Origin of the sequence: Onishia taeanensis, assembly GCF_003268885.1 — a bacterium.
Taxonomy (GTDB): Bacteria; Pseudomonadota; Gammaproteobacteria; order Pseudomonadales; family Halomonadaceae; genus Onishia; species Onishia taeanensis_A.
In genome coordinates, this window is the sequence record NZ_QLSX01000001.1 from 1 (window position 1) to 225,990 (window position 225,990).

General features: G+C 61.6%; 215 protein-coding genes, 3 tRNA genes and 2 pseudogenes (1 of these 220 only partly in view). 80 read left to right on the forward strand and 140 right to left on the reverse strand.

What is annotated here, in order from left to right:
• A partial coding sequence (locus BCL93_RS00005) for a transposase (RefSeq protein ID WP_146742443.1) occupies window positions 1-279 on the reverse strand: 279 nt, incomplete at its 3' end.
• Window positions 280-398: 119 nt separating this feature from the next.
• On the opposite strand from BCL93_RS00005, the gene BCL93_RS17045 reads away from it, so the two are divergent.
• Window positions 399-878 carry a hypothetical protein gene (locus BCL93_RS17045; RefSeq protein WP_146742444.1) on the forward strand — a complete coding sequence of 160 codons (480 nt, stop codon included), beginning with the start codon at window positions 399-401 and terminating at the stop codon, window positions 876-878.
• 81 nt (window positions 879-959) lie between these two features.
• Window positions 960-1,346 carry a tautomerase family protein gene (locus tag BCL93_RS00010; protein WP_112053079.1) on the forward strand — a complete coding sequence of 129 codons (387 nt, stop codon included), beginning with the start codon at window positions 960-962 and terminating at the stop codon, window positions 1,344-1,346.
• Window positions 1,347-1,383: 37 nt separating this feature from the next.
• On the opposite strand, the gene BCL93_RS00015 is transcribed toward BCL93_RS00010, so the two are convergent.
• Together BCL93_RS00015 and BCL93_RS00020 are read right to left on the reverse strand one after the other, a co-directional pair.
• The gene (locus BCL93_RS00015) at window positions 1,384-1,569 is read right to left on the reverse strand and encodes an MTAP family purine nucleoside phosphorylase (RefSeq protein ID WP_146742445.1); all 186 of its coding nucleotides are present in this window, start codon (window positions 1,567-1,569) and stop codon (window positions 1,384-1,386) included.
• Between the two features lie 37 nt (window positions 1,570-1,606).
• A complete protein-coding gene (locus BCL93_RS00020; RefSeq protein ID WP_112053081.1) occupies window positions 1,607-2,491 on the reverse strand; it encodes an NAD(P)H-binding protein in 885 nt (294 codons plus the stop codon).
• A 122-nt stretch (window positions 2,492-2,613) separates the two neighbouring features.
• On the opposite strand from BCL93_RS00020, the gene BCL93_RS00025 reads away from it, so the two are divergent.
• Window positions 2,614-3,549, forward strand: a complete 936-nt coding sequence (locus BCL93_RS00025) for an AraC family transcriptional regulator (RefSeq protein ID WP_112053082.1) — start codon at window positions 2,614-2,616, stop codon at window positions 3,547-3,549.
• On the opposite strand, the gene BCL93_RS00030 is transcribed toward BCL93_RS00025, so the two are convergent.
• Window positions 3,546-4,472: a LysR substrate-binding domain-containing protein gene (locus BCL93_RS00030; protein WP_112053083.1), complete on the reverse strand. Its 927-nt coding sequence runs from the start codon at window positions 4,470-4,472 to the stop codon at window positions 3,546-3,548. The genes BCL93_RS00025 and BCL93_RS00030 overlap by 4 nt on opposite strands.
• Before the next feature lie 100 nt (window positions 4,473-4,572).
• On the opposite strand from BCL93_RS00030, the gene BCL93_RS00035 reads away from it, so the two are divergent.
• A complete protein-coding gene (locus BCL93_RS00035) occupies window positions 4,573-5,430 on the forward strand; it encodes a PhzF family phenazine biosynthesis protein (protein WP_112053084.1) in 858 nt (285 codons plus the stop codon).
• 66 nt (window positions 5,431-5,496) lie between these two features.
• Here BCL93_RS00035 and BCL93_RS00040 read toward each other — a convergent pair whose 3' ends face one another.
• From BCL93_RS00040 to BCL93_RS00060, 5 genes are all read right to left on the reverse strand, one after another.
• Entirely contained in the window at window positions 5,497-6,231 is a 735-nt protein-coding gene (locus tag BCL93_RS00040; protein ID WP_112053085.1) for an S-methyl-5'-thioinosine phosphorylase, read from the reverse strand.
• A gap of 64 nt (window positions 6,232-6,295) precedes the next feature.
• On the reverse strand, window positions 6,296-6,874 hold the full coding sequence (locus BCL93_RS00045) for a hypoxanthine-guanine phosphoribosyltransferase (RefSeq protein ID WP_092527484.1): 579 nt from the start codon (window positions 6,872-6,874) through the stop codon (window positions 6,296-6,298).
• Between the two features lie 4 nt (window positions 6,875-6,878).
• Complete coding sequence (gene nagZ / locus BCL93_RS00050) at window positions 6,879-7,922, reverse strand: beta-N-acetylhexosaminidase (RefSeq protein WP_112053086.1); 1,044 nt, start codon at window positions 7,920-7,922, stop codon at window positions 6,879-6,881.
• A gap of 67 nt (window positions 7,923-7,989) precedes the next feature.
• Window positions 7,990-8,508, reverse strand: coding sequence for a L,D-transpeptidase (locus tag BCL93_RS00055; protein WP_112053087.1), 519 nt, complete (start codon window positions 8,506-8,508; stop codon window positions 7,990-7,992).
• A gap of 3 nt (window positions 8,509-8,511) precedes the next feature.
• On the reverse strand, window positions 8,512-9,180 hold the full coding sequence (locus tag BCL93_RS00060; RefSeq protein WP_112053566.1) for a TetR/AcrR family transcriptional regulator: 669 nt from the start codon (window positions 9,178-9,180) through the stop codon (window positions 8,512-8,514).
• Window positions 9,181-9,459: 279 nt separating this feature from the next.
• Here BCL93_RS00060 and lexA point away from each other — a divergent pair, with 279 nt between their 5' ends.
• Window positions 9,460-10,131: a transcriptional repressor LexA gene (gene lexA, locus BCL93_RS00065; RefSeq protein ID WP_112053088.1), complete on the forward strand. Its 672-nt coding sequence runs from the start codon at window positions 9,460-9,462 to the stop codon at window positions 10,129-10,131.
• Between the two features lie 36 nt (window positions 10,132-10,167).
• Window positions 10,168-11,340 (forward strand): DNA polymerase IV, encoded by a 1,173-nt coding sequence (gene dinB, locus BCL93_RS00070; RefSeq protein WP_112053089.1) that lies wholly within the window; start codon window positions 10,168-10,170, stop codon window positions 11,338-11,340.
• Between the two features lie 82 nt (window positions 11,341-11,422).
• Here the strand turns inward: dinB and BCL93_RS00075 are convergent, their stop codons facing one another.
• Window positions 11,423-12,007, reverse strand: coding sequence for a TMEM165/GDT1 family protein (locus tag BCL93_RS00075; RefSeq protein ID WP_112053090.1), 585 nt, complete (start codon window positions 12,005-12,007; stop codon window positions 11,423-11,425).
• Window positions 12,008-12,354: 347 nt separating this feature from the next.
• Window positions 12,355-13,209: a formyltetrahydrofolate deformylase gene (gene purU / locus BCL93_RS00080; RefSeq protein WP_112053091.1), complete on the reverse strand. Its 855-nt coding sequence runs from the start codon at window positions 13,207-13,209 to the stop codon at window positions 12,355-12,357.
• Window positions 13,210-13,475: 266 nt separating this feature from the next.
• Here purU and BCL93_RS00085 point away from each other — a divergent pair, with 266 nt between their 5' ends.
• The gene (locus tag BCL93_RS00085; protein WP_112053092.1) at window positions 13,476-15,083 is read left to right on the forward strand and encodes a ribonuclease J; all 1,608 of its coding nucleotides are present in this window, start codon (window positions 13,476-13,478) and stop codon (window positions 15,081-15,083) included.
• 188 nt (window positions 15,084-15,271) lie between these two features.
• Here BCL93_RS00085 and BCL93_RS00090 read toward each other — a convergent pair whose 3' ends face one another.
• The 7 genes from BCL93_RS00090 to mobA all read right to left on the reverse strand — a co-directional run bounded on the left by BCL93_RS00090 (window position 15,272) and on the right by mobA (window position 20,685).
• Window positions 15,272-15,562: an H-NS family nucleoid-associated regulatory protein gene (locus BCL93_RS00090; RefSeq protein WP_112053093.1), complete on the reverse strand. Its 291-nt coding sequence runs from the start codon at window positions 15,560-15,562 to the stop codon at window positions 15,272-15,274.
• Between the two features lie 167 nt (window positions 15,563-15,729).
• Window positions 15,730-16,719: a GTP 3',8-cyclase MoaA gene (gene moaA, locus BCL93_RS00095; RefSeq protein WP_112053094.1), complete on the reverse strand. Its 990-nt coding sequence runs from the start codon at window positions 16,717-16,719 to the stop codon at window positions 15,730-15,732.
• Complete coding sequence (moaE, locus tag BCL93_RS00100) at window positions 16,707-17,168, reverse strand: molybdopterin synthase catalytic subunit MoaE (RefSeq protein WP_112053095.1); 462 nt, start codon at window positions 17,166-17,168, stop codon at window positions 16,707-16,709. The genes moaA and moaE overlap by 13 nt, the downstream gene beginning before the upstream one ends.
• Before the next feature lie 2 nt (window positions 17,169-17,170).
• A complete protein-coding gene (gene moaC, locus BCL93_RS00105) occupies window positions 17,171-17,968 on the reverse strand; it encodes a cyclic pyranopterin monophosphate synthase MoaC (RefSeq protein WP_112053096.1) in 798 nt (265 codons plus the stop codon).
• Between the two features lie 51 nt (window positions 17,969-18,019).
• Window positions 18,020-19,339 carry a gephyrin-like molybdotransferase Glp gene (glp, locus tag BCL93_RS00110; RefSeq protein WP_112053097.1) on the reverse strand — a complete coding sequence of 440 codons (1,320 nt, stop codon included), beginning with the start codon at window positions 19,337-19,339 and terminating at the stop codon, window positions 18,020-18,022.
• Window positions 19,336-19,944, reverse strand: coding sequence for a molybdopterin-guanine dinucleotide biosynthesis protein B (mobB, locus tag BCL93_RS00115; RefSeq protein WP_112053098.1), 609 nt, complete (start codon window positions 19,942-19,944; stop codon window positions 19,336-19,338). The genes glp and mobB overlap by 4 nt, the downstream gene beginning before the upstream one ends.
• 144 nt (window positions 19,945-20,088) lie before the next feature.
• Window positions 20,089-20,685: a molybdenum cofactor guanylyltransferase MobA gene (gene mobA, locus BCL93_RS00120; protein WP_112053099.1), complete on the reverse strand. Its 597-nt coding sequence runs from the start codon at window positions 20,683-20,685 to the stop codon at window positions 20,089-20,091.
• Window positions 20,686-20,873: 188 nt separating this feature from the next.
• On the opposite strand from mobA, the gene BCL93_RS00125 reads away from it, so the two are divergent.
• On the forward strand, window positions 20,874-21,455 hold the full coding sequence (locus BCL93_RS00125; RefSeq protein ID WP_112053100.1) for a cupin domain-containing protein: 582 nt from the start codon (window positions 20,874-20,876) through the stop codon (window positions 21,453-21,455).
• Window positions 21,456-21,482: 27 nt separating this feature from the next.
• On the opposite strand, the gene BCL93_RS00130 is transcribed toward BCL93_RS00125, so the two are convergent.
• From BCL93_RS00130 to BCL93_RS00160, 7 genes are all read right to left on the reverse strand, one after another.
• Window positions 21,483-22,724 (reverse strand): uracil-xanthine permease family protein, encoded by a 1,242-nt coding sequence (locus BCL93_RS00130; RefSeq protein ID WP_112053101.1) that lies wholly within the window; start codon window positions 22,722-22,724, stop codon window positions 21,483-21,485.
• A gap of 125 nt (window positions 22,725-22,849) precedes the next feature.
• Complete coding sequence (upp, locus tag BCL93_RS00135) at window positions 22,850-23,479, reverse strand: uracil phosphoribosyltransferase (protein WP_112053102.1); 630 nt, start codon at window positions 23,477-23,479, stop codon at window positions 22,850-22,852.
• A 103-nt stretch (window positions 23,480-23,582) separates the two neighbouring features.
• Window positions 23,583-24,284, reverse strand: coding sequence for a uracil-DNA glycosylase (gene ung, locus BCL93_RS00140; protein WP_112053103.1), 702 nt, complete (start codon window positions 24,282-24,284; stop codon window positions 23,583-23,585).
• A 7-nt stretch (window positions 24,285-24,291) separates the two neighbouring features.
• Window positions 24,292-24,795: a xanthine phosphoribosyltransferase gene (gene gpt, locus BCL93_RS00145; protein ID WP_112053104.1), complete on the reverse strand. Its 504-nt coding sequence runs from the start codon at window positions 24,793-24,795 to the stop codon at window positions 24,292-24,294.
• Between the two features lie 34 nt (window positions 24,796-24,829).
• On the reverse strand, window positions 24,830-25,375 hold the full coding sequence (locus BCL93_RS00150) for an adenine phosphoribosyltransferase (RefSeq protein ID WP_112053105.1): 546 nt from the start codon (window positions 25,373-25,375) through the stop codon (window positions 24,830-24,832).
• A 19-nt stretch (window positions 25,376-25,394) separates the two neighbouring features.
• Complete coding sequence (locus BCL93_RS00155; RefSeq protein ID WP_112053567.1) at window positions 25,395-26,699, reverse strand: NCS2 family permease; 1,305 nt, start codon at window positions 26,697-26,699, stop codon at window positions 25,395-25,397.
• Between the two features lie 292 nt (window positions 26,700-26,991).
• Window positions 26,992-27,618, reverse strand: a complete 627-nt coding sequence (locus tag BCL93_RS00160) for a riboflavin synthase subunit alpha (RefSeq protein WP_112053106.1) — start codon at window positions 27,616-27,618, stop codon at window positions 26,992-26,994.
• A gap of 609 nt (window positions 27,619-28,227) precedes the next feature.
• Between BCL93_RS00160 and BCL93_RS00165 the strand changes: the two genes are divergently transcribed.
• The 4 genes from BCL93_RS00165 (at window position 28,228) to BCL93_RS00180 (ending at window position 31,493) form a co-directional block, all read left to right on the forward strand.
• Window positions 28,228-29,271, forward strand: coding sequence for a methionine ABC transporter ATP-binding protein (locus BCL93_RS00165; RefSeq protein ID WP_112053107.1), 1,044 nt, complete (start codon window positions 28,228-28,230; stop codon window positions 29,269-29,271).
• The gene (locus BCL93_RS00170; protein WP_112053108.1) at window positions 29,252-29,905 is read left to right on the forward strand and encodes a methionine ABC transporter permease; all 654 of its coding nucleotides are present in this window, start codon (window positions 29,252-29,254) and stop codon (window positions 29,903-29,905) included. Before BCL93_RS00165 ends, BCL93_RS00170 begins: the two co-directional genes overlap by 20 nt.
• Before the next feature lie 130 nt (window positions 29,906-30,035).
• Entirely contained in the window at window positions 30,036-30,857 is an 822-nt protein-coding gene (locus BCL93_RS00175; RefSeq protein ID WP_112053109.1) for a MetQ/NlpA family ABC transporter substrate-binding protein, read from the forward strand.
• Window positions 30,858-31,004: 147 nt separating this feature from the next.
• A complete protein-coding gene (locus tag BCL93_RS00180) occupies window positions 31,005-31,493 on the forward strand; it encodes a GAF domain-containing protein (RefSeq protein ID WP_112053110.1) in 489 nt (162 codons plus the stop codon).
• A gap of 74 nt (window positions 31,494-31,567) precedes the next feature.
• Here BCL93_RS00180 and BCL93_RS00185 read toward each other — a convergent pair.
• The 3 genes from BCL93_RS00185 to glpK form a co-directional block, all read right to left on the reverse strand.
• Window positions 31,568-31,644, reverse strand: a tRNA-Val gene (locus BCL93_RS00185).
• A gap of 24 nt (window positions 31,645-31,668) precedes the next feature.
• A tRNA-Val gene (locus tag BCL93_RS00190) sits at window positions 31,669-31,745 on the reverse strand.
• Window positions 31,746-31,876: 131 nt separating this feature from the next.
• A complete protein-coding gene (glpK, locus tag BCL93_RS00195) occupies window positions 31,877-33,394 on the reverse strand; it encodes a glycerol kinase GlpK (RefSeq protein WP_112053111.1) in 1,518 nt (505 codons plus the stop codon).
• Between the two features lie 266 nt (window positions 33,395-33,660).
• Between glpK and BCL93_RS00200 the strand changes: the two genes are divergently transcribed.
• On the forward strand, window positions 33,661-34,437 hold the full coding sequence (locus BCL93_RS00200) for a DeoR/GlpR family transcriptional regulator (RefSeq protein ID WP_112053112.1): 777 nt from the start codon (window positions 33,661-33,663) through the stop codon (window positions 34,435-34,437).
• A gap of 338 nt (window positions 34,438-34,775) precedes the next feature.
• Window positions 34,776-36,281: a glycerol-3-phosphate dehydrogenase gene (gene glpD / locus BCL93_RS00205; RefSeq protein ID WP_112053113.1), complete on the forward strand. Its 1,506-nt coding sequence runs from the start codon at window positions 34,776-34,778 to the stop codon at window positions 36,279-36,281.
• A 188-nt stretch (window positions 36,282-36,469) separates the two neighbouring features.
• Here the strand turns inward: glpD and BCL93_RS00210 are convergent, their stop codons facing one another.
• Both BCL93_RS00210 and BCL93_RS00215 read right to left on the reverse strand, forming a co-directional pair.
• Window positions 36,470-37,852: a class II fumarate hydratase gene (locus BCL93_RS00210; RefSeq protein ID WP_112053114.1), complete on the reverse strand. Its 1,383-nt coding sequence runs from the start codon at window positions 37,850-37,852 to the stop codon at window positions 36,470-36,472.
• A gap of 48 nt (window positions 37,853-37,900) precedes the next feature.
• Window positions 37,901-38,953 carry a GGDEF domain-containing protein gene (locus BCL93_RS00215; protein ID WP_181462992.1) on the reverse strand — a complete coding sequence of 351 codons (1,053 nt, stop codon included), beginning with the start codon at window positions 38,951-38,953 and terminating at the stop codon, window positions 37,901-37,903.
• Window positions 38,954-39,149: 196 nt separating this feature from the next.
• Between BCL93_RS00215 and BCL93_RS00220 the strand changes: the two genes are divergently transcribed.
• Both BCL93_RS00220 and BCL93_RS00225 read left to right on the forward strand, forming a co-directional pair.
• Complete coding sequence (locus BCL93_RS00220; protein ID WP_258395858.1) at window positions 39,150-39,518, forward strand: phasin family protein; 369 nt, start codon at window positions 39,150-39,152, stop codon at window positions 39,516-39,518.
• Between the two features lie 427 nt (window positions 39,519-39,945).
• Entirely contained in the window at window positions 39,946-40,461 is a 516-nt protein-coding gene (locus tag BCL93_RS00225) for a hypothetical protein (RefSeq protein WP_146742446.1), read from the forward strand.
• Window positions 40,462-40,474: 13 nt separating this feature from the next.
• On the opposite strand, the gene BCL93_RS00230 is transcribed toward BCL93_RS00225, so the two are convergent.
• The 3 genes from BCL93_RS00230 to BCL93_RS00240 all read right to left on the reverse strand — a co-directional run bounded on the left by BCL93_RS00230 (window position 40,475) and on the right by BCL93_RS00240 (window position 42,864).
• Window positions 40,475-40,990, reverse strand: coding sequence for a YchJ family protein (locus tag BCL93_RS00230; RefSeq protein WP_112053117.1), 516 nt, complete (start codon window positions 40,988-40,990; stop codon window positions 40,475-40,477).
• A 99-nt stretch (window positions 40,991-41,089) separates the two neighbouring features.
• The gene (gene hda, locus BCL93_RS00235; RefSeq protein WP_112053118.1) at window positions 41,090-41,791 is read right to left on the reverse strand and encodes a DnaA regulatory inactivator Hda; all 702 of its coding nucleotides are present in this window, start codon (window positions 41,789-41,791) and stop codon (window positions 41,090-41,092) included.
• Entirely contained in the window at window positions 41,788-42,864 is a 1,077-nt protein-coding gene (locus BCL93_RS00240; RefSeq protein WP_112053119.1) for an AI-2E family transporter, read from the reverse strand. Before BCL93_RS00240 ends, hda begins: the two co-directional genes overlap by 4 nt.
• A 111-nt stretch (window positions 42,865-42,975) precedes the next feature.
• Between BCL93_RS00240 and purM the strand changes: the two genes are divergently transcribed.
• A complete protein-coding gene (gene purM, locus BCL93_RS00245) occupies window positions 42,976-44,067 on the forward strand; it encodes a phosphoribosylformylglycinamidine cyclo-ligase (RefSeq protein WP_112053120.1) in 1,092 nt (363 codons plus the stop codon).
• Complete coding sequence (purN, locus tag BCL93_RS00250; protein ID WP_112053121.1) at window positions 44,064-44,807, forward strand: phosphoribosylglycinamide formyltransferase; 744 nt, start codon at window positions 44,064-44,066, stop codon at window positions 44,805-44,807. Before purM ends, purN begins: the two co-directional genes overlap by 4 nt.
• A gap of 104 nt (window positions 44,808-44,911) precedes the next feature.
• Here purN and lipA read toward each other — a convergent pair whose 3' ends face one another.
• The 12 genes from lipA to BCL93_RS00310 form a co-directional block, all read right to left on the reverse strand.
• Entirely contained in the window at window positions 44,912-45,922 is a 1,011-nt protein-coding gene (gene lipA, locus BCL93_RS00255) for a lipoyl synthase (protein WP_112053122.1), read from the reverse strand.
• A gap of 27 nt (window positions 45,923-45,949) precedes the next feature.
• Window positions 45,950-46,627: a lipoyl(octanoyl) transferase LipB gene (gene lipB / locus BCL93_RS00260; protein WP_112053123.1), complete on the reverse strand. Its 678-nt coding sequence runs from the start codon at window positions 46,625-46,627 to the stop codon at window positions 45,950-45,952.
• Window positions 46,627-46,938, reverse strand: a complete 312-nt coding sequence (locus BCL93_RS00265; RefSeq protein WP_112053124.1) for an HP0495 family protein — start codon at window positions 46,936-46,938, stop codon at window positions 46,627-46,629. The genes lipB and BCL93_RS00265 overlap by 1 nt, the downstream gene beginning before the upstream one ends.
• 110 nt (window positions 46,939-47,048) lie before the next feature.
• On the reverse strand, window positions 47,049-48,251 hold the full coding sequence (locus BCL93_RS00270; protein ID WP_425339106.1) for a D-alanyl-D-alanine carboxypeptidase family protein: 1,203 nt from the start codon (window positions 48,249-48,251) through the stop codon (window positions 47,049-47,051).
• A gap of 57 nt (window positions 48,252-48,308) precedes the next feature.
• A complete protein-coding gene (locus BCL93_RS00275) occupies window positions 48,309-49,247 on the reverse strand; it encodes a septal ring lytic transglycosylase RlpA family protein (protein ID WP_112053125.1) in 939 nt (312 codons plus the stop codon).
• A complete protein-coding gene (mltB, locus tag BCL93_RS00280; RefSeq protein ID WP_112053126.1) occupies window positions 49,244-50,287 on the reverse strand; it encodes a lytic murein transglycosylase B in 1,044 nt (347 codons plus the stop codon). The genes BCL93_RS00275 and mltB overlap by 4 nt, the downstream gene beginning before the upstream one ends.
• A gap of 29 nt (window positions 50,288-50,316) precedes the next feature.
• Entirely contained in the window at window positions 50,317-51,414 is a 1,098-nt protein-coding gene (gene rodA, locus BCL93_RS00285; RefSeq protein WP_258395859.1) for a rod shape-determining protein RodA, read from the reverse strand.
• A gap of 62 nt (window positions 51,415-51,476) precedes the next feature.
• Window positions 51,477-53,351 carry a penicillin-binding protein 2 gene (gene mrdA, locus BCL93_RS00290; RefSeq protein WP_112053128.1) on the reverse strand — a complete coding sequence of 625 codons (1,875 nt, stop codon included), beginning with the start codon at window positions 53,349-53,351 and terminating at the stop codon, window positions 51,477-51,479.
• 77 nt (window positions 53,352-53,428) lie between these two features.
• Window positions 53,429-53,896: a 23S rRNA (pseudouridine(1915)-N(3))-methyltransferase RlmH gene (gene rlmH / locus BCL93_RS00295; protein WP_112053129.1), complete on the reverse strand. Its 468-nt coding sequence runs from the start codon at window positions 53,894-53,896 to the stop codon at window positions 53,429-53,431.
• The gene (gene rsfS / locus BCL93_RS00300; RefSeq protein ID WP_112053130.1) at window positions 53,893-54,258 is read right to left on the reverse strand and encodes a ribosome silencing factor; all 366 of its coding nucleotides are present in this window, start codon (window positions 54,256-54,258) and stop codon (window positions 53,893-53,895) included. The genes rlmH and rsfS overlap by 4 nt, the downstream gene beginning before the upstream one ends.
• A gap of 67 nt (window positions 54,259-54,325) precedes the next feature.
• Window positions 54,326-55,015, reverse strand: a complete 690-nt coding sequence (gene nadD / locus BCL93_RS00305; RefSeq protein ID WP_258395860.1) for a nicotinate-nucleotide adenylyltransferase — start codon at window positions 55,013-55,015, stop codon at window positions 54,326-54,328.
• Window positions 55,002-56,312, reverse strand: a complete 1,311-nt coding sequence (locus BCL93_RS00310; RefSeq protein WP_112053131.1) for a glutamate-5-semialdehyde dehydrogenase — start codon at window positions 56,310-56,312, stop codon at window positions 55,002-55,004. The genes nadD and BCL93_RS00310 overlap by 14 nt, the downstream gene beginning before the upstream one ends.
• A gap of 146 nt (window positions 56,313-56,458) precedes the next feature.
• On the opposite strand from BCL93_RS00310, the gene BCL93_RS00315 reads away from it, so the two are divergent.
• Genes BCL93_RS00315 through BCL93_RS00325 form a run of 3 tightly spaced genes read left to right on the forward strand, consistent with a single transcriptional unit; the run spans window position 56,459 to window position 59,599 of the window.
• Window positions 56,459-57,253, forward strand: a complete 795-nt coding sequence (locus BCL93_RS00315) for a hypothetical protein (RefSeq protein ID WP_220086214.1) — start codon at window positions 56,459-56,461, stop codon at window positions 57,251-57,253.
• 4 nt (window positions 57,254-57,257) lie between these two features.
• On the forward strand, window positions 57,258-58,199 hold the full coding sequence (locus BCL93_RS00320; protein ID WP_112053133.1) for a diguanylate cyclase domain-containing protein: 942 nt from the start codon (window positions 57,258-57,260) through the stop codon (window positions 58,197-58,199).
• Entirely contained in the window at window positions 58,196-59,599 is a 1,404-nt protein-coding gene (locus BCL93_RS00325) for a bifunctional DedA family/phosphatase PAP2 family protein (protein WP_112053134.1), read from the forward strand. Before BCL93_RS00320 ends, BCL93_RS00325 begins: the two co-directional genes overlap by 4 nt.
• Before the next feature lie 71 nt (window positions 59,600-59,670).
• Here the strand turns inward: BCL93_RS00325 and BCL93_RS00330 are convergent, their stop codons facing one another.
• The 3 genes from BCL93_RS00330 to mpl are packed head-to-tail and all read right to left on the reverse strand — an operon-like array spanning window position 59,671 to window position 62,349.
• Window positions 59,671-60,294, reverse strand: a complete 624-nt coding sequence (locus BCL93_RS00330; RefSeq protein ID WP_181462994.1) for a LysE family translocator — start codon at window positions 60,292-60,294, stop codon at window positions 59,671-59,673.
• Between the two features lie 26 nt (window positions 60,295-60,320).
• Complete coding sequence (locus BCL93_RS00335) at window positions 60,321-60,968, reverse strand: flavin prenyltransferase UbiX (RefSeq protein WP_112053135.1); 648 nt, start codon at window positions 60,966-60,968, stop codon at window positions 60,321-60,323.
• Window positions 60,961-62,349 (reverse strand): UDP-N-acetylmuramate:L-alanyl-gamma-D-glutamyl-meso-diaminopimelate ligase, encoded by a 1,389-nt coding sequence (mpl, locus tag BCL93_RS00340; protein WP_112053136.1) that lies wholly within the window; start codon window positions 62,347-62,349, stop codon window positions 60,961-60,963. The genes BCL93_RS00335 and mpl overlap by 8 nt, the downstream gene beginning before the upstream one ends.
• Before the next feature lie 169 nt (window positions 62,350-62,518).
• On the opposite strand from mpl, the gene BCL93_RS00345 reads away from it, so the two are divergent.
• Window positions 62,519-63,778 carry a 6-phosphofructokinase gene (locus BCL93_RS00345; protein ID WP_112053137.1) on the forward strand — a complete coding sequence of 420 codons (1,260 nt, stop codon included), beginning with the start codon at window positions 62,519-62,521 and terminating at the stop codon, window positions 63,776-63,778.
• Between the two features lie 201 nt (window positions 63,779-63,979).
• Here the strand turns inward: BCL93_RS00345 and BCL93_RS00350 are convergent, their stop codons facing one another.
• Window positions 63,980-65,620, reverse strand: coding sequence for a bifunctional protein-serine/threonine kinase/phosphatase (locus tag BCL93_RS00350; protein WP_112053572.1), 1,641 nt, complete (start codon window positions 65,618-65,620; stop codon window positions 63,980-63,982).
• Between the two features lie 254 nt (window positions 65,621-65,874).
• On the opposite strand from BCL93_RS00350, the gene ppa reads away from it, so the two are divergent.
• The gene (gene ppa / locus BCL93_RS00355) at window positions 65,875-66,405 is read left to right on the forward strand and encodes an inorganic diphosphatase (protein WP_112053138.1); all 531 of its coding nucleotides are present in this window, start codon (window positions 65,875-65,877) and stop codon (window positions 66,403-66,405) included.
• 296 nt (window positions 66,406-66,701) lie between these two features.
• On the opposite strand, the gene BCL93_RS00360 is transcribed toward ppa, so the two are convergent.
• Window positions 66,702-68,072: a DUF2333 family protein gene (locus BCL93_RS00360; protein WP_112053139.1), complete on the reverse strand. Its 1,371-nt coding sequence runs from the start codon at window positions 68,070-68,072 to the stop codon at window positions 66,702-66,704.
• A 264-nt stretch (window positions 68,073-68,336) separates the two neighbouring features.
• Here BCL93_RS00360 and dsbD point away from each other — a divergent pair, with 264 nt between their 5' ends.
• From dsbD to purH, 7 genes are all read left to right on the forward strand, one after another.
• Entirely contained in the window at window positions 68,337-70,226 is a 1,890-nt protein-coding gene (dsbD, locus tag BCL93_RS00365; RefSeq protein WP_112053140.1) for a protein-disulfide reductase DsbD, read from the forward strand.
• A gap of 195 nt (window positions 70,227-70,421) precedes the next feature.
• Entirely contained in the window at window positions 70,422-70,868 is a 447-nt protein-coding gene (gene accB / locus BCL93_RS00370) for an acetyl-CoA carboxylase biotin carboxyl carrier protein (protein ID WP_112053141.1), read from the forward strand.
• A gap of 47 nt (window positions 70,869-70,915) precedes the next feature.
• Window positions 70,916-72,256 carry an acetyl-CoA carboxylase biotin carboxylase subunit gene (accC, locus tag BCL93_RS00375; RefSeq protein ID WP_112053142.1) on the forward strand — a complete coding sequence of 447 codons (1,341 nt, stop codon included), beginning with the start codon at window positions 70,916-70,918 and terminating at the stop codon, window positions 72,254-72,256.
• A gap of 158 nt (window positions 72,257-72,414) precedes the next feature.
• Window positions 72,415-73,329: a 50S ribosomal protein L11 methyltransferase gene (prmA, locus tag BCL93_RS00380; RefSeq protein WP_112053143.1), complete on the forward strand. Its 915-nt coding sequence runs from the start codon at window positions 72,415-72,417 to the stop codon at window positions 73,327-73,329.
• 97 nt (window positions 73,330-73,426) lie between these two features.
• Window positions 73,427-74,461, forward strand: a complete 1,035-nt coding sequence (gene dusB / locus BCL93_RS00385) for a tRNA dihydrouridine synthase DusB (protein ID WP_258395861.1) — start codon at window positions 73,427-73,429, stop codon at window positions 74,459-74,461.
• Window positions 74,458-74,799, forward strand: a complete 342-nt coding sequence (gene fis, locus BCL93_RS00390; RefSeq protein ID WP_258395862.1) for a DNA-binding transcriptional regulator Fis — start codon at window positions 74,458-74,460, stop codon at window positions 74,797-74,799. The genes dusB and fis overlap by 4 nt, the downstream gene beginning before the upstream one ends.
• A gap of 74 nt (window positions 74,800-74,873) precedes the next feature.
• Window positions 74,874-76,460, forward strand: coding sequence for a bifunctional phosphoribosylaminoimidazolecarboxamide formyltransferase/IMP cyclohydrolase (gene purH / locus BCL93_RS00395; RefSeq protein ID WP_112053144.1), 1,587 nt, complete (start codon window positions 74,874-74,876; stop codon window positions 76,458-76,460).
• A 201-nt stretch (window positions 76,461-76,661) separates the two neighbouring features.
• On the opposite strand, the gene BCL93_RS00400 is transcribed toward purH, so the two are convergent.
• The 4 genes from BCL93_RS00400 to folE form a co-directional block, all read right to left on the reverse strand.
• Entirely contained in the window at window positions 76,662-78,122 is a 1,461-nt protein-coding gene (locus tag BCL93_RS00400; protein WP_112053145.1) for an NAD-dependent succinate-semialdehyde dehydrogenase, read from the reverse strand.
• A gap of 60 nt (window positions 78,123-78,182) precedes the next feature.
• On the reverse strand, window positions 78,183-78,692 hold the full coding sequence (locus BCL93_RS00405) for a DUF4190 domain-containing protein (RefSeq protein WP_112053146.1): 510 nt from the start codon (window positions 78,690-78,692) through the stop codon (window positions 78,183-78,185).
• A 66-nt stretch (window positions 78,693-78,758) separates the two neighbouring features.
• The gene (folX, locus tag BCL93_RS00410) at window positions 78,759-79,169 is read right to left on the reverse strand and encodes a dihydroneopterin triphosphate 2'-epimerase (RefSeq protein ID WP_112053147.1); all 411 of its coding nucleotides are present in this window, start codon (window positions 79,167-79,169) and stop codon (window positions 78,759-78,761) included.
• Between the two features lie 25 nt (window positions 79,170-79,194).
• A complete protein-coding gene (gene folE, locus BCL93_RS00415) occupies window positions 79,195-79,752 on the reverse strand; it encodes a GTP cyclohydrolase I FolE (RefSeq protein ID WP_092527316.1) in 558 nt (185 codons plus the stop codon).
• 244 nt (window positions 79,753-79,996) lie between these two features.
• On the opposite strand from folE, the gene BCL93_RS00420 reads away from it, so the two are divergent.
• The gene (locus BCL93_RS00420) at window positions 79,997-80,572 is read left to right on the forward strand and encodes a hypothetical protein (protein WP_146742448.1); all 576 of its coding nucleotides are present in this window, start codon (window positions 79,997-79,999) and stop codon (window positions 80,570-80,572) included.
• A 185-nt stretch (window positions 80,573-80,757) separates the two neighbouring features.
• On the opposite strand, the gene BCL93_RS00425 is transcribed toward BCL93_RS00420, so the two are convergent.
• The 4 genes from BCL93_RS00425 to BCL93_RS17060 form a co-directional block, all read right to left on the reverse strand.
• Window positions 80,758-81,744 carry a serine/threonine protein kinase gene (locus tag BCL93_RS00425; RefSeq protein WP_112053149.1) on the reverse strand — a complete coding sequence of 329 codons (987 nt, stop codon included), beginning with the start codon at window positions 81,742-81,744 and terminating at the stop codon, window positions 80,758-80,760.
• Between the two features lie 410 nt (window positions 81,745-82,154).
• Entirely contained in the window at window positions 82,155-82,514 is a 360-nt protein-coding gene (locus BCL93_RS17050) for a hypothetical protein (protein WP_146742449.1), read from the reverse strand.
• Between the two features lie 108 nt (window positions 82,515-82,622).
• A complete protein-coding gene (locus BCL93_RS17055; protein WP_146742450.1) occupies window positions 82,623-82,964 on the reverse strand; it encodes a hypothetical protein in 342 nt (113 codons plus the stop codon).
• A gap of 116 nt (window positions 82,965-83,080) precedes the next feature.
• Window positions 83,081-84,508, reverse strand: a complete 1,428-nt coding sequence (locus BCL93_RS17060; RefSeq protein ID WP_146742451.1) for a hypothetical protein — start codon at window positions 84,506-84,508, stop codon at window positions 83,081-83,083.
• 386 nt (window positions 84,509-84,894) lie between these two features.
• Between BCL93_RS17060 and BCL93_RS00440 the strand changes: the two genes are divergently transcribed.
• Window positions 84,895-85,905 carry an IS30 family transposase gene (locus tag BCL93_RS00440; RefSeq protein WP_112053151.1) on the forward strand — a complete coding sequence of 337 codons (1,011 nt, stop codon included), beginning with the start codon at window positions 84,895-84,897 and terminating at the stop codon, window positions 85,903-85,905.
• 62 nt (window positions 85,906-85,967) lie between these two features.
• On the opposite strand, the gene BCL93_RS00445 is transcribed toward BCL93_RS00440, so the two are convergent.
• The gene (locus BCL93_RS00445) at window positions 85,968-86,609 is read right to left on the reverse strand and encodes a ComF family protein (protein ID WP_258395863.1); all 642 of its coding nucleotides are present in this window, start codon (window positions 86,607-86,609) and stop codon (window positions 85,968-85,970) included.
• A gap of 256 nt (window positions 86,610-86,865) precedes the next feature.
• On the opposite strand from BCL93_RS00445, the gene bioB reads away from it, so the two are divergent.
• The 6 genes from bioB to BCL93_RS00475 all read left to right on the forward strand — a co-directional run bounded on the left by bioB (window position 86,866) and on the right by BCL93_RS00475 (window position 91,539).
• Window positions 86,866-87,957, forward strand: coding sequence for a biotin synthase BioB (gene bioB / locus BCL93_RS00450; protein ID WP_112053152.1), 1,092 nt, complete (start codon window positions 86,866-86,868; stop codon window positions 87,955-87,957).
• Complete coding sequence (gene bioF / locus BCL93_RS00455) at window positions 87,923-89,113, forward strand: 8-amino-7-oxononanoate synthase (protein WP_112053153.1); 1,191 nt, start codon at window positions 87,923-87,925, stop codon at window positions 89,111-89,113. Before bioB ends, bioF begins: the two co-directional genes overlap by 35 nt.
• A complete protein-coding gene (locus BCL93_RS00460; RefSeq protein ID WP_112053154.1) occupies window positions 89,110-89,883 on the forward strand; it encodes an alpha/beta fold hydrolase in 774 nt (257 codons plus the stop codon). The genes bioF and BCL93_RS00460 overlap by 4 nt, the downstream gene beginning before the upstream one ends.
• Window positions 89,884-89,885: 2 nt before the next feature.
• The gene (locus BCL93_RS00465) at window positions 89,886-90,704 is read left to right on the forward strand and encodes a methyltransferase domain-containing protein (protein WP_258395924.1); all 819 of its coding nucleotides are present in this window, start codon (window positions 89,886-89,888) and stop codon (window positions 90,702-90,704) included.
• Between the two features lie 25 nt (window positions 90,705-90,729).
• Window positions 90,730-91,419 carry a dethiobiotin synthase gene (gene bioD, locus BCL93_RS00470; RefSeq protein ID WP_112053155.1) on the forward strand — a complete coding sequence of 230 codons (690 nt, stop codon included), beginning with the start codon at window positions 90,730-90,732 and terminating at the stop codon, window positions 91,417-91,419.
• A 35-nt stretch (window positions 91,420-91,454) separates the two neighbouring features.
• Window positions 91,455-91,539 (forward strand) — tRNA-Leu (locus BCL93_RS00475).
• Between the two features lie 380 nt (window positions 91,540-91,919).
• Here the strand turns inward: BCL93_RS00475 and BCL93_RS00480 are convergent.
• A complete protein-coding gene (locus BCL93_RS00480) occupies window positions 91,920-92,468 on the reverse strand; it encodes a hypothetical protein (protein WP_112053156.1) in 549 nt (182 codons plus the stop codon).
• A 400-nt stretch (window positions 92,469-92,868) separates the two neighbouring features.
• Between BCL93_RS00480 and BCL93_RS00485 the strand changes: the two genes are divergently transcribed.
• Window positions 92,869-93,309, forward strand: a complete 441-nt coding sequence (locus BCL93_RS00485) for a LexA family protein (RefSeq protein WP_112053157.1) — start codon at window positions 92,869-92,871, stop codon at window positions 93,307-93,309.
• Between the two features lie 300 nt (window positions 93,310-93,609).
• Here the strand turns inward: BCL93_RS00485 and BCL93_RS00495 are convergent, their stop codons facing one another.
• Genes BCL93_RS00495 through BCL93_RS17070 form a run of 3 tightly spaced genes read right to left on the reverse strand, consistent with a single transcriptional unit; the run spans window position 93,610 to window position 95,328 of the window.
• Complete coding sequence (locus tag BCL93_RS00495; protein ID WP_112053159.1) at window positions 93,610-93,945, reverse strand: phage minor head protein; 336 nt, start codon at window positions 93,943-93,945, stop codon at window positions 93,610-93,612.
• A gap of 20 nt (window positions 93,946-93,965) precedes the next feature.
• Window positions 93,966-94,640: a hypothetical protein gene (locus BCL93_RS17065; RefSeq protein WP_146742452.1), complete on the reverse strand. Its 675-nt coding sequence runs from the start codon at window positions 94,638-94,640 to the stop codon at window positions 93,966-93,968.
• 28 nt (window positions 94,641-94,668) lie between these two features.
• The gene (locus tag BCL93_RS17070; protein WP_146742453.1) at window positions 94,669-95,328 is read right to left on the reverse strand and encodes a hypothetical protein; all 660 of its coding nucleotides are present in this window, start codon (window positions 95,326-95,328) and stop codon (window positions 94,669-94,671) included.
• 665 nt (window positions 95,329-95,993) lie between these two features.
• Here BCL93_RS17070 and BCL93_RS00500 point away from each other — a divergent pair.
• Complete coding sequence (locus BCL93_RS00500; RefSeq protein WP_112053160.1) at window positions 95,994-96,428, forward strand: LexA family protein; 435 nt, start codon at window positions 95,994-95,996, stop codon at window positions 96,426-96,428.
• A complete protein-coding gene (locus BCL93_RS00505) occupies window positions 96,425-97,702 on the forward strand; it encodes a Y-family DNA polymerase (protein ID WP_112053161.1) in 1,278 nt (425 codons plus the stop codon). Before BCL93_RS00500 ends, BCL93_RS00505 begins: the two co-directional genes overlap by 4 nt.
• A gap of 240 nt (window positions 97,703-97,942) precedes the next feature.
• On the opposite strand, the gene BCL93_RS00510 is transcribed toward BCL93_RS00505, so the two are convergent.
• Genes BCL93_RS00510 through BCL93_RS00525 form a run of 4 tightly spaced genes read right to left on the reverse strand, consistent with a single transcriptional unit; the run spans window position 97,943 to window position 101,873 of the window.
• Window positions 97,943-99,244, reverse strand: a complete 1,302-nt coding sequence (locus BCL93_RS00510; protein WP_112053162.1) for an ISL3 family transposase — start codon at window positions 99,242-99,244, stop codon at window positions 97,943-97,945.
• A gap of 51 nt (window positions 99,245-99,295) precedes the next feature.
• Window positions 99,296-100,483, reverse strand: coding sequence for an MFS transporter (locus BCL93_RS00515; RefSeq protein WP_112053163.1), 1,188 nt, complete (start codon window positions 100,481-100,483; stop codon window positions 99,296-99,298).
• A gap of 29 nt (window positions 100,484-100,512) precedes the next feature.
• Window positions 100,513-100,893, reverse strand: coding sequence for a carboxymuconolactone decarboxylase family protein (locus tag BCL93_RS00520; protein WP_112053164.1), 381 nt, complete (start codon window positions 100,891-100,893; stop codon window positions 100,513-100,515).
• Window positions 100,890-101,873 carry an aldo/keto reductase gene (locus BCL93_RS00525; protein WP_112053165.1) on the reverse strand — a complete coding sequence of 328 codons (984 nt, stop codon included), beginning with the start codon at window positions 101,871-101,873 and terminating at the stop codon, window positions 100,890-100,892. Before BCL93_RS00525 ends, BCL93_RS00520 begins: the two co-directional genes overlap by 4 nt.
• Before the next feature lie 46 nt (window positions 101,874-101,919).
• On the opposite strand from BCL93_RS00525, the gene BCL93_RS00530 reads away from it, so the two are divergent.
• Window positions 101,920-102,864, forward strand: a complete 945-nt coding sequence (locus tag BCL93_RS00530; RefSeq protein ID WP_112053166.1) for a LysR family transcriptional regulator — start codon at window positions 101,920-101,922, stop codon at window positions 102,862-102,864.
• Window positions 102,865-103,028: 164 nt separating this feature from the next.
• On the opposite strand, the gene BCL93_RS00535 is transcribed toward BCL93_RS00530, so the two are convergent.
• Genes BCL93_RS00535 through BCL93_RS17080 form a run of 4 tightly spaced genes read right to left on the reverse strand, consistent with a single transcriptional unit; the run spans window position 103,029 to window position 108,771 of the window.
• Window positions 103,029-103,403 (reverse strand): hypothetical protein, encoded by a 375-nt coding sequence (locus tag BCL93_RS00535; RefSeq protein WP_112053167.1) that lies wholly within the window; start codon window positions 103,401-103,403, stop codon window positions 103,029-103,031.
• Complete coding sequence (locus BCL93_RS17400) at window positions 103,396-105,462, reverse strand: TerB family tellurite resistance protein (protein WP_258395864.1); 2,067 nt, start codon at window positions 105,460-105,462, stop codon at window positions 103,396-103,398. The genes BCL93_RS00535 and BCL93_RS17400 overlap by 8 nt, the downstream gene beginning before the upstream one ends.
• A gap of 2 nt (window positions 105,463-105,464) precedes the next feature.
• Window positions 105,465-107,339 carry a hypothetical protein gene (locus tag BCL93_RS17075; RefSeq protein WP_146742454.1) on the reverse strand — a complete coding sequence of 625 codons (1,875 nt, stop codon included), beginning with the start codon at window positions 107,337-107,339 and terminating at the stop codon, window positions 105,465-105,467.
• Window positions 107,326-108,771 (reverse strand): site-specific integrase, encoded by a 1,446-nt coding sequence (locus BCL93_RS17080; protein ID WP_146742455.1) that lies wholly within the window; start codon window positions 108,769-108,771, stop codon window positions 107,326-107,328. Before BCL93_RS17080 ends, BCL93_RS17075 begins: the two co-directional genes overlap by 14 nt.
• Before the next feature lie 80 nt (window positions 108,772-108,851).
• Here BCL93_RS17080 and BCL93_RS00560 point away from each other — a divergent pair.
• Window positions 108,852-109,811 (forward strand): annotated as a pseudogene (locus BCL93_RS00560) (Y-family DNA polymerase); the annotation flags it as partial.
• Between the two features lie 60 nt (window positions 109,812-109,871).
• Complete coding sequence (locus BCL93_RS17665) at window positions 109,872-110,024, forward strand: DUF4113 domain-containing protein (protein ID WP_340147998.1); 153 nt, start codon at window positions 109,872-109,874, stop codon at window positions 110,022-110,024.
• 429 nt (window positions 110,025-110,453) lie between these two features.
• Here BCL93_RS17665 and BCL93_RS00565 read toward each other — a convergent pair whose 3' ends face one another.
• The 19 genes from BCL93_RS00565 to BCL93_RS00655 all read right to left on the reverse strand — a co-directional run bounded on the left by BCL93_RS00565 (window position 110,454) and on the right by BCL93_RS00655 (window position 131,593).
• A complete protein-coding gene (locus BCL93_RS00565) occupies window positions 110,454-112,535 on the reverse strand; it encodes a sensor domain-containing diguanylate cyclase (protein ID WP_181462995.1) in 2,082 nt (693 codons plus the stop codon).
• A gap of 4 nt (window positions 112,536-112,539) precedes the next feature.
• Window positions 112,540-113,169 (reverse strand): biliverdin-producing heme oxygenase, encoded by a 630-nt coding sequence (locus BCL93_RS00570; protein ID WP_181462996.1) that lies wholly within the window; start codon window positions 113,167-113,169, stop codon window positions 112,540-112,542.
• The gene (locus BCL93_RS00575; protein ID WP_112053173.1) at window positions 113,169-115,832 is read right to left on the reverse strand and encodes a bifunctional diguanylate cyclase/phosphodiesterase; all 2,664 of its coding nucleotides are present in this window, start codon (window positions 115,830-115,832) and stop codon (window positions 113,169-113,171) included. Before BCL93_RS00575 ends, BCL93_RS00570 begins: the two co-directional genes overlap by 1 nt.
• Before the next feature lie 255 nt (window positions 115,833-116,087).
• Window positions 116,088-116,678, reverse strand: a complete 591-nt coding sequence (locus tag BCL93_RS00580; protein ID WP_112053174.1) for a HupE/UreJ family protein — start codon at window positions 116,676-116,678, stop codon at window positions 116,088-116,090.
• 121 nt (window positions 116,679-116,799) lie between these two features.
• The gene (gene ureG / locus BCL93_RS00585) at window positions 116,800-117,465 is read right to left on the reverse strand and encodes an urease accessory protein UreG (protein ID WP_112053175.1); all 666 of its coding nucleotides are present in this window, start codon (window positions 117,463-117,465) and stop codon (window positions 116,800-116,802) included.
• 12 nt (window positions 117,466-117,477) lie between these two features.
• Window positions 117,478-118,191 (reverse strand): urease accessory protein UreF, encoded by a 714-nt coding sequence (locus BCL93_RS00590; RefSeq protein ID WP_112053176.1) that lies wholly within the window; start codon window positions 118,189-118,191, stop codon window positions 117,478-117,480.
• On the reverse strand, window positions 118,181-118,729 hold the full coding sequence (gene ureE / locus BCL93_RS00595) for an urease accessory protein UreE (RefSeq protein ID WP_112053177.1): 549 nt from the start codon (window positions 118,727-118,729) through the stop codon (window positions 118,181-118,183). The genes BCL93_RS00590 and ureE overlap by 11 nt, the downstream gene beginning before the upstream one ends.
• A gap of 157 nt (window positions 118,730-118,886) precedes the next feature.
• Window positions 118,887-120,593 (reverse strand): urease subunit alpha, encoded by a 1,707-nt coding sequence (ureC, locus tag BCL93_RS00600; RefSeq protein ID WP_112053178.1) that lies wholly within the window; start codon window positions 120,591-120,593, stop codon window positions 118,887-118,889.
• On the reverse strand, window positions 120,590-120,916 hold the full coding sequence (locus BCL93_RS00605; RefSeq protein ID WP_112053179.1) for an urease subunit beta: 327 nt from the start codon (window positions 120,914-120,916) through the stop codon (window positions 120,590-120,592). The genes ureC and BCL93_RS00605 overlap by 4 nt, the downstream gene beginning before the upstream one ends.
• 164 nt (window positions 120,917-121,080) lie before the next feature.
• Entirely contained in the window at window positions 121,081-121,383 is a 303-nt protein-coding gene (locus BCL93_RS00610) for an urease subunit gamma (RefSeq protein ID WP_112053180.1), read from the reverse strand.
• A 159-nt stretch (window positions 121,384-121,542) separates the two neighbouring features.
• Entirely contained in the window at window positions 121,543-122,484 is a 942-nt protein-coding gene (locus BCL93_RS00615; protein WP_112053181.1) for an urease accessory protein UreD, read from the reverse strand.
• Complete coding sequence (urtE, locus tag BCL93_RS00620) at window positions 122,481-123,179, reverse strand: urea ABC transporter ATP-binding subunit UrtE (protein ID WP_112053182.1); 699 nt, start codon at window positions 123,177-123,179, stop codon at window positions 122,481-122,483. Before urtE ends, BCL93_RS00615 begins: the two co-directional genes overlap by 4 nt.
• Window positions 123,179-124,009, reverse strand: coding sequence for an urea ABC transporter ATP-binding protein UrtD (gene urtD / locus BCL93_RS00625; protein WP_112053183.1), 831 nt, complete (start codon window positions 124,007-124,009; stop codon window positions 123,179-123,181). The genes urtE and urtD overlap by 1 nt, the downstream gene beginning before the upstream one ends.
• Window positions 124,006-125,166, reverse strand: coding sequence for an urea ABC transporter permease subunit UrtC (urtC, locus tag BCL93_RS00630; RefSeq protein ID WP_112053184.1), 1,161 nt, complete (start codon window positions 125,164-125,166; stop codon window positions 124,006-124,008). Before urtC ends, urtD begins: the two co-directional genes overlap by 4 nt.
• A gap of 4 nt (window positions 125,167-125,170) precedes the next feature.
• Window positions 125,171-126,775 (reverse strand): urea ABC transporter permease subunit UrtB, encoded by a 1,605-nt coding sequence (urtB, locus tag BCL93_RS00635; protein ID WP_181462998.1) that lies wholly within the window; start codon window positions 126,773-126,775, stop codon window positions 125,171-125,173.
• A gap of 134 nt (window positions 126,776-126,909) precedes the next feature.
• Complete coding sequence (gene urtA / locus BCL93_RS00640; RefSeq protein ID WP_181462999.1) at window positions 126,910-128,208, reverse strand: urea ABC transporter substrate-binding protein; 1,299 nt, start codon at window positions 128,206-128,208, stop codon at window positions 126,910-126,912.
• A 435-nt stretch (window positions 128,209-128,643) separates the two neighbouring features.
• Window positions 128,644-130,158 carry a tripartite tricarboxylate transporter permease gene (locus BCL93_RS00645; protein ID WP_112053185.1) on the reverse strand — a complete coding sequence of 505 codons (1,515 nt, stop codon included), beginning with the start codon at window positions 130,156-130,158 and terminating at the stop codon, window positions 128,644-128,646.
• A complete protein-coding gene (locus BCL93_RS00650; protein ID WP_112053186.1) occupies window positions 130,158-130,613 on the reverse strand; it encodes a tripartite tricarboxylate transporter TctB family protein in 456 nt (151 codons plus the stop codon). Before BCL93_RS00650 ends, BCL93_RS00645 begins: the two co-directional genes overlap by 1 nt.
• Window positions 130,613-131,593, reverse strand: a complete 981-nt coding sequence (locus BCL93_RS00655; protein ID WP_181463015.1) for a tripartite tricarboxylate transporter substrate-binding protein — start codon at window positions 131,591-131,593, stop codon at window positions 130,613-130,615. Before BCL93_RS00655 ends, BCL93_RS00650 begins: the two co-directional genes overlap by 1 nt.
• A gap of 384 nt (window positions 131,594-131,977) precedes the next feature.
• Between BCL93_RS00655 and BCL93_RS00660 the strand changes: the two genes are divergently transcribed.
• The 4 genes from BCL93_RS00660 to BCL93_RS00675 are packed head-to-tail and all read left to right on the forward strand — an operon-like array spanning window position 131,978 to window position 135,934.
• Window positions 131,978-132,592 (forward strand): helix-turn-helix domain-containing protein, encoded by a 615-nt coding sequence (locus BCL93_RS00660; RefSeq protein ID WP_112053581.1) that lies wholly within the window; start codon window positions 131,978-131,980, stop codon window positions 132,590-132,592.
• Window positions 132,589-133,251 carry a response regulator transcription factor gene (locus BCL93_RS00665; protein WP_112053187.1) on the forward strand — a complete coding sequence of 221 codons (663 nt, stop codon included), beginning with the start codon at window positions 132,589-132,591 and terminating at the stop codon, window positions 133,249-133,251. The genes BCL93_RS00660 and BCL93_RS00665 overlap by 4 nt, the downstream gene beginning before the upstream one ends.
• Window positions 133,248-134,669: a sensor histidine kinase gene (locus BCL93_RS00670; protein WP_112053188.1), complete on the forward strand. Its 1,422-nt coding sequence runs from the start codon at window positions 133,248-133,250 to the stop codon at window positions 134,667-134,669. The genes BCL93_RS00665 and BCL93_RS00670 overlap by 4 nt, the downstream gene beginning before the upstream one ends.
• The gene (locus tag BCL93_RS00675) at window positions 134,666-135,934 is read left to right on the forward strand and encodes an ABC transporter substrate-binding protein (RefSeq protein ID WP_112053189.1); all 1,269 of its coding nucleotides are present in this window, start codon (window positions 134,666-134,668) and stop codon (window positions 135,932-135,934) included. Before BCL93_RS00670 ends, BCL93_RS00675 begins: the two co-directional genes overlap by 4 nt.
• On the opposite strand, the gene BCL93_RS00680 is transcribed toward BCL93_RS00675, so the two are convergent.
• From BCL93_RS00680 to BCL93_RS00705, 6 genes are all read right to left on the reverse strand, one after another.
• On the reverse strand, window positions 135,906-136,352 hold the full coding sequence (locus BCL93_RS00680; RefSeq protein WP_309251202.1) for a septal ring lytic transglycosylase RlpA family protein: 447 nt from the start codon (window positions 136,350-136,352) through the stop codon (window positions 135,906-135,908). The genes BCL93_RS00675 and BCL93_RS00680 overlap by 29 nt on opposite strands.
• A 122-nt stretch (window positions 136,353-136,474) precedes the next feature.
• Entirely contained in the window at window positions 136,475-137,359 is an 885-nt protein-coding gene (cobA, locus tag BCL93_RS00685) for a uroporphyrinogen-III C-methyltransferase (RefSeq protein ID WP_112053190.1), read from the reverse strand.
• Window positions 137,360-137,533: 174 nt separating this feature from the next.
• The gene (gene cysQ, locus BCL93_RS00690; RefSeq protein WP_112053191.1) at window positions 137,534-138,367 is read right to left on the reverse strand and encodes a 3'(2'),5'-bisphosphate nucleotidase CysQ; all 834 of its coding nucleotides are present in this window, start codon (window positions 138,365-138,367) and stop codon (window positions 137,534-137,536) included.
• Between the two features lie 270 nt (window positions 138,368-138,637).
• Window positions 138,638-140,098: a sodium-dependent transporter gene (locus BCL93_RS00695; protein WP_112053192.1), complete on the reverse strand. Its 1,461-nt coding sequence runs from the start codon at window positions 140,096-140,098 to the stop codon at window positions 138,638-138,640.
• A gap of 178 nt (window positions 140,099-140,276) precedes the next feature.
• Window positions 140,277-141,395, reverse strand: a complete 1,119-nt coding sequence (gene hppD, locus BCL93_RS00700; RefSeq protein WP_112053193.1) for a 4-hydroxyphenylpyruvate dioxygenase — start codon at window positions 141,393-141,395, stop codon at window positions 140,277-140,279.
• Window positions 141,396-141,771: 376 nt separating this feature from the next.
• Window positions 141,772-142,383 (reverse strand): LysE/ArgO family amino acid transporter, encoded by a 612-nt coding sequence (locus tag BCL93_RS00705; protein ID WP_112053194.1) that lies wholly within the window; start codon window positions 142,381-142,383, stop codon window positions 141,772-141,774.
• A gap of 118 nt (window positions 142,384-142,501) precedes the next feature.
• Here BCL93_RS00705 and BCL93_RS00710 point away from each other — a divergent pair, with 118 nt between their 5' ends.
• Complete coding sequence (locus BCL93_RS00710; protein ID WP_112053195.1) at window positions 142,502-143,413, forward strand: LysR family transcriptional regulator ArgP; 912 nt, start codon at window positions 142,502-142,504, stop codon at window positions 143,411-143,413.
• 67 nt (window positions 143,414-143,480) lie between these two features.
• Here BCL93_RS00710 and BCL93_RS00715 read toward each other — a convergent pair whose 3' ends face one another.
• From BCL93_RS00715 to BCL93_RS00730, 4 genes are all read right to left on the reverse strand, one after another.
• Window positions 143,481-144,554, reverse strand: a complete 1,074-nt coding sequence (locus BCL93_RS00715; RefSeq protein ID WP_112053196.1) for a DUF2955 domain-containing protein — start codon at window positions 144,552-144,554, stop codon at window positions 143,481-143,483.
• A gap of 8 nt (window positions 144,555-144,562) precedes the next feature.
• Window positions 144,563-145,627 carry an HlyD family secretion protein gene (locus BCL93_RS00720; RefSeq protein ID WP_112053197.1) on the reverse strand — a complete coding sequence of 355 codons (1,065 nt, stop codon included), beginning with the start codon at window positions 145,625-145,627 and terminating at the stop codon, window positions 144,563-144,565.
• Complete coding sequence (locus BCL93_RS00725) at window positions 145,627-146,130, reverse strand: MarR family transcriptional regulator (protein WP_112053198.1); 504 nt, start codon at window positions 146,128-146,130, stop codon at window positions 145,627-145,629. Before BCL93_RS00725 ends, BCL93_RS00720 begins: the two co-directional genes overlap by 1 nt.
• A gap of 405 nt (window positions 146,131-146,535) precedes the next feature.
• Window positions 146,536-146,862, reverse strand: a complete 327-nt coding sequence (locus BCL93_RS00730) for an MTH1187 family thiamine-binding protein (RefSeq protein WP_112053199.1) — start codon at window positions 146,860-146,862, stop codon at window positions 146,536-146,538.
• 215 nt (window positions 146,863-147,077) lie between these two features.
• Between BCL93_RS00730 and cfa the strand changes: the two genes are divergently transcribed.
• From cfa to BCL93_RS00770, 8 genes are all read left to right on the forward strand, one after another.
• Window positions 147,078-148,229, forward strand: coding sequence for a cyclopropane fatty acyl phospholipid synthase (cfa, locus tag BCL93_RS00735; protein ID WP_112053200.1), 1,152 nt, complete (start codon window positions 147,078-147,080; stop codon window positions 148,227-148,229).
• A gap of 373 nt (window positions 148,230-148,602) precedes the next feature.
• On the forward strand, window positions 148,603-149,517 hold the full coding sequence (locus tag BCL93_RS00740) for a GGDEF domain-containing protein (RefSeq protein ID WP_112053201.1): 915 nt from the start codon (window positions 148,603-148,605) through the stop codon (window positions 149,515-149,517).
• Between the two features lie 125 nt (window positions 149,518-149,642).
• Window positions 149,643-151,619, forward strand: a complete 1,977-nt coding sequence (locus tag BCL93_RS00745; protein ID WP_112053202.1) for a RecQ family ATP-dependent DNA helicase — start codon at window positions 149,643-149,645, stop codon at window positions 151,617-151,619.
• Between the two features lie 122 nt (window positions 151,620-151,741).
• Window positions 151,742-152,161: a D-ribose pyranase gene (rbsD, locus tag BCL93_RS00750; RefSeq protein WP_112053203.1), complete on the forward strand. Its 420-nt coding sequence runs from the start codon at window positions 151,742-151,744 to the stop codon at window positions 152,159-152,161.
• On the forward strand, window positions 152,158-153,684 hold the full coding sequence (locus BCL93_RS00755) for a sugar ABC transporter ATP-binding protein (protein WP_258395866.1): 1,527 nt from the start codon (window positions 152,158-152,160) through the stop codon (window positions 153,682-153,684). The genes rbsD and BCL93_RS00755 overlap by 4 nt, the downstream gene beginning before the upstream one ends.
• Window positions 153,681-154,643: a ribose ABC transporter permease gene (rbsC, locus tag BCL93_RS00760; RefSeq protein ID WP_112053205.1), complete on the forward strand. Its 963-nt coding sequence runs from the start codon at window positions 153,681-153,683 to the stop codon at window positions 154,641-154,643. The genes BCL93_RS00755 and rbsC overlap by 4 nt, the downstream gene beginning before the upstream one ends.
• Before the next feature lie 74 nt (window positions 154,644-154,717).
• Window positions 154,718-155,599 (forward strand): ribose ABC transporter substrate-binding protein RbsB, encoded by an 882-nt coding sequence (rbsB, locus tag BCL93_RS00765; protein WP_112053206.1) that lies wholly within the window; start codon window positions 154,718-154,720, stop codon window positions 155,597-155,599.
• A gap of 9 nt (window positions 155,600-155,608) precedes the next feature.
• A complete protein-coding gene (locus tag BCL93_RS00770) occupies window positions 155,609-156,616 on the forward strand; it encodes a LacI family DNA-binding transcriptional regulator (protein WP_112053207.1) in 1,008 nt (335 codons plus the stop codon).
• Between the two features lie 15 nt (window positions 156,617-156,631).
• Here the strand turns inward: BCL93_RS00770 and BCL93_RS00775 are convergent, their stop codons facing one another.
• The gene (locus BCL93_RS00775) at window positions 156,632-158,194 is read right to left on the reverse strand and encodes a sigma-54-dependent transcriptional regulator (RefSeq protein ID WP_112053208.1); all 1,563 of its coding nucleotides are present in this window, start codon (window positions 158,192-158,194) and stop codon (window positions 156,632-156,634) included.
• A gap of 360 nt (window positions 158,195-158,554) precedes the next feature.
• Here BCL93_RS00775 and phhA point away from each other — a divergent pair, with 360 nt between their 5' ends.
• The 3 genes from phhA (at window position 158,555) to BCL93_RS00790 (ending at window position 161,008) form a co-directional block, all read left to right on the forward strand.
• The gene (phhA, locus tag BCL93_RS00780; RefSeq protein WP_112053209.1) at window positions 158,555-159,379 is read left to right on the forward strand and encodes a phenylalanine 4-monooxygenase; all 825 of its coding nucleotides are present in this window, start codon (window positions 158,555-158,557) and stop codon (window positions 159,377-159,379) included.
• A gap of 101 nt (window positions 159,380-159,480) precedes the next feature.
• On the forward strand, window positions 159,481-159,819 hold the full coding sequence (locus BCL93_RS00785; RefSeq protein WP_112053210.1) for a 4a-hydroxytetrahydrobiopterin dehydratase: 339 nt from the start codon (window positions 159,481-159,483) through the stop codon (window positions 159,817-159,819).
• A 1-nt stretch (window position 159,820) separates the two neighbouring features.
• The gene (locus tag BCL93_RS00790; RefSeq protein ID WP_112053211.1) at window positions 159,821-161,008 is read left to right on the forward strand and encodes an aromatic amino acid transaminase; all 1,188 of its coding nucleotides are present in this window, start codon (window positions 159,821-159,823) and stop codon (window positions 161,006-161,008) included.
• 148 nt (window positions 161,009-161,156) lie between these two features.
• On the opposite strand, the gene BCL93_RS00795 is transcribed toward BCL93_RS00790, so the two are convergent.
• The 3 genes from BCL93_RS00795 to BCL93_RS00805 form a co-directional block, all read right to left on the reverse strand.
• On the reverse strand, window positions 161,157-162,416 hold the full coding sequence (locus tag BCL93_RS00795) for a D-amino acid dehydrogenase (protein WP_112053212.1): 1,260 nt from the start codon (window positions 162,414-162,416) through the stop codon (window positions 161,157-161,159).
• A gap of 232 nt (window positions 162,417-162,648) precedes the next feature.
• Window positions 162,649-163,923 (reverse strand): MATE family efflux transporter, encoded by a 1,275-nt coding sequence (locus BCL93_RS00800; protein ID WP_112053583.1) that lies wholly within the window; start codon window positions 163,921-163,923, stop codon window positions 162,649-162,651.
• A gap of 176 nt (window positions 163,924-164,099) precedes the next feature.
• On the reverse strand, window positions 164,100-165,989 hold the full coding sequence (locus tag BCL93_RS00805) for a putative bifunctional diguanylate cyclase/phosphodiesterase (protein ID WP_112053213.1): 1,890 nt from the start codon (window positions 165,987-165,989) through the stop codon (window positions 164,100-164,102).
• A 382-nt stretch (window positions 165,990-166,371) separates the two neighbouring features.
• Between BCL93_RS00805 and BCL93_RS00810 the strand changes: the two genes are divergently transcribed.
• Window positions 166,372-167,166 (forward strand): 2OG-Fe dioxygenase family protein, encoded by a 795-nt coding sequence (locus BCL93_RS00810; RefSeq protein WP_112053214.1) that lies wholly within the window; start codon window positions 166,372-166,374, stop codon window positions 167,164-167,166.
• Between the two features lie 259 nt (window positions 167,167-167,425).
• On the opposite strand, the gene BCL93_RS00815 is transcribed toward BCL93_RS00810, so the two are convergent.
• From BCL93_RS00815 to leuC, 17 genes are all read right to left on the reverse strand, one after another.
• Window positions 167,426-168,007 (reverse strand): YceI family protein, encoded by a 582-nt coding sequence (locus BCL93_RS00815; RefSeq protein WP_112053215.1) that lies wholly within the window; start codon window positions 168,005-168,007, stop codon window positions 167,426-167,428.
• Between the two features lie 90 nt (window positions 168,008-168,097).
• A complete protein-coding gene (locus tag BCL93_RS00820) occupies window positions 168,098-168,652 on the reverse strand; it encodes a cytochrome b (RefSeq protein ID WP_112053216.1) in 555 nt (184 codons plus the stop codon).
• Window positions 168,653-168,879: 227 nt separating this feature from the next.
• Window positions 168,880-170,085, reverse strand: coding sequence for an O-succinylhomoserine sulfhydrylase (locus tag BCL93_RS00825; RefSeq protein WP_112053217.1), 1,206 nt, complete (start codon window positions 170,083-170,085; stop codon window positions 168,880-168,882).
• 11 nt (window positions 170,086-170,096) lie between these two features.
• Window positions 170,097-171,626, reverse strand: a complete 1,530-nt coding sequence (gene purF / locus BCL93_RS00830) for an amidophosphoribosyltransferase (RefSeq protein WP_112053218.1) — start codon at window positions 171,624-171,626, stop codon at window positions 170,097-170,099.
• Window positions 171,627-171,690: 64 nt separating this feature from the next.
• Entirely contained in the window at window positions 171,691-172,278 is a 588-nt protein-coding gene (locus BCL93_RS00835) for a CvpA family protein (protein WP_112053219.1), read from the reverse strand.
• The gene (locus tag BCL93_RS00840) at window positions 172,275-172,976 is read right to left on the reverse strand and encodes an SPOR domain-containing protein (protein ID WP_112053220.1); all 702 of its coding nucleotides are present in this window, start codon (window positions 172,974-172,976) and stop codon (window positions 172,275-172,277) included. The genes BCL93_RS00835 and BCL93_RS00840 overlap by 4 nt, the downstream gene beginning before the upstream one ends.
• Window positions 172,977-173,018: 42 nt before the next feature.
• A complete protein-coding gene (folC, locus tag BCL93_RS00845; RefSeq protein ID WP_112053221.1) occupies window positions 173,019-174,386 on the reverse strand; it encodes a bifunctional tetrahydrofolate synthase/dihydrofolate synthase in 1,368 nt (455 codons plus the stop codon).
• An 11-nt stretch (window positions 174,387-174,397) separates the two neighbouring features.
• The gene (gene accD / locus BCL93_RS00850; RefSeq protein ID WP_112053222.1) at window positions 174,398-175,348 is read right to left on the reverse strand and encodes an acetyl-CoA carboxylase, carboxyltransferase subunit beta; all 951 of its coding nucleotides are present in this window, start codon (window positions 175,346-175,348) and stop codon (window positions 174,398-174,400) included.
• Between the two features lie 85 nt (window positions 175,349-175,433).
• Entirely contained in the window at window positions 175,434-176,237 is an 804-nt protein-coding gene (trpA, locus tag BCL93_RS00855) for a tryptophan synthase subunit alpha (RefSeq protein ID WP_112053223.1), read from the reverse strand.
• A 26-nt stretch (window positions 176,238-176,263) separates the two neighbouring features.
• Window positions 176,264-177,451, reverse strand: coding sequence for a tryptophan synthase subunit beta (gene trpB / locus BCL93_RS00860; protein ID WP_112053584.1), 1,188 nt, complete (start codon window positions 177,449-177,451; stop codon window positions 176,264-176,266).
• A gap of 45 nt (window positions 177,452-177,496) precedes the next feature.
• Entirely contained in the window at window positions 177,497-178,129 is a 633-nt protein-coding gene (locus BCL93_RS00865; RefSeq protein ID WP_112053224.1) for a phosphoribosylanthranilate isomerase, read from the reverse strand.
• 92 nt (window positions 178,130-178,221) lie between these two features.
• Entirely contained in the window at window positions 178,222-179,166 is a 945-nt protein-coding gene (gene truA, locus BCL93_RS00870) for a tRNA pseudouridine(38-40) synthase TruA (RefSeq protein ID WP_112053225.1), read from the reverse strand.
• Between the two features lie 7 nt (window positions 179,167-179,173).
• Entirely contained in the window at window positions 179,174-181,993 is a 2,820-nt protein-coding gene (locus tag BCL93_RS00875; protein ID WP_112053226.1) for a FimV/HubP family polar landmark protein, read from the reverse strand.
• Between the two features lie 294 nt (window positions 181,994-182,287).
• A complete protein-coding gene (gene asd / locus BCL93_RS00880) occupies window positions 182,288-183,400 on the reverse strand; it encodes an aspartate-semialdehyde dehydrogenase (RefSeq protein ID WP_112053227.1) in 1,113 nt (370 codons plus the stop codon).
• Window positions 183,401-183,563: 163 nt separating this feature from the next.
• Window positions 183,564-184,643 carry a 3-isopropylmalate dehydrogenase gene (gene leuB, locus BCL93_RS00885; RefSeq protein WP_112053228.1) on the reverse strand — a complete coding sequence of 360 codons (1,080 nt, stop codon included), beginning with the start codon at window positions 184,641-184,643 and terminating at the stop codon, window positions 183,564-183,566.
• A 211-nt stretch (window positions 184,644-184,854) separates the two neighbouring features.
• Window positions 184,855-185,508 (reverse strand): 3-isopropylmalate dehydratase small subunit, encoded by a 654-nt coding sequence (gene leuD, locus BCL93_RS00890; RefSeq protein WP_112053229.1) that lies wholly within the window; start codon window positions 185,506-185,508, stop codon window positions 184,855-184,857.
• A gap of 3 nt (window positions 185,509-185,511) precedes the next feature.
• Window positions 185,512-186,951: a 3-isopropylmalate dehydratase large subunit gene (gene leuC / locus BCL93_RS00895; protein WP_112053230.1), complete on the reverse strand. Its 1,440-nt coding sequence runs from the start codon at window positions 186,949-186,951 to the stop codon at window positions 185,512-185,514.
• A gap of 350 nt (window positions 186,952-187,301) precedes the next feature.
• On the opposite strand from leuC, the gene BCL93_RS00900 reads away from it, so the two are divergent.
• Window positions 187,302-188,225 (forward strand): LysR family transcriptional regulator, encoded by a 924-nt coding sequence (locus tag BCL93_RS00900; RefSeq protein ID WP_112053231.1) that lies wholly within the window; start codon window positions 187,302-187,304, stop codon window positions 188,223-188,225.
• Window positions 188,226-188,405: 180 nt separating this feature from the next.
• On the forward strand, window positions 188,406-189,683 hold the full coding sequence (locus tag BCL93_RS00905; protein ID WP_112053232.1) for a hypothetical protein: 1,278 nt from the start codon (window positions 188,406-188,408) through the stop codon (window positions 189,681-189,683).
• Between the two features lie 106 nt (window positions 189,684-189,789).
• Here the strand turns inward: BCL93_RS00905 and BCL93_RS00910 are convergent, their stop codons facing one another.
• Complete coding sequence (locus tag BCL93_RS00910) at window positions 189,790-190,314, reverse strand: zinc ribbon-containing protein (protein WP_112053233.1); 525 nt, start codon at window positions 190,312-190,314, stop codon at window positions 189,790-189,792.
• A gap of 200 nt (window positions 190,315-190,514) precedes the next feature.
• Here BCL93_RS00910 and leuS point away from each other — a divergent pair, with 200 nt between their 5' ends.
• The 3 genes from leuS (at window position 190,515) to holA (ending at window position 194,798) form a co-directional block, all read left to right on the forward strand.
• The gene (leuS, locus tag BCL93_RS00915; protein WP_112053234.1) at window positions 190,515-193,103 is read left to right on the forward strand and encodes a leucine--tRNA ligase; all 2,589 of its coding nucleotides are present in this window, start codon (window positions 190,515-190,517) and stop codon (window positions 193,101-193,103) included.
• A gap of 103 nt (window positions 193,104-193,206) precedes the next feature.
• The gene (lptE, locus tag BCL93_RS00920; RefSeq protein WP_112053235.1) at window positions 193,207-193,722 is read left to right on the forward strand and encodes an LPS assembly lipoprotein LptE; all 516 of its coding nucleotides are present in this window, start codon (window positions 193,207-193,209) and stop codon (window positions 193,720-193,722) included.
• Between the two features lie 17 nt (window positions 193,723-193,739).
• On the forward strand, window positions 193,740-194,798 hold the full coding sequence (holA, locus tag BCL93_RS00925) for a DNA polymerase III subunit delta (RefSeq protein WP_112053236.1): 1,059 nt from the start codon (window positions 193,740-193,742) through the stop codon (window positions 194,796-194,798).
• Between the two features lie 84 nt (window positions 194,799-194,882).
• Here the strand turns inward: holA and BCL93_RS00930 are convergent, their stop codons facing one another.
• Complete coding sequence (locus BCL93_RS00930; RefSeq protein ID WP_112053237.1) at window positions 194,883-196,850, reverse strand: hypothetical protein; 1,968 nt, start codon at window positions 196,848-196,850, stop codon at window positions 194,883-194,885.
• 429 nt (window positions 196,851-197,279) lie between these two features.
• Between BCL93_RS00930 and BCL93_RS00935 the strand changes: the two genes are divergently transcribed.
• The 6 genes from BCL93_RS00935 to BCL93_RS00960 all read left to right on the forward strand — a co-directional run bounded on the left by BCL93_RS00935 (window position 197,280) and on the right by BCL93_RS00960 (window position 203,289).
• On the forward strand, window positions 197,280-197,945 hold the full coding sequence (locus BCL93_RS00935) for an ABC transporter permease (protein WP_112053238.1): 666 nt from the start codon (window positions 197,280-197,282) through the stop codon (window positions 197,943-197,945).
• A gap of 45 nt (window positions 197,946-197,990) precedes the next feature.
• Window positions 197,991-199,169, forward strand: coding sequence for an ABC transporter ATP-binding protein (locus BCL93_RS00940; protein WP_112053239.1), 1,179 nt, complete (start codon window positions 197,991-197,993; stop codon window positions 199,167-199,169).
• Window positions 199,170-199,172: 3 nt separating this feature from the next.
• The gene (locus tag BCL93_RS00945) at window positions 199,173-199,904 is read left to right on the forward strand and encodes an ABC transporter permease (RefSeq protein WP_112053240.1); all 732 of its coding nucleotides are present in this window, start codon (window positions 199,173-199,175) and stop codon (window positions 199,902-199,904) included.
• Window positions 199,905-200,034: 130 nt separating this feature from the next.
• Window positions 200,035-200,916 carry a glycine betaine ABC transporter substrate-binding protein gene (locus tag BCL93_RS00950; protein WP_112053241.1) on the forward strand — a complete coding sequence of 294 codons (882 nt, stop codon included), beginning with the start codon at window positions 200,035-200,037 and terminating at the stop codon, window positions 200,914-200,916.
• A 101-nt stretch (window positions 200,917-201,017) separates the two neighbouring features.
• On the forward strand, window positions 201,018-202,367 hold the full coding sequence (locus BCL93_RS00955) for an MmgE/PrpD family protein (RefSeq protein WP_258395867.1): 1,350 nt from the start codon (window positions 201,018-201,020) through the stop codon (window positions 202,365-202,367).
• A gap of 79 nt (window positions 202,368-202,446) precedes the next feature.
• Entirely contained in the window at window positions 202,447-203,289 is an 843-nt protein-coding gene (locus BCL93_RS00960; protein ID WP_112053242.1) for a nitrilase-related carbon-nitrogen hydrolase, read from the forward strand.
• 21 nt (window positions 203,290-203,310) lie between these two features.
• Here the strand turns inward: BCL93_RS00960 and BCL93_RS00965 are convergent, their stop codons facing one another.
• The gene (locus BCL93_RS00965) at window positions 203,311-203,841 is read right to left on the reverse strand and encodes an HPP family protein (RefSeq protein WP_112053243.1); all 531 of its coding nucleotides are present in this window, start codon (window positions 203,839-203,841) and stop codon (window positions 203,311-203,313) included.
• Between the two features lie 338 nt (window positions 203,842-204,179).
• Between BCL93_RS00965 and BCL93_RS00970 the strand changes: the two genes are divergently transcribed.
• The 3 genes from BCL93_RS00970 to BCL93_RS00980 all read left to right on the forward strand — a co-directional run bounded on the left by BCL93_RS00970 (window position 204,180) and on the right by BCL93_RS00980 (window position 205,973).
• Window positions 204,180-204,578 carry a PA2779 family protein gene (locus BCL93_RS00970; protein WP_112053586.1) on the forward strand — a complete coding sequence of 133 codons (399 nt, stop codon included), beginning with the start codon at window positions 204,180-204,182 and terminating at the stop codon, window positions 204,576-204,578.
• Window positions 204,579-204,642: 64 nt separating this feature from the next.
• Window positions 204,643-205,551 (forward strand): PA2778 family cysteine peptidase, encoded by a 909-nt coding sequence (locus BCL93_RS00975; RefSeq protein ID WP_258395868.1) that lies wholly within the window; start codon window positions 204,643-204,645, stop codon window positions 205,549-205,551.
• Between the two features lie 2 nt (window positions 205,552-205,553).
• Entirely contained in the window at window positions 205,554-205,973 is a 420-nt protein-coding gene (locus tag BCL93_RS00980; RefSeq protein WP_112053245.1) for a secondary thiamine-phosphate synthase enzyme YjbQ, read from the forward strand.
• 22 nt (window positions 205,974-205,995) lie between these two features.
• On the opposite strand, the gene BCL93_RS00985 is transcribed toward BCL93_RS00980, so the two are convergent.
• From BCL93_RS00985 to BCL93_RS01005, 5 genes are all read right to left on the reverse strand, one after another.
• The gene (locus BCL93_RS00985) at window positions 205,996-207,222 is read right to left on the reverse strand and encodes an NADH:flavin oxidoreductase/NADH oxidase family protein (RefSeq protein WP_112053246.1); all 1,227 of its coding nucleotides are present in this window, start codon (window positions 207,220-207,222) and stop codon (window positions 205,996-205,998) included.
• A gap of 287 nt (window positions 207,223-207,509) precedes the next feature.
• Window positions 207,510-208,424, reverse strand: coding sequence for a ribose-phosphate diphosphokinase (locus BCL93_RS00990; RefSeq protein ID WP_112053247.1), 915 nt, complete (start codon window positions 208,422-208,424; stop codon window positions 207,510-207,512).
• Complete coding sequence (locus BCL93_RS00995; protein ID WP_112053248.1) at window positions 208,424-210,079, reverse strand: thymidine phosphorylase family protein; 1,656 nt, start codon at window positions 210,077-210,079, stop codon at window positions 208,424-208,426. Before BCL93_RS00995 ends, BCL93_RS00990 begins: the two co-directional genes overlap by 1 nt.
• 173 nt (window positions 210,080-210,252) lie before the next feature.
• Complete coding sequence (locus tag BCL93_RS01000; RefSeq protein ID WP_181463001.1) at window positions 210,253-210,735, reverse strand: GNAT family N-acetyltransferase; 483 nt, start codon at window positions 210,733-210,735, stop codon at window positions 210,253-210,255.
• Window positions 210,736-211,056: 321 nt separating this feature from the next.
• On the reverse strand, window positions 211,057-211,740 hold the full coding sequence (locus BCL93_RS01005; RefSeq protein ID WP_112053250.1) for a YrbL family protein: 684 nt from the start codon (window positions 211,738-211,740) through the stop codon (window positions 211,057-211,059).
• Window positions 211,741-211,997: 257 nt separating this feature from the next.
• Between BCL93_RS01005 and BCL93_RS01010 the strand changes: the two genes are divergently transcribed.
• From BCL93_RS01010 to BCL93_RS01020, 3 genes are all read left to right on the forward strand, one after another.
• Window positions 211,998-212,666: a DsbA family oxidoreductase gene (locus BCL93_RS01010; RefSeq protein ID WP_112053251.1), complete on the forward strand. Its 669-nt coding sequence runs from the start codon at window positions 211,998-212,000 to the stop codon at window positions 212,664-212,666.
• Window positions 212,667-212,697: 31 nt separating this feature from the next.
• Window positions 212,698-213,600 (forward strand): complex I NDUFA9 subunit family protein, encoded by a 903-nt coding sequence (locus BCL93_RS01015; protein WP_112053252.1) that lies wholly within the window; start codon window positions 212,698-212,700, stop codon window positions 213,598-213,600.
• A gap of 196 nt (window positions 213,601-213,796) precedes the next feature.
• Window positions 213,797-214,303 carry a thioredoxin family protein gene (locus BCL93_RS01020; RefSeq protein ID WP_258395869.1) on the forward strand — a complete coding sequence of 169 codons (507 nt, stop codon included), beginning with the start codon at window positions 213,797-213,799 and terminating at the stop codon, window positions 214,301-214,303.
• 142 nt (window positions 214,304-214,445) lie between these two features.
• Here BCL93_RS01020 and BCL93_RS01025 read toward each other — a convergent pair whose 3' ends face one another.
• From BCL93_RS01025 to BCL93_RS01045, 5 genes and pseudogenes are all read right to left on the reverse strand, one after another.
• The gene (locus tag BCL93_RS01025) at window positions 214,446-215,387 is read right to left on the reverse strand and encodes a pirin family protein (RefSeq protein ID WP_112053254.1); all 942 of its coding nucleotides are present in this window, start codon (window positions 215,385-215,387) and stop codon (window positions 214,446-214,448) included.
• A 463-nt stretch (window positions 215,388-215,850) separates the two neighbouring features.
• Window positions 215,851-216,327, reverse strand: coding sequence for a YbhB/YbcL family Raf kinase inhibitor-like protein (locus BCL93_RS01030; protein ID WP_112053255.1), 477 nt, complete (start codon window positions 216,325-216,327; stop codon window positions 215,851-215,853).
• A gap of 215 nt (window positions 216,328-216,542) precedes the next feature.
• The gene (locus BCL93_RS01035; protein WP_112053256.1) at window positions 216,543-216,824 is read right to left on the reverse strand and encodes a hypothetical protein; all 282 of its coding nucleotides are present in this window, start codon (window positions 216,822-216,824) and stop codon (window positions 216,543-216,545) included.
• Window positions 216,825-217,129: 305 nt separating this feature from the next.
• The gene (locus BCL93_RS17675) at window positions 217,130-217,624 is read right to left on the reverse strand and encodes an RES family NAD+ phosphorylase (RefSeq protein WP_181463002.1); all 495 of its coding nucleotides are present in this window, start codon (window positions 217,622-217,624) and stop codon (window positions 217,130-217,132) included.
• A gap of 56 nt (window positions 217,625-217,680) precedes the next feature.
• Window positions 217,681-218,030: pseudogene (locus BCL93_RS01045) on the reverse strand (transposase); the annotation flags it as partial.
• 170 nt (window positions 218,031-218,200) lie between these two features.
• On the opposite strand from BCL93_RS01045, the gene BCL93_RS01050 reads away from it, so the two are divergent.
• A complete protein-coding gene (locus BCL93_RS01050) occupies window positions 218,201-219,187 on the forward strand; it encodes a LuxR C-terminal-related transcriptional regulator (RefSeq protein ID WP_112053259.1) in 987 nt (328 codons plus the stop codon).
• A gap of 624 nt (window positions 219,188-219,811) precedes the next feature.
• Here BCL93_RS01050 and BCL93_RS17600 read toward each other — a convergent pair.
• The 6 genes from BCL93_RS17600 to BCL93_RS01075 form a co-directional block, all read right to left on the reverse strand.
• Window positions 219,812-220,066 carry a VOC family protein gene (locus BCL93_RS17600; RefSeq protein ID WP_309251203.1) on the reverse strand — a complete coding sequence of 85 codons (255 nt, stop codon included), beginning with the start codon at window positions 220,064-220,066 and terminating at the stop codon, window positions 219,812-219,814.
• Window positions 219,966-220,241 carry a VOC family protein gene (locus BCL93_RS17605; protein ID WP_309251204.1) on the reverse strand — a complete coding sequence of 92 codons (276 nt, stop codon included), beginning with the start codon at window positions 220,239-220,241 and terminating at the stop codon, window positions 219,966-219,968. Before BCL93_RS17605 ends, BCL93_RS17600 begins: the two co-directional genes overlap by 101 nt.
• A 9-nt stretch (window positions 220,242-220,250) precedes the next feature.
• Window positions 220,251-221,153 carry a GGDEF domain-containing protein gene (locus BCL93_RS01060; RefSeq protein ID WP_112053260.1) on the reverse strand — a complete coding sequence of 301 codons (903 nt, stop codon included), beginning with the start codon at window positions 221,151-221,153 and terminating at the stop codon, window positions 220,251-220,253.
• A 543-nt stretch (window positions 221,154-221,696) separates the two neighbouring features.
• Entirely contained in the window at window positions 221,697-223,184 is a 1,488-nt protein-coding gene (locus BCL93_RS01065; RefSeq protein ID WP_112053261.1) for a CoA-acylating methylmalonate-semialdehyde dehydrogenase, read from the reverse strand.
• 105 nt (window positions 223,185-223,289) lie between these two features.
• Window positions 223,290-224,573 (reverse strand): M24 family metallopeptidase, encoded by a 1,284-nt coding sequence (locus BCL93_RS01070; RefSeq protein ID WP_112053262.1) that lies wholly within the window; start codon window positions 224,571-224,573, stop codon window positions 223,290-223,292.
• Window positions 224,574-224,647: 74 nt separating this feature from the next.
• Window positions 224,648-225,529 (reverse strand): HalD/BesD family halogenase, encoded by an 882-nt coding sequence (locus BCL93_RS01075; RefSeq protein ID WP_112053263.1) that lies wholly within the window; start codon window positions 225,527-225,529, stop codon window positions 224,648-224,650.
• A 105-nt stretch (window positions 225,530-225,634) separates the two neighbouring features.
• Between BCL93_RS01075 and BCL93_RS01080 the strand changes: the two genes are divergently transcribed.
• On the forward strand, window positions 225,635-225,990 hold the start of the coding sequence (locus BCL93_RS01080) for a LysR family transcriptional regulator (RefSeq protein WP_112053264.1). Its footprint extends 538 nt past the window's final position; only the first 356 of its 894 coding nucleotides appear in the window; it begins with the start codon at window positions 225,635-225,637; the stop codon falls past the right edge of the window.

Consider the following 225,990-nt stretch of genomic DNA (forward strand, 5'->3'; position numbering starts at 1 on the left):
AGGGTATAAGCCTTTTTCCCGGCAATACGTGCCAAGCTCGGTCTCTGATAGAGAAGCCGTTTCAATCACCACAGCCAGCTTGGCGTCAGCTGACCAATCATCTCCGGTCTTACGGTTCCCTGGCACAGGCACTCCTTGTCGGCGGCATGTTTTCAGCCAACCATACAGGGTCGCATCCGATATGCCTTCCTCGGCGGCCACCGACGCCACACTGCGGTTGTCAGGCGGTAGCAGCTTCTTTAGCACCGCGGCCTTACGTTCCTCGGAATAACGTGGCATGAACAATCCTATGCCGCCCACTCTGATGTGGATTCAGGCAAAATCGCCAACTGGACAACTAGGCTGACAGAGGGGGGAAGCAATGGGTAAGTGCATGTGAAGCACTTACAAATTCATCAGTGGCCGCCGAAAGGGAAAATAACCAGAGGTTTGCCAAACTATTGATTGATTCGGCTCTATTATTCGCAGACGAAATTAGTCATAGCGAACAGCTTCGCTCATATGATGCAAGATGCATTGCAAAAACATACAATCTAGGGTTTGAGCCAGAAAAATCAATAATGGCAATAATGAAAGTTGCCGAGGAAGAAGTAAATCATTGGTTACTGTACGAGAAAGCTAAAGCATATTTAGGGTTAGGAGAAGGTAACTACGAAGAAGCCTTATCCATTGCTCAAGAGTGTTTTTCTTCGGCGGAAAGTGATGTAAAAGCATCATCAAGAATATCCATCTATCATGACCTACTTAGCACTTGCTATTTGAAACTAGGTGATCATGTAAATGCAATTAGAGAGCTCCATGAAGCAATTAATAATTGCACCAATGAAAAGTACAGGTCCGAACTGGAGCTTAAGTTCAATGAACTCACTAAGTGCTAACAAGGCGCTGCTGTCGGACAAATTTTACGCTTCGCTCCAAATTTGCCGCAGAGCGCAGCGTTACAAATCACCGGAGGCATTGTGATAATTATTTATGGGATCAAAGAGCATCTAAACCCGGTAAAGGCCCAGCTTTCTGAGGTCATTCATGGCTGTATGCAGTCAGTTCTCGGCATCCCCGAAGACAAGCGGGCTCATCGTTTCATCCCGATGAATGCAGAGGATTTTTACTACCCAGGTGGTAGAACGCCCGCCTACACGGCAATTGAAATCAACATGATGCAGGGACGCAACCCTGAGACGCAGAAGGCACTGATCAAGGCGCTATTCAGCAAGATAGAGTCCACGGTCGGCATTTCGCCCGTGGACATTGAGATCACGATAAAAGAGCAGCCGGCTCACTGCTGGGGCTTTCGGGGTATGACAGGCGATGAGGCCAGAGACCTCAAGTATTCAGTCAAAGTGTGAGGTCACCTATGTGGCCCAGGACGAGCGCGAGAAGCCATCAGCTCTCCCCCGCCTCGAGCAGCGCCCTCAGCACGCGCTTGACCCGCTTGATGCCGCTGACCAGCGCGGCCTTGATCTCGGCCATGGTGATGTCACGCTCGACCAAGTCGGGAGAAGGATCCACCATCAGCGCCAAGCGGGCATAGATGATTTCAAACTCACGGACCAGGGCCACTTGGGGCATGCCGTGCATGCCCCTACCGGATTACAGCCCTCGTGGTTCAGGCGGTCGCGGCTTCGTCCGCTGCCTGCCAGGTGCCACGTGCGGCGATGCGGCGGGCAAAGGCCGTCACATCGGCGGGTGCTCGTCCCAGCGCCCGCTGCACCCCATCTCCAACATGGGCGTTGCGCCCGTTGAGCACGGTCTCGAACAGGTACTTCAGCAGCCAAACGATCTCATCCGGCGCACCGGACTCGGCCAGCGCCTCGGCGAAGGCATCCTTGGGAATCGGTGTGAAGCGCACCTCGCGCCCGGCCGCACCGGAGATCTCATCGGCCAACTCGGTGAAGGTCAGACAGCGCGGCCCAGTGACCTCGTAGGTCTCATAGGCGTGGCCCGGTTCGGTCAGCGCCGCCACCGCTACATCGGCGATATCGTTGACGTCTATGAAGGGCTCGGGAATGTCTGCGGCGGGCAGAGTGATAGCGCCCTCTCGTACCATGCCGAGAAACTCGCCTTCCGAGAAGTTCTGCAGGAACCAGCTCGCTCTCACCACCGTCCACTCGACACCTGCCGCCTGGACGGCCCGTTCGCAGGCTTGGGCCTCCTCCTCGCCACGTCCCGACAACAGCACCAGGCGCTGGACGCCGCTGGACACAGCCTCGTCCACGAAGCGCCGGATCGCCTCGGTGGCACCAGGGATCGCCAGGTCCGGGGCGTAGGTGATGTAGACCGCCGATACGCCCTGAAGGACCGCCTTCCAGCCACTTGGATCCTGCCAGTCGAAGGCTGGCAGCGTCGTGCGTGAAGCGATTCGGGTGCAAATGCCGCGCGCCTTGAGTCGCTCGGCGACGCGGCGCCCGGTCTTGCCGGTGCCGCCCAGCACCAGCACGAGCTCGTCCTGGGCCTGACGGGAAGTCTGATGGGAAGTTGATGTCGCGTTCATGAGGGCCCTCCTCTCTAGGGGCGATTATGACGGTTGCCATACCGCTCAAGATTAAGGGGCGTGTTGCTTTGCCACCATGCTCGGGGTGCTCAGATACATACGCATCCGTCTATAATCGAGCGATGGATACGCTAGGTGGATTATTGGACGCGCCACGGGCGCGAGGCGCCTTCGCCCTGAGCACGGTGATGCGTGCCCCTTGGTCACTGCGCATCCTCGCCGAATCGCCGCTGACGCTGATCGCCGGCATGACCGGCGAGGCGTGGCTGCTGCCGGATGAGGGCGCACCGATGCGCATCGGCCCGGGGGATATCGCCGTTACCCGCTCTCCTGTTCACTACACCATCGCCCACGCCCCCGGCGCTCCGCCGCAGGTGGTCATCCATCCGGGACAGCACTGCCGCGACCTGGCGGGACAATCGGTGCATGACGCCATGACCCACGGGGTGCGCACCTGGGGCAACGACCCTGCGGGCGACACAATGTTTCTCGTCGGCGCCTACGAGCACCTGAGCGATATCAGCGATCGTCTGCTGCGCGCCCTGCCCCCGGTACTGATGCTGTCCCGCGATGACTGGGAGTCGCCGCTCGTAGCCCTGCTGTGCGACGCCATGGTGATCGACGAGCCAGGCCAGGCGGCGGTGCTCGACCGCCTGCTCGACCTGCTGATTACTGCCGTACTCAAGGCCTGGTTCGCCCGGGAGGAGGCGGGGCGACCGGCCTGGTGGCGCCATCAGGGCGACCGCATCGTGGAGCATGCCCTGCGCATGATGCACGACCGCCCAGCACACCCATGGACGCTGGAGACCCTGGCGATGGAGGCTGGCGCCTCGCGAGCCGCTCTGGCGCGGCGCTTCCATGAACGAGTCGGCGAGCCGCCCATGACCTTCCTCAAGCACTGGCGCATGGCCCTGGCGGCGGACCTGCTTTGCCAGCCCGATGCCACGGTGAGCGGCGTGCCGGAGCAAGTCGGCTATGCGACTCCCTATGCCTTCAGCGCCGCCTTCAAGCGTGTCAGGGGGATGAGCCCGGCACAGCATTGCGCAGCGGCCCGCTAGGCTGTTGGCTGCGGGATCGCCGCCGTCATCGCCTGACGTAGGTCGCGCAGTGCCTCTTCCAGCCAGTCACGAAAGGCGACGACTCGAGGGGCATCCGCCGCCCCTGGCAGGCTGACCAGGTAGTAGCTGAATTCCGTGCGCCGCCAAGGCCGCAAGGCAATGACCTCACCATGATCGATCGCCTCCTGAGCCACCGACAGGCGTGACAGGCACAACCCCAGCCCTTTACGGCAGGCGGCTAGCGCCAGCCCACTGTCCGAGACCTTGAGTCGTCTCAACTCTTGCGGCGCATATAGCCCCGCCTCTCGCCACCATGGATGCCAGTGGCTCCAGGGTTCCGTGGACAGCGCGCTATCGTCCTCAATGAAACAGGCGTTTCGCCAATCCGCGTATTCCCCATCACCATGAACCGGAGCCAATACCGTAATGGCATCGTCAAGCAGGGGCACGACACTCAGGCCAGGATAGTCCCCGGTGCCAAACCGAATCGCAACATCGACCTTGCCAGCGCGGAGATCGGCCATCCGGTTGTCACCAATAAGCGTGAGATTCAGCCCCGGGTGGCGGCGCAGCAGTTCGCCCACCCGCGGCATCAGGGCATGCTGCAGGAAAGCCTGGGGCGCAGACACCCGTAGCGGTCCGTCGAGACTCGGCTGACTCAGCTCACGGGTGGCGCGATCGATGAGAGTAAAAGCCTCGGCGATGCGTTCCTGGTAGCGCACGCCGGCCTCGGTAAGCACCACCCCACGCGCCTTTCGCTCAAATAGCCGCAGGCCCAGGCTCTCTTCCAACGCCTTGATGCGATGGCTCACGGCGGCGGCGGTCACATGCAGCTCATCGGCGGCCGCACTGAAGCTGCCATGGCGCGCCGCCGCCTCGAAGGCGCGCAGGGTGGCCAGGGGTAGTCGAGAAGAAGGCATCATGGCTTACTCCGGTTAAGCCTATGGGTAAGAAACGATACGTTGCTGTTACCTCCGTTAGGCCGATAATGCCAGTCATTCCCCCGCAAACAGGAGCACCGAGATGACTGGCACTCTCTACCGTTTATCCTCTTTCACCCATGACCCCAAGGGCGGCAACCCTGCCGGTGTGTGGATCGGTGAAACCCTGCCCGATGTGGCAACCATGCGCAGCATTGCCGCCGAGGTGGGCTATTCCGAAACGGCCTTCCTCGGCCCCATGCATGCCGGCGTGCGAACGGTGCGCTACTTCAGCCCCGAGGCCGAGGTCAGCTTCTGTGGCCATGCCACCATCGCCGCCGGCGTGGTGCTGGGTCAGCTCGATGGCGCTGGCACCTACCGGCTTTCCACGGCAGTCGGCGAGGTGCCGGTTGCCGTGGAACAGATCGACGGCGACTGGCACGCCTCGCTGGTCTCGGTGGCACCAGAACACCGGACCGCCGACCCCACCCTGGTCGAGGCGGGACTGGCGAGTCTCGGCTGGCAGGCGGATGAGCTGGACCCGAACCTGCCGCCGGCAGTGGCTTATGCCGGCGCCTGGCACCTGGTGCTGGCCACCGCCTCCAAGGCGCGACTCGACGCCCTGTCCTATGACTTCGCGTCACTCAAGGCCCTGATGCTAAGAGAGAATCTCACCACGCTTCAGCTGGTGTGGCAGGAATCGTCGACACGCTTTCATGTCCGCGATCCGTTTCCGGTCGGTGGCGTGGTAGAGGATCCGGCTACCGGAGCAGCGGCGGCGGCATTGGGGGGCTATTTGCGCGATGCGGGATTAATAGAGGCACCCACGCAGTTAACGCTGCTTCAGGGCGAAGCAATGGGGCGGCCGAGTCGACTCGGGGTAACAATACCGGCCTCGGGGGGCATTGTGGTATCTGGCACGGCGGTGTCGCTTCAGGCGCCCGTCGACTATCGGTATTGAGCGAGTCCTCTTGATCCAGCCCCCATCAAAAGAATGCCCGCCATCTGTTGGGCGGGCAGTTGACGCTTACCCGGCCTCGAGCAAGGTCCGCAACACACGCTTCACCCGCTCGATGCCGCCGACCAGTGCGGCCTCGATCTCGGCCATGGTGATCTCGCGTTCGACCACGCCGGGGGCAGGGTTCACCACCAGCGCCAGGCAGGCGTAGGGCAGCTGGAGTTCGCGGGCAAGGGCCGCCTCCGGCATCCCTGTCATGCCGACCAGGCTGCAGCCGTCTCGTGCCATGCGGGCGATCTCGGCGGCGGTCTCGAGCCGTGGCCCCTGGGTGCAACCGTAGATGCCGCCATCATGCAGCGCCTCGCCGGCCGCCCTGCCCGCTTCCAGCACCGCCTGGCGCAGGGCGTCGTCGTAGGGCCAGGAGAAGTCGATGTGCTTCAGCGTCTTGAAGCGGCCATCGAAGTAGGTCGATTCGCGGCCGCTGGTGTAGTCGATCAGTTGATCGGGCACCACCAGCGCCTCGGGGGCATGGACGGGATCGATCCCGCCCACGGCATTCACGCCGACGATGCGGCTGGCGCCGGCCTGCTTCAGCGCCCAGAGGTTGGCGCGATAGTTGACCCGATGCGGCGGCAGCTTGTGGGGGTGCCCATGGCGGGCCAGGAACAGCACCTCGTGATCGCCGAGCTGGCCTTGCAGCACGCTACCGGAGGCCGTGCCCAGCGGCGTTTCTGCGCTGTGGCGCTTGGTGACTTCCAGCCCCTGCATCTGGGTGAGGCCGGTGCCCCCGATGATTGCCAGCATGATCGACGTCCCTCCTTAGCAATGGCCGCGGTAGAGGCCCCGCGGCGATCCGGCCGCGCCGGGCTTACATGCCCTGCGGAGCGAAGATCCCCGGTGCGTTGCGCCAGTAGCCCTTGTAGTCCATGCCGAAGCCGAACACGTAGCGGTCCTCGACATCCAGGCTGCAGTAGTCGGCCTTGAGGCCCGGCACGGCCTTGCGGTCATGATGCTTGTCGACCAGCACCGCGGTAGAAATGCTGGCCGCGCCCGCTTCCCGACAGTAGGCCAGAATGGCGGCCAGGGTCGAGCCTTCGTCGAGGATGTCGTCAACGATCACCACATGACGGCCGGCCATCGGCACCTCCGGCGACACACGCCAGAATAGCTCGCCGCCGCGGGTGCCGCCGCGATAGCGGGTAGCGTGCAGGTAGTCGACCTCCAGCGGGAAGCCGAGCCGGGTCAGCAGGTGGCCGGTGGTGATCAGGCCGCCGTTCATCACGCAATAGAACACCGGCAGCTTGTCGCCGAGATCGGCGGTGATCCTTTCGGCCATCTGGTCCAGCGCCCGCTCGACCGCCTCTTGGGAAATCAGGCAGTCGGCGTTATCCATGATGTCGCGCATGGCGGCCAGGGACGCGTCGGCGGAAGAAGCTTGTTGAGTCATGGGGTCACGAGTTGGTTGGGAGTGAAGAAGAAGGTTCGCCATTGGCCAGCGCTTCCAGCCGGGCATGGACGCGGCGCCAGCGCGACAGCGCCGGCAGGTTCTCGAGGCTTGGCCGGGCACGCGCGTAGCGCAGCTTGGCCTGACGCTTGCTGCCACGACCGGCGCAGGCGTCGAGCGCCTCCAGCGCGGCGGCGCGGTCATTGCACACAAGCACCATGTCGCAGCCGGCATCCAACGCCGCCAGGGCACGCTCGCCGGGGCCACCGGCGACGTGAGCACCGGCCATCGACAGGTCGTCGGAGAAGATCGCGCCCTTGAAGCCGATCTCCTCACGCAGGAAGCCCAGCCAGTTGCGCGAGAAGCAGGCCGGGCGGGCGTCGAAGGCGGAATAGACCACATGTGCGGGCATCACGCCGCCGAGCCGCGCGGCCTGATCGGCAAAGGGCACCAGGTCATGCTCACGCAGGTCGTTAAGCGGGCGCGGATCAACGGGCAGTTCGAGGTGCGAGTCGGCGGCCACACTACCGTGGCCGGGGAAATGCTTGCCCACGGCGGCCATGCCGGCCTCGTTGAGGCCGGCAATGAAGGCGCCGCCCAGGCGGCTGACCTGCTGTGGGTCGCTCGAGAAGCTGCGATCGCCGATCACGGTGGACTCGCCGCCGTCGACGTCGAGCACCGGGGCGAAGGTGATGTCCAGCCCGCAGGCGGCCATCTCCATGCCCAGCAGCCAGCCGGCATCCTGGCAATGCTGCAGTGCTGCCTGGGAGTTACTCTCGAAGCCTTCGGCCAGCCGTGCCATGGCCGGCAGCCGGGTGACGCCGCGACGTAGCCGCTGCACTCGCCCGCCTTCCTGGTCGATGGCCAGCAACAGGTCTGGCCGTACCGCGCGAATCGCGCTGCACAGGGCCTGAACCTGGGTGGCATCCTCGATGTTGCGGCCGAACAGAATCACCCCGCCCACTTCGGGGCGCATGAGCATATCGGCTTCTTCCGGCGTCAGCTGGGGACCCTCGAGATCCAACATCACTGAACCCAGCGGTTGCGTCATCTTGGTCTTCCTTGGCGTTGAAGGAGGGGGATTCTAGAACAATGTCTCGCCGGACGACAGGCACCGCTCAGTCATGCAGCCAGACCGGCGTTCCGGGCGGGGCTGCGGCGAAGACCTCTAGCAGGGCCTCATCGCGCAGTCGAATGCAGCCGTGGGAAGCAGCCACCCCCATGGGTTCGGTGGGCGGTGTGCCGTGCAGATAAATGTAGCGACGCTGGGAGTCGACGTCACCACCGCGGTTGTAGCCAGGCTCGAGGCCACACAGCCAGAGGATGCGGGTGAGGATCCAGTCACGCTTGGGATGCTCGGCGGCAAGCGCCGCTGAATAAACTTCGCCGGTGGGCCTGCGGCCCCGGAAGACGCAGCCGAGTGGCTGCCCCTCGCCGATGGCGGCGCGAACATAGTGCCAGCCGAGCGGTGTCTGGCCGCTGCCCTCGTGCTGACCATGACCGGCCAAGCCACTTGATATCGCATACTCGGCGTGACGGGCAGAGCCCTGCCAGACGACAAGGCGCTGCGTCGTGACATCGATGTCGAGCCAGACGCCATCCGCCGGCGGCAAGGCGTCGAGTCGTGGCGTGTGCATCTCCTACCCCGCGGCCTTGATGGATTCGGGGGCGCCTTCTGGCAAGGGAGCCTGGAGGGCGGCCACTACCACCGGCCGCAGACGACGCACCAGATCGCGCACGCTGACATGCTCGTCGAAATCCTTCTCGGCGATGTCACGCAGCGCATCGAGGCCAGAAAGCGTGAAGATCACCGTGCCAAGCACGAAGTGCAGGCGCCAGAAGCGCTCGGCATCCGGCAGTTCCGGTGTGGCCTTGCGTACCAGGTCGGTGAAACGGGTGAAGACGCTGCCGTAGTGCTCCTGAATGTAGCGGCGCAGATGGCCCTGGGCCTGACTGTAGGCAAGGCCCAGCAGCTTCATGAAGACCTTCAGGCTGTTACGTTCGGCTGGCACGTCAAGCACCGAGCGCGCCATGGTCTCGAGCAGGACTTCGAGGGGAATGATTTGCCCCTGGTAGTCCTGCTCCAGCGCATCGAGCGCGGTGTGAAAGCGCTCAGTGAAGGGGTCAAGGTAGCGGGCGAAGACGGCCTGGATTAGCGACTTCTTGGAACCGAAATGGTAGTTCACCGCTGCCAGGTTGACCTTGGCCTTGCTGGTAATGGTCCGTAGGGAGGTCTCGGCAAAGCCGCGCTCGGCGAACAGCACCTCTGCGGTATCGAGAATCCGCGTCACAGTATCGGTCTGGGCCATGCTCATGCCTCTCCACCTGTCACCAATAAACGAATGTTTAAAACATAACCTGATTCTATGTCGTGCATCAGAATGTCACAACGGTGCGGAAAATCCACCTTAGGCCCGTCAACGTGCATCACAGCGGCCTGAATGGCCCTGGCGAAAAGGCAGTGTTGAAGGGTAATGGCGAAGCGCAGTGGTGAAGGGTACTGGCGAAAGAGGCTTGCCGTATTACTGGATGCAATCACATACTGTATACTTGAACAAACACCCTCAGTGACCACCGGCGGAGGCCGCATGACACGCCCCCTGACACCGCGCCAGCAGAACGTCTATGACTTTATCGTCAAGACCATGAGCGAGTTGGGCTACCCCCCGACCCGCGCCGAAATTGCCCGCGCCCTGGGCTTCCGCTCCCCCAACGCCGCCGAGGAACACCTGCGCGCCCTGGACAAGAAAGGCGCCATTCGCATGGTGCCCGGCACCTCGCGGGGCATTCGCCTGCCGGCGATGGAAGCCGAAGCGGGGGAAAGCGAGCCCAAGGCTGCCAATTCGTCCGAGGCAAGCGCTCAGGGGCTGCCGATCATCGGTGAGGTGGCAGCGGGCAGCCCGATCCTCGCGACCGCTCATATCGATCGCTACTGCCCGCTGCCGGCCGATTACTTCACGCCCCGTGCCGACTATCTGCTGCGGGTGCGCGGGCTGTCGATGAAGGATATCGGCATTCTCGAGGGCGACCTGCTGGCCGTGCATCGCACCGAGCGCATTCGCGACGGTCAGATCGTAGTGGCGCGCATCGATGAAGAGGTCACGGTGAAGCGTTTCAAACGCCAGGGGCATACCGTTTGGCTGATGGCCGAGAACGAGGAATTCGCGCCCATCGAGATCGACCTGCGCCATCAGGCACTGGAAATCGAAGGGGTCGGGGTGGGCGTGATTCGCGGCGGCAACGGTCAGGCCCTGCACTGATACTCACGCTTTCACGCCACTGACGGAACGCCCGACATGGCCGGCACGCCAAGAAAGATCCTGCATGCCGACTGCGACTGTTTCTTTGCCGCGGTCGAGATGCGCGACAACCCTGCCCTGCGAGACGTGCCGATCGCCGTCGGGGGCGGGGTCGACCAGCGCGGGGTGATTGCCACCTGCAATTATCCCGCTCGCGCCTTTGGTGTTCGCTCGGCCATGCCCACCGCCCGTGCCTTGCGTCTGTGCCCTGATCTCGTACTGGTGCGCGGCGACTACGAGCGCTACCGGGAGGTCTCCCGCCAGATCCAGGCGATCTTCCACGAACTGACCCCCCTGGTAGAACCCCTCTCCCTCGATGAAGCCTTCCTCGACGTCAGCGACGTCGACCATTTTCAGGGTAGCGCCACCTGGATGGCGCAATGGCTGAAGGCCGAGGCCCTGAAGCGCACCGGCATCACCATCTCGGTGGGCGTGGCCCCCTCGAAGTTCCTGGCCAAGATCGCCAGCGACTGGGAAAAGCCGGACGGTCTGACCGTCATCACCCCCGATGACGTCGATGCCTTTATCACCGCTCTGCCGGTAAACTGCCTGCACGGAGTCGGTCCCGCTACCGCCGCCAAGCTTGAGGCAATGGGCATCGCCACCTGCGAAGACCTGCGCACCTGGCCTATCGAGACCCTGCTTGAGCGCTTCGGCAAGTTCGGCAAACGGCTCTTCGAGCTCGCACGAGGCATCGACGAGCGCGAAGTACGCACCCACCGTGAGCGCAAGTCGATCAGCGTTGAGACGACTTTTCACCACGACCTGCCGGACCTGGCGGCCTGCCGAGACGCCCTTCTCCCGCTGATCGAGCGGCTGGCCGGACGCATCGAACGCCACGGCCAGCCGCCGCTGGACAAGCTGTTCCTGAAGGTGCGCTTCAGCGACTTCACCCTCACCAGCCTCGAGTGCCAGGGCGCCATCCCCAGTGCCGAGCTCTTCCACCGCCTGCTCGAGCAGGCCTGGTCGCGGGCGGCACAGCCGGTGCGCCTGCTGGGCGTAGGGGTGCGCCTGGTATCAGCCGACGCTCGCCGCCAGCTCTCGCTGTTCGACGGCGAACCTGACGATGCGTCAGAGACGCTAGCCGACCTCGCATCTACTGACGTCTTTGAGGATGATTCTGAAGACGCCGCCGAAGAGGTTTCTGACGACAGGCCGGAACAGCAATAACGGCCCCGGCGCAGCTTTCAGGTCAATGTTCGGCTATCCAGTAGCGCCTTAGATCAAACAAGGTCTGGTCCTTCGATAGCGGCTAGCCCAGCAGCCATTGCCAGGCCTTGGCCTCGACCAGCACCACCCACAGCCCGAGCAGGATGAATACCGAGCACGCCAGCAAGTGGATGGCCCGCATCGGCAGGCGTTCGCAGAACCGTGCACCAAGCCACAGCACCGGCACATTGGCAGCGAGCATGCCAAGGGTGGTCCCCAGCGTCACCAGCAGCACGTCCTCGAAGCGGGCGGCCAGCAATACGGTGGCAATCTGGGTCTTGTCGCCGATCTCGGCGAGAAAGAACAGCACGAAACTGGTGAGGAACACGCCATGCCCAGGCGGACCGGCCTCCAGGCCGTCGTCATCGTCGGGCTTGAGCAGCCAAAGGCCCATGCCGATGAATGCCAGGCCCACCAGGGCCGTCATCAGGCGAGGGTCGATCAAACCAACCAGCGTAGCGCCGAACCAGGCAGATACGCCGTGATTGATCAGGGTAGCGGCAACGATGGCCCAGAAGATCGGCCAGGGGCGAGCAAAGCGCGCCACCAGCAACAAGGTGAGCAGTTGGGTCTTGTCGCCAATTTCAGCCAGTCCGATGGCCAGGCCGGAAGTGATGAGTGCGTCCAATGAATGATTCCCCCGGGCCGGCCACTAGACGATACAGAACACGATGTGCCGCCGGCCCCGGAAGCACATCATGTTCTGAGTCTCGTTTGACCTTTGGGCTATCAGGTATCGGATACCAGGCCCCGGGTCGTCGATGCCATGGTCGTAGCGACCAAATTTGTTGACATCGACCATTCTCGGTCGCTTCTTACGCGGGTGTCGCAGCGCTTACGCAGGCTTCTTTTACACGGCCTATAGGAAAGCCGCTGGACACGCCGAAGGAAGGCGGTTGGAAAGTAACTACTCCCCCAAAACGCTGGCGATGATAGCGACTTATAAGAGACTTGCCAAGTTTTCGCGCGCGACGTTCAGGCGAAAACCACGGTCTTGTTGCCGTGGATCAGCACGCGGTCCTGCAAGTGCCAGCGAAGACCACGGGCCAGAACGGCTTTTTCCACGTCGCGGCCGAAGCGCACCAGGTCATTGGCGGTATGACAGTGGCTGACGCGCTGGATGTCCTGCTCGATGATCGGGCCGGCGTCCAGTTCCTCGGTCACGTAGTGGCAGGTCGCGCCGATCAGCTTGACCCCACGCTCATAGGCCTGGTGATAGGGCCGCGCACCGGCGAAGGAAGGCAGGAAGCTGTGGTGGATATTGATCACCCGGCCGGCATAGCGTTCGCACAGGGCCGGCGGCAGAATCTGCATGTAGCGGGCCAGCACCACGGTATCTGCCTGGGCCTCTTCGACCAGGCGTTCGACCTCGGCGAAGGCCGGGGCCTTGTCGCTGGGGTCGACGGGCACGTGATGGAACGGAATGCCATGCCATTCGACCAGCGAGCGTAAATCGTCGTGGTTGGAAATCACGCAGGGGATCTCGCAGTCCAGCTCGCCTGCGGTAAAGCGATACAGAAGATCGACCAGGCAGTGGGATTCCTTGGACACCAGCATCGCCACGCGCTGGGGACGGCGGGTATCGGTCAGCTTCCATTGCATCTCGAAGTCGTCGGCGATCGGTGCAAACGCCTCGCGAAAGCCTTCCGCGTCGAGCGGCAGCGACTCCGCCACCACCTCATAGCGCATGAAGAAGCGGCCGCTGGTCAGGTCAGAGTGCTGGTTGGCTTCGGTGATCGAGCCGCCCTGGCCGGCGATGAAGTTCGAAACACGCGCCACAATGCCGACACGATCAGGGCAGGAGACCACCAAGCGATAGTAATGAGACATGGGTTGACCGTCAGTTGATAACCAGAAGAAAAAAACTACAAAGATGACTGCTGGCAAGGCACCAGACCCTCAAGTGTAACGAATTCACCCGCCTCGAAACACTCTGTACGCGGCGCTTCGCGTTGTCGCTAGCCTTACCAGATGCGTATGATGAGGCGACTCTTTGCTACATCGTGTTCGTCATGTTCCGACCTCGTGTCCAGATTCGTCCTCGCCGTCGTCCCCCGCTGCACTTCCTGCCTCTGGGCGGGTGTGGTGAGATCGGCATGAACCTCAATGTCTACGGCTATGACGGACACTGGATCGCCGTGGACTGCGGCATGATGATCCGCCAGGATCTGCCCGACAGTCCGCTACAGGTGCCCAACCTGACGACGCTTGGCACCCTCGGCATTGCCCCCAAAGCCCTGATCATCACCCATGGTCATGAGGACCATATCGGCGCCGCCGCCTGGCTGTGGCCCCAGTGGGGCTGCCCGATTCATGCCACGCCGCTGGCGGCCGGCCTGCTGCGGGCCAAGTTCGCCGAGCGCGGCCTGGCCACCGACGCCATCCATATCATTGATCCGGGCGAGGCCATGGAGACCGGCCCCTTCGGGCTGCGTTTCCTGCCGCTGACGCACTCCATTCCCGAGAGCTGCTCGCTGCTGATCACCACGCCCGAACAACGCGTATTGCATACCGGTGACTGGAAGTTAGACCCGGCGCCGATGATCGGCAAGCCGGTCGACGAGAGCCTCTATCGAGCACTGGCACCGGTCGACCTGGTGGTCGGCGATTCCACCAATGCCCCCCTGCCCGGCCACTCACGCAGCGAGCGCGACGTGGCCGAGGCACTGGAGCGCACCATTGCTGCCTGCAGCGGTCGGGTGATCGTGTCCTGTTTCGCCAGCAACCTGGACCGGGTACTGGCCATCGGCCTCGCCGCCCAGCGCTGTGGCCGTCGGGTCAGCCTGATGGGCCGCTCCATGGAGCGCATGGTGGGGGTTGCCCGCGGGCTTGGCTATCTCGACGACTTCCCTCCCCTGGTGCCGGTACGAGATCTTGGCTATCTGCCTCCCGAGGAGGTCCTGGTGATCGCCACCGGCAGCCAGGGCGAGCCACGCGCGGCACTCTCGCGTCTTGCACGCGGCCGCCACGGGGATTTCGAGCTCGCGCCGGGAGACAGTGTGATCTTTTCCGCCAAGGCGATTCCGGGTAACGAGCGACTGATCGAGCGCTTGCAGCACGGCCTTCGCCAGCTCGGCGTCACTCTCTTCGATGAACGCGAGCACCCTGAGCTGCATGCTTCTGGCCACCCGGCTCAAGACGAGCTGAACACCTTCTACGAATGGGTGAAGCCGCGCCACCTGCTGCCGGTGCATGGCGAACATCGCCACCAGCAGGCGCACCGGGAACTGGCCGAAGCCCGCGGTATTGTAGCCCCGCTGGTGCCGGTCAACGGCGATCTGATCCGCCTGGACGGTGACGGCCTGACCCGGGAATCGCGCCACCCTCAGCCGCCCTGCATCATCAGCCAGGAAGCGGTAACTCCGGTACCGGACCTTGATGATCCCAAGGCCGGTCGCCGTGAACGTCACGGCAGTCTCTTCCTGGCCCTGCCGGTCACCCCGCTGGATGAAGGCTGGACGCGGATCGGTCGCCTGTTACTCGACGTTTCCACATCGACGCCGCTCGATGAGGACGCCTTCGCCGACTGGCTGGACGATCGACTGGGCGAATTATCGGCGGATAATCTCGCCGAACTTCGACGGCAGCTGCATCCTAGCCTGATGCATTATCTGGGCGAACGCCTGCGCCATCTTCCGGCGGTGCATCTGCAACTGCTGGCCGCTGAGCCTCTCGGCGAAGAGACATCCGCCAGCAGATCCTGAGCAGGGCCAACACGTCGTGAACTTTAAGAGACGAGTTTAGGCAAAGGCTGGCTGAGCCAGCCAACTTTGCCTTATCTTGCCGGCCTCGCCTGCCGCTCGGCCTTGGCCATCTGCGCCATGAGGTTCTTCGCGACTCACTTACGGACTTACATCAGCCTTTCCGTGGAGCACCACACGACAGCCGATGATCAGGACTGTTTGGCATCCTTCGGCGGACGGCCACGACGACGCTTGGGCTGCTCTGGCACCAGATCATCCACGGAAAGCCCGGCATCATTGATGGCTTCACGAATCTCCGCGAGCTTTTGCTCCTTCATTCGCTCTTCCTGCTGACGCTCACGCTCTTCTTCCTGCTTGTGTTCGATGACTTCGCCAATGACTTCAGCCAGCTTGTGAAGCTGTTCCATGCTCAGCTGCCGCGCGGCTGCGCGCGCGACATTCTTGTTGCGGGCAATACGCTCGAGGGTTTCCGATGACATTGGCTTCTCCACGTGTCGAGTGCTAAAAAACCGTTAACTACAGAAAAGAAAAGTATATGCACAAGCCGTTACTTGGCAAGAAATAGACACATATTTGCCCGCAAAAAAACCGACCCACTGGGGTCGGTTTTTTTATATAACGCTCTCAACATGTCGCTGGAAAAGGCTTAGCCACCGGTCATGTTCATGAAGCGAACCACCTGAACGTCACCGTCGGTGGTGAAGTGATGCCGTTCGGGCTTGAGCGGCATCGCCTCGATGATCCGGGTCTTGAGTGCCTGCATATCACCGGGATATCGACGCAGCACTTCGCGAAGATCGACGGAGTGTTCGTTACCCAGACACAGCAGCAGACGCCCTTCCACCGTGACCCTGACGCGGTTGCAGGAGGAGCAGAAATTGTGACTGTGCGGCGAGATAAAGCCTATGCGGGTCTCGCTGTCGGCCATGCGAAAATACCGTGAGGGCCCTGCGGTCGATTCAGCCGAAGCCATGAGCGGGTAGCGCGACTCGATGAGCGCCTGCACTTCATCGCTCGAGCAGAAGGTCTCTGCCCGGGAATGATCGGACACATCACCCAGCGGCATTTCCTCGATGAAACTGATATCGAGCCCCTCGTCGCGGGCAAACTCCACCAGGTCCAGCACCTCATCGTCGTTACGGCCCTTGAGGATGACGGCGTTGAGCTTGATGCGCGAAAATCCCGCGGCCTTGGCGGCGTGAATGCCGGCTATCACCTTTTCCAGCTCGCCGGTTCTGGTGAGCTGACGAAAGCGCTGCGGATCAAGGGAATCGAGGCTGATATTGAGCCGCTCTAGCCCCCCTTCGCGCAGCACCTGAGCATGCTTGTCGAGGCTGGCGCCATTGGTGGTCATGGCGAAATCCTTGAGCCCGGGCAGCGCCCCGATATCACCGACCAACTGGCCAATACCCCGCCTGACCAGAGGCTCGCCGCCGGTCAGACGAATCTTCTCGACACCCAGCTCGACGAAGGCGCGTGCGACCATTTCCAGCTCTTCCAGGGTCAGTACCTGGGCACGTGGCAGGAAGGTCATTTCTTCGCTCATGCAATAGACACAGCGAAAATCACAGCGGTCGGTGACCGAAATCCGCACATAGCTGACGCGGCGACCGAAGTCATCGATCAATTGTTCCATGCTTCCTCCCAACGCGCGGCATCTTGATGATCGCTCGAGCGTTCTGCGACCCAATAGTTGCCGCTCGCAGTGTGCTCCTTCTTCCAGAAGGGAGCGCGCGTTTTGAGATAATCCATGATGAAGTCACAGGCCTCGAAGGCCGCCCGACGGTGCGCACTGGCGACCACCACCAGCACGATAGGATCGCCAGGTGCCAGACACCCCACGCGGTGGATAAGACGCACCCCTTGCAGGGGCCAGCGACCACAGGCGTCTTCAACAATGGCTTCCAGGGCCTTTTCGGTCATGCCGGCATAATGCTCGAGGGTCAGGGCCGTCACTTCGGGGCGTTCGTTGAAGTCACGCACCAGGCCGGTAAAGCTGACCACCGCACCGATGTCGCTACGCCCCTGCAACAGGGCCTGCTGCTCGACGCCGACATCGAAGGCCTCCTGCTGCACGCGGATCATCATCAACCTCCCGTTACCGGCGGGAAAAAGGCGACCTCATCGCCATCGGTCAGCGGGGTCTGATCACCGCCCATCACCTGATTGACCGCACATAGCACGCGCCCTTCATTGAGCCCGGCAAAACGGGCGTCCTTGGCCGTGAGTGCCGCCTTGAGCCCGGCAATGTCGGCGCTTTCCAGCGCATCGAAGGGCAGGTCGATGTCGCTGACACCGAGCCGCTCACGCAGCTCGGCAAGGCACTTGATATGAATGCAGGGCGCCGCGGTATCCAGCGCCAGCCCCGGATCGGCATGGCGCGAGGCACCGGTGACGATGGGCGACGACATCGCTTGGCGGCGGTAATCGCCTGACTTGCCCCCGGTCTTGCTTTCCAGGCGGATCTCGCCGATTTCCATGTCCTTGTCGACGGCCTTGCACATGTCATAAAGCGTCAGGCAAGCCACCGATACCGCCGTCAGCGCTTCCATCTCAACGCCGGTTCGGCCATTGAGTCGACAGGTGGCGCTGACCTCGACGCTGGAGGTGGGCTCATCAAGGCGAAATTCGATCGCCACCTTGGACAGCGGGAGTGCATGGCAGAGCGGAATCAGCTCATGGGTGCGCTTGGCCGCCTGAATGCCGGCGATACGCGCCGTGGCCAGCACATCGCCCTTGGGCAATTCACCATCGGCCAACAGCGCGAGCGTCTCGGGGTGCATGCGAATGCGCCCACTGGCGACGGCCTCTCGCCGGCTTTCGGCCTTGTCGGCCACGTCCACCATGTGGGCCTCGCCGCGGGCATTAAGATGGGTCAGGCTCATACAGGGTCACCCGCTCGTAAAGTGAATCGGACACGACACATTATCGCACCCTTAGCCGCGATGCATAAATGGCTGTAGCGTCACCGTCTCGCCGGCCTCGATGCCGGCGCAAGGCGCCGCGATCTCGATCAGGCAGTTGGCGGCGACCATCGAGGACAGGATGCCGGATCCCTGGCGACCGGTACTGCGCACCCAGAGCTGTCCGCTCTCATCAGCGTGATAGACACCACGCAGGAAGTCCACGCGCCCGCTGCGGCTCTTGAGCGATTCCTCGGCGCGCGCCATGAGCCGCAGCGGCTGCCAGGCATGCTCGCCCTGCAGGCGGCGGATCAACGGCTGGACGAACTGCAGAAAGGTCACCATCACCGCCACCGGATTTCCCGGCAAGCCGAAGAACGGTACGCGCTCACTCCCCAGGCGGCCGAAGGCCAATGGCCGACCGGGGCGCATGGCGATCCGCCAGAAACCCAGCTCACCGGTTTCGGCAAGCGCCGGCTTGATCCAGTCCGCCTGACCGACCGAGACGCCACCACTGGTGATCACTATATCCGCCGCTGCGGCCGCATCTCGCAGTGCACTGACCATGCCCTGCGACGAATCGGCGAGGATGCCAAGGTCGATGACCTCGACACCAAGGGCCGTGAGCAGACCGTGCAGCGAGAAGCGATTGGCATCGAAGATGCCATCCATGGGCAGCGGCTCGCCGGGAGCCGTGACCTCGTCGCCGGTCGAGAAGATCGCTACCTTCACCTGCCGCGACACTCGGGCGCGATCGACGCCCAGCGAGGCCAGCAGCCCAAGGTGCTCGGCGGCCAGTCGGGTGCCGGCGGTCAGGGCCACCGCTCCATGCGGCACGTCTTCGCCCGCCTGACGCACATGCTGGCCAACCTTGACCGTCTCGGGGCGTGTGACCCTCACTCGCTCGCGCCCGGCCTCGGGTGGCGCTTCTTCGAGCTGCTCGCTCATGATCACCGTATCGGTGCCAGGCGGCATCGGGGCGCCGGTGGTGATGCTCACCGCGGCATGCTCGGGCACCTCGTCGCGATAGCCGTGGCCGGCCAGAGACTCCCCCACCAACGCCCAACACTCGGGCAGCGCCAGCGGAGCGTGTTTCTGGCCTTGCTCCTGAACTTGTCTCTGGCTTTGTTGGCCCACAGGCCATGCCAGGGCGATACCATCCATGGCCGCATTGGTATTCTGGGGCACGTTGACCGGCGAGGTGATGTCCTCGCTCAACACGCGCCCACGCAATGCCGCCAGGGGCAGGGTTTCATGCGCGGGCGACGAGGCGGCAGCGAAGCCGAGGATCGCTTCAAGGGCTTCATCCACCGATAGCATGCGTTCACCCAGGTCAAAGCAGGACAGGCTCATGTCGACGCCTCCTGAGAAGCGCTTAACTGGCGTGCCGGCATGCCGCGCTGCTCAGGCCAGCGCCCGGGCCAGGCCGCCACCCAGTCGGTGAGCGCCGCCAGGTCATCCAGAGACAGCGACTCCACGCCCGCCGGCAGGGTCAGCGGCGTACTGCTGGCCACTGCCATCACCCAGGGGTCCTCGACGGCACGCAGCGGTTTGCCAAGCGACGGGCGGTGAAGCTCCAGCTTGGGCAGCGGCCAGGCCTTGAAGCCTTCGATCAGCACCAGGTCCGGGGCCAGCGGCCGCACCTGCTCGATCAACGCCGCCAGGTCGGGCTCATCCTGCCCCGGGGTATTGATCATCAGCGCGGTGCGAGAGCGTGAGGCAATCAGCATCGGCGCGGCGCCCGCCTCGCGCAGACGATGGCTGTCCTTGCCCGGCTGATCGATATCGAACTGATGATGCGCATGCTTGATTACCGCCGCGCGAATGCCCCGTTCGGCAAGCCTTGGCAGCAGCGCCTCCAACAGGGTTGTCTTGCCTGTGCCACTGAAGGCCGCAATACACAGCAGCGGCAAGGGTTCATCGGCCAGCGGCAGTCGATGTTCGGCCTGCTCGTTCATTTCCTGCGACACCCCTTGTTGTGACGACCTTCCATATGACGAACATTCTAGTGACGACTGTTCTCGGGACGACTGTTTTCGGAACGACCGCTCCTGGGACGCCGGGTCATGGGGCACCTTGTCATGCGGCACGTGTTTGCCTCCTCAGGCTTCACCGGCTCGCAGCTGCTGTGCCAGCCGGGCCTTGTCGTCTTCGGTATTGAGGTTGGCGAAAGCGGCTGGGCAGTCGCTGAAATCCGCCCGCGTCCAGGTATGGCGAGCGTACCAACGATCGATCTTGCGTTCGCCCTCGCGCAGGGCGTCGCCAAGATCCTCGGCCAGGTCTCGGCGAATCAAAGCCACCACCGGATGATCCCGCTCACCGTCATGGGCAACGGCAATATCCGCCTCGCCGATCGCGGCAATCAGGCGCTCAACCAGATCATCAGGCAGCGCCGGGCTGTCGCAGGGCACGACCACTACCCAGGGTGTTTCGGCTGCCTCGAGGCCGCTCCAGATGCCCATCAGGGGCCCCTGGTAACCGCCTTCTCGATCGCAGACCACCCGGCTGCCCAGCGCCCGATATTCATCGAGATGCCGGTTGGCATTGATCAGCACCTCGGCCACGCGGCCCTCGAGACAGCGCCTGGCATGTTCGATCAGGCGCGCGGACCCAAAGGGCTCCAGCCCCTTGTCGCGACCGCCCATGCGCCGCCCCTGGCCGCCGGCCAAAATCAGGCCTGTCACTTCATAATGCGTCATCTCAAGCCCTCGTTTGGTCCCTGATTCACAAGGATTATCGCTGGTGCCAGCCTAACGCAAAGCGCCCCGTCACGAACCCTTATGACGCAAGTTGACCACCATGGTCTTAGATTAGAGACCGCCATGCCCTTAAGTTCCCGCTCATGAGTGGGTATCATGCTGTAAAAGATGTTCAACAAGGGCCGCCCATGAGTGGATTCGACGTCGGCAATCGCCTCAAGCAATTGCGCTTGTCGCGTGAGCTATCACAGCGCGAACTGGCCAAACGGGCCGGAGTCACCAACAGCACCATTTCGCTGATCGAGCAGAACAGTGTCAGCCCTTCGGTCAGCTCGCTGAAGAAGATTCTCGATGCCATGCCGGTCTCAATCAGCGAGTTCTTCGCCGGTGATAGCGAATCTCAGGAGCAGGTCTTCTATCGCTCCAGCGAACTTACCGAGATCGGCGACGGCACTCTGTCATGGAAACTGGTGGGCGCGCGCAGGCCCAACCGCAGCATGTCGATCATCCACGAGCACTACCCGCCCGGGGCGGATACTGGCCAGGAAATGCTGGAGCACGAGGGGGAAGAAGGCGGGGTGGTGATCGCCGGCACTATCGAGCTGCAGGTCGCCGACGAGGTGCAGCATTTGAAGGCAGGCGATGCCTACTACTTCGATTCACGCCTGCCCCACCGCTTTCGCAATGCAAGCGACAGCGAATGTGTGATCGTCAGCGCCAATACCCCGCCGTCCTTCTCAGACGGCGGGAATGAACAGCATCACGCCTGAGACATTCGCTTTAACGGTTCAATCGCCCTACTCACCTTCTTTGGCCGGCGGCAACACGGCGTTGAGCACGATGCCCACCAGCGCCGCCAGGCTCACGCCCTGCAGGGTGAACTGGCCGCCGCCCACCTGCATGCCACCGATACCGAAGACCAGAATCAGCGACACCACCACCAAGTTGCGCGGTGCGGTCAGCGAATGGCCGGCGCGCACCAGAGTGTTCATGCCCACCACCGCGATCGAACCGAACAGTAGCGTCATGATGCCGCCCATCACCGGGGCAGGGATGGTTTGCAGCAGCGCGCCGAGTTTGCCGAGGAAAGCCAGCACGATGGCGGTCACGGCGGCGATCATCATGATCCGCGGATCGAAGGCACGGGTCAGTGTCACTGCACCGGTCACTTCGGAATAGGTGGTATTGGGCGGGCCGCCAAACAGCGCCGCCACGCTGGTGGCCAGGCCATCGCCCAGCAGGGTGCGATGCAGGCCGGGCTTCTCGAGGTAGTTCTTCTTGGTCACCGAACCAATGGCGACCATGTCGCCGATATGCTCCACCGCCGGCGCGATGGCCACCGGGATCATGAACAGGATCGCGGCCCAATGAAAGGTCGGGGCCGTGAAGGACGGCAGCGCCAGCCAGGCCGACTCATTGACCGGCGTGAAGTCGACCACCCCCATCAGCAGCGCCAGTGCATAGCCGGTGACGATGCCACCCATGATCGGCACCAGGCGAATCAGGCCGCGACCGAAGACCGCCAGCACCAGCGTCACCAAAAGGCTCGACATCGACAGCACCAGCGCCTGGCCATAGCCGATGGCGTCGCTGGTCTCGCCCGTCGCCATGTCCACTGCCACCGGGGCCAGCGCCAGGCCGATGACCATGATCACTGGCCCCACCACGACCGCCGGCAGCAGGTGATGCAGCCAGGCGGTGCCCTTGATCCGCACGAACTGGGAAATCACCACATAGACCACGCCCGCCGCCATCAGGCCGCCCATGGTCGCGGGAATGCCGAAGTTCTGGACCGAGCCCTGGATGGGCGCGATGAAGGCAAACGACGAGGCCAGAAACACCGGCACGCTCTGGCGGGTAACGCTGTGGAACACCAGCGTACCCACCCCCGCCGTGAACAGCGCCACGTTAGGGTCAAGCCCCGTCAGCAGCGGCACCAGCACCAGTGCACCGAAGGCGACGAACAGCATCTGCACCCCGGTAAGCAGAATGCGCGGCAAGGATTGTGTGGACTGGCGGCCGGCCACCGTATCGGTCATATCAGGTCTCCAAGGTGAGAAACAAAGCAATCTGGCCCTGCCATCAGGACTCAGGAAACATCAGCGCACAGCAAAACGCCCCTGCGTGATCACGTCAGGGGCGTTTTGGCCTATCAGGTCACGACTCAGCGAGTCCCGAAGATCTTGTCACCGGCATCGCCGAGGCCCGGCACGATATAGCCGTTCTCGTCGAGGCGATCGTCAACTGCCGCGGTGTAGATCTCGATGTCCGGGTAAGACTCCTGGACACGCTTGATCCCTTCCGGGGCCGCGACCAGCACGATGACCTTCATCTGCTGGCAGCCACGCTCACGGAGCATGTCCAGGGTCGCCACCATGGTGCCGCCAGTGGCCAGCATCGGATCGATGACGATGGCCTGACGCTCTTCGATATCGTTGGCGAACTTGGCGAAGTACGGCACCGGCTCGAGGGTCTCTTCATCACGATAGAGCCCCACCACGCTGATGCGGGCGCTGGGAATCAGGTCGGTGACGCCGTCGAGCATGCCGAGACCCGCACGCAGGATCGGCACGATGGTGACTTTCTTGCCCTTGATCTGCTCGATCTGGATCGGCTCTTCGCTCCAGCCCTCGATGGTGGTCGGTTCGAGTTCCAAGTCCTGAGTGGCTTCGTAGGTCAGCAGCTTGGCCACTTCTCCGGCCAGCTCACGGAAGCTCTTGGTGCTGATGTCATTGGCACGCATCAGGCCGAGCTTGTGCTTGACCAGGGGATGGTTGATGGCGTGAACGCTCATGGCGGCGGACCTCTTCGGGCGACGGGATGGGACGAATGACGGCTTTGTCGCATGAAGATCATGCACAAATTGCGCGACATTCTACCCGTATCGGTCGACGAGGTTAAGGCTGAGTGGGCAGCTGCCAGTCGATGGGGTCACGGCCGTGCTCGGCGAGGAAGGCATTGCCCTGGGAAAAGTGGTGATTGCCGAAGAAGCCACGATGCGCCGAAAGCGGCGACGGGTGCGGCGATTCAAGCACCAGATGGCGCCCGGTATCGATCAGTGCCTTCTTCTGACGGGCATGGCTACCCCACAGCAGGAAGACACAGGGCGCGCATTGTTCATTGACGGTGGCAATCGCCCTGTCGGTGAAGGTTTCCCACCCGCGCCCACGGTGTGACGCTGCCTGCCCCGCTTCGACGGTCAGCACGGTATTGAGCAACAGCACGCCCTGGCGCGCCCAGTACTCGAGATGGCCGTGATCGACCGGGGTGCAGCCTAGATCGCCGGCCAGCTCCTTGTAGATGTTCTTGAGCGACGGAGGCACCTTCACTCCCGGCTGCACCGAGAAGCACAGCCCGTGAGCCTGATCCGGGCCGTGATAGGGGTCCTGACCGAGGATCACGACCTTGACCTGGTCGAGCGGCGTCAGCTGGAAGGCACGAAACCAGTCCGCGGAGTGCGGATAGATGATCCGCCGCTCGCGTTTGTCCTTGGCCAGGGCGTCACGCAGCGCCTGCATGTAGGGGGCGCCAAATTCCGCCCCCAGATGACGATCCCAGCTTTCCGGCAATGGAGGTTGTGCAGAGGTACTTTCCGACATCTCGACCTCAGGCACCGCTCTCGCCGGAGGCCTCGCCGCGCACGCGATCCGCCAGCGGCTCGACGTAGGCAACGCCCATATCCCAGGGGAACTGAATCCAGCAGTCCTGCCCCACTTCGGTCAGGAACTGATCGACCAGCGGCCGCCCTTCCGGCTTGGCGTAGACGGTAGCGAAATGCGCCTTGGGCAGCATTTCGCGCACCTTGCGGGCCGTCTTGCCGGTATCGACCAGGTCATCCACCAATAGCCAGCCGTCACCGTCGTGATCGACGCCTTTCATGACATCGAGACCGCCCTGGTCCATGTGGTCGTAGCTCTTGATGCACACGGTATCGATCAGGCGCAGGTTGAGCTCGCGGGCGATCAGGGCAGCCGGAATCAGGCCGCCGCGAGTGATGGCGATAATCCCCTTGAAGTCACGCTCGACCAGCTGATGGCAAAGCTCGCGAACATCACGATGCAGCTGGTCCCAGGAAACGATGAAGTGTTGCTGATAGCGGTTGGCGCTCATGACGAATTACCAAAAACGTAACGGGGGACGAGACTTACTCGTCCTCGGTGAAGGAGCAGACAGCGAAGACGCCAAAACCGGCCTCGCGGATCTTGTCGGAACCGGCGAGCTCCGGCAGGTCGATGATGGTCGCGGTCTCGACCACATGACCGCCGGAGCGAGTGATCAGCTTGGCTGCAGCACACATGGTACCGCCAGTGGCGATCAGGTCATCGACGAGCAGGATGCGATCGCCATGATGGAAGGCATCGGCGTGCAGCTCGACCTCAGACTGGCCGTACTCGAGGGTGTAGGTCTCGCTGATGGTGCGAAACGGCAATTTGCCCTTCTTGCGCACCGGCACGAAGCTGCAGCCGAGCTCATAGGCCAGCGGTGCGCCGATGATGAAGCCGCGGGCGTCGATGGCTGCCACCGCGTCCAGATCCATGTCCTGATAGCGGTGCACGAAGCTGTCGATCAGCTTGCGAAAAGCCGAGCTGTTCTGCAAAAGCGGCGTGATATCACGGAAGTTGACCCCCGGCTGCGGCCAGTCGGGGACGGTGCGAATCACGGATTTGATGTAGTCGCCGTAGATGCTCATCGATGGTCGAATCCAGTGGTCAGTCGAGGAAGAAGAATTTGAGGACGAAGACAATCGCCAGCACGATCACTGCCGGGTTCAGGTCGCTGAAGCGGCCTGACAGGGTCTTGATGGCAGCGTAGCTGATGAACCCAAGCGCGATACCCTCGGCAATCGAGAAGGTCAGGGGCATGGCCAGCGCGGCGATCAGCACCGGGGCGGCCTCGGTGGCGTCATCCCAGTCGGCATGCGCCAGGCTACCCGCCATCAGCGAGGCCACATAGAGCAGCGCCCCGGCCGTGGCGTAGGCGGGAATCGAGCCGGCCAGCGGTGAGAAGAATAGGCTGATCAGGAACAGCGCACCAACCACCACGGCAGTGAGGCCGGTGCGACCGCCGGCGGCGATACCCGAAGCGCTCTCGATGTAGCTGGTGGTGGTCGAAGTACCCAGTGCAGCACCCGCCATCGAGGCGGTGGAATCGGCCATCATGGCGCGCCCCAGGCGCGGCAGCTTGCCGTCCTTGTCGAGCAGCCCGCCGCGGTGGGCAACGCCGATCAGGGTGCCGGAGGTATCGAACAGGTCAACGAACAGAAAGGCAAAGATCACGCTGAACATCGCCACGTTGAAGGCACCGGCGACATCCATGGCCATGAAGGTTGGCGCCACGGACGGCGGCATCGACATCACGCCGTTGTAATCGTTGTGGCCCAGCAGCATCGAGAGCACGGTAACGCCCAGGATGCCAATCATCACCGCACCGGTGACCCGCAGGTAGGACAGCGCGGTGATCACGAAGAAGCCCCCCAGGGCATACAGCGCCGAGGGCTGGGTCAGATCACCGAGGGATACCAGGGTCGCCGGGTTGTCGACCACGATACCGGCGTTTTTCAGCGCGATCATCGCCAGGAACAGCCCGATACCTGCCGCGATCCCCAGGCGCAGGGTCATGGGGATCGAGTTGATGATCCACTCGCGGATGCGAAAGACGCTGAGCAGGAAAAAGGTCAGGCCCGAGAGGAAGACAGCGCCCAGCGCGGTCTCCCAGGAGTAGCCCATGCCCAGCACCACCCCATAGGTGAAGAAGGCGTTGAGGCCCATGCCCGGCGCCATGGCGATTGGATAGTTGGCCCACAGCCCCATGATCAGACAGCCGATGGCGGCGGCCACACAGGTGGCCACAAACACTGCGCCGTAATCGACCCCGGCTTCCGACAGGATGCTCGGGTTGACGAAGATGATGTAGGCCATGGTCAGGAAGGTCGTGACCCCGGCGATGATCTCGGTGCGAACGTTGGTGCCGTGTTCGCTGAGCTTGAAGTGGTTGTCGAGCAGTCGTTTCAACATCGGCATTACCCTACCCTGGCGCGTGGACCCTGATGGTCCGGGTGCGAGAAAAGCCGCATATCTTACCCCATCGACCAAGGCCGATGCGATAGGCGGCATCCTGATACGACACGGCCGGCGAGCCTCATGGGATCACCGGCCGCTGCTGTCCGCCATGACAGACATCCTACGCTGTCATGGCATTCGCTAGGCTATTTATAAGCAATCGCCGGGCCAGAGACACGCATGGTCGCCAACGCAAAGTTGACGGAATGGTCAACTCAGCCACAGACCACCTCAGCCGCGCTTCCCATCAGCCGCGACTGGCCAGCACCCGCTCGACGGTCTCGACGATCGCCTGGGTCTGCGGATCAATTTCGATATTGACGTAATCGCCGGGCTTGCGGTCTCCAAGCGTGGTCCGTGCCAGGGTCTCGGGGATCAAGTTCACACAGAAGCGAGGCGCTGCCGCCGCGTCACCGGGACGCACTTCGCCAATGGTCAGGCTGATGCCGTCGACGCCGACGTAGCCCTTGTCGAACAGGAAGCGGCCATAGGCAGCTGGTACCTCAAACCACAGGCGACGATTGTTGGGCGCTTCCTCCAACTCAACCAGTTGTGCCATGCAGACCACATGGCCCGACATGGCATGACCGCCGATCTCGTCACCGAAGCGCGCCGCACGCTCTATATTGATGCGATCACCCACCTCCACTGCACCAAGGTTGGTCAGTCGCAGCGTCTCGCGCATCAAGTCTACCCATACATGACGGCCCTCGATGGCCGTCACCGTCAGGCAGGCCCCGTTATGCGCCACCGAGGCCCCGGTCACCAGGCCCTCGCATAGCTCAGGCGGCAGGGCCATTTCGAAGGTCCGGAAGTCTTCTTTGTCGGTCACTGACACCAGGGTGGCGGTGCCTTGAACAATACCGGTAAACATGGCGATCCTCTGCGTGCGACATCATTCGGGCGACTCAGCGCCCGCCAAACCGTCGAGTCTACCAGCCTGACAGGCCATCCAGCAGGGCCTTGTCGAGAGGGCTCAGTTAAGAGCTCAGTTAAGGGCTCAGCTAAGGGCTGAGTTAAGGGCTCGGTTACGGACTCAGCAAAGGGCTTTGTGACAGCGCTTTGTGACAGCGCTCTGTGACAGCTTGCAGTTAAAGGCGCCTTGCATACTCAAGTAATACCTAACCCAAGACGCACACGGCGCACAGCAGGTCTTTTGATATACATCTGACACCCATCGCCTTGATAACAGCGATATGCACTGGTTATTGGCGCTATAAGCCGAAACTTGTACCAGGATCGTTGACACCCCACGGTAGGCACCCTAAGATTCACCCCACTTTTTTTAGGCGCCGATTTGTACCCGGCTTGCGGGCGCCCTCGTCTGGCTCGATTCGTCGAGCCTCGCGGGAAGTGCAGCTAAAAGGGTGTGTCCAGCGTTGATGGCCACCCGTCAGGGTGGCCTTTTTTTTGCCCTCTGGACTGCCCTTCTCTGCCTTGCGGTGCCGCAGCCACTTCGATCGGCCAGCGACTCGACGGACCCATGATCAGACTCGAAAACGTCTCCAAGACATACGGCAGCGGTGCTCATGCCATTCAGGCCTTGAAGCACGTCGACCTGCATGTCCCTAAAGGCAGCATCCACGGCGTCATCGGCCTGTCCGGCGCAGGCAAGTCGACGCTGATTCGCTGCGTCAACCTGCTCGAACGCCCCACCACCGGCAGCGTCCAGGTGGATGGCGAGGAACTCACCCGGCTGAGTGGTCCGAGCCTCAATCAGGCACGCCATCAGATCGGCATGATCTTCCAGCACTTCAACCTGCTGGCCTCGCGCAGCGTCTATGACAACATCGCCTTGCCGCTGGAACTGGTGGGCATGAGCAAGGATGCCATCCAGGAGCGGGTGCTACCGCTGCTCGACCTGACCGGCCTTGCCGACAAGGCCGACAAGTTCCCGTCCGAGCTCTCCGGCGGCCAGAAGCAGCGCGTGGCCATCGCCCGAGCGCTTTCCAGCCGACCCAAGGTACTGCTGTGCGACGAGGCCACCTCGGCGCTGGACCCCCAAACCACGGGCTCCATCCTCGAGCTGCTCAAGGACATCAACCAACAGCTGGGGCTGACCATTCTGCTAATCACCCACGAGATGGAAGTGGTCAAGACCATCTGCCATCGGGTCGGCCTGATTTCCGACGGCGAGCTGGTCGAAGAGGCCGACGTCGGCGACTTCTTCACCGCGCCACGGACCCAACTGGGCCGCGAGTTCCTCAACGACTTCCTGGAACTTGAACCGCCCCGGGCACTGGTCGAGCGGCTCGAGGCAGAGCCCAGCGTGAGCAGCCACCCGGTGGTACGTCTGGCCTTCAGCGGTGACGCCGTGGCCACCCCGCTGGTATCACGCCTGGCCCGGGAATGCGGCGTGGATGTCAGCATCCTGCAGGCCAAGGTCGAATCGATTCAGGGCCGCACCCTGGGGCTGATGATCGCCGAACTGATCGGCAATTCCCACGACACCCGCGCGGCTCTCAAATATCTGGAAGCCCACGACCTTAAAGTGGAGGTGCTTGGTCATGTCCAACGCGATGCTTGAACTGATTCTCGAGGCCACCCTCGACACCCTGTACATGGTCGGCATCGCCGGGCTGATCGCGGCGGCGGCCGGAATCCCACTGGGCGTGCTGCTCTACGTCACCCGCCCAGGGCAGATCCTCGCCAACCCGGTGACCCAGAAGGTGCTGGCCATCGTCACCAACGTCGGCCGCTCGATTCCCTTCATCATCCTGATGGTGGCGATCATTCCTTTCACGCGGCTGATCGCCGGCAGCTCGATCGGTACCAACGCCGCTATCGTGCCGCTGACCATCGCCGCGATCCCCTTCGTCGCCCGCCTGGTGGAAGGTGCACTGAACGAAGTGCCGCCGGGGCTGGTCGAGGCCGCCCAATCGATGGGTGCCACGCCCTACCAGATCATCACCAAGGTGCTGCTGCCCGAGGCCAAGGGCGGAATCATCAACGGCATGACCATCACCGTGGTGACGCTGATCAGCTATTCGGCCATGGCCGGCGCGGTCGGCGGTGGCGGGCTGGGTGACCTGGGCATACGCTACGGCTACAACCGCTTCGACCCGGTCGTCATGCTGATCACCGTGGCCATTCTGGTGATCATGGTGCAGGGCTTTCAGAGCCTCGGCGACCACCTGGTACGCAAGGCCGACCACAAGTAACGATCGCGACCTGCCGGGATGGCAGGTCGCCCGAGAGCGCTGGACGCCAACCGTCCGGCTTGCCATTAAAAACTCGCCCACCCGGCGAGAGATCATTCGCGGCTTTTTAGCCCCAAGGGAGAGCATCACGATGACCAACACCCTGGCAAACCTGCTTCGCCCCACCCGCCTGCTGGGGGCCGCTGCCCTCGTCGGTACCAGCCTGCTTGCCGGCTGCGGCAGTGACGAAGACCAGACGCTCAAGATCGGCACCGTTGCCGGCCCCGAGACCGAAGTCATGCAGGTGGCCCTCGGCATCGCCAAGGAGAAGTACGACCTGGACGCCGAGATCGTCGAGTTCACCGACTATGTCTCGCCCAATGCCGCGCTGGCCGACGGCAGCCTGGATGCCAACGCCTTCCAGCACGAGCCGTACATGCAGAGCATGGTCGAGGACCGCGGCTATGACTTCGCCATTGCCGGGCGCACGTTCGTTTACCCGATCGGTGCTTACTCGGAAAAGTTCGAGCGCATCGAAGATCTGCCGGAAGGCGCTGTCATCGCCCTGCCCAACGACCCGTCCAACGAAGGCCGTTCACTGATCCTGATGCACAACCAGGGTTTGATTGAGCTCGACGACCCGCAGAACCTGGAAGCCACGCCGATCGATATCATCGATAACCCGAACGACTTCGAGTTCCGTGAGATCGAGGCTGCCCAGCTGCCGCGCGTGCTGCCCGACGTCGACCTGGCTTTCATCAACAACACCTTCGCCCAGCCGGCCGGCCTGAGCCTGGACGACGCCCTGATCAAGGAAGGCCCCGAGTCTCCCTACGTCAACCTGATCGTGGTGCGTGGCGGTGATGAAGACCGCGAAGCGATCCAGCAGCTGGTCGACGCCTATCAGAGCGACGCCGTGATCGCCAAGGCCGAAGAGCTGTTCAAGGGTGCAGCGGTTCCCGGCTGGAAGTAATCACCAGGCCCCGTTCCGACCGCTATACGCAAAACGCCAGCGCCACGTGCGCTGGCGTTTTGCCATCTGCGACCCGCCCTGCTCGCTCACACCCCATGACACCTTCCACTTCACGACACCTTCTACTTCACGGCAAGAGAAACGATCATGACCGAACGCCAAACTGATCTGCCCGCTACCGACTACGGCCTGCTGGCACGCCAGCTCGAAGCCCTGCTCGATACACGCGACGCCCTGACCAACAGCGCCCAGACCTGCGCCTTCATCATGCAGAGCGTGCCCGGCCTCAACTGGGCCGGCTTCTATCTGCACCGCCTGCCCGAAACACTGGTGCTGGGCCCTTTCCAGGGCAAACCCGCTTGCAACCCCATCCCCTTCAGCAAGGGTGTCTGTGGCGCCGCCGCCCGCAGCCGTGAAACCCAACGGGTCGAGGATGTCCACGCGGTGGCCGATCACATCGCCTGCGACGCGGATTCCCGCTCGGAGCTGGTGATCCCCATCGTCAGCGATGATGGCCTGTGGGGCCTTCTGGATCTCGATAGCCCCCTACCCGGCCGTTTCGACGACCAGGACCAGGCTGGCATCGAAGCGCTGATGACGGTATTTGCCGCGCGCACCGACCTCGCCACGCTCTGAGCGGCAAATCTGAGGGCAAAAAAACGCCAAAAACGAAAAAACCCCGCAACCTTGGGCTGCGGGGTTTTAGAATCTGGTAGGACCGAGCGGATTTGAACCGCTGACCTCCACGATGTCAACGTGGCGCTCTAACCAACTGAGCTACGGTCCTGCTGTTGGCCGTTACAAGGATGCTTGGTAGGACCGAGCGGATTTGAACCGCTGACCTCCACGATGTCAACGTGGCGCTCTAACCAACTGAGCTACGGTCCTGCATCACTTGTTGCATGGCGAGCCTTGCTTGCCTCGGCAACGGAGACGTATTCTACCCATCACCCTGCAGAATGCAAGCCCATTCTCAAAAAAAACTCACGGCAACTCAACCGCTTGGCGACAAGCCATCCTCAGAGCGCGACCACCTGATCATCGCCGGCCTGGGCTTCACTCTTTACCCGGCGCACCGCCTCCCGCCAGCCCTGATAAAGCCTTTCTCGCTCCGCCTCGGGCATTTGAGGCATAAAGGTGCGCTCGCCGTTCCACAGGGCAGCGACCTCTTCAAGGTCGCGATACCAGCCAACATGCAGTCCGGCGAGATACGCCGCTCCCAGCGCCGTGGTTTCAGGGACTCGAGGGCGGTCCACCGGCACCCCCAGCATGTCGGCCAAGAACTGCATCACCCAGTTATTGGCGACCATGCCGCCATCGACGCGCAAGGTGCCGGTGGAGGCCGTGATGTCGTCATCCATGCAGGCCTGTAGATCGCGGGTCTGGAAGCACACCGACTGCAGGCCGGCAGCGACCAGCTCGGCGATGCCGGTATCACGGGTCAGCCCGAAGATGGCGCCGCGGGCCTGAGGATCCCAGTGCGGCGCGCCGAGGCCGGTGAAGGCCGGCACCAAATAGACACCGTGCCCGCTGCGGGTGGTGCTGGCCAGCTGTTCGGTCTCGGCGGCATCGGCGAATAGCTTGAGGCCATCGCGCAGCCACTGGATGGCCGCACCGGCAACGAAGATGCTGCCTTCCATGGCATAGGTCACCTTGCCATTGAGTCGATAGCCAACGGTGGTGAGCAGGCGATTACGCGACGTCTCGGCCTTGTCGCCGGTATTGAGGATCATGAAGCAGCCGGTGCCGTAGGTGCTCTTGCCCATGCCTGGCTGGAAGCAGGCCTGTCCGACCAGCGCCGCCTGCTGGTCACCGGCGATGCCGGCCACCGGGATCGGGGCGCCGAACAGAGGTGCCTCGACGGTGCCGAAGTCATCGCTTGAATCCTTCACCTCGGGCAGTAGGCTTTCCGGAATGCCGAACAGGTCGAGCAGGTCCGTATCCCAGCGCTGGGTGTGAATATTGAACAGAGCCGTGCGTGAGGCGTTGGTGGCATCGGTTGCGTGCACGCGTCCACCGGTCAGGCGCCACAGCAGAAAGGTATCGACGGTGCCGAAGGCCAGCTCGCCGGCCTCGGCACGTTCGCGAACTCCCGACACCTCGTCCAGCAACCACTTGAGCTTGGTCGCCGAAAAATAGGGATCGATAAGCAGGCCGGTGCGCTGCTGAATCAGCTCGCCATGGCCCTGGTCATTGAGGCGCCGACAGACCTCATGGGTGCGCCGGTCCTGCCAGACGATGGCCGGATAGACCGGCTCGCCCGTCGCGCGATCCCACACCAGGGTCGTTTCCCGTTGGTTGGTGATACCGATCGCCGCCACCTGATCGGCGGCCAGGCCGGCCTTTTCGAGCACCGCACGACAGCTATTTTCGACCGTGCGCCACAGATCCTCCGGATCATGCTCGACCCAGCCATCGGCGGGAAAGTGCTGAGTGAACTCCTCCTGGGCCGAGGCCAGAATTTCCCCTTCCCGGTTAAACAGGATGGCGCGGGAACTGGTCGTTCCCTGATCGATGGACAGGATGCAGGAGGCCATGAAGCAGATTCCTTTAGCGAGACGGTGCAGGCGGCCCTGACGGGGCAGCGACACCTTTCGTTTTCGAATCAGAAAAGGGTAATGGGGTTTTCGTTTTACAACAATTGTCAGAACGGCTTCAGCGCATACCACCATCGTCTAACGCTCAACCAATGCGGTATGCCACGACACCAATGCCGTGCCGTTTCTTGCTAAGATAAGTCCCAACGCGGCCAACCGCGCCCCTACTTAGCTTCATACTTAACTCCAGCCAGGCCGGGCCTGTCATGATTCAGCAGAAACGCCACGATGCCATCATCGCTCTGGTCAAGCACCAGGGCTACGCCTCCATCGAACAGTTGACCCGCGACTTCGGCGTCACCCCGCAGACCATTCGACGTGACCTCAATGCACTTTCCAATGAGGGGCTGATTCGTCGCGTGCACGGCGGCGCAGGCCTGGAATCGAGCACCGTCAACACCGCCTACCACACGCGCAAGACGCTGAACGTCGAGGCCAAGCGCCGGATCGCCGAGTACCTGGCGGCACAGATTCCCAATCATGCCTCGCTGTTCATCAACATCGGCACCAGCAACGAGCTGGTCGCCGAGGCCCTGCAGTACCATCAGGGCCTCGAGGTGATCACCAACAACCTCAACGTGGCGGCGATTCTTCAGCACAAGGAAGACTTCAACGTCATCGTCGCCGGCGGCCAGGTGCGGTCCCGCGACGGCGGCATCATCGGCGAGGCTGCCATCGACTTCATCAATCAGTTCAAGGTCGACGTCGGCATCATCGGCATCAGCGGCATCGACGAGGACGGCTCGCTGCTCGAGTTCGACTATCAAGAGGTGCGGGTCGCTCAGGCCATCATCCAGAATTCTCGCCAGGTGTTCCTGATCGCTGATCACTCGAAGTTTCACCGCAATGCGGTGGTACGCCAGGGCCGCATTACCCAGATCGACGCCCTGTTCACGGATCGCGAGCCGCCCGAAGCGATCCGCCGACTGCTCGATAGCAACGACGTGGCCCTGCATATCGCGCCGACGTCTTCCGAGGCCTGATACTCGGGCCCCATCCCCGCCGCCCGCCTATCCGGCCGGCATTGCCATTCACGCTAGCCGCTCTCGCCACACTCCCCAGCCCCGCCACCGATGGCGGGGACTGCTGCTCGCCTACTTACCTACTTACCTACTTACCTACTCACCTACTCGCCAACTCGACTACTGAATCAGGCTCCGGTGACATGCTGCCGAGTCGGGCTGCCCGACACACATTTTCGATTTGCATCTTTCGTGTTCGCTTTCCTATACTGTATTTTCTAAAACGAACACATGATGGGCCTCACCAGCGCATGGTCTCGCAGAGAGCCTCGCTGAGCCCTCTTCTCGCGGAGCGAACCATGCGTGAACCCCAGCAGCAAGAGCTTCTCGACCTTTTCGTTGTCGGCGGCGGCATCAACGGCGTTGGCATCGCCAATGACGCTGCGGGACGAGGTCTCAGGGTCGGGCTGTGCGAGCAGGCGGACCTGGCCAACGCCACCTCCTCTGCCAGCAGCAAGCTGATTCACGGCGGATTGCGCTACCTTGAGCACCGCGAGTTCCGCCTGGTGCGCGAGGCCCTGCACGAGCGCGAGGTGCTGTTAAAGAAGGCCCCGCATATCGTCTGGCCGCTGCGCTTCATCCTGCCCCACCAGCCTCACCTGCGTCCGGCCTGGATGATCCGTGCCGGCCTCTTCCTTTATGACCATCTCAGCCAGCGCGCAAGCCTGCCAAGCTCCAAGGGCCTTCGCTTCGATGCCACGAGCCCGCTGAAGCCAGCCATCACCCGCGGCTTCGAGTATTCCGACTGCTGGGTCGACGACGCCCGTCTGGTGGTACTCAATGCCCTTCAGGCTCAGGAGCAGGGGGCGGAGATCATGACACGCACTCGCTGCATCGAGGCTCGCGAGGAGGACGGGGCCTGGCACATTACCCTCGAGGATCGCGACACGGGACGCCAGATCACCCGCCGCGCCAAGACCCTGGTAAATGCCGCGGGCCCCTGGGTGGAGTCTTTCATCAGCGGCAAGACGACACGCCGGTCGCGCTATGGCATTCGCATGATCCAGGGCAGTCACCTTGTCGTGCCCCGCATCAACGTCGACGAGCGCGCCTACATTCTGCAGAACCACGATGGCCGCATTGTCTTCGTGCTGCCCTATCAGCAGGACTTCAGCCTGATCGGCACCACCGACCGCCGCTACAAAGGCGATCCGGCCAAGGTCGATGCCAGCGACGAGGAAACCGACTACATCCTCGACGTCGTCAACGCGCACTTCCGTCAGACGCTCAGCCGGGATGACATCGTCACCACCTTCTCCGGGGTGAGACCCTTGTGCGATGACGAGTCCGCCGACCCGTCGGCCATGACCCGCGACTATACCCTGGACCTGGACGATGAGGGCGCACCGCTGCTGTCGATTTTCGGTGGCAAGATCACCACCTATCGGCGCCTGGCGGAAGCCGCCATGGACAAGCTGGCCCCTCTGCTGCCGAGCATGGGGCCGAGCTGGACCGCCGAGCGACCGCTGCCGGGCGGAGACATCGGCAGTCAGGATGCCTTCATGGCCCGGCTGGTAAGAGACTACCCCTTCCTCGGTGAGTCCCGAGCCCGTCGCATGGCCTCGAGCTACGGCAGCCTCTGCCTGAGCTTCCTGGGTGATGCCCGCCGCGTGGAAGATCTTGGCGAGACGTTCGGCGCCGGCCTCACTGCCGCCGAAGTCGACTATCTGCTCGAGCGGGAATGGGCCCGCGACGCCGAAGACATCCTCTGGCGGCGCACCAAGCTTGGGCTGCGCCTCTCGGCGGATGAGGTGAATCGCCTGAGCCGCCACATCACTACCCGAAGAGAGGCACAGGCTGCCTGACCGATTGGCTAGCACCCGCCCTGCCTTAATCGTCAGCATCTAACATGCCCACTGACCAAAACGCCGCGCTCATTTGAGCGCGGCGTTTTTGGTGTTGCCCCGTTGGTGACCCTGACTGGTGGCGCTACTTGCCCATGCTCTTGCTGATAGCGACAAACCTGGCCAGGCCGGCTTTGGCTTGGCGACAATTAGTTGCCGGGAATGCCGCCGCGGGTCAGCGCCGCAGGGTCCAGTAACCTTTCCAGCTCATCACGCCCCAGATCGGTATCTTCATCGGCCACGTCGAGAATCGGCCTGCCCGCCTGATAGGCTTTCTTGGCGATCGCAGCTGCAGCATCGTAGCCGATCACCGAGTTAAGGGCCGTGACCAGGATCGGGTTGCGCGACAGCGGAGCCTCGATGTTGTCCTCGCGCACGGTGAAAGTCGCAATGGCGCGATCGGCAAGCAGCCGGCTGACGTTGGTCATCAGGGTAATGCCGGTATGCAGGTTGTGGGCGATCAGGGGCAGCATCACGTTGAGCTGGAAGTTGCCGCTCTGCCCGGCCACCGCCACTGCCGCATCCAGACCGATGACCTGAGCCGCGGCCTGAGCCGCCGATTCGGGAATCACCGGATTGACCTTGCCCGGCATGATCGAGCTGCCTGGCTGCAGGGCTTGCAGTTCGATCTCGCCGAGTCCTGCCAGCGGCCCAGAGTTCATCCAGCGCAGGTCGTTGGCGATCTTCATCACCGCACAGGCATAGGTCTTGAGATGCCCCGAGAGCTCCACCGCAGCATCCTGGCCGGCGAGGCTGGCGAAGGCACTGTCGTTGGGCATCAGCGCCAAGCCTGTCTGATCGCTCAAGGCCGTGGCCATGCGCTCGGCGAATTCGGGATGAGCGTTGACCCCGGTTCCCACGGCCGTGCCGCCCTGGGCCAGACGCCCAAGCCGCACCTGCCCGTCCTCGAAGCGCTCGATGGCCTGAGAGATCTGGCTCGACCAGCCGCCAAGCTCCTGGCTCATGCGCACCGGCATGGCATCCATCAGATGGGTGCGGCCGGTCTTGACCACGCCATCGAGCTCGGCAGCCCTGGCATCGATAGTAGCTTGAAGATGCGCAAGCGCCGGCATCAGCGCATCCTTTACGGCCATGGACACCGAGACGTGGATCGCCGTCGGAATCACGTCGTTGCTCGACTGACCCATATTGACGTGATCGTTTGGCCCCACCACGAGGTCTTGCCGAGACGCCAGGTGGGCGATGACCTCATTGACGTTCATGTTGCTCGAGGTCCCCGACCCCGTCTGATAAACATCGATGGGGAATTGATCATCATGCTCGCCGGCAATGATCGCCTGCGCCGCCTGCTGTATCGCGTCGGCACGCGGCCCATCCAGCAGTCCCAGTTCGGCGTTGACCTTGGCCGCCGCGGCCTTGATGCGCGCAATGGCGTGAATGAAGGCGACCGGCATGGGCTGGCCGCTGACCGGGAAGTTATTGACGGCACGCTGGGTCTGAGCGCCATACAGGGCGTCAGCAGGCACCTCAAGTTCACCCATGCTGTCACGCTCAATGCGGGTATCGTTCATCGGGCTGTCCTTATTGCTCAGAAAACACTATCTGAAGCCGTAGAAAAATCAGCTGGCCAATTGCTGAGGCTCACTGCTCAGGGAAACGCGATGCCCGCCAGCGACCTTGCTCGAGTACATGGCATGGTCGGCATGCTCCATCAGCGTCGCGAGCTTCTCGCCATGCTGAGGATAGGAGGCCACCCCGACACTGATGCGGGGCAACTCGTCCTCGGCTCGCTCGAGCAAGCGCTCGAGCATCGCCATGGCTCCCTCTTCATCAGTATTGGGGAGGAACATGCCGAATTCATCCCCCCCCAGCCTGGCCACCAGGTCGCTATCGCGCTTGCAGTCTTCCAGACAGCTCGCCACCGCCAGCAACGCGCGATCCCCCATCGCATGACCGTCACGATCATTGATGGCCTTCAGATCGTCCATGTCGATGATCACCACGCTGAACGGGCGCCGGTAACGCACACCATCGGCATGAAAGGGGGTAACCAGCTCAAAGAAGGCGCGGCGGTTGAGCATGTCGGTCAGTGAATCGCGGGTCGCCATATTCAGCAGCATGCGGTTCGACAGATGAATCGCATCCACCAGCACCGCCGTGAGATAGCCGGTAATCAGGAAGACCACCAAGTTGGAGCCCGCCACAAGAAGGCCCTCAGCGCTGAGCAAATGCCCGCCACCGAGCTGAAAAAGAAGCAGATAGCAGGCCGCAATCAGCCCCACCAATAGCAAGGTTGCTGTCGTCCCCAGGGTCAGGGCGCTGGTCACCACAGCAAGCAGATAGAGACTGCCCATGGGGCCCTGCACACCGCTGGTGCCATGCAGGAACCAGGTGATGAAGCCGACCATGACCAGAGTGTGCAGGGTCAAGAGCCAGCGACGGCGTTCATCGAAATACTTGAGCCGACTCGCCAGCAGACTGAACAGGAAATAGCCGGCGGTACCTACCACAATGGACATACCCCCCATCTGTGGCGAGCCTACTACCACCAGATGAAAGATGACCAGGCTCACCAACAGCCATTCGATCTGATAGACCCCGGTCGTGAAACCACTGATCTGTACCCTGCGTGGATCCCAGACCAAGGGGGGTAACGGGTCCTTTTGTGACATCTTGTTCCTCATCGCCAATCCCTGCCCATCCTTGCTCCTATCATGCCAAGCTCGCCGGGGGATAGCGACCCGGTCATGCCGATGGGATTACGGCCTTGGCCGCAATCCATGTTGCACTGCAACAAAACAGCTGCTATTGTGCACTGCAACGAAGGTCAAAAACCCTTCGTATCCAGATATTCTACGGAGGTGTGCAATGAACGACTTCATGAACAACATCAACTTTGGCAAGACCACTGAACAGCTCGAGACCTTCTTCTTCGGTCCGGCCCGCGCCTATGCAGCGCTGACCCTGGACTACAGCGAGAAGCTCGCCAACGCTCAGTTCGACGCCATCAAGGCCTACAGCGACACCAGCCTGAGCCAGGCGCGCGCCGCCATGGACATCAAGGATGCCGAAGGCCTGCGCAGCTACATCGAAGGTCAGCAGAAAGTCGCCAAGGATCTTGGTGAGCGCGTCAAGGGCGACACAGAGAAGGTCGTAGCCCTGAATCAGGACTTCGCTCAGCAGAGCCAGAAACTGGTAGAGAGCAGCGTCAAAACCGCTTCTCAGTCCGCCAAGTAAGCTTTGTTTGAAAGCAAGTTCGGGCTAAAAGGCCCACGCCGCTACCAGTAACTAGTGGCATTAGAGAGTGGCCGGCCTCAATCTGATACCCGGCCAACTCCCTCCCCAAAAGGCCGCCGATCCCTGATCGGCGGCCTTTTGCCGTCTATCGTTTCTGGAGAATCACTCGATGCATTTCATACGATGTCCGCACTGACTGGCCTCCCCCAGCCACACATCGCGGAACCATAGACATACCTGATTAGAAACAAACACCTGGGAAGCACCAAAGACCTGGATGTAGAAGCGTGCCAATGGGTTAGCCGCAAGTGTCGCCCCCAGAGGGTTAGCTTTATTGATGGTTATCAAGATGAGGGCCAGCGTAAGCCTTTATGCTGTGAGGGTGGATACCCAAGCTATGCGCTGCCAAGGCAACAAGGAGGCCAACATGATCGATACCATCAGGTCACTGCTCGCCATCGGTCTACATCCAAAGCGGCAGATCCAGGAACTCTGGGCACATGAGCAAGCGGAGAAGCAGCGCTACCGTAGTACGGCCTTTCATTTCCTGACGCTTGATACCGCCACCGGCCGACTGTTGGCCGTGCTGGGCACGGAGTGTGAAGCCCGCCTGACGGGGCTAGAATCCTTCGCCAGCGCCATGGATATGCCCAAGCCCCAGTGCGAAGGGGGCACTCGCAGCCTGACATCGCTTGCCCACGACGATGAACCGATCACCGTGGCGCGTCGTCAATTCAGCAAGACGATTGCTGCAGCGAAGCGCGCCCAGCACTTCTACGAAGCCATGTGTGAATCCAACTGCACGCTGGCACTGCAGGCATTCTTGCATGACGGCTTCCATCAGAAACGCGCCGAACACCGGCTGCTACTCGAACACTTTGATACGCTACGACTTGAGACGCTACGGCTTCCCGCTTCAACATCGTCCTCGCCCAACTCATAGCCTGCGAAGCCGTTCAGACGGCACAGCATTTCTTCAGCTTGCAGCCGCTACCGCAGGGGCAGGGATCATTGCGGCCAGGTTTGAGCGCCGTCAACTGAGGATCTCCGTCCACGTACACCCATCTGCCGTCCAGGCGTGTGAAACGTGAGAGCTCCTCCAGTCGCTGCCAGCGGCCATGCTCCTGGAAAGTGGCACGAAAATGCACCCAGCCTTGCTGTCCTTCCTGCTCCTGCTGCCCGTCCTGATGCCCGTCCTGTTGCCAATGGTTCAGTACCTCGAGGCGCTTCCAGCACGTATGGGACGACAGCCCCATGTCGGTCGGGCAGGTATCGGGATACCAGGTCCTGCGCAGGTAACCTTCAAGATGCAGCACGAATGCACTGTAGCGTGAGCGCATCAGCGTGGCGACGGTCTTCGCGGCGGCGCCCTGGTGCAACGGCCCGCAGCATTCGCCATAGGCACCCAGGCCGCCACAGGGACAGGGCTCGGCGGATGACAGCGTCGTTGATGAGGCGGGCGTAGCGGGCATCCTGGGCGTGCTCATGGGCTGGAAGGCTCGTCTTGGAAGGTAATGGAGACAATAGAGGTAATGAAGGTAGCGCCAGGCCAGCAAACCAGGCCGGCGGGTTTACCAGTCAAGCGCCTGCTTGACGAAGGGGATGGTCAGCTTGCGCTGAGCCGAAAGCGATGCCTGATCAAGGGTCTCCAAGGTTCCGAAAAGATCGCCCAGACGCCTCGGCCCCCGATGCAGGATGTAACGGGCGACCTCGTCCGGCAGCTGCATCCCTCGCACGCGAGCGCGAAGCTTGAGCGCCTCGAAGCGACCGGCATCGTCCAGCGGTTTGACGTGGAAGGTCATGCCCCAGGTCAGCCTTGAGGCCAGATCCGGCAGCTTGATATCGAGTTGGCGTGGCGCGGCGGGCGCGGCGATCACCAGCCGCTTGCCGGCATCGCGCAGGCGATTGAAGCAGTGAAACAGCGCCTCCTCCCAGCGCTTGCGGCCCAGCACCCGGTGCAGATCATCGATGGCGACCAGGTCCAGACGTTCGCTGTCCTCGAGCATATGTGGCGGAAAGTGGCCAAGCTCGTCCAGCGGCAGGTAGAGCGCACGCTTGTCGCGATCGCTGGCTTCGTGACAGGCCGCCTGCAGCAGATGACTGCAGCCGACCCCCTCGCCGCCCCACAGAAACAGGAACGGCTCGCCCGTTTCATCGAGCTGGGCACGCAGGGTGCCGACCAGCGTCTCGTTGCCGCTAGGCTGGAAGTTGGCAAAGGTCGCATCGTCGCGCATACCCACACCGAGCGGGAGCTGCGCTGCACCGGGCTTCATGAAGCCTCCTCGTCCTGGCGTTCGATACCATGAGCATCATATAAGGTACTGTTTTTATAGTTTTCATGGAGATAGCGCAACACTACCATGATCACCGCCGCCACCGGCAGGGCCAACAGCACCCCCGTAAAGCCGAACAGCTGCCCGCCGGCCAGTACGGCGAAGATCACCGCCACTGGGTGCAGGCCGATCTTGTCGCCGAGCAGTTTGGGCTGCAGCACCAGGCTCTCGACCAACTGGCCAACAGCGAACACCGCTCCCACCCCAAGCAGCGGCAGCCAGCTATCGAACTGGAAGAAGGCCACCACGCCGGCCACCGAGATGCCCACGATGACGCCGAGATACGGCACGATGCTGACGAGCCCCGACAGCAGGCCAATCAGCAGTGCAAAGCGCAGGCCAAGCAGGGTTAGCCCCAGCGCGTAAATGATACCAAGGCACAGCATCACGATCAGTTGGCCGCGCAGAAAGGCCGACAGTACCTCGTCGCATTCTCGCGCCAGGCGCACCACCGCAGGCTCCCATTGGCGAGGCAGCGAGCCATGCAGCTTGGCAGTGAGCCGATCCCAGTCAAGCAGCAGATAGAAGGTCACCACCGGGATCAGCGCCAGATTGCCGACCCAGGCCGCCAAAGCGAGCCCCGAGCGAGAGACCTGCGCCAGCAGGGTGGCGGCGAAGGTACCGGTCTCCTTCCAGTTGGCCATCAGGGCTTGACGCAAGGCATCAATGTCCGTGGACAGATCCTGACCGGTCAGCGACTGAATCCAGGGCACCAGGGTGTCCTGCAGCCAGTTCAGCATAGCGGGCACGGATTCGATAAGCTGCCCGATCTGGCGGCCAAGCACCGGCACCAGCAGCAACAGGGCCAGCAGCAGGATCACGCTCAGTAGCAGAAACACCAGCGATACCGATAGCCGCCGCGACAGGCCGCGCGCCTCCAGACGGTCGGCCAGCGGATCCCCCAGGTAGGCCAGTATCATGCTGACGAAAAAGGGCGTCAGGATCGGCTGTAGGCTGATGAACAGCCACATCAAGCCTGCCAGGCCGAGTACTAGCCACCACTGTCTGCGCATTGCATCTCTCCCTGTTCGCGTGTCTCTCCACGGTGCGGCGCGGCCTTCACGATGCTACAATTCCGTTCCACTTTTGCCCCACTTGATGATCGTATTGCGACAGGAAAGCCCATGACCCGCAGCCCGTCGGACTCCTCTTCTACTCCTTCCGCCGATTCCGCCTCGCTGAGCTACAAGGACGCTGGCGTGGACATCGACGCCGGTAACGCCCTGGTCGATCGCATCAAAGGCGTCGCCAAGCGTACCACTCGCCCCGAGGTAATGGGTGGCCTTGGCGGCTTCGGCGCACTCTGCGAGCTGCCGAGCGGCTATCGCCAGCCGGTGCTGGTCTCCGGCACCGACGGCGTCGGCACCAAGCTGCGCCTCGCCATGGATCTTGGCAAGCATGACACCATCGGCATCGATCTGGTCGCCATGTGCGTCAACGATCTGGTGGTCGCCGGCGCCGAGCCGCTGTTCTTCCTCGACTACTATGCCACGGGCAAGCTTGATGTGGACATCGCCGCCGACGTGGTGACCGGCATCGGCGAGGGCTGTGCCCAGTCCGGCTGTGCCCTGGTGGGGGGCGAGACCGCCGAGATGCCCGGCATGTACGCAGGCAGCGACTACGACCTGGCCGGGTTCTGCGTCGGTGTGGTCGAGAAGGACGAGATCCTCGACGGCAGCCGCGTTGGCGAAGGCGACGTACTGCTCGGACTGGCCTCCTCCGGCCCGCACTCCAACGGTTACTCGCTGATCCGCAAGATCCTCGAGGTCAGCGACGCGGATCTCAACACTGATATCGACGGCGTGCCACTTCGCGAGGCACTGATCGCCCCGACCCGCATCTACGTCAAGTCCCTGCTGTCCCTGATCAAGGACAGCGGCGTATCGGTGCATGCGCTGTCACACATCACCGGCGGCGGCCTGTCCGAGAACATCCCGCGGGTGCTGCCCGAGTCGCTCGGGGCTCGCATCGACGTCAATGCCTGGACACGTCCGGCGGTCTTCGACTGGCTCCAGACCCAGGGCAACGTCGATGAACACGAGATGCACCGAGTGCTGAACTGCGGCATCGGTATGGTGATCGCCGTCTCCGCCGCCGACGCCGAGAGTGCCAAGGCTCACCTGGAAGGCCAGGGCGAGACCGTCTACCAACTCGGTGAGATCGTCGCGCGCAGCGGCGAAGAAGAACAGGTCATTCTGGAGAACCTCAAGGCATGAGCGAGGCAACCGACACCCTCAACGGTTTCGAAGCCGAGCAGGCCAGCACGCCCCGGGTGGTGGTGCTGATCTCAGGCAGCGGCAGCAACCTTCAGGCGCTGATCGACGCTCAGTCCTACGACGAACTGGGCGGCGAGATCGTCGCTGTGGTCTCTAACAAGGCCGATGCCTACGGCCTCAAGCGCGCACGGGATGCCGGCATCGAGGCAGTCGCCCTGCCCCACCGCGAATACGACAGCCGCGAGGCCTTCGATGGCGCCCTGATCAAGGTGATTGAGCGCCACGAGCCGGACCTGGTCGTGCTGGCAGGCTTCATGCGCATCCTCACGCCGCGCTTCGTGCAGCGCTTCTACGGCCGCATGCTCAACATCCACCCCTCGTTGCTGCCGGCCTATCAGGGCCTGCACACCCATGCCCGGGCGCTGGCCGACGGCGTCACCGAGCACGGCGTCAGCGTGCACTTCGTCAGCGAGGAGCTGGACGGCGGCCCGGTCGTGGTTCAAGCGGCGGTCGACGTCACCCCCGAAGACACCGAAGACAGCCTTCAGCAGAAGGTCCAGAGCCGCGAGCACCTGATCTATCCGATCGCAGTGCGCTGGTTCCTCGAGGGTCGCCTCACGCTGGGCGCCCAGGGCCCGACCCTGGATGGCACTCCCCTGCCGCCCCAAGGCCTGCGCCTCTCCCACGCCGATGCTGCCGAAGAGCTCGACGAGGACCTGGAAGAAGACGGCGACGCCTGACGCGAGCGCCGCTCACACGCAAGAAGGCCGCGCCCCGAGGGGCGCGGCCTTCTTGTATCTGGCTAATCGTGACTAGCGGCTAGCCAGGGTCTCGCGGTCGCGGCTTACTTGACCTCGATGCCGTGCGCCTGCCGATCGGCGTGATAGGAGGAGCGCACCAGCGGACCGGAAGCGACGTGCTTGAAGCCCATCGCCTTGCCCTGCTCGGCGAACCAGTCGAAGGTATCCGGGTGTACCCAGCGATCGATCGGCAGGTGGTTCTTGGACGGCTGCATGTACTGACCAAGGGTCAGCATATCGACGCCATGAGCCCGCAGGTCGCGCATCACCTCGATCACCTGCTCGTCGGTCTCGCCGACGCCGAGCATCAGGCCGGACTTGGTCATGACATCCGGGCGACGCGCCTTGTAGCCCTTGAGCAGATCCAGCGACCACTGATAGTCGGCCCCGGGACGCACCTTGCGGTACAGCGACGGCACGGTCTCCAGGTTGTGGTTGAAGACATCCGGCGGCGTCTGTTCGAGGGTGTCCAGCGCCACTTCCATGCGGCCACGGAAGTCCGGCACCAGCACCTCGATCTCGATCTCCGGGCTGTCGTTGCGAATCTCGCGAATGCAGTCGGCAAAGTGCTGCGACCCACCGTCGCGCAGGTCATCGCGATCCACCGAGGTGACCACCACGTAGTTCAGGCGCATTTCGGCGATGGCCTCGGCGAGCTCCCGCGGCTCTTTCTCGTTGACCGCGTTGGGACGGCCATGGGCGACGTCACAGAACGGGCAGCGGCGGGTGCAGATGTCACCGAGGATCATGAAGGTCGCGGTGCCGCCGTTGAAGCACTCGCCCAGATTGGGGCAGGACGCCTCTTCACAGACGGTGTGCAGGCCATGCTTGCGCAGGGTCTGCTTGATGCGCGTCACCTCCTGCGAGATCGGCATGCGCACCTTCAGCCAGTCTGGCTTGCGCGGCACGTTGTCGGTGGGAATCACCTTGACCGGAATGCGGGCGACCTTCTCGGCGCCGCGCAGCTTGACGCCGCGCTCGACCCTGGCCTTCTTCTTGGCGGCAGCAGCATCGGCGGTGGACGGGGTCACGGGGGTAGCGGTGCTTTCGGTCATGATCAGGATATCCTGCGCTCGTAAACGTTAGGCACTCGCGCTCTGGTCGGAAACCAGAGAAGGCGGCATGCCGGGCTTGTCGGTGAGTTGCATGTTGCCAAGCCGCGCGGCCAGACAACGGACCAGGCGATGGGTCTCGGCGTCTACATCAGGGACGCCATCGACCAGGTCGGCGAGTTGGGTCATGGCCATACCAGCATAGCCACAGGGATTGATGCGCCCAAACGGCGACAGATCCATAGCCAGGTTCACAGCCACACCATGGAAACTGCAACCACGACGGATGCGAAGCCCCAGAGAGGCGATCTTGGCATCACCCACATAGACCCCCGGGGCGTCAGGCCGCGCCCTTGCCGCGATACCATGCTCCGCGAGGGCATCGACCACGGCCTCTTCCAGCGCGGTGACCAGGCTGCGCACGCCAAGCTTGGCACGCTTGACGTCGAGCAGCGGATAGATCACCAGTTGGCCGGGACCATGGTAGGTCACCTGCCCGCCACGGTCGGTCTCGACCACCGGAATGTCGCCGGGCATCAACAGGTGCTCGGGGCGCCCTGCCTGCCCCTGAGTGAACACCGGGTCATGCTGGACCAGCCACAGTTGGTCGGGCTGGTCGGGCCCGCGGAGATCGGTGAGCTCACGCATGGCCTGCCAGACCGGCAGATAAGGCTGCCGACCGAGCCGATAGACCTCGAGTTCGGGCATCAGATCACCATGTGCACGCGGCCAGAGGCCTTGAGGTCGGCGTGCAGGGCGGCGATTTGCTCGGGACCGGTCGCGGTGATGGTCAGGCGCACCGACTGGAACTTGCCGTTGCGGCTATCCACCAGACGCACGGTCTGTCGATCGAAGGCCGAGTCGTGGTCTTCGACAATCTTGATCACCAACTCGCTCAACCCTTCGACGGCGTCACCGACGATCTTCAGCGAATAGTCGCAGGGGTATTCGAGTTCGGTGGCGTGAGCTGACGCGGGAGCGCCGGCGAGGCGCATGTCCCGCAGGGACTTGTCGGTCATGAGCGTACTCAACGAATGGTTTATCCCAGTATTCTACTCAACCTATCCCCCTCAACCAAGAGCGGGCGGCCCTGATGGCCGCCCGCTGTCTTGATCACTACTAACCGCGCTCAGTCGAACAGGCCGCTGATGAAGCGTCGAACGCTGTCCAGCAGACGCTTGAAGATGCCGCCCTGATCAATGCTTTCCAGCGCCACCAGCGGACGCTCACCGATCACCTCATCACCCAGCTTGATTTCCAGGGTGCCAAGGCGCTCCCCTGCTTCCACCGGGGCATCGATCGATGCCGGCAGGTTGAGGCGCGCAGCCAGCTCTTCGCCCCGGCCGCGGGGAACCGTCATGCGAACTTCGCGATCGACCCCCAGGCGCAGGTTGTTCTTTTCGCCACCCCAGATGCGCGGCGTGGCGAGTACAGCGCCCTGCGGATAGAGCTCCATGGTCTCGTAGAAACGGAAGCCATAGCTCAACAGTTTCTGGGATTCCTGGGCGCGCGCTTCGTCAGAATTGGTGCCCATCACCACCGAGATCAGGCGCATATCGTCGCGCTTGGCAGAGGCCACCAGGCAGTAGCCTGCGGCTTCGGTATGACCAGTCTTAAGGCCATCGACGCTGGAATCACGCCACAGCAGACGGTTGCGGTTGGGCTGGCGGATATCGTTGTAGGTGTACTCCTTCTCGGCGTATACCTTGTACTGCTCCGGGTAGTCATTAATGATGTGGCGCGCCAGCAGGGCCAGGTCATGCGCCGAGGAATAGTGATCCTCATGCGGCAGGCCGGTGGCGTTGGCGAAATGGGTGTTGACCATCCCCATGCGGTCCGCCTGCTGGTTCATCAGATCCGCGAAAGCGGACTCGCCGCCGGCAATGTGCTCGGCAAGCGCGACGCTTGCGTCATTACCGGACTGGATGATCACCCCCTTGAGCAGCTGATCGACGCTGACCTGAGAGCCCTCCTGAATGAACATCCGGGAGCCGCCGGTGCGCCAGGCCTTCTCGCTGACCAACACCTGATCATCGCGAGCGATGTTGCCGCGGGACAGCTCATGCTCGACCAGGTAGGCGGTCATCAGCTTGGTCAGGCTGGCCGGCGGCAGTCGCTCGTCGGCATTATGGCTGACCAGTACCTCGCCGGTATCGGCATCCATCAGGATCCAGGACGAAGCCGCGAGACTCGGCGGCGACGGAATCATGGTCTGTGGTCGGGGACTGTCGACCTCCTGCGCCTGGAGCGGCAGGGCAAAACACATCAGGCACAGCAGGAGCGCGGACATCAGGCGTTGGCCGAGGCCGGCGCGGAACAGTGAGACTTTCATGACAACATTTCTCGTGGCGTTGAGCGAAGGGAATTAAATGGGACAGCGGCACGCGTCTCAGGTGCCGTCATGAATCACCAGGGCCTGATCGAAGCCTGCACGACGCAGGGCCTCGCGCACCGATTCAAGGTCCCCGGTAGCGGCCAGCGGGCCCACCTGCACGCGGTGCAGGCGAGCATCGCTGGTCACGCGAACCGGCTGGTTGAGCTCGTCCTCCAAGCGGGTCTTGAGGGCCTGGGCATTGCCCTGAGACCCCAAGGCCGCGACCTGGAGGAAAAGCGAACCGTCGGTGTCGGCGTTTTCAGCGACGTCGCGATCAGACGTCGCCTGTTGCTCCGGCGCATTGCGACGGGCTGTGGTGCTCGTGCCTGCCGTATCGTTGCCGGCCGGCGTCTTGCCGGAGTGGCGAGCCTGCCAGGCCACCGGGTCGATTGCCTCGACCCTGACCCGGCCGGTGCCTCGATCCAGAATATTGAGCCGGGCCGCCGCCGCATAGGACAAGTCGATCTCGCGGCTACCGTGAAAGGGGCCGCGATCGTTGACCCGCACGATCACCTGGCGACCGTTATCCAGGTTAGTGACGCGAACATAGCTCGGCAGCGGCAGGGAACGATGGGCCGCCGACATCTCGTACATGTCGTAGATATCGCCGCTGGCGGTGGCATAGCCGTGAAACTTCTTACCATACCAGGACGCCGTGCCCTCCTGTCGATAGCCCCGCGGATCGTCGAGCACGTGATACGTCTTGCCCCAGACTTCGTAGGTCGAACGATTGCCCCCGCTGGCGCGTGGCTCAGGACGCGGCACCGCATCGGGCACATTGGCCACGTCGGGCGGCGTCTCGGGGTAGGCATCGCTGGACATGGCATAGCGGCCACCGGCGGTACCCGCGTCCGCCGGCGGCGCTGATGAGCTCACCGGCTGCACACTGCCACCGCCAGCGGCGCAGCCCGCCAGCAGAGCAATAGCCGGAAGCAGTATCCACAATGGCTTCATGCCGACTCCTCCCGAGCAATCGCCTCGGCCAGCTCAGTCACCGCCATGGCGTAGAGGTGGCTATGGTTGTAGCGAGTGATTACATAGAAATTATACAGACCAAGCCGGTAGCGGTAGGCGCCATCGGCCAGATCCAGCGCCAGCGGAATCACCTCGGCGTTGGCTGCCAGGCGGTCTTGCGAGTCGGCTACGACACCCGCCTCGGCCAGCATGGAGAGCCGGGCATAGGGCGGCCGTGTCTGATTGAAATCTATCGTCGCCGGTGGCGTTTGGGGGCCGCTGGCCTCGACATAAAGCTCGCCCTCGGGGCGCCAGCCATGTTCAGCGAAGTAGTTGGCCACGCTGCCAATGGCATCGACCGGATTGCGCCACAGGTCACGCACGCCATCATCGTCGAAGTCGACGGCATAGGCCCGGTAGCTGGTGGGGATGAACTGGGGATAGCCCATGGCGCCGGCATAGGAGCCCTTGAGGCTTCCCGGGGCCACACCGGCCTGGTGAGTAATTTCCAGGAAGGCCGCCAGCTCGCCGCGGAAGAAGTCGCCACGCTTGGGATGATGAAATGCCAGGGTGGCCAGCGAATCCAGCACGCGGTGACTGCCCGTCACTCGCCCATAGTCGGTCTCAACGCCGATGATGGCGGCAATCACCGGCGCCGGCACGCCATACTCGGCCTCGGCTCGCGCAAACGCCTCACGATGCTCGGCGATGAAGGCCGCACCGCGCTCGATGCGTGCGGGCTTGAGGAAAATGGCACGGTATTGATCCCAGCGCAGATGACGCTCGGCGGCACCTGCCATGGCATCCAGCACTGCCTGCCGATAGTCGGCGTCGCTCAGCGCATCAGTCAGCCAGTCCCGCTCGATGCCCTGTCCGGCCAGCTCGTCGACCAGTGCCGCCACCTCAGGGTGCGTGGACGGGTCGAAATGCTCATCGTATTGACTGTCGGCGGCACTCGCCGCCTGGGTGCACAGACCCAGGCCCAGCCCAAGCCCGGCGATGAGGGGCAACAGCTTCCTTGTCGTACGTCCTGCGATCATCGATCAGGGCTCTCCGTGGTCAATGCCCCCTAACGGGGCAATAACCGCCGATGGGAATGAATGGACATGAGAATACCGAAACCGGCCATCAAGGTCACGCTGGAGGTCCCGCCGAAACTGACCAGCGGTAGCGGCACGCCCACCACCGGCAGGATACCGCTGACCATGCCCACATTGACGAATACATAGATGAAGAAGGTCAAAATGATACTGCCCGCCAGCAGGCGACCGAAACTGTCCTGGGCGCCATTGGAGAGCCATAGGCCCCGAGCGACGATAAGCAGGTACAGGCACAGCACCAGCAGCATGCCCACCAGACCAAATTCCTCGCCAAGCACCGCGACGATAAAGTCGGTGTGGCGTTCGGGCAGGAACTCGAGCTGGGACTGCGTCCCCTCCAGCCAGCCCTTGCCGAATACCCCGCCACTGCCAATGGCGGTGGTCGACTGAATGATGTTCCAGCCGGCGCCCAGCGGGTCGCTCTCGGGGTTGAGAAAGGTCAGCACGCGCTGGCGCTGATAGTCATGCATGTTCATCCACAACAGTGGCAGGGCCGAGGCAACCAGCACGCTGAGGAAGGCGATGAAACGCCAGGACAATCCGGCCAGCAACACCACGAACACGGCAGCCGTCGCCACCAGCAGTGAGGTACCGAGATCCGGCTGCCGAGCGATCAGGACCACGGGCACCGCCAGGATCAGCGCACAGACCAGCAAATCCGGCAGTCGTGGCGGCAGCTGACGCCGCCCCAGATAAGCGGCGAGCATCATCGGCATAGCCAACTTCATCAACTCCGAGGGCTGAAAGCGCATCACCCCGGGGATGACCAGCCAGCGCTTGGCCCCCATCCCGACATCACCCATCACTTCCACCGCCACCAGCATCAGCAGGGTCCCGCCATAGGCCAGTGGCGACCAGCGCATCAGGGTCACGGGAGACAGCTGGGCCAGCACGAACATCACCATCAGGGCCACGCCCAGGCGCAAGGCCTGCGCCTCTACCACGACCATACTCTGCCCGCTGGCACTGTAAAGCACCACCAGCCCCGCCCCCATCAGCACCAGCAGCAACAGCACCAGCCAGGGGTCCAGATGCACACGCATCCACAGGCTCTTGCGTCGCGACATGCCACTCTGAGGTGGCCTGACCGGACGGCCGCGCAGAGACCTAGTCAGATCACTCAGCGCCGTCATGCGTCATCTCCCTGGGCGTCATCTTCATCGTCGTTCCCCAATAGCCAGGCATCCGCCATGTCGCGTGCCAGATAAGAGGCATGACTGCTGCCGCCGCCGGCATTTTCGATGACCACCGAGATCGCGATCTGCGGGTCATCCACCGGCGCGAAGGCGATGAACAGCGCATGGTCACGCAGCCGCTCGGCGAGCTCATCGGCGTTGTACTTCTCATCCTGACCAAGCGAAAACACCTGCGCGGTACCCGACTTGCCGCCCATGCGGTACTCAAGGCCCTTGCCGGCACGCCGCGCCGTGCCCTCACGCCCCGAGAGCACGTTCTCCATGCCAGCGTAGATGTCATCCCACCACTCAGGGTTCTCGATGGTGATGTCATCCTTGGTATCCGGTAAGTCGACCGGCACCTCCTCGCCGCCGATGCGTTTGGCCAGTCGCGGTTTGACCCAGTGACCGCGGTTCGCCAACACGGCCGTGGCCGTCGCCAGTTGAAGCGGTGTGACCTGCAGATAACCTTGCCCGATCCCCACCGAAAGGGTCTCACCGGGGTACCAGGGCTGGTTGAAGCGTTCGCGCTTCCATTCGCGCGAGGGCATCAAGCCAGTGCTCTCGCCATAGACGTCCTGGGTAACGTGCTCACCGAAGCCGAACTGATGCATATGTTCGCTGATAGCATCGATACCCACCTCATGGGCCAGGCTATAGAAATAGGTGTTGTTGGACACCGTGATGGCGCGCTCCATGTCGACCTTGCCATGCCCCCAGCGCAGCCAGTTGCGATAGCGACGCGAATCGTTGGGCAACTGGTAATAGCCCGGATCATAGATGGTATCGCTGGGCGTAATTTCCCCTTCGATCAGGCCAGACAGCGCCATGAAAGGCTTGATCGTCGAGCCCGCCGGATAGTGACCGCGAGCGGCGCGATTGAAGAGCGGCAGGTCGATATTGTTCTGCAGCGCCCGGTAAGACGCCACATCGATACCGGTCACGAACTGGTTGCTGTCGAAACCGGGCGTCGAGACCATGGCCAGAATCTCGCCGGTCTGCGGGGCGATGGCCACGATAGAGCCGCGCCGTCCGTCCATCAGGTCAACGGCCAGGGACTGAAGGTCCTTGTCGATGGTGAGCGTCAGGTTTTTTCCTGGCACGGGATCGGTGCGCCCCAGCTCGCGCAGCACGCGCCCCCGGGCATTGGTTTCAACCTTGCGCAGCCCTGCCTGGCCGTGAAGCTCTGTCTCGTAGTAACGCTCGATGCCGGTCTTGCCGACGAAGTGGGTGCCGGCGTAGTTGCCGGGATCCAGCTGATTGAGCTCTTCTGCGTTGATGCGCCCGACGAACCCCAGCGCATGCGACATGATCTTGGCATCCGGATAGTAGCGCAGCAGCTGAGCCTCGACCTCGACACCCGGCAGGCGATAGCGATTGACGGCGAGCTTGGCGATCTGCTCCTCGCTGAGATCACTCATCAACAATGCCGGCTGAAAGGGTCGCTGGCGCTGCCGGGAGCGCTCGCGGAACGCCTCGATCTCGGCATCAGGCAGATCGAGAAGATCGATCAGCAGCCCCAGGGTGGCATCGATGTCATCGACCCGCTCGCGCACCAGGGTAAGGTTGTAGGTCGGTCGATTCTCGGCCAGAAGCTCGCCGTTACGGTCATAGATCAGCCCGCGAGTGGGCGGCAGGGGCTCGACCCGGACCCGGTTGTTCTCCGAGCGCGTGATGTAGACATCATGCTGGACCACCTGCAAATAGACGAGCCGCGCCATCAAGGCACCGGTGAGCAGGACCACCAGGCAAGCCGCGACCAGCGAGCGGACGCGGAAGGTATGCATTTCCTGACGGGCATTCTTCAGCGCCTGACGATGCTTACGCATGAGGGGCACTCGCGGATTCCGACAACATCAAAACGATCACTCTCCACGGGAGCGACAGGCTCTCGGCCTTAGACGACTCAACGGTGATAAGGGTGGCCGACCAGCAGGGTCCAGGCCCGATAGAGCTGCTCGGCCAGCAGAATACGCACCAGCGGATGCGGCAGCGTCAGCGGCGACAGCGACCAGCGCTGGTGAGCACTCGCCGACAGTTTAGGCTCCAACCCCTCAGGCCCACCGATCAGCAGTGCCACATCACGTCCTTCCAGACGCCACTGATCGGCCTCTTGGGCCAACTGTTCGGTACTCCAGGGCTTGCCGCCTACTTCCAACGCGACAAGCTGCTCGTTGCCGCGCAGCTTGTCACGCATCCGCTCGCCTTCCAGGGCAATGGCTCGCGCCGTGTCGGCGTTCTTGCCCCGGGCGCCGGGGGGTATCTCGTGTATTTCCAGGGCGAAGTCCCGGGGCAGGCGCTTGCGATACTCCTCGACGCCCTTCTCCACCCAGTCAGGCATGCGCGTGCCGACCGCCAGCACGCGCAACTTCACGCCAGGCCTCCGCCTTGGCGCTCATGGGCGCCATCGCGGGGCAACTCGGTCCACAGCCGCTCGAGGTCATAGAGGTCACGGGCTTCGGGAAGCATCACGTGAACCACCAGGTCGCCCAAATCGACCAGCACCCAGTCGGCACCGCTATGGCCTTCGACGCCAAGCGGCATCACGTCATGTTCCTTGACGGTCTCGACCACGTTATTGGCAAGCGCCGCCACGTGACGGCTGGAGGTCCCGCTGACAATCACCATCTGATCGGTCACATCAGTCAAATCGGATACGTCGAGAGTGGTGATGTCCTGGCCCTTCAGTGACTCCAGGGCATCGATGACCAGGGGTTTCAAAACGTCGATGTGCATATCGCCTCATTCATGAATGCATGGTTCAACGCCTATTCTACCCGTTTGAGACCCTGGCGACAGCGCCTCATGCACCGCGATATAGCCCGCCCCGGGCAATATGCGAGAGCACCGCCTCGGGCAGCAGGTAGCGCACGCTTTCTCCTTCTCCCAGCCAGCGACGAATAGCGGTGGCGGACACCGCCAAACGGCTGGGCAGAGCCAGCTGCATGAGGCTGCCTTTTGGCGTTTCAAACAGCGCCTCGCAGGTCTGGACCTCGCGACCGGCGATGAGTTCCTGAAGCGCTGGCGGCAAGGGAGCAGCGTGATCGGGCCGAGCAATGACCACCACATGCGCCTGAGCGAAGAGCGCCTCGGGGTCATGCCAGTCGGCAAGCTTCAAAAAGGCATCGTGGCCAACGACCATCAACAGTCGCGCCTCACCGCCGTATTCCTCGCGCAGGCTGTTCAGGGTATCGGCAGAATAGGACGGCCCCTCACGCCGGAGCTCACGGTCGTCGGCATAGAGCCCCGGCGTGTCGCCAATGCCGGCGCGCAGCATCGCCAGGCGCTCGGCGCTGGAAACACCCGGCGCCGCCCGATGGGGCGGCACATGGGCAGGGATCATATGTACGCGGTCCAGCCCCAGCTGCATGCGAAGCTCCACGGCACTGCGCAGGTGGCCAAGATGCACCGGGTCGAAGGTGCCGCCGAGCATCGCCACCCGAGGCGGGCGACTCATCGCGCCGGTCGATGGACTATCATCAGCCACGGACATGACCATCGCCCATCACCACGTATTTACGGGTGGTCAGCCCCTCGAGACCCACCGGGCCGCGGGCATGCAGTTTGTCTGTGGAAATGCCGATCTCGGCCCCCAGGCCATATTCGACGCCATCGGCGAAGCGAGTCGAGGCATTGACGATCACCGAGCTGGAATCAACCTCGGCCAGGAAGCGGCGAGCCAGGCCGTAGTGCTCGGTGACGATGGCATCGGTGTGATGAGAGCCGTAATGGCCGATATGATCCATCGCCGCCTCGATGCCATCGACCACCCGGATCGCCAGCACAGGTGCCAGATACTCGGCATGCCAGTCGGCCTCCTCGGCCGGCACCACGCCGGGTAACAGGGCCTGGGTTCGCGGACAGCCGCGCAGCTCGACACCGTGCTCGGCATAGGCCGCGGCGAGCCTTGGCAGCAGCGTCTCGGCAATCGGCGCGTCCAGCAGCAGGGTCTCCATGGTGTTGCAGGTGCCGTAGCGCTGGGTCTTGGCATTGACCGCGATCGCCAGCGCCTTGTCCAGATCGGCCGTGGCGTCGACGTAGACGTGACAGACACCGTCGAGGTGCTTGATGACCGGCACTCGCGCCTCGCGTGTGATGCGCTCGATCAACGACTTGCCGCCGCGAGGAATGATTACATCGACGTGCTCGGGCATGGCGATCAGACGCCCCACCGCGGCGCGGTCAGTGGTCGCCACCACCTGCACGGCCGCCGCCGGCAGCTCGGCCTCGGCAAGGCCGGCAGCAATGCAGCTCGCCAGGGCAGCGTTGCTGTCCCGGGCTTCGGAGCCGCCGCGCAAAATGCAGGCGTTGCCGGACTTGAGACACAGACTGGCCGCTTCCAGGGTGACGTTGGGCCGAGACTCGTAGATGATACCGATGACGCCTAGCGGCACCCGCATCTGGCCGACCTGAATGCCGCTGGGCCGCGCCCGCAAGCCATCGATTTCGCCGACAGGGTCGGGCAACCCGGCGACCTGCTTCAGGCCGTTGATCATCGCATCGACACGCGCATCATCCAGCGCCAGTCGATCCAACAGGGCATCATCGAGGCCCGCTTCCCGACCACGCAACAGATCCTGTTGATTCGCCTCGAGAACGCTGGCGCGCGACTCATCGAGGTGTCGAGCCATCGCCAGCAGAGCCGAATTCTTGCTAGCCGTAGTGCAACGCCGCATCATGGCGGCAGCGGCGCTGGCCTGCTGACCCAACTGCGTCACGTAGGCGTCGACATCGGTGATCGGCGCTATGCCGTCATTGCCGGCGACGGCCTCTGAGTAGTGTGATGACATGCGGAACAAAAACTCCTCGTAGGCGGCTCCAGGGCCGGTATCATCATGCAATATTGCGCAAGGGAAACAATATAAGGCCCATGGGAAGCAAGTACAAAGTCGGCCCACTGCAAGCGGCCATGCTGGGATGCGCCCTCCTTCTCATTATGCTCGCCCTGTCGGCACCCATGCTGCCCAGCGGCATGTTACTGGTGCTCGCAGGCTTGTGGCTGACAGGCTCGTCGCTGACGCTGAAGTGCAGCGTACGCTGGCCGTCCAGCGTCCCTTGGCAGCTGCTTCCCAGTTTTTTGCTGGCAGGCCTGTTCAATGTCGATTCCGAGCATCAAACCGTCTGGCTGTGGTGCTTCGCGCTGTTGCTGATGCTGCCGCAGCCTATCTGGTTAATGATCCTGCATAGCCTGCTGGCGGGCTACGCTGTCTGGCAGGTCCAAGCCGACCTCGACGTAGGCCAGACGCTGCTGATTGCCATGTTGCTGGTTGGCCTGATGCTATTGGGTCTCGCCCGCGCCCAAGAGGTGCAATCTGCCTGGCTGCGGATCGGCCGGCGGCGACGGCTGATCCCCGGTGCCCGGCTGTGGTCAGTTCATCAACTGGGTGAAGACCTGCCTCGCGAAGTCGTGCGCAGTGAACGGGAAGGCTCATACGCCGAGCTGGTGCTTATACGCACCCAGGGTCGGCAGTTCTGGCCACTGATGAGCAAGCTCAGCCAGCGCCTCAACGACTACGAGGCCTGTTACAAACTCGACAACCGCACCCTGGCCACCCTGCTGATCAGCCGCGATCTCGAGCAGGCCCGCGAGCGGCGCAAGACTCTGTTGGATGACATGCCCACCCCGCTGCGCAGCCGGATTGTCACCCTGGCTCGACCGCTGACCCTGGCCAGCGAATATCAGGCTCTCCGAGATCAGCGCCAGCCACTGATCATCATCGAAGAGGGGTAGGCTCATGAAACACCTGGACAGCTTGCCTCACCCGGGGCTCTATACCTTTTTCCACGCCTGGGTCACTCTGCTGACCGCTGGCGCGGCCCTGTGGCATTACCAGATGGGCCACTTCGATCGCATCCTGCTGCCGGCGGCACTGAGCATGGCCCTGCTGACGGCCACTCTGATGAGCCTGGGCACGCCCTCCGCGCGGCGTGCCGCGGCAATCATCACCCTGCTGGCAAGCTATCTGCTGTGCGCTGAGCTGCTGCGCCACGGCGAGGCACCTGCCATGCTCTGGCTGGGCTTTCCCCCGGTACTCACCACGCTGCTGCTATCTACACGGCATGCCCTATGCGTCAACTTGCTGATGGCCCCGGTCTGGCTGCTGCTCAACGGCAACTGGCCGTCTCTGATAGCGTCCCTTTCCTACCTGGCGGTCAGCCTGGTTGGCGCTCTGGCACGCTGGGAAATGATGCGTCAGCTGACGCTGGACAAACTGACCTCGCCCCATGACCCCGAGTGCGACGCCCTATCCAGCGACATGATCGCCGAGCGCCTGCCTCAGGAGCACAAACGCGCCAACGCGCTCGGCCGCCGTCTCAGCGTACTGGTGATCCATCTGCCGCAGCTTGAAATGGCCCACGAACAGTTCGGCGCTCGACTGCGCTTGGAGTTGCTGCAGCGCTTCTGCCAGGCGGCTCGCCGCAGCTGCCGGCTCGACGATACACTCGGCCGCACCGGCGAGTCCCTCTTGTGGATGCTGCTGCCCGGCACCGACGAAAACGATGCGCTGATGACACGCAACCGCCTGCTGACAACGCTCAATGACACCGCGATCAGCGAAACCGGGCACCTGAGCGCCATGGTGGTCGCCTGCACCCTGCACCCGGGCGAAAGCTTGCCGGCCTTCGAGCAGCGCCTACGCATCAAGGAACGCGCCCTGATGGACAGCACGCCATGAGCCTTGTCGACTGGCTGTATCAGCTCACACCCTCACCGCCGTTACTGCTATTGGGCATCGCCGTCATTTCTCTGGTGGAGAGCCTGGCAGTCATCGGACTGATCGTGCCCGGCGTGGTCCTGATCACGGCCGCCGCTTCGCTGGCGGGTCATCAGCAACTGGCGATCCCGCTGGTACTGCTGGCGGCCTTCTTGGGCGCGGTGGCGGGAGATGCCCTGAGTTTCGCCCTGGGCTACACCCAGCGGGAACGCGTGCCCAGGCTATGGCCCTTCTCACGTCACCCGGAATGGCTCGCACACGGCGCGCGCTTCTTCCAGCGCCATGGCACCCTGTCAGTGGTATTCGGCCGCTTCGCCGGCCCGGTGCGTCCGGTCGTGCCGATGGTCGCCGGCATGATGCATATGCGCCCCTTTACCTTTGCCTGGGCCAACATCGGCTCGGCGCTGGTATGGGCCCCGACCTATGTGCTGCCGGGTTACCTCTTGGGGCGCACCTGGAAACAGCTGCTGGCCCTGCCTGCAGGCAGCGATAAGTGGATAATCCTGCTCGCCGTCGCCACCGGCCTTGCGGCACTGGCATTTTCCTGGTTGCGCCATCAGTTGGCCAAGGAGGGCTGGCTCTACCGGCGACTGGCCGGAATGGCCCTTGGGCGCCCCTGGAGTCGCCGGCTCTGGCAGCGACTCGGCTCTCAGCCTCACGGCGAGATTCCGCTGGCCTCGCTAAGCCTGCTGGTGCTGTCCTCCACCGGGCTCTGCCTGTGGACCCTGGCCGTATTGGAGTCCCACGGGCCGCTGGTCATGGACGAACAGATTCGCGCCCTGATGGCAGCCATCGGATCGCCCTGGCTGACGCGGTTGGCCGAGGGGATGGCCAAAACCGGCGATGTCGTCGGTATTCTTGCCCTCTGCCTGCCCTGGGCTGCGTGGCTGCTGGCAAGGCGGCATACGACGACCCTGATACATTTGGCCGCAGGGCTTGCCGGCATGGCCATGGCCAACACCTTGCTCAAGCACCTGATAGGCCGCGCCCGGCCCGAGACCCCGGCCTACCTGGCCGATTCCGCGTCCTACCCCAGCGCCCATACCTCGACGTCGGTGCTGCTCTTCGGCCTCGCGGCTGCCTTCTTCGCCCGAGAACTCACCTCCCAGCGCCGCCATATGTCCTACTGGCTGGCAATTCTCGTCTGCCTGCCAATGGCGCTGTCGCGGCTGGTGCTAGACGTACATTGGGCCAGTGACCTGGTCGGTGGCGTACTGCTTGGGCTGATGGGCTGTGCCATGGTCAACATCAGCTATCATCGCACGCCTCACCGCCCAATGAACGACGCTCCTTGGCTTCGCCTCGCCCTGGCGTCGCTGACGCTGCTGGTGATTCGTCTTATCTGGCTGCCGCCGGTCTAGGGCGCGCCTCGAGCACCTCTGAACCGAAACGTCTAGCCCAACCTCCGAGCCAAACTTCTGGCCCGAGCCTCCTAGCCCAGTGCCAGCCAGGCACCAACACCGATCATCAGCGTGCCGGCCAGGCGATTGAGCAGCCGCACGCGCCCGGCGTTGCCTAGCAGCCGCCCTGCGCCGCGCCCACCAACGGCATACAGCATCAGGCAGACGAACTCGATGGCCAGGATCATCGCCACCAGCACCACGAGCTGCGACGCCAAAGGGCGGCTGGCATCGAGAAACGGCGGCAGCAGTGCCACGAAGAAGGCCCAGCCCTTGGGGTTGGCAATCGCTGTCACGAATCCCTGCATCATCAGCGTGCGGCGCCCGACCGCCTGCTGCTCGCCGGAGAGCTCGGGGATCGCCATGCGCCCCCGTTCGCGCCACATCATGATGCCCAGGTAGGCCAGATAGGCGCCACCGAGCCACTTGAAGGCGGTAAACAATGCCGGCTGAGCCAGCATCAGCGTCGCCACCCCCGCCCCGGCGGACACCGCCACCAGAGCAACGCCGGTGAGTTCGCCAAGCATCATCCATAGCGCACGGCGCACGCCCTGGGTCATCCCCAGCACCATCGCCAGGGTCATGCACATGCCCGGCGTCAGTGACACCAAGAAAAAAGTCGGCACGAAGACCGACAAAGCGACCGCTGCAATCATGTTTCCTCCCTGAATCTGCGCGCCGACTACTCGCCCCAGCGGGGCATCAGCCGATGCTCGATGCCTAACTGATTGAGAATCCTGGCGACGATAAAGTCGATCAAATCGTCGATGCTGGCGGGCTGATGATAAAAGCCCGGTGCCGCCGGCAGGATCACTGCGCCCATGCGGGTCAGGCTTAGCATGTGCTCAAGGTGAATCGCCGAAAACGGCGTCTCCCGGGGCACCAGCACCAGGGTGCGACGCTCCTTCAAGGCCACGTCTGCGGCCCGCTCGATCAAGTTGTTGCTGGCACCGCAAGCAATCGCGGAAAGCGACCCGGTGGAGCACGGACAGACCACCATCGCCGAGGGTGCCCCGGAGCCCGAGGCCACCGGCGCCATCCAGTCCTCCCGGGCAAAGCAGCGAATCTGCCCAGGGCGCGCCCCGCTGCGCGATGACAGCGCTTCAGTCAGCCGCTCGGGCTGTGCCGGCAGCTTGACGTCGGTCTCGGTGGCGATCACCAGATGGGCAGCCTTGGAAATCATCACCCAGACTTGATGGTTCGCCGCCACCAGCGCCTCGATCAGGCGCAGACCGTACTGGGCCCCTGAGGCACCGGTCAGCGCCACGGTGACCGGAAAGGCGAAATTCTCTGCCGCGGATACTTGCTGTGATAGTTGAGAATCAGCCATGAGCCACCTCCAGGGCGGCAAGCAGCCGCTCATGAATACCGCCGAAGCCGCCGTTGGACATCGCCACGATGCGATCACCCGGCCTGGCATCGGCCACCACCATGGCGACCAGCGCCTCGAGATCATCGACCACCCGCGAGGGCACGGGGCTCGCCGCGACCACCTCATCAAGTGACCAGTCGAGCCCTGCCGGCTGGTACCACCAGACCGCATCGGCCGAGGCCACACTCTCGGCCAAGCGGGCACGCAGGGTGCCGAGCCGCATGGTGTTGGAGCGCGGTTCGATCACCGCCAGCAGACGACCTTCACCGCCGGCCTTAAGGCCGCCAAGCGTCGCGGCAATGGCAGTAGGATGATGGGCGAAGTCGTCGATGACGCGAATCCCCGCGACCTCGCCGCGCAGTTCCTGACGCCGCCGCGGACTCTCAAAGCGCGACAATGCCGCTGCGCCCGCCGCAAGACCGACGCCGAGGCAACGGGCGGCGGCCAGCGCGGCCAAGGCATTGCGGGCGTTGTATTCGCCGGTCAGCGACCAGTCGACCACCGCGTCTTCATTTGCTGCGTCCGGGCCCTCGCCCTGCTCATGAATGACGAGGAAGCGCGAGGCGTCCTCCCGCTCGAGCTCCAGCCGCCAGGGGCTTGTCGCCGCAGTGCCGAAGCGACTGACCGGGGTCCAGGCGCCCAGCTCCAACACGCGCTCCAGCGCCGGCTCGCCGTCGGCAACCAGCAGCGCACCGTCGCCGGGTACGGTGCGCACCAGATGATGAAACTGGCGCTCGATGGCGGCAAGGTCGGGAAAGATGTCGGCGTGGTCATACTCGAGGTTGTTGAGCACCGCGATCTCCGGGCGGTAGTGCACGAACTTGGAGCGCTTGTCGAAGAAGGCGGTGTCGTACTCATCGGCTTCCACCACGAAGGGCGCACCCGCCCCACCGAGACGCGCCGAAACGCCGAAATTGCGCGGCACCCCACCGATCAGAAAGCCAGGCTCGAGGCCCGCCGCCTCAAGTAGCCAGGCGGTCAGGCTCGCGGTGGTGGTCTTGCCGTGGGTGCCGGCCACGGCGATCACCCGTCGTCCGGGCAGCACATGCTCGGCGAGCCACTGGGGGCCGGAGATGTAGGGCAGCCTCGCCTCAAGCACCGCCTCCACTTCCGGGTTGCCCCGGGACAAGGCGTTGCCGATGATCACCAGGTCCGGGCGCGGCGCGAGATTGGCTGCACCGTAGCCGTCCTGAAGGGTGATCCCCGCGGCCTCCAGTTGAGTGCTCATCGGCGGATAGACGTTGGCATCCGAGCCGCTGACCCGGTGGCCAAGCTCACGGGCCAGCAGCGCCAGGCTGCCCATGAAGGTGCCGCAGATTCCAAGGATATGTACGTGCATCGAGTGCCTCCTGCCAGGGTGGCAGGCAGACTAGCATGGCGCCCTCGCCGCCTCCATCCTGGTGCCAGCACGCGCGCCCGGCGGGTGCAGGTCGCCTCACTTTGGGCTAACATGGCGACCTGACAATTCGCCCCTTCGATGACCCGCTTTCCAGGAGCTCAGCAGCCCCATGGCCCAGCACAACGCCTTCTATGCCCAGTCCGGTGGCGTCACCGCCGTCATCAATGCCAGCGCCTGCGGCGTGATTGAAGCGTGCCGTCGCCACGACGACAAGATCGGCAAGGTCTACGCCGGCCACAACGGCATCATCGGCGCCCTGACCGAAGATCTGATCGATGTTTCTCAAGAGTCCAACGAGACCATCGCCGCGCTGCGCCACACCCCGGGCGGCGCCTTCGGCTCCTGCCGTTACAAGCTCAAGGACATCGAGACTCACCGCGCCCAGTACGAGCGGCTGATCGAGGTCTTCAAGGCTCACGACATCCGCTACTTCTTCTATAACGGCGGCGGCGACAGTGCCGACACCTGCCTCAAGGTCTCTCAGCTATCGGAAAAGCTCGGCTACCCGCTGACGGCTATCCACGTGCCCAAGACCGTCGATAACGACCTGCCGATTACCGACAACTCGCCGGGCTTCGGCAGCGTGGCCAAGTACATCGCCACCTCGACCCTCGAGGCCTCGCTGGACATCGCCTCGATGTGCGCCACTTCCACCAAGGTCTTCGTGCTCGAGGTCATGGGCCGCCATGCCGGCTGGATCGCTGCGGCCGGCGCCCTGGCTGGCGAAGGCGAGGGCGAGCCGCCCCACCTGGTGATCTTCCCCGAGGTTGCCTTCGACCGTAAGGCGGTGATGGCGCGGGTCGATGAGGCGGTCAAGAACTACGGCTACTGCGTGATCGTGGTCTCCGAGGGCGCCCGCTATGAGGATGGCACCTTCCTGGCCGACTCCGGCAATACCGACGCCTTCGGCCACCGCCAGCTCGGCGGCGTGGCGCCGACGCTGGCCGGCATGGTCAAGCAGGACCTGGGCTACAAGTACCACTGGGCGGTCGCCGACTATCTGCAGCGCGCCGCACGTCACCTGGCCTCCAAGACCGACGTCGACCAGGCCTATGCCGTCGGCGAGAAAGCAGTGGAGCTTGCCGTGGCCGGCGAAAACGCCATGATGCCGACCATCGACCGGGTCAGCGATGAACCCTATGCCTGGGAAATCGGTGCCGCGCCGTTGAGCGACATCGCCAATCGCGAGAAATTCATGCCCAAGGATTTCATCCGCGAGGACGGCTTCGGCATCACCGAGGCCTGCCGACGCTACCTGTCGCCGCTGATCCAGGGCGAAGATTTCCCGCCGTTCGACAACGGCCTGCCGCGGGTGGCGCACCTCAAGCTCGCACGGGTCGAACGCAAGCTGCCGACCTTTACGCTCTAAGCACAAACGGCTAAGCCACCGACGGCTAAGCGACAAGACAGCCTCTGAGCGATGCTGCCGCCGAGCAATAGCCCGGCGGCAGCAGATGATCACAACGAAAACGCCCCGGTTTGCCGGGGCGTTTTCGCGTGTCTGCATAGTCTTATGTCGGCGCTTAACGTCGTTTGTCGGCGCATAAACCAGTAACCGGCGTGGGCGGCCCTAGCGCATCAGCCAGGAGATCACCAGCAGCGCCAGCAACAGCCCCGCCAACCCCTGCCAGAAGCGAGTGGATACGGATGACGTCGCCTTGGCGGCCTCGCCCTTGAGGCGGGGCTCTCGCAGCGCGACCAAAAGCTCCGACAGGCGCCGGAAGCGTAGCGCTCGCTGCGGATCCAGGGCCCGGCGCAGGGCATCATCCAGCGCCTGAGGAACCTCGGGATTCAGCAGGCAGGCACTCTTGTAGCTCAACTGCTCAAGGTCCGTGTGACTTCGCAACTGATGCGGCGGCACATCGTAGGGCAGCCCGCCGGTGATCAGCCAGTAGACCGTCGAGGCCAGGGCATACTGATCGCTGCGTCGCCCCACATCATCATCCAGCGCGTATTCCGGGGCACTGTGTTCGGTGAGGCCGAGCTGACGCGCCAGTTCCCGCGAATGCTTGTGGCCGTCGCCTTCCCGCAGCCGGCATGCGCTGAAATCAGCAAGCACCACCTGCCCGTGGGTATCCACCAGCACGTTGTCGGGGTGAATCTGCTGATGCAGCAAATCACGGCGATGCAGCGCCTGCACCGCCTTGGCCAGCTGGCGAGCAATATCCAACCGCTGAGAAAGGCTCGCTTGAGGGTGGCGCCGCGCCCAATCGGAGAGCCGCTCCCCCTCGACCAGATTCATCAGGTAATAGAGGTGGGTGCGCGGCCGCGAAGGCTCCATGATGCGCGCGACGAAGGGCGACCTGACTCGCTCGACCACCCACTGCTGCAGCAGGAAGTGTTCGAGATAGGCATTGCGGCTGGAAAGCTCGGGACTCGGCGCCTTCATGACCATTTCCCGGCCACTGACCGGATCAAAGACCCGGTAGACCCGTGACTGGGCAGTGCGCGACAGCACGTCACGCACCTCAAGACCGTCGAGGCGCTGCCCAACGCTCAGCTCCGGCGGCACCGGAAGATCGCCATACAGCTTGTCCGGGGTCTCGGTAACGTCTTCCGGGAGTCGGTCGATGCGCACCAGCTGGAAACAGAACTGCTCGCCGCCGTAGCCGCGCTCCTGGGCACGCTCAAGCGCGGTGGCGGCCAGGCGCTCGCAGGCGGCATCCAGGTCACTTGCATCCTGACGGATCAGCTGAACGTAGTCGGAAGGCATCAGGGTGCCGCGCACTGCCGGGGTGGTAAACAGGAAGATATCGCCCTGTTTCAGCGGCATGGTGATGTAATCGATATCCAGATTGCCATCCATGCCCAAGGCTCGGGAGGGATAACGATAGCCGCCCAGGTCCGTCACATGGTCGCGGGAGAGCTGCTCGAACTCGGCCCCGCGCAGGCGAAAGACCAGCGTATCGCCCATATGGAAGAGGTGCGCCTCGCGGCCGCGATAGATCATCGCCGATAGCGAGCAGACATAGCTGCCACCACTGACATGGCCGCTCTGACTGTGACACCAGCCGTTGAGCGCCCTTAGCACCCGCGTCGCCGAGGTCTTGATATCCCAATGCTCGGGGGTGGATATATAGTCGGCAAGAAAGCCACGCACGCTGAGCTCGCCGGCCTGGTGGGCAATCGCGTTGCGCGAGTTGGAGTCGCTGATCAGCGCGCAGGCACCCTTCAGCGCCAACAACCGTGGCTCGGGAATACGCACTGACATCGAACTGCGGTGACGACGACGCTCCGGGGCCACGAAGGCCTGCCCTACGCTCAGCGCTAACTCGGAATCCACCTGTCTGTCTCCTTGATTCGGCGGCCATACCCCCTCCTGATAGAGGTTGGACCTATCATACACATTCAGAGGCCCCCTCGGAGCCCATGACGGCCTTCGTCGCATTGGTAATCGCGCCGCGCAGTTCGTATAATTCGCCAGACTTTACAGGCAACGATTACTGCCCACCCAAGGACGCGACGATGAGCTTCGACAAGATTCCCGCCGGCAAAGATCTCCCCAACGACATCTACGTCGCCATCGAGATTCCTGCCAACCATGCGCCGATCAAGTATGAAATCGACAAGGACCTCGATGCGCTGCTGGTCGACCGTTTCATGGCCACGCCGATGTTCTACCCGGCTAACTACGGCTATATCCCGGACACCCTGGCCGACGACGGCGATGCGCTGGATGCACTGGTGGTAACCCCCTATCCAGTGCAGCCTGGTAGCGTGATCCGCGCGCGCCCAGTCGGCATCCTGAACATGACCGACGAAGCCGGCGAAGATGCCAAGCTGGTCTGCGTGCCGCACCAGAAGCTCACTGCCCTGTATGACGACATCCAGGAAGTCACCGACCTGCCCGAGCTGCTGCGCCAGCAGATCGCTCACTTCTTCGAGAACTACAAGGATCTCGAGAAGGGCAAGTGGGTCAAGGTCGAGTCCTGGGACGGCGCCGACGCCGCTCGCAAGGCGATCGAAAAGGCCGCTGCCGCCTACGAAAAAGCCTGAATACGAAAAAGCCTGAACCGATCCCGCCAGTCGCATAGCGGTGGACGACGGCCCCAGGTAATAAATAGGTATGCCGGTATATAGGTAAGTAGGTAAACAGCAAAGCAGAAACACCTGCCGCAATATCGGGCACAACGCAGAAGGGGCGCTCATTGAGCGCCCCTTTTCATTACCTTCTCGTCATTACCTTCTCGTCATTACCTTCTCGTTACCTCTCGTTTCCGCCACTCGTCTGCATTGCTTCTACACCGCCTCTCTGACATGACATAGCTCACTGCCTGGCGACTTGCAGATTTCTAGCTATCCGCGTTTGTATCCGCCCCATCAACCGCCGGCTCAGCCGAGTCGGCAGACGGCTCACCGGCACTCGCCTCGTCACTGCCAGACGATGGAGCGGCCGGTGATTCATCGGCAGCGGCCGTCTCGGGTGTGGTGCCGGGCGCCTTGGTCTCTGCACCCGGCGACGACGCTTCGTCGGCCGCCGAAGCGCTGGCTTCATCTTGGGCCTGGGTCTGGGCTTCCGCCTGGGCTTCGGCCTGAGCACCTGTCTCGGCTCCGGCCTGAGTGGCCGTCTGACCGGCCATGGACTCTTGCGCTGACGGGTCAGCCGGCTGATTCAGCGAGGCGTCCGGCGCACTGACACCCGCCAGACGACCGGAAAGCGCCTCGGCCAGCTTCGCGGCGCGCTGGGTATAGGCGGCCATCATCAGCGAGTGGTTGGCGAAGATGCCAAACCCCGTGCCGTTTAGTACCACCGGGCTCCACAGCGTCCGCTGAGCCTGCTTGAGCTCAGCCTGCAAGCGTTCCACCAAAGATTCGGCATCGGCGGCGGCCATCACGTCACCGTAGTCGGCGACCATGGCGGCCAGCAGATGCTCAAGCGCCCAGGCCTGGCCGCGCGCCTCGAAGAAAATATCGTCAACCCGGTACCAGGGCGTCCGGCCCGGCAACTGATCGACATCCACCTCGAGTTCGCGCAGGGCCTCTGGGTCGGCGACGCTGGCCGACAGACGGTAGGTCAGCTCATCCAGGCGCCGGGCCACGCGCGACAGCCAATACGCCGGCACATCGCCTTCAGCCGGCAGTGCATCACGCTGCTGATTGAGATCATCCAGCACCACTGCGTAGGCATCGCGAGCCTTGGCTATGCGGTGTTCGGTGGAAGGGTAAAGCCAGTCCTGGCTGTCGCCGTCCAGCCGCTCCTGGGCCTCTTTCAACGCTCCCGGCTGCATGGCGCTCTTTTCCACCAGAGTATGCGCTTCACCGCGGGCCTGCTTGAGCACGCCAAGCTCCCAGGCAGGCATGTTGTCGAGCCATAGTCCCGGCGGCAGCATGTCGTTACGCAGATAGCCACCCTGCTTGTCGAGCAGCGTATCGAGCAGCGTCATCTGGGTCGCGATGATCACCGCCCCGCGCCCTGCCGGGCTGGTATCAAGCGGCGCCGCGCCGGGAGCGTCAGACGCAAGCCGGCCACGCTGCTCGGCACTGGCCTGCTGCACGTCGAAACCGTCCGGCGTCAGGCTCCACCAGGCACCCAGCGCCAGGGTCACGACCAGATAGACAACGACCAGTCCCAGCAGCGGCTTCCACACCCAGCCGTAGTCGGGGCGTTCCAGAATATCCGTGGGCCGGGTGGGGCGGGCCTTGCGTGATCCGAACAATGACATCGTCTAGGTCCTTGGCGATTGGTAAGGAATTCGCGCGCGCTGTCGCCGCATGCTGGGCATGAAGCCGACAAGGCGTATGAGTTATCCTAGCAGGTGAATGCCTGAGAGGTTTCCACGACCGAGGAACTCCTGTCGAGCGTTCCGGTCGCAGACAAACGCTGACTTCCGGCTGTGGTGATAACTGAGTGATATCTGGGTTATACCTGACTCAAACACTTGCCGCCTTACTCTCTACCTATCCAAAAGCTCCGAATACCTGCAAGGATGTTGACGTTGATCTCACGGTTCATGTTTCTCGCCTTTGGTCTGCTGCTGACCTTTTCGCTTCCGGTACAGGCCCAGCTGTTTCCCTCGGGTGGCAGCAATGGCGACTTCCTGCCGGTAGAGGAAGCCTTCAGCCCTCAGGCCTGGATCGACGGCGACCGTCTGATGGTCGGCATCGAGGCCGCCGATGGCTACTATCTCTATCGCCACCGGCTGAGCATCAGCACCGACAGCTCCGAGGTAACGCTTGGCGAGCCCGTCTTGCCTGCCGGCACCTTCAAGAAGGATGAATTCCTCGGCGAGGTCTATGTCTTCCATGATCGCGTCACCTTCCCGGTACCTATCAAAGATCCAGGCGACGCCGACTCGATCGACGTCACCCTGCACTATCAGGGCTGCGCCGAAGCCGGGCTCTGCTATCCCCCGCAGCAGGTTGAGCTGACCGCCTTGCCAGGCTCCGCCCCGGCGGCCTTCGCACCGCCCTCCTCTTCCCCACAGGAGGATACAACCGAGTCCGCCGAGACGGCGCCTGAGGCGTCCTCGCTGACCAGCGAAGACGGCCAGTTCAGCAACCTGCTGCAGGATGCTTCCCCGGCACTGGTGCTAGGCCTCTTTTTCCTCGCCGGGCTGGGGCTGACCTTTACCCCCTGCGTACTGCCGATGATGCCGATCCTTGCCTCGATCATCGTCGGCCAGCGGCCCTCGCGGCTGCGCGCTTTCGCGCTGTCCGGCAGCTACGTGACCGGCATGGCGCTGACCTATGCCGGTGTCGGCGTGCTGATGGGACTGTTCGGTGCAGGGCTCAATCTCCAGGCACGCCTGCAGTCTCCGGCGGTATTGATTCCCTTCGCCGCGCTGTTCGTGGTGTTCGCACTGGCCATGTTCAGTGTCTTCCAGCTGCGGCTGCCCGCGAGGCTCACCCAGCGCCTCGACGCCTGGCAGGACCGCGCTCAGCAGAGCGGCCCGCTGGGACTGGCGCTGGCCGGCGCCCTGTCGGTGCTGGTGGTCTCGCCCTGCGTTTCGGCCCCCCTGGCCGGTGCTCTGGTGTTTATCTCATCCACCGGCAATGCCGCCATGGGCGGGCTGGGTCTGCTCGCCCTGGCGCTGGGCATGGGCGTGCCGCTGCTGATCGTCGGCACCTTCGGGGCCACGCTGCTTCCCCGCAGCGGCGCCTGGATGCAGCACGTCAAGTCCGCCTTCGGCGTGCTCTTGCTGGGCGTTGCGATCTGGCTGGTTGAGCGCCTGCTGCCGGGGCCGCTGACGCTGCTGCTGTGGGGTGCGCTGGCCATTGGCAGCGCCCTGGCGCTGGGCGCCCTGCGCTTCGATCATCCCAAGGGGCTTGCTCGGCTGGGTCAGGCTGGGGGGCTTATGCTGCTGGCCTGGGGGCTCACTCTCGTCGTCGGAGCGGCCGGCGGCGCCGAGGACCCGCTGCGTCCGCTGGCCTGGCAGACCAACACTGCCGCCACCAACGCCAGCCAACCCGCTGCCTCGCCACGCTTCACCACGGTCACGGGGCTCGCGGGGCTCAACGCCGAACTCGACCGTGCCGCTCGCAGCGGCCAACCGGCCTTCGTCGACGTCAGTGCCGACTGGTGCATATCCTGCAAGATCATGGAGCGCGACGTTTTCCCCGACCCGCAGGTGGCGGCACGGCTCGACGACTTTTATCGCATTCGCGTCGATGTGACCGAGAGCAACGCTGAAAGCCGCGCCCTGCTCGAGCGCTTCGAGCTGTTCGGACCACCCAGCCTGCTGTTCTTTAACGCCGGCAAGGAAATCAGAGATGCCCGTATTCAAGGTGAAGTGGAAGCCGCTCCCTTTGCCGATCACCTGAGCGCCCTGCTGGAATGGTTTGCCAAGCGCGATGGGCCCTCCGGGCACTCCGCCTGAGTGGCTCCGACCGTCACTGGACATGACCCGTTTTTTTCGGCACACTCCGCCGACACGCCGTTCAGAGGCGATTATCAGCGGCATCGTGCAACATCATGCCGTGATCTAGACAAAGTTTGAGCAGGTTGACAGCGCCCTGAGCCGGAGCAACCTGCCCACCAGACCCACCCCTTATCACCCGATCGAGACAGACTCATGGATATCCGCAAGGTCAAGAAGCTGATCGAGCTGCTGGAAGAATCCAACATCAGCGAAATCGAGATTCAGGAAGGCGAAGAGTCGGTTCGTATCAGCCGTCACCCCAACGGCGTCGCCTATCAGCCGGCCCCGGCCGCTGCAGCCCCGGCGGCACCCGCTCCGGCAGCGCCTGCGGCACCGGCTGAGCCAGCCGCCCCGGCCGAGCCCACCGGCCATACCGTGAATTCGCCGATGGTCGGCACGTTCTATCGCGCTCCGGCGCCGGGCTCCAAGGCGTTCGTCGAAGTCGGTCAGAGCGTCAAGAAAGGGGAAACGATCTGCATCGTCGAAGCCATGAAGATGATGAACCAGATCGAAGCGGACAAGGACGGCGTCATCGAAGCCATCCTGGCCGAAGACGGCGAACCGGTGGAATACGACCAGCCCATGCTGGTCATCGGCTAAGGCCGTTCTCACCTCCTCTATTCCATTCCAACCTGGGCGGATACAAGATGTTGGACAAGGTACTCATCGCCAATCGTGGCGAGATAGCCCTGCGCATCCTGCGTGCCTGCAAAGAGCTGGGCATCAAGACCGTGGCGGTGCATTCCCAGGCCGACCGTGAACTGATGCATGTGCGCCTGGCGGACGAAGCGGTGTGCATTGGCCCGGCCTCCTCGGCGAAGTCCTACCTGAACATCCCGGCGCTGATCAGTGCCGCGGAAGTCACCGACGCGGATGCCATTCATCCGGGCTATGGTTTCCTCTCCGAGAATGCCAACTTCGCCGAGCAGGTCGAGCGCTCCGGTTTCACCTTCATCGGCCCGCGCGCCGACACCATTCGCCTGATGGGTGACAAGGTCAGCGCCATCGAGGCGATGATGAAGGCCGGCGTACCGACGGTTCCCGGCTCCGACGGCGCGGTACCCGAGGACCCGGAAGAAGCGATGGCGGTGGCTCGCCGCATCGGCTATCCGGTCATCATCAAGGCGGCCTCAGGCGGCGGCGGGCGCGGCATGCGCGTGGTGCACAGCGAAGCTCACCTGCTCTCCTCGATCAGCGTGACTCAGAACGAGGCCAATGCCGCCTTCGGCGACGGCACCGTGTACATGGAGAAGTACCTGGAGCAGCCTCGCCACGTCGAGGTGCAGGTACTCGCCGACGGCCAGGGCAATGCCGTGCACCTCTATGATCGCGACTGCTCGCTGCAGCGCCGCCATCAGAAGGTACTGGAGGAAGCACCGGCACCTGGGCTCGACCCTGAAGCCCGTGCTCAGGTCCTCAAGGCCTGTACCGATGCTTGCATCGAAATCGGCTACCGTGGCGCCGGCACCTTCGAATTCCTGTACGAGAATGGCGAGTTCTTCTTCATCGAGATGAACACTCGCGTGCAGGTCGAACACCCGGTCACCGAAATGGTCACCGGCATCGACATCGTCAAGGAACAGCTGCTCATCGCCTCAGGCCTGCCGCTATCGGTTCGCCAGGAGGACATCGTCCTCAACGGTCATGCCTTCGAGTGCCGCATCAACGCCGAGGATGCGCGCACCTTCATGCCGTCGCCGGGCAAGGTCACCCTCTATCACGCGCCGGGCGGCCTCGGCGTGCGCATGGACTCGCACCTCTACACCGGCTACTCGGTGCCGCCCCACTACGACTCCCTGATTGGCAAGCTGATCACCTGGGGCAAGAATCGCGAGAATGCCCTGACGCGCATGCGCAACGCGCTGGACGAGCTGCTGGTGGAAGGCATCAAGACCAACATCGACCTGCAGAAGGATCTGGTCCGCGACGGCTATTTCCAGCAGGGCGGGGTCAACATCCACTACTTGGAGAAAAAACTCGAGTCCTGAACCTGAACGCGAACCTGGGACGACGTGACGATCAGCTCACCCCGGGGGTCACCGACAGGTATTAACGACAGGTGTGTCGAGCGATTTCCCCTCAGCGGGGCGGCCTATGCCGCCCCGCTGGCGTTTTTCACCGAGATTTTTAACGAGAGACCGACGCCATGCCCTGGTTACAACTCAAGGCTCGCATCGCCCCGGCTCAGGCCGAGATTCTCGAGGAGCTGCTGCTCGCCGAGGGCGCCAGCGCCATTACGCTGCAGGACGCCCACGACGACCCCGTTTTCGAACCCGACCGGGGTACCACGCCACTGTGGGACGAGACGGTCCTGACCGGGCTCTATGACGACCTGGAAGGCATCGACGCCATGCTGGATCAGGTCCGCGCGGCCTGGGCCGCCGAGGTCCCCGACGAGCCGTGCCCCGAGATCGAGTATGAGCTGCTGGCCGATCGCGACTGGGAGCGCGAATGGATGGACGGCTTCGCCCCGCTGAAGATGGGCAGCCGCCTGTGGATCGTGCCGAGCTGGCAGGAGGCGCCAGACGCGGACGCCGTCAACCTGCGACTCGACCCGGGTCTGGCCTTCGGCACCGGCACCCACCCCACCACCGCCCTGTGCCTCGAATGGCTCGATGGCCTGGCGGTTGCCGGCGAGCTGGATGGCCGCGAGGTACTCGACGTGGGCTGCGGCTCGGGCATCCTGGCGATCGCCGCCCTCAAGCTCGGCGCTCTGCGGGCCACCGGCAGCGATATCGACCCTCAGGCCCTCACCGCCAGCCGGGACAACGCCGAGCGCAACGAGGTCGAAGCCGACCGGCTGGCGCTCTACTACCCCGAGCAGCTCAGCGCCGACAGCTACCCGATCGTCGTCGCCAACATCCTGGCAGGCCCGCTAATCGAACTGGCACCCACCATCGCCGGGCACGTCGCCCCCGGTGGTCGCCTGGCCCTCTCGGGCATCCTCGCCCATCAGGCCGACGAGGTACTGGAAGCCTATCTGGCCCAAGGACTTAGCATGGCCGAACCCGAGGAACGCGAGGGCTGGGTTCGCCTTGAAGGGTACCGCATCGGCGGCTGACGCCACGACCGGCTCGGCAAAGGCGCATTTTCACCTTCACCCGACGCCGGTCGATGGGTATGATATGCCCCCCTGTTCGAGCAACCCCGTGACGCCCATGTCCGCTAGCCTTCCCGCCATCGGTCGGCACCGCTTGACCAATCGCGTGATCCTGGCCCCCATGGCCGGCGTCACCGACCGCCCCTTCCGCCAGCTCTGCCGGCAGTTGGGCGCTGGCCTAGTGGTCTCCGAGATGGTTACCGCCGATCCCGCCCTCTGGCATACACGCAAGTCGCGCCTGAGGCTCGATCATAGCGGAGAGCCGGGGCCGCGCAGCGTGCAGATCGCCGGCGGCGATGCCAAGATGCTCGCCAAGGCAGCGCGCCTCAACGCCGACCAGGGCGCCGAGATCATCGATATCAACATGGGCTGTCCGGCGAAGAAGGTCTGCAACAAGGCCGCAGGCTCGGCGCTGCTGCGCGACGAGGCGCTGGTGGCCGAGATTCTCGACGCCGTGGTCGCCGCCGTCGACATCCCGGTGACGCTGAAGATTCGCACCGGCTGGTGTGCCGACAGCAACAACGGCGTGCGGGTCGCCAAGCTCGCCGAAGCCGCCGGTATCCAGGCCCTCGCCGTACACGGTCGCCATCGCCAGCAGCGTTACAGCGGCTATGCCGAGTACGACACCATTGCCGCCATCAAGGATGCCGTGTCGATGCCGATATTCGCCAATGGTGATATCGATTCTCCGGCCAAGGCAGCCGCCGTCCTCGACTATACTGGTGCGGATGCGGTGATGATCGGGCGTGGCGCACAGGGCAATCCCTGGATTTTCCAGGAAACTGACCATTATCTGCGCCACGGCACGATACTGCCCGCCCCCTCTCGGGACGAGCGTCGCCGAGTGATGCAAGGGCACCTCAACGCCCTGCACGACTTCTATGGGGAACACATGGGCGTACGCATCGCGCGCAAGCACCTAGGATGGTATCTGGCCTGGCACTGCCCGGCCGACGAACTCAAGGCCCACCGGGCCCGTTTCAACATCCTGGAGAGCGCCCGGGATCAACTTCATTTCGTGGACGAACTGTTTTGTCACGGCGCCGAAGGCTCGCCACGGACCCTGACAACAGATGGAACCAGTGCAGCATGACCAGTAGGCAAGCGACAACGCCCGACGATCTCATGGCCACCGGCCAGGACGCCTTGAGCCTCACCGCCATCGAACGCGGTGCCGCCCTGGCAAGCGCCCCCCATCATCAGGAACAGCCGCTGCGCGAAGCGGTCGATGCCGCCATGCGCCGCTACTTCGACCACCTCGACGGCGGCGTGGTGACCGACCTCTATGCCATGGTCATGGCCGAAGTCGAGGCGCCGCTGCTGGCCACGGTGATGGAGCACGCCAATGGCAACCAGACCCGCGCCGCCGAGATGCTCGGCCTCAACCGCGGCACCCTGCGCAAGAAGCTCAAGCAGTATGCACTGATCTGATTCCCCTCAAGGGCGCCCTCGCGGCGCCCTTGGCCGTTTCTCCCTCCTTTAACGCAACGAATGGTAGTCCGCCCATGGCCAATCAAGCCCCTTCACCGCTGCCGGTACGCCGCGCCCTGATCAGCGTCTCCGACAAGACAGGCATCGTCGAGTTTGCCAAGGGCCTCGTCGCCCACGACGTCGAACTGCTCTCCACCGGCGGCACCTTCCGCCTGCTCAAGGAAGAGGGCGTCGCCGTCACCGAGGTATCCGAGCATACCGGTTTCCCGGAGATCATGGATGGCCGAGTCAAGACCCTGCATCCCAAGATCCACGGCGGCATTCTCGGTCGCCGCGGCCAGGATGACGCCGTGATGGCCGAGCACGATATCGCGCCGATCGATATGGTGGTGGTCAACCTCTACCCGTTCGCCCAGACCGTGGCCCGCCCGGACTGCACCCTCGAAGACGCCATCGAGAACATCGATATCGGCGGCCCGACCATGGTGCGCGCCTGCGCCAAGAACCACGCCCACACCAGCATCGTGGTCGACGCGGGCGACTATCCGCGAGTGCTCGCCGAAATCGCCGAGCAGAACGGCGCCGTAAGCGACGCCACCCGCTTCGACCTGGCGGTCAAGGCCTTCGAGCACACCGCCCGCTACGACGGCGCCATCGCCAACTACCTTGGCACCAAGGTCGAAGGTGGCGCCGACGGCCTGCCGCGCACCTACAACACCCAGTTCGTCAAGAAGCAGGACATGCGTTACGGCGAGAACCCGCATCAGCAGGCCGCCTTCTACGTCGAGGACGATGCCAGCGAAGCCAGTGTCGCCACCGCCACCTCGCTGCAGGGCAAGGCGCTGTCGTTCAACAACGTCGCCGACACCGACGCCGCCTTCGAATGCGTCAAGGCCTACACCGACACCGCCTGCGTGATCGTCAAGCACGCCAACCCCTGCGGTGTGGCCGTCGGCGAGACGGCGCTCGAAGCCTACGAGAAGGCCTTCGCCACCGACCCGACCAGCGCCTTCGGCGGCATTATCGCCTTCAACGTGCCGCTGAATGCCGAGACCGCCCGCGCGATCATCGACCGCCAGTTCGTCGAAGTGATCATCGCCCCGGGCGTCAGCGACGAAGCAGTCACCATCGTTGCCGAGAAAAAGAACGTCCGCCTGCTCGACGTGGCCGCCCATTGGCCCGGCGAACGCCACCCGGCCCACGACTTCAAGCGTGTCACCGGCGGTTTGCTGGTGCAGGACCGCGACCTGGGCATGGTCGGTCGCGATGAGCTCAAGGTGGTCACCGAGCGCGCTCCCAGCGAGCAGGAACTGCGTGACCTGGCCTTTGCCTGGAAGGTCGCCAAGCACGTCAAGTCCAACGCCATCGTCTATGCCCAGCAGGGCCAGACCATCGGCGTGGGCGCCGGCCAGATGAGTCGCGTCTACTCAGCCAAGATCGCCGGCATCAAGGCGTCCGACGAAGGCCTCTCGGTGCCCGGCTCGGTGATGGCCAGTGATGCCTTCTTCCCCTTCCGGGATGGCATCGACGCCGCTGCCACCGCCGGGATTACCGCGGTGATTCAGCCAGGCGGCTCGATGCGTGATGCCGAAGTGATCGAAGCGGCCAACGAGGCCGGCATCGCCATGGTGTTCACCGGCATGCGTCACTTCCGCCATTAAGCGGACCGAATAACGCTGGACCTCGGCCATGCGTCCAGCCGTTTTCTTGACCTTGCCAATAAAACACCCCGCCGAGCGTACTCGGTGGGGTGTTTTGCTTTCAGCATCTGTCCTACCCACACGGCACAAAAAAACCCCACCGCCCTGAAGGCGATGGGGTTCAGTCCAGGCAAGGCCTAGGCGGCGCTTAACCGTCGAGGCTCACTGCCCCAGGTCGATGCACAGGTACTTGGTCTCGAGGAATTCCTCGATGCCCTGATGGCCGCCCTCGCGGCCAAGACCCGATGCCTTGACCCCACCGAAGGGGGCAGCGGCATTGGAGATCGCACCGGTGTTGATACCGACCATGCCATATTCCAGCGCCTCAGAGACACGCCACACCTGCCCCAGATCGCGGCTGTAAAAGTACGCCGCCAGCCCGAACTCGGTGTCATTGGCCATACCCACGGCATCCTCTTCATCATCGAAGGAGAAGACCGCCGCCAGCGGGCCAAAGGTTTCTTCCTTGGCCACTCGCATGCTGGGGGTAACGCCGTTGACCAGCGTCGGCGTGAAGAAGCTGCCGCCCAACGGATGCGGATGGCCGCCGAGCAGCACATGGGCGCCATTGTCGACGGCGTCCTGGACGTGTTCGCTGACCTTGGTCACCGCCTTCTCGTCGATCAGCGGGCCGATGTTGATGCCTTCATGGGTGCCGTCACCGACATGCAGTTCTGAGTTCATGGCTGCGGCCAGCTTCTCGCAGAAGGCATTGACGACGCTGGACTGCACCAGGAAGCGGTTGGTACATACGCAGGTCTGACCGGCGTTGCGGAATTTGGCGGCCATGGCACCGTCAACGGCGGCGTCCAGATCCGCGCCCTCGAAGACGATGAAGGGCGCGTTGCCACCCAGCTCCAGCGACAGCTTCTGGATGTTCTGTGAGGCCTGCGCCATCAGCTGGCGGCCGACTTCGGTAGAGCCGGTGAAGGTAATCTTGCGCACCACCGGCGACTCCGTCATGGCGGCCGCAATCGCGCTGGCCTGCCCCGGCACCACGTTGAAGATACCGCGCGGCACGCCCGCACGCTCGGCCAGCAGCGCCATGGCGGTAGCCGAGAACGGTGTCTGGCTGGCCGGCTTGACCACGATCGGGCAGCCGGCAGCAAGCGCGGCACCGGCCTTGCGGGTGATCATCGCCGCCGGAAAGTTCCAGGGCGTAATGGCCCCGACCACCCCGATCGGTGACTTGGTGACCACGACTCGCTGGTTGGCGTTGGCCGCAGGAATGGTCTCGCCATAAACGCGCCGCGCCTGCTCGGCGAACCAGCGCAGGAAGCTCGCCGCATAGGCGATTTCACCGGCGGCTTCCTTGAGCGGCTTGCCCTGCTCGAAGGTCATGATCTGCGCCAATTCCTGCTGGTGCTCGTGCATCAGATCGTGCCACTTCATGAGAATGTCGGCACGCTCAAGCGCGGTCAGCGCACGCCAGGCGGGGAAGGCATACTCGGCGGCGGCGATCGCCCGTTCGGTCTCGTCCCGACCCAGGCGCGGCACTTGGCCAATTACCTCACCCGTGGCCGGATTGAGCACCTCGATCTGCTCGCCGCTGTCAGCAGCGACCCAACTGCCGTCTATATAGGCGAAGGGGCGAAACAGCGGGTTGTCTTGCAGATTTTCCATGGGAATTCTCCTTCCTGTGAAGCGGCGGGATGACCCGAACCGCATGCGGATGATGCCAAATCAGTGGGGAGGCTGAATCGATGGCTCCACCGGCATCGATGGATCCACCAAGACTGACAGAACGGCCAGCAGCAATGCCAGGCCAATGGCGCCCCAGCAGAACAGTCGCCCCGAATAGCGCTGAGGCGCGCGATGAATCTGTCTCAGGCCCAGCACGCCCAGCACGGCAGCCACGAGGCCCAACAAGGGGGCCTGACCGTCGAGGAACATGCTAAGAAACGCCACGCTAATGGCCGCGATGGCAAAGCCGGAATGCCGATGAGAAGCGGCATCCCTGGCGTCATCTTGAGGGGGATGGGGCCGGTTGGCTCTGGCCTTAAGCTGGGCTTCCGGCCGGTTGATCAGCTGCTCGGCTCGCTCACCGCGCGGCGTGAAACGCACCGCAATGTGAGGCCCAGGCAAGCCCCGGCCACGCCAGTCAGAAAGCTGGAAGGTAAATCGCTGACCGTCAGTGGCCTCGACGACGCCCTGCTGGGCGTCATCATCGAAGGCGAGGATGTCGCCGTCCAAGGGAATCTCCTGTCAATCGACGCTAGCTTCCATGCTAAGCCGAATTGGCCACTGTCACCAAGTCATTCAGGCATCAGCAGCCACTTCCCGAGAATCGGACAGCGTGATCGACACCGAATCAGAGAAGCGCAGGGCGTGGAGCTTGTCGATTTCGACCTGCGCCGTCAGCACCTGCTCGTAGGACATGATGATATCGAGCACCTCCCGCGTCATGCGTTCGAGCAGCAGGAAGCGGTTCTCTTCCACATGCGTGATGACGTGCTTGGTAATGGTGCGATAGTTCAGCGCCTGGTCAATGTGGTTGAACTGCACCGCACGATCCGCGCGATAGCGAATCACCGCATTGATCACCACATCCTGACGGTTGCGGATCTCTTCTTCCTTGATGCCAATATAGGTCCGCAACCGAAGGTTCTTGATGCGGATGGTAGCAAGGTCATGATCAAGATGCTGGTCGTTCAAGGCGTGCAGCGGCATGGCGAACTCCCTTCGAGTGAGCGGCTCAGCGTCCGTTGATCAGGGTCAGGAATTCCTGGCGAGTCGACTGGTTGGCGCGGAAAGCACCCAACATGACGGAGCTGCTCATGCTGGAATTCTGCTTCTCGACGCCGCGCATCATCATGCAAAGATGCTTGGCCTCGATGACCACCGCTACACCGCGGGCATCGGTGACCTGCTGGACGGCCTCGGCGATCTGGCGCGTCAGATTCTCCTGAATCTGCAGGCGTCGCGCATACATGTCGACGATGCGGGCGAACTTGGAAAGCCCCAGCACCTTGCCACTAGGCAGATAGGCGATATGGCACTTGCCGATAAAGGGCAGCATGTGATGCTCACACATCGAATACAGCTCAATGTCTTTAACCAGCACCATCTCGTCGGTTTCGGATTCGAAAACGGCCCCATTGATCAGCGACTCGAGCGACTGCTCGTAACCGTGGGTCAAAAACTGCATGGCCTTGGCGGCCCGCTTGGGGGTGTCGCGCAGGCCCTCTCGCTCCGGGTCTTCGCCCAGGCCGGTGATGATCTGACGAAAATGATCGGCGAGTTGTTCGGTCATGGTTGGGCCTTTACGCTAAATAATATACAAAAGGTATACAGATTTCTTTTTGCGTACAACATCAAAATGTCATAAAGCCGTTAATTTTATCCTACCCGGCGCCACCATGCAGCGCTGCTCCCGGAGAATACCCGCCAACGGCGTGACATCATGCCGCGTGCGGCCCTCACCCGGTGGCTGATGCCTTCAAACAGCCCTATGGTAAAATGAACTCCATACCCCGAAAGGCCCGTTGGACACTGAGATGCCCCCTATGATGAAACGCCATGTTCTCCTGCTGGCGGCCGGCCTGACACTGCCGAACCTGGCCATGGGCGATACCCTGCGTCTTCCTTCAGAGGCCCGTATCAATGTGCAGGTCATCGATACCTTGAGCCTCGATCAGGCAACCCCAAGCCGTGCCAACGTGTTGCTTAAACCCGCGGTGGTACGCGAATCCGTGGACAGCCCTACAGCTGCCGACGGACAAGAGGCGTCACACGAGCTGCCGTCGCACTGCCTGATCACCGCCGATGCCCGCCTAGTCGAGGGGCGCATACGGTTATCCGCCAACACCCTGACCTGCATCGGCATGATGGGCGATGCTCGCGAGATATACAGCGGCGAGTTCTCGGCGGCGGCCCGCGAAGCCAATGGCGACTTCGGCGTCGATGCCACCTGCACTGCAAGCAACGAGCAAGGCTGCCAGAGTGCCGAGTTGCGCCCGGCTCATGCCTTCCAGCTCGAACTGGGGCAGGCACTGGTCATCGAGGCCCAGGACAACCCCTCACTTCGCCTCAATGAACAACGCCTTCATTCCAATAAAACGTCAGCTCAGTAGACTTCCAGCCCAGTAACCCAGACACCACCGACGAGCGGCATTGCGACCATTGCCGACCTTCCATCAGCGCGCCTCTTTTCTTGCTGCCTGACGTCTCGAGATTCAGCTACTCTCTGCTCGGTACCTGTTGTACTCAATGCTGTGCTCGCCAGTGCAGCGCTCGCTCCATACCTTCGCCCTCCCGCTCAGGCCAGCCAGCGCGGTTTGCCCTCTAGAAGCTGACGCTGCTGCTCGAGCGTGCGCAGGTGCTGATCCCAATAGCCCTCGTCGGCGACCCAGGGGAAGGCCCTGGGGAACGCCGGGTCTGACCAGCGCGTCACCAGCCAGGCGGCGTAGCGAATCAGGCGCAGACTCCTCAACGGCTCAATCCAGGCCAGCTCCCTGCGAGGAAAATCCCGATGTTGCTCATAGCCCTCGAGCAACTCGGACAGTTGCATCTGTGCTTCCTGATCGTGCTGGGCGGTCAGCATCATCCATAGATCCTGAACCGCCGGCGCCATCAGGCAGTCATCAAAATCGACCAGCGCGAAGTGCTCGTCCCGCCCCAGGATATTGCCCAGATGACAGTCTCCATGGGTACGAATCAGCGATTCGGCCGGAAACGCGCGCGCCTTGAGCTGTTCGCCCAGGGTAGCGCTGATACGCTCGTAGGCCTGGCGCTGTTGGCGGCTCAACCAGGGAGATGTCAGCACCTGCTCGCGGCTTTCCTCGACCATGCGAGTCATGTCCAGCCGCTGGCGATGCTCGAAGGGTCGTCGGTCGCCAATCGCATGCAGCTGGCCGACCAGATCACCAAGGACAAAGAGATGGGCCGGATTATCGAGCTCCGGCGCCTGGCCGCTGACCTGCGGGAAAAGCGCAAAGCGAAAGCCCTCGAAGAGGTGCAGGCTGACGCCCTTGGCATCGCGCCAAGGGGCTGCCACCGGGACATCCGCCGCATCCAGCTCGGCCAGGAAGTCATGCTCCTCCTGGATCTGAGCATCGCTCCAGCGCTGGGGACGGTAAAACTTGGCCACCCAGCGACGCCGCTCGTCATCATGAAACAGGAAGACCCGATTCTCGTAGCTGTTGAGCGCGAAGGGTTCTCCTGGCAACCAGAAGCCCAGCGACTCGACGGCATCGACGATGCGCGCGGGGCTTAGCTGTTCGAAGGGGTGGGGGGCGTCGGCCACGGCGTGATCCTGATTGGCAAATAGACAGGCATGCTAGCAGATATCGCCTCTGTAGCCTGACTAAGCACCCTGAATTCAAACATTAAGCACAGCACCCGAGATCAGCGTCTGGGGGTGCGCGCCACCGCCCAGGCCTCGATGCGCTGAGCACCCGCCGCCCGGCAGGCCTTTGCCAACGCATCGAAAGTGGCACCGGTCGTCATCACCATAACAGGCATCAAAATTTAAAAAAGCGATCACGATTATAAGCACATGATTTTAAACGAATAAAACCAATAACAAACATCCAACACCTAAGGCACAACTCGCATTAGAGAAGAACCACTGGGACAACTCTGCACATCGATGTCTGACCGTCTCCCACCAAGAGAGCTCAAGCCATCCGCTAATGCTTATAATTCTACTTTAGGTTAAACACAATTTCCAAAATTGACTCTAAGCATGTCATGACCTAATTTAACCTTTCCTTGAGGACAAGGTGATTCACCAATAGCATGAGGTGCCTTTCTAAAATAGAGCACAGCCATGCTTAGATCATCGTAAAACCAGTCTAGCTGAGAATAACTGTAAAGTTCAGTATAGAGATTGGCAACAGAATAATAATAGCAAGACTCATCATAGGGTGACTCAAAAATAAAATCAGCCTCTTTGCACTTATCACATGTCGACTTTATTGCTCGGTGATCTTTTCTATCAATTAACTCATCTGCCCTAGCAGTAAAGAAGGTCAGGCTATCACTATCCATTAAAACCTGCTCATTAGATTCCATGCCCCCTCCTAGAAACGGTTAACCGATGAACACCTATCCTATCATGCCTGTATCACGGGCTTATCATCTTAATGAATCATATGACCGGGTTCATTGGCTATCCATACTTTAGTTCCCCCAAGCTATCTGATCGGCTACTCCGGAGAACTCATACCTGTCCGAAAAAACCGATATCAAAACTTTATTAATCCCTTCAGACATAAGAGAGACTTCTATATTGGTTTTTCCTTCCTCAGTTATCGGACCTGAAATTTCAGCACAAACTAAAATGTATAGAACTTTACAGGAAGGGTTGTAAAAAATAGCATCAGAGCACACAGCCAAATCGGAAACAGCCTTCGGAAGCTCGGATGCATTATCAAAATAAGCCTCGCTGGATGAGGGAGCTTCCACACGGTTGCTGAATGTAGTAATACTATTATATTTTTCAGAGAATCGCTCAAATAGCATATAGAGGGATTCGTTAAAGAACCTATCCCACCTGCTTTTCAAAGCATCACCATTTATAATGACTTATTACCAGAGTCGCCACAATGAAACTAACTCGAAAACCAAATTGCTATTTTTCAATCTCCCAAATGATATCGGTGAGAAATTTCAAATCCCTCAGCAGGGACACACTCAAAGGAGACTTCTTCACCCTTCACAGCACATTCCAAATCATCTAATGGCTTAAGATATATAGAATATAGATATATGTGCTTATCAGGTAAAAACACCTCTTTCCCAAAAATTTTTACGACACCACCCTCTTCTGAAATCCTCAAATCAGAAGACCTTTCAAGATTCATCTTTTCCTTGAACTCAAGTCCATCACATTCTAGCACCAAACTAAATTTAGCATTATTTTTTACCTCCTCCTCACTAAAGACCATTTCCCCTTTAAAAGTCTTTGCGATCTCATCAACCTCAATAGCCTCTTCCGCCGTATAGTAAAAACCAGTTCGGAATTCCAAATCAAGACCCAAGTTCTCAGCGATAACTCTAGCATTATCTACATATAACAAAATACCATAGATATCCATCATCTCGGGCCATTCACTCAAGCTTTTAGTACAAGCTTTGAATGCAGACTCGCCATAGACCTCTAACGACGAATGGAATTCGCAACCTGCCACAAGACTTTCAAACAATGATTTTATTTTATTGAAATGCGGGAGTCGCTTAATGTCTCCACCATACCATTCAGGAAAGTTAACTGAGATATTAAAGCTTGAACTTTCATCTTCTCTCATTATTGAGCGGGTGTAATTTATTGAAAACAAGCCAGAACAAGCCGACCCTTCGAACCTCATAGCTTTTGTGCCTAAAAACACAAACCCATGAACATCATCAAACTGGTTGATAACGTTGTTTTGCGGATTTACTGTCCATATTTTTTGTATTGCTTCAAGCCCTGGCTTCTTTATCTCTAAATGACTAGCCTCTTTTATTGAGCCACCTGGAAAGTCCATACCTTTAATATCGAAAGATTCTGCTGGCAACTTAGCATCATGCCCTTCTTCAAACATTTTCCTTAGAATTTCTACACCTTCCTCACCCTTTACCTCAAAATCAAAAGATACATCTTCCTTAGCACGATACTCAAAAACGGTCTGCCCGTTTTTAAAATGAGTAACAACTTCGAACCTAGGGTCTGTTTCTTCAATAACTTTGGCTGTGGCTTTATGAACATTGGATATTGCAGTTGGCAAAAACTTTTTTGGATGCCCAGTCAAAGCCATTGACATTAGATTTACTGCATCTTCTTCAGAAGGAAGCCTCTTCCCCTGCTCCTTGATTGCTGTTTCCTCAGCCTTTCTCTTCCACTTCTTTAGCAATTCAGATGTATATCGTTCTTCATCCCGATCAATAATTATGGAGCAGTTGGAACAGAGCCAGATAGCATTGGATATCGCTCCCCTCTGAGTTGATGACATAGAAACATCATAGCGGGGGCCACCGGGTGAAGCCGCATGAATATGTGCTGCAATCCCAATGTTATTGACTTTCAATTCAGTTTCCCCTGGAGCCGCAGTCGGAGCACGACAGTCAGGGTTTGAACAACGTTGAGCGACCCTTTGGCTCAACTTGGCGATATCCCCTTTCTTGAAATTGTCCCGAGCCATATACCTTTCTCCAGCGAACTTAAGCTCATTCTACTTGATGCAAGGCAGGCTCAACAGAAGTTCCATACATAGCTGTAAGTTGCTGATATAAAAAAGATAAATAGAAAAACACTGAGTTGCACCTTTGGTAGCAGACATCACATCGTCGAGCTGTACCACTCCTGATTGGCAAATAGACGGGCATGCTAGCAGATATCGCCTCTGTAGCCTGACTAAGCACGGCGGTCTCAATGACCAAGTGCAACACGTGACCCATTAGGTACGGTGTTGCCATGAACCACTGCTATCGCCATCTTTCTGCTGAAGACCGGGCCGCCATCATGATGATGAGAGCGACTCACTCGATCCGAGCTATCGCCCATCATCTGGGCCGTGCACCGAGTACCGTGTCGCGAGAAATCGCTCGCCACTCCATTAATGGCTACGATGCCAGCCTCGCAGGCTACCGGGCTCGCCTGACACGCCATCGGCCCCGTCGGCGTCCCAAGCTGCACCCCGACGGGGAGTTGTTTGAAGTCGTAGTCCATCTGCTGCGCAAGTACTGGTCACCGCAACAGATAGCCCGCACACTGAACTGCATGTCTCCCAACGATTCACGTCGACAGGTCTCGCACGAGGCCATCTACAACGCGCTCTATGTGATGCCCCGCGGTAGCCTCAAAAAGGAACTCATCGCCTGCCTGCGACAAGGCAACGGCAAACGCCGGCCACGAAGTCGTGGCACGGATCGACGCAACCAGATTCCCGATCTGGTCAGCATCCACGCGCGACCGCCTGAGGTCGAAGATCGTTTGATGCCTGGCCACTGGGAAGGCGATCTCATCATCGGCGCCAACAATCGCTCTGCCGTCGGTACGCTGGTGGAACGCACCACGCGATTGGTGATTCTGGCGAAAGTGGATGGCACCACCGCCACCGCAGCGGCCGTTGGCTTCAGCGACAAGCTAAACGAGGTGCCGCGATCGCTGCGCTTGTCCATGACCTACGATCAAGGCAGAGAGATGGTGAAACATGCCGAGATCACCCAGAAGACCGGCACGGCGATCTACTTCGCTGACCCGCATAGCCCCTGGCAGCGAGGCTCGAACGAGAACACTAACGGGCTGTTGCGGCAGTATCTGCCAAAGGGCACGAATCTCTCCGTCTACAGCCAGGAAGAGCTCGACGAGATCGCCGACTCACTGAACACACGGCCTCGCCAGACACTGGACTGGCGAACCCCACTGGAAGTCTACGCCGAGGTGCTCAAGAAATCCGTCGGCGGTCCGAGCACCCTTCAATAGCGTTGCGCTTGGAACTTGAGACCGCCCACCCTGAATTCAAACATTAAGCACAGCACCCGAGATCAGCGCCTGGGGGTGCGCGCCACCGCCCAGGCCTCGATGCGCTGAGCACCCGCCGCCCGGCAGGCCTTCGCCAGGGCATCGAAAGTGGCACCGGTGGTCATCACATCGTCGAGCAGTACCACATGCGCAGGCAACGGCCGCTCGATCATGAAGGCATTACGCAGGTTGGCGCGACGCGCCTTGCGCGGCAGGCCGCGCTGGGTCGGCGTCATGCGTACCCGCTGCGCCGTCATGCAAGGCACCCCCAACCGACGGGCGAGCCGTCGCCCCAGCCAATCGGCCTGATCGAACCCGCGCTCCCTTGCACGCCGCGGATGCAGCGGCACCGGGATCACCGCGTCTGGCCGCCGACCAAAAGCCGATGACACCGTGCTTTCTGCAGTCCCGCCTTCCGAACCCTTTTCAAGACGCTCTTCATGACGCTCTTCAGCACCCTCTTCACGCCTCTCCGTCAGACCCGCCTCGATAAGCGACAGCAAGAGTGTACCCGCCCGCGGCGAAGCCGAAAACTTGAACGCCTGCACCAGGCGCATGACCTCTTGCTCATAGCGCAGCGGCACCCAAGCACTATCGAAGGCGGGGGTCTGGGTCAGACAGGCACCGCAGCGAATGGCGCCATCGAGCCGACGACTGCCCGACATCAATGTTTCAGCCATCGGTTCGGCACAGCCCACGCAGGCGAGCTGATTCCAGGGCAACGTCGCGGCGCAGGCATTGCACCAATGCGCCCCGGGAGGCGTTTCACCGAGACAGAAAGCGCAATGACCCGGCAGGGCAAACCGCAGCCAACGGTCAACCACCGAAAGCCATTCGGTTGACAGTAAAGTTGAAGCCCCTATCATCACCGTTAACTCCAAGCGAAATAAAAGTTAACCAGACATTGCGAGTGCCTCTGATATGACCTTAGCCAGCCCCGCCGCCATTCGCCATGACTGGCATCTCGACGAGATCGAGGCACTGTTCGCCCTGCCCTTCAATGACCTGCTCTTCAAGGCCCAGCAGGTCCACCGCCAGCACTTCGATGCCAATGCCGTACAGGTGTCGACTCTTTTGTCGATCAAGACCGGCGCCTGCCCGGAAGACTGCAAGTACTGCCCGCAGTCCGGCCACTACAACACCGGCCTTGGCAAGGAGAAGCTGCTCGAAATCGAGAAAGTGGTCGCGCAGGCGCGCGACGCCAAGGCCGCCGGCGCCAGCCGCTTCTGCATGGGGGCCGCCTGGCGCAGCCCGCGCCAGAAAGATCTGGACGTGGTGCTGGAGATGGTCCGCCAGGTCAAATCGCTGGGACTTGAGACCTGCATGACGCTTGGCATGCTCGACGATGACCAGGCGCAGCAGCTCTCCACCGCCGGGTTGGATTATTACAACCACAACCTGGATACCTCACCGGAGTACTACGGCGAGATCATCACCACACGCCGCTATGACGAGCGCCTCGAGACCCTGGCCAGCGTGCGCGATGCCGGCATGAAGATCTGCTCCGGCGGCATTCTCGGCATGGGCGAGGCGCCTCGCGACCGTGCCTCGATGCTCAGGCAGCTGGCCAGCCTGTCCCCGCACCCGGAATCGGTGCCCATCAACATGCTGGTCAAGGTCAAGGGCACCCCGCTCGAGAATGTCGATGACCTGGACCCCATTGATTTCGTGCGCGCCATCGCCGTAGCGCGCATCATGATGCCCAAGAGTCATGTGCGCCTGTCCGCCGGACGCGAGCTAATGAATGAGTCGACGCAGGCCCTGGCCTTTATCGCCGGCGCAAACTCGATATTCTATGGTGACAAGCTACTGACGACCGAAAACCCCGACGTTCTGCGTGACCGGACTCTGTTCGACAAGCTTGGCTTACACCCCGAGGAAAACCGGATATGTCAGGACGAAACCGAGCAGGAAGCAGCCCTGGATGCCTCACTGCGCCGCCAGGCCATGGAACGCAAGGCCCCCCAGGAGCTCTTCTATGATGCCACCGCCGAGACCGACAACATCGCCTGACGTGCTAAAGAGCCGCCTCGAAGCGCGACTGGCCCGCCAGCGCAAGCAGGATCTGTGGCGAGAACGCCTGAGCATGTCGCCGAACCCGCGGGCTCCGCTGCGCGACTTCGCAAGCAATGACTACCTGGGCTTGGCTCGCGACCCTCGGGTCGCCGAAGCCCTGGCAGCAGGCGCCCGTCGTGAGGGCGCCGGCGCCGGCGCTTCCCACCTGGTCAATGGCCACTTCCTAGTACACCAGGCCCTGGAGGAACGTCTGGCCGAGCTCACCGGACGGCCAAGGGCGCTGCTTTTCTCCACGGGCTACATGGCCAATCTCGGCGTGCTTCAGACTCTGTGTGATGGCGAGACACGAGTGTTCCAGGACCGGCTGAATCACGCCTCACTGCTCGATGGAGCCCGACTGGCCCAATCACCTTCACGGCGCTTTCACCATCGAGATCTTAACGATCTCGAGCGTCTCCTGAGGCGGGCACCGCGAGAACCCGCCAAGCTGGTGGTCAGCGATGGCGTTTTCAGCATGGACGGCGACACGGCCGACGTGGAAGGCCTCGCCGCCACCTGCCAGCGCCAGGGGGCCTGGCTGATGATCGACGATGCCCACGGCATCGGCGTATTGGGCGAGCAAGGTGACGGCCTGGTAGGGCAGCGTTTCTCTACCCAGCAGGTACCTGTGCTGGTCGGCACACTGGGCAAGGCCTTCGGCAGCTGTGGCGCCTTCGTGGCAGGTGACGATGTGCTGATCGACGCCCTGACACAGTTCGCCAGGCCCTATATCTACACCACGGCCCAGCCTCCAGGCATGGCTCATGCAACGCTGCGCGCGCTGGATATCAGCGAGCAGGAACCCGATCGCAGAGAAAGGCTGCATGCCCATATCCAGCATTTCCGCCAGGCAGCCGAAGCCCTCGGGCTACCGCTGATGGACTCCGCAACGCCCATTCAGCCCATTCTGCTGGGCGACAATCAGCGCGTCATGCGCTGGAGCCTGGGCCTGCGCGAGGCCGGCTTCATGGTAGGTGCGATTCGCCACCCGACCGTGCCCCGCGGCACGGCACGCCTTAGAGTCGTGCTCAACGCCCTACACGAGTCGGACGACATCAAGGCGTTGCTCAACGTGCTCGCCGAACTCAAGTTCCGAGAGGCCAAGGCATCGTGACGCGGCTCGTTCTGCTATCCGGCTGGGGCATAGACGCCCGCATTTGGCAGCCACTGGTCGCCTCACTGCCCGCCGATATCAACGTTACAACGCCGGACTGGCCCGGCTACGGTATTCGCCAAGATGCCGGCACGCCCAAGGACCTGGCGACATTGGCAAAGACCATGGCTGATGATCTTCCCCAGGACGCCCTTTGGGTCGGCTGGTCGCTGGGCGGCCTGCTGGCGACGTCACTGCTGAAGCATTTGCCGGCACCACAGGCGCTGGTGTTACTGGGCATGCGCGAGCGTTTCACGACCCTGGATGAGGCGCGAGGTGGTGTGACGCCAGCCGCCCTGGCGGCCTTCCACGACGCCTTCCAACAGGACGCGTTGGCCACCTGGCGCCACTTCCTGCGCTGGCAGCTAAGCGGTGAGCCACGGCCGCGCCATGCTCATCGCCAACTGCAAGCACTGATTGGCAATGCCCCCCCCGCCACGCCTGCCAGTCTTGCCGCTGGCCTCGACTGGCTAGAAAGACTCGACAATACCGAGATCTGTGCCTCTTCCCCCTGCCCGATACTCACCGTGACGGGCGAGCGGGACCCGCTGACCGCAACCGCCACCCCCGCCTCGGCGCATCATGTGGCTCGGCCAATCGACCAGGCCGGCCACTGTCCGCAGCTCTCACAGCCGGAGATCCTTGCCGGCCGACTGGCCGCACTGGCACACGAGCATGCAGCAAGGGCACATGAGGACACCGATCCACTGCCTCGCAGGGAGCATGCGTGAACCTGGCAACGACCCTCTCGAATCCATTAACGGCCGCAACACCGGCATCAACCGCCAACGACTGGCGTCGGCGCGTCGCCCATGCCTTCAGCCGTGCCTCCCCCCGCTATGGCGAGCTGGCCACGGCACAGCAGGCCATGGGACAAGCCCTCTGGCAGCGGCTTCCCGACACGGCGACACAGGTTCTTGACCTGGGCTGCGGCCCCGGCCACTGGACGGCCCGCCTGGCCCAGCGCTATTCGGCGACAGGCCTGCCTGCCCAGGTGTTCGGGCTCGACCTGGCCCCAGGCATGCTGGAAAGAGCCCGGGCCGAGCATGGCGACAGGCTTGGCTGGCTATGCGGTGACGCCGCCCATCTACCGCTAGCCGACCGAAGTCTGGACCTGGTGTTCTCCAACCTGGCCATCCAGTGGTGTCCGGACCTTAACGCCGTGCTGGCAGAGCTTCAGCGAGTGCTGCGACCCGGCGGACGAGCGCTGATCAACACCCTCGGCCCCGGCACCCTCACCGAAGTCGGCTGGGCCTGGTCGCGACCCGGCGCCCTGCTCAGCTTCACGCCCACCTCGGCACTTGAGCAATCGGCCTACCGAGTCGGCTTCGATAACGTGGTTCTCGAGCAGGTCGAGGAGCGCTTTCATTACGCCGACCTTGCGGCGGTGATGGCCTCGATCAAGGGCGTAGGGGCACAGCTATCACGCCCTGCCAGCGCCCTGACCCGGCGTGACGTCGCCCGTGCCAAGGAGCGCTTCGAGCAAATACGCGACAGCCAGGGCCTGCCGGTCAGCTATCAACGCCTGACACTTGAGCTCATCAAGACCTGACGACCCGAAGATTTACGGATATTGCATGGCGACCTATTTCATCACCGGAACCGACACCGATGCCGGCAAGACGCTGGTCACCGCAGGGCTGCTAGCCTTGGCGCGACGTCAAGGCCTGACAACCCTGGGCCTCAAGCCCGTGGCCTCGGGGTGCCACCTGTACACCGAAGGCTTACGCAATGATGATGCCCTGGCCCTGCAGGCCCGCAGTCATCCTGAGGTCGACTACGCCACCATCAACCCCTTTGCTTATGCCCCCGCCATTGCACCGCACCTGGCGGCCCGCCAGGCGGGCGACACGCTGCATTTGGCGACGCTGACAGAGGCCATGGCGGAAGCTCTGGCCCTCAAGCGCGACCTGACGCTGATCGAGGGCGCAGGCGGCTGGCGAGTACCGCTCAACGACAACGAGGACCTGAGCGACCTGGCCGGAGCCCTGCAGCTACCGGTGATTCTCGTCGTCGGAATGCAGCTTGGTTGCATTAACCACGCACGACTCACTGCCGAAGCGATTAGGGCTCAGGGCCTGCGGCTTGCGGGCTGGGTCGCCAATAGCATCACCACCGACTTCGACGAAGCCGATGACAATCTGGCGAGCCTCGCTCACCACTTGTCAGCTCCCTGCCTGGGCCGTGTCCCTCATCTCACCGATGGCCCGAACGACACACTGCCCGAACAGGCCGGCAGGCACTTGAAACTTCCGGATTTACCTTGACTTAGCGGCTGTCATCTCTAGAATATTGCAGCGTTGCGGATGTGGTGGAATTGGTAGACACGCTAGATTTAGGTTCTAGTGCCTTAGCGCGTGGGAGTTCGAGTCTCCCCATCCGCACCACCTACCTGTTGATAGCAAGTGTATAGCAAGACCCTCCCCCTCAGCTTACTGCCTCGACGGCCCATATCGGGTCTGTTTCAAGCATCGTACAGGCAGCTATCCGGTCAGCTTTTCCGATCGTCTGATTCGCTCCTCATACATCGGTCCCATCGATGCCTTGGCCATTGTTGTCACGCCCAGCCTCATGGCGCATGGCGCATGGCGTGCCGCTAGCTTTGACGCTAACGACCTTCTCCAGAGCCGGCCCGCGCGTTATCCAACCCCCGATGACCCACCCGAAACATGATCATCAAGGGTATGCAAAGCCGCTCATCAGGGAGACCCTGAGTGCTTGGGGCGCACAGCACAGAGCAGCCTGGTCATGGAATCACTTCTGATCCTCAGAAGTTGATACCCATGCCGAAGGTATAGGCCCAGGCGCCATTGTCGTAGTTTTGTTCGGCACTATCGCCGCTATCGAACAAGAACTGGTACTCGGCTCTGCCCTGGATGAAGGTGGTAGACAGCAGATAGTACTTGAGGCCAGTTTCCAGGCCGGCGATGCCGGTGTCTTTCACGCCGTCACCATAAATAGCGCCGAGTGAGGCGCCAACAAAGGGACGCGCCGCGCCTTGGCCGAAGTGGTAATCGGCAAAGCCGCGAGTACTGCCATTCCAGAAATTGTCAGAGAACCCCTCGCCGGCCACGTCAGCAAAATTGACGCTCTGACGAATACCCGCCAGCGTGCTACCGGTCAGATACCAGCCGTAGTCGCCGGAAATACCAAAGCTGCTGCTGTCGAAGTCCTTGTTGCTACTACCGGTACCGGAGAGGGAGAATTCCCTGTCACCCACCTTGGGGCCTACCTCTTGTTGGGCCATGACCGAGGACGCAAACAGAAGAGACGCACCGACCAGCACGGGCAGAGAAGACTTTATTAACATATCCATGATAATACCTCTTATTAATATTAGCATTTAATCAAGTCTGTCGTACTCTGGCGGGCTTGAGTATCCAAGTTCCTTGTCATCCGCACCATGCTGCCGACAACGGCCACCGTTTTTGCTGTCTATTCTTGTTTGCCGATTTCTGCCAGAGAGCCTTACGGCCACTACCCAGTGTAGAAGGCGCCGCCCTTTTGCGAGGAATGATTTTGCCCAGCCATTGACCAAGCGCAACATCTGCCCTACCAGGTACCGTATGGCCATGACGCATTGCTCCCTCGGCCTCGCCGTGGCGGGCTTCGGTCACCTCTTCATGGTGCAGGGCGGCATATTAGTGTTTGCCTAAACCAGCTCTCATGCCGAATACTGTATAGATAAACAGTCTTCGACAAGAGGCCAGCCAGCCATGCGAGCTTCCGAGATCTTCCAGGCACACCCGACGCCACCCGCCCAAGGGCTGCCGCACCCGCAAACCGCCATTCGTGCGGGCATTTCAGGGTTCCCCTCACCGGCCGAGGACTACGTGGGCCGCACGCTGGACCTCAACCAGCGACTGGTGAAGCGCCCCTCGGCGACCTTCTTCATGACCGTGACCGGCGACAGCATGGAAGGCTTCGGCATCCAGGATGGCGATACCCTGGTGGTCGATCGCTCGGTAGATGCCAAGCCAGGCCATATCCTGGTGGCGCTGGTGGATGGCGAGGTGATCGTCAAACGCTACGAGCTGCTCGGCAAGCGGCCCTACCTGTGCTCCGGCAACGATCGCTATGCGCCGATCCCAGTTTCTGACCTGGACTGCCAGGTGTGGGGCGTGGTGCGCTCGGTGATCCACGAGTTCCCCGTATGACACAACCGATGATCGGCCTAGTGGACTGCAACAACTTCTATGTGAGCTGCGAGCGGGTCTTTCAGCCGCGCCTGGAAGGCGTACCCGTGGGAATAATGTCCATTAATGGACCTGTATTTTTCAAGAAATGGACTTTATTTTTTACATTATTTTCAATAACTTATATTTTCATAACCAGCCCATTTTCTCTTCCTTGAAATGGACCACAATGACTCGCTAGTCCATTTTTTAGCTTGAGTATCGGGACGCCACTGAGGACAATGCCCGCTTTCGTCTCAAAGCTCCAAGTAGGCAGTGGATCTACGCGATTATCGGGCTTATTGTGCACCTGCATACATTCTTGTGTTTGCTGCATATAAACTCACCTGGGTGATTATTCATCCCTCTTATATTAAATTCCTTACCGTTATTATTTTTGCATTCTCCACACACTTTTTCATCATTTGATGACACCCAAGTATAATATGTTACACCGGAATTTATCATTCTTTCTCTTTTTTCTAAGGATGCTTTTATTCTAATAACATCTTCTTCCCCTGCTCCGTTTTCTTTTGCCTGATTAATCACATACTCTTTGTTGATAGAGCTTGATTCCAAAGGAGTCTTTTTAAATATCTTTGTAATTAAACTAAACATGATCAGCAATCCTTTAATCTCTAATATTCAATCAAAGCAAATTCATTATTACTTAAATTTATTTTGATCTCTGGGTTTTTATACATTAAGTCTTGCAGACCTTCAGCACATACTATTTCATAAGGCTTGGTTTCTAATGTTTCACATTGCCCGAAAGCAAATCTATATTCTCTCTGGTAAGAATAATTTATGTGCTTGCAAAAATTACCCCACTTCTTCTTTTCATTTGTATACATAACTTCTCCGACCCGCATCTCTTTTTCACTTACTCTTTTCAATCGAGAAACTAGCTTGTGCATATCATCAATAGTTATGTACACATAATATCTCCCAAAAAAATATTTCATTTTTTCGATATCTTTTTTTAGGAGCAATAGTTCATCCTCACTTTCAGGAGCCTTAAGAGACATCCAGCAGCTAAGCCATGAGTCTTTCTGGGGTAGGTTGTATGTTGTTAATGAATTAATATTTTCCGTATTAAATTCAATTCCATTTACAGCAAAGTGAGGTGAGCTATCTTTCCGATTTCGCCTATAAGAATAGTAACAACTTTCGAATTTGTCTGAAACTCCTTCACTGCCACTTATTCTATATAACTCTGGTGGCTGGCAGTGGAAAAGCCCCGATATCATCTTGTCTAAAAAATCTTCATTTCTAAAGAATTTTATTACCCCTAAGAATTGCCCTGGCGCCATTTTCATTCCTTATTTTATTAAGCTTGACCTAATATCTAGGTGCGCAAAGATCGCTATTATTTAACACCTCATCTCCAATTGTCATTAATAGTTTTGAATGGCTTCCCCCGGAACCCCCGTTAGTTTCTATTATTATAACCGAAGGTTCCTTGCCTTCAGAAGAAATCAAATAAACATCGTTTTCTCTAAAGGTTTCTGAACTACATATGACTTCAGTTTCTAAGTTTTCATTTTCTCTAAGTGAGTCTATTATATCAAAGGAGCACATCTCAAAGAGGCTACCAAAACACTTGCTGACCCCTGGTCCTCCAGGTGCTAAAAAAGCATAATTTGCGCCAAATTTAGGTACCCCAGTGGAGATATAGGATATGCTCCACCCTAGCTCTCGTTTATTTCGTTTTAGTACTGTACTTTTTTCGCCAAGAATATTTATTCTTAAAAAACCATGCCTTACAGTAGTCTCTCCGTCACTGTCGTATCCATCTGTTGTCCAGGCGATGTCGCTATTGGACATATGCGACCAGGGTATAGTGGTTGCTCCGTCCTCTTGCATTAGATCATAAATAATATCACTGATTTCATATGATCCTTTACCCTCTAAGAGACCAGGTTCAACTTCTGCGAATGTTAAGCTGCTAACAAGCATCAAGAAAACTGATGAAGACATAACTTTTATTAGATTGGCCATTTTTCCCTCAGTATAAAAACGTCTATGCTTTGTGTAATGATAACTTTTATTTATATAGGGTGTCGATAAATGAACTCCGTTAATAACCAGGTCGTTTTCCTTACGCGTTGTGCCTTGCCCCCTGGGCACCCTGCTGTGGGCTGATTTTGAGCACAGAATGCGCATATTCCTTCTATATAAGGAAAGGGCCGTTTCTCGTTCCCTTTATGGAGACTGAGATGACAAACCTACGCGATACATCTCATGAACGGCTACTGGGGAGCGTCGTCAAGCATGAGGCTCCGCTGGAGTCGGCTGCAGTGCCAATACCAATTAGAACAGTCCTCATTTCTACCGATCAAAAATGTCCGTTCTGTGCAGTTCAATCATTCACGGCATCGGTGTTGAGCGTCTCGCTGACATCTGCGGCAGTGGCTTGCTCTGTAACTACTATAAGGTGCGGTGATGCCTCAAACTAGGCGATGTCAATCAGCCGCCGTCAGTGCACGGCACCCGCAAGCCTAACGCTATGTGGTACTAGCGAGTATGTCCCCTGAACCGCACAGTCAAAGAGACAGCTCCTGCTGTCAACAGCAATCTAGCCATTGATTGGGCAACTTTTTAAGCTTGCAGCATGCGTCTGTAGCTTAGATACTGTATATATATACAACACAGGAGCCCATGGCATGTTATTGACCCCAGACATTACCGCCGCCGCTGGCAGCAAGACCCAGCCTCTGCTGGGCTGCTGCGTAAGAGCGGGCTTCCCCAGTCCCGCCGATGATCACCTCGATACCGACATCAACCTGCACTCTTATGTGGTCAAGCGACCAGCGGCGACCTTCTTCGTACGCGCCGAGGGTGACTCAATGCACGGCGACGGGATCTACCACGGTGACTTACTGGTGGTCGACCGCAGCCTAGAGGCGTGCCCAGGCCGTGTGCTAATCATCGCTCTAGATGGCGAACTGACCGTTAAGCGCCTGGAGCGAGTGGGCCAGCAGTACTATCTGGTCGCAGCCAACCCGAGCTACCGGCCGATTCCGCTGGCTGGCCGCGAGACTCATGTCTGGGGTGTGGTCACTCACGTCATTCACGCGTTGCCAGGCGCACCAACTTGATCGCCCTGGTAGACTGCAACAACTTCTACGTCAGTTGCGAACGAGTGTTCGACCCGCGGCTCGAAGGGCGCCAAGTTGGTGTTCTTTCCAACAACGACAGCTGTATCGTCGCCCGCAGCAGCGAGCTAAAAAGCCAAGGCGTCGAAATGGGTGCGGCCATGCACCTGCTTCCACCACATGTCCGTCACCAGGCTGTGCTGCTGTCCAGCAACTACGCGCTATACGGCGACATGAGTCGGCGTGTAACGCAGATACTTGGCGAGTTTTCGCCGCATATCGAAGTCTACTCCATCGACGAGAGCTTCGTCGGTTTCCAGGGCTTCGATCCGTCTACGCTTGAAGAGCATAGTCATCAGTTGCGCCGAACAGTTCTCAAGTGGACCGGCATCCCGGTGTCGGTGGGCATCGCGCAGACCCGTGTTCTCGCCAAGGTTGCCAACCGAGCAGCCAAGATGAATCCAGCCTATGAGGGCGTTTGCATGTTGGACGCTGACAACGGACATACCACGCGGTCGCTGCTTCAAAATTTGCCCGTGACAGAGCTATGGGGCGTAGCCAGACGCACCGGCGAGCGCTTGGCAGTGATGGGCATCGAGACTGCCTGGCAGTTGCGTGAGGCTGATCCCAAGCGGATTCGTCGAGCTTTCTCAGTAGTATTAGAGCGAATCGTCTGGGAACTGCGAGGCCAGCCCGCCATTACGCTCGATGACATGGCGGCGCCGAAGCGGCAGATCATGGTCTCACGCTCATTCGGGCGTCTGACTAGCGATCCCACCGATCTGCGCGAAGCCGTTCGGCAGCACGCCGCCAGAGCCGGGGAAAAGCTGCGTCGCCAGGGCAGCGTGGCCAAAGCGGTGATGGTGTTCGTACGTACCAACCCCTTCCAGCCAAGCCAGCCACAGTATCGCAACAGCGCCGTGGTGCCCTTGGCGCAGCCCTGCAACGACACCCGCGATATTGCCCAGGCCGCAGCACGCGGGCTTGATATCGTATTCCTGGAAGGGTACCGCTACCAAAAAGTTGGCGTGATGCTTCTCGATATCTCGGACGAGGCTAACCGCCAGCTATCGTTGGGGGAGACCACACAGAGTGAGGGCGAGCGTAAACGACGTCAGAATTTGATGGCCACAGTCGACATACTTAACCGTGAGCTGGGGAGAGACAAGGTTAGACTAGGCTTACCTAGACAAGAAAATTCCTGGAGACTAAAGTGTGAAAAGAGATCGCCGAGGTACACGACGCGATGGGAGGAGCTGGTAGTAGTAAAATCGTGATGCCCAATATATGTCTAGTATATCAAATATGCTTTGCATGCAAGAAGACTAGGGGTCGGGGGTGTCAGTCAAACGAAACACAAGCTGCACTTACATAGGATCTATAGGCCTAATAGTTCTTGGCATTTTGTGCTGGTTGTGATCACTCAGCAAAATAAGCGCTCTTTATAATGCGCTTTATACATAATTTCGGGTATCCGGATTAACTGGTTGAAGGGGCCCTCAAGCCCTTCCAAACCCTTAATCCTCCCAGAAGGTTGATAGATCGACGCCGAAATTCTTCTCTGGCTCGGGGAGCCCCATGCTGTAGGTCATAGTGGCCTTGCCTAGGAACGGGGATTCCTTGGTCTGCGGCGACTTCTTCTTGTGCTTGGTGGTGTAGAGCATCCGGGCCCGCATCACCTCGAACGAATAACCCCGGCCATCGCGGTTCTTATCCTTGGCCAGCCGGTTGATCGACTCCGTGAAGGCGTTGGTGATCGGGATGTCAGTCTCGAAGTAGGTCAGTATCTCCTCACGCCAGCCGCTGACGGCGCTGACGAGATCTTTCCAGACCTCCTTCTGCCCCTGCGGGATATCGTCAATCCAGCGAGCCAGCGCCTTCTCGACATCACGACGAGTGGTGCAGTCCCAGATGTGGTAGAACCGCTCCTTGTGTTCGTAGGCCGCAAGGAGCCGAGGGAAGGCCCCTGTCCATGTCTCCATGATGAGCCGCTCGCGATCTGAAACGTCGTGAGCACGCTTCAGCAGGATCTTCCGGTCACCCTTGAGAGTTCGGCGCTGGTTGGCTGTCAGCTCCTTCCTGAGGCCCTTGCGGACCTTATCCAGCGCCTCGTTGGCCATGCGAACGACGTGGAACTTATCGACAACGATGCGTGCCTCGGGCAACACCGCTTGGACAGCTCGTCGGTAGGGCTTCCACATATCCATGCTGACGATTTCCACCTTGTGGCGTTCGGTCATGTTCATGAGGCGCCTTGTCACCGCGTCCTGTTGGCGGCCAGGCAGCAAATCCAGCAAGGTCCGCTCTTCTAGGTTGGTCAGGATGCAACGATAGCGGCGGTTCAAGTACAGCTCATCGATTCCTAGGCAGCGCGGCGTCTCAAAGCGATGCCGGGCTGCGAGTAACTCGGCGCGTTTCCGGAAGATGTTGCGGATAGTCTTCTCGTCGAGCCCCGTTGTGTCGGCGACGTAGGCGTAAGGGTGGTTGAAGGCCTCCTTCTCAACGTGGCTGTAAAGCCTCCGTGTCATGCGGTGGTCATCGACCATTTCAGGGGGCCCAGGCCGGAATGTCCTCCCGCACGCACGGCATGTATAGCGGCGGCGGACCACCCAAAGGGTGACCCGCTTTCCGTGGAGAGGAAGATCGCGGTACGCGACGTCGCGCTTGCCAAACCTGACAAATTCACCCTCTACGCCGCACTCCTCACAGGCTATAGGGTGAGGAGCTTCAATCTTGAAGTGGAGATCGTGCTCCTCTACCTTCGTTCCTAGGATGTGGTATTCCGGAAGATGGAGGATATTGTCTGGCAGACCGGTCACATAGTCTCCTCTTTTGTCCAGCTTGTCGAAGAAGGAAAGAGCGTGACCAGCCTATTCTGCAGATTCGGGAACTGTAGCCGGAGAAGCTAGCAGCACGATAGCGAGCGTCCCCATTGCTGTTGCCGTGGCCGCGATCAAAAAGATCTTTGAGAGACCGGCCAACGTAAGGACAGAGGCCCCCAATATTGCGCCAAGTCCGATCGCGCCGTTGAAAATCGCCACGTAGATTGCAGAGGCCGGCAGCGCGTCAGCGCCCGCTTCCTTGAGGATCCAAGTCTGGAACCCCACCAGAACAGCGGCGATTGCACCACCCCAAAGGATCAGCATTAGCGTCGTGCCCGGCAGCCCGAGCACATCTGCCAACGTGGACAGCAGCCACAACGCCACCGAGGCCAGGCAGAGCGCGACCAGTAGAACAGATTTGAGCCTGCGGTCGATCAGGCTGCCGGTCACGACGTTGGCTGCCAGCCCAGCTCCACCAAACGCAAAGAGCAGCGGGGCGATCGCTGATGGCGTTATGCCGCTTTGCGCACCAAGGTAGGGCTCAATATAGGTGAAAGCCATGAAATGAGCGGTAATCGCAAGCACCGTTGCAGCAAAGATGCGCAGGAACCGCGGGTTCGACAGAACGCGGCCCATTGCGGCGACACCGACACCTTCGCTCCCTGGCAGTTTCGGCAAGGTGATAAAGCACACCGCCGCGACGGCGAAGGACAGTGCGGCGACGCAGGCAAAGGCACCACGCCAGCCCTCGACGGTACCGATCAGGTTGGCCAGCGGTACACCCAGCACGCTGGCAGCCGAGACGCCCCCGAATATGATCGAAGTGGCCAGGCCAACGCGGTGGGGCGGCACGAGCTGTGCGCCAACAGTACCGATCATTGCCCAGAAGGCGCCATGAGAAAGCGCACCGATCACCCGCGCGCCCATCAGCGCGGGAAAGGTCTCTGCCATGGCGGCAACGCCGCTGGATAGAGCCAGGATCAACATCAGGGCAACCAGAAGCGGTCGACGCGGCATGCGGGACAGCACGACAGCCGAAAACAGCGCTGCAGCCACAGCGATCCAGGCATAGAGAGTCACAATCAGCCCGGCCTGTGAGGTGGGCGTCCCGAGATCGCTCCCGATGCCAGAGAGCAACCCGATCGGCGCAAGCTCGGTGGTAACGATGGTAAAACTGCCGACGCCAAGCGCCGTTACGGCAACCCAGTCGCGCCAGGTCGTAGTTTGAGCAGACATGTCAGAACCCTTTCTCCTTGCCCGCCGGATCAGCGGGGCGTGAAGGCGGATTTGGCCGCCGTAATGGCATTCATCGCTGCGGGAATGCCCGCGTAGACCGCTACCTGCAGGACAACCTCGACGATCTCCTCGCGGGTGACTCCGGTGTTCAGTGCCGCGCGCATGTGAAACTCGAGCTGGCCCGGCGCCGTGCCCATTGCCGCCAGCATGGCGATGGTCAGCATCTCGCGGGTCTTCAGTGGCATCCCATCGCGTGCGACCACGTCGGTGAACGAGAAACCCAGCAGTATCTCGGTCGCTTCGGGGTGAAAATCATCGAGATTTTTCGCCACACGTCCAGGCGCACCGGGCTCGAGCCGTTCAAGCAGCGCCAATGCCAGCGCGCGGCGATCGGAGGCTGTGGTACTCATGCGTTCACCCCCTTCATGCCCTCTGGAGTGTAGCGTTCGCCCATAACCGGCAGGCATGCGGTCTCCGTTTCGAGCTGCTGCTGTTCCTCCAAGCTAAGCGTGATCTGCGTCGCCGCCGCATTCTCCTCAAGGTAGCGCAGTTGCTTTGTGCCAGGGATCGGCACAATGTCGAGCCCCTTGGACAAGAGCCAGGCCAGCGAAAGCTGTGCCGGGCTACAGCCCTTCTGCGCGGCAATCTCGGCGATCACGTCGGCGATCCGGCGGTTGGTACGAATTGCTCCTTCTGCGAAACGCGGTAGGTTGGTGCGGAAGTCACCATCGTTGAACTCAGTCGTGTCCTGAAACCGGCCGGTCAAGAACCCGCGGCCGAGCGGCGAATAGGGCACGAAACCGATTCCCAACTCGCGGCAGGTCGGTAGCACTTCGTGCTCTACATCGCGGGCCCATAGCGAATATTCGGTCTGCACCGCTGTGATCGGGTGTACTGCATGGGCCCGGCGCAGCGTTTCAGCGCTGACCTCGCATAGACCGATGCGGGCAATCTTGCCGGCCTTGACCAACCGCGCGAGCCCGTCGATCGTCTCTTCGATTAGCTCTTCGGAATTGATGCGATGGACGTAGTAAAGGTCGATTTGCTCCACGCCGAGCCGGCGCAGCGAGGCCTCACAGGCCTTGCGCGCATAGCCAGCACTGTTGTCCAAGCTGCGCTTGTATTCGCCGGGATTACGATCGATGCCGAATTTGGTCGCGATACGAACCTGCGGCTTGTTGCGGTCCAGAAAGCGACCGATCAGCTCTTCGTTATGATGCGGCCCGTACATGTCCGCCGTGTCGAAAAAGTCGATACCAAGCTCGACGGCCCGCGCAAGTACATGCAGCGATTCACTGTCATCGCGGGGGCCGTAGAACTCGCTCATCCCCATGCAGCCCAATCCAATGGTGGAGACCGAGAGGTCGGTGCCAAGCGTTCGTTTTTCCATTTGTGCCTCCTTGAATACTCGGACTGCAGCGTGACAGAATCCGTAAATGGAAAAAATTAACGATTCAGTCAAACAGGTTTCCGGTTTTGAAAAACAGATGCCGCGAGGTTGGATCTGGGACGACACCCGCACCTTTCTGGCCGTGGCCCGCCACGGCACGCTGAGTGGCGCGGCGTTGGAGCTCAACCTGGGTATCGCGACGCTCTCGCGGCGAATCGAACGGCTCGAGGCCGCACTGGAGCTACCGCTCTTCGTACGCCAGCAATCGGGCTACCAACTGACTGAGGAGGGCGCCGACCTGGTCGAGAAGGCCGAAGCGCTGGAAGCTGCTGCGGTGGCTTTCTCCTCGGGCGCCTCCGTTCAAGCGCAGATGACCGGCACAGTTCGCCTGGCCACGGCCGAGAATCTGGCTACCGGGCTTATACTGCCGGCGCTTCCGGAATTTCGCGCGCAATACCCCGAGCTGTCAGTTGAAATCGTGACTGATATCTCGACCGCTAACCTACATCGCCGAGATGCCGATCTTGCGGTACGGATGGTCAAGCCCGAACGGGGTAATGTCACGCTGCGCCGTCTCGGCACCTTGGGATACGGGCTTTACAGCAGCCCTGGCTACGCGGCACAGCGCGAGACCAATCCCGATCTGGGTGGCTATGACATGGATGCCTTCATCACCTGGAGCGAGGTGCAATCGCACCTACCCGCCGCGCAATGGATCGAGCGAATCCTACGCGGGCGCCAGCCGGCGCTGGCCACCACCTCGCTTGCAGCACAGGTGGCGGCAGCCAAGGCAGGGCTCGGTCTTGCGGTGCTACCGCACTTTGTCGCCCTGGATGCTGGGCTGGTATGCGTCACCTCGGACATCGGCATCGATCAGCCAATCTACATCGTAATCCAATCCGACCTGGCGCGATCGCGCCGCACGCGTGCAGTGGCTGACTTTCTTGTCGATCTGGTGAGCCGCAACCGCACTCGCCTAAGTGGTTGTTGAAACACAGGCTATGCTCAAATTTTTCGTCGAAAAGGGATTTCAATAACCCCCCTCTGCCTTGTGATCAACCAACTAATCCGCTGAGGGTACTGTTTGTCTCATACTGTGATCATTAGAAAATCAACCACTTAATCCGGATACCCATAATTTCTTAACGGATCTTGCTAGCGAATCTTTTCCACCTTTCCCTTCAAGAGCAAAGCTCTCTCTTCTTTTAACTCATGATTTTCATGAAGCAGAGATATCTCCCTTTGAAGAGCCTCTTCCCAGAGGCTTTTATACTTTTTGGCCAACATCTTCGCCTCTCTTAACTCCTGGGCGCTTGACGTATCAGGCACTTTGCTTTTCCTCTTTGCTTGATTGATTTCATCAATAAGCGCTGAGTAAATAACCCTAGATTTTTTGATAGTGCCCTTTTTTCTACCCGCTTCAAGGGCTACTGAATCATTCGTGATTTTTGATCCTTTCGCAACACGGATGGGCTTATTCCTTTTAAGGCGATCAAGAGCAGCAAAGTATTCTGACAAAACTTCATCCATTTTCTGTCTCCCTGGATTCGACCTTTGAGTACATAGACTTAAGAATTTTCAACTCAGAAACTTCGGTTCTATATTCAACTGAGTCTTTATTAAGCTTTTCCAAAAATCTTTCTTGAGCACCTATAACTCTCCTGAGTTTAGACCCTTTGAGAATTGCCTTATCACAGCCAATGCATGCTGTAAGCGACCTAAGAGCCTTTCTATCGCAAGAATTCACAGCGATACAACCGCCCAATACGGTTTCTTGGTAGGCGATTTCTCCATTCTTAAACCTGCGCTCGATTACTTTCCTCTCTTCGGCCAGGATGTGACCATCTGCTCTAGCCGTAACCAAAGCCCCAGCAGCACCAAATAAGCGCTCATCTGAAAGAAGAACATCTGAAAGATAGGCAAGTGACTGAGCAATAGGCTGAGCGATTTGGTACTCCTTTATAAAGTGATCTTTAACTTCACTGAGCATATTTTTGGCGAAAGAACTTCCTTGAGAATAATATAAAGACATATCATTCGTTATATGCTTTAACTGCCTCCTTAAGGATGGAAGTGACACCATTCCAGAACAGGAAGCATAAAGTGCCAAAGAGCGCCTAAACTGATGACTCTTCAAAGGCCAGATACTACCAATGGAAAACTCACTTTCTTCTCTCCATGAGCGAAATGGGTCAATAGATTCAAGCTCAGATACGTCATTCTCAGTGATCTCGACATGAAGATAGGAAGCCCTTTTATATTCATTCGCGGACATCACCTGGGGTACCAAAACACCATCCTCTGGAAGAGGGATAAAATTAGTTCCTACGCCTGTATAGCCAGGAGTGATAAACAAGGGAGTTTCCAACATTTTTTTAGGCACTACATTTATAAACCTATAAACAAAATTTGCTAATTTTTGGGCAAGTCTTACCGCTCTGGCACCAGCATCGTTGGTTACCCATTTAGCATTTTTTTCTCCAAACTTTGTCGTTAATCCTTCGATCAGATAGAATCTATTCCTATTTCTAACTTGCACGTCTAGGCAATCGAATGGCAGGAATCGTGCTTCTTCATGACGCATTCCCGTAAAAATTTGGATAATGGTTTTGCAAAGGTACTGAATTTTCATAATTCCTGTTGCTAAACCATGAGGGCTTCGGCTGAATTCTATTTTTTCAAATAGTTCATCGAGTTCTTTTTCCTCGATTAAATCGTCCAAAGTTTTGTAAAGTCGAGCATCGACATAGGGTTTTCCAGCCTCTATCGCATGCTTGAGAAAACGATCATGCTGAACGAACATCTTGCCTTCTTTGCGGGCCTTGGTTTTTTGAGCATTATGTGTCAAACCCGTATAAGAATTGTCTTCATGTTTTTCTATAAGCCATATAAGATCATCCATCTTTGGCTCAATAATATCGAGAAAGCTACAACTATTCCGAATAATTTTTGAATAGATGCGCGAGGGGATAGGTGGGGTCTGACGGAGGCTTTTTCTGTATTCATACAAACTCGACAAAAAATCTGTTAATTTATTAACAGTACATATTTCAAACCCTAAAGCTTGAGGTCCCACTTTGAACAATGACTGGATAAGATTCTTTAAAGCAAAAAGAGTATCGCCTGAGACGGGTTGCCCTCTATCACCTTCAGCCATCTTTCCTAGAAGCTCATAACTTGATAACAACTGCTCTACACTAACATTCTGCTTATAGGCGAACTCGCCAATAAGTTTAAGAGCGGAGCTTATCTTGGTAATGCTTTTGGTAGAGTGTGCTTTTCTAGGGTGAAACCATATCAAGCAGAAGATAAGTCTCTTCAGAGAATCCAGTATCTCTCTATTTCTGAAATCAATGTCTCCGGATATCCAATAACCAAAATACAAAGCTGTTGGCCTATATTTAATGTCGTAGGCTCTAAAATCCCAGCAGTCGTCTTCAAATACTGATACTGGATTACCGGACCTATCGCGAGAGATAACGAACGAGGGTGTGGGATAATCCCCCAACCGGCCAATGAAATCATCCGGAGGCGTAATACCAACAGGAACAGTAATTTTCGACTGCCAAACCGTATTATTAACACTCAAAATTAAACCGCTCCCAGTTCGATTAACATTATAGCTTTATGCTCCCAGTACGGGTCTAATTCTTCTTTTTCAAAAACCTCATTTTCAATTCTTAAAACCATATCCTGGTGTTCTTTAGATCGCTCCTTGATATGGTTTATCAGTTCCCATATTCGATGGATAACAGAGCCAAACATTCGATCAAAGTCATCTATTGTACCGCTTAATGGTTTCCCAAGCTCAACCATATATAAGCAGCTTAATAACTTCCTTATATCCTTATCGTCAGCATGAACAGCATAATTCTCGCAAAACAAGCACCCTTCAGGCTGAACACAATTTGGGACTATTGAAGTATCAGCATTCGGCTTTGTTGGATCGCCCTGGCTTTTGCAAGATCCAACAGCACTCTCTATATATCCTAAACTAATATCTTCATCACGATCAGAAATAATAATCGCGCTACTAGAAAGATAATTTAGGAAGGCTCCCATTTGGTCAACATGTGTTGTGTGAGACCCTGCAGCGTAGTTATTTTTTACCACATACTCTGTATTTTGAAGAAGAGTTGCCGTGGTGGAGATATCAGAGTTAGAGATTAGCCAATCGGATTTTGCAGCTCGCCACTCACTAGGCATGACAAGGCTTGCTGGGACACCTAGCTTTTCGAATGCTCTGGTTACGGGAAACATAGTTTCTTGCGCTTTAAGGCCCGTAAGTATCAGTGCATCAGACTCTACTACTTCAGCAAGATACTTTCTCATTTTTATGTATTTTTTGAACTTCTTGACAAACTTATTTTGGATCTCAAAGCTTACCTTTCTATTGCCAGCTCGAAACTTTACTGCTTTAAATCCGTATCGCTCTTTCTTTAGCTCATAGTCTTCGCTCCATTTAAGGTTAAAAACCTGAGCACTATTCATCCCAGTATTAGCCAAAAACAGGGTAGCAAAAGATAACGTCGCCAAACGAGCCAGCTGAATTCTTGAATGATGAAAATATTTCTTATTTGTTTTTGTAAGTGCCGATAGTGCTTTATGGTAATTATTCTTTACGATTCCGCTGGCGTTTCCGTAAGCTCGTTCATATTCCTCAGGAGTCCTGAGGCGGCCCTCACGACGATTAATGAATCTAGAATTCCTGTAATCGGCCACTGATCCATACTTATCAAGTTCTTTATAGAAGAACGAGTACGAGGGGAAAACCCACTGATCAGGCTCAGGAAGACCTATACACTTGGGGAAACTAATGTGGAAAGGATAGTCTTCTTTATTCATTATAAAATCTGAAATTCTCTCAAACAGAGCGTCACAGACTGAAAGTGAGATTGACTGTCTATCTTCCGATGGAGGTTCGCGAGACTCTGAGTCATTTCTTGTGTAAAGCTCATTGACTCCTGAGTTAATATCACCATAGTCCATGGTATATGATAGCAAGTCTCTTGCGGCTGCTTGATAAGGAACTGCCGTGCCTGTCTTTAACTTATATGTATTTACCTGCTCATGCAAATATCTTACGAATCCTACATAGGCTTTTTTAGCATTTTCTTTGCTATGATGAAATTCATCATGCCCGCTTTCATCACACCAAGTTATGAATTTACAGCAAGACCTAAACAAACCGCTTAGTGATATTCCTTTTCTAGAATCATACATTACCAAATTATCGAAATAAGAAATAACTTCATGGACATAAGAGATGCGGTCTTCCATTAAGCTATCAATAACCACAAAGCGTTTTTGCGTTGTCAAGTACCTCCAAAAGTAACACATCCCCCCTACCCAAATCTTCTGGTTATCCTCGGTAACCAGTATGGCTTTGCTTGGGTCTATTATGCTTGATCCTCTTAATGGAAGCTTATATTCTTTCTCTATCTCCTTAAAATTAGTAAATTTCACTGATATCACCCACAGCATTCATCAACTTCTCAAGGTGGGTTTCATAACCTTTCTGGGTATCCCTGACCATTTTGATATTATATTCATGATTCAAGTACAGGTCGGTCGTCTCTAATTTTTCATGACCCATAGCTGATCTAACAAAGTCTCTAGCTTGGTGTAGAGTAATCACTCCTAACTGGACTTCTCGAAGCTTCATCTCTGTGAGGTTCATTCCAAACGTGGCTCTCAAGTCATGAAACTTGTATCTATAATTGCTATCATTAAGTCTAAGTCGCATCAGTGGCAAAACATGCTGGGAGATAAACTGCCTTACTAACGCGCCATCCCTAGCACGCCTTTTCGTATTACTTGGGTCGAAATTTGAAAGATCAGATTTTGAATCGTAATAAGGACTTCCTCGGTTTGTTAGGAATACATTTACTTTTTCCTTGTCGCCTTTATACTTTTCCCTTCTGCTTGCTGCCCTTTCACTACTTATATACACTCTTAATTTATTAAAAAGCCAGACTGGGAATCTCAACACCATCCGCTTTCCATTTTTTGTATCGACCATAGTAGATGGACCAACTTTTATTCGAACCTCGTTACCGCTACTCAACCTGCTCTCAGTGAAGTGCCTATCCCTGAGAGTAAGGACTGTTTGTATTCGTGCACCGGTAAATAGGGAAATAAGGTGTATTAGCGTCATCTCTACATTCCCTAGCCTAGCAAGTATTCTTATTAGTTCTACCTGTTCATCAAGAGGTAACGGCCTTAATTCTCCTGCGTCATTGATTGAGTCTGAGTATGGATCATCAAATTTAGGCGATTTTATCGCTATATCAGTAGCAGCAACTTTCTTAGATTTTGCAGACCCGTACCGGTCGTTGATACTGATATAAGCATCATGCTCATCCCAAGGTGGGTTACTCAATGTAATCGCTGTTTCGCCTATAATCCAACGATAGAAGCCAAGGATTGAACTTACTCTGCGTGAAGCTGTAGTTGATGAAAGGTCACCAGCTTGTACGGATAAAACTAGAGAATTCCTATACCTATAGGTTGGTCTTAGCAACTTCCTTTTAGGGAACTCAAATGGGTCTAGCCCCTCATTTTCAAGGAATTTTTTATAATAAGACAAGTCGGAGGCGATGGAATGAAAGGTTGATATAGAGCCTTTTAAACCATTTTCAAATCGAGCTAGAAGGTATAGGTTTGCTTCCTTCCAAGGCGCATTAACCCCATTCAGTACAACTGGAAAATAGTTATATGAATAATCGTCAATTTTTTTATATTTCCCGCTATGATCCCCAAAGGGGCGTGAATAGTAAGTTGTTGACACACCACCACGGCTAGCAGGAATAATGTTTTTAATGGCATTCTGATCAGATTTCTGACACGTTTCCGTCAATATTAATGTTGGTAATATCAATACCTTAGATTTTTCCACTTTACCTTGCTCTCGGTCCATTTTCATTAAATCTACAGTAATGCAGAATCTAGTGCAAACCTACAGGTAACAACGATGGCTGCGTGATCGCCCGCTCAAGCGAGCTAAAGGCGCTGGGCGTGGAGATGGGCACCCCGGCCTTCCATCTGCAGCAATGGGTCAGCCAGGGGCGCATCTGCCTGCTGTCGTCCAACTACGAGCTGTATGGTGATATGTCCGCCCGGGTGCGCGAGGTCCTCGAAGAATTCTCGGCCGGCGTGGAGCCCTACTCCATCGACGAGATGTTCGTGCGCTTCGACGGCTTCGATGACGCCACCACTCTCGCCCTGGCCCGCACCCTGTACCGCAACGTGCGCCAGTTCACCGGCATTCCCGTCTGCGTGGGCGTGGCACCCAGCCGAACCCTGGCCAAACTCGCCAACCGTGCGGCCAAGAAGCGGCCCGAGTACGGTGGCGTGTGCGTGCTGGCTGGAGATGACGAAGATACGCGCCATCTACTCAAGCAAACCGAGCTGGGCGACGTGTGGGGCGTGGGCCGGCGACTGGTCGAGCGGCTGGCCATTCAAGGCATCGAGACCGCCTGGGACCTGCGCTGCGCCGACCCCAAGACCGTCCGGCGGCGCTTCTCGGTGACGCTCGAGCGCACCGCCCGCGAGCTGCAGGGCACCCCCTGCATCGAGATGAACGATAGTGACGAGCCCCGCCAGCGCATCATGACCTCGCGCTCGTTCGGGCGCCTGACCGGCGAACTGAGCGAGCTGCAGGCAGCCATTCGCCAGCACGCCCAGCGCGGTGCCGAGAAGCTGCGCGCCCAACAGAGTCACGCCCGCGCCGTGCTGGTGTTCTTGAAGACCAACCGCCACCGGCAGGACCTGGCCCAGTATTCCCCCAGCATTGTCGCCGAGTTGCCCGAGCCCAGCGACGACAGCCGGCCGATTCTCGCCGCCGCTCAGCAGGCGCTGGAGGCGATCTACCGGCCCGGCTATCGGTTCATGAAAGCCGGCGTGATGCTGCTCGACCTGGTGGACGCCAACCGCGAACAGCTCTCGCTGCTCGATACCCCCGGCCGCGCCGCCGATCGCGAGCGTAGCGAACGCCTGATGAAAACCCTGGACGAGCTGAACCAGAAGATGGGCCGCGGCACCGTGCGCCTGGGCGTGCCCCGCCAGAACGCCGCCTGGCACCTGCGCTGTGCCCATCGCACGCCAAGGTGGACGACCCAGTGGGGAGAGCTGCCCAGCGCCAAGGCCTGAGCGCGTCGCAGCCAGGGCTCCAGGTTCTTGGTAGCTAGGGCATGCGCTCGTGGGTATCCTTAGCCTTACCGCGAGCAGGCTCGTGAGGATCGCGCAACCGGGCTTGCCATCTGGCCGTTCGCTCCAGATGCCTGCCAGCCAGATCGGCTCGCGATCCGCCCGGCAGAGGATGTGCGGCTGTTTCTTCTCATACACCTGCAACTCGAACCAGCCATACGCCGTGCACCGCGGGGCTCTAATCACCAGGGGGTGGTCCACGTTTTCGGGAAGTACGACGCCGAGGCCGAAGAGGCCGGGCGCGGTGAAGCGATCTACGCGATGAAAGGAAATAGCCGGTAAGGATCAGTTGCCCCACCGCGATGAGCGGGACATGGCCCGCACGAAGTCCAGGCCCTCGCCAGAAAAGGCCATATCCACACTCAAATAGAGCTACTCGCTCTTTTCTGCTCGGTTACGCCCACCTTGTTTGGCTTGGTACATGGCTTTATCGGCGCGTCTGATCAGGTCGGTTTGTGACTCGCCCGGCTTCCAGCATGCGGCGCCGATGCTGATGGTCACTTGCCCCACTTCCTCGAAGTCCACGTCTGAAACGGCTTTCAGCAGACGACTCGCCAGCCCCATCACGTCCTCGTCGGTGCATCCGGTACAAAGCACGAGAAACTCTTCGCCGCCCCAGCGGCCAACCGCATCGCAGGACCTCAATGCCTTCCACACCGTTTGCGCGAGCAAGGTCAGCACTCGGTCGCCAACCTCATGGCCAAAGCGATCATTCACTGACTTGAAGTGATCGATATCGAACAGCAGAACCGAAACTTCTCGCCCATAGCGTGCGGCGGCATTTAGCTCTGCTTCCAATGCCGTTTCGATACGATAACGGTTCCATATCTGGGTCAGAGGATCGGTGAGCGCCAGGCGCTCAAGCCGACGGTTGGCCTCGGCCAGTGCCTGACGCTCTTGATAGAGTGTCTCGTTGAGGTTAAAAATTTCGCTCGCCGAGGCGGCAATCGCGAGATCCTCACCCAGATCCTGAACCGCCAGGACCTCTGCTTCTTGCCAGGGGGCGCTATGTCCCGTCAGTTCCTGCTGCCAAACCTCGAAGGAGTGACGAGGCGACATCACCAGTCGCCCATTCTTCATCTTGGGAATATCCTCAGGACGACCCGCCCACCGAGACGTCTCGCGCAGCTCATCTCGGAAGAGCATCAACCAGCCCTGGCGATCGACATCCACTGACAGCGGCACGGCAAGCAAGCCACAGCTGCACTGAGGCGACACCCACTCCCCCAGGGGCGTCTCTCCCAACACATTGCTGTGCCAGGCAATCGCCCGTGATTGCGATTCTGCTAGCCAGGCGGCCACCTTTTTCAGTATATCGACGTCGGGCACTTTACCCACTCGCGACACCGTGTCGGCATAGACCATGCCCACGCCGCTGGCCCGAAACAGGGTCAGCCAATCGTGGCCGTGACGCTGGACCAGGTCGCCGGCCCCCAGCAGCTCTTCCCGAGTTTCATAAAGCAGTACCCGGGTCTCTTGAACACGCTGGCGGAAACGCTGCTGAGACATGAGACGCAGGCGCTGAAAGCGTTGAATGGCCATCTGCGCCAACAAATGGGCTGCATCACGAGATGCCGGCGATAGCGTAAGCGGCGACATCGCATGGCAGGCCACCAGCCCCCAGAGCTGCTCATCTCCCTGAATGGCAACCGAAAGCGAGCCCGCCACCCCCATGTTGTGCAGATACTCCTGATGCACCGGCGACACGGCTCGCAGGTTTCCCACCGAGAGATCTAACGGCTCGCCGCTCTCCGGACATTGCTTCGGCACCAGCGGCAGAGACTTGGCTTTAGCATCGGGAATACTGCGCACTGGGTTGATGTCGTAGAGCGCCCTGACCTGGTTCGGGATATCGCTGGCCGGAAAACGATGTCCGAGCAGGCTATTGATCCCGTCGCTGCGGCTTTCGGCTTTCACCTGTCCATTCCATTCGGAATCGAAGGAGTAGACCATCACCCGATCATGCCGTGTCAGTGCCCGCACCCCTTCTACCAGGACTTGCAGCAATTCAGCCTCGCTGTCCTGGGCGGCAAGGCGCGTTTGCCAGTGGCCGACGGTGATCAAAATCTCGAGCTCACCCAATGGCCCCAGCAACTCGATCTCTACCACCACTCTCGACCCGCTGCGATAGGCCGTGGCGCGACAGCGCTCGCCAGTGGCGGCTGATGTAAGGACGTCATCCACCACCATCTTGCCCATATCCGCCGTCAAGCGGGTGCCAAGACGCGTTATTAGCTCCTCGCCAAGGCTGTGAGCGGGAGGGTGACTAAGCGCCTCATCAACCGATATGCCAAGAAGCTCTTGTAGATTACTGCTGACCTGAAGGACACGGGTAAGGTCTGCATTCAGGCTGACCAGGCAGCCGGCTGGCTGGATCGCGCCGGGAATATGCACCGGCTCGCGGGCACATTCGGCCAGCGCTTCCGTGAGCTCTTCTTCGGAATAGGTTGGCACGGTTTCAGCTCCGCAGGGCGACTTGATGCCAGCGATCAAGATGAACCTGCAAGGTAAGAAAGGTCTGTCTGGCACTTACCGCCGCGCGACGAGAACAGGGCTGCAACGAAGGAGCCGCTATCAGTGCGAGAAAATCATCCCAACACTGGTCGGCATACAAATGGAAATAGCGCGCTCCAAAACCCGGCGACAGTTCCAACTCTCGAACGACGCGCGGCGCTATTACGCTCCCTCCCTGAGTAGCACCTTCTAATACATATAGCACTCCCAACACGCTCCCGCGCGAGCCAAGCTCGCTAGGTGACTCGCAGGCCAAGGGGCGAGCAGGAGGTGTCATGGGCCGATAGCCAAGATCACGAAGGTCATGGGCAAGCAGTGCCGCACGGCACTGGTAATGATATAGCCCTGGATCGGGCCATTCACATTGCAGCGCTGGTACCAGCCATGGCTCCAGCGACACATAGAACTCATGAAAGGCTTTTAGCACCAATGCATAGGCCTGACGCGTCAGGCCTGGCTTCATCAATGGCGCAAGCAGGGGGTGACGCTCGACGCGTCGATGCAATTCGCTCGTTTCATCACGCAGGATCGTACGCAACCCTGCATGTCGAGAAACCGTCAGTGCTTTGGCCATCAAGGCCATCGCAGCCACTGCATGGCGAAGTCCTCGGCACTCATTGGGCGGCCATAGTAGAACCCCTGAGCCTGGTCGCAGCCGAGTTCGGCAAGCGCCTGGGCCTGTTCGATCGTTTCGACCCCTTCAGCAACCGTCTTCATTCCCATACTCCGCGCCATCGCAATGATTGTGGTGACGATGGTGTAATCATGACTCGAAGAAAGCATATCACGCACGAAGGAGATATCGATCTTGAGGGTATCGGCAGCGAAGCGTTTGAGATATGCCAGGGAGGAGTAGCCGGTGCCAAAATCGTCAATGGCGAGACCAAAGCCTTTGGCCTTAAGCGCCTGCATGAGTCCAATGGCCTGTTCCGGGTCGCGCATGAAGCCGCTCTCGGTGAGCTCCAGCCCGATGTTCGCCGGACAGACCCCCATGGTATGTAGCGCGACCTCTTCGCCAAAACTAACATCTTCCAGCTGCTGAGCCGACACGTTTACCGAGATACGGGGCACCACTGCCACCCCGGACCGTTTCCAGTCTCGTAGTTGTTTGCTGGTCGTCTTGAGCACCCAGCCACCGAGTTCTTTCATCAGACCACGTTCTTCGGCAAGCGGGATGAACTCCCCGGGACTCACCCAGCCACGCTCGTCATCAAACCAACGGCATAGCACTTCAGCACCAGAAAGCGCTCCAGTCGCGAGATCCACCTGAGGTTGATACTGGAGCATCAGGCGCCCGTCGCGCATCGCCAGGATGAAATCATCAAGTAGCTGCTGGCGACGCAGGATGGCACTGCCCAGTTGATCATCATAAAGGCATCGTCCTTCTCCCTGGCGCTTGGCGTGATGCGCCGCCAGGCTGGCGTGCTGAAAAAGCTCGCCAGGGCTCATACCATGCTCGGGGTAAAGGGCACCGCCAATGCTGACATCCAGCATGAACCAGCGTTCATCCACCTGCAGCGGTGCTTCCAGGCTCTCCTGATAGCAAAGCATGCGGTCAGCCAGCATGGTAGCGGTCGGCGCCTCGATCAGCACCGCAAACTCATCGCCGCCAAGGCGCGCCAGCAATTCGCTATCCTGGTGTTGCATGCCACAAAAGCGCTGCCCGGCGGCTGCCAGCACGCTGTCACCGACACTGTGTCCGAAGGTATCGTTGATCTCCTTGAAGCGCCGAAGGTCCATTAACAGCAGGCCAAGGGTCTTATCTTCGGTTCGCGCCTTTTCCAAGGCATCGCTCACTTGTGCCATAAAGGATGCGCGATTGGGCAAGCCGGTTTCAGGATCGGAGAAGGCCAGACGCTTGATGTAGTCGCCACTCATCTGTCGCTCGAGTTCGGCGGCCGCGTTGGCAGCGAAAATCTTGAGAACGGTAGTGACGAAGTCGGGATCCTCGAGAGGGGAGCGGAACATGACCACCAACAGCCCCAGTGAATCCCCATTGCTGTGATCCAATCTCAGACCGATATAGCCTCGAGCCCAACCGAGAAAACGGTCGGCCTGAGGCGGCAAAATCTTGGCGACCTTGTCGGTGATGATGCAAACGCCTTTCTCCATGACCTCTTCGCAGGGAGTTCCCTTCAGAGCATAACTGAAGTTATCGACCTTCCGGCCATCGATCACCGCAGCCTGGGTCGATATGGAGCTATCAGCCAAGCTGGCATCGAGGGTCGCAATGATGCCGGCATCGGCGTCTAGTGCCCGTGTCAGGTGATCGACCAACTGGTCAAAGAAAGGCTTGCCTCCCATCGCCGTGACCGATGAGGCGATCTGCATCACCGCCTGCTGGATGCGCCGGGATTCGTACTGGCGCGTGTTATCGAAGATGAAGCCTTCCAGCCAGGCGGTTTCCCCGTCGGCACCGAATACGGCCTGCCCCTGCTCGGAAACCCAGGAGGTATCGCCACCCGCCGTGCGCAACCGGTAGTTCAAGTGATACGGGCGACGCCGTTCGACATCCTCCACGATTTGGCGCTGAATACGCTGCCGATCATCGGGATGGACCATTTCCATGAAGGGATAACCGTCATCAGCGGTCAACTGCGTAGCATCGTAGCCGGTCAGGGCCTCGGCACCGTGACTCACGAACGTGAGGCTGCCTTCACGGTCGTGAAGGCGTTGATACGCCATCCCGGGAAGATGGCTCATCAGGGTATCGAGCCTGCGCTCGCTCTCTTCCACGGCGGTCATGATGCGTTGACGGCACAGCTCGGCCCCCACGCGCATCGCGGCTATTCGCAGGACCTCCCTGGCGATGTCAGACGACCATAAGGGCTCGGTGTCCAAAACGCCGATCAGTCCCAGCGTTTCGCCGCTGCGACCGATGATAGGCATGCCCAGATAGGACTCAGCGGCCAGATCAGCCAGCAGATCATCATCCGGAAAGACCGCACAGACCTTTTCCGGGTAGTGGCAAGGCTCATTTCGGATCACTCGCTCACAGGGGCTGCCCGCCAGAGGATAACTGAAATTATTCAGTAGACGCCCCCGCGACCAAAGGCCGAGGGTACGTGCCATCGTATTATCCGATGGGTCTATACAGGCGACGATCACGTGATCGACCCGCAGTATTCGTGCCAGACAGACAGCGAGTTCCGAAAAGAAACTGTCTGTTGGATTGTCTAGGGCCAATCCATCAGCCAGCTCGCGAAATACCTGTTCCGAGGCTAGGGGTGGCGCCATGGATTGGTGTCCTCCCGACCAAATTCAGCTTCAAGCGCCCCCAATGGGCTTACCCCAAGGGATACGTCGACATCATACGTCAAGAAGAAAGTGCCACTTAAAGCCAGCTATTTTGACTTCTTGTAGAGGGGCAATGATCCCCCCTTGAGTAGTCATCGGCAACACCTCGTTTTCCTTGATTTTTCTCGGTTCACAAATACCAACGCCCGGCGCAGGGCCAGGCGTTGACGACGTGCTTACCATCCATCTGGTAACTCAACCGATGACGAGTACACCTCCGGCAAGCGCCACTAGGCCGCCAACCACACGATCAAGGTGCGGTACGCGATGCAACAGCGCTTGACCTACTGACCGACCAAGCTGACCAATGCCCAAGGTTGCCAGCAGGAAACCGGCCAGATATGCCATCAGCGATGCCCCAACCGGCATTTCGGTCGCGTGAGCCTGACCGTGGCAGACCAGGAACGCCACCACCAACACTGCGCTGATACCCGCGGGCATACGTACCAGGCCGGCGAGCAGCACGCCAGCCAGCAATACCGACAGGGAAATGCCGGTCTCGACGCCGGGAAGGCTCAGCCCGCCCCAGGCAAGCCCGGCCCCCAGCAACATGCCAAGCGCCGCCAGCCCGGGCACGGCACGACCCAGTGGACGTGCCTGGCGCGCACTCCACAGGCCGATCGCCGATAGTGCCAGCAGGTGATCCAGCCCGGTCAGCGGATGCAGAAAACCGGTGAGCATGCCGCCCGTACTAGCCTCATGGCCGACGTGGGCGCTGGCCGCGCCGGCGGCAATCAGCGCCAGGGGCGCCAGGGCAAGAGCGGTGAGTCGTGAAACACGGGTCATGGTAGCGTCCTTCTTTTTTGTTGAATGTCGTGAGTCGTGAATCGTGAATCGTGAGTAACCGAATGTTGTGCGTCTTCTTTGGTACAGCGCATGACGAAATCAGGTGGCGAACCGGCCGCGCTCAGACCGCCGAGCTGGCCTCGTGCGCATCGCTGCCGACGCGCGAGGCCGATGGCCGGCGCTCCGGCAGCATCCCACGGTCCAGAATGAAGCGGATGACCTCCTCGACGCCGACGCCGTCATAGAGATTGGCAAACACGAAGGGACGGTCGCCGCGCATTTTCTTCGAATCCCGCTCCATCACGTCGAGAGAGGCATGCACCTGCTCGGCAATGTCGATCTTGTTGATGATCAACAGGTCCGACTTGGTGATGCCTGGGCCGCCCTTGCGGGGAATCTTGTCGCCGGCGGAAACGTCGATCACATAGAGCGTCAGGTCAGAGAGCTCGGGGCTGAAGGTCGCCGAGAGGTTGTCGCCCCCGGATTCCACCAGCACCAGCTCGAGGCCAGGATGACGAGACTGCAGGTCATCGATGGCGGCGAGATTCATCGAGGCATCCTCGCGAATCGCGGTATGCGGGCAGCCACCGGTCTCGACGCCAAGGATCCGGTCAGCCGGCAGCGCTTCGTGGCTCAGCAGGAAATCGGCATCTTCGCGGGTATAGATGTCGTTGGTCACCACGGCGATATCGTAGTAATCGCGCAGCGCCAGGCACAGCTGCTTCAAGAGCGCGGTCTTGCCGGAACCGACCGGGCCACCGACGCCGATACGCAAGCAGTGATTCATGAGGATGCTCCTTCAGCTTCTGAACAGACGTGAGTATTGGGTTTCGTGCTGGGCGCTGGCCAACGCCAGCCCCGGCAGCAGCGGGCCAAGTTCGTGGTCATCAAACGAGAGGGCGCGGTCCACGGCCACTACCAACTCGGGCCGTAGCCGCTCGATGAGGCGCTGGGCGGCGGTGTGTCCCAGCGGCAGCGCCTTGCAGGCCACCGCCAGCTGGTTCTCAAGCCAGGACCAGGCAAAGCCCAGCAACGCCTGGCGCGGCGGTACACCGCGCACCTGAGCCAGCCAGGCGAATAGCGTCACATAGCCGGCCTGATCCGGTAGCTCGGACGCTGCAGGCAACAGCTCGAGGCTGCGAAGAAGCCGCGTCAGCGCCGCCCCCAGCCGCTGGTCTTCCTCGGCGAGTTCACGGGTCTCGCGGCTGGCCGCCAGCCAGGCATCCCAGTACGCCACCGCCTCGCCATCCTGTACCGCGAAGGCCGCTTGCTGGCGCGCCAGCACCGGCAGCTCGCAGCGTGACAGGCCGTCGTCCAGCACGCCGGACAACCAGGCGTAAAGGCTCGCCTCGTCGCGCACCCAGTCGAGTTCGAAGGCGCTCTCAAGGCCCTGAGACCAGGCAAAGGCACCGATCGGCAGCGCCGGGCTGACCAACTGCAAAAGCCCAAGCAGGGCCAGATCATCGCCCTGACCCGCAGCCTCCGCGGCAGGTGCCTGCGACTCAGTGCACATGATCATGCTCATGCGCGCCGTGGCCGTCTTCACTGCCATGAGAGTGGTCGTGAGAATGGCCATGCGAGTGACCGTGTGAATGGCCATGTGCGTGCCCTGCCTGAGCATAGGCGCCGGGCTCGGGGTCGAACGGCGCCTGGTGATGATGGATAGTGGCGCCCAGCCGTTCGGCCAGTTCCTCCAGCACATGATCCGGCGGGAAGCGCACCCAGCCGCCCTCCTCATCCGCGCCGATGGCCAGCGCCACATGGCGGTTGCCCAGGTGATAACAAAGCCTCGCCAGTGCCAGTCCGGCATCAATCCGAGCCGTGACCACCGGTTCGGCCGCGGCACGGATGATCACGATCTCACCGCTATCGGCTTCCAGGCCTTCTCCGTCCCGAAGCACCGGGCCGCGATCGAGAAACAGCCCCACTTCCTGCCCGCCATCGCTCTGCGCCTTGAGGCGCCCGCGCATGCGAAGCTCGAAGGGCAGTGTCAGGGTGTCGCTGGCCCGGCTCGCCTCGATGGACCCCAGGCGTTCGATCAATTTCAGCATTGGCATCGTCTCTAGAAATTGTCCGCGGCTGATCCTGTGGCAGTCTCGCGAGGGCGCTGAAAATACCTCCCTGTACGCTACTTTTGCCTTCTATGGCAAAAGACCCTCACTTCGACCTGCCACCGGCGCCGCTTGACGTGTGGTTATCGCCCACTGCTCAGAATAAGTGATAGCGCTGGGCCAGCGGCAGCTCGGTGGCCGGCTCGCAGGTCAAGAGCTCGCCATCGGCGCGCACCTCATAGGTCTGTGAGTCCACACTGAGCGCAGGACAGGCATCGTTGAGTTTCATGTCCGACTTGCGCACGGCCCGAGTGTCGCGACAGGCCACCAGCGGACTATCGAGTCCCAGGCGTTCCTTGACGCCCGCTTCTAGCGCCGCCTGACTGACGAAGGAAAGCCGCGTGGCGCTGGCCGCCTTGCCGAAGGCGCCGAACATCGGCCGGTAGTGCACCGGCTGCGGCGTGGGAATCGACGCATTGGGATCGCCCATGGGGGCAGCGGCGATCATCCCGCCTTTGACGATCAGCGCCGGCTTGACGCCGAAGAAGGCCGGATCCCACAGCACCAGGTCGGCCAGCTTGCCGACCTCGATCGAGCCCACCTCGTGGGCGATGCCGTGGGTGATCGCCGGATTGATGGTGTACTTGGCGATGTAGCGCCGGGCACGCAGGTTGTCGGCACCCCGCGCCTGGTCTTCCGGCAGCAAGCCGCGCTGAACCTTCATCTTGTGGGCCGTCTGCCAGGTACGGCAGATCACTTCGCCCACCCGGCCCATGGCCTGGGAATCCGAGGCGATCATCGAAATCACCCCCATGTCATGCAGGATATCCTCGGCAGCGATGGTCTCGCGGCGGATGCGCGAATCGGCGAAGGCCACGTCCTCGGGAATATTAGGATCGAGGTGGTGGCACACCATCAGCATGTCCAGATGCTCATCGATCGTGTAGGGCCGGGTCGGATTGGTCGATGAGGGCAGCACATAGGGCTTGGCGCAGGCGGTGAGGATATCCGGCGCGTGACCGCCCCCGGCCCCTTCGGTGTGATAGGTGTGGATGCCGCGTTCCTTGAACGCCGCCAGGGTGTCCTCGACGAATCCCGACTCGTTGAGGGTATCGGTATGGATCGCCACCTGAACGTCATAGCGCTCGGCTACCGACAGACAGGCGTCGATGGACGCAGGCGTGGTGCCCCAGTCCTCGTGAAGCTTGAGCCCCATGGCCCCCGCCTCGAGCTGCGCCTCCAGCGCCTCGGGCAGGCTGGCGTTGCCCTTGCCCAGAAAGCCGATATTCATGGGCAACGAATCCACCGCCTGCAGCATCTTTCCGATGTGCCAGGCGCCCGGCGTGCAGGTGGTGGCATTGGAGCCGGTGGCCGGACCGGTCCCGCCGCCGAGCATGGTGGTCACCCCGCTCATCAGCGCCTCATCGACCTGCTGGGGGCAGATGAAGTGGATATGAGCATCGATGCCGCCGGCGGTGAGAATCTTGCCCTCGCCCGCGATCACCTCGGTGCCCGGACCGATGACGATCTCGACACCCGGCTGAGTGTCCGGGTTGCCGGCCTTGCCGATGGCCACGATGCGTCCGGCCTGCAGGCCCACGTCCGCCTTGACGACGCCCCACCAGTCGAGAATCAGCGCATTGGTGATCACCGTGTCCATCACCGAGTCATCGGCACGCTGGCTCTGGCCCATGCCGTCACGGATCACCTTGCCGCCGCCGAACTTGACCTCATCGCCATAGGAGGCGGCGTCACGTTCGACCTCGATCCACAGCTCGGTGTCGCCCAGGCGGACCCGGTCGCCGACGGTCGGGCCATACATATCGGCATAGGCCTTTCGGCTAATGCTTGAATCCGGCTTCATGATGTCTCTCCTTTGCCATCCAGTGCGCCCATCACTTGCTGACGAAAGCCATAGACGGTACGGGTGCCGGCGAAGGGAATCAGCGTCACCTCACGCTTCTGGCCGGGTTCAAAGCGAATCGCCGTACCCGCGGCCACGTCCAGACGGTGGCCACGGGTCGCCGCACGATCGAAGTCCAGCGCCGGATTGGCCTCGAAGAAGTGATAATGGGAGCCGACCTGAATCGGCCGATCACCGGTATTGGCAACGGTCACGGTGATCCGCGTGAGCCCTTCACACAGCGCGATCTCGCCATCCTTCAATTGATACTCACCGGGAATCATCAGCTCTGCCTCGTCGATGTAATAAATAGCTAAAACTGAGCGAAAGATGGTCAGGCAAGGCGGCAAGCAGCAAAAAAAAGGATCGGACTCGCGCACGAGTTTACGACTGTAAATGAGCACTTTTTGATGCGAAGCCAACACAGCATGACCGAGTGCAGCCAGTTTTAGACAATGGGGTTGTGGACGGTGACAAGCTTGGTCCCATCCGGGAAAGTCGCCTCGACCTGCACCTCGTCGACCATCTCGGCCACCCCTTCCATGACGTCCTCGCGGGTCAGAATCTCGCGCCCTGCGCTCATCATCTCGGCCACGCTGCGCCCATCTCGGGCGCCTTCCATGATCTCGGCGCTGATCAGCGCTACCGCCTCGGGGTAGTTGAGCTTGAGCCCGCGGGCACGGCGACGCTCGGCAAGCAGCGCCGCGGTGAACAGCAACAGCTTGTCCTTGTCTCTCGGGGTCAGTTCCATCGGAGTAGCTCCCAAATCATGTTGTTTATCTTCTGTGCCCAGGCTGTCGCTCCCAAGCTGGAAGAGCGACGCTACGCGCCTGGAAGATGGAAGCCTGAAGCCCCGCATTGGCCGGATGGCGATCTCTTCCGGCTTCTGGCTTCAAGCTTCCGGCTGCTGTCAGGTCATCCAGATGCGCGGCACGCAGGCCTCTCGGCCCAGCAGCAAAGGCCGCAGCCGCATCCAGGCCGCCTGGCAAAGCGCCCAGGCCTCGTTACGTTCATCGCCAAGATAGCGCAGCAGCAGCACGCCCTGGCGCAGCGTCACTGCCCAACGGGGCGAGGCCGGCAGCGCCTCACGCAGCATGGCAACGGCGCCGGCCTCATCATCGAGGCCCACCGCCCACAGGGTGGCTTGCACGCTGGCTCCGCCCTGCCCCCAGCGCCCTGAAAAGCGTGGATGCGTAGGGTCGAGGAGCTGACGCTCATGCCACAGGGGGCGACCGTCGCGGGTCAGGGAAAAGCGCTGCTCGAGATGCCCGGAGACGAATGGCAGTTCACCGGCCGGGCGACCGAGCGCCAGCACCTCCCAACCCAGGCAGCGCGCCTCCTTTTCAAGCGCAAGCTCGGTGCTCTGCACACCACGGGAGCCATCGAAGGCGATGGTTTCCTGGGGCAGCCACTCGAGTTCGCCACCGGCCTGCACCCTAAGCTTTGTATGCTGGGCCCAGGCCACCCCGTGGCTGTCGGCCCGATAGAGCTTGTTGGCGGCCGGCGTGGTGATCAGCGCCCGGGCGCCCGGGCCCACCTCGGCACCGATAGAGAGGGCATCGCCGCTGACCAGCCCGCCGGGCGGGTGCAGCAGATAGACATGACAGCTGCCGGCTTCTCCCTCGACACCGTGAGGCTCAGGATAAAAGGGCCGCTGAACCCGCAGTGGGCCCTGGTGGCGGGCACGGGTCAGACGGGTCATGCTGCCGGCGGGCTCTTCGCGGCGGGTAAAGCCGAGCTCGATGGCGGCGGCCCAGTGACGCTCGCCATCGAAGCGATGGCCGCTGGTGAGGGAATGACCGCTGGTCAAGGGGGGCGACGTCACCGGGGGCAGGGGCTCAAAGACAGTCATACGGTGAGGTGTCGCTTGATCAGGTCATCGGAAAGGTCGCCGATGCCGCCGCTGGCCACCGGACGTCCGCGATCGAGGATGGTGAAGCGGTCAGCGTACTTGCGGGCGAAGGGCAGCTTCTGCTCGACCAACAGCACGGTCAGGCCGTCTTCGCGGATCAGCCGGCGGATCACCTCACCGATCTGGGCGACGATATTGGGCTGAATGCCCTCCCCCGGCTCATCGAGAATCAGCAGCCGCGGCTCGATCACCAGTGCGCGGCCGATCGCCAACTGCTGCTGCTGACCGCCGGACAGGTCGCCACCACGGCGATGGCGCATCTCGTCGAGCACCGGGAACAGCTCGAAGACCCGATCAGGAATACGGCGACTGCCGTCCTTGCGGGCGGCAAGTCCGGTGCGCAGGTTTTCCTCGACGCTGAGCAGCGGAAATATCTGGCGCCCCTGGGGCACATAGCCGATGCCGAGCCGCGAGCGGTCCTCGAGACGCTTCTTCGTCAGTTCCACCTCACCGTCAAAGCGCAGGCTGCCGCTCTTGACCGGCACCTCGCCCATCACGCACTTGAGCAGGGTCGTCTTGCCTACGCCGTTGCGGCCCATCACGCAGGTGCATTCGCCCTTGGGCACCTCGAGGTCGAGATCCCACAGGGTGTGGCTCTCGCCATAGAACTGGTTGAGTTTGTCGATCGCGAGCATCAGGCCTCCTCCTCTGCGCCCAGGTAGACTTCGATGACCTTGGGGTCATTCGAGACCTGATCCATGCTGCCCTCGGCCAGCACGCTGCCCTGATGCAGTACCGTGACCTGGCGGGCAATCGAGCGCACGAAGCCCATGTCGTGCTCGACCACCACCACCGACTGCTTGCCGGCCAGGCTAGTGAGCAGCTCGGCGGTACGCTCCATTTCCTGCTCGGTCATGCCGGCCACCGGCTCGTCGACCAGCAGCAGCCGCGGGCGCTGCATCAGCAGCATGCCGATCTCCAGCCACTGTTTCTGGCCATGGGAGAGAATCCCCGCCTGGCGGCTGCGAAGCGCCTCGAGGCCGATGGTCTCGAGCACCTCATCGATGCGGCTGCGCTGCTCGCCGGAAAGCCTGGCTGTGAGCGTCGGCAGTACGCGCTTGTCTGCCGCCATGGCGAGCTCCAGGTTGTCGAAGACGCTGAGCGCCTCGAACACCGTTGGCTTCTGGAACTTGCGGCCGATGCCCAGCGAGGCAATCTCGGGCTCACTCTTGGTCAGCAGGTTATGGCGGCTGCCGAACCACACCTGGCCGCTGTCTGGGCGCGTCTTACCGGTAATGATGTCCATCATGGTGGTCTTGCCGGCGCCGTTGGGGCCGATGATGCAGCGCAGTTCACCGTCGTTGATGGTCAGGTTGAGATTGTTGATGGCCTTGAAACCATCGAAGCTCACGTTGACGTCTTCCAGGTAGAGAATCGGGCCGTGACGAACGTCCACCGGGGACGCCGCCGGCACCAGGAAGTCGAACACCCGATCGCGATCGGCCAGGGCGTCGAGCAGGCTCATGGCGTTGCCTCCTTGAGTTGAGTCTCGCTATCCGCCTTGCGGCGACGAGTCATCAGCCCGGCGATGCCCTTGGGCAGCAGCACCGTGACCACCACGAAAAGCCCACCGAGGGCGAACAGCCAGGCATCCGGCATCACCCCGGTGAAGACCGTCTTGGCATAGTTGACCAGAATCGCGCCGATCACCGCGCCGTAGAGGGTGCCGCGACCGCCCAGCGCTACCCACACCACCACCTCGATCGAGAACAGCGGCGAGAACTCACTCGGGTTGATGATCCCCACCTGGGGTACGTAGAGAGAGCCGGCGACCCCCGCGAGCATCGCCGAGACCACGAACACACAAAGCTGCACCCGCTCGACCCGATAGCCAAGGAAGCGCACCCGTGCCTCGGCATCGCGGGAGGCGATGCAGACCCGGCCAAGCTTGCTGCCCACAATGCCTCGACACACCACATAGCCCAGCGCCAGCGCCACCCCGGACGCCAGGAAGAGCCCCAGCCGCGTGGCGTCGCTTCTCAGGTCGAAGCCCAGCAGTTCACGGAAGTCGGTCAGGCCGTTGTTGCCACCAAAGCCCATCTCGTTGCGGAAGAAAGCCAGCATCAGGGCGAAGGTCAGCGCCTGGGTGATGATCGACAGATAGACCCCGGTGACCCGGGAGCGGAAGGCCAGGAAGCCGAACAGCAGCGCCAACAGGCCCGGCGCCAGCATCACCATCAGGAAGGCGAACCAGGCCATGTCGAAGCCGTGCCAGAACCACGGCAGGCTGTCCCAGTTGAGAAACACCATGAAGTCCGGCAGCACCGGATCGCCATAGACGCCGCGGTCGCCGATCTGGCGCATCAGGTACATGCCCATGGCGTAGCCGCCCAGCGCGAAAAAGGCCCCATGCCCCAGGCTCAGAATGCCCAGATAGCCCCAGACCAGGTCCACCGCCACCGCCAGCAGTGCATAGCACAGGTACTTGCCGAGCAGCGTCACGGTATAGCTTGAGACGTGCAGCGGATGCCCTGCTGGCAAGGCCAGGTGCAGCACCGTGACCACCGAAAGCGCCAGGGCAAGCACGCCGAGAAACACACGGGTCGAGCGTTCGGTGAAGGGCCGCGTCAGCCACAGGTTGGAAAGCGGCGTGCTTGAGGGCGGAGTGTTTGCAAGAGACATAGGATCAGCCCTCCGCCGCCCGGCCCTTCTGCGGAAAGAGTCCGCGAGGCCGTTTCTGAATGAACAGGATGATGAACACCAGCACGATGATCTTGGCAAGCACAGCACCCGCCCATGGCTCCAACACTTGGTTGATCACCCCAAGCGACATGCCGGCCACCAGGGTGCCCCACAGGTTCCCGACGCCGCCGAACACCACCACCATAAACGAATCGATGATGTAGCTCTGGCCGAGGTTGGGGCCAACGTTGGTCAACTGGGCCAGCGCCACGCCGGCAAGCCCGGCCACCCCGGCGCCGAGGCCGAAGGTGAGAATATCCACGCGGGTCGCGCGGATGCCCATGGCCCGCGCCATGGCGCGATTCTGAGTGACCGCACGCACCTCAAGCCCCAGCCTTGTGCGGCGCATGACCAGCATCAGGCTCGCGAACACCAGCAGCGCGAAGCCGAGCACATAGAGCCGGTTGAGGGTCAGCGACAGAGCGTCGTTGATCACTAGCGAGCCGCTCATCCACTCTGGGGTGATCACCGTACGGTTGAGGGGCGAGACCAGGGTGCGCACCAGTTGCTGCAGGATCAGGCTGACACCAAAGGTGGCAAGCAACGTCTCAAGCGGGCGCCCCTTGAGAAACTGGATCACGCAGCGCTCGATGGCCACGCCCGCCAGGCCTGCAACCAGAAAGCCGGCCGGAATCGACAGGATCACGGCTAGGCCCGGCTGTCCCGGCAGCAGCTGCTGCATGCCCCAGGAGGTGTAGGCGCCGAGCATGATCAGCTCGCCGTGGGCCATGTTGATCACGCCCATGACCCCGAAGGTGATGGCCAGGCCAATTGCCGCCAGCACCAGCACCGAGCCAAGGCTCAGACCGAAATACAGGGTCTCGAAGCCGCGGTTGATCTTAAGAGTCTGCTCGATGCCGGCCAGTGCCTCCTTGGCATTGTCGGCAAGTGCAGCATCATCGCCGGCCACGGCCCCGTTGAGTGCAGCCCGCGCTTCCGGATGCAGACTTCCGCGCAGGACCTCGATGGCTTCGGGGTCGCCCTGCTCGAGACGATAAATGGCCAGGGCCTCGGTCAGACGGGTACGCACCGCCTCATCAGGCTCCTCGGCACGTACCGCCTCGAGCGGTGCGACCATGGCCTCATCGACCTGACCGAGCAAATCATTGGCCGCGCTGAGGCGCGCATCAGGGTCCTCGACGTACAGATCGAGTACCGCCAGGGTGCTGCGCAGCTTTCCGCGTAACGCATTGTTGATGCCGATGCGGTCCAGCACACGGCGAGACATTTCGCCGAGCGGCTCACCGCTCAAGGCGTCTTCCACCGGCCAGTCCCGGCCACGATTGGCCAAGACCAACACGAACTGACCGGTCTTCTTGTTCCGTTGCAGCTTGCCGTCGTTGAGGGCTTCAAGCCAGGCACGGCTGCGTGAATCGCCACTGGAGACGATGGCTTCGATGGCGTCGCCCTTGGCGGCGTAGGACGCACTGGCAAGCGCCTCGAGCAGCGGCTTGCCGGGGTCATCCTGCTGCGCCTGTGCGCTACCCACCAGCGCAAACAGCAACGCAGACAGCAGCAGCCCCAGCGTGAGGCATCGGGTGATCCTCATGGGCATGTCCTTTGAAATCGTAATGAAACGTCACTATGAAAAGTCGCTACGAAAAATCGCGATGAAACGGCTCTTGAAACTAGCGAGGCAGGCCAGATCCGACGTCAACCGCTCGAACCTGGCCTGCGCTAGGCTTATTGTGCCTCGACGCCGCCGCCACAGCTGCCTTCAACCACGTTGTAGTTGCCGCATTCCATGGGCTTGCGCCAGTCGCTGATCAGGTCGCGTGACCCTTCGAGATAATCAGACCAGGCATCGCCTGCGACCGTGGACGGGGTTTCCCAGACCACCGAGAACTGGCCGTTGTCCTGGATCTCGCCGATCAGCACCGGCTTGGTGATGTGATGATTGGGCATCATCGCCGCGTAGCCGCCGGTCAGGTTGGGCACGGTCACACCGATGATGGCGTCCTTGACCGCATCGACGTCAGTCGTACCTGCCTTGCGCACCGCCTCGAGCCACATGTTGAAGCCGATATAATGCGCTTCCATGGGATCGTTGGTGACGGACATTTCATCGCCGGTGTAGTCGATCCAGGCATCGATGAAGTCGTAGTTGGCATCGTTATCGACGCTCATGAAGTAGTTCCAAGCGGCCAGATGCCCCACCAGCGGCGCGGTATCGATGCCCGACAGCTCCTGCTCGCCGACCGAGAAGGCCACCACCGGAATGTCGGCGGCATCGATGCCCTGGTTGCCGAGTTCACGATAGAACGGCACATTGGCATCGCCATTGATGGTCGAGACCACCGCCGTCTTCTTGCCTTCGCTGCCGAAGCGCTTGATGTCGGAGACGATGTTCTGCCAATCGGAATGCCCAAACGGCGTGTAGTTGATCATGATGTCCTCGTCGGCGACGCCATGGTCCTTCAGATAGGCCTCGAGGATCTTGTTGGTGGTACGCGGATAGACATAGTCGGTGCCGGCCAGCACCCAGCGCTCCACACCGACGTTGTTCATCAGGTAATTGACCGCAGGAATGGCCTGCTGGTTGGGCGCTGCACCGGTATAGAACACGTTTTCGGAGGACTCCTCGCCCTCGTACTGCACCGGATAGAACAGCAGACCGTTGAGTTCTTCGACGACCGGCAGCACCGACTTGCGGGACACCGAGGTCCAGTTGCCGAAGATCACGTCGACCTTTTCCTGCGCCAGCAGCTCACGGGCCTTCTCGGCGAACAGCGGCCAGTTGGAGGCCGGGTCCACCACCACCGGCTCGAGCTGACGTCCCAGCAGACCGCCCGCCGCGTTCTGCTGCTCGATCAGCATCAGCATGGTGTCCTTGAGGGTGGACTCACTGATCGCCATGGTGCCGGAGAGCGAGTGCAGAATGCCGACCTTGATCGGGTCTTCTTGTGCCTGTGCCGGCAGGGCCACGCCTACAGAGAGCAGGGCCGCAGCCAGCCAGCGATAGGAAGGGGTCGAAGTGTTCACATGGATCTCCTTGCTTGTGTCTTGTTTTTGAAAATTGTTATTCGGCAATATCCAGCGACGCTGCCGGCCGTTCATCGGCCGGCCCAAAACACTTCGCAAGGGTCGTGCCAACACCTCAGCAAGTCCCAATAATCATTGGGAATCATTGTGTTAGAGAACACTAAATAACCTGCCCCCTTCCCGGGTCGTCGCCCTCACCTGCTCATGTGCCCATTACGTGCCCTCTTTTGGCCATTTCGATCTTGGCCATGTGCCTTAATGGTGCAGCTGTATACATTAATGAGATACAGGGAGGTATGAGCGTCGGCATCATGCATCAATATGACCAACCCAGCATAAAAAAGGGCACCGGCCAGATGGCCGATGCCCCAAAAAGGTGATGCGTTTGCTTGATAAGACGTACGGATAAAACGTACCGGATGAAAAATACCAGCGTCAGTCCGTCTGGGACCCGCCCGCCTGCATGCGACGCCGTAGGAGAGGACCCACGACGTAGGGCAGAATCAGGCCCAGGCCAGCGACGACCCACAGGCCGATGGCGAGGCCGCTATCCCACAGCACCATCCAGTCGCCATCGGAAATCTCGAGCGCATGGCGCAGGTTCTTCTCCATTTCTGGCCCCAGCAGCAGGCCGAGAATGATCGGCACCAGCGGTATTTCCAGCTTGCGCAACACATAGCCGAAGACGCCGAAGGCCACCATGAAGTAGAGATCGAAGGTGGTGTTACTGATCGAGTAGATGCCGACGAAGGCCACCATGGTCACGATCGGCAGCAGGTACATCGGGGGGACCGAGAGCAGCTTGACGAAGATGCCGACCAGCGGAATGTTGAGCAGCAACAACAGGAAGTTGCCGATCAGCAGCGCCGCAATCACGCCCCAGACGATGTCCGCGTTCTGGGTAAACATCAGCGGGCCGGGGGTGATGTTGAGCGAAATCAGCAGCGCCAGCAGCACCGCGGTGGTGCCACTGCCAGGCACGCCAAGCGTCAGCATCGGCACCAGGGCACCGCTGGAGGCGCCGTTGTTGCCGGCCTCGGGCGCCGCCACGCCGCGCGGATCGCCTTCTCCAAAGTACCCCTTTCGGCCCAGCACGCGCTTTTCCAGGGTGTAACTGATGAAGCTGCCAAGCGATGCCCCTGCCCCCGGTAGCACCCCGGCGACAAACCCGAGCACCCCGCCACGCAGGCTGGTGGGCAGAATGTCGCGGATGTCCTTCCAGGAAAGCGACAGTTTGTTGACGGCGATCTTTTCCTTGCCACCGCCGGCTCGATCCTCGATGAAGAACATCAGCTCGGAGATCGCGAACAGGCCAACGATGGCGATGATGAAGTCGACGCCCTCGTAAAGCTCCAGCACATTGAAGGTGTAGCGCTGCGTACCGGTGGAATCGATGCCCACGGTGGCGATCATCAGGCCGATGCAGGCCGCGACCACGGTCTTCATCGGATTCTTGCCGGTGATCCCACCAAGGGTGGCGAAGGCCAGCATGAAGAGCGCGAAGTACTCCGCCGGGCCGAAGGTCAGGGCGAAGTCGGCCAGCAGCGGCGCCAGCAGGATCAGCCCCACGGTGGCCACCAGGCTGCCGATGAAGGACGCCACTGCCGAGATGGCCAGCGCCTCGGCCGCCTTGCCCTTCATGGCCATCGGGTAGCCATCCAGGCAGGTCATCATCGCCGGCTCGTCGCCGGGAATATTCAAGAGAATCGAGGAGATACGCCCACCGTACATGGCACCGGCATAGACCGAGGTCAGCATGATCATGGCAGTTTCCGGGGCCAGCCCCAGAGTGAAGGCCAGCGGGATCAGTATCGCCACGCCATTAGCCGGGCCGAGCCCCGGCAGCGCGCCGATCAGGGTGCCCAGGAAGGCCCCCATCAGCGCGAACATCAGATTATGCGGCTGCAGCGCGACGCCGAAACCGTCGATCAGGAAGCCCAACGTTTCCATCAGGTCGCCTCCAGGAAGTCGAGCAGGCCCAGCGGCAGCGCCAGGTCGAGTGCGAAGTTAAAGATCAGGAACACCACCACGCCGGCGATGGCACCGGTCAGGTAGGCCTTGACCGGGGGCGCGCCCATGCGCCAGCACAGGGTGCCGACTGCCAGCAGCGTGCTGGGGATGAAGCCCAGCGGCTGCAGCAGCATGGCATAGAACACCAGCACGACGACCGCGATCACCAGTTCCAGGCCGGTCCGGCTCCAGGGCCAGGCGTTGTCCGGGTCGGGGCGCACAATCATGTACAGGCTGGAAAGGATCAGCACCACGGCGAGCAGATAGGGAAAGGTCTCGGGGCCAACAGCCTCGACCCCGCCTCCGAAGGGTTCCGGGAACTGGGTAGCGCCCCAGCCGTACGCGACGGCCAGGACGATCATCAGGACCCCGAAGATGCGGTCGTTGAAGGTCATTACTGAATCAGCCCGATATCTTTGGACAGGTCTTCGATTGACTGGATCTGAGCGTGCACGAAGTTCTCGAACTTGTCGGCACTCATGTGGAAGGGCATCAGACCATTCTGGGTCATGACCTGCTTCCACTCCTCGCTCTCATAGACAGTGTCCATGGCATCGAGCCAGTACTGCTTGGCGTCATCGGAAATGTCTGCCGGCATGTAGAAGCCGCGCCAGTTGGGGCCGATGGCGTCGATACCCTGCTCACGAGCGGTGGGAATATCGCTGAACTTGCCCGGCAGGCGTTCCTCGGACAGCACCGCCAGCACGCGCAGATCGCCGGATTCCATGAAGCCCTGTGCCTCGGTGATGTCACCGGTAAAGGCATCCACGTGGCCGCCGACCACCTGGGTCATGGCCTCACCGCCGTTGTTATACGAAAGGTAGGGAATGCGCGGCAGGTTCTCGATGCCGGCCTTCTGGGCTGCGATCAACACCTTCAGATGGTCCCAGCCGCCCTTGGCGCTGCCACCGGCGAACTTGACGCTGCGCGGGTCTTGCTTGATGGCATCCATCAATTCCTGCAGGTCGTCATATTCGGAGTCGTCGGCTACGGCGATGACGCCATAGTCGGCACCCAGCGCCCCGATCCAGTTGACCATATCGGCATTCATGCCCGGGAACTGGCCCTGAGCCAGACGCGTGGTGGTAGCGGTGGACGCGGCCACCAGCAGCTGGTCATCACCGGCCCGCTTGCTGACGGTATGGGCGAAGGCCACACCGCCGCCGGCGCCGGCCATGTTGATGGTCTGCACGCTGCGCGGCACCAGCTCGAGGTCTTCGAGCACCTTGCCGACACTGCGGCAGGTGAAGTCCCAGCCGCCGCCCGGGTCGGCCGGCGCCAGACACTCGACCTTGCCTTCCGGCTCGAAGGCCTGGGTAACGGTAGCGCTCAGGGTCAGCGCCGCTGCGGTCATCAGGGTAAGGGGGATCTTCATCGACAGATGTTTCTGGAACATGCGTTTCATCAACATTGTTATTGGCCTCGCTGGGTCATCCGGCCCGCAACGCGGGCATGCTGGATACCGTGGGTGGAGATGCGTTGGCGTGCACCTGCAGCAACTTTCCTAAAAACAACTCCCTTAAAAGCGACTCTTGCCAAAACGACTCTTGCCAAAGCGACGCTTTCAAAAGACGCCCTTTCAGGTCTGTTGCATTCAGGGCTTGTCGGAAGCTGTCAGCCACCTTACAATTCTGTAAGGCAGAACATCGTTCCTTGGAATGGAAAGTTAGGCGCACCGACCTGGGGCGTCAACGCCCTTACGCCCAAACGCGACCAAAGTTGCATGGGCGAAACCTGCATCAGCGAGGCAAAACGAGACATGGCAGAACAACGCGTCGAGGCCGTGGAACGGGCGCTCAAGATCCTCGAGGTCTTCGACGCACCGAATGAAGCGTTCACTCTGGCCGAACTGGCAGAGGCCACCGGCTTCTACAAGAGCACACTGCTGCGCCTGCTCGCCTCTCTTGAGCGCTTTGGCTATGTTACGCGCGGGGCAGACGGGCGCTTCTCGCTGGGCCCGACGCCCTTGCGGCTGGGCAGGCGCCATCGCCCCAGCCGCGGGCTGGCCGCTCGCGTCCAGCCGGTGCTGGATCAGCTCTGTCAGCAGAGCGGCGAGACCGCCGCCTTGCTCGAGATCGTCCAGGGGATGGCCAATTGCCGTCTGGTCAGCCTGCCGGACACCAGCCTGCGCCATGAGCTGCACCCCGGCGATAACTGGGCCATCGACAATGCTGACGCACCCGCCCAACCAGTGAGTGGTGGGTTCATGCTGTGCGCCGCACTGGGTGAGGCGGGTGCAGGCGCGGGCGATCTGTGGCTGTCACTGTCCGGCCCCAGCGGTCGTCTCCAGGACGCGCAGGGTGAGGCGCTGCTGGACGCCGCACGGATCAGGCTCACGTCCGCGACGAACCATCACCAAGGAGGCGCGCCATGAAGCTGTTGCTGATCGAGGACGATCCGCTGCTCGCCGAGACCCTGAGCGACGCCATGCGCCTCGAACACTTCACGGTCACCACGCTGGATGATGGCGACCAGGCACTGGCCCTGTTATCTCAGCCCGGCCACGCGGCCGACCTGGTGCTGCTCGACTTAAACCTGCCCGGCGCCAGCGGTCTTGAGGTACTGGCCGCGCTGCGACGCCACGACAGCGACACTCCGGTGCTGATCATCACTGCCAGGGGCGCTATCGAGGACCGGGTGCGCGGCCTGGACCTGGGCGCCGATGACTATCTCGCCAAGCCCTTTGCCCTCGATGAGCTGGAGGCCAGGGTCCGCGCGCTGCTGCGCCGTCGCGGCCGGCACCAGGCACTGCGAGTCGGAACACTCAGCTTCGATCCCGAGGCTCAGCGCTTCACCCTCGACGACGCCGCGCTTGCCCTGCCCCCGCGCGAGCAGCGGCTACTGGCCTGCCTGATGCGCCATGCAGGCGCGCCGGTGGACAAGGCCCGCCTCGCCGGGGATGCCTTCGCGGGCGAGGTCATGGGCGACAATGCCATCGAGGTGTATATCCACCGCCTGCGGCAGCGCCTGAAAGACAGCGACGTGAGCCTGCGCACGGTGCGCGGCCTGGGCTACCTGCTGGAGGCGCCATGAGGCGACCGGCCAGCCTGTACCGCAGGCTGCTGACCTGGCTGTTGCTGCCGCTGCTGGGCCTGGGGGCCCTGATGCTGGTGCAGGCCTATCTGGACGCGCGCCATACGGCCGACCGTGCCTTCGACCGTCTGCTTGAAGCCGCGACCCTCGCGATCGCCGACCGCGTGCAGTGGCAAGATGACCAACTGTGGCTCGACCTGCCACCGGCCGCGCTGGAAATGCTGGCCACCGATGCCGAGGAGCGCGTCTTCTATGCGCTCTACGATGGTGATGGAAACTTCATCACCGGCAATGCCCGACTGCCAGGCGATGAGCGCCCCGATCAGGGTCAGGGCAACCGTCAAGAACCGCTTCAGGGCACTCTTCAGGACGGCGCTCGTGGCGACACCCTGCTCTATCGCGACATCGAATGGCACTCGCTTGCCTTGCGCCAGGGCACCCGCCGCAGCCGACTCGAGGACTGGAGCCTGCAGGAGCGCTTCGAGGTCCGCGTCGCCCATACACGAGAGGGCCGTGAGGCACTGACGCTCAGCCTGCTGCGCGGCAACCTGGCCTATATCGCCGCCATGGCGGCACTGGCCATCGCCGCCCTGCTGCTGGCGATTCGTTCTGCCCTCGCCCCGCTGACGCGGCTGCGCAGCGCCATCCGCAGCCGTGACCCGCGCACGCTGGCGCCCCTGGAACTCCCCCTGCCCCGCGAGCTCGCCGAACTGCGCGAGACCGTCAACGACCTGTTGGCGCGAATGCGCCGGGTGCGCGCCAACCAGGAACGCTTTATCGGCGACGCCTCGCATCAGCTGCGAACGCCCCTGGCCGGGCTCTCGACTCGTGCCGAACTCGCTCTACGCCAGGATGATCCCGTTGCCTGGCGCAGCGCCCTCGAAGCCATGCAGACCACCAGCGCCAGCACCGCACGGCTCGCCGGGCAGCTGCTGTCGCTGACTCGCCTCGACAACCCGGAGGCCACGCCGGATCTTGCCCCGCTGGATCTCAATGCGCTGGCAAGGCGCGCCACCCGAGACGCCTGGGCGAGCTGCCATCGGGATGGCATCGATCTCGGCGTCGAAGCCGACGAGACGCCGCTGATGATCGACGGCGTGGCCTGGCAACTCGAGGAGGCACTGACCAACCTGATCGACAACGCCCGCCGCTACGGCGCGCAGCACATCACCGTGCGGGTCACCGATGATCCACCGACCCTGGCCGTCGAGGATGATGGTCCCGGCATCGCCAAGGATCAGCGACTGCTGGTGCTGCGCCCCTTCTACCGGGGGCGTGATGGCGGCGAAGGGTCGGGGCTGGGTCTCGCCATCGTCGATGGCATCGCGAGGGGCCACAAGGCTCGCCTGACCCTGGAGCCGACGGCCAACGACACAGGCCTGAGGGTGGCCGTCCATTTTATGGGAGATCGCGGATGAATCTGTCCGATCCATTGCCGGGGGCGGGTTCGAGACGCCTGGCCCTGACTCTGTTGAAACGTAGCCTGCTGACACTGAGCGTGCTGACACTGAGCGTGCTGACACTGGGGCTGCTCGGTGCCACCCCTGTCTGGGCCGAGGAAACGCTGCGCTTCCCGGGTAACGCCACTCCCTCCCAGCCTCTCGAGCGACTGACGGTTCATGGTGCTCTGGATATTCCCCAGGTCCGACCGCTGCTCGAGGACTTTCACCAGCGCTTCCCTTTCATTTCCCTTACCTATCGCAACCTGACCACCCTGGAACTCAACCGGCGCTTCCTGGCGGCTCAGACGCCCAGCGCCGATGTGCTGATTTCCTCGGCCATGCCCTGGCAGTACCGACTCGCCAACGACGGCCATGCCCAACCGCTGACCGGCGCCCGCGCCGACGCCTGGCCAGGCTGGGCTCGCTGGCGACATGAGCTGTTTGCGGTGACCTTCGAGCCCATCGTGATGGTTTATCGGCGCGAGCTGTCCGAACGCTTCGGGGCGCCGCAAAGTCATGCCGAGCTGCTTGACCTGCTTGAACAATACGGCGAAGCACTGCGCGGACGGGTAGTGACCTATGATCCGGCCAAGAGCGGGGCGGGCTACAGCTATGCCGTCGAGGAGGCTCGACTGTCGCCACGCTACTGGGAACTGGTAGCGGCACTGGGCGCTACCGAGGCGGTGCTTGAAGAGACCACCGGCGCGATGCTCAAGGGCCTCAAGGAGGGAAAATACTGGCTTGGTTATAACCTGCTGGGCAGCTATGCCCAGAATGTGGTGGCGAGCGACCCGGCCCTCGAGATGGTGATTCCGAAGGACTATGCGCTGGTCACACAGCGACTGGCGTTGATTCCACGACGTGCGCGGCACCCGGTCACAGCGCAGCGTTTCCTCGATTACCTGATCAGCGAGCACGGCCAGCGCGTCATCGCCGAACGCACGGCGCTGGGGGCCGTCCACCCGGCGCTCAAAGGCCCGGGCACCGCCAACGCCTTGAAGGCGCGTCTTGGCGACGCTCTGCGCCCCATCCGCCTGAGCCCTGCCCTGCTGGCGACGCTGGATGACCTCAAACGGCGGGCGCTGCTGGCGCGCTGGCAGCGAGAATTCCGTCGCTGGCAGGCCACACGTGAAGGGGCTGCCGACAGGGCTGCTGAAGCAGGTTCGCCGTCTTATCAGAGGGCCCTAGCCCCCGAGCCTCATGGCAATGAGGCTAGCGCAGCACGCTCAGACGCACCTTGACCGTGCCATCTCGCACCATGCCCAGCTGACGCGCAGCCCGTTTGGAAAGGTCGATGACCCGACCGCTAACGAAGGGGCCGCGGTCGTTGATGCGTACTGTTACCTCCCGCCCATCATCGAGGCGCGTGACACGCACCCGAGTGCCGAATGCCAGGGTGCGATGGGCAGCCGTCATGGCCTTTTGATCGAAGCGCTCTCCGCTGGCGGTGGTGCGTCCGTGATAGCGGTCCGCGTAATAGGTCGCCATGCCGACCTCGCTACTGACGACGTCAGCACCAAGACCGCCGCCTGCCGTATCATCGCGGGTCCCCTGGCCGGCACAGCCGGTCAACAGCAAGGCCAGAAGCGCCAGCGCGCCATAAGAAAAAAGAGACAGAGTAACGGCATGGCCGCGGGGCGTAGTAGCGAGGTGCATCATCAAGAGAATCCGACCGTGACAGAGGCCCACCAAGATACGGTGCCACCGCCGTGAATCAAACGTCGGCGGCTAGCGACAGTCAGGGACTATTACATATACCTACGTTATCTAGTCACGCCCTCTCAGGCGCTGTCTGATGCTTTGATGGGAGTTGGGTGCTTGCCGTCTTCCCAGCCACGGCTGGCCGACTGTTCACCGTTGAACCAGGCAAGCGTCTGATGCAGGCGCACCACGCTGCCGACCACGATCAGCGTCGGTGGCTTGATAGTGTCGCCATGGAAGGCGTCAGGCAGGTGGGCGAGGCTTCCGACATGCACGCGCTGACGCGCCGTGGTGCCCTGCTCGATCAGCGCCAGCGGCGTCTCGGCGTCGAGGCCATGGGCCATCAGCGCCTCACGAATGATATCCAGGCTACCAAGTCCCATGTAGAACACCAGCGTCTGGCCAGGGTGAGCCAGCGTCTCCCAGTCCAGATCGCAGCTGCCGTTCTTGAGATGGCCGGTAACGAAACGCACCGACTGCGCATGGTCGCGGTGGGTCAGCGGAATGCCACCGTAGGCCGCACAGCCGGACGCCGCGGTGATGCCGGGAATCACCTCGAAGGCGATGCCTGCCGCCGCCAGGGTCTCGAGCTCTTCGCCGCCGCGACCGAAGATGAAGGGATCGCCCCCCTTGAGCCGCACCACTCGCTTGCCCTCGCGAGCCCAATCTACCAGCGCCTGGTTGATGCCTTCCTGAGGCAGGCTGTGCTGCGAGCGTGCCTTGCCCACGTAGAGGCGACGCGCCCGGGGATTGGCCATGGCCAGGATCTCATCGCTGACCAGACGATCATGCAGGATCACTTCCGCCGCCTGCAGCCGCTTGAGTGCTTTAAGCGTCAGCAGCTCCGGATCGCCCGGTCCCGCCCCCACCAGCGCCACCTGGCCACGGGGAAAGTCGCGTAACCGAGAAAGCGACGCGTCGCCGCCGTATTGGGCAAGCGCAGTGGGAAGCAGGTCGGAGGTCATGGCAAGCGTCTCGAATCGATGAACCGGTTTATTCCATTTTACGCAAAAAATAAAATTTCTTATAGCCAAATCTAAGGTTTAGGTCGGCGAGTGGCCAGTAATCTCTACTTCGAAGCTTATAACCCTAGCTGCTACTCGCCCGCCGACCGGACCTGACAGCCGACATGGCCTCGCTCAGCTCAGCGCCTTGGCCAGCGCCTGCTCCCAGCGAGCATCGCGCTCACCGCAGACGATAAAGAAGGGATTGAGCACGCTATCCTGCTGGTTGCAGCGCAATGGCGTCAGCCTGTGCGCATTCAGCACCGCCCCGCCGGCTGCGACCACAACCGCCTGAGCCGCGGCAGTGTCCCATTCACAGGTCGGCGCCAGACGCGGGTAGAGATCAGCGGCCCCCTCGGCGACCAGGCACAGCTTCAGCGAACTGCCCATCGAGACTCGCTCGTTGGCAGGCAAGTCAGCGCAGAAGGCCTCGAATTCCGCCGCGCCATGCGAGCGGCTGCCGACCACCTTCCAGGGCTCGACCGCTGCATCCGGCAATTTGCGTACCCGGATCGACTCAATGCCAGCATCGGCCTGTTTCCAGGCGCCCTCGCCCACCTGACCCCACCAGGTGGTTCCATCCACGCCAAGCACCGGGGCATGGACGATGCCGAATACCGGCTCACCGTCCTCGATCAAGGCCACGTTGAGGGTGAACTCGCCGTTTTTCTTGATGAACTCCTTGGTGCCATCCAGCGGGTCGATCAGCCAATAGCGCGACCAGGCCTGGCGAGTGGCGAAGGGAATCTCTCCTGACTCCTCGGAAAGAACCGGCACCTCAGGGGTAACCGCCTCGAGCAGCGCTACCAGAGCATGGTGCGAGGCCATGTCGGCCTCGGTCAGCGGGCTGTCATCCTGCTTGGTCTCGACCGTGAAGTCGCGCTTATAGATGGACAGCACCTGCTGGCCAGCGGCCCGAACGCCGCTCAGCAGCTGGTTAGACTGTTCGCTTGAAAGATATCCCGACACCTTGGCTCCTTGAATGACGACTAGTGGCAGTTTAAGGATCAACGTCGCGCATTATGGCATACGCGTGTGCCTCTTCTGGCAACCCCGTGCTTTTGAACATCGCACAAGCAGATCATGACACCTCGCAAAACGACGCTGCCCCCGCACAAGGCGGGGGCAGCGCATATGACATGAGATCGATAGACCTTTCGATCTCATAGACCTCTCGATCTCATAGACCTTTCGATCTTCCAGGCCTGTGGCCCGGTTAGACCTGTCACTTCAGGGAGATCAGGTGGCCAGCTGACGCTTGATTCGCGGGCTCAGGAGCTCGCCGATCAGGGTGATGGCGACCAGCACACCGAGCCACCAGTACCACTGGCTGCCCATGTCCAGATCCATCAGGCCAAGGCTGTCAATGAACACCAGCACGATGCCCAGCGGGCTCACATAGCGCACCATGAACAGCCACAGCGCATGCTGGGTGTTGGAGAGCCCCAGCTCAGACTTGAAGATCTCATGACGCAGCACGAAGCCGGCCAGCAGCGCCATCCCCAGGCCGCCAAGCGGCATCATGAAGCGTGAGGTCAGGTAGTCGAGCCAGTCGAAGGCATGCTTGCCGGCGATCGTCCAGTCGGACCCGACGTTGAAAGACAGCATGGCCAGGGTGCTGAGCAGCCACAGCACGATACCGGCGCCCCAGGTGGCCTTGGTGCGCGAGATACCCTTGCTCTCGTTGAGCCAGGCCACGGTAGCCTCGATCATCGAGATGGCAGAGGTCAGAGCCGCCATCGACAGCATGACGAAGAAGATCGCCATGAAGAAGCTGCCGAACGGCATGGCCTGGAAAGCCAGCGGCAGGCTCATGAACAGAAGACCAGGGCCAGCGGCCGGGTCCATGCCGTTGGCGAAGATCACCGGGAAGATTGCCAGGCCCGCCATCAGCGCCACCAGGGTATCGGCGATTGCCACCGTGAAGGTGGTACGCGCGATGGACGCGCCATCCGGCAGGTAGGAGCCGTAGGTAAGAATGGCACCCGAGGCCAGCGACAGGGTGAAGAAGGCATGGCCCATGGCCGCCAGCAGACCTTCGCTTGAGAGTTTGCCGATTTCGAAAGAGAACAGGAAATCCATCCCAGCGCCGAAGCCACCGGAGAACATCGCATAGCCGATCATGATCGCCAGCATGATCACCATGCCTGGCATCATCCAGCTGACACTCTTCTCGATGCCCTGCTGCACGCCCTTGCCGACGATCGTCAGGGTGATCACGGTAACCAGGGTGCTCCAGCCGCCCAGCGCCAGCGGGTCGGCATTATTGGCCGCGAAGATCGCCGCCATGTCGCCAACCTCTGAGCCTACCAGGCCACCGGTCACCGTCTTCCACAGATAGGAGAACGACCAGCCGGCCACGACCACGTAGAACGACAGGATCATGAAGCCACACAGCATGGCCATCCAGCCCAGCAGCGACCAGAGGCCGCCGCGCCCGGATTCACGGGCCACGCGCCGAATGGCATCAATGGGACTACCGCGTCCGCGACGGCCAAGACCGATCTCGATCATCATCACCGGGATGCCGACGGCCAGGATGCAGGCCAGGTACACCAGCACGAAGGCCCCGCCGCCGTACTCGCCGGTCATGTAGGGGAATTTCCAGATATTGCCCAAGCCCACGGCAGAGCCGGTAGCCGCCAGAATGAAGCCCCAGCGCCCCAGCCACAGGTTCTTGGGTTGTTGTCTCGCCGTCATGTCACACCTTCAGGGTTGTTGTTATACGGGATTTTAGCGTTTTTGTTCGTGCGTTGACCATGCGACCAACAGGATGCTCTATCAATAAGCCTCAATTCATGGCAATCCATCGCCGGTCGGCGACAACGTCAGCTGCTTGCACCAGGCATGCCGTCTCCAGCACGCCCGGCGGTTTGCCTTAGTCGTCCTTGAGCACGCCGCGGCGGATCTGGTCTTCCTCGATGGATTCGAACAGGGCCTTGAAGTTGCCCTCGCCGAAGCCATCGTTGCCCTTGCGCTGGATGATCTCGAAGAAGATCGGGCCGATCACCGTCTCGGTGAAGATCTGCAGCAGCACGCCCTGCTCCGGCGCACCGTCCACCAGCAGGCTCAACTCGCGCAGCTCGTCGACGTTCTCTTCATGGTTGGGTACCCGCGCATCCACCTTCTCGTAGTAGGTATCCGGCGTGGTCAGGAAGGTCACGCCGTTGGCGCGCAAGGCCCGCACGGTCGCATAGATGTCATCGGTGGCCATCGCCAGGTGCTGGATGCCTTCGCCGTTGTACTCGCGCAGGAATTCGGCGATCTGAGAGTTGTCGTCGGCCGACTCGTTGATCGGGATGTGCATCTTGCCGCAGGGCGCGGTCATCGCCCGGGAAAAGAGCCCGGTCATCTTGCCTTCGATGTCGAAGTAGCGGACCTCGCGGAAGTTGGCGACCCGAGTATAAAAGTTGGCCCAGACGTCCATCTGGCCGCGATCGACGTTATGGGTCAGGTGATCCAGCACCTTCAGGCCCACGCTGTGATCCTGAGGGGTGCGACCGGGAATCGCCTCGAAATCGATGTCGTAGATGGTGCGGCCCTCGCCATCGAGCTGGTGGTCGACAAAATAGAGAAGCGACCCGCCAATACCCTTGACCGCCGGTATGCCCACCTCGCCCGGGCCAACCGGATTCTCGGCAGGCTCGGCCCCCTCGGCCACCGCATGCTCGAAGGCTTTGCGGGCATCGGCCACCCGCCAGGCCATGGCGCAGGCGCTGGGGCCATGACGTCGGGCGAACTCGGCGGCGAAGCTGTCGGGCTCGGCGTTGAGCACGAAATTCACGCCCTCCTGCTGAAACAGGAAGACCTGCTTGGAGCGGTGTTTGCGGGTCTCGGTGAAGCCCATCTGATTGAAAAGCGCGCGCAGTGCCTCGATCCCCTCGGCGGTCGGCGCCGTGTATTCGACGAACGCGAAGCCGTCGGTACCGATCGGATTATGAGCGGAGGCACGGGGCACCGCTTGGGTATCCAGGGCCTGGGTGGTGGGGGCATTCATGGCAATCTCCTTGGCATTTCCTTGGCATTGTTGTCGTGCCCTCGCAGGAAGCGGCGAGGAGCGATCCGTGACAACTAGCCTAGGGGCCGCCGAAGTGGCGAGGAACGCCGGAAAACGGGTTTCGCATCGCCGGCTGCGAGCGATTTCGCCGCGGAGTGTCACGAAAACATGACGCCCGAGACAGCAGGCTCTGAACGTGGGCAGAGGGTGGCGAGAAAACCTGACAAGCCGTAACGATAAATTGACAGCGCCCTGATCGCCCCATCTTCTCGGACCTAACCTGCCCTCTCTGCATCGCCCTTTCTGTAACACCCTTTCTGTAACACCCTTAACTACGACGCCCGATCTAGCGTGCCCAGGCCAAGACGGCTTGGGTTCAAGCGGGCAACATGGCGCCGGCCAGCAGGCGCCAGGCAATCACCGCCATGGTGATCCCGATTAGGGTATCGATGACGCGCCAGGCCTTGGGGTTGGCCAGTTTAGGGGCCAGCCAGCTCGCCGCCGCTACCAGACCGAAGAACCAGCCGAAGGAGGCCAACGCCGCGCCGATGAAGAAGCCACCGGGGCTCTCCTGAAGAGCGCCCACCACCCCGAGCATCACCAGGGTGTCCAGATAGACCTGCGGGTTTAAGAGCGTGACCGCCAGCGTCGCCAACAGCACCTGCCGACGCGAGGCCGGTGCTCTAGAGTCGGCACGTAGCGCATGCGAATGCCAGGCCCGCCGCAGCGATTGCCAGGCAAGGAAAGCCAGATAGGCCGCCCCGCCCCAGCGGGCCAGCAGCATCAGCAGGTGCTGCTCGGCCAGCAACGTTCCTAACCCCAGCACCCCAAGCCCCACCAGCACCCAGTCGCAAAACGCACAGATGGCCGCGACCAGCCAGACATGTTCACGACGCAACCCCTGACTGAGGACAAAGGCATTCTGGGCGCCAATGGCGATGATCAGCCCCGCTCCCACCAGCAGCCCCTGAACGGCAGATACCCACATCTTGAGCGACTCCTAATTCTGTGTTTCGGCAATTAACGACTTGCAAAGCACCGCCAGACTAGGCTTGACTGAGTGGATAAGTGAAATTAATTGGCAGAATGGGGAATTAACCGCGCTGATGCTCGATTACAAGCTTCTCGAAGCACTGGCTGCCGTCGTCGACCAGTCCGGCTTCGAGCGAGGCGCCAGACACCTGGGGCTCACGCAATCTGCGGTCTCGCAGCGCATCAAGCTGCTCGAGGCACGGCTCGGTCAGCCGGTGCTGGTCCGCAGTCCCAAACTCTCACCGACGCCGCTGGGGCGCCGGCTGCTCAACCATGTGCTGCAGGTCGGCCTGCTCGAACATGACCTGCTGGACCAGGTGCCGGCGCTGGGCGACAGCGAGCAGCGCCTGCGGCTGGCCATCAACGCCGACAGTATCGCTACCTGGTGGCCACCGGCGGTGGGTCAGTTCTGCGAAGAGCAGCGCGTGCTGATGGACCTGGTGGTGGAAGACCAGGACGTTGCCTTGAAGCGCATGCGTGATGGTGAAGTGGCCGGCTGCATCTGCACCACGCCCCGCCCGGTCCAAGGTGCTCGCGCACACCCCCTCGGCAGCATGCGCTATCGCGCCCTCGCGAGCCCGGCCTATGTGGCAAGGCACTTCCCCGAGGGCGTCACGCATCAGCAACTGGCTACCGCGCCCGCCATCGTTTATGGGCCAGACGATCGTCTGCAGCATCGCTATTTGGCCATGCGCGACTACCACGCACCCTTTCCCCACCACCTTTGCCCCTCATCGGAAGGCTTCGTGCGTCTGGCGCTGGCGGGCATGGGCTATGGCTTGATTCCGGAACGCCAGGCGGCGCGGGAACTGTCAGAAGGATGGCTTCAGGACATTGCCCCCCACAGCCATATCGACGTGCCTCTCTACTGGCACCACTGGCGCCATGGCGGGCAGATACTGGCTGCCCTGACCGACCACCTGCTGACCATCAGTAGCCAATGGCTGGCGCCGATGCACGAGAATTCCGAACTTGGCTCTGTCTGACAGGGTTCTTGGCCACCGTCACTCCTGCCACCTTCAACCTTGGCCGCCCTCATCGTCCTGCTCGCGCTCAGCCCAGAGGCTGAAGGCGCGTCGCGGCGAAGCGGTCGAGCAGGTGATGCATGACGTAGACAGCCATCAGCGTCAATAGCACCGCAGTCGCCACTGAACTGAAGCGGTACAGAGCGTCGTAGACAAGATCCTGCCGAGGGGTCAGGTACTGACCGAAGAGAATCGCCATCGTGGTCAGCCCTCCGAAACCGGTCGCCGGCCTGCCGCCCTCCAGAATGTGGTAGCGGGCGAAGACCAGACAGCCGAGCCAAAGCCCGAAGGCGGCAAAGGGCAGCACGTTGTAGTGGCCCAGCAATCCCATCTGCACCAGAAGCCCCGCGTTGCAGCCAAGCAGGGTTCCCACTGCCCGGTGTTTGCCGGCCATGCCGGCCCCCCGCCAGTTGAGTGGAAACAACACCAGAATCGAGGCCACCTGGGCCGACAGTGAATCCTTGAGATCGAAGACCTGGAAGACCAGAAACGACAGCGTCGCCACGGTCGTTGCCAGGATGATCTCATGACGCTGATTGCTGACCGGCTTGGCCGGCCGTTTGGGCGGCGTGCGAGGCGTCACGTCGGGGAAGACGACATGCATCAGCATGGCGATGGCCACCGTGATGATGGAGCCGACGATGTTGCTGGTCACGATGTCGAAGACGTCGGTCTGCGGGTAGCTCACGAAGTTCAGCTGCACCGACAGGCTGACGACGCACTGGGCGCCGAACAGAAACAGGTGGCCCTGGGTCATGCAACGAAACAGCCAGGCGTAGATGCCCATGACCAGCAGCGTCATCGGCACCAGTTTGTCACCAAAGCCCCCCGCCACGACTAGCGAAATGACGCTGACTACCAGCATGCTGGCCAGGAACTGGCGGATCACGTGAGCCGTGAGCACCGGCACCAGCCCCAGCAGCAGCACCGGGTAAACGGCAAAGAAAGTGCCGTAATTCCAGTTCATCAATTTGCAGATCAGAAACCCCAGCAGCACACCACAGGCGATGCGCAGGATCTGGCGCAGATCATTCCGACTCAGCCGCGAAGACGTAGCGTCAGCGTTCAGGGAACGGGAGGCCGGAGAGCCATGACCACTCATGAACGACCTCAATAGATGAAGTGAATCAGACTGACCAGGCGAGCCTGGAGGGCACCCAGCCAAGCTGCCAACCCGCCGACCGGATGTAGCTGCACCGAGGCGCGAGCGCCGGTTGGCAGCCTCGCCAACACATCGGGGGCGTCCTCAAGTTCAAGATGCATCCGCTGACGCTGTGCATCACGCACCCAGCGGTCGGAACTCTTGGGGTCGGCCAGACTGCCATCCGCCTGCAGCTGGCCATCCTTGACGCCAGCATCGCGCCCCACCACTCGAGCATCGAAAACGCGCCCTGGATACGCATCGAAGATCACACTGGCCGCATCGCCTTGGTGCACCGAGCGCAGCGTCTTTTCGCGAAAGTCGGCAATGACATCCGCCTCGTCGCTGACCAGCGCCAGCATCGGGCTACCGGCGTTGGCGTAGTCACCGGCACTGACCTGAAGATTGGAGACCGTGCCGCTGATCTCTGCCTGAACGCTCGCGTACCTGAGATCGAGACGCGCCTTGGCCAGCGTGTTACGCGCCTGACGAAGGCGCAGATTATCGTCGCCCTGCCCGCCACGTTCGGCCTGCAGTGCATCGATCTCTGCCTGTGCAGCCTGCACCTGCGCCCGGGCCGCCTGATCGTTGGCGCGGGTCTGGTCGTAGTCCTGCCGGGAGATACTGTGCTGAGTGATCAGTCTCTCGGCGCGCGTCATTTCCTGTCGCAGCTCGTCGGCATCGGCCCGATTGGCAGCGAGCGTCGCTTTAGCCGCCGCAATCGACGCATCGAGCTGCGCGTTTTCGCGCTGAGCCTCTTCGAGCGCCAACTCTGCATCCTCCACCGCCAGCCGGTAAGGCCTGCGATCGAGAGTAAACAGTGGCTCACCGGCGTCGACATGTTGATTGTTGGCAGCACTCACCGTGGCGACCCGGCCACTGACCTCGGGAGCGACTCGCACCACCGGATGCATGACGCGCGCCTGGGGAGTCATTGGCATCCATAGATCGGCCGCCAGGAAATAGAGGAAACACACGGCAAATACGATCAGTGCGAACCGCACCAGGCGGGCAAAATGTTGATCCGGCGTCATCACGAGCGCTCCTTGGGCTCATGCGGCCGGATCAGCTGGCGAGCATTGACCTCGATCATGCCGAGGCTGTCGGTTATAGCGTTCAGACGCTCGTCGCTGAGGCCCCGATAAAGATGCTGGCGAACCGACTCGATACGTGACTCGAGTTCCCTAAGGCAGTCAATGCCGGCCGGCGTAAACCACAGGCTGCGTGCACGACGATCACCGGCCACACCGCGCCGCTCAATTAATTGCTGGGCTTCCAGTTGGCTCACGGTGCGGGAAAGAGACGGCATTTCGATGCCCAGATCGGCCGCCAAGGCCCCCTGCGTGCAGCCCTCTCCTAGCTTCGAGAGGTGAACCATGACGGTCCAGCGTGCCTCGGTGATCCCCAGCGGCTTGACCGCTGTGGTAATGGCCATGCGCCATTGACGATGAACGCGTCCCAGCATTCCACCAAGCGATGGCATTAGCGGCTCATGCAGGGTGGCGGGAGAACAATCGTGAGGATGAGATGTCGACATGGCAGCGGACTCCTGAGCATCAGTACCGCCGCCATAGCGGTGGCACCAAGCGAATTAGCAGGAAAAACATCCGGCTACTGTATCAAAAGTTAGCGTGCGAATAAAATAGTTCGCACGCTTAGTCTAATCCGCCATTCCTACCGGCATCGACGCAAGATGCCCACTGAGGGAGGCATCTTAGAACATGACGTACTAGGTCTAACCGCACCCCGCCCCCATGTCGTCATCGTGATATGCAGTTCTCACACCCAGGGATAGGTATCGTTATCGCCTCTCACATGCGGATCTTAGCCCCTCAAGCCTATGCCGCCTGCATGAACCGGGCTTTCCTGAAGAGTCATCAACATGCCGATTCGAGACATCAACATGCCGATTCGAGACATGCCAAGACGTCAGCGCCAATGATCAGGCCTGGTCCTCTCCCTGGCGCTGAGCGGCCAGTAGGGTCTCGACACTGCTCACCTTGTCCTGCATGTGCTGCTCGCGGTCGGTGCGTGTCCCAAGCTTAAGGGTCGTGGTAATGCGAGGCGCACCCAGCTCATGAACCACTTCGTGACAGCGTTTGATCACCGCCATGACCTCATCCCAGCCGCCTTCTATGTTGGTGCCATAGGCATGCATGCTGTGCTCTAGCCCGGCGGCCTCGATTTCTCGCTGGCAGGCCGCGATATAGGGTGACACCGACACACCGACACCCAGTGGTACCACGCAAAGATCAACGATCACGCGCATGGCGATTCTCCTTGTCATAATGAGGGTATTGATTTTAAAACCGGTTTTCCGGCCACGTTAAACGAAGGGATTAGGCTTACCGGCAGCTTATTGGCTATGTTTGATACACAAGTTAGATAAACCGGTTGGATGAACAAAGGGTAGTAAAGGATCCGGGACAGCAACTTGGCAGTCCCATCCGCATTACCTCTTGTCTGACGGATCAGGAGACAGCCATGACCAGCGACCCGCGCATCGGAGCCATCGCCTTACCCGATACACGTGCCCGACGGATCGTCCAGCAACTCTTGGAGGGTTCAGGAGTGGCCCTGAATGGTTCGGCCCCCTGGGACATGCAGGTCCTGCATCCAGATATTTTCTCGCGCATGCTCCACCAGGGCACCCTGGGGCTCGGAGAAGCTTATATGGAGGGCTGGTGGGAATGCGACCGGATCGACGAGATGATCCATCGCATGTTGCGCCATGGCCTAGGTGAACGCGCCCACACACCTACCGAACGCATGCTGTACCGCCTGCAGAACGGTCTCTTCAACCTGCAGAGCAAGGCGCGAGCCTATATTGTCGGCGAGGCCCATTACGATCTGGGCAATGACCTCTTCGAGCGCATGCTCGATCCGACTCTCTGCTATTCCTGTGCCTACTGGAAGGAAGCCGAAACGCTTCATCAAGCCCAGGTCGCCAAACTGGATCTGGCCGCTCGCAAGTTGAATCTCGCCCCGGGCATGAAAGTTCTCGACATCGGCTGCGGCTGGGGCAGTTTCGCCGAACATGCGGCTCGCCATTATGGCGTGGAAGTTACCGGTATCACCATCTCCAAGGAGCAGGCCGAACTGGCACGCCACCGCTGCCAAGACCTGCCGGTCACGATCCACCTGCAGGACTACCGCGAGCTCGAAGGACAGTACGATCGAATCGTTTCGATCGGCATGTTCGAGCATGTTGGGCATCGCAACTATCGGACCTACTTCGACACGGTCGCTCGCTTGCTGACCCCGGACGGACTCTTTCTGCTACACACCATCGGTTCCAACAATTCAGAGATCAGCGCCGACCCGTGGATCCATAAGTACATCTTCCCCAACGGCGTACTGCCTTCCGCCATGCATATCTCCCGCGCAAGCGAAAGCTATCTGCTGATGGAGGACTGGCAGAACTTCGGTGCCGACTACGACCGAACCCTGATGGCTTGGCTCGAGAACTTCACCGCACGCTGGCCGGAAATAGCCGATCGGTACAACGACACCACTCGACGCATGTTCCGCTACTACCTCTCTGCCTGTGCCGGTGCCTTCCGAGCCCGGGACCTTCAGCTCTGGCAAATAGTGTTTTCCATGGGATGTGAGGTCCGCTATGACGCCGCACGTTGAGCCCCACCTCGCTCCACTTAAGCCTTAAGCCCATGCGGGCAAAGCCTATCAGGCCGCCATGGCCTGCTTGCCCGCGGTTCCTTCCACGTTCTGAGCCTTAGGTTCAATCGCCGATTCCGCCGAGCTCCGGCCCCCTATCGTATTGCCGTGAAAGCGGCTGGAAGCCCCACGTTGCCAAGCCATTGCTACAATCTCTTACAAAAACCGTCATACCAGTAGTACAGTGCTTTACTAATAAATAAACATATAATATTGCGCGGTAATGCTAATCGCCTCCTCTCAGGCACCTTGAGGCAGTAAGGCATCTACCCCATCCAGGAGTGCTTCATGCACTTCGTATCGGCCCCGACTGCCCTGGCAAAGAGATAGCATCATGGCTTTTGATGACACCTCATTGGATGACACCAGGCACGACCTGGATCGACTCAAGGCCATGACCGAGTCCCTGCCCGGTATCGTATTCCAGTTTTATCGTAGCCATCACGGAAAGGTGCGTTTTCCCTACCTGGCTGGCGACAGTGCAGTTTTCGGCGATGCAGAGCAGCGCAAGCGCCTACTCGAAGATGCCAGCCACGCCTTCGACCATGTGCACCCTGACGATTTTCCGCGCCTGATGGTCGCCGTAGAGCGCTCAGCCAAGTCACTGATGCCTTTGACTACGCAATTTCGTCACTGCGAGCCAGGAGGCGAAGAATACTGGATCGCAGTGCGTGCTATACCTGAGCGCTTGAGGACCGGCACCCTGTGGAATGGTCTAATGGTCAACATCAGCGAGCAGATCGAGTACCAGGCTCATCTCCGTGAGCTGTCAGACACCGATGACCTCACAGGCCTGCCCAATCGGCGCAAGCTGATGTGCCACCTGAGACGGGAGATCTCTCTGAGCAACCGACATGGCACGCCCCTGTCACTGATGATTATCGACATCGATCACTTCAAGCGCGTCAACGATACCTGGGGCCACCTGCAAGGCGACAAGGTGCTGCGCCGCCTCGCCGATTTGTGCCATGGCCTGCTTAGAGAAGAGGACTGCCTGGCCAGGCTAGGCGGCGAGGAGTTCGCCGTATTGATGCCACTGACGCCGCTCTCCCACTGTAAGGGCCTGGCCGAACGCCTTCGCCGCGAAATCGCCCACCATGACTTCGGCCTGCCCGATGGCGGTATCACCATCAGCACCGGCATTGCCGAGCATCGCATCGGCGAGCTTCGCGACCAGTTGCTTGAGCGCGCCGACCAGCGGCTCTATGCGGCCAAGCGCCGAGGCCGCAATCTCGTGATAGGCGGCTGACAGAGCGGCAGGTATCGGGCTGGACCTGTATCCTGTTGCGCTGGGCGTGCTTAAGCCAACCGCCGCCTAGCCAGCGCGACCAACGCCCTCACGACCAGCCCTCAGGATCAGCCCCAGGAGCCCCCATGACCCCGACACCCCAGCAGACCCTGCGCGACGTCTTCGGCTACGACGACTTCCGCCCCGGCCAGCGCGAGGTGATCGAGGCCGTGACCGAAGGGCGCAGTGCGGCGGCGATCTTCCCCACCGGCTCCGGTAAGTCGCTGTGCTATCAGCTGCCGGCGCTCACGTTGCCAAACCTGACGCTGGTGGTGTCCCCGTTGCTAGCGCTGATGCAGGACCAGCTCGCCTTCCTGGCTCGCCACGGCATCGCCGCAGCCAGCATCGACTCCAGCCAGAGCCGCGAGGAAGCGTCTCGCGTAATGGAAGGCGTCCAGCGCGGCGAGATCCGTGTCCTGATGATCTCGGTGGAGCGGCTCAAGAACGAGCGTTTTCGTGCTTTCATCGCTCGGGTGCCAATCTCGCTGCTGGTGGTCGACGAGGCGCACTGCCTGTCGGAGTGGGGCCATAACTTCCGCCCAGATTACCTGAAGCTGCCCGACTATCAGCGCCAGTTCGGCATTCCCCAGGTGCTGCTGCTGACCGCCACGGCGACCCCTCGCGTGATAAAGGATATGCGCGAGCGCTTCGCCATCGCCCACGAAGACGTCACCACCACCGGTTTCTATCGACCGAATCTGGATCTCGCGGTGATGCCGGTGGCATCGGATCAACGCGCCCGCACCCTGGTCGAGTGGCTGAGGCCCCGTCTTGCCGAGGCGGTATCGCGTCCCACCATCATCTACGTGACCCTGCAGCAGAGCGCCGAGCGCCTGACCGCCTATCTCGCCAAGGCCGGTATCCAGGCCGCGGCCTATCATGCCGGCCTGCCCGCCGAGACCCGCGACCGGGTCCAGCAGGACTTCATGGGCGGCCAGGTCAACTGCATTGTCGCCACCATCGCCTTCGGCATGGGCATCGACAAGGCTGACATTCGTCAGGTGGTGCACTTCGACCTGCCCAAGTCGATCGAAAACTACAGCCAGGAAATCGGCCGCGCCGGTCGCGACGGCAAGCCTTCCGAATGCCTGGTGCTCGGCGGGCGCGATACCTTGAACGTGCTCGAAAACTTCGTTTATGGCGACACCCCGGAGCCTGACGGTATCCGACGGGTGATCGGTGAGGCTCTGGCAGCGCCCGGCGGCCAGTGGGAGCTGATGCTCAATGCGCTGTCCCAGGACAGCAACATCCGCCCTCTGCCGCTCAAGACCCTGCTGGTACAGCTCGAGCTGCGCGGCATCATTGCCCCGCGCTATGCCTACTTCGCCGACTACCGGCTCAAGTTCCCCGGCGGCCCGGCGGCACTGGTCGAGCGCTTCAGCGGAGAGCGCCAGGCCTTCCTGCAGGCCATCGTCGACTCAAGCACCGCCGCCCGCACCTGGCACACCCTGGACTTCGCGACCCTCGAGCGGCTTGGCCAGGAACGCGGCCTGGACACCCGCCGGGCGCGGGTGATCACCGCGCTGGATTACTGCCGCGACAAGGGCTGGCTCGAAGTCGAAAGCAAGCAGATGACCGAGGTCTACGAGGTACTCGCCCCCCAGGCGGACGCCGAGCGCCTGACCGAGGAGCTCAGCACCTACTTTCAGGACAAGGAGCACAGCGAGATCCGCCGCATACATGCCATGCTCGAGCTCTTCGAGAGCGAAACCTGTCTCAGCCGGCGCCTGGCCAGCTACTTCGGCGACGACCGGGCTCCCGAGCACTGCGGCCATTGTTCAGTATGTCGCCAGGGCCCCGCCCAACTGCCGCCTGGCTCTCCCCTTCCCCCGCTGGAGCCACATCAGGTCACGGCCTGGTGTGCACCTCTCAGCGAGCGCTATCGCGAACTTTTCGGTGCGCCGCCCTCCCCGGCACTGCTGGCGCGCTTTCTGTGCGGCCTTACGCTGCCGGTATTCACTCGCCTCAAGGCGCGTCGTCTGGAGGGCTTCGCCGCGCTGGAAGCCTACCCCTTCGCCGAGGTGCAGGCTTTTCTGGACGCCCAGCCGACACCCTCGTCATGATCTAGGTTTCTCAAAACGCCCAAGAGGTCAACTGAACCTGGCTTAGACGTTTGGCGCATCGGTGGCGCAAACGTTTGCGCGTTACAATGCAGACCTGAATTCTCAGCTATAGCGTGAATCCCGTGAAACGTCATGGCCTGCTCAATGCCCCGCTCAATGCCCTGATCGCCGAGCTCGGACATACCGATACCCTGGTGATTGCCGATGCGGGGCTGCCGATCCCGACCGACGTGCCGCGTATCGATCTTGCGGTAACGCCCGGCCTGCCCGGCTTCCTGCCGGTGCTCGATGCCCTGCTCGAAGAGCTGTGCGTCGAGAGCGTGACCCTCGCCAGCGAAATCACCACTCACAGCCCGGCACTCAATGACGACATCCAGCATCGCCTGGCCGAGCTTGAAGCGAGAGATGGCCACCCGGTAGAAGCATGCTATGTGTCTCACGACACCTTCAAGCAATCGCTAAAGAAGGCCAAGGCGGTGATTCGCACCGGTGAATGCACGCCCTACGCCAACGTTGCCCTGCGCAGTGGGGTGCCGTTTTGAGCGCCGAAACCCGCCAGGCGCTGATGGCGCTGCAAGGCATCGAGAAGCGCTTTTCCGGCGTCACCGTGCTAGAGGGGGTCGATCTCGCGCTGTATCCCGGCCGCGTTAAGGCACTGGCCGGCGAGAACGGCGCAGGCAAATCGACCCTGATGAAGGTGCTCAGCGGTGTCCATCAGGCCGATGCCGGCGAGATCTGGCTGCGCGGCGACAAGGTCCGTTTCACGACGCCCCGCCAGGCCATGGATGCCGGCATCGCCATTATTCATCAGGAGCTCAACCTGGTCGGCGGTCTCTCAGCCGGCGAGAACATTTTCCTTGGCCGTGAACCGCGCACCCGCCTGGGTACCGTCGACTGGGCACGACTGTACCGTCAGGCCGGTGAACTGCTGGCTCGCCTCAAGCAGCACATCGATCCACGCACTCCGGTTGCCGGCCTCAGCATCGGCCAGCAACAGATGGTCGAGATCGCGCGCGCCCTGTCGCTGGACGCCGAGATCATCATCATGGACGAGCCCACCGACGCCCTGACCGATATCGAGACCGAGATCCTCGAACAGGTGGTCGCCGCCCTGCGCGAGGAAGGCAGGTCGCTGGTGATGATCACACACCGTCTGCCCGAGATCTTCCGCATGTGCGACAGCGTCGCGGTGCTGCGCGATGGCCAGCTCGTGCATGATGGGCCGACCGCGGCGCTCAGCGAGAACGACCTGATCCGCAAGATGGTGGGGCGTGAGCTCGCCGACCGTTATCCCTACGAGTCGCCGACGCTCGGTGAGGTGGTGATCGAGGTCGACCGACTGTCGGCGCCCGGCGTCTTCGAGGTGTCCTTCTCGGCCCGGGCCGGTGAAGTGCTGGGTTTCGGCGGCCTGATGGGGGCCGGCCGCACCGAGATGGCTCAGGCCATTTGCGGCGATGTGCCCATCAAGGGCGGCGAAGTCCGCATTCGGCAAGCATCAGTGCGCTTCGCCTCGCCCCAGGAGGCGCTTCGCGCAGGCCTGGTTTATGTGCCCGAAGATCGCAAGCAGGCCGGGCTTTTGCTCGAACACTCGGTCGCCGACAACATGTCACTCGCCGCCCTGCCCGCTTTCTGCGGCCCCCTCGGCCTGATCAACGCCGGACGTGAACGCGCCGCGGTGGCGCACTATATCGAGGCCTTTCGCATCAAGCTGCAGGACATGCACCAGCCCATCGACACCCTCTCCGGCGGCAATCAGCAAAAGGTTTCCCTGGCCAAGGCGCTGATGACCCAACCGGACATCGTGATTCTCGATGAGCCCACCCGCGGCGTCGATGTCGGAGCCAAGCGCGAGATCTATCTGCTGATCAATGAGCTCAAGCGCCAGGGCAAGTGCGTGCTGCTGATCTCCTCGGAAATGCCCGAACTGCTAGGGCTGTCCGACCGCATCATGGTGCTCGCCAATGGCCGCATCAGCGGCGAATTCACCCGCGAAGACGCCACTCAGGAAACCATCATGACCGCCGCTGCCCACAGCGAAGCAGCCACGGAGACCGTCACCCCATGAACACCCTCACCATGAACAAGGCCGCTACCCGGCTGTTGATCGACAACAAGGCCTTCCTCGCACTTGCGCTACTGGTCATCGTCAGTGCCGCCCTGAGCGACAACTTCCTGACCGTCGACAACATCCTCAACGTGCTGCGTCAGTCGAGCATCAACGCCATCATCGCCATGGGCGTGACCTTCGTCATCCTGACCGCCGGCATCGACCTGTCGGTGGGCGCGGTGCTCGCCCTGACGGGCGCCTTCGCCGGCGCCATGACGGCCTCGGGCCTGACACCCTGGGTGGGCGTGCCCGGCACCGTTGCCGCCGGCGCCTGCCTTGGTGCCATTTCCGGGGCCTTCGTGGCCTTCGGGCGCATCCAGGCCTTCATCGTCACCCTGGTGGCCATGACCATCCTGCGCGGGGCGGCACTGGTCTTCACCGACGGGCGCCCGATCTCAATCGGCACTACGCCGGCCGCCGACCTGTTCTGGCAGCTCGGCGGCGGCTACTGGCTAGGCGTGCCCATTCCCATCTACTTGATGTTCTTCGTCTTCGTACTGTGCTGGGGCGTGCTGCATCACACCCGCTTCGGCCGACATGTCTATGCAGTGGGCGGCGGCGAGAAAGTGGCGCGCCTATCCGGCATCAACGTCGCCCGCATCAAGATCAGCGTCTATGCGATCTCCGGGGCCTGTGCGGCGCTGGCAAGCGTGGTACTGACCGCCCGCCTGGGGTCTGCCCAGCCCACCGCCGGCACCGGCTATGAGCTCGACGCCATCGCCGCGGTGGTGATCGGGGGCACCAGCCTGATGGGGGGCCGTGGGCGCATCTTCGGCACCCTGGTCGGTGCGCTGGTGATAGGCGTGCTCAACAACGCGCTCAATATCATGGGCGTGTCATCGTATTTCCAGATGATCGCCAAGGGCGCGGTCATCCTCCTGGCCGTGCTGCTCGACAGCCGGTCAAACTCGTCGTGACACGCCAGCACGACGCCTGTGCTTCACAACATGTTTGACAACACGCTGCATAACAAGACCTTAGGAGCCAGACCATGAAGAAACTGCTACTCGCCTCCGCCGTCGCCGCGGGCATCGGTCTCAGTGGTAACGCCATGGCCGATCGCATTGCCCTGGTGGTGTCGACGTTGAACAACCCCTTCTTCGTGACCATGCAGGAAGGGGCCGAACAGCGGGCCGAGGCCCTTGGCCACGAGCTGATCGTTCTGGATTCCGGCAATGATGCCGCCAGGGAGCTCTCCAACGTCGAAGACGCCTTGTCCCGCGACATCGACCTGCTGCTCATGAACCCGACCGACTCCGATGCTGCCGTATCCAGCGTGCGCTCTGCCAACGCCCGCAACGTGCCGGTGATCACCCTGGACCGCAGTGCCAACGGCGGTCGCGTAGCCTCACACATCGCGTCCGACAACGTCGCCGGCGGCCAGCTTGCCGGGGGCTTCATCGCCGAGCAGTTGGGGGGCGAAGGCCAGATCGTACAGCTCGAGGGTGTGCCGGGTGCTTCGGCCACCCGCGATCGCGGCGAAGGCTTCATGGCGGCGATCGAAGCCGCTCATGGCCTCGAACTGGTGGCCTCTCAGCCGGCCAACTTCAACCGCACCGAAGGCCTCAACGTGATGGAGAACCTGCTGCAGGCCCATCCGGACATCCAGGCGGTGTTTGCCCAGAATGACGAAATGGCGCTGGGCGCTCAGCGTGCCCTGCAGGCTGGCGGCAACGACGACGTGATCCTGGTCGGCTTCGATGGCACCGATGCCGGTGTCCAGGCGGTGAAAGACGGCCTCATGGACGCCACCATTGCTCAGCGACCCGCGCTGATCGGGGCTCTCGGTATCAACACCGCCGATGCCCTGCTCAAGGGTGAAAGCGTCGAGGCCAATATCCCGGTGCCGCTGAAGCTGATCACTAAGGAATAAGCAGAGCCCATGGCTCGACTGAAGGACGTGGCAAAGCAGGCGGGGGTGTCGATCACCACCGTCTCTCACGTGGTCAACCAGAGCCGCACCGTTGCACCCGCGACCCGTCTGCGGGTGCAACGGGCCATCGCGGAGCTTGGCTATCGCCCGGATACCATTGCGCGCTCGCTGCAATCCAGGCGCAGTCGTACCATCGGCATGATCGTGACCAGCGCCGACAACCCCTTCTTCTCGGCGCTCATTCGCGGCGTTGAGGATCACTGCTTCGACTGCGGCTACAGCCTCATGCTTTGCAATGCCGACGACGTCGACGACAAGCAGGTCGCTTATCTCCACACGCTCCTCGAGCGCCGCATCGACGGGCTGATCGTGATGACCTCGCGCAACGGCCCTGGCTTTCTCGAGGCCCTGAACCGTCAGACCCTGCCCACCGTAATGCTGGATGCAGCCACAGCCCCGCGCCCGGATATCGCCGTGGTCAACGACGACTCGCGCCTGGGCGCCCGGCTTGCCATCGAGCACCTGCTTGCCCAAGGCCTTGACGATATCGCGCTACTCACCGGCCCCACCGACCACCCGCGCTCCCAGGAGCGCCTGGCCGGCGCGCTGGACGCCTGCCAAACCGTGGGCCTTACGCTGCCCTCAAGGCACATCATCACTACCAACCTGCTGGCCGATGGCGGTTATGCCGCCATGCGCGAACTGCTTGAAAAGGATCACCGGCCCCAGGCTGTGTTCGCCTTCAACGACCTGGCCGCTATCGGTGCCATTCGCGCCGCCCTCGAGGCGGGGCTCAGCGTGCCGGACAAGATGTCCGTGATCGGCTACGACGATATCGACGTCGGCCGCTATACCTGCCCCGCCCTGACCACGATTCATCAGCCCATCTACGAGCTTGGCGCCACCGCGATCGCACAGCTCATCGACCGCCTGGAGCATCAGCGCCCCTTCGCACCGTTAACCGCCCTGCCGCCGCGGCTGGTAGTGCGGGAGTCGGTCAGGCAGCGCGAACGCTGATCACATGCCTGCTCCTTACTCGGCCTCGTCGCCAATCCCATGGCGCTTCAGCTTGTTGGCGATGGTGGTGTGGGACACCCCCAGCCGACGCGCCAGCTGGCGGCTCGAGGGGTGCTTAGGATAGAGAGCGGCGAGCACGCGCTTCTCGACGTCGCCCATGATCTCACCGAGCGAACCCTCCAAGTCCACCCCGGCGAGCCCTGGCCCCTGGCCCACTTCAGGCAGGCGCAGGTGCGCCGGCTCAATGGTGCCGCCTTCACATAGCGAAACGGCCTGGAAGAGCACGTTCTCGAGCTGACGCACGTTGCCCGGCCAGTGATAGCTCGAAAGCCTCGCCTGAGCCGCCGGCGAGAGCTCGGGCAGCGGGCAGCCGATCTGGCGCGCGGCGCGGTCGAGAAAGTGCGCTGCCAGCTCCTCAATCCCGTCGAAACAATCGCGCAGCGGCGGGACCTGCACCGAGAGCACATTGAGGCGATGGTAAAGATCCTGGCGGAAGAGTCCCTCGGCGCAGAGACCCGGCAGGTCCTGCTGGGTGGCGCATATCACCCGCACGTCGAGATAGGTCTCCTCGTCGCTGCCCACCCGGCGAAAGCCGCCATCCTGCAGGAAGCGCAGCAGCTTGACCTGCAGCCGCGGGCTCATCTCACCCACTTCATCGAGAAAGATCGTGCCGCCGGCGGTCAGCTCCAAAAGCCCCAGCTTACCCTCCGGCCTGGCGCCCTCGAAGGCGCCTGAGGCATAGCCGAACAGCTCGGTCTCGGCCATCGACTCGGGCAGTCCCGCACAGTTGAGCGCCATGAAGGGCGCCTGGCCACGGGCGCTGGCCAAGTGGCAGGCTCGGGCCAGCAGTTCCTTGCCGGTGCCGGTCTCGCCCTCAATCAGCAGCGGCGCGTCCAGTGGCGCCATGCGCCGAGCCTCGCGAATCAGGTTGGCGAGTCGTGGGCTCGACTGAAAGATCGATTCGAAGCCGCGCAGCTCCTGGCGCTGGACCTGGTAGATACGTTCACCGATACGATCCGCACGATGCAGCGTCACCACCGCGCCGGCAAGCGAAGCCACATCGTCGTGCCGTTCCCGGTGCAGCGGCGCGATGTCGGCCAGGTAGGTGGCGCCCTTGAGCTTGAGACGCAGGCCATTGACCCGGGCATTGTTGCGCCGAATCAGATCCGGAAGATCCAGATCGGGCAGGTAGCGATCCAGCGACAGGCCCGGCACCTCGTCGACCCGCACGCCAAGCATCTGCCCGGCGGCCCGATTGGCCGCCACCACGCGCCCGTCCATGTCGATCGACATCACCGGTTCGGAGAGCGATGAGAGCAGCGCATCCAGCTCCAGATGACGCCGCTCGCTGGGCATGAGGCTGACGCGCTTGACGCCGAAGACACCGGGTATGGTCTCAAGTGTCGGCTTGAGGGAAGCCAGCTGGGCGTTAAGCAGCTGGGGCAGGTGCAGGTAGATGGTGTTGCCATGATCGCCGCCCACCTCGCCATGGGCCACGTTGACGCCATAATCGGCAAAGTGGGCGACGATGTCCCGCAGGATACCGATCCGGTTCTGGCAGTGAAATTTCAGGCGCATGGCGATGTCCGGTAAGAATCCCTGTTAAAGGTAGCGGTGTGCCCGTGGCGCGACATGGCGTCACTGGGCATCACGGGCGTCAAGGCGCCGTGACTCGTCTGTAAAGCTAACGTGACACCCGACGCGCTTCAAGGCCATGAACCAGCGGCAGCGACGATTTCATGGCGCCTGAAGCACGCAATCGTCAACTTTTCGTGACGATTTTCGCGCCGGACAGATGGTCAGGTGGCATAAAAGCGACTTCCCCTGAGCCCCGGCTCTCATAGACTGAGATCAGGCGAGAAGCACAAGACACTGCCGTGCCTTTCGCAACAGCTCGCAACAGCCAATAACAAAAGCACGCCAACCGGAGACTGCTGTATGGCCACGCAGACCCAACCGATCGCCGCCAAGCCGAGCCAGTATCAGGCGCGAATGCCCGATGCCGAAGGCCACATCGCCTACAGCGACCAGGAACACGCCACCTGGCAAACCCTGATGCAGCGCCAGCTGCCGATCCTCGAGAACCGCGTCTGCCAGGAGTATCTCGACGGCATGGAGCGCCTGGCCCTGCCCGAGACCCGTATTCCCCAGCTCGCCGAGATCGACCGGGTGCTAGAAGCTACCACCGGGTGGCAGACCGCTCAGGTGCCTGCGCTGATCCCTTTCGATACCTTCTTCGAGCTGCTCGCCCATCGCCGCTTCCCGGTCGCCACCTTCATTCGCACCCCGGAGGAACTCGACTACCTCCAGGAACCGGACATCTTCCACGAGATCTTCGGCCACTGCCCGATGCTGACCAACCCCGCCTTCGCCGACTTCACGGCGACCTATGGCAAACTCGGTCTGGCGGCGAGCCCCAAGGAGCGGGTCTACCTGGCGCGACTCTACTGGATGACGGTGGAGTTCGGCTTGGTCGATACCCCACAGGGACGACGCATCTACGGCGGCGGCATCATTTCATCGCCCAAGGAGACCCTCCACGCGCTGTCCGATGCCCCCGAGCACCATGCCTTCGATGCACTGGAGGCGCTGCGCACGCCCTATCGCATCGACATCCTGCAGCCGCTCTATTACGTACTTGACGATCTTGAGACCCTGCACGACCTTTCCCGACAGGACATCATGGCACTGGTGCATCGCGCCATGGAGCTTGGCCTGCATGACCCCAAGTTTCCGCCCAAGCCCAAAGTCGTCGACGCCTGATCATTGCCAGCCTGATCATTGTTAAATAGACCGGCCGATTCGATGTCACCCTGACATCTCTGACCGCCCCTTATCATCACCCAACCCCTGAGGATTACCCCATGAGCGATCTTTCCGAACAGCAGTGCGAAGCCTGCAGCTGGGATGCTCCCCACGTCACCGACAGCGAGGTCGAGATGCTTGGCCAGCAGATTCCCGAGTGGCAGATCATCGACCGCGATGGCATCATGCAACTGGAACGTGTCTTCAAGTTCCGCAATTTCAAGCAGGCCCTCGCCTTTACCAATCGGGTCGGTGACCTTGCCGAGGAAGCCGGTCACCATCCCGCGCTTCTTACCGAATGGGGCAAGGTCACCGTGACCTGGTGGTCACATGAAATGAAGGGCCTGCACAAGAACGATTTCATCCTAGCCGCCAGAACCGACGAGGTTGCAGCCTAAAATGTTCGAGCAGATTCAGCGGGTGCCCGGGGACGCGATCCTCGGGTTGATCGAAGCCTTCAACAACGACACCAACCCCCAGAAAGTCGACCTGGGCGTCGGGGTCTACCGGGATGCCGCCGGCACGACGCCCGTGATGCGGGCCGTCAAGGAGGCCGAAGCCCTGCTGCTGAAGAACGAGACCACCAAGAGCTACATCGGCTCTCACGGTGATCCGCGCTACGGCAAGGTGATCCTGCCCATGCTGCTGGGCGAGGAGTCGCCAGTGCTGGCAGCCAACCGCGCCAGTGCGACCCAGTCGCCCGGCGGCACCGGGGCCCTGCGCCTGGCCGCGGACTTCATTCGCACCCAGCTGCCGGGCCGCGGCATCTGGGTCAGCGATCCCACCTGGCCGAACCACCTGGGCATCTTTCATGCCGCCGAGCTGAAGCTTGGCAAGTATCCCTACGTCGATGCCGACAACCGTCTGGACTTCCCGGGCATGCTGGCGGCGCTGAAGGAGATCCCGGTGGGTGACGTCGTGGTGCTGCACGCCTGCTGTCATAACCCGTCCGGCTTCGACCTGTCCCGTGAGCAGTGGCAGCAGGTGCTGGAGGTGGTACAGGAACGCGAGCTGCTGCCGTTGGTCGACTTCGCCTATCAGGGCTTTGGTGAAGGCCTCGAGGAAGACGCCTATGGCGCGCGCCTGCTGGCCGAGAATCTCGATGAGGTGCTGATCACCAGTTCCTGCTCCAAGAACTTCGGCATCTACCGTGAGCGCACCGGCGCCCTGGTGGTAATCGCCAAGAACCAGGAGCAGATGGAGAACGTGCGCTCCCAGGTCGCTATCGTGGCCCGCGAGAACTACTCCAACCCGCCCGCCCATGGCGGCGCCATCGTCACCGAGATCCTCGAGTCGGCGGAGCTGGCCGCGGTGTGGCGTGAGGAGCTGACCGAGATGCGCGATCGCATCAACGGCCTGCGTCGCGACTTCGTCGAAGCCCTGAAACCCCATGGCCTGGCCGACAAGTTCGCCTGTGTCGGCGAGCAGCGCGGCATGTTCTCCTACACCGGCCTCAGCCCGGAGCAGGTCGACAGGCTGCGTGACGAGTTCGGCATCTACATGGTGCGCTCGGGCCGGGCCAACGTGGCAGGCTTCTCCGATGAGAACCTGCCCTACCTGGCCAAGGCCTTCGCGGCGGTCAACTAAGTAGGCACCCCCGCCACACCAGCACGCCCGGGTTCGCCCGGGCGTGTTGCGTTCTGCCCCTACCTCGCCTCAGCCGATGCCTTCCCGAACGACAAAGCGCCCCGCCGGCGGTGCCGACGGGGCGGGAGATAGTCCGCAGACGGATGGATCAGCTTGCGTAGCGGCTGACGTCCAGATCTTTAGGGTCGATCTCTGTCTTGCGGCGATCCATCAGATCGGCCAGCAGATGGGCGCTACCACAGCTCATGGTCCAGCCCAGGGTGCCGTGGCCGGTATTCAGCCACAGGTTGTCGTATTTGGTGGCGCCAATGATCGGCGTGGAGTCCGGCGTCATCGGGCGCAGGCCGGTCCAGAATTCAGCCCGGCCGACATCGCCCCCTTCCGGGAAGACATCCTTCACCACCATGCTGATGGTGGCACGCCGCTTCTCGAGCAGACTCATGTCGTAGGAGGCGAGCTCCGCCGTACCGCCGACCCGAATGCGGTCGTTGAAGCGCGAAATCGCCACCTTGTAGCTCTCATCCATCACCGTCGACTGAGGCGCACCGCCTTCATCGGTGATCGGCACGGTCAGGCTGTACCCCTTGACCGGGTAGATCGGCAGGCGAATATCCAGATCCTTGACCAGGAACTTGGAGAAGCTGCCCATGCACACCACATAGGCATCGGCACTGATCTCGCCGGCGCTGGTCACGACCGATTCAACTCGGCCCGCGCTGCGCTTCAAGCGCTCGATGGTCACCCCGAAACGGAAGGTCACGCCGAGCTGCTCGCGGCAGTAATCGGCCAGGCGGTTGGTGAAGAGATGGCAATCACCGGTCTGGTCGTCAGGCAGGTGCAGGCCGCCGACGAACTTGCCAGGCACCCAGGCTAGCGCCGGCTCGACGTCCTTGATCTCCTCGGCATTGAGCAGCTTGTGACGCACCCCACACTGCTCGAGGATCCGCATGTCCTTGCCTACTGCAGCGACCTGACTCTCGTTGCGAAACAGCTGCATCAAGCCCTTCTGGCGATCCTCGTAGCGGATCCCGGTATCCTCGCGCAGCGCGTTGATGCAGCCGCGGCTGTACTCGGCGACACGCACCATGCGCTCCTTGTTGATCGCATAGCGCTCGGGCGTGCAGTTCTTGAACATCTGCATCATGAAGCGCGCCATGGTGGGGTCGGGCTTGGGCTGGATCTTGAGCGGCGCGTGTTCCTGGAACATCCACTTCATGGCCTTCTGGGGTATGCCGGGAGCCGCCCAGGGGGAGGAAAAGCCGAACGAGACCTGGCCGGCATTGCCATAGCTAGTCTCCATGGCCGGCGCGTCCTGGCGATCGATGACCGTGACCTCATGGCCCTGGCGCGCCAGGTAGTACGCACTGGTGACACCCACCACACCGCTGCCGAGTACGACGACCTTCATTGCCTCTCCCCTTCTTGTTGCTGTCTTGTTGCTTTCGTTGGATATGCTGCGCCTCATGCCCGCCCCAATGACCATCAGGGCATGACCCGTCAGCGCGCTGACGGGAGACACGAGTATAAGGGAGGGGAATCAGAAAAATATTCTGAATAAGATCATTTATATCGGATTAAAGCCCAAAATTAATGCAATTAAGCAGCACTTAACCCTAATAAAAAGCCATAAAAAGAAAATATCACTGCGAATAGTCTATCGACGGACGTCGCTGCTGATATAACCACCAGGCGAGAGTGCCGGCCAGGACATTACCGATCGCCGCGCCCATGGCCAATCCAGCCATACCCGCAAGCTGGCTGCCCAGCCACAGGCAGGGCAGATAGCAGACAAACAGGCGGACGCCCGACATCAGCATCGCCCCCAGCGGCCAGCCCAGGGCATTGCCGGCCGACACCACCACCATACACAGGCCCAGCAAGGCATAGCTTGGCAGCAAGAAGCGAATCAGCATGGCCAGATCATCACGGACCTCCGGATTGCCCGACAGCAAGAGTGCAACCCAGGGAGCCGCCAAGGCCAGCAGCACGCCCAGCGCCAACTGCCAGCCGATGATGACCCGAGCCGCCAGGCGCATCAGGCGGCGAATGGTGTCCCCATCGCCGGCGCCATGACAGCGCCCGAGCCAGGGCGGCAGTGACATGGTCAGCGCCAGTACCAGCATCAGCGATACCGTTTCCAGGCGACTGGCAAGGCCCCAGGCCGCCACGCTGGTCTCCCCGAGGGTCGCGACAATACGGGTGGAAAGCATCGCTGCCAGGGGTGGCATCAGCTGACTGACCATGGCCGGCGCGGCGATTCCTGCAAACCCAGGCGCCGAACGGCGTGCCTCGGAAAGCAGCCCCTGCCAGGCCAACCAGTCATGACGAGCAAGACGCCCCGACAGCAAGACCAGCCCGCCGCTGAACGCCAGCACCGTGGCCCAGGCCGCACCGGGAAGCCCCAGGCCCTCCCAGTCACCGATGCCGAAGATCAGCAACGGATCGAGCATCAGGTTGATCAGGCTAGTCACCACCATCAGTTTGCCCGGCAAGCGGGTATCGCCGTGGGCACGAAAGAGGCTATAGCCGAAGTAGACCAGGGCCCCCAGCCAAGCCGCCAGAAGCTGAGGTCCCCAATAGGATCGAATCAAGGAAAGGCTATCGGACTCTGCCCCGAGCAGGGGAAACAGGCGGCCCTGCAAGGTCCACAGCAATAACGCCAACACCGCGATCACGCAGCCGGCAACCACTAGCACCAGGCTGCCCAGACGCCTGGCGCGTTCATGCTCACCAGCGCCCAGTACCCGCGACAGCTGGGCCGCGATGGCGATCCCCAGGCCCACCTGGACGCCGATGATCAGAAAGGATAGCGGAAAGGTAAACGACTGGGCGGCCAGGGGCGCCGTGCCCAGGCGGGCGATAAAGGCACTATCGACCAGCTGGAAGCCCAGCAGGGCCATCACACCGATGGCCATCGGCCAGGTCTGGCGCCATAACCGACGCCCCAGGGATTCGCTCACTGCATCCGATACGGGCACATTGCCTCCAGGCGACTATGCAAAGGGGCGACATTGTACGCCCCACGACGCCATTGCGCAGGCCCGAAAACCGGGATAGTCATGCAAAATCAGTGGCTGAATCAGTGGCTGAATCAGTGGCTCGGCAGTTGGCCACGGACCGCCATCAACGAGCTCTGCAGGCGACCAATATCGTCGGCGCTCATCGGCTTGAAGTAGTAAAACCCCTGCACCAGGTCACAGCCAAACTCGCGAACCAGCTCAAGCTGCTCCTCGTTCTCGACGCCCTCGGCGACCACTTCCAGGCCAAGCTGGTGGCCGATGAAGACCATCGCCGCCATGATGGCGCGATCGCTTGGCTCATCCGGGGCATCCCGCAAAAAACCACGGTCGATCTTCAACGACGTGATCGGAAACTGCTTGAGATAGCTCAGTGACGAATAGCCAGTGCCAAAGTCGTCGATGGCGATTTTCATGCCGCGATGGTAGAGCCGGCGCAGCGTAGTGAGGATGTGCTGATCAGCCCGTATCAAGACGTTCTCGGTCAGCTCGATGCCGATATCCCGAGTCGTCAGGCCAAACTGGTCCATGCAGCTTTCGAGGTAAGCGAAGACATCATGCTGGATCACTTGTTTGCCGGAAAGGTTGATGTCGATACGACAGTCCCCCAGGCCCGACGCCTTCCACTCGGCCTGCTGACGACAGGCCTCATGGATGACCCACTCGCCAATGCGATAGATCAGATTCGAGCGCTCGGCCACCGGGATAAACTCTGACGGCGGAATGCTGCCACCTTCGCAGGGGAACCATCGGACCAGGGCTTCCAGGTTCTCCACCCGACCACTGGTGGCAGCCACTTGCGGCTGATAATACAGCTCCAGCTCACCATCACGCAGCGCTCGCTGCAGACGCTCGACCAAACGGTACTCATGAATCAGCTCATCATGCAGACGCTGATCGAAGAGCCAGTAGGCCTGCCCGGTGGCAAGCTTTGCCCGGTTCTTGGCCACATCGGCATTCTGGATCAATTCGCGTGCACTACGCCCATTATCCGGATAGAGGCTGACCCCGAACTTAAGGCTGACATGCAACTCGCCAAGCCCGATATCGAAGGGTTCCTCGAAGGCTGAGAGCACCTTTTCGACCAACGGCATCGCGTTGCTGCCGGCCTCGAGATGCGGGAAGGCCATCACGAATTCATCGCCACCAAACCTGGACAGTAGATCAGAGCTTCGCTGGCAGCTACGCAAGCGATGAGCAACCTCAACCAGCAGGCGGTCGCCGAGCTCGTATCCCTCGGCATCGTTGATCTCGCCAAAGCCTTGTATATCGGCGAACACCACGGCGACCACTTCTCCCAGCCGCCCGGCATTGGCCAGACACTCATTGAGCTGGGTCGCAAACGTCCCGCGATTGGGCAGCATGGTCAGGGAGTCGAACCGAGTGACAAAGTCCAGGTCTCGCCGAGCCTGTTTCTGGTCGGAGAGGTCGACATCGATGCAGAACATCAGCGGTTCTTCGGTATGCTCGCCAAGCATGACATGGTGGGAGAATACCGACACCGGCTCGCCGAACTTGCGCTTGAGTTCGAGTTCAGTGGCCGGAATCTCGATGCCCTCCTGCACCCAGGCACGATGGGCATCGATGACCCCGTAGCGCATCTCGCTAGGAATGATCAGGTCTTCGAGCAGCTGGCCCTGTGCCTCATGACGCGTATAGCCATAGAGCTCGGTACTGGCCGAGTTCCAGTAGATGACGCGCCGATCGCGATCGTAACCCTGCACGGCCACCTTGGGCAGGCTTTCCAGCAGGGCCCGAAAGCGCTGCTCGCTTTCGGAATAGTGGCGCTGAACCCTCTCGAGATCGCCAGCCCCCGATGTGACCGCCGCTTCATCGCGCAGGATTCGCTTCAGGCAGAAGTAAAGCGCCAGGCACAGTAGCACTATACCGGCGATCTGGAGAAAGTGCGGATTATCGAGGGTGGCGCAAATCAAGACCGCCACGGCGATCAGACCAGAAAACATCAGCGTTCTGGTATACCGCCATGTGGCTAGCCGATTGAAAACGCTAGATATGTGCCGAAAGGCAAAAGGCAAGTACACGTATCCCAGATCATCGTAGGGCACCGCCGGCAACTTCGCTCAAGACTATCCTCTCGGCGAAGTGTGGCAATACTCACACCCCAATAACTTACTGTGATCCTTCATGATGCCTTCCATGCTGAAGGGCTACACGCCATGCGTCTCCCATCCTAGCTTAAATACGAGCTGATCGTATCGTGGCTGTGAGAAATTTACACGTTTGATTGGCTTTCTTGACCAACTATCTCAAACCTTGAGGGGTTGCCTTTGTAGCAGCTTTTCCTGCTGCCAGTACTGGCAGCATAACCCCAAGAGGTATGAGACCATGAAAAACGAAAGCCTGAAACACGGTTACGACCTGTCTGCTGTCGCCCAGCCAATCCTCCCGGCTTACTGGGAGCCTAGCGTCTTTCAGGAACTGTCTCGCCAAGGCTGGAGCCTGGCCGACATCTCGTCGCACATCGATCTGGATGCCTGGGCAAGCTTCCTGCCCACTCTCCCCAGGGACCCCTATGTGAACCGCCGCTGGAAGCGCATGTCCTGGCTGAACATCACCGAAGACGGCGAGGTAGACGTCATGGGCGACTGCCCCATGGCGCAGGGCGGTGCCTTCAACGATGCGGAAAGCATGGCCGACAAGCTTCGCTACTACCCGGCCCTGGAAGAGCGCTTCACGGAACGTCAGGACGTCAAGGCCTTCGTCAAGGCCTGGGCCAAGCTGTGGGGGATCGGCCCACGTGAGCCGATCCTCATGCAAATTACCGGCAGCCGTGGCAAGGGCATGGTCGACCCACTGCAAGGGCAGGGGATTCATGCCGACGGCTGCAAGTTCCTGAGCATCCTGGTCATCAATCGCGACAATGTCGATGGCGCTACCAATCGCCTGTATGCCGACAAGGCCGGCCAGCAGCCGTTGCTGGAGCACGTCACCGACCCCGGACAGGTATTGCACCTGTATGATGACCGGCTCTTCCACAGTGTCGATGCCATGACCCAGCGGGATCAGAGCCGTCCCTTCGAGCGCTTTATCATCATCATCAATTGTCGCTTCGTGGACGGATTCCAGAACCGCATGCTCCGTCGTCACTTCCCCGATGCCGTGCTAAACAACGTCTTCTAACACAGTCCAATCACCCTAGGAGAAACCACAGACAACAGGGGCAACATGACTGACTATCCCGAAAGCAGCGAACGGAACTCGCGCACCGGCCAACTTCGTTGGCCGGTTTTTTTATCTCACCTCAGGCTGCACTTTCCACAGACCTTTCCCACAGACGTTTCCCACAGAACTGTTGCCATCAAACTTGTCCGTTGCGGCATAAAAAAAGCACCACCGGTCGCCCGGCAGTGCCCTGGTCATCACCTGTACGAGGCGCGTCTTACTGACGAATGCCCTCAAAGGTGACATAGAGCTCAAGCTCTTGCATCGGCGCCGGCATGCTGCTCATGTCGATGTCAAAGTCGGCAAGCGTCAGGGTAGTGCTGCCCTCGAAGCCTTGGCGATAGTTGCCCCACGGATCTTCACCACCGCCGATGTGCTCGACGTTCATCTCGATTTCCTGCGTCTTGCCATGCAGGCTCAGCTCGCCTGTCAGCACACCCTCACCTTCGCCGGTCGACTCGAAACCGGTAGATGTAAAGGTGGCCGTCGGATATTCCCCGGCATTGAGGAAATCTTCACTGAGAATATGCTTATCACGCTCGGCCTGGTTGGTGTTCAGGCTTTCGACATCAACCTCCATGGACACTGAGGACGCTGCCAGGTTCTCGGGATCGTAGCTGAAGTCGCCACTGAACTCCTCGAAAGAACCCAGAATGTAGGAGAAGCCCAAGTGACTGATCTTGAACTGTACGAAGGCATGCTGCCCCTCGGTATCGATCATGTAATCAGCGGCCTGAGCCTGGCTCACGGGCACCAGAGCGGCAGCGGTCAGGGCGGCTAGTGCTGTCTTCTTCAACATCATCTTGCTCCTTCTTGGATGAAAGCTTGTCTGGGCACCGACTTGGCGACGCCCGGCAGTGGGAGACTGATGCGACGCATCAACACACCGTCACGGCTTGCGCGAGATACGCGGGTTAACCATGCGAACCAGAACGTCATGGCGGTCAATAACGTGATGCTTGAATGCGGCCAGCATGTGAACGATAGCGAGACCGATCAGGGCCAGAGCGAGATACCAGTGGACAGTGCCGGCAAGCGTTGCCTGGCGAGGCAGGTCGCTGACAATGGCCGGCACCTCAAACCAATCGAATACGCTGATGCCGCGCCCATCGGCAGTAGAAATAAGGTAGCCGCTGACGAGAACGGCCACCAGCAGCACATAGAGCCCCAGATGGCCAAGCTCGGCGGCAAGCCGCTCGAACCTTGCTCCGGGCAATGCCGGCGATGTGCTTGCGGCTCGCCAGGTCAGGCGTAAAAGCGTCGCAGCGAACAGCAGCATGCCGATCGAACGATGCCACCAGGGAGCCAGGTTATACCAGCTGTCGTAGTAGCCTAGATCGGTCATCCACCACCCGAGGGCGAAGAGTCCGACGATCGCGACAGCACTGACCCAGTGCTGCACAATGCTGACGATGCCCCACCCTCGCCGAGTATTACCCCACATTCCCCTGCCCTCCTGGCCTTGGTAATGGGTGCCACCACAGTGGAGCTGCCGCTACGTGAAGAGTTGACTGTATATCAGTTCCTGATCATACCTATCGGGCCCGCGTGGAACAGCGCAAAAATATGAACGTTTCATGTACTTTACGCCAACGATGGCCGCGGCCTGCCCCAGACACAGCAACGCCCCGACAAGCGGGGCGCCATTCATGGACATGAGCCGGATAAACGTCAGCTCATCAGCGCATCGAGCCCACGGGCCAGATCGCCCTTGATGTCCTCGATATCCTCAAGGCCCACCGAGACTCGGACAAGCCCTTCGGCGATGCCGGCAGCGAGCTTCTGCTCATCGGAGAGACGGCCATGAGTCGTCGTGGCGGGATGGCCAATGGTGGATTTCACGTCCCCCAGGTTGCCAGTGATCGACAGGATGCGGGTGGCATCGATGACCGACCAGGCCGCCTCGCGGCCACCCGCGACTTCGAAGCCCAGCACCCCGCCGAAACCGCGCTGCTGATCGGCGGCCAGCCGATGCTGCGGGTGAGTCTCAAGGCCGCTGTAATGAACCTTGCTCACCGCCGGATGTGCGTCAAGGAAACGCGCCAGCGCCAGCGCATTGTCACAGTGGGCGCGCATGCGAAGGCTCAGCGTCTCCAGGCCCTTGAGGAACACCCAGGCGTTGAAGGGGCTCATGCAGGGCCCGCAGGTCCGCACCACTCCGTAGAGCGCTTCGAGTTCCTTGTCACGACCGACCACCGCACCGCCCAGCGCACGGCCCTGGCCGTCCAGATACTTGGTGGCCGAGTGGATCACCAGATCGGCGCCCAGCGCTAGCGGGCGCTGCAGCGCCGGCGTCAGGAAGCAGTTATCGATCGCCAGTAGCGCGTCATGGCGATGAGCGATCTTGGCGAGGGCCGGGATATCCACCACCTCGGAGAGCGGATTCGACGGCGTCTCCGCGAACAGAAGCCTGGTCCGCGGGGTCATCGCCGCTTCCCAGGCCTCCAGATTCGACAGCTCCACGTAGTGGGTAACGATGCCAAACTTGGCGAGGTACTTGTCGAACAGGCTGACCGTGGAGCCGAACAGCGAGCGCGACGCGACGATCTCGTCGCCGGCCTCTAAAAGCCCCAGCACCGTGGACAGAATGGCGGCCATGCCCGAGCTGGTCGCGACACAGCGCTCGCCGCCTTCCATGGCCGCCAAGCGCTTCTCGAAGGTGCGCACCGTGGGATTGGTGAAACGCGAATAGATGTTGCCCGGTTCTTCCCCGCCGAACTTGCGCGCCGCCTCGGCGGCACTGCCATAGACGAAGCTCGACGTCGGGAAGATCGGCTCACCGTGCTCCTGTTCCGCGGTGCGGGCATGGCCAGCGCGGATCGCCTGGGTATCGAGCGCCCACTCATGCCAGGCCTCAAAGCCGCTTTCGTCGTTCATGCCGTCTCCCTTCAAGCGAATTCGTCGTCCTGATCATCGTCCTGATTGTGCATGCCGACCAGGGCATGGTCACCGGCGCTATGATCCTTGGCGGAGTCGTTACGCGAGGCTTGCAGGTTGTTCAGGTAGGCCTCATCGATATCGCCGGTGATGTAGCGGCCATCGAAGACCGAGCAGTCGAAATCTTCCAGCGCCGGATTGACGTCACGACAGGCCGTCTTCAGGTCTTCGAGATCCTGATAGATCATGCGATCGGCACCGATCAGGTCGCCCACCTCAGCCTCGGTGCGACCATGAGCAATCAGCTCTTCGGCCGACGGCATGTCGATGCCATAGACGTTCGGGTAACGCACGGGCGGTGCGGCAGACGCAAAGTAGACCTTGTTGGCGCCGGCCTCGCGGGCCATCTGGATGATCTCGTTGCAGGTGGTGCCACGCACGATGGAATCATCCACCAGCAGCACGTTCTTGCCCTTGAACTCGACGTCGATGGCATTGAGCTTCTGACGCACCGATTTCTTGCGCATCGTCTGCCCCGGCATGATGAAGGTCCGCCCGATATAGCGGTTCTTCATGAAGCCTTCACGGTAGGTCACCCCAAGATGCTGGGCGAGTTCCAGCGCCGAGGTCCGCGAGGTATCGGGAATCGGGATCACCACGTCGATGTCGTAGTCCGGCCACTCCTGACGGATGCGATCGCCCAGCTTACGGCCCATCTGCATGCGTGTGCCGTAAACATAAGCACCGTCGAGGATGGAATCCGGACGCGCCAGATAGACATGCTCGAAGATGCAGGGGGCAAGTATGGGATTGTCGGCACAGGACTGGGTATGAATATTGCCATCGAGGTCGACGAAGATCGCCTCGCCCGGGGCCAGGTCGCGGTGCAGTTCAAAGCCGCCCACGTCCAGCGCCACCGACTCCGAGGCGATCATCACCTCCTGGCGCCCTTCTTCCTGACGGGTGCCGAAGACCACCGGACGAATGCCGTGAGGGTCACGGAAAGCAACCATGCCATAGCCGTTGATGATGGCCACGGCCGCATAGCCACCGATGCAGCGACGATGCACCCGACGAACGGCGTCGAAAATGTCCTCCGGGCCCATGCTCAGACCCTGCTTGCCGAGCTCATGGGCGAAGACGTTGAGCAGCACCTCGGAGTCGGAGCTGGTATTGATGTGACGCAGGTCGCTTGAGAACAGCTCCTGCTTGAGCTGGTCGGAGTTGGTCAGGTTGCCGTTATGGGCAAGCGAAATGCCGTAGGGCGAGTTGACGTAGAACGGCTGTGACTCCGCTTCGCTGGAGGACCCGGCAGTCGGATAGCGTACATGGCCGATCCCCAGGTTGCCCTTGAGGCGGCGCATATGGCGGGTGTGGAAGACATCACGCACCAGGCCATTACTCTTGCGCAGCAGGAAGCGTCCCTCGTGCCAGGTCATCATCCCGGCGGCGTCCTGTCCGCGATGCTGAAGGACCGTCAGGGCGTCATACAACGCCTGGTTCACCGCCTGATTGGCCATTAGGCCTACGATACCGCACATTCCGGCTTACCTCGCTTGCAATGGTGCTTCGACGCCGAACGGGCCGACGCCATGAAAAAACGGTTCAGGGTGCGCCATCCTCGCGCGCAGGAGCGGTGTCGCTCGCCGGGGCGTCCTGCCCCAGAATGTCTGGCAGAGAGAGTGAGCGCAGCTGCTCGGCACGCGCTGGATCCTGGCGTTCCCAGGCCGCAACGCGATCGAGCGTCCAGGCTTCGAGACGCTCGAAGGTAGGCCGAACCTCGGCATTCTGCCAGGCGCTGAGCTGCTCGAGCGGCGTAAAACCAATCAGCAGCGTGGCCAGCACCAGGATCACTCCGCCCTTCAGGGTGCCGAACACGGCACCGGCAATCCGGTTGAAAAAACCCATGCCGACCCACTCGACGGCAGCATGCAGAAGGCGGATGACGATGCCGCCAAGCATGATGACCACGAAGGTCACCAACACGAAGGCCAGCACCAGACGGCCATCGGGGCTGTCGATCAACCCGGACAGCATGTCCGCCACTGGCTCGGCGAAGAAGCGTGCCGCCAGCAGGGCCAGCACCCAGGTAGCGAGCCCTAGGCCTTCCTGGACCAGACCACGCATGAAGCCGGCCAGCATGGTAACGGCCAGCACCCCCACAAAGATCCAGTCGATCCACGTCAGCGTCATGGTGACATCCTCACCACCAGACCCTGCAGATTGGCCTTGGCCTTGAGCTCGCTGCGCGCACGCTCGCCATCCTCGGCGCTAGCATAGGGGCCAACATAAACAGCGGTCAGGTCATTGCCCCGTGGGCGACTAAAGACGTTGAAGCCCTGGGTCTCAAGCTTTTTCGCCAGGCGCTCGGCGTTGCCTGGCTCACCAAAGCTGCCGGCCTGCACCGACCAATCGCCGGAGGCAGCACGCTTGGCTTCCGCCGCCCGAGCAAGCTCAGCGATGGGGTCTGCTGACTGTTCTGCCCCAGCGGTGTCGGCCTGATTCTGAGGTGCAGCGGCCTCAGACGCAGATGTCGACTCTCGGGAGGCGACGGTCGTCGCCCCTGCTGAGTCGGATGCGGCGTCTTCTGAGGCGGCTGAAGACTCTTGTGAGGCCTCAGGGTCGTCGTTGCCACTTATCATGCTCGACTGAGCTGGGGCCGAGGCATTCTGCTGACCCTCCACATCGCGGGATGTCTCATCGAGCCGACTCGGCGGCTGCGGGTCATCGACCTCCACGCGCTCGACGTCCAGCGGCGCCTCGATGCTGAGCATCGGCTGGGGTCGCTCATCTCGTGATACCGGGTCGTCGAAGAGCATCGGCAGAAAGATCACTGCCAAGGCTAGCAGGATGATCGCCCCACTCAGTCGTTCACGCATTCCGTACTTCATTCACCCCTCCCCGGCTCGCCTTCCTGGCGCGCCACTTATCTGCTACGCCTGCAGCGAAGGATCGTCCGCTGACGATTCCCAGCGCGCCAGCACCTCCGCCACGGTAAAGAAGGACCCACACACCAGCACTTCATCTTCAGCCTCGAGGTGCGCTTCGAGCCAGGCCGCCCCGGCGGCCGGCGAGTCGGCAAGCGACATCACCTTACCGCCTCGGGAGCGAATCAGATCGGCCAGATCGCCGGCAGACCGGGCCCTGTCGCCGCCAAGGCTGGCCGGCACCCAGGCATCAACGACCTCGGCCAATGCCGTCACCACACCGTCGGCGTCCTTGTCAGCGAGCATGCCCAGCAGCGCGACGCGACGCCCGGCACAGGGCCGCTGCGACAGCCGGTCGGCGAGATAGGCGGCGGCATGAGGATTATGTCCCACATCCAGGCACCAGTTGCCTCGCCACTGCATGCGCCCGGCGAGCACCACCTCACGGAAGGCACGGCGACAGGCCTCAGCCTCGAGGGTCACACCGGCGAGTGCCAGCGCCTGCAGCGCAGAGGCCGCATTGTCCAGCGGCAATCCGGGATCAGGCAGCGCCGTGAGAGCAAGGCCTTCGCCCTGGGCGTCATGGCCCTGCCAGCACCAGCCCTCGGCGGCAGCGCTCTGGGTGAACTCTCGTGCCAGGCAGTGCACCTGTGAACCCAGCCGGGCCGCCGTGTCGTGGACGCTTGCCGGCAGCGATGCACTACCCAGCACCGCCGGGCGCCCGGCCCGCAGAATACCGGCCTTCTCGCGACCGATGCCCTCGAGGTCGGTACCTAGAAATGCGGCATGATCCTGGGCCACGGTGGTGACCACCCCGACATCGGCATCGATGACGTTGACGGCATCCAGCCGGCCGCCCAGCCCCACCTCCAGAATGGCGAGATCCGGATGGCGCTGGCCAATCGCCCAGAGCCCGGCCAGGGTTCCGGCCTCGAAATAGGTCAGGCTGACCGGCTCATCCTCGAGGCGCGCTGCCTCGACTCGGGCGAAGCCCCCGACCAGGGTCGCGTCGCTGGCCTCCTCGCCGTCAAGGCGCAGACGCTCGTTGTAGCGCAGCAGATGAGGCGAGGTGTAGGTAGCGGTAGTAAGCCCGTGGGCGCGAGCCAGGGCGTCGAGCATGGCGACCGTCGAGCCCTTGCCGTTGGTTCCGGCCACGGTGATGATCTTGTCCGCGACACGGGCTTCTACACGGGCGTCTACACGCTCTGCCGCACCGGTTTGGGAAAGCCCCAGACGCGCGGCGACCTTGGCCACGCGTTCGAGGCCAAGGTCGATGCTGACCGGATGCTGCTGCTCGAGGCGCTCGAGCCAGCCCTCAAGGCTTGAGGGCTGGCGGTCACTGACCCGCGAAGATGGCGGTTGAACTGCGCTCATGACGGCTGGTGTCAGGCCTCGCGGTTAACGTCTTCGGTCTCTGGCTCGGCCAGGTCTTCGGCCTCATCAACCAGATCCGGCTCTTCGCTCTCCGGCAGGCCGGAGGCTGGCTGGTGGGTCAGCTTGCGCAGCACGCCGCCTAATCGATCCCGCATTTCCTGGCGATGCACGATCATGTCGACAGTGCCATGCTCGAGCAGGAACTCGCTGCGCTGGAAGCCTTCCGGCAACTTCTCGCGGACCGTCTGCTCGATCACCCGCGGACCGGCGAAACCGATCAGGGCATTGGGCTCGGCGACGTTGAGATCACCAAGCATCGCAAGCGAGGCCGAGACACCGCCGTAGACCGGATCGGTGAGCACCGAAATGTAGGGAATACCGGCCTGCTTGAGCTTCTCGAGGGCCGCCGAGGTCTTGGCCATCTGCATCAGCGAGAACAGGGCTTCCTGCATGCGCGCGCCACCGGACGCGGCGAAACACACCAGCGGAACCCCCTCCTCGAGAGAACGCGTCGCGGCCTGTACGAACTTCTCGCCGACCACGGCCCCCATGGAACCGCCCATGAAGCTGAACTCGAAGGCCACGGCCACCAGCGGCATGCCATCCAACTGGCCGCGCATAGCGATCAGGGCATCGTTCTCGCTGGTATTCTTCTGGGCCGCGCCGAGGCGATCCTTGTACTTCTTCGAATCACGAAACTTGAGACGATCCACCGGCTGCAGATCGGCCGCAATCTCTTCGCGGCCGTCCTGATCGAGGAACCAGTCGAGACGCTTGCGCGCGGTCAAGCGCAGATGATGGTCGCACTTGGGACAGACGCTCTGGTGCTTTTCCAGCTCGGGGAGGTACAACACCCCTTCGCACTTGGGGCACTTGCGCCACAGGCCATCCGGCACGCTAGCGCGACGGTCCTTGCGCTGAATGCGCCCCATGGAGGGCACGATCTTGTCTAGCCAGCTCATATCAGAAGGTTTCCATCATGCGGGGCCCGGCGCGACCGGGCCGATGTTGATTCAAATGTCGCAGCGCGTCATGCGCTCATCGGCGTCAGGCGTCCAGCGCCTGACGCATCTCGCCAAGAATATCCTTGAGACGCGGCGCGATGGCCGCCGGATCGTCGACGCAGGCAGCGATCTGTCCGACCAGCACACTGCCGACGATGACACCCTCGGCGACCTTGCCCACGGCCGCTGCTGTCGCGCCGTCGCGAATCCCGAAGCCGACGCACAGCGGCAGGTCAGAGAGCTTGCGCAGCGGCGCCAGGTGCGCGTCGATTTCGTCGACGTTCAGCGTCGCGGCACCGGTCACGCCCTTGAGCGAGACATAATACAGATAGCCTTCGCCATGGGCGCTGATTGTACCGGCGCGAGCATCCGAGGTGGTAGGGGCCACCAGGAAGATCGATTGCAGACCGCGCGCCTTGAGCACGGGGCCGAATTCATCCGCCTCTTCGGGCGGCATGTCGACGGTCAGCACGCCATCAACGCCGGCATCGCTCGCCTGGTCGGCGAAGGCCTCGTAACCCATGCGCTCGATGGGGTTCAGATAGCCCATCAGCACCACCGGGGTGTCGGTGTCCTGTTCGCGGAACTCACGCACCATGGCAAACAAATGGGTGAGACGGGTGCCGTGCTTGAGTGCCCGCTCGCAAGCCTTCTGGATTACCGGGCCATCGGCCATCGGGTCGGAAAACGGCACCCCCAGCTCGATGATATCCGCGCCGGCCTCGACCAGTGCATGCATGAAGCCCACGGTGTACTGGGGCGCGGGATCACCGGCGGTGAGGTAGGGAATCAGGGCCGTGCGGCCCTGCGCCTTGAGCGTGGCGAAGCGTTGGTCGATTCGGTTCATACCCTTGTCCTGGTCGCGGTCCACGATTAAATCTCGATGCCATCAAGCTTGGCGACGGTGAGAATATCCTTGTCACCGCGCCCCGAGAGATTGATGACGATATGCTGGTCGGGCCGCATGGTCGGGGCCAGTACCTTGGCATAGGCCAGCGCGTGGGCCGACTCGAGGGCGGGCATGATGCCCTCGACATGAGTAAGCTCGCGGAATGCCTCGAGCACCTCCTTGTCGTTGGCGGCCACATAGTTGACGCGGCCGACATCCTTCCACAGCGCATGCTCAGGCCCCACGCCCGGATAGTCGAGGCCCGCCGAAATGGAGTGGGTCTCGGACACTTGGCCGCCTTCGTCGGACATCAGGTAGGTGCGGTTGCCGTGCAGCACGCCCCTTGGGGCATTGCCGGTCAGCGGCGCCGCGTGGCGACCGGTCTCGACGCCGTCACCGCCAGCCTCGACGCCGTACATGACGACGTCCTCGTCCTCAACGAAAGGATAGAACAGCCCGAGCGCATTGGAGCCACCGCCAACGCAGGCGATCAGTGCATCCGGCAGGCGTCCGATCTGCTTGAGAGACTGCTCCCGGGCCTCGCGACCAGCCACGGCGTTGAAGTCGCGCACCAGCATCGGATAGGGATGAGGGCCGGCGACGGTACCAATGATGTAGAAAGTGTTATCGACGTTGGTCACCCAGTCGCGCAGTGCCTCGTTCATGGCGTCCTTGAGGGTGCGCGAACCAGACTCGACCGGGATCACGGTAGCGCCCAGCAGCTGCATGCGATAGACGTTGAGCTTTTGGCGCTGGACGTCTTCGGCGCCCATGTAGATGGCGCATTCGAGGCCCAGGCGGGCCGCCACGGTGGCCGTCGCCACGCCGTGCTGGCCGGCACCGGTCTCGGCGATGACCCGTGGCTTACCGCTCTTCTTGGCCAGCAGGGCCTGGCCGATGGTGTTATTCACCTTGTGAGCGCCGGTGTGGTTCAGGTCCTCGCGCTTCAGCCAGATCTGCGCACCACCCAGTTCCCTCGACCAGCGCTCGGCATGGTAAAGCGGAGAAGGACGGCCCACGTAGTGGGCCAGATCATGGTCGAATTCGGCCTGGAATTCGGGATCATCGCGAAGAGCCAGATAGGTCTCTTCCAATTCCTCCAGGGCGAAGCTCAACGTTTCCGAGACGAACCGGCCGCCGTAGGCGCCGAAATGGCCTCGTGCATCCGGCATGCGGGTCAGGTCGCTGAACTTGGTCACGAAAGACACCTCACAGGGTCACTTGAACTTGGATGGGTAGGTCGTAAGGACTTGGCGCAGGAAATCGTCGATCTTGGCCGCCGCCTTGATGCCGGGCGCTGCTTCAACGCCGCCGGAAACGTCCACGGCAAAGGGGCCAACTGCACGGATGGCCTGCTGTACATTCATCGCGTGCAAACCTCCCGCCAGAATAACAGGTTTTGCCAGGTTTGCGGGGATTCGAGACCAGTCGAAGGTCTCGCCGGTTCCGCCGGGAACACCGGGTTTATAGGCATCCAGCAGCAGCGCCCGGGCCTTGCCATAGGCGCCTGCAGCGGCCTCGAGATCGACCCCTTCCCGCATACGCAGCGCCTTGATGTAGGGCCGCGAAAACCCCTCGCAGACATCAGGTGTCTCGTCGCCGTGGAACTGCAGCAGATCGAGGTGCTCACAGGCCGCCTCGACGAACTGCGCATCCTGATCAACCACGAGGCCGACGCGTGTCACGAAGGCAGGCACCCGAGCACTCAGTTCAGCCAGCCGCGCAAGATCGATGGCGCGTTTGCTGCCCGGCCAGAGCACGAACCCCAGCGCATCGGCTCCGGCAGCAACGGCCGCATCAACGTCTTCCTCTCGGGTAAGACCACAGATTTTTACACGCGTGCGCTGCATGTCAGGCCTCTCGTTGCGGTCGGCGGCGTTTAGGGCAAGCCCTTATCAGGGCGTGGAATCTAGAGCAGCCCACCCCAGGGCGGCCCAATCCTCTAGCGCGGTTTGCCCGCTTCGATGAAGCCCGGTGGCACCGAGGCATGGGTCGGCCGGGAACGGCGGAAATCAACCAGCGGACAGTCCGGCAGCTCCCGCTCGCCGGTCCACTCGCCGAGGAAAGCCAGCAGGTTCGGCCCCAGGGGCTCTCGCGGCAGTTCATAGACGTCATCGTAGACCGAGTCGACGAAGTGCAGGCCGCATCCCGGTGCCGTGGCGCTGCCCTGGGTACGATCCTTGAGGGCGAGCAGCCGCGCCAGGTAATCCCGCCCCTGCTCGCCGCGACCAACGGCGATCAGCGCGCCGACGATGTTGCGAATCATGTGGTGCAGGAAGGCATTGGCCTGGACATCGACCACCACCAGCGCCCCATGTCGATGCACCTCGATGAAATGCAGGTGGCGCTGGGTGGTCTTGGACTGACAGCCCGCGGCGCGGAAGCTCGAGAAATCATTTTCGCCCACCAACGCCTGGGCCGCTTCATGCATGGCAGGCACATCCAGCGGATCACGACACCAGGTGGCATTGGCGCGTTCCAGTACCGGGCGACTGGGCTGATTGAGAATGACGTAACGGTAGCGCCTGCCAAGCGCCAGGAAGCGGGCGTGAAAATCGTCCGGTACCGCTTTGATCCAGTGCACGGCGATATCACGCGGCAGGTTGGCATTGGTACCAAATACCCAGGCCTTCTCGGAGCGCGGCGCCGGGGCATCGAAATGCACAATCTGACGGGTCGCATGAACGCCACTGTCAGTTCGACCGCTGCAGTGAACGGTGACTGGCGTATTGGCCACACGGGCCATCGCTTTTTCGAGCGCCCCCTGCACCGAGGGGGCCTGCTTCAGGCGCTGCCAGCCACAGTAGCGGCTGCCGTCATACTCGACCCCCATGGCCATTCGGCCAGTCAGGGGATGCTTTTCATCAAGGGACTCGAAAAGGGGCATCGGCTCATCATAGGTTGTGCTGGGCGATCAGGCGGCCTGCCTGTTCCCGGGTCTCACCATCCCCTTCTTCCAGTGCCCGAGCGAGCAGACCTTGTGCCTGGTCATGGTCACCCTGCTTGAGGAGCGCCTCGGCATCGCCAACCAGCGCCCGAGCTTCCGGCGGGGAATCGGCAGACTGGCCATTATCCAGATGCAGCGGCTCGAAAGCCACCTCCTCAATGTCCAATTCTTCTTCGTTGACACCATGCGTCGAGCTACGGGAAGGCGTATCGGCCTGCCGCATCAGCGCTGCCAGGTTGCTGCCCGCATCTTCACCTACAGCAGGTGTATCCTCGCCGTCGGAAAGCGTCTCTTCATCGTCGGCAGACACATCGCCCCGGCTCGCAGCAGGCGTTTGCGACTGAGGAAATTCCACACTGGGCTGCATGAGCGTTTCTTCAGGTGCTGCGACATCAGGTTCCAGAGTCGGCGGGCGATAATCGATCACACGGTCGTTCGTCGACTCAGACGGCTCGCTCTCCTCGGTTGATGCCTCCTCGGCATCGCTGACGTCTGCCTGCCTCTCGGGCTGTCTCTCGGGCTGTCTTTCGAATGCTTCCTGCGCACTTTGGTCGCGCCCCTTCTTCTCACTCAGGCTGTCACTCTGGGGCTCGTCAGCAGTAGCTGAGGTAGCGGGATCTGAGCCCGCCTCATCCTGATCGCTGTTCGACGCTTCCTGTAAGGCCTCACTGATCTGCTCCGGCGCCACGTCCATTCCTTCCTGCCAGGACGGCCGGGCATGCCGGCCCTTGCCGTCGAAGGCGACCGGGTCACGCTCGATGGGCGGACGGAACGTCGGAGCCGACTCGACCGGCGCCAGACCAATTGACGATGGTGTATCCACATCGCCTGCCGCCGGGGCCTGCTGCTGCATGCCGTCAGCGTAATCAGCACCTGAAGAAGCTTCGGTCGCGGATGGCGTCGGCACGGCCTGCTCACGGGCCAGCAGGCGCTCAAGCTCTGCCTGTCGCGCAGGGTCATTATCCACGGCAAGACGCTCAGCCTGCGCATGGGCCTGCCGCCACTGCCCTTGCTCGACCATGACCTTGACCAGCTTGAGTCGCAGGTCATGGCGGTCGGGCTCGGCGTCGAGCCCCTCTTCAAGCAGCGCCTGGGCCTTCTCGTAACGGCCATAGGCCATAAAGATCTCCGCCTCACTGACGGCCTCGGCCCGAGGCATCACCGCCTCTCTCGCGTCAGGAACTCCTCGTTCAGACGTACTGTCTTCCATGGCCTTGTGAGTCTCGCCCGCTGAAGAAGCCGCGAAAGCCGACACCTCCTCGGTGGCATGGGCCTTGTCGGCCGCCCGACGGCGACGCACTAGCCACCAGAGCACCAGCAACACGAGTACGCCGACGCCCGCCAGCTGACCGTAGAGGGTACGACCCACCTGACCAAGCGCGGCCCACAGCGGCATCAGGTAGCGTTCGACGACGCCCTTTGCAGCCGGCTCGCTTTCGACCTGGTCAACGCTTTCGGCCAGGGGAGCGCTTGATGCCTGGCGTTCTGAAAGCGCCGACAGGCTGGCACGCAGACTGGCGACATCTTTGCGCAACGAGGCCAACTCGGCCTGGGCACGATCACGTTCATCGCGGATAGCGGTAAGGGATTGCTGGCTCTGAGACAGCTGGGCTTCCAGCCGATCGAGACGCTGATCCTGCTCGCTCGTGTCAGACGCGGCGGCCTTAGCCTCGGACTCGATCTGAGCATCCGTCAGCAGGGTCAGGCGTTGTGTACCGGGCTGACCTTCGGGGGAAGCAGCGGCTCGAGGAGCGGACGCTGGCTCGGCCTGAGACGGCGGCTCGCCTGCCTGCCCAAGCGCCGGTGCGCCACCGGTTGCGTCTTGGGCAGGTTCGCCGGCAGCACTATCAGCAGCGTTCGCCGTGCCGCCACTTGCGGCTTGCTCATAGGTCGTCGATGACGCCGTCTTCGGGGCAGGTTCGCCGCGAGCAAAGGCGCTATTCTGAGCCTGCACCTGCTGCCAGGCGTCTTCAGAAGAGCGTGACGCAATCTGCTCCCGAGGTGGTACATCCAGCACGTAGCCTGCCCGCAGGCGATTGATATTACCTCCCGGAAAGGCGTCGGGGTTGGCATCCAGCAGCGCCATCATCATCTGCGATATCGATATATCGGCATCCGGGCGCAGTCGCTTGGCGACGCCCCACAGGGTCTCGCCGACGTTGACGTAGCCGGCCTCTCGCTCGCGGGATGCAACCGACGCCTGAGCAGGTTCTGCTTGGCGCCCGTTATCCTGCTGAGGGCTTTCCACAAGCTGAGGGCTCTCTCCTCGCTGAGGGTTCTCTATCCGCTGAGGGCTATCTACTGGCTGAGGGCTATCTACTGGCTGAGGGCTCCCTGCATAGGGTATCGCCGGTGTGGCCGACTGCGAGCCGAAACCGGGGGGGTCGAAGAGCAGCGTGACCTGACGCTGCGCGACACCGTCAGGCCCGTTTATGTCCACCAGCAGGTCGAGATAGGGGGTGCGCACCGCTCGCTCCGACTGGACCCGGACGGATAGTCCGCCCGACTGAGGCACGACCGTAAGAGTCAGTGCGTCGACCAGCAGGCTACGCTCGAGGCCGGCACGCCGGTAACCATCGGCATCGGCCAGGCTAACCGTCAGCCCCTGCGCCGATATACCCTGCGTATCCGTCAGCGGAATGATCGCTTCAAGCGGCGCTCCCAGCGCCGAGCCCACTTGTGCCTCCCCCACGCCCAAGGACCAGGCCGAGGGGCTCATGGCGGACAGCGACGTCAACAAGATGACCAGAGAAAACTTGCGGTTCATGGCGGCGATGGGCCTCACAGGGGTCGGAGGCAACGTACTCGCACATTAGATGTTTCAACTAAGAGTGTGAGTCACGACAGCCTAATCATCGAATTTTCATCTTATTCTACCCACACTTTTCGCTAACAGGGAGCGTCGAGTAAGGCAAAACGAGCCGCCATTTCAACGCTGACAATACCATGCAACACCGCCGCCTCAAGACGCGAGGCCGCTCATGGCCGGCGTTCGGTGACGCTCATCAGCAACAAAAACGCCTCCCCGAAGGGAGGCGTCAGAAACGACGTGCAGAGCGAATTACTGCTCGCGGAGAATCTTCAGCATGCGCTTGAGCGGCTCGGCGGCCCCCCACAGCAGCTGGTCGCCTACCGAGAAGGCAGACAGATACTCGCCGCCCATGGCCAGCTTGCGCAGACGGCCCACGGGTACATTCAGGGTGCCGGTCGCGGCAGCCGGGGTCAGACCCTCGATGGTGGCGTCCTTCTCATTGGCGATGACCCGCACCCACTCGTTGTGCTTGGCCAGACGATCCTCGATCTCGTCGATCGGCACATCCTGCTTGAGCTTGATGGTGAAAGCCTGGCTGTGAGAGCGCATGGCACCGATGCGCACGCACAGGCCATCGATGGGAATCGGGTTGTTATCGAGGCCGAGAATCTTGTTGGTCTCGGCGCCCCCCTTCCACTCTTCCTTGCTCTGGCCGTTTTCCATCGGCTTGTCGATCCAGGGCAGCAGGCTACCGGCCAGCGGAGCACCGAAGTTTTCGGTCGGGAAGCTTCCACTGCGCATGGTCTCGGTGACCTTGCGATCGATGTCGAGGATGGCACTCGCCGGGTCGGCAAGCTCGGTGGCCACGCTATCGCGCAGACCGCCCATTTGATTAAGCAGCTCACGCATGTGCTTGGCGCCGGAGCCGGAAGCGGCCTGATAGGTCATCGAGGTCATCCACTCGATCATGTTGGCCTCGAACAGGCCACCGAGACCCATCATCATCAGGCTGACCGTGCAGTTACCGCCGGTGAAGGTCTTGGTGCCACGGGCCAGTTGGGCTTCGATAACGTCGCGGTTGACCGGGTCCAGCACGATGGTGGCGTCGTCGGCCATGCGCAGGGTGCTGGCGGCATCGATCCAATAGCCCTTCCAGCCGGTCTGACGCAGGTCCTTGTAGACCTTCTCGGTGTAGTCGCCGCCCTGGCAGGTGACGACCACGTCCAGCGCCTTGAGCGCGTCCAGATCGAAGGCGTCCTTGAGCGGGGGCACGTCCACGCCGACATCGGGCCCGGGCTGGCCGACCTGGGAAGTGGTGAAGAACACCGGCTCGATGCCGACGAACTCATTGTCTTCCTGCATGCGCTGCATGAGCACGGAGCCCACCATGCCACGCCAACCCACGAAACCGACTGTCAACATGTGAAGTCCTCCAGAAAAGAATTAGCGGGTAAGTATACACGAGCCGCCTCCGTCGCACAGAAGGGGCCGGTTCTATCGAAATTTCAACCCTTTACAGGCGAACATGGATCACTCACTGAGCCCTGCCAAACCGGCCTTGCTGGCTCGAGCTTGAATGCCAGGCTCACTGTGTATTGAACGCCGCCAGCACGGCATCGCCCATCTCGCCGGTAGACACCTGGCGAGTACCGGCATAAGCAATGTCGGCGGTGCGCAGGCCATCGTCCAGCACTTTGCCTACGGCCGCCTCGATGCGCTCGGCCAGAGCCGCCTCATTCAGCGAGTAGCGCAGCATCATCGCCACCGAAAGGATAGTCGCCAGCGGATTGGCAATGCCCTGGCCGGCGATATCCGGCGCGCTGCCGTGGCAGGGCTCGTACATGCCCTGGCCGTCGGCGTTGAGCGAGGCCGACGGCAGCATGCCGATCGAGCCGGTGAGCATGGCGGCGGCGTCCGACAGGATGTCGCCAAACATGTTGCCGGTGACGATCACATCGAACTGCTTGGGCGCGCGCACCAGCTGCATGGCGGCGTTATCAACGTACATGTGGGAGAGCGCGACGTCCGGGTACTCCGGTGCCAGCCGCTCCATGACCTCGCGCCACAGCATGGTGGCCTCAAGCACGTTGGCCTTGTCCACCGAGCACAGCTTGCCGCCGCGTTTACCCGCCATTTCGAAGGCCACCCGACCGATGCGCTCGATTTCGCTTTCCGAGTAGACGTAGGTATTGAAGCCCACCCGCTGGCCGTCCCGCTCCTCGATGCCGCGTGGCTGACCGAAGTAGATGCCGCCGGTGAGCTCGCGCACGATCATGATATCGAGACCGGACACTACCTCTGGCTTGAGGCTCGAGGCCTCCGCGAGCTGCGGATAGAGCAGTGCCGGGCGCAGGTTGCCAAACAGCGAAAGCTCCTTGCGCAGCCCCAGCAGGCCCTTCTCGGGACGCTTGCTGATATCTTCGAGCTTGTCCCACTTAGGCCCGCCCACTGCGCCTAACAGGATCGCATCCGCGCTGCGTGCCTGGTCGAGGGCCACCGCCGGCAGCGGTTCGCCGTGGGCGTCATAGCCGGCACCGCCCACCAGGCCTTCCTCGATGTCGACGTCAAGGCCAATGGCTTGGCAGGCCTTGAGGATCTTGACCGCCTCAGCGGTAATTTCCGGGCCGATGCCGTCCCCCGGCAGAACGAGAATCTTGCGGCTCATGTGCTGTGGCTCTCTTAGCAATCGGGCCCGCGCAGCGGACCCGGTCGTTCGATGATTGAACCGCCAGGCTAGGCGAGCCCGCCTGACGAAAAAGAAGATGGCGCTTCCCTGCGCGTTCGCCCCCTAAGGGCATCCCTTTTCTTCAGTGTCCAGCGTTGAGGCTGGAAGGTTGGCCCCACCGATGGCAGACATCAGTGGGGCCGGTTCGCTATCAGGCCTTGGCTGGCTCGCGGAACAGCCAAGGCCGTGCGGCCCGATGCTTGGTCTCAAAGTCGTGAATAGCGTCTTCGTCCTGCAGGGTGATACCGATGTCATCGAGGCCGTTGAGCAGGCAGTGCTTGCGGAAGGCATCGACGTCGAACTCGAGAATTTCGCCGGCCGGCGTGGTCACACGCTGGTTCTCGAGATCGACGTCCAGACGGTAGCCTTCATTGGCCTCGACCTCCTTGAACAGCCGCTCGATGACGTCCTCTTCGAGCGTTACCAGCAGGATGCCGTTCTTGAAGGCGTTGTTGTAGAAGATGTCGGCGAAGCTCGGCGCGATGACCACGCGAAAGCCGAAGTCCTCAAGTGCCCAGGGCGCGTGTTCGCGGGAGCTGCCACAGCCAAAGTTGCGCCGGGCCAGCAGCACGCTGGCGCCCTCATAGCGTGGCTGATTGAGCACGAAATCGGGGTTGAGCGGACGCTGCGACGCATCCTGGCCCGGGTACCCCTCATCCAGATAGCGCAGGGCATCAAACAGGTTGACGCCAAAACCGGTGCGCTTGATCGACTTCAGAAACTGCTTGGGAATGATCAGGTCGGTATCGACGTTGGCCCGGTCGAGCGGTGCCACCAGGCCCTGCTGACGTTCAAACTTGTGCATGGTTCAGGCCTCCTGGGGCTGGGTGTCGAACTGGCGAACATCGACGAAATGGCCGGCAATCGCCGCGGCGGCCGCCATCGCCGGACTGACCAGGTGAGTACGTCCGCCGAAGCCCTGGCGACCCTCGAAGTTGCGATTCGAGGTCGAGGCACAGTGCTCGCCGGCACCGAGCTTGTCAGCGTTCATGGCCAGACACATCGAACAGCCCGGCTCGCGCCACTCGAAGCCCGCCTCGGTGAAGATCTTGTCGAGCCCCTCGGCTTCGGCCTGACGCTTCACCAGCCCGGAGCCCGGCACCACCATGGCAAGCATGATGGAATCGGCGACCTTGCGACCCTTGGCGACCTTGGCCGCCGCACGCAGATCTTCGATCCGCGAATTGGTGCAGGAGCCGATGAACACCTTGTCGAGGCGGATATCGGTGATCTTTTGCTTGGCCGCGAGCCCCATGTATTCCAGTGCCCGGCTGTAGCTGCCCTTGACGGTATCATCGGCGGACTCGGCGGGATCGGGGACCTGGCCGGAGATGCCGGTGACCATCTCGGGGCTGGTGCCCCAGCTGACCTGAGGCTCGATGTCCTCGGCACGAATCTCGACCACCTTGTCGAAGGCGGCATCGGCGTCGGAGACCAGCTCGCGCCAGTCGGCGACGGCGGCCTCCCACTGCTCGCCACGGGGAGCGAAGGGGCGCTCGCGCAAATAGTCGATGGTGGTGTCGTCGACGCCGATCAAACCGACCCGAGCGCCCGCTTCGATGGCCATGTTGCAGACCGTCATGCGGCCCTCCATCGACAGCTCGCGCATCGCACTGCCGGCAAACTCGATGGCATAGCCGGTGCCACCGGCAGTGCCGATGCGACCAATGATCGCCAGCACCACGTCCTTGGCGGTCACCCCGGTGCCGAGCGAACCTTCGACCCGCACCTGCATGTTTTTCATTTTCTGGGCCAGCAGGCACTGGGTGGCCAGCACGTGCTCGACCTCGGAGGTGCCAATGCCGTGGGCAAGGGCCGCAAAGGCCCCATGCGTCGCGGTGTGCGAGTCGCCGCAGACTACCGTCATGCCCGGCAGTGTCGCGCCCTGCTCCGGACCGACCACGTGCACGATGCCCTGGCGAGCGTCATTGATGCGAAACTCTTCGATGCCGAAGGATTCGCAGTTGTCGTCCAGGGTCTGTACCTGGATCAGCGATACCGGATCCTTGATGCCGGCATTGCCCTCGGCGCGCTCGATCACCGTGGTCGGCACGTTGTGATCGGGGGTGGCGAGGTTAGCATCCAGGCGCCACGGCTTACGCTTGGCCAGACGCAGCCCCTCAAATGCCTGGGGCGAGGTCACTTCGTGCAGCAGCTGACGATCGATGTAGATCAGCGCGGTGCCATCATCGCGCTCCTTCACCAGGTGCTGTGACCACAGCTTGTCATAAAGCGTCTGGCCTGCCATGTCTCTCCTCCACGGGGCTGTGTTCGCCCTCTGATTGATCTCGCCGCACCTAGCGCCACTGGCGCCTAAGGTGTCGTTGCCATGACCCCGAGGTTAGGGGGCACCACACATAAAAGCAATTCATGTTATTTATGATATGGATTCCATATTAGAATACATGGCGACTGAGACGCCTCCCTGCACAACCATTTGCACAACCATGAGGCTAAACGGCACGACGATGAGGCACGAAGGGCCTGTCTTTCCCTGAACCTGACTTCAGGCCCTGACCCAGGCCCCTGTCCAAGAGCCAGGTCTCGATGCAAGTTCCGCTTCAGGCGCCATCACTGCTAGCTCACGAGGAGACGACCATGGACACCCAAAGCCTGCAGGCCTTCCTGGCCGTCACCGACTGTGGCTCCTTTTCGCTCGCCGGAGACCAGCTGCACCTGACGCAACCCGCGGTCAGCAAGCGCATCGCCACTCTCGAGGATCAAGTGGGCTCGCGGCTCTTCGATCGTATCGGCCGCCGGGTCACCCTGACCGAGGCTGGCGCCCTGCTGCTGCCCCGCGCTCGCCAGATTCTGCTGATGGTCGACGACAGCCGCCGGGCGCTGTCGAACCTTGCAGGCGACGTGGCCGGCAGCCTGACGCTCGCCACCAGCCACCATGTCGGCCTGCACCGGCTGCCGCCCCTGCTCAAGGCTTTCACGCACGACCATCCTGCCGCCAATCTGGACCTGCGCTTCCTCGATTCCGAGCAGGCCTACCAGGGCGTGCTCGACGGTGCCCTGGAGATCGCCGTGGTTACCCTAGCGCCTGTACCCGACCCGCAGCTGACGGTGGTCCCGGTATGGATCGACCGGCTGCGCTTCGTCTGTGGCAATGACCACCCTCTTGCCCAGCACGCGGCACGCCATGAGCGGCTCTCCATGTCGGCACTGGCCGCTCATCCCGCGGTATTGCCGGGCCCATTGACCTTCACCCGCGGCATCGTGCTGGAGACCTTTTCCCGCGAGGAGCTGAGCGTGAAGGTGGGGCTATCGACCAACTACCTGGAGACGCTGAAAATGATGGCCTCGATCGGGCTGGGCTGGAGCGTGCTGCCAGAGAGCATGATCGACGAGGGCCTGCACATCCTGCCGATCGACCACCACCCCATCGAGCGGCCGCTGGGCTACCTGGTGCATCGCAATCGCACGCTCTCCAACGCCACCCGGGCGATGATCGACCTGCTCGAGGCGGCACGCACGCCCGAGGCCCGCCAGTGGGCGCTGCCACCCTCTAAGGCCTGACGGCTCATAACCCCGCCGTCTGCTTGACCAGATCGCCCGGCTTGCCCGGACCCCTCGATTTGCCTAGCATGCTAATTTTTGCCCGGATTATCGCCCATGCCGCCTCACTCGCCGTCGCCTTCAGCGGACGCTAACCGCCCGTCTGCCTCCACTCCTGCCAAGATTAGCGGGCGGCAGCGATTGGCAGGCCTGGTAATTGCTCTCGGCCTGGCGTTGCAAATCGCGCGCCTGGCCGGCATCGCCGTAGTGGCGCCGCTGGTCGGGATCGCCTTCTGGCTGGCAATGACCCTGCTGTGGGGCGACATGCCCACCCGCAACCGTCGCCAGGTCGGGGCGCTGGCGGCGATCGGCGCGGCGCTGCTGGTAATCAGCCGAACCGTCTATGGCGAAGCGCTTGCCTGGGGCCAGGTGCTGGACGGCAATACCTTCGTGGTCGCCATGCTAGTGGGGGTCAGCTTCATCGGCCTGATCAACCGCGCCCCGCCGTCGCCCGGCACCCAGATACTCGGTGGGCGAGGCGTAATCACCACCTGGCTGAGCGTCCACCTGCTCGGCGCGATCCTGAATCTATCCTCGGTCTTTCTGATCGGCGATCAGCTCAAGCGCGCCGACGGCCTGCGCCTGCCCCAACTGCTGACACTCAACCGCGGGCTCTCGAGCGCAGCACTCTGGTCGCCGTTCTTCGCCGCCATGGGCGTGGCCATGGGCCTGGCGCCCGAGCTCGACTTTGCCGTCGTGCTCGCCGCCGGCGTGCCACTGGCTGCACTCTCCGGCGTGCTGACGCGCCTAGAACTGGCGCGACGCTTCGATCTTGACGATGTCGCGGGAGTCTCGCTTTCCCCGCGCAACCTGCTGATGCCAGTGGGCCTGGCGGTGCTGGTGCTGGGCTTTCACTATGGCCTTACGCCCGGGCTTTCCATCGTCAGCATCATCACCTTTCTGCTGCCGGCCACGGCGCTTGCCGCCAACCTGCCCCGCGGCCTGACCTTTACCTCGAAGCGAATGGTGCAGCATACCCGGGAGCGGCTGCCGGCGATGCGCGGCGAAATCTCGCTATTCCTGGCAGCGGGACTCTTCACCCAGGGGCTCTCGACCTTCATCGATGCGGTCACCGGCGGCCAGTGGGTGCTGTTCGAACACTTTGGGGCGGGGGAAGCCATGCTCAGCTACCTGGCCATCGTCGCCAGCGCCGTGATCGGCCTGCACCCGATCATCGGAATTTCGACGCTGGCCTCGGTGTTGAACCTGGAAAGTGCCAACCAGACCCTGCTAGGCGTGGTGGCGCTGACCTCCTGGGCGGTGGGCGCCGCCATCGGGCCGTTATCGGGGATCAATCTGTCGTTACAGGGCCGCTATGGCACCAGCGGCGGAATGATGATGCGACACAACCTGGTCTATGCCCTGGTTATGTCGCTGGGGGTCTGTCTGGCGATTGGGATACTGGCCACCCTGAGTTGAGTGGGCAGCCAGTTGCTGACTCACCAGGCGGGCACCGACAAGACCTCAGCTCGCCTGGGCGGGCAATTGAAAGGTCGTGGGCAAAGCGCCGAAGACAGCCAGCGAGCTACTGGCTGGCGACCTGAGGCCCTCGCGCGAAATAGCGATGCCCGCACTGATGACATGGCTCGAGGCGGGCCACCTCGCCGAGTGTGAACTCGGCGCTGCAGTGCACGCAGCTCAATAGACCGGGGGCGATCATCTCGCCCTCACAGTAGTCGGCGCGGGCCGCCTCCAGGTCGTCCTCGAAGTGCGCCCGATCGATCACGGTTCGGTCGGCGATCGAGAACAGTGCCTCACGGATATGCCGCGACAGCACATCGAGATCGATACCCAGCCAGCTGGCCACACCTTCACCGCCGGCGGCGAGATAGTGACGCATGTCCTTCAGGTCGCGCTCGACCCAGGCGCGCAGCAGTGACAGCTCGTCGCGGGTGTAGTCCTCGACCTCCGCCTCGAACTCCACTGCATCGTCGAGATCCTTCTGCAGGTTTTCCCACGACAGCTCATTGGCGCCATCCTGAAGCCGTCCCAGCAGACGTTCATAGCCCTCACGCAGGCGATGGTCTGAATGCTTGTCCTGATCGCTCATCTGAGCCTCCTTTGAAACCTTCCTTGATCTGGCCATACTCTGGCCAAGTGCGAGGCCCCTACCTGCTCAGGCCCCGCTGCGGTATGCTTGGTCCCCATTTAGACGCTATCTTCCCGTGCCATCAAGCCTTTTGCTTCTCGATCGCATGGGAAAGTCCTCTGCTTTTCGCCACCGACGCTACAAGGTAATCACTCAGACCGATGGACGCACAGTACAAGCCTCACGACATCGAACGCGACGCCCAGCAGTTCTGGACCAAGCACCAGTGCTTCAAGGCAGTGGAAGACGCCAATCGCGAAAAGTTCTATTGCCTATCGATGTTCCCCTACCCCAGCGGCAAGCTGCACATGGGGCACGTGCGTAACTACACCATCGGCGACGTGGTCTCGCGCTTCCAGCGCATGCAGGGCAAAAACGTGCTGCAGCCCATGGGGTGGGACGCCTTCGGTATGCCCGCCGAAAACGCCGCCATCAAGAATCAGGTGCCGCCGGCCGAGTGGACACACCAGAACATCGACTACATGCGTGACCAGCTCAAGGCGCTGGGCTTCGCTTATGACTGGGGCCGCGAGTTTGCCACTTGCGACAGCGACTATTATCGCTGGGAACAGTGGTTCTTCACCAAGCTGGTGGAAAAGGGCCTGGTCTACAAGAAGATGTCGACGGTCAACTGGGACCCGGTCGACCAGACCGTGCTTGCCAACGAGCAGGTCATCGACGGCTGTGGTTGGCGCTCCGGCGCGCCGGTTGAGCGCAAGGAAATCCCGCTGTGGTTCCTGAAGATCACCGACTACGCCGAAGAGCTGCTCGCCGATCTCGACCATGTCGACTGGCCCGAGCAGGTCAAGACCATGCAGCGTAACTGGATCGGCAAGTCCAAGGGCGTCGAGCTGGCCTTTGACGTGACCGGCCATGACAGCGCCGAACCGCTGCGGGTCTACACCACCCGCCCGGACACCCTGATGGGCGTGACCTACGTGGCCGTGGCCGCCGGGCACCCGCTGGCCAAGGCCGCCGCCGAGCACAACCCGGCGCTTGCCACCTTCAACGAAGAATGCGCCCACGGCGGCACCTCCGAGGCCGAAATGGCCACCATGGAGAAGAAGGGCATGGATACCGGCTATCTGGCCGTTCATCCCCTGACCGGTCGTCAGGTGCCCATCTACGTGGCCAACTTCGTGCTGATGGAATACGGCACCGGCGCAGTGATGGCGGTACCCGCCCACGACCAGCGCGACTGGGAATTCGCTACCAAGTACGACCTGCCCATCGAGCCGGTGATCGCCGGCGAAGACGGCCAGGCGCCTGACGTCACCGCCGCCGCCCATGACGAACACGGCGTGCTGATCAATTCCGGCGAGTTCGACGGCCTGGACTTCCAGGCGGCCTTCGATGCCATCGCCGCCAAGCTGACCGAGCAGGGCCACGGCGAGGTCAAGACCAACTTCCGCCTGCGCGACTGGGGCGTGGCGCGCCAGCGCTACTGGGGTGCGCCGATCCCGATCAAGTACGGCCCGGAAGGCCAGACCGTGCCGCTCACCGACGACGAGCTGCCGGTCTGCCTGCCCACCGAGGTGACCGTCGATGCCTCCGGCTCGCCGCTCAAGAAGATGCCCGAGTTCAGTGATCTCGGCGACGGCTGGGTGCGCGAAACCGACACCTTCGACACCTTCATGGAATCCAGCTGGTACTACGCGCGCTTCTGCTGCGCCGACAACATGGACGCCATGCTCGACGAGCGCGCCAACTACTGGCTGCCGGTGGATCTCTACATCGGCGGCATCGAGCACGCCATCCTGCATCTGCTGTATGCGCGCTTCTTCCACAAGTTGATGCGCGACTTCGGCCTGGTCGAGTCCGACGAGCCGTTCAAGCGCCTGCTGACCCAGGGCATGGTGATCGCCGAGACCTACTACCGGCCCGCCGCCAACGGCGGCAAGGACTGGTTCAACCCGGCCGACGTCGAAGTCAAGCGCGACGACAAGGGCCGGCCGGTGAGCGCCGTGCTGATCGAAGACGGCGAGCCGGTGGAGATGGGCGGCATCGAGAAGATGTCCAAGTCGAAGAACAACGGCGTCGATCCCCAGGCGATGATCGACCGCTTCGGCGCCGATACCGTGCGCCTGTTCATGATGTTTGCCGCGCCCCCGGAGCAGTCACTTGAATGGTCCGACACCGGCGTCGAAGGCGCCCACCGCTTCCTCAAGCGCCTGTGGCGCCTCGTGGCCGAGCATGCCAATGCCGGCACACCGGGCGACCTCGACCTGTCGGCGCTAAGCGAACCCCAGCGCGAACTGCGCCGCAAGACGCACGAGACCATCAAGAAGGCCAGCGACGACATCGGCCGCCGTACCACCTTCAATACCGCTATCGCCGCGGTAATGGAGCTGACCAACGCCATCGGCCGCTTCCAGAACGAGGGCGAGCATGCCAGCCCTCAGGACCTGGCCGTCGCCCGCGAGGCCGTGGAAGCCTGCGTGCTGCTGCTCGCGCCGATCACCCCGCACGCCTGTCACGGCCTGTGGGCCGAACTCGGCCACGACGAGCCGGTCATCGATGCCGGCTGGCCGGCATTCGACGAGTCGGCCCTGGCCCGTGACTCCATCGAGCTGGTGGTGCAGGTCAACGGTAAGCTGCGCGCCCGCCTCGAAGTGCCCGCCGATGCCGACAAGGCCGCCATCGAAGCTCAGGCCATGGCCGCCGAGAACGTCCAGCGTCACCTCGAGGACAAGACAGTGCGCAAGGTCATCGTGGTGCCGGGCAAGCTGGTCAATATCGTTGTTGGCTAGCGCGTTGTTGGCTAACGGGTCATTAGATGACGAGTTGTTGGATAACGGGTTGTTAGGTAAAAGGTTGTCGGATCAGCCGGTCAAGCACACGAGGGAATCGATCATGCAACGCCGCCGCTTTCTGAAGCAGGGTCTCAAGGTCGCCGTGGGCGCGGCCGCCGTGAGTACGCTGGGGCTTGGCCTCAGCGGCTGTGGCTTTCAACTGCGGGGCTACGGTGAGTCCATCCCTGCCCTGAAAGCGCTGGCCCTGGCCGGCGCCAATGACGACCTTACCCCCGTGGTGCGCGAGGCCCTAACCCGTGCCGGCACCCAGGTCGACGATCAGGCCGCCCTGCGCCTCAACCTGGGGCGCGCGACCATCAGCGAGACCAACCGAGGCATGGCCGGGGCCGGCAGTCGCGACATCGACCTGACCCTGACGGCGCCCTTCTCGGTGCAGCGCCAGGCCGACGATGCCTACCTGCTCGACCAGCAGACCATCGAGGTCAGCGAACGCATCAGCGTCAACGACAACGACCTGCTGGCCCAGGATGATGCGCGTCGTGCCGCCAGGAAGAGTCTACGCGAGGCCGCCGCTCGCCAGCTCCTTGAGCGGCTGCGGCCACTGGCCGAGCAATAACGGAGCCGTATGGCCGTATGAAGGTATTTCCCGACAAGCTCCCGCCGGCGCTCGCCAAGGGCCTGCCGCCGGTGGTGATCGTCGCCGGCGACGAACCCCTGATCCATATGGAAGCCTGCGACGCGGTGCGCGCTGCCGCCCGTAATGCCGGCATCGAGGAACGCGAGGTGCTGCACGTCGAGAACGGCTTCCAGTGGGGGCGGCTTACCGAGTCCGCCGCCAGTCTGTCGCTGTTCGCCTCGTCGAAACTCATCGAGCTGCGCCTGGGGAACCAGGCGCCCGGCCAGGAAGGCGGCAAGGCTCTGGAAGCCTACGCCGAGCAGATGAAGGGCAGCGACAACGTGCTCTTGATCATGGCTGACAAGCTCGACCGCCGGCAGCAGCAGAGCAAGTGGTTCAAGGCATTGGACAAGGCCGGGCTCTTCGTACCGGTATGGCCGGTGGATCACCAGCGCCTCGGCTTCTGGATGCGCGATCGCGCCAGCCACCATGGCCTCAGCATGGATATGGAGGCCGCCCGTCTGCTCGGCGAGCGCACCGAAGGCAATCTGCTGGCCGCTGATCAGGAACTGCAGAAGCTCGCGCTGCTGATGCCTCGGGGCGCCCGACTGGATGTCGCATCGATCACTCAGGGCGTCGAAGATAGCGCTCGCTATGATGTCTTCACCCTGAGTGACGCCTGCCTGCGGGGCGAGCGCGAACGCGCCTCACGGATCCTCAAGAGCCTGCAGCGTGAAGGCCTCGAGGCCCCCATCGTGCTGTGGGCGCTGACCCGTGAACTGCGCATCCTGCTCTCGCTCTACCAGCATCTTGACCAGGGGCAGAGCTTCGAGCACGCCTGCAAGGCCCAGAAACCGCCGATCTTCGACAAGCGACGTCCCGCCTACCAGCAGGCCCTGAACCGGCTGCCGGTCAAGCGTCTGCACAAGCTGCTGCTGTTTTCTCAGCGCCTCGATTTGGCCATCAAGGGCGCCAGCGCCGTCCCGCTGTGGGACGGCCTCCACGACCTGGCACTGACCCTGGCCGGCGGTCGCGGCCTGCTGGCGGAATCGCCGCAGTCCTACAAGGTCGGCTGATTCTGCTCATGCCTCAGCTTCATCGCGGGTTCTAAAAGCCTCGCCAAGTGATGCACTGCGGGCGACAGCCCGCAGCGCCATCACCTAAACGTTCACCGCCCAACTGGTGCGCCCAAGTTCCATGACGCGGGCCACCTCGTCCGCGGGAACGGCTTCCATGTCACCGAGCTCCAGCGGGTCCAGGTGATACACGTAGAGCCGCGAGGCAAACTCGGCGATGGGAAGTGACGCCTCTCCGTTGAGCTCATCGTTGCCCTGAATCGCGCAGACGATACCCTGCCCCCAGTCCTGGCCGCTGTCGTTGTTGGGATTGAAGAAATAGACACGCATCTCATCCTTGGCGTCCAGCGCCACGCGCAGGATCGTGATGGCGTGTCGACCCACATAGCGCCCCCCGCTGTCAGTGACGGCGATGCCGGCAGGCTGCGGGTGGATCACCGGCATATTGCCGTTGTAATAGGGGTGGTAGCTGGCATAGAACTGACGTATGAACCCCTCATAGTCGTCGATCTTACCGGTGTCGATGTTAACCACCACACGGAAGCCGTGACCCACCCACCAGCCGTAGAACTCCGGGTTGATCCAGCGATGCAGGTCATCGTCCCTCACACCGCAAAGACGCCCCATTTCCATGTAGAGGCGGTCGAGATGCGGTACCAGAATCAGGGATACGGCATCGACATCCAGTGGGGGCTCCTTGGCAAGGCCGGAGTCCAACCCCTTGGACGAGATCTGCTGGCCCTCGAACCGCGTGAGCACCTCGTCATCACGGGCGGCCCAGGCCACGAGCTGCAACAGGTAATCCGGGTCATTATCAGCCCACATGGATAGCCCGATCACCGACTGACAGGTGGGGTTGTTGCCCTGCCCGACGCCCAGAGGCAGACCCAGAATACTCAGCACGCCGGCAAGCAGGTAGACCCTGGGAGGATGTGCGTCGCCAAAGACCTCTATCAAGGTTTCTGAAGTCGCAACGGAAAGCTTCAGTTCGATTTGCCGCCACAGCCCGGCGGCGACCGGTGAAGCAAAAAGGGCACCGCGCTCAAGCAGCATGAAAAGGCCATACACCGCCTGAGTGGTTTCAGGGAAAATCGCCTCATCAATCAGCCGGTACACCAGCGCACTGTAGCATTGCAGGGCATCGGTGCCCGTCATGCTCAGCCCCAGGGCTTCGGGGATCAAATCGTCAAACTGGCCGCGCAGGTGACGCAGGAAAACGGCGTGATACGCCGATACCAGCCCCGTTTCATGCATCGCACGCGCGAAGGCACAAGCCTCGTCGGCCAGGGCAACCCGATCCATGGCCGACAGGCGTTCGGCATACTCCGTCAAGCCGGGATCTTCACGGCAGCCCGGGGTCGGACCGAAGAGTGCACTGACCAGGCGCGCAGCCCCCTCCGTACCGGCGGTTTCGATCTCCGGGTCAAAGAGGCACTTGGCAATCTGGCTGACCATTTCCTTGATGCTGTCGGTCTGGATCGGGCGCTGGACCAACAGACGTCCGACTTCGTCGACCAAGCTGGCGAGAATGCTCTCGTAGCCCAACCAGACCAGCAGGTATTGATACAGCGACTGTACGATAGCGCCCAACGCCTGAGGGCGCTCGCGGTCCGCCTCGCTCATCTGCCCGGCCAACAGGTCCAGGTTCAGAGCCATCACCTGGGTCAGGAAATTCCTGGCCTGTTCGGCAGAAATACCCGAATGAAAGTAGTCCCCTGATGCCACCGCCAGCAGGCGAAGCTCACTGAGCGCCTCAATGACCGTGATCTCGGCACTGCTTTGTCGCAATGAACGCACCGCCAACACCGGCTGCAGGATGGAAGGCTGTGCCCAGTCCCGTCCGGCGAAGACGCCCGCCGCCTCCACGTCAGAGACGCGAGCGTACAGCGCATCCAGCCCCTCGCTCGTCGTCATGACGACTCTGGCCGACTCCAGCACCTCGCCGCTGGGGGCCTTGGGGTCCGTCGTGCGGGCCTGCCTGAACTGCTCAAGAGTCGCCTCAAAATTGGCGACTGCCTGGCGAGTATCGATAACGGGATGATCTGTGTTCATGACACCGGAGTACCTTCCATTGCGACTCATTGCGGCAAAGTTGCCAATCCCTTCACTTTTGGAGCATATAGGGAAACCCTGACGGCTGATATGGCCGCTGCTCACAGATCTCAGCGCCTCAAGCCATCTTCCTCATTCCCCTCTTCTCCCCCCTCTTCTCCCCTCTCTTCTCCTCTTGCGCAACATCATGAAGCGGCACAAAGTAAGCGGTCGCTTACGCGCTTGAATCACCATTATCAATAATTGGCATTTTGTATCGTCATCCATATCGATAACAAATGGCTATGCCGCTCTGCTACGCTTAGCCGGTTCCCGCGCCGGCACCCCTGTCCGCGTGATTATCGGAAGCTCGCACTAATGCGCTGCACCGTCATCCCGGGCCGGCGAACTCCTGCCGGTCTTGAGACACAATAATCAAGGAGACGACGCTTGGAACTGTTTCAATATGCTCTGGACAACCTGGAGCTCTTGCTGACCCGCACCATCGAGCATATCTCCCTTGTGGGTGTAGCGGTCGGCATCGCGACCCTGACGGGGGTGCCGATCGGCATCGCCATCACCAAGAACGAGCGCGCCGCCAAGACCGTGCTCTACATCGCCTCGATCATCGTGACGATCCCCTCCATCGCACTGTTCGGCATCATGATCCCGATTCTATCGGTCATCGGTCAGGGCATCGGTTACATGCCGGCGGTCATCGCGGTGCTGCTCTATTCGCAGCTACCGATCATTCGCAACACCTACACCGCCATCAACAACGTCGATCCAGCACTGCGCGAGGCCGCTCGCGGCATCGGCATGAGCCAGAACCAGCGCCTGCGCATGGTCGAGATCCCGCTCGCCGTGCCGGTGATCATGGCCGGCGTGCGCACCGCAGTGGTGCTCAACATCGGCGTCATGGCCATCGCCGCCTACATCGGCGCTGGCGGGCTCGGCACCTTCATCAGCCGCGGTATTTCCCAGTCCGATCCGCGCCAGCTGATCCTCGGTGCCGTGGCCGTCAGCGTGCTGGCGATCATTGTCGACTATTCACTGCTGGCGCTGCAGAAGCGCCTGACGCCCAAGGGGATGGAGCGCGCCGCCGCCGCCACCTGAGCCGTCATTCGTGCCACATTCTGCCGACCAGACAAGGACCGCTTCATGATTCGACTCGATAACCTGACCAAGGTCTTCGACACGCCCAAGGGCGCCGTGACCGCCGCCGACCACATCAGCATGGAAGTGCCGAGCGGTGAAATCTGCATCCTGCTCGGCCCCTCCGGCTGCGGCAAAACCACCACCCTGAAGATGATCAACCGCATCATCCGCCCGACCTCGGGCAAGGTGTTCATCAATGGCGAGGACACCACTAGCCTCGACACCCAGGACCTGCGGCGCAACATCGGCTACGTGATCCAGCAGATCGGTCTGTTCCCCAACATGACCATCGAGGAAAACATCACCGTGGTGCCCAAGCTGCTGGGCTGGGACAAGACCAAGTACCGGGAGCGCGCGCGGGAGATGATGCGCATGATCGCCCTGGAGCCGGATGCCTTCCTCAAGCGCTACCCAAGCGAGCTTTCCGGCGGGCAGCAGCAGCGTATCGGCGTGGCCCGGGCACTGGCCGCCGATCCCCCGGTGATGCTGATGGACGAACCCTTCGGGGCCATCGACCCGATCAACCGGGCGGTGATTCAGGACGAGTTCCTGAAAATGCAGCAGGACCTCAAGAAGACGATCATGTTCGTCAGCCACGACATCGACGAAGCGATCAAGATGGGCGACCGCATCGCCATCTTCCGCGCCGGCAAGCTGGTGCAGTACTCAGAACCCGATGAGCTGCTGGCTGCGCCCAAGAACGACTTCGTCGAGTCCTTCCTCGGTGAGGACCGTGCCCTCAAGCGCCTCAACCTGGTCAAGGTGCGCGACCTGGCCAGCGACGAGATCGGCCTGGTGCGCCCGGACGACACTCTCGACACCGCGCTCAAGCGCATCGAAGAGTACGGCTACCAGAACAGCATCGTGATGGTGAACGACAGGCGCCAGCCGGTGGGCATCATCAACGCCGCCGTGGCCCGCACCACCAAGGGCCATTGCCGGGATCACTTCCAGAGCGTGCCGGTAGTGGTCAGCCTCGACGACGACCTGCGCAAGGTCGCCTCGCTGATGTTCGCCAACGACATGACCTGGGTAGCCTGCGTCGATGATGACGGCCGCATCGTCGGCCAGATCACCCAGCGGGCAATCACCCACCACCTGGGCTCACGCTACCGGACTCACTCGCGGGACGAGGCCACTCTGGATGCCGGGGCATCGCTGTCACCGGCCGACAAGGAGTAAGCCATGCCGACGCTGAACCTCTCAGGGGCAATGCGCCTGCTGGTGCTGGTGGCAGTCTTCGTGGCCGGGGTCTGGAGCCAGTCCAGTGGCGTAATCGACGACTTCATTTTCTACATACCAGACATCCAGTATCTGGCGGTGCAACACCTGTGGCTGACCGCCATCTCCGGCAGCCTGGCGATTATCGTCGCCATCCCGCTGGGCACCCTGCTATCGCGCCCCAGCATGGAAAAGGTCGCCGAATCCGCGATGCAGGTGCTCAACGTGGGCACCACCATCCCGACACTTGCGGTGCTGGCGCTGTCGATGAGCTTTCTGGGCATCGGCACCTTGCCTGCCGTGTTCGGGCTTTTCGTGGCGACCCTGCTGCCGATCACCCGCAACACCTACACCGGGCTCAAGGGCGTTTCGCCGGCTCTCAAGGAAGCTGCGGCAGGCATCGGCATGTCGCCCACCCAGCGCCTGCTGCGGGTCGAACTGCCCAATGCGCTGTACGTGATTTTTGCCGGTATCCGCACGGCGCTGGCCATCAACATCGGCACCGTGCCGCTGGCCTTCCTGATCGGGGCTGGTGGTCTTGGCGAGCTGATCTTTACCGGCATCGACCTCTATGACCCGGTGATGATGCTCTCCGGCGCCATTCCCACGGCCTTGCTGGCGATCGTGGTGGATATGCTGATCGCCATCACTGCCTTCCTGCTGGTGCCTAGAGGCGTGAACCCAGGCCGGGCCTGATTCAGGAGACCCAAGGCCGGCAGCGACTCGGCCAGCAAGGACGCACGACCCACTGCAAAACGCATGACTGACGCCTCGTCATTCACAACCAATAATTAATGACCGACAAATCACAGACAGGAGCGACACCATGAAAACCCTGATGACCCTGCTCACCGGCGCGGCACTGGCCGGCACCATGGCCACCGCCCAGGCCAACGAGATCGTAGTGGGTGGCAAGAACTTCACCGAGCAACAAATCCTTGCCAGCATGACCAGCCAGTATCTCGATGGGCTGGGCTACGACGTCGAGAAACGCTCCGGCATGGGCTCCGCCGTGCTGCGCCAGGCCCAGGAAAACGGCCAGATCGACCTGTACTGGGAATACACCGGCACCTCGCTGATCAACTACAACGACGTCACCGAGCGCCTGTCGCCGGAAGACACCTACACGCGGGTCAAGGAACTCGACGCCGAGAAGGGCCTGGTCTGGCTCGCGCCCTCCGATGCCAACAACACCTACGCCCTGGCCATGCGTGAAGACGATGCCCAGGAACGCGGCATCGCGACGCTCTCCGATCTGGCCCAGGCGGTCAACGACGACGAAGGCCTGACTTTCGCCCTGAATGCCGAGTTCTATGCTCGCGAAGACGGCTGGCGCCCGCTGCAGCAGGCTTATGACTTCCGTGTCGGCCGCGGCGACGTCAAGCGCATGGATTCCGGCTTGGTCTACCAGGCCCTGCGCGACGCACAGGTCGACGTCGGCCTGGTGTTCGCCACCGATGGCCGCATTCCGGCCTTCAACTTCCAGGTCCTCGAAGACGACCAGAACTACTTCCCGGCCTATGCGCTGACCCCGGTGGTGCGCGAAGAAACCCTCGAAGCCAACCCTAAGCTCGAGGGCCAGATGGACAAGCTCTCCAGCCTGCTCGACGACGAAACCATGTCCAGCCTCAACGCCCAGGTCGACGTCGAGAAAGAAACCATCGAGCGGGTCGCCGAAGGCTTCCTCAAGGAACACGACCTGCTGTGATCGGCGCCTGAGCGGGTAGCGCCCCGCTTGCGCGATCGTCTCGAAGGCCGCCCCAGGGCGGCCTTCTTTTTGCCACCCGCCCTGCTCCCGAGATCACTGCCATGCCTGAGCTGACGAAACAGGAACTCACCGCGCACGAGCCCCCCACAAAAGATCAGGCCCCGCTCGCCTGGATGCACCGGGTCGATCTTTCGACCCTCGACGAGGCCGACCTGCACCAGGCCAAGCGCTGCCTACTCGACTTGCTGGGCGTAGCCGCCGGCGCCACCCGCACAGCGCTTGCCGACAAGGCTGCGCGCTTCGTGACCACCCAGCATGGCGGTGACCGTCCGCTGCTGTTCGCCCCGGGGCAGGCCTCGCCCACCGGCGTCGCCCTGCACGGTGCCTGGCTGATCGATGCGCTCGATGCCCACGACGGTCAGGTGCTGACCAAGGGACATTCAGGCGTGGCCCTGCTGCCCGGCCTGCTTGCCCTGCCCGAGGTCGCGCAGCTGTCGGGACGTGACTTTCTTGCCCTGCTCGTCTACGGCTACGAGATCGCCACCCGGGCCGGGATCGCCCTGCATGCGCAGAGCCCGGACTACCACACCTCGGGCGCCTGGAACGCACTTGGCGTCGCGGCAGTGGCCGCTCGCCTGCGCGGCTTCGACATCGAGACCCTGCATCACGCACTCGGCATCGCCGAGTTCTATGGTCCGCGCAGCCAGATGATGCGCTGCATCGACCATCCGACGATGCTCAAGGACGGTTCCGGCTGGGGTGCCATGACCGGCATCTCGGCGGCCCTGCTGGCCGAAGAAGGCTTCTCCGGCGCCCCAGCGCTGACCGTAACGGCGCCTCAGGTAGCCTCTATCTGGCAGGACCTGGGCGAACGCTGGTACGTGCATGAACAGTACTTCAAGGCCTATCCGGTGTGCCGTTGGGCGCAACCTGCAGTGGAAGCCGTGCTCGCGCTACCCGCTGATAAGCGCGACCCGGCAAGGATCGCACGCATTGAGATCGCCACCTTCCACGAGGGCAAGCGCCTGCATGTGACGCACCCAGCAACCACCGAGCAGGCCCAATACAGCTTGCCCTGGTCGGTGGCCTGCGCCCTGGGCCGTGGCACCGTGGATGTCGCCGGGGTCTGCGACGAACTCGAGGCTCTGGACCTCAAGGCCCTGGCCAGCAAGGTGGAGATTCATGAAGATGAGGCCTTTAACGCCCGTTTCCCCGCCGAACGCTGGGCGCGCGCCAAGCTGCATCTCGACAGCGGCGAGGTCATCGAAAGCGCAGACTTCGAGGCCCGCGGCAACCCGGACAAGCCCCTCTCGGACGCCGAAGTGATCGACAAGTATCAAGCGCTGGCAGAGCCCGTACTAGGCGAGAGAGCGACACGGCTTCGCGAGGTAGTGATGAGCCTGGAAGCCCGCAACGCAAGCGAGCTGCTGGGCCTGCTGAGCGCGCCTTGAAGCACCGCCAGGTGGGTGCGATGATCCACGGCGATGGCTCGTTACCCCACCTCCCGTCATCCCATATCGAGACCCGACTATGCACTACCAGGATCACCTGCGCGTCGGCGCCGCCCAGATCAACGCCACCTTAGGCGATGTCGATGCCAACCTCGAGCGCCATCTGGAAATGATTGCCAAGGCCCGCCACGCCGGGCTGGAACTGCTGATCTTTCCCGAACTCTCGCTGACCGGCTACGGCATGGGTAACCAGGTAATCGAACTGGCTTGCCCGGCCCAGGACCCGCGACTAGCCGGCCTCGCCCAGGAAGCCGGCGAGATGCAGGTTGTGGTCGGCTTCGTCGAGGAAGCGAGCCCCGGCGAGTACTACAACGCCCTGGCGATTCTTCAGCATGGCGCACTTCAGGCCGTGCACCGCAAGCTCAACCTGCCAACCTACGGTGGCCTGGAGGAAGGTAAGCTCTTCACTCACGGCAGCGAGCTTAACCACGTGGACGTCCGTCCGGGCTGGTCCGCGACCTCGCTGATCTGCGCCGACCTGTGGAACCCGGGGCTGGTGCATGCCGCCCTGCTGGCAAGGCCCACGGTAATGTGCGCGCCGATCAACTCGGCCTCGGGCATCGTCAGCGATGACTTCTCCAACGAGCAGAACTGGGCCATCAACCTGCACTTCTACGCCATGACCTATGGCACGCCGGTGATCATGGCCAATCGCTTCGGCCCCGAGGGCGGGAGTCACTTCTGGGGCGGATCACGCATTCTCGGTCCACGTGGCGAAACCCTGGCGCTGGCCGAAGATCGAGAGATGCTGATCGAGGCCCGGCTGTCACGCACCGCCATTGCCAAAGCGCGCTTCGAGCTGCCCACTCACCGCGACGCCGACACCCCGCTGGTCCGCGAGCTGATGGCCGGCTATCGCTGACGTCGAGGGAGAACCGCCAGCTCAGCGCCAGTGAACCGGATAACGCCGGTGACGCGCCAGGTTGTTGACCAGAATCGCCACCCCCAACATCAGGGCGCAGCCAATGCCCACCGGCAACAGCGGATACCACCACCCCAGCGCATGTACCTCAGGCCCGCCGATGACGGCGATCAGCGCCGCGGCGGCACCGGGGGGATGCACGGTGTGGGTCAGCTGCATGACCAGAATGGCCAGCGACACCGACAGCGCCACGGCCACCGCAGTAGCCCCAAGCAGCTGGAAGCAGCCCACCCCCAGCATGGCTGAGAGCATGCTGCCGATGAGCACATTGCGGGGCTGTGCCAGGGGGCTTGCCGGAACGGCATAGATCAGCACCGACGTCGCACCAAAGGACCCCACGATCAGCAGCTGGCTGCTCAGCCAGTGCGCACTCAGCCAGCTGATGGCCAGCATGCCGGCGAAGGCGCCAAACCAGGACCAGAGCGCATCCCGCCAGCAGGCTCGGGGGCGTTGAATAGGCTCACCACGCATTTTCGAGAGATAGGATTTCACTGACTCATACTTCCTGCACTCAAAGGGTGCGAGAGTCTCGCAAAGTGCACCAGGAAAGTGAAGTTCGCCTTATCTATATGACTATATCCTGACCCACCAGCACCAGGGGAGCCCAGCCTGGGGAGAGATGTAAGGGGTCACCTAAGGGGCGATGTCCGTCGCCACGGCTACTGGCGGTCTCCCCCTCGCAATCGCATACAGAAAAGGCATGAAAATCATCGTTATCTCCCCGTATACTGAGCATGCATCGCGTGTCGCTAGATCGTTCCCAAGACTTGGATGTCTCGGATCATCAAGAAGAAGCCAAATGCCAATTCAGCAATAAGGATCATTCCATGATGAAGAAACTCGCTCGCGTCATTAGCCCGCTGTTGATTGCCTTCCTGGTACTGGGCAGCCTGCCCGCAGTGGCGTCGGTGCCGGCCACACAGGCCAACGACCTGGTCTCGACGCAGGATGCCCTCAGCGCTTCGCAAGTGGCCTCCGATCGGGAACGCATCAACGAGCTGCTAGCCCGCGAGGACGTTCAGCAGCAACTACTGCTGCAAGGCGTTCAGCCGGCAGAAGTGAAGGCCCGCGTGGCAGCGCTGTCCGACGAGGAAGTGTCCCAGATGGCGAACCAGCTCGACGAAATGCCGGCCGGTGCCAGCGTGGTTGGCGCCCTGTTCGCGGTGTTCGTGATCCTGCTGGTCACCGACATCCTGGGTCTGACCAATGTCTACCCGTTCGTGCGTTGATCGTATGACACGCCCATCTATTTGGCACCTGCCGAACGCCCGCACTGCGGGCGTTCTGCTTTGTGTGCTAAGCCTTCTGCTACTGGCCGGCTGTGCCAGCACGCCGCGCATCTCAAACCCCGAGCGGCTCGGCATTCCTCTAAAGGCAAGCATCGCGGATGTGCCCTTCTTCGGCCAGCGCGACTACCAGTGCGGCCCTGCCGCTCTTGCCATGGTGCTCAACGATAGCGGCGTGGAGATAGGCGTCGATGCCCTGATCCCGCAGCTGTTCCTGCCCAACCGTCAGGGCAGCGTGCAGCCAGAAATGCTCGCCACGGTGCGCCGCCAGGGGCGCATTCCTTTCGTGCTCGACAATGACATCGAATCGCTGCTCAAGACGCTGGCCGCCGGCCAACCGGTGGTGGTCATGCAGAATCTGTCGCTGCCGATCGCCCCGCTCTGGCATTACGCTGTAGCCATCGGCTATGACCTACCCGAGGAAACGATCCGGCTGCACACCGGCTTCAAGCCCAGTCAGGACATGGCGCTCTCCACCTTTGATGCCACCTGGGCCCGCAGCGACCGCTGGGCGATGGTCGCCCTGCCGCCCGGCGAGATTCCTGCCGGCATCTCCGCCGCGGCGGCACTCAGCGCCATCAGTGATGCCGAACGGGTGCAGAGCGCGGTTGAACTACGACCCAGTTGGGAGGCGCTTGTCGAACGCTGGCCGGGGCTCGCCATGGGCTGGTTTGGGCTCGGCAATGCGCGCTACTCAAGCGGCGACCGAGCCGGCGCCGCCGATGCCTTCCGGTTTGCCACCCTGCATGACCCGGAGCTTGCCGCAGCATGGCTCAACCTGGGGCTGACGCTCCATGGCCTCGGTCAGGAGCAGGAAGCCCGCACGGCCCTCGAGCAGGCCGCCCGGCTACCGGGCAAATGGCAGGACACGGCCAACGCCAAACTCGCTGCACTCTTCCCGAAGAAGGCCCCTTGACCATGTGGCAACAGAACGAGATTCGCCTCGCCCCGCGCTCGCGGGGCTTTCACCTGATCACACGCGACATCGAAGGAGGCCTCGAGGGCCTGTCCGCCATCAACATTGGCCTGGTGCATCTTCAGCTCATGCACACGTCGGCCTCGCTGACGCTGAACGAGAATGCCGACCCTGACGTGCGCCACGATATGGACGCCTTCCTGCGCCATATCGCACCTGGCGATATGGCCTTCTTTCGACACACCATGGAAGGGCCGGACGACATGCCCGGCCATATCGGCGCCAGCCTGTTCGGCACGCAGCTGACGCTTGCGGTGAGAAACGGCCGCCTGGCGCTTGGCACCTGGCAGGGGGTGTGGCTCGGCGAGCATCGTGACCATGGCGGCTCACGGCGGATTCTCGCCACCCTCAACGGGGAGTGAGCGCTTTCAGCTGCGCCCTGACCTATGGGTACCATCGCGAGAACGTCTCGCGCCACGTGATGCAACGCTGTGCATCACGTTCCTCGTAGCGACGAAGAGCGGTGGGAAGATCCAGCATTGAGGCGCTCTCCCGATCCTCACTCTCCCGATCTTCCCCCAAGGCGGTTAATCGCAGGGTGTACCAGGCCGTGACGCCCCCCGGAGGCGCAGACGCGAATTGCGGAAACTCAGGATCACCGCCCCCCTTGCTCAACCAGGTCTTGGCGAGCCGAGGGTCGAGGATAAAGGCGCGCGCCAGCCCGACCACATCGACCGCGCCACTGGCCACTGCCGCGAGGGCCTGTTCGCGCCTTTTGAAGCCTCCCGTCACCATCAAAGGCACACGGGTGAGTGCTCTTGCGCGCCTGGCAAAGTCGACGAAGTATGGCCCGCGTAGGGATGAGTCGGAATTTTCCCTCGCGCCGGGAAAATAGGTGCCGCCACTGATATCAATCAGATCAATCGAGGTTTGATCGAGCATGCGCACTACCTCGAGGGCCTCAGCTTCCGTCAAGCCGCCTTTCAGCTGGTCCGTGGAGTTGATCCTGATCCCGACCGGAAACGCAGGCCCCACTGCGTGTCTGACGGCGTCTATGATGTCGAGCACGATGCGGCACCTTGCCTCGATGGAACCGCCGTAACCGTCGTCCCTGTGGTTAAACAAGGGGCACAGGAATTGACTGAGCAGGAAGCCGTGTCCGGCATGGATATGCACGCCGCTAAAGCCCGCCTCCTTGGCCTGCAATGCCGTGCTTGCATACATGCCGGGTAGCGCCTTTATCTCTTCAACCGACATACCGCCACATTGAAGGCCTTCGATGTCAAGGGCGGAGGGCCCCTTCGGCTGACTGATCGGCGCGTGCGCAAGGGCGCCAGCATGACCGAGCTGCGCCCATAGATGAGAGCCCTCGCTCATGCCTCGGCGAGTGAGTGACCGCAACGCCTGGTGATCGGAATGCGGCCCTAGCACCAGGTTGCCCGGTTTCTCAGCAAAGCGAGGGTCACCCTGCACTTCACCAATAAAAGAAACGGCCGCATCGCCTTCCGCCCACCTTTCATAAAGCCGCATCTGTGCCTCGGTGGGGTCACCCCCGCCGTTGCCGAGCGAATCCGACATGGCTGACTTGGCAATGCGGTTTTTGAAAAGCGCACCGCAAGGCAGCTCCAGCGAGCTTCGAAGGACATCAATGGCATTCGAGTGTTCAATCATGACGACAACTTGGTTAGCTAAATGGAGGACACCGCGGAGAGGTCTTGTACCCCTAGAGGGTACACATCATGCCGTGAGCCTTTCATATTCTCGTCGTGATGGATAGCGAGGCTCTCGCCATCCGGGTCGCTGCCAGGGCTGTCTTGAGGCCTCTCTTAGAAACTCTCTTAGAAACTCTCTTAGAAACTCTCTTAGAAACTCTCTTAGGAACTCTCTAAGGGGCTTTCTTCGGGGCTCTTTTCAGGGTGTCTTAAGTATTATTTGCCGGCTTCTATGATCGCCATGTATCAGGTGTCTCGCTGGGTGTCAGCCAGCACCTCACCCAGCGCCTTACCAAGGATAGGCGCCATGGCCACGGCGTTGCTCGGGTGGGCGATGCAGTCGGTGCTCCATACCTCGTTGACGCCGGCCTGGCGAATCACCTCTAGCGCATCGCCGGCAAACAGCGCATGCGTCACCGCCACATCGACCGAGTCGGCCCCCGCGGCCAGCACCGCCTCGATGGCACGGGCCAGGGTGTGGCCGGAACTGGCGATATCGTCCATCAGCACCACTTCCCGCCCGCACAGATCGAGATCCGGCAGCGCGATCTCGACCCGAGTGTCGCCGTGGCGCACCTTGTGGCACACCCCGTGATCGAGCCCCGTGGCAGCGGCAGCCATCTCGATCCACTGGCTCGATTCGGCATCCGGCCCCAGCAGCAGCGGGTTACTGCGTTTCTTCTGGATCAGATCCGCGAGCGTAGGCGCCCCTGAGAGCGTCAGCGCCTGAATTCGCGGCATCACCTCTTCGAGGCGCGAAATGCGATGCAGGTGAGGGTCGACGGTGATCAGCGCATCATAAAGCTCGTCGAGAAAGCCCCCGACCAGCGGCTGGCTGACGATTTCACCGGGATGGAAGGCGATATCCTGACGCATGTAGGCGAGATACGGCGCCACCAGCACCAGCCGCTTCACACCCAGCCGTCGGGCGTGGCGGGCCACCAGCAGCAGTTCCACCAGCTTGTCATTGGGCCGGTCGAGGCTTCTGTACACCACCAGCGTTCGCGGCAGGGCATCTGCCAGCGGCGGCACCAGGGTCAGCATCAGTTCCTGATCGGGAAAGTCATGGCGCTTGATGACGCTCGCCTTGAGCCCGGCCGCTTCGGCCAAGCGCAGCGCCGGCGCCGCTTCATCCTCGAAATAGGCAAGCCGGGTATCCATCAGAACTCCACATTCAGCCGGGTGATCTCATCCGCAAAGCCGATGCTGAAGGCGTTATCGCGCTCGCAGGACTGGCGTGCGAAGGCCATCTCGGCGTGATACGCGGCGTACACACGGTAGAGCGGCTGGCCGACCTCTACGGTATCACCGATGCGCGTCAGCAAATCGACCCCCGCCCCGGCGGGCTTCGGGGCCCCGGCCATACGCGCGATGCGCGCCAGCTTCAGGTTGTCGATGCCCGTCACCACGCCGGCTTTCGTGGCCATCACTTCAAAACTGTGGGGCGCCAGCGGCGGATTCTCCAGGTCGAACGGCATCTCACCCTGGGCACAAATAATCGCCTGCATCTTTTCCAGCGCTCGGCCGGAATCGAGGATATCCCGGGCGATGCCGAAGCCGTCGCCGCCACGCACGTCGGGGTCGAACTCGAGCATGCGTCCCGCCAGGCGCAGGGCCTTCTGCCTCAGGTCATTGGGCGCGTCGGGATGATGCGTTAGCACCCGCATCACATCGCGAGCTTCCAACACCGGGCCAATCCCCCGCCCGATCGGCTGGCTGCCGTCGGTGATCACCACATCGAGGACCAGCCCCATGCGCCCGGCCACGAACTCGAACAGCTTGCGCAAGCGCCGCGCCTCGGACATGGTGCGCACCTTGGCGTGGGGCCCCACCGGCAGGTCGAGCAGCAGGTGCGTCGACCCGGCAGCCACCTTCTTCGACAGGATCGAGGCTACCATCTGCCCCGCTGAATCCAGGTACAGCGGCCGCTCGACGGCGATCAGTACGTCATCGGCCGGTGACAGCTCGCTGGTGCCGCCCCAGGCCAGGCAGCCGCGGTGGGTACGCACTATCTCTTCCAGCGTATGAAAGGGCAGATCCACCTTGGCCAGCACCTCCATGGTATCGGCGGTGCCCGAAGGCGAGGTGATGGCGCGGGACGACGTCTTGGGGCACAAAAGGCCATGGGCCGCGACGATCGGCACCACCAGCATCGAGGTGCGATTGCCGGGAATGCCGCCGATACAGTGCTTGTCGACCACCGGGTGCTCGTGCCAGTCCAGCCGCCGCCCGACCTGACACATGGCATCGCTCAGGTAGAAGACTTCTTCTCGATCTAGCTCGCCCTGGCTGCAGGCGACGAGGAAGGCGGTCAGCTCGATCTTGGAGTAACGCAGCTCGGCGATATCGCGAATGATGTTCTTGAAATCCTGGCGGGACAGGCGCTCACCGGCAATCTTGCGGTGCAGGGCCGGTATCGAGGCAGGCGGCTCGGCCTGAGAGATGCTGACCGGGTGCCCTTCCGCTTCGCCAAGCGCCTTGAAGGCATCCTCGGAGAGCCCGAGCTGATGACAGGCGACGATGGCCGGATCATCAACCACGTTGAGGCTCGCCAGGATACGATGGCCGTTTGTGCGCACCTCGACCTTTGAGAGCGCCTGGAAGCCCTCGGCGCGATAATGCCCGCAATCACGATGCAGATAGGCCACGTTCTCGCGGTAGGTGTCGATGCCGACACGGCGAAGCAGCAACGGGGTTAGGGTTTCGTCATCAAGGTGCTGCGCACCTTGGACGCTATCACGCCCGGCTTCTGCGCCGGGACTGGTGCTGGGGATGCCGGGCCTGTTGGGCGTGCCGGGACCACTGTTCTGCGTCATCGATGCCCTCCGGTCAGGGCCAGGCAGCCGACCTGAATGGCCCGTTCTCCCTCTGTGACGGGAAATGTAGCTGAGACTGTACCTGAGTGACTGAACCTGAGATTGTGCCTGTGACTGGGAACGTACCTGGGAATATGACTGTGCTTGGGAATGCAACTGTGACCGATTTAAGCCTAGCAGTGCTGGTCGCTCGACGGCGCATCTGTCGTCGGTTCAGCTCTGATCTCCGCGACCATCTCACCGTTGCTCAGCCCTACCTCGTGAAACCCCAGGCTCTCGTAAAAGTCACTGGCCACTTCATTGCCCGGCACATAGCAAACCGTGATGCGCTCCGCGCCCTCCTGCTCAAGGAGCGCATCCAGCGTCAGGCGCATGCCCTTGCGACCGATGCCGCAGTGCTGAAAATCGCTGCCCACCATCAGACGATAGATATTGAATTCCCGCGGCTTGCCTTCATAGGCAAGCGACTCATACATGATAAAGCCCACCGGCTCATCACCGACGCAGATCGCCCGCGCCACGCTATGTTCGCTGAACAGTGATTCGGCAATGGAATAGGCATTATCCGCCACGAATCGACGCTGCTCGTCCGACACGTTCAGGCGTGCCACCTGATCCCAGTTATGCTTCGTGATGGGTTCCAGAAAGACCTTCATCGCAACCATCCTTTTCGCCATGCCCTCAGGGCTGACGGTTCATGAAGCATGAGACGCCGTATCGGGTTTGATCGTATTTCATGCAAGTGCTGATGCTACCCCTCACTATAGATCAGTGAGCGGAAAGGCTCGTGATGAGATCGCCGGCGTTGAGAAGGGCCTAGGTGGGATGGCCTTAGGCGGGATAGCCCTAGATGAGATGGCCCTGAGTGGGAAAGCCAGAGAAGAAATGGCAGGTAATAGAAAGCCCCGTGGAGAAACGCCAAGCGCTCGATACAGCCAACACCAGTCGGCTGAGACACCCATCACAGGGGTGTCACCTCACGCGCATATTTCATCTACTGTATCGAAAAGGGTGACTTCCTGGCGTTTCCACTGCCGCTTGGTCTTGATCCGGGAAAAGGACAGACACCGCTGATAGAGCGTAAATTTCCAGTCAGGCTTGCGGCTACCGAACCCGTCCACCAGCACTAGGCTCGCGTCACTTTCGCCATCACCGGGGCGGACCATGAGGTTATCGGTATTCAAATCCGAGACCACAACAGCGTACTTGGTCGCCCATTTCTTCAGCTCAGCCAGCATTCGGACGAGCTGGTCGCGACTCACCTGTTCCTTGTGCAGGGCCTCACGCAGGGTCAGCGCTGACCCTCCGCAGTCTTCCTGGACGCGTTCCATGGCGAGCCCCGCGCCCTGGTGGGTATTCACCCAGCCATAGCAATCGACAATGTGCGTCAGCGGTACTTGCCGCTTTTTAAGGTGATTGAGGTAGAACCATTCAACGATGCTCTGCTCTTGGCACTCCTCCCAGCGATCCTGGTGGCGCGCCACCTTGATGCATTGGCCGGCATCACCAGGATGAACGAAACAGTCACGCTTGTTTCCGCGGCCAATACGCAGGCTGTCATCGAGTCTTAGCGCCGCCTGATCAGAGACCTCTGGAATAAAATACTTCAAAACCTTTCCTTGTTGCCTGCGCGGAACCGCAATCCGGCGGTCATTCACCATTCAATGCCCATCTTCACCCTACGGCGTTCTTGCACCTTAACGAACGAGTGACATCATTAGCAGAACGGCACATAAAAAGATGACAATAATATTTAGCCCGCTAAAAAAGTCAACGCGAAGTACTCGCTGCGTTCAGCCAGAGTGAGCCCGTCAACCGCCTGAACACCCCACGGCGGGAGCCGATTCGGCAGGAGCGCATTTGGCTGAGAGGTGCTGGCGGGCTAAGGTGTGGCGATATTTACGCGATGAGGCACCCCATGAGCTCACCTCGCATCACCATCGATGTATTCAGCGACTATGTCTGCCCCTTCTGCTATCTGGAGGAGCCCGAGCTGGAAGCGCTAAAGGCCCGCTTCGGTGAGGCAATCGACATTCGCTGGCGGGCCTTCGAGCTGCGCCCCGAGCCCGCACCGACGCTGGAGCCGGACGGCGACTATCTGCACGATATCTGGGGACGCGCCGTTTACCCCATGGCCGAAGAACGCGGCATGACGCTACGCTTGCCGCGTATCCAGCCTCGCTCTCGGCTGGCCCATGAGGCGACCGCCTGGGCCAGAGACGTCGATGCCCAGAGCACCGACGAGAAGACCGCTACCGTCGAAGATATCGATGCCGCCGACACCCTGCGCTCGGCACTGTTTCGTGGCTTTTTCGAAGACAGCCTGGACCTGGCGGACCCGACGGCACTGGTGGCAGTGGCAAATGACCTCGGTCTGGATGGCGAGTCGCTCGAGAAAGCGCTGGATGAAAGGCGCTATCGCGAGCAGGTACTGGCTGACCAGCAGGCCGCTCAGGAGCTGGGTATTCAAGGCGTGCCAGGACTACGTTTCTCGCTTAACGGCGAGCATGCCGGCATCCTCGAAGGCGCCCAGCCGCGACGCCAGCTGCTGCTGGCCGTGGAGCGACTGCTAGACCTGATGGACTAACCCACCCCATGCCAGCCCGATGAGAGAGCGCATGCCCGACGGCCCGATCACAGTCTTCGGCGGCACCGGCTTTTTGGGCCGGGCTATCGTGCGTGAGCTGCTGGAAGCCGGCCACAGCGTGCGCATCGCCGCCCGCTCACCTCGCCTGCCCGAGGGCATCGATGATGGTGACCCCATCAGCCTTTGCAGCGCTGACATTCAGGATGAGGCCAGCGTCGCCAAGGTGCTGGCCGGCGCCGGCGGCGTCGTCAATGCGGTAAGCCTGTATGTGGAATCGCGCCGACTGACGTTTGACGCCATCCACGTCGAGGCGGCCGGCCGACTGGCCAGACTCGCCCGCGAGGCCGGCATCAGCCGGCTGGTGCATGTCTCCGGAATCGGCGTCGACGAACATTCGACGTCGCGGTATATAAGCGCCCGCGCCCGGGGCGAAGCGGCCGTGCTCAAGGCATTCCCCAAGGCCACGCTGCTGCGCCCCAGCGTGCTGTTTGGGCCCGATGACGCCTTCCTGTCAGCGTTGGAAAAGCTCACCCGCTTGCCAGTGATCCCCCTGTTTGGCCAGGGCGAGGCGCAGCTACAGCCCGTCCATGTGCGGGATGTCGCCCGCGCGGTAGGAAAAATGCTGGGACCGCGTCCGCCGGCCTGGCGGCTCTTCGAGCTGGGCGGCGAAGACGCAATGCGCTATCGCGATATCATCATGCTAGTGATGGCCCACTTACGCCGTGATCACCCGCTGGTGCCCATTCCCATGCCGGTATGGCGCTTCCTGGCCACCCTGCTCTCGCCCCTGCCAAGCCCCCTGCTGACTCACGACCAGTTGTCGCTGCTGGCGCTGGACAACATCGTCGGCCGTCATGTCGGCACCTTCAGCGACCTGGGCATCATTCCCCGCTCACTACGCGAGAGCCTGCCCAGTTGTTTGATCACCGACTGAATACAGGACTTAACACAGGACTTAACACAGGACTTAACACAGGACGAAACTATCCTTCACCGAGCTGAGACCGTTGTCCTCCTCGAGTTTGCTACGCTGTAGGCATGGCTCGTCACCGCATTTATGCATCCACGGATCAGGAGGGTGAATCGCCATGTCGCTTACATCATCAAAGATGATCCAACTGGGCAGACCCATGCCGGCCTTCGACCTTCGGGATGCCCACGGCAAATCGTTCAGCAGTAAGCAGTTCCTTGGCAGTCCCTTGCTGGTGGCCTTTATCTGCAATCACTGCCCGTTCGTTAAGCACATCGCCTATGCATTTTCCGATTTTTCTCAGGAGTATCACGATCACGGGCTGGAGATCGTTGCCATCAACAGCAACGACTTCACGAGACACCCCGATGACAGCCCGGAGCAGATGATCGAAGAGGAACGCCGGCGCGGCTACACCTTTCCTTACCTGATTGACGAGACGCAGAGGGTCGCCAGCGACTTTGATGCCGCCTGCACGCCGGACTTCTTCCTGTTTGACCGCCACCACCTGCTGGCTTACCACGGCCAATTCGATTCCAGCCGCCCCAGCAAGGACCTGCCGGTAACCGGCAAAGACTTACGAGCCGCCGCCGATTTGGTGCTCTCGGGCGATGCCCCGGACCCGGACCAGATGCCGTCGAGCGGCTGCAACATCAAGTGGAAATAGCCGAGTTAAATAGAAGTTGGCCCGGCGCTGAATACGAATGGTGACGCCACCGCCGTTCGACGATGGCGCTGCAGAGTGGCGTTCGGTCATGCGCTGTCCTTCGCGGTACTTCGCAGTGTGGAAGAGGGGGAAGCCTCTCTCGCTACAGCTTCCAGGGCAGCGGCGGCGGCGTAAGGGGCGCGCCGTCGTAATCGGGAATGCTGCCGAAGCGCTGGCTGCCGGCTTCCCAGTCCTGCTGCGCCTCCGCGATCTCGGCCTTGCTGTGGCCGACGAAGTTCCACCAGATGAGGATCTCCTCGTCCAGCGGCTCGCCGCCGACCAGAATGACCCGGCCACCCGCTGGGAGTGACAGGGTGACGGCCTCTCGCCCGCGGCCCAGATAGGCCATCTCGTTGGTCGGAAAGGTTTCGCCTTCGATGTCCAGTTCGCCTTCGAGGGGTAACACGCCGTACTCGAAGTCTGCCCGCAGCGAAAGCCTCAAGGTGCTGGCCTCTCGGCTGACCAGATCCAACCCCACCAGCGGCGAGAACGCCAGCGTCGGCGCCCGCCGGCCGGCGAACTCACCGGTCAGCAACGTGAAAGCGACGCCCTGCTCTTCCCAGGACGGCAGGTCGGGATAATGATCGAAGCGCGGGTCGGTGCGGCGATCCGCTTCAGGCAGCGCGATCCACAGCTGGGCGGCATGCAGCTGAGTCTCGCCGGGGACCGACTCTTCGGTGTGGCTGATGCCACGCCCCGCGGTCATCAGGTTGACCTGGCCGGGGCGAATCACCTGCTGGTTGCCCTGGCTGTCGCGGTGCAGGATTTCGCCCTCGATCATCCAGGTGAACGTCTGCAGGCCGATGTGCGGATGGGGGCCAACCCGCAACCCACGGGAGTCGCCCTTGAAGACGCTCGGCCCGGCATGATCGAGGAAGCACCAGGCCCCCACCAGCCGGCGCTGCCGCGAAGGCAGCACACGATTGACGGGAATTCCCCCAACATCGGCGGTACGAGGCGTAACGTGCTGAATCTGGTGCTTGCCCTCGACGACCGGGCAGTCGCGGGACGACCCCAGGTCGCGATCTTCAACGAGAGTGCTCATGGATGTACCTTCCGAATGTCATGAATGGAGACTCGGCCTTACGTGGGCGCTAGCCCACGGCGATCAGCCCTGACTCCGCTGAGTGTAGCTCTGCATCCGTTTGGCGTAGGCGGGCAGATAAGGGAGCCGGCTGATATCCACTCGCCTTACCGCTGAGGGTCGTCGCTTAGTCATCGCTTACTGGCAATAGCCCAGGTGCGGCGCCTGGCACCAGCATGCCACCAAAACAAAAACGCCCGCCCCGGCAAACCGGGTCGGGCGTGATTTAAAGCCAGTCGCGTCATTCAGAACGAAAGGCTAAACGGGGCAGTTTTCTGAACGGTGCTTCTGGAAGCTCTTTTGAAAGCTCCTCTCAACGGTCATGCTGCGGCCTCGTCGGGGCGGCCAGAGATAACCACCTCGGATCATCTCTGGCCATCACCGTTCGACAAGGGCATCAAGGCTCAAGAGCACAACTCAAGATTCAGTCGCGGCGATAGATGCCGACCAGGCGGTTCATGCCAAGAATATGCGGCTCAAGCTTGGTCAGCAGCTCGGGCTGCGTCAGGCCCTCGGGCAGATCGGTTTGCGCATCCAGCGCCAGCACCCAGAAGTAGTACAGGTGGTCACCATGGCCTTCCGGCGGCATCGGGCCGCTGTAGCCGTTCTTGCCGGTATCGTTGACGCCACTGGTACCCACGGTTGTGGCCTCATCAAGCGACATGGTGTCGGCCGGCAGGTTGTAGAGCAGCCAGTGCACGAAGCCGTAGCTGCCATTCTGTACCAGCGGCGCATCCGGGTCATGGCAGATCACCGCGAAGCCCTTGGTGCCTTCGGGAGCGTCCGTCCAGTTGAGGGCCGGCGAGACGTTCTCTCCTTCCCCGGTGTGTTTGGCGGGAATTGCCCCGTGGGCAGAGAACGCGGAACTGGTGAGCTGCATGCTCGAGGGTGCAAAAGCCATGAGGGGAAGCTCCTTGGAGTGGATGTCGTTGGAAACGAAGTCAGGCGTCTTCGCGCATGCGACGGCGCTACATCAGGTAATGATGGTAGCAGACGCCTTATTCAACCCATCACGTAACGCCGAGGCACTACATCGACAACATGGCCCGGCTGACATCCCATTTGCAGCCCTGCTCCAAAGCCCTGCCGCCATCTAAAGCCCCAGACATCACAACATCAGGGCGTGAACTCAACCAGCGTGCGCATGGAATCGACTTTCAGTCGGTCTTCTTCCATCGCCTGCCTGGCCTCGTCAGATGCCATGAAGGTCTGGAACCGCGCCATGTCCGGCACTTCCAGAATCAGCCCCACCGAGTTCGGGTGCTCTGCATCCTTGAAAGTACGCGCGCTGACACCGATCTGCGCGAACATCTCGTGCCGACTACCCGCTCCTTTCTTCCAGGCCCTCGCCCAGCGCTCGCCATCCTCAACCTCGTGAAACACGATTAGCGTTGCCATCTGCCTTCCTCCCTTGTGTGAGCGCCATTATCGATACATGCAGGCACTTGGCCGCCGCGGCGACCTTTCGCGCCACGCTCACCAACGCGGGCGCCATGGCGCCGGCCATGATCGCCGGGCCTCACTCAAGAATAGATCGCCCTTCCCTTCGCCGCCTCGGCATCAGCCCGGTGGGCAGCATGGAAAGTGCACGGGGTTGTCAGGGGGATGGTCGTGGTGAAGCGGGCGGGAAAGGATCTGAATGCGGCAGGCAGGTCGGTGTGGTGCCGAGAAGGGAGCCGCGAGGCGGCAATAGGGCTGGCGCCTCATGGCTCGCGGCCGAGGGGATAGCGGCAGCAAACGGCCAGAAGCAGCCTTTTAGTGAGTCCTGATATAACGCTAAGGTAACCGGCGCCGGAGCGCCAGCGGAGGGAACCAAAAGCGGCACGCTTTTGGCGTCCGGTTGACCGCTTGGTTATTTGTTTTTTCCGACGATCAACATAATAGAGATTTTCGGTTGGGGGAAAGCTCAAGGGTAGTGACTTCAATTCAAAGGTTGTGCAGTTCACAAGATCTGCTGAATCTAGATCGAACAAAGCGAGGTTATACCCTTCAGCCAAAGCGCTCTTGTAGACGATGCCATCATAGCCTTTTGACTTAATGAACTCAGCTATAACTAGCGTAGGCGCGTAATCTGCGGTGGAATCCGATTCGAGAACCGGTCGCGAAAAGGCGCTATCAATGTGCGACCATACTGCTCGAATCTTCAATTCCTCGAATGGTTCACTAAAGAAAAAGTATTGTTCCTCTCCGTGCTCCACCGAAAAATATATTAGCTTTAACTCTTTTCTGGTTACAAAAAAATCCGTCGATATTACCGAGCCAACCCAGGGTTTATGCAGTCATTTATAAAAACTGCTACGGGCCAACTGAGCACACGACACATGGTTTTGGTGTTAAACTCGTACCGATGATCGTTGATAAACCGGTACTTCACTCGGGCTCTCTGGCAAAGTACCGAGCGGCCTTTTTTAGAATATCGCGCTTTTCTTCTATCCGGCGCATTTGTGCTCGCAGCCTGAGAATCTCGCTCTTGTCCTCGACCAACTCGGCGGCCTGTTCATCAGACTTATCCGGCTTCACGGCCTTAACCCATTTGTAGAGGCTGTGAGCCGAGACTCCCAAGCCTTGCGACACTTCGGCGACGGTATAGCCCCGCTCCAGCAATTGTCGAACCGCTTCGTTCTTGAATTCTGGGGGATAACGTTAGCTACTCATGACAATTGCTCCTATGCTCTAATAATAGGCTAGGAGTGTCTACTGCACCGGGGTAAGTCCACCCGTTTATTCTTCTTTTCCGTATTTATCTTATCAGCATAAGCGAAGGGGTAGACGTGATGTCCGGACCGTTCCAGTTGCTCGCCATGTCCCTTTCTCCAGGCGATCCGGTCGCTCGCATTATCGCCGCCGTCGATCGACTCGAGGCCCGCAGTGGCGTTCGCGTGCTGGACATGATGATAGTGGAGAAGGGCGAGGACGGCAGCGTCGTCCAGTCGTCCCTCGGTGAAGACGACGACTTCGGTGAGCTCGTCGCAAGGCTCTTCCCGAACGACGTCGCCAGAGCCGAGCCCGGCGATGGCGCACCCGCCCGGCTGTGGGGGCTGGCGCAGGCCTTGCCGGCCGGGACGGCGGTCGCCTTTCTGCTCGTCGACCACCGCTGGGCCCGAGCGCTCTTCGACGTGATCGACGAGGCGGACGGCGCGTTGTTGGGTTCCGGTTTCCTCTCACCGGAGCTCGGGCTGGTCGTTGACACCGAGCTCGCGGCAATGGAGCAGGCCGCTCGATCCATCGCCACGGCGCAGGCTGCCGAAGCGGAAGCGAGACTGCGGGCCGTCGCTGCACTGGCCGAAGCCGACGAGGCCGTGGCCGCCTCGGCCCGGATTCGATCTGCGGCCGCCGCCGAGACCCTCCAGGTGCTGACGGAGGCGGGCCTGCTAGAGCTGGCCGCGGCGAGCGAGGCCGCCGACGCCCTCAGCAATGCGGGCCTGATCATGGCAGCCGCGGACCGCGCCGTCGAAGAGGCCGTGGCGAGAGGCGCAGCCGCAGATAAAGCGGCGGATGAAACCGTCGCCCGGGACCGGGAGGCCGTGCGAGCCTCCGACGAGCAGGCGGCCGCCGCCCGCATGGCCGCCTCGATCACCCCGGCAGAGATCCGCGTGCTGCGCTACCTGCCGACAAAACTCAGCTTCGCGCTCATCGCCGACAAGCTGGGGATTTCTCGAGGAGCTGCCAGGAGTCGGGCCGAGCGAGCCTACAAGAAGCTCAGTGTCCACAATCGAGCTGACGCAGTGCATCGGGCGCGGACTCACCGAATCCTGCCGTGACCGCACCGCGCGGACGACCACCTGCTTCCGTGGCCGCGGCCGCACCTGAGCGCATCCTACTCTCCAGCCTCTGCGCCAGGCCCGCCCCCGACAAAAAGGAGTCGGTGACAAACGATCATCATTGGCACTTATGGAATAGCCCGGCTGGATTTGATTTACCGCCGCGGTAACAACCGCAAAGTACCCATATCTTTCTCGTTCTAACAGGTATGAGACTGCGTGCTCGATATTTCACTTGAACGCGCATGCACGTTCAACAATGCTATGCTGCACGCCCACCTACCCCGTAAGCTTCTGAAATACCGAAAACTTAAGCATAAGTCGGCAGCATAAAACCAATCATCCTGCATGCTGCATAACACTGAAGAACGTGCTCGCTGCCTTTTCCGGCAGGGCCGCTTCATGTCGATACCAGCTAACCACCCTCCACATGTCCATCCGCCTCGCCCACGCTTCCGCCGGGTAACGCCTTGGCAGGCACCACCTTCCTGGCAGTCGTGACCTGGTAGAATCATGCCCCCTGCCCTGGGGAGATAAACGATCAAGAACCCTTTATGTAGCGTTCTTTCGCGTCGATTTGCACAGCGTTCCATTGAACAGGTGGACGCCACTCGGGGAGCCTGCTTAGGCAACATCATCGCTTGGCCCGATCCAGCCGAAGGGGTTGTAGGCCACCTCCCACAGGTGGCCATCGGGGTCGGCGAAGTAGCCGGAATAGCCGCCCCAGAAGACCTTCTGCGCAGGCTTGACCAGGATGACGCCGGCGGCCACCGCTTGATCAAGGAGTGCGTCGACCTCCGCCTCGGAGCTCAGGTTGTGGGCCAAAGCCGCTGCCGTCAGCCGGCACACCCGCGTCGTCGGCGAGAGCTTCGCGGCCATACAACCCCAGCCAGCTACCGTTGAGCGGAAAGAATGCCACAGTAGGCGGCGATGCCATGCGTGGCAGGCCCAGGCCTTGCTCGTAGAAGCGGACCGAACGAGCCAGATCGCTCACGCCGAGGGTAATCATGCTGATTCTGGGGTTCACTTGGGTTCGCTCCTTCAGCACAGGCATGGTGCTGCATCACCCCGCCACAACCCGGTTCTTGCCGCTTCGTTTCGCTTCGTACAATGCATTGTCCGCGCGTTTCAGGGTGTCTTCATACGAGCGGTCTTCGGGCAGCATTGTCGCTACTCCGATGCTGACGGTTGGGGAGATGCCATCAATACAAAAGCGACTCAGCTCACGGTTGACGCTCTCATGCAGCCGGTTGGCAAATTGCACCGCGTGCTCCAGTTCAATATTCGGCAGGCCAATCACGAACTCGTCCCCGCCAAAGCGACAGGCAATATCGGTTTTTCTCAGCTCTGAGCGGCAAACATTACTGACAGCCACGATGATTTCATCACCTTCATAATGTCCTAAGGTATCATTAATTTTCTTAAGGTTATCAAGGTCAAACATCAGAATGGACGTCGGCACTGCGTGCCTTTCAAAGGTTTCATGAAAAAGCGCCAGGTCGAGTTCAAGCTTTCTGCGGTTAAAAAGTCCTGTGAGCTGATCGGTGTCGCTGAGCGCACGCAGTTGGACCTCCATGTCGTGTCGCTCAGAAATATTACTGGCAACCCAGAGCACCACGGCTTCACCGTCCACTTGAAAATCGAGCCCCTGAATACGGCCTTCGAACCAGATTGGCTGCTGGGGGCCGTCCTCTCGCAACCCCCTGACATCCTTATTGCTTAATTCGTATTCTCTAATCAATAGATTACCGGAATCCAGGGCGAGCCCGATCTGCTGCAGAAACCAATCGGCCTTCTCTTTTTTCACCACATCGGCAATGTTCAACCCGACGAGCCCACTGCCGTCGTGGTAGTAACGAGCATCACGGCCACCGAACACGGCCACGTATTTTCCGCTGCGCGATATTATAAATACAGGGTCTGGCAATGCCCCCAGCACAATGCCCATCTGCTCAATACTAATCATCAAAACGCCCTGTAATATCCTTCCGAAAAATCGGATGTTATATGAAGCCTATTGCAGGCAAGCGACGGCGCTCTGCCTGTGGTGAGCATACAAGCGGTTTTACACCCAATACTCGCCGGATGCAGTAGCTGGAACGTGCGCTAGATTTCTGGACAACTACCGCAGACCAGCGCTCGACGATGACCGGTCGCACTTCGATTCGAAGCATGCGCCCCATGCTGCCGCCAGGTGATGCCGTGATAGGCGCTATTTTCCTGTGATTATGGCCCAGCAGGAACCACGCTTCGGGGAAATCAGGGCTTCAGCAGGCTTAATTTAACCTGATTTTTACGTTGATTTACATGACGCCCCATTGAACGAACCGATGCTGCCGTGATGGCACCCTTAGACAAGGGCATCGCTTGAGCCGGCCTGTGTAAAGCACTGCATGCCAGGCCGCACAGGAGGTTGTCGGGGGCGTAGCCGCACCAAAAAACGCCCGCCCCGACAAGCGGGGCGGGCGTGATCATCAGCATTTCGAGCCGCTAACTTTTCCGGCAAAAGCTAGGACGGGAAGCTGAACTGGGCGCTCTCCTGGGCGCTGCGCTGTGGCCAGCGCTGGGAGACGGCCTTGCGGCGGGTGTAGAAGCGCACGGCATCCGGGCCGTAGGCGTGCAGGTCGCCAAACAGCGAGTCTTTCCAGCCGCCGAAGCTGTGGAAGGCAACCGGCACCGGCAGCGGCACGTTGATACCCACCATGCCGACCTCGATGGCATCGGCGAAGCGGCGGCCGGCCTCGCCATCGCGGGTGAACACGCAGGTGCCGTTGCCGTACTGGTGGGCGTTGATCAGCGCGATGGCGTCTTCGAAGGTCTCGACACGGACCACGCACAGCACCGGGCCGAAGATCTCGTCGCGGTAGATGCTCATCTCCGGGGTGACCCGGTCGAACAGGGTCGCGCCGAGGAAGTAGCCGGGCGAGCCTTCCACCAACGGATGCTCGCGTCCGTCGACCACCAGCTCGGCGCCGGCGGCGGCGCCCTGCTCGATGTAGCCGGCGACCTTGTCGCGCTGGCCGGCGTTGATCAGCGCGCCCATGTCGAGGCCCTTCTCGGTGCCCGGGCCGATCTTGAGCTCGCGGGCCTGGCCAGCCAGGCGCTCGACCAGGGCGTCGGCAGTGGCATCGCCGACGCATACGGCCACCGAAATCGCCATGCAGCGCTCGCCGGCACTGCCGTAAGCGGCGCCGATCAAGGTGCTGGCGGCGTTATCGATATCCGCATCCGGCAGCACGACGGCATGGTTCTTGGCGCCGCCGAGGGCCTGTACGCGCTTGCCCTGCTGGGTGCCGCCTTCGTAGATCTTGCGCGCCACCGGGGTAGAACCCACGAAGCTCAGCGCACGAACCTCAGGCGCCTCGATCAGCGCATCGACGGCCTCGCGGTCACCGTGCACCACGCTGAACAGGCCCTTGGGCAGACCGGCCTCGTCGAGCAGTTCGGCCATCTTGACCGCAGCCGAAGGCGCCTGTTCGGAAGGCTTGAGGATGAAGGCGTTGCCGCAGGCCAGCGCCATCGGGTACATCCACAGCGGCACCATGGCCGGGAAGTTGAACGGCGTGATGCCGGCGACAATGCCCAGCGGCTGGTGGTTCGACCAGGTGTCGATGCCGGGACCTGCATTGTGGGAATACTCGCCCTTGAGCAGTTCCGGCACGCCGCAGGCGTACTCGACGTTCTCGATGCCCCGCTTGAGCTCGCCCATGGCGTCTTCCAGCACCTTGCCGTGCTCTTCGCTGACCAGCGCGCAGATCTCGTCGGCATCACGCTCGAGCAGGGTCTTGAAGCGGTACATCACCTGGGCGCGCTTGGCCGGCGGCATATCGCGCCAGGCGGGCTGGGCTTCTCGGGCGGCATCGATGGCGCGCTTGACGGTGGCACCGTCGGCCATGGCCAGGCGGCGCACGGGTTCGGCGGTGGCCGGGTTCAACACATCGATGGTGCGTTCGCCGCTGACGGCTTCACCGGCGATGAGATGGTTCAGGGTAAGCATCTGGGGCTGACTCCAACCTTGGGTCGTGTTCTCGGTCTATGTTTCCGGTCTATGTTTCAGATACTGGGCTCGCCCGTCGGTTCATCCCGCGACCGGCAAGCCTTATCAGACCTGGCGGCCCAGCAGGGCTTCATCGAACGGATAGCGCGAGAGCTTCTCGATGCCGGTCTCGGTGACCAGCACTTCTTCCTCGAGCTTGACGCCGTCGGCACCGCCGACTTCGCCGATATAGCTCTCTACCGAAACCACCATGCCGGGCTCGAGGATGCCGTCCTTCGAGAAGCGGTCGAAGTCCATGTGGTGAGCGACCAGCGGCGTTTCGCCATGCATGCCAACGCCATGAATGATCGACGGATAGCGACGATCGAGGAAGCGTTCGGGAATCTTCCAGGCCTTTTCTGCGATCTCGCGATAGCTCATGCCGGGCCTGAGGATCGACATGTTGTGGTGCACCTGGTCATAGGCCATCTGGTAGAGGCTCTGCTGGTAGCCGCTGGGGCGACCCGGCCCGACATGGAAGGTGCGCGAGAAATCGGAGTAGTAGCCGTGACAGCCGATGGTGTCGGTGTCCAGCGCGATCAGTTCGCCGGGGCGCACGACCCTATCGCTTGCCTCGTTGAACCAGGGATTGGTGCGCGGGCCGGAGGACAGCAGGCGCGTCTCGATGAACTCGCCGCCCTGTTTGATGACGTTGCCGTAGAGGGTCGCAAACAGCTCGGTCTCGGTGACACCCGGCTTGATGGCGGCTTCCACTTCGGCCACCGCGGCCTCTGAGCCTGCCATCGACTGGGCCAGGCAGGCGATCTCTTCCGGGGTCTTGATGCGGCGGCAATGCAGGGTGTCCTGCATGCAGTCGAAGACCTCGAGACCCTGCGCCTCCAGCGAGCGGGCCAGGTTCAGCGCGCAGCGGTCCAGGCCGATCTTCTTGTTGCCGCGGCCGTGCTCTTCCATCAGCTCGGCGATCTCGATGCCGAAGGGATCGGAGGACAGGTTGTCGCGCTGGTTGACCGCCGACCACACCACCTTGGAGGTGCGCGATTCGTCGATGGTCTCGAGCCAGGTCGAGACGTGGGCGCTGCCCGGGTACTCGAAAAGGATCACCGGCCCTTCGAGCGGCACATAGATGTAGCGGGTGGAGTTGCGCAGGAAGTAGCCGAACATATTGCGCGAACCGGTGGCATAGCGCTGGTTGTAGGGGTCAAACAGCACCACGGCACCGTAGCCCTGCTCGGCCATCATCTGGCGCAGGCGCTTGAGGCGCCCGCCACGCAGCTGCACCGGGTCGAAGGCGGTGGGAATGCTGTCGCCGTTGCCCACGGGCGCCGAAGGCACCACCGGAATCGTGGCGGGTTCGTTGTCGGTCAGGTTGTCGAAGTCGACGATGCTCATGATCAAGCTCTCTGTTTATTCGTGGCCGTATTCGCGGGGGATATGCATAAGGTCGGGCAGAGGCGTCGCCGCCTTCAGTCGGCCAGGCTGTCGCTGCGCTGCATGCCCTCTTGGAGCAGCCGCTCGTGGACCGGGGCCATGCGCCCGAAGATGCGCTTGGCGCGCTCGGGGCGGCCGATAAAGCCCGGCTCCTTGGCATAGGCAAAGATCACGGTGTGGCGCTCGCGGTCACCTTCTACCGGCGTGACTCGGTGCAGCGAGTAGCGGCCGAAGAAGACCTGCAGATCACCCGGCTGAAGATCGAGGGACTTGAGTCGCGAGCGGTCGCCGTCGATGACCTGCTCGACCTCGTCGAAGCTTTCGCCTTCGGGGCTGCGGATGCCCGGGGCGTACTCGAAGCGCCCGCCACCTTGAGACTGACGAGTCATCATGGTGACGATGAATTCGTTGGTGTCGTAGTGCCAGGGGTGCTGGCAGCCCTCTCGCAGCACATTAACGACCAGGTCCGCCAGGGGGTCGGCGTACTGATGGATCTCGTCCATGCCCACGACGCTTGCGATGAAGTGCTGAAAGCCGGGGTGGGAATAGACCTGGCGAATGATGGTATCGCCGTCGATGCGATCACCGGCAACGAAACCGTTGGTGCGGTCATCGAAGCGGTTCTTGGGGTGCGAGGCCGGCAGGCTCGGGTCGGCGTCGCTGTTGTAGGGGTTGGTCTCGGTCTGGTTGTAGTGCGCCTGAGGCGACAGGCGTTCGGTCTCCTGTTCGAGCCGCGCCAGGGCCTCTTTGGGCACAAAGCCCTTGAGCACCACACAGCCGTCCTGGCCAAGCTGCTGTCGGCATTCGGCGATCAGCTCGCGTCCGCGGTCACCCTCAAGGCGATGAATGGGGTAACGTTCCAGGTCGATCAGCCCCTGCAGTGAGGTATCGTCTTCCTGAATGCGGTTGCTTTGCATGTCGTTGCTCCTGCCTGATCAATAACGTATAGACAGGGTAGAGAGGCAGGTTTAATAATAGAAATGAATGGTTAAGATATAAAAGATTGCAAGGGCTCATAGATCATGGATACCGACCTGCTACGCGCCTTCGTCACGGTCGCCGAATGCGAGGGGTTCAGCGCCGCCGGCAAGGTGCTGCACCGCACCCAGTCGGCCGTCAGCCTGCAGATCAAACGACTCGAAGACCAGATGGGCGAATCGCTGTTCGAGCGCACCAGTCGCAGCGTGGTACTGACGCCGCCCGGAGGGCGCCTGCTGCCCTACGCCCGCCATATCCTCAAGCTGCAGGATGAGGCGCAGCGGGTAATGGGTGTGGAGCGCCAGGGCGAGCTGATCCGGCTTGGCACCTCCGAGGAACAGGCCAGTACCTACTTACCTGAGCTGCTGCCGCGCTTCGCCGCCCGCTTCCCCGAGGTACG

Excerpts from the sequence above, each read along its gene's own strand:
- BCL93_RS00015 (WP_146742445.1), bottom strand. The coding sequence starts at position 1,569 with ATGCCCCAAGTGGCCCTGGTCCGTGAGTTTGAAATCATCTATGCCCGC.
- BCL93_RS00020 (WP_112053081.1), bottom strand. The coding sequence starts at position 2,491 with ATGAACGCGACATCAACTTCCCATCAGACTTCCCGTCAGGCCCAGGAC.
- BCL93_RS00025 (WP_112053082.1), top strand. The coding sequence starts at position 2,614 with ATGGATACGCTAGGTGGATTATTGGACGCGCCACGGGCGCGAGGCGCC.
- BCL93_RS00030 (WP_112053083.1), bottom strand. The coding sequence starts at position 4,472 with ATGATGCCTTCTTCTCGACTACCCCTGGCCACCCTGCGCGCCTTCGAG.
- BCL93_RS00035 (WP_112053084.1), top strand. The coding sequence starts at position 4,573 with ATGACTGGCACTCTCTACCGTTTATCCTCTTTCACCCATGACCCCAAG.
- BCL93_RS00040 (WP_112053085.1), bottom strand. The coding sequence starts at position 6,231 with ATGCTGGCAATCATCGGGGGCACCGGCCTCACCCAGATGCAGGGGCTG.
- BCL93_RS00045 (WP_092527484.1), bottom strand. The coding sequence starts at position 6,874 with ATGACTCAACAAGCTTCTTCCGCCGACGCGTCCCTGGCCGCCATGCGC.
- nagZ (WP_112053086.1), bottom strand. The coding sequence starts at position 7,922 with ATGACGCAACCGCTGGGTTCAGTGATGTTGGATCTCGAGGGTCCCCAG.
- BCL93_RS00055 (WP_112053087.1), bottom strand. The coding sequence starts at position 8,508 with ATGCACACGCCACGACTCGACGCCTTGCCGCCGGCGGATGGCGTCTGG.
- BCL93_RS00060 (WP_112053566.1), bottom strand. The coding sequence starts at position 9,180 with ATGGCCCAGACCGATACTGTGACGCGGATTCTCGATACCGCAGAGGTG.
- lexA (WP_112053088.1), top strand. The coding sequence starts at position 9,460 with ATGACACGCCCCCTGACACCGCGCCAGCAGAACGTCTATGACTTTATC.
- dinB (WP_112053089.1), top strand. The coding sequence starts at position 10,168 with ATGGCCGGCACGCCAAGAAAGATCCTGCATGCCGACTGCGACTGTTTC.
- purU (WP_112053091.1), bottom strand. The coding sequence starts at position 13,209 with ATGTCTCATTACTATCGCTTGGTGGTCTCCTGCCCTGATCGTGTCGGC.
- BCL93_RS00085 (WP_112053092.1), top strand. The coding sequence starts at position 13,476 with ATGAACCTCAATGTCTACGGCTATGACGGACACTGGATCGCCGTGGAC.
- BCL93_RS00090 (WP_112053093.1), bottom strand. The coding sequence starts at position 15,562 with ATGTCATCGGAAACCCTCGAGCGTATTGCCCGCAACAAGAATGTCGCG.
- moaA (WP_112053094.1), bottom strand. The coding sequence starts at position 16,719 with ATGGAACAATTGATCGATGACTTCGGTCGCCGCGTCAGCTATGTGCGG.
- moaE (WP_112053095.1), bottom strand. The coding sequence starts at position 17,168 with ATGATCCGCGTGCAGCAGGAGGCCTTCGATGTCGGCGTCGAGCAGCAG.
- moaC (WP_112053096.1), bottom strand. The coding sequence starts at position 17,968 with ATGAGCCTGACCCATCTTAATGCCCGCGGCGAGGCCCACATGGTGGAC.
- glp (WP_112053097.1), bottom strand. The coding sequence starts at position 19,339 with ATGAGCCTGTCCTGCTTTGACCTGGGTGAACGCATGCTATCGGTGGAT.
- mobB (WP_112053098.1), bottom strand. The coding sequence starts at position 19,944 with ATGAACGAGCAGGCCGAACATCGACTGCCGCTGGCCGATGAACCCTTG.
- mobA (WP_112053099.1), bottom strand. The coding sequence starts at position 20,685 with ATGACGCATTATGAAGTGACAGGCCTGATTTTGGCCGGCGGCCAGGGG.
- BCL93_RS00125 (WP_112053100.1), top strand. The coding sequence starts at position 20,874 with ATGAGTGGATTCGACGTCGGCAATCGCCTCAAGCAATTGCGCTTGTCG.
- BCL93_RS00130 (WP_112053101.1), bottom strand. The coding sequence starts at position 22,724 with ATGACCGATACGGTGGCCGGCCGCCAGTCCACACAATCCTTGCCGCGC.
- upp (WP_112053102.1), bottom strand. The coding sequence starts at position 23,479 with ATGAGCGTTCACGCCATCAACCATCCCCTGGTCAAGCACAAGCTCGGC.
- ung (WP_112053103.1), bottom strand. The coding sequence starts at position 24,284 with ATGTCGGAAAGTACCTCTGCACAACCTCCATTGCCGGAAAGCTGGGAT.
- gpt (WP_112053104.1), bottom strand. The coding sequence starts at position 24,795 with ATGAGCGCCAACCGCTATCAGCAACACTTCATCGTTTCCTGGGACCAG.
- BCL93_RS00150 (WP_112053105.1), bottom strand. The coding sequence starts at position 25,375 with ATGAGCATCTACGGCGACTACATCAAATCCGTGATTCGCACCGTCCCC.
- BCL93_RS00155 (WP_112053567.1), bottom strand. The coding sequence starts at position 26,699 with ATGTTGAAACGACTGCTCGACAACCACTTCAAGCTCAGCGAACACGGC.
- BCL93_RS00160 (WP_112053106.1), bottom strand. The coding sequence starts at position 27,618 with ATGTTTACCGGTATTGTTCAAGGCACCGCCACCCTGGTGTCAGTGACC.
- BCL93_RS00165 (WP_112053107.1), top strand. The coding sequence starts at position 28,228 with ATGATCAGACTCGAAAACGTCTCCAAGACATACGGCAGCGGTGCTCAT.
- BCL93_RS00170 (WP_112053108.1), top strand. The coding sequence starts at position 29,252 with ATGTCCAACGCGATGCTTGAACTGATTCTCGAGGCCACCCTCGACACC.
- BCL93_RS00175 (WP_112053109.1), top strand. The coding sequence starts at position 30,036 with ATGACCAACACCCTGGCAAACCTGCTTCGCCCCACCCGCCTGCTGGGG.
- BCL93_RS00180 (WP_112053110.1), top strand. The coding sequence starts at position 31,005 with ATGACCGAACGCCAAACTGATCTGCCCGCTACCGACTACGGCCTGCTG.
- glpK (WP_112053111.1), bottom strand. The coding sequence starts at position 33,394 with ATGGCCTCCTGCATCCTGTCCATCGATCAGGGAACGACCAGTTCCCGC.
- BCL93_RS00200 (WP_112053112.1), top strand. The coding sequence starts at position 33,661 with ATGATTCAGCAGAAACGCCACGATGCCATCATCGCTCTGGTCAAGCAC.
- glpD (WP_112053113.1), top strand. The coding sequence starts at position 34,776 with ATGCGTGAACCCCAGCAGCAAGAGCTTCTCGACCTTTTCGTTGTCGGC.
- BCL93_RS00210 (WP_112053114.1), bottom strand. The coding sequence starts at position 37,852 with ATGAACGATACCCGCATTGAGCGTGACAGCATGGGTGAACTTGAGGTG.
- BCL93_RS00215 (WP_181462992.1), bottom strand. The coding sequence starts at position 38,953 with ATGTCACAAAAGGACCCGTTACCCCCCTTGGTCTGGGATCCACGCAGG.
- BCL93_RS00220 (WP_258395858.1), top strand. The coding sequence starts at position 39,150 with ATGAACGACTTCATGAACAACATCAACTTTGGCAAGACCACTGAACAG.
- BCL93_RS00225 (WP_146742446.1), top strand. The coding sequence starts at position 39,946 with ATGATCGATACCATCAGGTCACTGCTCGCCATCGGTCTACATCCAAAG.
- BCL93_RS00230 (WP_112053117.1), bottom strand. The coding sequence starts at position 40,990 with ATGCCCGCTACGCCCGCCTCATCAACGACGCTGTCATCCGCCGAGCCC.
- hda (WP_112053118.1), bottom strand. The coding sequence starts at position 41,791 with ATGAAGCCCGGTGCAGCGCAGCTCCCGCTCGGTGTGGGTATGCGCGAC.
- BCL93_RS00240 (WP_112053119.1), bottom strand. The coding sequence starts at position 42,864 with ATGCGCAGACAGTGGTGGCTAGTACTCGGCCTGGCAGGCTTGATGTGG.
- purM (WP_112053120.1), top strand. The coding sequence starts at position 42,976 with ATGACCCGCAGCCCGTCGGACTCCTCTTCTACTCCTTCCGCCGATTCC.
- purN (WP_112053121.1), top strand. The coding sequence starts at position 44,064 with ATGAGCGAGGCAACCGACACCCTCAACGGTTTCGAAGCCGAGCAGGCC.
- lipA (WP_112053122.1), bottom strand. The coding sequence starts at position 45,922 with ATGACCGAAAGCACCGCTACCCCCGTGACCCCGTCCACCGCCGATGCT.
- lipB (WP_112053123.1), bottom strand. The coding sequence starts at position 46,627 with ATGCCCGAACTCGAGGTCTATCGGCTCGGTCGGCAGCCTTATCTGCCG.
- BCL93_RS00265 (WP_112053124.1), bottom strand. The coding sequence starts at position 46,938 with ATGACCGACAAGTCCCTGCGGGACATGCGCCTCGCCGGCGCTCCCGCG.
- BCL93_RS00270 (WP_425339106.1), bottom strand. The coding sequence starts at position 48,251 with ATGAAAGTCTCACTGTTCCGCGCCGGCCTCGGCCAACGCCTGATGTCC.
- BCL93_RS00275 (WP_112053125.1), bottom strand. The coding sequence starts at position 49,247 with ATGAAGCCATTGTGGATACTGCTTCCGGCTATTGCTCTGCTGGCGGGC.
- mltB (WP_112053126.1), bottom strand. The coding sequence starts at position 50,287 with ATGATCGCAGGACGTACGACAAGGAAGCTGTTGCCCCTCATCGCCGGG.
- rodA (WP_258395859.1), bottom strand. The coding sequence starts at position 51,414 with ATGTCGCGACGCAAGAGCCTGTGGATGCGTGTGCATCTGGACCCCTGG.
- mrdA (WP_112053128.1), bottom strand. The coding sequence starts at position 53,351 with ATGCGTAAGCATCGTCAGGCGCTGAAGAATGCCCGTCAGGAAATGCAT.
- rsfS (WP_112053130.1), bottom strand. The coding sequence starts at position 54,258 with ATGCACATCGACGTTTTGAAACCCCTGGTCATCGATGCCCTGGAGTCA.
- nadD (WP_258395860.1), bottom strand. The coding sequence starts at position 55,015 with ATGTCCGTGGCTGATGATAGTCCATCGACCGGCGCGATGAGTCGCCCG.
- BCL93_RS00310 (WP_112053131.1), bottom strand. The coding sequence starts at position 56,312 with ATGTCATCACACTACTCAGAGGCCGTCGCCGGCAATGACGGCATAGCG.
- BCL93_RS00315 (WP_220086214.1), top strand. The coding sequence starts at position 56,459 with ATGCTCGCCCTGTCGGCACCCATGCTGCCCAGCGGCATGTTACTGGTG.
- BCL93_RS00320 (WP_112053133.1), top strand. The coding sequence starts at position 57,258 with ATGAAACACCTGGACAGCTTGCCTCACCCGGGGCTCTATACCTTTTTC.
- BCL93_RS00325 (WP_112053134.1), top strand. The coding sequence starts at position 58,196 with ATGAGCCTTGTCGACTGGCTGTATCAGCTCACACCCTCACCGCCGTTA.
- BCL93_RS00330 (WP_181462994.1), bottom strand. The coding sequence starts at position 60,294 with ATGATTGCAGCGGTCGCTTTGTCGGTCTTCGTGCCGACTTTTTTCTTG.
- BCL93_RS00335 (WP_112053135.1), bottom strand. The coding sequence starts at position 60,968 with ATGGCTGATTCTCAACTATCACAGCAAGTATCCGCGGCAGAGAATTTC.
- mpl (WP_112053136.1), bottom strand. The coding sequence starts at position 62,349 with ATGCACGTACATATCCTTGGAATCTGCGGCACCTTCATGGGCAGCCTG.
- BCL93_RS00345 (WP_112053137.1), top strand. The coding sequence starts at position 62,519 with ATGGCCCAGCACAACGCCTTCTATGCCCAGTCCGGTGGCGTCACCGCC.
- BCL93_RS00350 (WP_112053572.1), bottom strand. The coding sequence starts at position 65,620 with ATGTCAGTGCGTATTCCCGAGCCACGGTTGTTGGCGCTGAAGGGTGCC.
- ppa (WP_112053138.1), top strand. The coding sequence starts at position 65,875 with ATGAGCTTCGACAAGATTCCCGCCGGCAAAGATCTCCCCAACGACATC.
- BCL93_RS00360 (WP_112053139.1), bottom strand. The coding sequence starts at position 68,072 with ATGTCATTGTTCGGATCACGCAAGGCCCGCCCCACCCGGCCCACGGAT.
- dsbD (WP_112053140.1), top strand. The coding sequence starts at position 68,337 with ATGTTGACGTTGATCTCACGGTTCATGTTTCTCGCCTTTGGTCTGCTG.
- accB (WP_112053141.1), top strand. The coding sequence starts at position 70,422 with ATGGATATCCGCAAGGTCAAGAAGCTGATCGAGCTGCTGGAAGAATCC.
- accC (WP_112053142.1), top strand. The coding sequence starts at position 70,916 with ATGTTGGACAAGGTACTCATCGCCAATCGTGGCGAGATAGCCCTGCGC.
- prmA (WP_112053143.1), top strand. The coding sequence starts at position 72,415 with ATGCCCTGGTTACAACTCAAGGCTCGCATCGCCCCGGCTCAGGCCGAG.
- dusB (WP_258395861.1), top strand. The coding sequence starts at position 73,427 with ATGTCCGCTAGCCTTCCCGCCATCGGTCGGCACCGCTTGACCAATCGC.
- fis (WP_258395862.1), top strand. The coding sequence starts at position 74,458 with ATGACCAGTAGGCAAGCGACAACGCCCGACGATCTCATGGCCACCGGC.
- purH (WP_112053144.1), top strand. The coding sequence starts at position 74,874 with ATGGCCAATCAAGCCCCTTCACCGCTGCCGGTACGCCGCGCCCTGATC.
- BCL93_RS00400 (WP_112053145.1), bottom strand. The coding sequence starts at position 78,122 with ATGGAAAATCTGCAAGACAACCCGCTGTTTCGCCCCTTCGCCTATATA.
- folX (WP_112053147.1), bottom strand. The coding sequence starts at position 79,169 with ATGCCGCTGCACGCCTTGAACGACCAGCATCTTGATCATGACCTTGCT.
- folE (WP_092527316.1), bottom strand. The coding sequence starts at position 79,752 with ATGACCGAACAACTCGCCGATCATTTTCGTCAGATCATCACCGGCCTG.
- BCL93_RS00420 (WP_146742448.1), top strand. The coding sequence starts at position 79,997 with ATGCCCCCTATGATGAAACGCCATGTTCTCCTGCTGGCGGCCGGCCTG.
- BCL93_RS17050 (WP_146742449.1), bottom strand. The coding sequence starts at position 82,514 with ATGGAATCTAATGAGCAGGTTTTAATGGATAGTGATAGCCTGACCTTC.
- BCL93_RS17055 (WP_146742450.1), bottom strand. The coding sequence starts at position 82,964 with ATGCTATTTGAGCGATTCTCTGAAAAATATAATAGTATTACTACATTC.
- BCL93_RS00440 (WP_112053151.1), top strand. The coding sequence starts at position 84,895 with ATGAACCACTGCTATCGCCATCTTTCTGCTGAAGACCGGGCCGCCATC.
- BCL93_RS00445 (WP_258395863.1), bottom strand. The coding sequence starts at position 86,609 with ATGTCGGGCAGTCGTCGGCTCGATGGCGCCATTCGCTGCGGTGCCTGT.
- bioB (WP_112053152.1), top strand. The coding sequence starts at position 86,866 with ATGACCTTAGCCAGCCCCGCCGCCATTCGCCATGACTGGCATCTCGAC.
- bioF (WP_112053153.1), top strand. The coding sequence starts at position 87,923 with ATGATGCCACCGCCGAGACCGACAACATCGCCTGACGTGCTAAAGAGC.
- bioD (WP_112053155.1), top strand. The coding sequence starts at position 90,730 with ATGGCGACCTATTTCATCACCGGAACCGACACCGATGCCGGCAAGACG.
- BCL93_RS00480 (WP_112053156.1), bottom strand. The coding sequence starts at position 92,468 with ATGGATATGTTAATAAAGTCTTCTCTGCCCGTGCTGGTCGGTGCGTCT.
- BCL93_RS00485 (WP_112053157.1), top strand. The coding sequence starts at position 92,869 with ATGCGAGCTTCCGAGATCTTCCAGGCACACCCGACGCCACCCGCCCAA.
- BCL93_RS00495 (WP_112053159.1), bottom strand. The coding sequence starts at position 93,945 with ATGTTTAGTTTAATTACAAAGATATTTAAAAAGACTCCTTTGGAATCA.
- BCL93_RS17065 (WP_146742452.1), bottom strand. The coding sequence starts at position 94,640 with ATGGCGCCAGGGCAATTCTTAGGGGTAATAAAATTCTTTAGAAATGAA.
- BCL93_RS17070 (WP_146742453.1), bottom strand. The coding sequence starts at position 95,328 with ATGGCCAATCTAATAAAAGTTATGTCTTCATCAGTTTTCTTGATGCTT.
- BCL93_RS00500 (WP_112053160.1), top strand. The coding sequence starts at position 95,994 with ATGTTATTGACCCCAGACATTACCGCCGCCGCTGGCAGCAAGACCCAG.
- BCL93_RS00515 (WP_112053163.1), bottom strand. The coding sequence starts at position 100,483 with ATGTCTGCTCAAACTACGACCTGGCGCGACTGGGTTGCCGTAACGGCG.
- BCL93_RS00520 (WP_112053164.1), bottom strand. The coding sequence starts at position 100,893 with ATGAGTACCACAGCCTCCGATCGCCGCGCGCTGGCATTGGCGCTGCTT.
- BCL93_RS00525 (WP_112053165.1), bottom strand. The coding sequence starts at position 101,873 with ATGGAAAAACGAACGCTTGGCACCGACCTCTCGGTCTCCACCATTGGA.
- BCL93_RS00530 (WP_112053166.1), top strand. The coding sequence starts at position 101,920 with ATGGAAAAAATTAACGATTCAGTCAAACAGGTTTCCGGTTTTGAAAAA.
- BCL93_RS00535 (WP_112053167.1), bottom strand. The coding sequence starts at position 103,403 with ATGGATGAAGTTTTGTCAGAATACTTTGCTGCTCTTGATCGCCTTAAA.
- BCL93_RS17665 (WP_340147998.1), top strand. The coding sequence starts at position 109,872 with ATGAAAACCCTGGACGAGCTGAACCAGAAGATGGGCCGCGGCACCGTG.
- BCL93_RS00570 (WP_181462996.1), bottom strand. The coding sequence starts at position 113,169 with ATGGCCAAAGCACTGACGGTTTCTCGACATGCAGGGTTGCGTACGATC.
- BCL93_RS00575 (WP_112053173.1), bottom strand. The coding sequence starts at position 115,832 with ATGGCGCCACCCCTAGCCTCGGAACAGGTATTTCGCGAGCTGGCTGAT.
- BCL93_RS00580 (WP_112053174.1), bottom strand. The coding sequence starts at position 116,678 with ATGACCCGTGTTTCACGACTCACCGCTCTTGCCCTGGCGCCCCTGGCG.
- ureG (WP_112053175.1), bottom strand. The coding sequence starts at position 117,465 with ATGAATCACTGCTTGCGTATCGGCGTCGGTGGCCCGGTCGGTTCCGGC.
- BCL93_RS00590 (WP_112053176.1), bottom strand. The coding sequence starts at position 118,191 with ATGTGCACTGAGTCGCAGGCACCTGCCGCGGAGGCTGCGGGTCAGGGC.
- ureE (WP_112053177.1), bottom strand. The coding sequence starts at position 118,729 with ATGCTGAAATTGATCGAACGCCTGGGGTCCATCGAGGCGAGCCGGGCC.
- ureC (WP_112053178.1), bottom strand. The coding sequence starts at position 120,593 with ATGAAGCCGGATTCAAGCATTAGCCGAAAGGCCTATGCCGATATGTAT.
- BCL93_RS00605 (WP_112053179.1), bottom strand. The coding sequence starts at position 120,916 with ATGATTCCCGGTGAGTATCAATTGAAGGATGGCGAGATCGCGCTGTGT.
- BCL93_RS00610 (WP_112053180.1), bottom strand. The coding sequence starts at position 121,383 with ATGGAACTGACCCCGAGAGACAAGGACAAGCTGTTGCTGTTCACCGCG.
- BCL93_RS00615 (WP_112053181.1), bottom strand. The coding sequence starts at position 122,484 with ATGACTGTCTTTGAGCCCCTGCCCCCGGTGACGTCGCCCCCCTTGACC.
- urtE (WP_112053182.1), bottom strand. The coding sequence starts at position 123,179 with ATGCTCGCGATCGACAAACTCAACCAGTTCTATGGCGAGAGCCACACC.
- urtD (WP_112053183.1), bottom strand. The coding sequence starts at position 124,009 with ATGAGCCTGCTCGACGCCCTGGCCGATCGCGATCGGGTGTTCGACTTC.
- urtC (WP_112053184.1), bottom strand. The coding sequence starts at position 125,166 with ATGTCTCTTGCAAACACTCCGCCCTCAAGCACGCCGCTTTCCAACCTG.
- urtB (WP_181462998.1), bottom strand. The coding sequence starts at position 126,775 with ATGAGGATCACCCGATGCCTCACGCTGGGGCTGCTGCTGTCTGCGTTG.
- BCL93_RS00645 (WP_112053185.1), bottom strand. The coding sequence starts at position 130,158 with ATGGAAACGTTGGGCTTCCTGATCGACGGTTTCGGCGTCGCGCTGCAG.
- BCL93_RS00650 (WP_112053186.1), bottom strand. The coding sequence starts at position 130,613 with ATGACCTTCAACGACCGCATCTTCGGGGTCCTGATGATCGTCCTGGCC.
- BCL93_RS00655 (WP_181463015.1), bottom strand. The coding sequence starts at position 131,593 with ATGAAGATCCCCCTTACCCTGATGACCGCAGCGGCGCTGACCCTGAGC.
- BCL93_RS00660 (WP_112053581.1), top strand. The coding sequence starts at position 131,978 with ATGGCAGAACAACGCGTCGAGGCCGTGGAACGGGCGCTCAAGATCCTC.
- BCL93_RS00665 (WP_112053187.1), top strand. The coding sequence starts at position 132,589 with ATGAAGCTGTTGCTGATCGAGGACGATCCGCTGCTCGCCGAGACCCTG.
- BCL93_RS00670 (WP_112053188.1), top strand. The coding sequence starts at position 133,248 with ATGAGGCGACCGGCCAGCCTGTACCGCAGGCTGCTGACCTGGCTGTTG.
- BCL93_RS00675 (WP_112053189.1), top strand. The coding sequence starts at position 134,666 with ATGAATCTGTCCGATCCATTGCCGGGGGCGGGTTCGAGACGCCTGGCC.
- BCL93_RS00680 (WP_309251202.1), bottom strand. The coding sequence starts at position 136,352 with ATGATGCACCTCGCTACTACGCCCCGCGGCCATGCCGTTACTCTGTCT.
- cobA (WP_112053190.1), bottom strand. The coding sequence starts at position 137,359 with ATGACCTCCGACCTGCTTCCCACTGCGCTTGCCCAATACGGCGGCGAC.
- BCL93_RS00695 (WP_112053192.1), bottom strand. The coding sequence starts at position 140,098 with ATGACGGCGAGACAACAACCCAAGAACCTGTGGCTGGGGCGCTGGGGC.
- hppD (WP_112053193.1), bottom strand. The coding sequence starts at position 141,395 with ATGAATGCCCCCACCACCCAGGCCCTGGATACCCAAGCGGTGCCCCGT.
- BCL93_RS00705 (WP_112053194.1), bottom strand. The coding sequence starts at position 142,383 with ATGTGGGTATCTGCCGTTCAGGGGCTGCTGGTGGGAGCGGGGCTGATC.
- BCL93_RS00710 (WP_112053195.1), top strand. The coding sequence starts at position 142,502 with ATGCTCGATTACAAGCTTCTCGAAGCACTGGCTGCCGTCGTCGACCAG.
- BCL93_RS00715 (WP_112053196.1), bottom strand. The coding sequence starts at position 144,554 with ATGAGTGGTCATGGCTCTCCGGCCTCCCGTTCCCTGAACGCTGACGCT.
- BCL93_RS00720 (WP_112053197.1), bottom strand. The coding sequence starts at position 145,627 with ATGACGCCGGATCAACATTTTGCCCGCCTGGTGCGGTTCGCACTGATC.
- BCL93_RS00725 (WP_112053198.1), bottom strand. The coding sequence starts at position 146,130 with ATGTCGACATCTCATCCTCACGATTGTTCTCCCGCCACCCTGCATGAG.
- BCL93_RS00730 (WP_112053199.1), bottom strand. The coding sequence starts at position 146,862 with ATGCGCGTGATCGTTGATCTTTGCGTGGTACCACTGGGTGTCGGTGTG.
- cfa (WP_112053200.1), top strand. The coding sequence starts at position 147,078 with ATGACCAGCGACCCGCGCATCGGAGCCATCGCCTTACCCGATACACGT.
- BCL93_RS00740 (WP_112053201.1), top strand. The coding sequence starts at position 148,603 with ATGGCTTTTGATGACACCTCATTGGATGACACCAGGCACGACCTGGAT.
- BCL93_RS00745 (WP_112053202.1), top strand. The coding sequence starts at position 149,643 with ATGACCCCGACACCCCAGCAGACCCTGCGCGACGTCTTCGGCTACGAC.
- rbsC (WP_112053205.1), top strand. The coding sequence starts at position 153,681 with ATGAACACCCTCACCATGAACAAGGCCGCTACCCGGCTGTTGATCGAC.
- rbsB (WP_112053206.1), top strand. The coding sequence starts at position 154,718 with ATGAAGAAACTGCTACTCGCCTCCGCCGTCGCCGCGGGCATCGGTCTC.
- BCL93_RS00770 (WP_112053207.1), top strand. The coding sequence starts at position 155,609 with ATGGCTCGACTGAAGGACGTGGCAAAGCAGGCGGGGGTGTCGATCACC.
- BCL93_RS00775 (WP_112053208.1), bottom strand. The coding sequence starts at position 158,194 with ATGCGCCTGAAATTTCACTGCCAGAACCGGATCGGTATCCTGCGGGAC.
- phhA (WP_112053209.1), top strand. The coding sequence starts at position 158,555 with ATGGCCACGCAGACCCAACCGATCGCCGCCAAGCCGAGCCAGTATCAG.
- BCL93_RS00785 (WP_112053210.1), top strand. The coding sequence starts at position 159,481 with ATGAGCGATCTTTCCGAACAGCAGTGCGAAGCCTGCAGCTGGGATGCT.
- BCL93_RS00790 (WP_112053211.1), top strand. The coding sequence starts at position 159,821 with ATGTTCGAGCAGATTCAGCGGGTGCCCGGGGACGCGATCCTCGGGTTG.
- BCL93_RS00795 (WP_112053212.1), bottom strand. The coding sequence starts at position 162,416 with ATGAAGGTCGTCGTACTCGGCAGCGGTGTGGTGGGTGTCACCAGTGCG.
- BCL93_RS00800 (WP_112053583.1), bottom strand. The coding sequence starts at position 163,923 with ATGGCCATCGGTGTGATGGCCCTGCTGGGCTTCCAGCTGGTCGATAGT.
- BCL93_RS00805 (WP_112053213.1), bottom strand. The coding sequence starts at position 165,989 with ATGTTTTCTGGTCTGATCGCCGTGGCGGTCTTGATTTGCGCCACCCTC.
- BCL93_RS00810 (WP_112053214.1), top strand. The coding sequence starts at position 166,372 with ATGAAAAACGAAAGCCTGAAACACGGTTACGACCTGTCTGCTGTCGCC.
- BCL93_RS00815 (WP_112053215.1), bottom strand. The coding sequence starts at position 168,007 with ATGTTGAAGAAGACAGCACTAGCCGCCCTGACCGCTGCCGCTCTGGTG.
- BCL93_RS00820 (WP_112053216.1), bottom strand. The coding sequence starts at position 168,652 with ATGTGGGGTAATACTCGGCGAGGGTGGGGCATCGTCAGCATTGTGCAG.
- BCL93_RS00825 (WP_112053217.1), bottom strand. The coding sequence starts at position 170,085 with ATGAACGACGAAAGCGGCTTTGAGGCCTGGCATGAGTGGGCGCTCGAT.
- purF (WP_112053218.1), bottom strand. The coding sequence starts at position 171,626 with ATGTGCGGTATCGTAGGCCTAATGGCCAATCAGGCGGTGAACCAGGCG.
- BCL93_RS00835 (WP_112053219.1), bottom strand. The coding sequence starts at position 172,278 with ATGACGCTGACGTGGATCGACTGGATCTTTGTGGGGGTGCTGGCCGTT.
- BCL93_RS00840 (WP_112053220.1), bottom strand. The coding sequence starts at position 172,976 with ATGAAGTACGGAATGCGTGAACGACTGAGTGGGGCGATCATCCTGCTA.
- folC (WP_112053221.1), bottom strand. The coding sequence starts at position 174,386 with ATGAGCGCAGTTCAACCGCCATCTTCGCGGGTCAGTGACCGCCAGCCC.
- accD (WP_112053222.1), bottom strand. The coding sequence starts at position 175,348 with ATGAGCTGGCTAGACAAGATCGTGCCCTCCATGGGGCGCATTCAGCGC.
- trpA (WP_112053223.1), bottom strand. The coding sequence starts at position 176,237 with ATGAACCGAATCGACCAACGCTTCGCCACGCTCAAGGCGCAGGGCCGC.
- trpB (WP_112053584.1), bottom strand. The coding sequence starts at position 177,451 with ATGCCGGATGCACGAGGCCATTTCGGCGCCTACGGCGGCCGGTTCGTC.
- BCL93_RS00865 (WP_112053224.1), bottom strand. The coding sequence starts at position 178,129 with ATGCAGCGCACGCGTGTAAAAATCTGTGGTCTTACCCGAGAGGAAGAC.
- truA (WP_112053225.1), bottom strand. The coding sequence starts at position 179,166 with ATGCCCCTTTTCGAGTCCCTTGATGAAAAGCATCCCCTGACTGGCCGA.
- BCL93_RS00875 (WP_112053226.1), bottom strand. The coding sequence starts at position 181,993 with ATGAACCGCAAGTTTTCTCTGGTCATCTTGTTGACGTCGCTGTCCGCC.
- asd (WP_112053227.1), bottom strand. The coding sequence starts at position 183,400 with ATGTTGACAGTCGGTTTCGTGGGTTGGCGTGGCATGGTGGGCTCCGTG.
- leuB (WP_112053228.1), bottom strand. The coding sequence starts at position 184,643 with ATGAGCCGCAAGATTCTCGTTCTGCCGGGGGACGGCATCGGCCCGGAA.
- leuD (WP_112053229.1), bottom strand. The coding sequence starts at position 185,508 with ATGCACAAGTTTGAACGTCAGCAGGGCCTGGTGGCACCGCTCGACCGG.
- leuC (WP_112053230.1), bottom strand. The coding sequence starts at position 186,951 with ATGGCAGGCCAGACGCTTTATGACAAGCTGTGGTCACAGCACCTGGTG.
- BCL93_RS00900 (WP_112053231.1), top strand. The coding sequence starts at position 187,302 with ATGGACACCCAAAGCCTGCAGGCCTTCCTGGCCGTCACCGACTGTGGC.
- BCL93_RS00910 (WP_112053233.1), bottom strand. The coding sequence starts at position 190,314 with ATGAGCGATCAGGACAAGCATTCAGACCATCGCCTGCGTGAGGGCTAT.
- leuS (WP_112053234.1), top strand. The coding sequence starts at position 190,515 with ATGGACGCACAGTACAAGCCTCACGACATCGAACGCGACGCCCAGCAG.
- lptE (WP_112053235.1), top strand. The coding sequence starts at position 193,207 with ATGCAACGCCGCCGCTTTCTGAAGCAGGGTCTCAAGGTCGCCGTGGGC.
- holA (WP_112053236.1), top strand. The coding sequence starts at position 193,740 with ATGAAGGTATTTCCCGACAAGCTCCCGCCGGCGCTCGCCAAGGGCCTG.
- BCL93_RS00930 (WP_112053237.1), bottom strand. The coding sequence starts at position 196,850 with ATGAACACAGATCATCCCGTTATCGATACTCGCCAGGCAGTCGCCAAT.
- BCL93_RS00940 (WP_112053239.1), top strand. The coding sequence starts at position 197,991 with ATGATTCGACTCGATAACCTGACCAAGGTCTTCGACACGCCCAAGGGC.
- BCL93_RS00945 (WP_112053240.1), top strand. The coding sequence starts at position 199,173 with ATGCCGACGCTGAACCTCTCAGGGGCAATGCGCCTGCTGGTGCTGGTG.
- BCL93_RS00950 (WP_112053241.1), top strand. The coding sequence starts at position 200,035 with ATGAAAACCCTGATGACCCTGCTCACCGGCGCGGCACTGGCCGGCACC.
- BCL93_RS00955 (WP_258395867.1), top strand. The coding sequence starts at position 201,018 with ATGCCTGAGCTGACGAAACAGGAACTCACCGCGCACGAGCCCCCCACA.
- BCL93_RS00960 (WP_112053242.1), top strand. The coding sequence starts at position 202,447 with ATGCACTACCAGGATCACCTGCGCGTCGGCGCCGCCCAGATCAACGCC.
- BCL93_RS00970 (WP_112053586.1), top strand. The coding sequence starts at position 204,180 with ATGAAGAAACTCGCTCGCGTCATTAGCCCGCTGTTGATTGCCTTCCTG.
- BCL93_RS00980 (WP_112053245.1), top strand. The coding sequence starts at position 205,554 with ATGTGGCAACAGAACGAGATTCGCCTCGCCCCGCGCTCGCGGGGCTTT.
- BCL93_RS00985 (WP_112053246.1), bottom strand. The coding sequence starts at position 207,222 with ATGATTGAACACTCGAATGCCATTGATGTCCTTCGAAGCTCGCTGGAG.
- BCL93_RS00990 (WP_112053247.1), bottom strand. The coding sequence starts at position 208,424 with ATGGATACCCGGCTTGCCTATTTCGAGGATGAAGCGGCGCCGGCGCTG.
- BCL93_RS00995 (WP_112053248.1), bottom strand. The coding sequence starts at position 210,079 with ATGACGCAGAACAGTGGTCCCGGCACGCCCAACAGGCCCGGCATCCCC.
- BCL93_RS01000 (WP_181463001.1), bottom strand. The coding sequence starts at position 210,735 with ATGAAGGTCTTTCTGGAACCCATCACGAAGCATAACTGGGATCAGGTG.
- BCL93_RS01005 (WP_112053250.1), bottom strand. The coding sequence starts at position 211,740 with ATGGTGAATGACCGCCGGATTGCGGTTCCGCGCAGGCAACAAGGAAAG.
- BCL93_RS01010 (WP_112053251.1), top strand. The coding sequence starts at position 211,998 with ATGAGCTCACCTCGCATCACCATCGATGTATTCAGCGACTATGTCTGC.
- BCL93_RS01015 (WP_112053252.1), top strand. The coding sequence starts at position 212,698 with ATGCCCGACGGCCCGATCACAGTCTTCGGCGGCACCGGCTTTTTGGGC.
- BCL93_RS01020 (WP_258395869.1), top strand. The coding sequence starts at position 213,797 with ATGCCGGCCTTCGACCTTCGGGATGCCCACGGCAAATCGTTCAGCAGT.
- BCL93_RS01025 (WP_112053254.1), bottom strand. The coding sequence starts at position 215,387 with ATGAGCACTCTCGTTGAAGATCGCGACCTGGGGTCGTCCCGCGACTGC.
- BCL93_RS01030 (WP_112053255.1), bottom strand. The coding sequence starts at position 216,327 with ATGGCTTTTGCACCCTCGAGCATGCAGCTCACCAGTTCCGCGTTCTCT.
- BCL93_RS01035 (WP_112053256.1), bottom strand. The coding sequence starts at position 216,824 with ATGGCAACGCTAATCGTGTTTCACGAGGTTGAGGATGGCGAGCGCTGG.
- BCL93_RS01050 (WP_112053259.1), top strand. The coding sequence starts at position 218,201 with ATGTCCGGACCGTTCCAGTTGCTCGCCATGTCCCTTTCTCCAGGCGAT.
- BCL93_RS17600 (WP_309251203.1), bottom strand. The coding sequence starts at position 220,066 with ATGGCCGCGAAGCTCTCGCCGACGACGCGGGTGTGCCGGCTGACGGCA.
- BCL93_RS17605 (WP_309251204.1), bottom strand. The coding sequence starts at position 220,241 with ATGCCTGTGCTGAAGGAGCGAACCCAAGTGAACCCCAGAATCAGCATG.
- BCL93_RS01060 (WP_112053260.1), bottom strand. The coding sequence starts at position 221,153 with ATGATTAGTATTGAGCAGATGGGCATTGTGCTGGGGGCATTGCCAGAC.
- BCL93_RS01065 (WP_112053261.1), bottom strand. The coding sequence starts at position 223,184 with ATGCTTACCCTGAACCATCTCATCGCCGGTGAAGCCGTCAGCGGCGAA.
- BCL93_RS01070 (WP_112053262.1), bottom strand. The coding sequence starts at position 224,573 with ATGAGCATCGTCGACTTCGACAACCTGACCGACAACGAACCCGCCACG.
- BCL93_RS01075 (WP_112053263.1), bottom strand. The coding sequence starts at position 225,529 with ATGCAAAGCAACCGCATTCAGGAAGACGATACCTCACTGCAGGGGCTG.